The 222,965-nt window shown below is 64.4% G+C and carries 216 protein-coding genes, 4 tRNA genes, 4 pseudogenes and 1 riboswitch (1 of these 225 running past the window's edge); of the genes and pseudogenes, 112 read left to right on the forward strand and 112 right to left on the reverse strand.

Features of this window, described 5'->3' with window-relative positions; all coding sequences use genetic code 11:
* Nucleotides 1-183: 183 nt before the first annotated feature.
* Genes AC0L3U_RS11210 through AC0L3U_RS11220 form a run of 3 tightly spaced genes read right to left on the reverse strand, consistent with a single transcriptional unit; the run spans nt 184 to nt 4,413 of the window.
* Complete coding sequence (locus tag AC0L3U_RS11210; protein WP_247474935.1) at nt 184-1,593, reverse strand: adenylate/guanylate cyclase domain-containing protein; 1,410 nt, start codon at nt 1,591-1,593, stop codon at nt 184-186.
* A 50-nt stretch (nt 1,594-1,643) separates the two neighbouring features.
* Nucleotides 1,644-3,011 carry a cytochrome P450 gene (locus AC0L3U_RS11215; RefSeq protein ID WP_473361797.1) on the reverse strand — a complete coding sequence of 456 codons (1,368 nt, stop codon included), beginning with the start codon at nt 3,009-3,011 and terminating at the stop codon, nt 1,644-1,646.
* Between the two features lie 34 nt (nt 3,012-3,045).
* Nucleotides 3,046-4,413 (reverse strand): hydrolase, encoded by a 1,368-nt coding sequence (locus tag AC0L3U_RS11220; protein ID WP_473361798.1) that lies wholly within the window; start codon nt 4,411-4,413, stop codon nt 3,046-3,048.
* 172 nt (nt 4,414-4,585) lie between these two features.
* Between AC0L3U_RS11220 and AC0L3U_RS11225 the strand changes: the two genes are divergently transcribed.
* The gene (locus AC0L3U_RS11225) at nt 4,586-6,274 is read left to right on the forward strand and encodes an MFS transporter (RefSeq protein ID WP_473293541.1); all 1,689 of its coding nucleotides are present in this window, start codon (nt 4,586-4,588) and stop codon (nt 6,272-6,274) included.
* A gap of 25 nt (nt 6,275-6,299) precedes the next feature.
* On the opposite strand, the gene AC0L3U_RS11230 is transcribed toward AC0L3U_RS11225, so the two are convergent.
* Together AC0L3U_RS11230 and AC0L3U_RS11235 are read right to left on the reverse strand one after the other, a co-directional pair.
* Entirely contained in the window at nt 6,300-6,512 is a 213-nt protein-coding gene (locus AC0L3U_RS11230; RefSeq protein WP_007604145.1) for a hypothetical protein, read from the reverse strand.
* A 180-nt stretch (nt 6,513-6,692) separates the two neighbouring features.
* Nucleotides 6,693-7,019, reverse strand: coding sequence for a hypothetical protein (locus AC0L3U_RS11235; protein WP_473361951.1), 327 nt, complete (start codon nt 7,017-7,019; stop codon nt 6,693-6,695).
* Nucleotides 7,020-7,272: 253 nt separating this feature from the next.
* On the opposite strand from AC0L3U_RS11235, the gene AC0L3U_RS11240 reads away from it, so the two are divergent.
* Nucleotides 7,273-8,316 carry a polysaccharide deacetylase family protein gene (locus tag AC0L3U_RS11240; protein WP_473361799.1) on the forward strand — a complete coding sequence of 348 codons (1,044 nt, stop codon included), beginning with the start codon at nt 7,273-7,275 and terminating at the stop codon, nt 8,314-8,316.
* A 74-nt stretch (nt 8,317-8,390) separates the two neighbouring features.
* Here AC0L3U_RS11240 and AC0L3U_RS11245 read toward each other — a convergent pair whose 3' ends face one another.
* Nucleotides 8,391-8,780 (reverse strand): hypothetical protein, encoded by a 390-nt coding sequence (locus tag AC0L3U_RS11245; protein ID WP_473361800.1) that lies wholly within the window; start codon nt 8,778-8,780, stop codon nt 8,391-8,393.
* A 173-nt stretch (nt 8,781-8,953) separates the two neighbouring features.
* Between AC0L3U_RS11245 and AC0L3U_RS11250 the strand changes: the two are divergent.
* Nucleotides 8,954-9,537, forward strand: a pseudogene (locus tag AC0L3U_RS11250) (integrase core domain-containing protein); the annotation flags it as partial.
* Between the two features lie 43 nt (nt 9,538-9,580).
* On the opposite strand, the gene AC0L3U_RS11255 reads toward AC0L3U_RS11250, so the two are convergent.
* The 4 genes from AC0L3U_RS11255 to AC0L3U_RS11270 form a co-directional block, all read right to left on the reverse strand.
* Nucleotides 9,581-9,656: transfer RNA gene (locus tag AC0L3U_RS11255), tRNA-Thr, on the reverse strand.
* Nucleotides 9,657-9,756: 100 nt separating this feature from the next.
* The gene (locus AC0L3U_RS11260; RefSeq protein ID WP_473361801.1) at nt 9,757-11,556 is read right to left on the reverse strand and encodes a heme biosynthesis HemY N-terminal domain-containing protein; all 1,800 of its coding nucleotides are present in this window, start codon (nt 11,554-11,556) and stop codon (nt 9,757-9,759) included.
* Between the two features lie 36 nt (nt 11,557-11,592).
* Nucleotides 11,593-12,864 (reverse strand): COG4223 family protein, encoded by a 1,272-nt coding sequence (locus AC0L3U_RS11265; RefSeq protein ID WP_473361802.1) that lies wholly within the window; start codon nt 12,862-12,864, stop codon nt 11,593-11,595.
* 65 nt (nt 12,865-12,929) lie between these two features.
* Nucleotides 12,930-13,676: a uroporphyrinogen-III synthase gene (locus tag AC0L3U_RS11270; protein WP_473361803.1), complete on the reverse strand. Its 747-nt coding sequence runs from the start codon at nt 13,674-13,676 to the stop codon at nt 12,930-12,932.
* Nucleotides 13,677-13,839: 163 nt separating this feature from the next.
* On the opposite strand from AC0L3U_RS11270, the gene tsaD reads away from it, so the two are divergent.
* From tsaD to AC0L3U_RS11285, 3 genes are all read left to right on the forward strand, one after another.
* The gene (gene tsaD / locus AC0L3U_RS11275; protein WP_473361804.1) at nt 13,840-14,913 is read left to right on the forward strand and encodes a tRNA (adenosine(37)-N6)-threonylcarbamoyltransferase complex transferase subunit TsaD; all 1,074 of its coding nucleotides are present in this window, start codon (nt 13,840-13,842) and stop codon (nt 14,911-14,913) included.
* A 188-nt stretch (nt 14,914-15,101) separates the two neighbouring features.
* Entirely contained in the window at nt 15,102-16,082 is a 981-nt protein-coding gene (locus AC0L3U_RS11280; protein WP_473361805.1) for an NAD(P)H-dependent glycerol-3-phosphate dehydrogenase, read from the forward strand.
* Between the two features lie 2 nt (nt 16,083-16,084).
* The gene (locus tag AC0L3U_RS11285) at nt 16,085-16,498 is read left to right on the forward strand and encodes an EVE domain-containing protein (RefSeq protein ID WP_247405333.1); all 414 of its coding nucleotides are present in this window, start codon (nt 16,085-16,087) and stop codon (nt 16,496-16,498) included.
* A gap of 81 nt (nt 16,499-16,579) precedes the next feature.
* On the opposite strand, the gene AC0L3U_RS11290 is transcribed toward AC0L3U_RS11285, so the two are convergent.
* Nucleotides 16,580-17,674 (reverse strand): adenylate/guanylate cyclase domain-containing protein, encoded by a 1,095-nt coding sequence (locus tag AC0L3U_RS11290; protein ID WP_473361952.1) that lies wholly within the window; start codon nt 17,672-17,674, stop codon nt 16,580-16,582.
* Nucleotides 17,675-17,775: 101 nt separating this feature from the next.
* Between AC0L3U_RS11290 and AC0L3U_RS11295 the strand changes: the two genes are divergently transcribed.
* Complete coding sequence (locus AC0L3U_RS11295) at nt 17,776-18,231, forward strand: SRPBCC family protein (protein WP_473361806.1); 456 nt, start codon at nt 17,776-17,778, stop codon at nt 18,229-18,231.
* A 9-nt stretch (nt 18,232-18,240) separates the two neighbouring features.
* Here AC0L3U_RS11295 and AC0L3U_RS11300 read toward each other — a convergent pair whose 3' ends face one another.
* Entirely contained in the window at nt 18,241-19,410 is a 1,170-nt protein-coding gene (locus AC0L3U_RS11300; protein WP_473361807.1) for a DNA topoisomerase IB, read from the reverse strand.
* Nucleotides 19,411-19,808: 398 nt separating this feature from the next.
* Between AC0L3U_RS11300 and acs the strand changes: the two genes are divergently transcribed.
* Both acs and AC0L3U_RS11310 read left to right on the forward strand, forming a co-directional pair.
* Nucleotides 19,809-21,755 carry an acetate--CoA ligase gene (gene acs / locus AC0L3U_RS11305; RefSeq protein ID WP_473361808.1) on the forward strand — a complete coding sequence of 649 codons (1,947 nt, stop codon included), beginning with the start codon at nt 19,809-19,811 and terminating at the stop codon, nt 21,753-21,755.
* Between the two features lie 449 nt (nt 21,756-22,204).
* Nucleotides 22,205-22,720 carry a L,D-transpeptidase gene (locus AC0L3U_RS11310; protein ID WP_473361809.1) on the forward strand — a complete coding sequence of 172 codons (516 nt, stop codon included), beginning with the start codon at nt 22,205-22,207 and terminating at the stop codon, nt 22,718-22,720.
* A gap of 55 nt (nt 22,721-22,775) precedes the next feature.
* Here AC0L3U_RS11310 and AC0L3U_RS11315 read toward each other — a convergent pair whose 3' ends face one another.
* Together AC0L3U_RS11315 and AC0L3U_RS11320 are read right to left on the reverse strand one after the other, a co-directional pair.
* Nucleotides 22,776-23,366 (reverse strand): thermonuclease family protein, encoded by a 591-nt coding sequence (locus tag AC0L3U_RS11315; RefSeq protein WP_473361810.1) that lies wholly within the window; start codon nt 23,364-23,366, stop codon nt 22,776-22,778.
* 57 nt (nt 23,367-23,423) lie between these two features.
* Nucleotides 23,424-23,633, reverse strand: a complete 210-nt coding sequence (locus tag AC0L3U_RS11320) for a DUF1674 domain-containing protein (RefSeq protein WP_027566297.1) — start codon at nt 23,631-23,633, stop codon at nt 23,424-23,426.
* A 187-nt stretch (nt 23,634-23,820) separates the two neighbouring features.
* Here AC0L3U_RS11320 and AC0L3U_RS11325 point away from each other — a divergent pair, with 187 nt between their 5' ends.
* From AC0L3U_RS11325 to purH, 3 genes are all read left to right on the forward strand, one after another.
* Nucleotides 23,821-25,167, forward strand: coding sequence for an RsmB/NOP family class I SAM-dependent RNA methyltransferase (locus AC0L3U_RS11325; RefSeq protein WP_473361811.1), 1,347 nt, complete (start codon nt 23,821-23,823; stop codon nt 25,165-25,167).
* A gap of 156 nt (nt 25,168-25,323) precedes the next feature.
* A complete protein-coding gene (locus AC0L3U_RS11330) occupies nt 25,324-27,042 on the forward strand; it encodes a heparinase II/III family protein (RefSeq protein ID WP_247285459.1) in 1,719 nt (572 codons plus the stop codon).
* 59 nt (nt 27,043-27,101) lie between these two features.
* A riboswitch (ZMP/ZTP riboswitch) is annotated at nt 27,102-27,183 on the forward strand.
* Nucleotides 27,184-27,208: 25 nt separating this feature from the next.
* Nucleotides 27,209-28,801 (forward strand): bifunctional phosphoribosylaminoimidazolecarboxamide formyltransferase/IMP cyclohydrolase, encoded by a 1,593-nt coding sequence (gene purH, locus AC0L3U_RS11335; protein ID WP_473361812.1) that lies wholly within the window; start codon nt 27,209-27,211, stop codon nt 28,799-28,801.
* A gap of 138 nt (nt 28,802-28,939) precedes the next feature.
* Here the strand turns inward: purH and AC0L3U_RS11340 are convergent, their stop codons facing one another.
* A complete protein-coding gene (locus AC0L3U_RS11340) occupies nt 28,940-30,325 on the reverse strand; it encodes an MFS transporter (RefSeq protein ID WP_473361813.1) in 1,386 nt (461 codons plus the stop codon).
* Nucleotides 30,326-30,424: 99 nt separating this feature from the next.
* Here AC0L3U_RS11340 and ggt (AC0L3U_RS11345) point away from each other — a divergent pair, with 99 nt between their 5' ends.
* Both ggt (AC0L3U_RS11345) and AC0L3U_RS11350 read left to right on the forward strand, forming a co-directional pair.
* On the forward strand, nt 30,425-32,176 hold the full coding sequence (gene ggt / locus AC0L3U_RS11345; RefSeq protein WP_473361814.1) for a gamma-glutamyltransferase: 1,752 nt from the start codon (nt 30,425-30,427) through the stop codon (nt 32,174-32,176).
* Between the two features lie 112 nt (nt 32,177-32,288).
* Nucleotides 32,289-33,584, forward strand: coding sequence for an MFS transporter (locus tag AC0L3U_RS11350; protein WP_473361815.1), 1,296 nt, complete (start codon nt 32,289-32,291; stop codon nt 33,582-33,584).
* A 10-nt stretch (nt 33,585-33,594) separates the two neighbouring features.
* Here the strand turns inward: AC0L3U_RS11350 and AC0L3U_RS11355 are convergent, their stop codons facing one another.
* Entirely contained in the window at nt 33,595-34,260 is a 666-nt protein-coding gene (locus AC0L3U_RS11355) for a glutathione S-transferase family protein (protein WP_473361816.1), read from the reverse strand.
* Nucleotides 34,261-34,411: 151 nt separating this feature from the next.
* Here AC0L3U_RS11355 and AC0L3U_RS11360 point away from each other — a divergent pair, with 151 nt between their 5' ends.
* The 4 genes from AC0L3U_RS11360 to panE all read left to right on the forward strand — a co-directional run bounded on the left by AC0L3U_RS11360 (nt 34,412) and on the right by panE (nt 38,260).
* Nucleotides 34,412-35,008: a DUF2239 family protein gene (locus tag AC0L3U_RS11360; RefSeq protein ID WP_473361953.1), complete on the forward strand. Its 597-nt coding sequence runs from the start codon at nt 34,412-34,414 to the stop codon at nt 35,006-35,008.
* An 88-nt stretch (nt 35,009-35,096) separates the two neighbouring features.
* The gene (locus tag AC0L3U_RS11365) at nt 35,097-36,446 is read left to right on the forward strand and encodes an MATE family efflux transporter (protein ID WP_473361817.1); all 1,350 of its coding nucleotides are present in this window, start codon (nt 35,097-35,099) and stop codon (nt 36,444-36,446) included.
* 88 nt (nt 36,447-36,534) lie between these two features.
* The gene (locus AC0L3U_RS11370) at nt 36,535-37,149 is read left to right on the forward strand and encodes a 2-hydroxychromene-2-carboxylate isomerase (RefSeq protein ID WP_473361818.1); all 615 of its coding nucleotides are present in this window, start codon (nt 36,535-36,537) and stop codon (nt 37,147-37,149) included.
* Nucleotides 37,150-37,336: 187 nt separating this feature from the next.
* Nucleotides 37,337-38,260 carry a 2-dehydropantoate 2-reductase gene (gene panE, locus AC0L3U_RS11375; protein ID WP_473361819.1) on the forward strand — a complete coding sequence of 308 codons (924 nt, stop codon included), beginning with the start codon at nt 37,337-37,339 and terminating at the stop codon, nt 38,258-38,260.
* An 11-nt stretch (nt 38,261-38,271) separates the two neighbouring features.
* Here the strand turns inward: panE and AC0L3U_RS11380 are convergent, their stop codons facing one another.
* From AC0L3U_RS11380 to AC0L3U_RS11410, 7 genes and pseudogenes are all read right to left on the reverse strand, one after another.
* The gene (locus AC0L3U_RS11380) at nt 38,272-38,865 is read right to left on the reverse strand and encodes a c-type cytochrome (RefSeq protein ID WP_473361820.1); all 594 of its coding nucleotides are present in this window, start codon (nt 38,863-38,865) and stop codon (nt 38,272-38,274) included.
* Nucleotides 38,866-39,049: 184 nt separating this feature from the next.
* The gene (locus tag AC0L3U_RS11385) at nt 39,050-40,342 is read right to left on the reverse strand and encodes a PQQ-dependent sugar dehydrogenase (protein WP_473361821.1); all 1,293 of its coding nucleotides are present in this window, start codon (nt 40,340-40,342) and stop codon (nt 39,050-39,052) included.
* A gap of 376 nt (nt 40,343-40,718) precedes the next feature.
* Nucleotides 40,719-40,868, reverse strand: a pseudogene (locus tag AC0L3U_RS11390) (NAD-dependent epimerase/dehydratase family protein); the annotation flags it as partial.
* 57 nt (nt 40,869-40,925) lie between these two features.
* Nucleotides 40,926-42,083 (reverse strand): hypothetical protein, encoded by a 1,158-nt coding sequence (locus AC0L3U_RS11395; RefSeq protein ID WP_473361822.1) that lies wholly within the window; start codon nt 42,081-42,083, stop codon nt 40,926-40,928.
* Nucleotides 42,080-42,796, reverse strand: a complete 717-nt coding sequence (locus AC0L3U_RS11400) for a hypothetical protein (protein WP_473361823.1) — start codon at nt 42,794-42,796, stop codon at nt 42,080-42,082. The genes AC0L3U_RS11395 and AC0L3U_RS11400 overlap by 4 nt, the downstream gene beginning before the upstream one ends.
* Before the next feature lie 21 nt (nt 42,797-42,817).
* Nucleotides 42,818-43,090: pseudogene (locus tag AC0L3U_RS11405) on the reverse strand (NAD-dependent epimerase/dehydratase family protein); the annotation flags it as partial.
* A gap of 76 nt (nt 43,091-43,166) precedes the next feature.
* Nucleotides 43,167-43,241: transfer RNA gene (locus tag AC0L3U_RS11410), tRNA-Gly, on the reverse strand.
* Nucleotides 43,242-43,516: 275 nt separating this feature from the next.
* Here AC0L3U_RS11410 and trxA (AC0L3U_RS11415) point away from each other — a divergent pair.
* Both trxA (AC0L3U_RS11415) and AC0L3U_RS11420 read left to right on the forward strand, forming a co-directional pair.
* The gene (trxA, locus tag AC0L3U_RS11415) at nt 43,517-44,440 is read left to right on the forward strand and encodes a thioredoxin (RefSeq protein ID WP_473361824.1); all 924 of its coding nucleotides are present in this window, start codon (nt 43,517-43,519) and stop codon (nt 44,438-44,440) included.
* 31 nt (nt 44,441-44,471) lie between these two features.
* Nucleotides 44,472-45,149, forward strand: a complete 678-nt coding sequence (locus AC0L3U_RS11420) for an LON peptidase substrate-binding domain-containing protein (protein ID WP_027514858.1) — start codon at nt 44,472-44,474, stop codon at nt 45,147-45,149.
* 19 nt (nt 45,150-45,168) lie between these two features.
* On the opposite strand, the gene AC0L3U_RS11425 is transcribed toward AC0L3U_RS11420, so the two are convergent.
* From AC0L3U_RS11425 to AC0L3U_RS11435, 3 genes are all read right to left on the reverse strand, one after another.
* Nucleotides 45,169-45,762, reverse strand: coding sequence for a cytochrome b/b6 domain-containing protein (locus AC0L3U_RS11425; RefSeq protein WP_473295135.1), 594 nt, complete (start codon nt 45,760-45,762; stop codon nt 45,169-45,171).
* A 63-nt stretch (nt 45,763-45,825) separates the two neighbouring features.
* Nucleotides 45,826-46,104 (reverse strand): PepSY domain-containing protein, encoded by a 279-nt coding sequence (locus AC0L3U_RS11430; RefSeq protein WP_247357338.1) that lies wholly within the window; start codon nt 46,102-46,104, stop codon nt 45,826-45,828.
* Nucleotides 46,105-46,323: 219 nt separating this feature from the next.
* A complete protein-coding gene (locus AC0L3U_RS11435) occupies nt 46,324-46,674 on the reverse strand; it encodes a hypothetical protein (protein WP_473361825.1) in 351 nt (116 codons plus the stop codon).
* Nucleotides 46,675-46,780: 106 nt separating this feature from the next.
* Between AC0L3U_RS11435 and AC0L3U_RS11440 the strand changes: the two genes are divergently transcribed.
* Together AC0L3U_RS11440 and AC0L3U_RS11445 are read left to right on the forward strand one after the other, a co-directional pair.
* On the forward strand, nt 46,781-47,311 hold the full coding sequence (locus tag AC0L3U_RS11440; RefSeq protein ID WP_473361826.1) for a TetR/AcrR family transcriptional regulator: 531 nt from the start codon (nt 46,781-46,783) through the stop codon (nt 47,309-47,311).
* A 60-nt stretch (nt 47,312-47,371) separates the two neighbouring features.
* Nucleotides 47,372-47,569 carry a Trm112 family protein gene (locus AC0L3U_RS11445; protein WP_007598651.1) on the forward strand — a complete coding sequence of 66 codons (198 nt, stop codon included), beginning with the start codon at nt 47,372-47,374 and terminating at the stop codon, nt 47,567-47,569.
* 69 nt (nt 47,570-47,638) lie between these two features.
* Here AC0L3U_RS11445 and AC0L3U_RS11450 read toward each other — a convergent pair whose 3' ends face one another.
* Nucleotides 47,639-48,859, reverse strand: coding sequence for a ubiquinone biosynthesis hydroxylase (locus AC0L3U_RS11450; RefSeq protein WP_473361827.1), 1,221 nt, complete (start codon nt 48,857-48,859; stop codon nt 47,639-47,641).
* A gap of 149 nt (nt 48,860-49,008) precedes the next feature.
* Here AC0L3U_RS11450 and tesB point away from each other — a divergent pair, with 149 nt between their 5' ends.
* Nucleotides 49,009-49,872 carry an acyl-CoA thioesterase II gene (gene tesB, locus AC0L3U_RS11455; RefSeq protein ID WP_018459668.1) on the forward strand — a complete coding sequence of 288 codons (864 nt, stop codon included), beginning with the start codon at nt 49,009-49,011 and terminating at the stop codon, nt 49,870-49,872.
* 40 nt (nt 49,873-49,912) lie between these two features.
* On the opposite strand, the gene AC0L3U_RS11460 is transcribed toward tesB, so the two are convergent.
* Nucleotides 49,913-50,803, reverse strand: a complete 891-nt coding sequence (locus tag AC0L3U_RS11460; protein WP_473361828.1) for a DUF4339 domain-containing protein — start codon at nt 50,801-50,803, stop codon at nt 49,913-49,915.
* Between the two features lie 239 nt (nt 50,804-51,042).
* Here AC0L3U_RS11460 and AC0L3U_RS11465 point away from each other — a divergent pair, with 239 nt between their 5' ends.
* From AC0L3U_RS11465 to xth, 12 genes are all read left to right on the forward strand, one after another.
* Complete coding sequence (locus AC0L3U_RS11465) at nt 51,043-51,381, forward strand: P-II family nitrogen regulator (protein ID WP_007598647.1); 339 nt, start codon at nt 51,043-51,045, stop codon at nt 51,379-51,381.
* A 125-nt stretch (nt 51,382-51,506) separates the two neighbouring features.
* Entirely contained in the window at nt 51,507-52,808 is a 1,302-nt protein-coding gene (locus tag AC0L3U_RS11470; RefSeq protein WP_473361829.1) for an ammonium transporter, read from the forward strand.
* Between the two features lie 43 nt (nt 52,809-52,851).
* Complete coding sequence (locus AC0L3U_RS11475; protein ID WP_247285017.1) at nt 52,852-53,166, forward strand: ArsR/SmtB family transcription factor; 315 nt, start codon at nt 52,852-52,854, stop codon at nt 53,164-53,166.
* Complete coding sequence (locus AC0L3U_RS11480) at nt 53,163-53,519, forward strand: SRPBCC family protein (protein WP_247285018.1); 357 nt, start codon at nt 53,163-53,165, stop codon at nt 53,517-53,519. Before AC0L3U_RS11475 ends, AC0L3U_RS11480 begins: the two co-directional genes overlap by 4 nt.
* 41 nt (nt 53,520-53,560) lie before the next feature.
* On the forward strand, nt 53,561-54,163 hold the full coding sequence (locus AC0L3U_RS11485; protein ID WP_247405217.1) for an ATP-dependent Clp protease proteolytic subunit: 603 nt from the start codon (nt 53,561-53,563) through the stop codon (nt 54,161-54,163).
* A 435-nt stretch (nt 54,164-54,598) separates the two neighbouring features.
* Nucleotides 54,599-54,937 carry a P-II family nitrogen regulator gene (locus tag AC0L3U_RS11490; RefSeq protein ID WP_007598642.1) on the forward strand — a complete coding sequence of 113 codons (339 nt, stop codon included), beginning with the start codon at nt 54,599-54,601 and terminating at the stop codon, nt 54,935-54,937.
* A gap of 38 nt (nt 54,938-54,975) precedes the next feature.
* On the forward strand, nt 54,976-56,424 hold the full coding sequence (locus AC0L3U_RS11495; protein ID WP_018459661.1) for an ammonium transporter: 1,449 nt from the start codon (nt 54,976-54,978) through the stop codon (nt 56,422-56,424).
* A gap of 207 nt (nt 56,425-56,631) precedes the next feature.
* Nucleotides 56,632-57,036 (forward strand): GFA family protein, encoded by a 405-nt coding sequence (locus tag AC0L3U_RS11500; RefSeq protein WP_473361830.1) that lies wholly within the window; start codon nt 56,632-56,634, stop codon nt 57,034-57,036.
* Between the two features lie 323 nt (nt 57,037-57,359).
* Entirely contained in the window at nt 57,360-58,574 is a 1,215-nt protein-coding gene (locus tag AC0L3U_RS11505; RefSeq protein ID WP_473361831.1) for an aminotransferase class I/II-fold pyridoxal phosphate-dependent enzyme, read from the forward strand.
* Nucleotides 58,575-58,583: 9 nt separating this feature from the next.
* Nucleotides 58,584-61,061, forward strand: coding sequence for a DNA translocase FtsK (locus AC0L3U_RS11510; protein WP_473361832.1), 2,478 nt, complete (start codon nt 58,584-58,586; stop codon nt 61,059-61,061).
* A gap of 152 nt (nt 61,062-61,213) precedes the next feature.
* Nucleotides 61,214-61,969: an outer membrane lipoprotein carrier protein LolA gene (locus tag AC0L3U_RS11515; RefSeq protein ID WP_027566264.1), complete on the forward strand. Its 756-nt coding sequence runs from the start codon at nt 61,214-61,216 to the stop codon at nt 61,967-61,969.
* A gap of 152 nt (nt 61,970-62,121) precedes the next feature.
* Complete coding sequence (gene xth / locus AC0L3U_RS11520; RefSeq protein ID WP_473361833.1) at nt 62,122-62,937, forward strand: exodeoxyribonuclease III; 816 nt, start codon at nt 62,122-62,124, stop codon at nt 62,935-62,937.
* Between the two features lie 102 nt (nt 62,938-63,039).
* Here the strand turns inward: xth and AC0L3U_RS11525 are convergent, their stop codons facing one another.
* Together AC0L3U_RS11525 and AC0L3U_RS11530 are read right to left on the reverse strand one after the other, a co-directional pair.
* Nucleotides 63,040-63,483 carry a cyclic nucleotide-binding domain-containing protein gene (locus AC0L3U_RS11525; protein WP_456766908.1) on the reverse strand — a complete coding sequence of 148 codons (444 nt, stop codon included), beginning with the start codon at nt 63,481-63,483 and terminating at the stop codon, nt 63,040-63,042.
* 58 nt (nt 63,484-63,541) lie between these two features.
* Nucleotides 63,542-64,228 (reverse strand): response regulator transcription factor, encoded by a 687-nt coding sequence (locus AC0L3U_RS11530; protein ID WP_007598630.1) that lies wholly within the window; start codon nt 64,226-64,228, stop codon nt 63,542-63,544.
* Nucleotides 64,229-64,463: 235 nt separating this feature from the next.
* Here AC0L3U_RS11530 and AC0L3U_RS11535 point away from each other — a divergent pair, with 235 nt between their 5' ends.
* Together AC0L3U_RS11535 and AC0L3U_RS11540 are read left to right on the forward strand one after the other, a co-directional pair.
* Nucleotides 64,464-65,000 carry a L,D-transpeptidase family protein gene (locus AC0L3U_RS11535; RefSeq protein WP_473361834.1) on the forward strand — a complete coding sequence of 179 codons (537 nt, stop codon included), beginning with the start codon at nt 64,464-64,466 and terminating at the stop codon, nt 64,998-65,000.
* A 6-nt stretch (nt 65,001-65,006) separates the two neighbouring features.
* Nucleotides 65,007-65,780 (forward strand): 2-keto-4-pentenoate hydratase, encoded by a 774-nt coding sequence (locus tag AC0L3U_RS11540; protein WP_473361835.1) that lies wholly within the window; start codon nt 65,007-65,009, stop codon nt 65,778-65,780.
* Between the two features lie 139 nt (nt 65,781-65,919).
* On the opposite strand, the gene AC0L3U_RS11545 is transcribed toward AC0L3U_RS11540, so the two are convergent.
* Nucleotides 65,920-66,609: a YggS family pyridoxal phosphate-dependent enzyme gene (locus tag AC0L3U_RS11545; RefSeq protein ID WP_473361836.1), complete on the reverse strand. Its 690-nt coding sequence runs from the start codon at nt 66,607-66,609 to the stop codon at nt 65,920-65,922.
* Nucleotides 66,610-66,717: 108 nt separating this feature from the next.
* On the opposite strand from AC0L3U_RS11545, the gene AC0L3U_RS11550 reads away from it, so the two are divergent.
* Nucleotides 66,718-68,415, forward strand: a complete 1,698-nt coding sequence (locus tag AC0L3U_RS11550) for a diguanylate cyclase domain-containing protein (RefSeq protein WP_027566259.1) — start codon at nt 66,718-66,720, stop codon at nt 68,413-68,415.
* A 3-nt stretch (nt 68,416-68,418) separates the two neighbouring features.
* Here the strand turns inward: AC0L3U_RS11550 and AC0L3U_RS11555 are convergent, their stop codons facing one another.
* Nucleotides 68,419-69,465, reverse strand: a complete 1,047-nt coding sequence (locus tag AC0L3U_RS11555) for a GGDEF domain-containing protein (protein WP_473361837.1) — start codon at nt 69,463-69,465, stop codon at nt 68,419-68,421.
* A gap of 192 nt (nt 69,466-69,657) precedes the next feature.
* Between AC0L3U_RS11555 and leuS the strand changes: the two genes are divergently transcribed.
* Genes leuS through holA form a run of 3 tightly spaced genes read left to right on the forward strand, consistent with a single transcriptional unit; the run spans nt 69,658 to nt 73,896 of the window.
* Nucleotides 69,658-72,282: a leucine--tRNA ligase gene (gene leuS / locus AC0L3U_RS11560; RefSeq protein WP_473361838.1), complete on the forward strand. Its 2,625-nt coding sequence runs from the start codon at nt 69,658-69,660 to the stop codon at nt 72,280-72,282.
* On the forward strand, nt 72,269-72,820 hold the full coding sequence (lptE, locus tag AC0L3U_RS11565) for an LPS assembly lipoprotein LptE (protein WP_456766914.1): 552 nt from the start codon (nt 72,269-72,271) through the stop codon (nt 72,818-72,820). Before leuS ends, lptE begins: the two co-directional genes overlap by 14 nt.
* 47 nt (nt 72,821-72,867) lie before the next feature.
* Nucleotides 72,868-73,896 carry a DNA polymerase III subunit delta gene (gene holA, locus AC0L3U_RS11570; protein ID WP_473361839.1) on the forward strand — a complete coding sequence of 343 codons (1,029 nt, stop codon included), beginning with the start codon at nt 72,868-72,870 and terminating at the stop codon, nt 73,894-73,896.
* Nucleotides 73,897-74,076: 180 nt separating this feature from the next.
* Here holA and AC0L3U_RS11575 read toward each other — a convergent pair whose 3' ends face one another.
* From AC0L3U_RS11575 to AC0L3U_RS11610, 8 genes are all read right to left on the reverse strand, one after another.
* A complete protein-coding gene (locus AC0L3U_RS11575) occupies nt 74,077-74,961 on the reverse strand; it encodes a ParB/RepB/Spo0J family partition protein (RefSeq protein WP_473361840.1) in 885 nt (294 codons plus the stop codon).
* A gap of 143 nt (nt 74,962-75,104) precedes the next feature.
* On the reverse strand, nt 75,105-75,959 hold the full coding sequence (locus tag AC0L3U_RS11580) for a ParA family protein (RefSeq protein WP_007598621.1): 855 nt from the start codon (nt 75,957-75,959) through the stop codon (nt 75,105-75,107).
* A gap of 29 nt (nt 75,960-75,988) precedes the next feature.
* Nucleotides 75,989-76,762, reverse strand: coding sequence for a 16S rRNA (guanine(527)-N(7))-methyltransferase RsmG (gene rsmG / locus AC0L3U_RS11585; protein WP_473361841.1), 774 nt, complete (start codon nt 76,760-76,762; stop codon nt 75,989-75,991).
* 7 nt (nt 76,763-76,769) lie between these two features.
* A complete protein-coding gene (gene mnmG / locus AC0L3U_RS11590) occupies nt 76,770-78,650 on the reverse strand; it encodes a tRNA uridine-5-carboxymethylaminomethyl(34) synthesis enzyme MnmG (protein ID WP_473361842.1) in 1,881 nt (626 codons plus the stop codon).
* A gap of 445 nt (nt 78,651-79,095) precedes the next feature.
* Nucleotides 79,096-80,454 (reverse strand): tRNA uridine-5-carboxymethylaminomethyl(34) synthesis GTPase MnmE, encoded by a 1,359-nt coding sequence (gene mnmE / locus AC0L3U_RS11595; protein ID WP_473361843.1) that lies wholly within the window; start codon nt 80,452-80,454, stop codon nt 79,096-79,098.
* Nucleotides 80,455-80,765: 311 nt separating this feature from the next.
* On the reverse strand, nt 80,766-82,031 hold the full coding sequence (rho, locus tag AC0L3U_RS11600) for a transcription termination factor Rho (protein WP_007598612.1): 1,266 nt from the start codon (nt 82,029-82,031) through the stop codon (nt 80,766-80,768).
* A 247-nt stretch (nt 82,032-82,278) separates the two neighbouring features.
* Nucleotides 82,279-82,713 carry a protoporphyrinogen oxidase HemJ gene (hemJ, locus tag AC0L3U_RS11605; RefSeq protein ID WP_027566249.1) on the reverse strand — a complete coding sequence of 145 codons (435 nt, stop codon included), beginning with the start codon at nt 82,711-82,713 and terminating at the stop codon, nt 82,279-82,281.
* A 177-nt stretch (nt 82,714-82,890) separates the two neighbouring features.
* Nucleotides 82,891-83,106: a hypothetical protein gene (locus AC0L3U_RS11610; protein WP_473288218.1), complete on the reverse strand. Its 216-nt coding sequence runs from the start codon at nt 83,104-83,106 to the stop codon at nt 82,891-82,893.
* Nucleotides 83,107-83,172: 66 nt separating this feature from the next.
* Between AC0L3U_RS11610 and AC0L3U_RS11615 the strand changes: the two genes are divergently transcribed.
* The 4 genes from AC0L3U_RS11615 to dnaQ are packed head-to-tail and all read left to right on the forward strand — an operon-like array spanning nt 83,173 to nt 86,019.
* Entirely contained in the window at nt 83,173-84,012 is an 840-nt protein-coding gene (locus AC0L3U_RS11615; RefSeq protein ID WP_027514822.1) for a pyruvate, water dikinase regulatory protein, read from the forward strand.
* 30 nt (nt 84,013-84,042) lie between these two features.
* Entirely contained in the window at nt 84,043-84,651 is a 609-nt protein-coding gene (locus AC0L3U_RS11620) for a Maf family nucleotide pyrophosphatase (protein WP_473361844.1), read from the forward strand.
* Nucleotides 84,652-84,674: 23 nt separating this feature from the next.
* On the forward strand, nt 84,675-85,274 hold the full coding sequence (gene coaE / locus AC0L3U_RS11625; RefSeq protein WP_247285461.1) for a dephospho-CoA kinase: 600 nt from the start codon (nt 84,675-84,677) through the stop codon (nt 85,272-85,274).
* 28 nt (nt 85,275-85,302) lie between these two features.
* Nucleotides 85,303-86,019, forward strand: a complete 717-nt coding sequence (dnaQ, locus tag AC0L3U_RS11630; protein ID WP_219681898.1) for a DNA polymerase III subunit epsilon — start codon at nt 85,303-85,305, stop codon at nt 86,017-86,019.
* On the opposite strand, the gene secB is transcribed toward dnaQ, so the two are convergent.
* Nucleotides 86,016-86,498, reverse strand: a complete 483-nt coding sequence (gene secB, locus AC0L3U_RS11635) for a protein-export chaperone SecB (protein WP_007598595.1) — start codon at nt 86,496-86,498, stop codon at nt 86,016-86,018. The two genes, dnaQ and secB, sit on opposite strands and share 4 nt — an antisense overlap.
* Before the next feature lie 414 nt (nt 86,499-86,912).
* On the opposite strand from secB, the gene AC0L3U_RS11640 reads away from it, so the two are divergent.
* Genes AC0L3U_RS11640 through AC0L3U_RS11650 form a run of 3 tightly spaced genes read left to right on the forward strand, consistent with a single transcriptional unit; the run spans nt 86,913 to nt 89,699 of the window.
* Nucleotides 86,913-87,608 (forward strand): Tim44/TimA family putative adaptor protein, encoded by a 696-nt coding sequence (locus AC0L3U_RS11640; protein WP_473345992.1) that lies wholly within the window; start codon nt 86,913-86,915, stop codon nt 87,606-87,608.
* Nucleotides 87,586-89,112, forward strand: a complete 1,527-nt coding sequence (gene mltA, locus AC0L3U_RS11645) for a murein transglycosylase A (RefSeq protein ID WP_473361845.1) — start codon at nt 87,586-87,588, stop codon at nt 89,110-89,112. Before AC0L3U_RS11640 ends, mltA begins: the two co-directional genes overlap by 23 nt.
* Nucleotides 89,109-89,699 (forward strand): Smr/MutS family protein, encoded by a 591-nt coding sequence (locus tag AC0L3U_RS11650; protein ID WP_473361846.1) that lies wholly within the window; start codon nt 89,109-89,111, stop codon nt 89,697-89,699. The genes mltA and AC0L3U_RS11650 overlap by 4 nt, the downstream gene beginning before the upstream one ends.
* 52 nt (nt 89,700-89,751) lie before the next feature.
* Here the strand turns inward: AC0L3U_RS11650 and AC0L3U_RS11655 are convergent, their stop codons facing one another.
* Nucleotides 89,752-90,885, reverse strand: a complete 1,134-nt coding sequence (locus tag AC0L3U_RS11655; protein WP_473361847.1) for a hypothetical protein — start codon at nt 90,883-90,885, stop codon at nt 89,752-89,754.
* 278 nt (nt 90,886-91,163) lie between these two features.
* On the opposite strand from AC0L3U_RS11655, the gene AC0L3U_RS11660 reads away from it, so the two are divergent.
* Nucleotides 91,164-91,469 (forward strand): DUF3892 domain-containing protein, encoded by a 306-nt coding sequence (locus tag AC0L3U_RS11660; RefSeq protein WP_473361848.1) that lies wholly within the window; start codon nt 91,164-91,166, stop codon nt 91,467-91,469.
* Nucleotides 91,470-91,520: 51 nt separating this feature from the next.
* On the opposite strand, the gene hslU is transcribed toward AC0L3U_RS11660, so the two are convergent.
* The 4 genes from hslU to hslV are packed head-to-tail and all read right to left on the reverse strand — an operon-like array spanning nt 91,521 to nt 94,539.
* Nucleotides 91,521-92,825 carry an ATP-dependent protease ATPase subunit HslU gene (gene hslU / locus AC0L3U_RS11665; RefSeq protein ID WP_473288224.1) on the reverse strand — a complete coding sequence of 435 codons (1,305 nt, stop codon included), beginning with the start codon at nt 92,823-92,825 and terminating at the stop codon, nt 91,521-91,523.
* A 50-nt stretch (nt 92,826-92,875) separates the two neighbouring features.
* Nucleotides 92,876-93,493, reverse strand: coding sequence for a DUF2585 domain-containing protein (locus AC0L3U_RS11670; RefSeq protein WP_473361849.1), 618 nt, complete (start codon nt 93,491-93,493; stop codon nt 92,876-92,878).
* On the reverse strand, nt 93,490-93,975 hold the full coding sequence (locus AC0L3U_RS11675) for a GNAT family N-acetyltransferase (protein WP_473361850.1): 486 nt from the start codon (nt 93,973-93,975) through the stop codon (nt 93,490-93,492). The genes AC0L3U_RS11670 and AC0L3U_RS11675 overlap by 4 nt, the downstream gene beginning before the upstream one ends.
* Nucleotides 93,976-93,978: 3 nt before the next feature.
* Nucleotides 93,979-94,539, reverse strand: a complete 561-nt coding sequence (gene hslV / locus AC0L3U_RS11680) for an ATP-dependent protease subunit HslV (RefSeq protein WP_354172020.1) — start codon at nt 94,537-94,539, stop codon at nt 93,979-93,981.
* 191 nt (nt 94,540-94,730) lie between these two features.
* On the opposite strand from hslV, the gene hisB reads away from it, so the two are divergent.
* The 8 genes from hisB to AC0L3U_RS11720 all read left to right on the forward strand — a co-directional run bounded on the left by hisB (nt 94,731) and on the right by AC0L3U_RS11720 (nt 99,837).
* Entirely contained in the window at nt 94,731-95,324 is a 594-nt protein-coding gene (gene hisB, locus AC0L3U_RS11685; RefSeq protein ID WP_456766931.1) for an imidazoleglycerol-phosphate dehydratase HisB, read from the forward strand.
* 66 nt (nt 95,325-95,390) lie between these two features.
* Nucleotides 95,391-95,921: a DUF2628 domain-containing protein gene (locus tag AC0L3U_RS11690; RefSeq protein ID WP_473288227.1), complete on the forward strand. Its 531-nt coding sequence runs from the start codon at nt 95,391-95,393 to the stop codon at nt 95,919-95,921.
* A complete protein-coding gene (gene hisH / locus AC0L3U_RS11695) occupies nt 95,918-96,568 on the forward strand; it encodes an imidazole glycerol phosphate synthase subunit HisH (protein ID WP_473361851.1) in 651 nt (216 codons plus the stop codon). Before AC0L3U_RS11690 ends, hisH begins: the two co-directional genes overlap by 4 nt.
* A complete protein-coding gene (hisA, locus tag AC0L3U_RS11700; protein WP_473361954.1) occupies nt 96,565-97,302 on the forward strand; it encodes a 1-(5-phosphoribosyl)-5-[(5-phosphoribosylamino)methylideneamino]imidazole-4-carboxamide isomerase in 738 nt (245 codons plus the stop codon). Before hisH ends, hisA begins: the two co-directional genes overlap by 4 nt.
* A gap of 10 nt (nt 97,303-97,312) precedes the next feature.
* The gene (gene hisF / locus AC0L3U_RS11705; protein WP_007604055.1) at nt 97,313-98,089 is read left to right on the forward strand and encodes an imidazole glycerol phosphate synthase subunit HisF; all 777 of its coding nucleotides are present in this window, start codon (nt 97,313-97,315) and stop codon (nt 98,087-98,089) included.
* A gap of 99 nt (nt 98,090-98,188) precedes the next feature.
* Nucleotides 98,189-98,515, forward strand: a complete 327-nt coding sequence (locus AC0L3U_RS11710; protein ID WP_007598445.1) for a phosphoribosyl-ATP diphosphatase — start codon at nt 98,189-98,191, stop codon at nt 98,513-98,515.
* 20 nt (nt 98,516-98,535) lie between these two features.
* A complete protein-coding gene (gene coaA / locus AC0L3U_RS11715; RefSeq protein ID WP_027514807.1) occupies nt 98,536-99,492 on the forward strand; it encodes a type I pantothenate kinase in 957 nt (318 codons plus the stop codon).
* A 105-nt stretch (nt 99,493-99,597) separates the two neighbouring features.
* Complete coding sequence (locus AC0L3U_RS11720) at nt 99,598-99,837, forward strand: hypothetical protein (RefSeq protein WP_473361852.1); 240 nt, start codon at nt 99,598-99,600, stop codon at nt 99,835-99,837.
* A gap of 59 nt (nt 99,838-99,896) precedes the next feature.
* On the opposite strand, the gene AC0L3U_RS11725 is transcribed toward AC0L3U_RS11720, so the two are convergent.
* The 6 genes from AC0L3U_RS11725 to AC0L3U_RS11750 all read right to left on the reverse strand — a co-directional run bounded on the left by AC0L3U_RS11725 (nt 99,897) and on the right by AC0L3U_RS11750 (nt 106,636).
* A complete protein-coding gene (locus AC0L3U_RS11725) occupies nt 99,897-100,955 on the reverse strand; it encodes an AI-2E family transporter (protein WP_473361955.1) in 1,059 nt (352 codons plus the stop codon).
* A gap of 55 nt (nt 100,956-101,010) precedes the next feature.
* Nucleotides 101,011-101,640: a histidine phosphatase family protein gene (locus AC0L3U_RS11730; protein ID WP_473361853.1), complete on the reverse strand. Its 630-nt coding sequence runs from the start codon at nt 101,638-101,640 to the stop codon at nt 101,011-101,013.
* Between the two features lie 101 nt (nt 101,641-101,741).
* Nucleotides 101,742-103,964, reverse strand: a complete 2,223-nt coding sequence (locus AC0L3U_RS11735) for a PAS domain-containing hybrid sensor histidine kinase/response regulator (RefSeq protein WP_473361956.1) — start codon at nt 103,962-103,964, stop codon at nt 101,742-101,744.
* A gap of 141 nt (nt 103,965-104,105) precedes the next feature.
* On the reverse strand, nt 104,106-104,573 hold the full coding sequence (locus tag AC0L3U_RS11740) for a hypothetical protein (RefSeq protein WP_456766936.1): 468 nt from the start codon (nt 104,571-104,573) through the stop codon (nt 104,106-104,108).
* Nucleotides 104,574-104,702: 129 nt separating this feature from the next.
* Entirely contained in the window at nt 104,703-105,044 is a 342-nt protein-coding gene (locus tag AC0L3U_RS11745) for a hypothetical protein (RefSeq protein WP_473361854.1), read from the reverse strand.
* Nucleotides 105,045-105,097: 53 nt separating this feature from the next.
* Nucleotides 105,098-106,636 (reverse strand): YifB family Mg chelatase-like AAA ATPase, encoded by a 1,539-nt coding sequence (locus tag AC0L3U_RS11750; protein WP_456766938.1) that lies wholly within the window; start codon nt 106,634-106,636, stop codon nt 105,098-105,100.
* Nucleotides 106,637-106,863: 227 nt separating this feature from the next.
* On the opposite strand from AC0L3U_RS11750, the gene AC0L3U_RS11755 reads away from it, so the two are divergent.
* Both AC0L3U_RS11755 and AC0L3U_RS11760 read left to right on the forward strand, forming a co-directional pair.
* Entirely contained in the window at nt 106,864-107,109 is a 246-nt protein-coding gene (locus AC0L3U_RS11755) for a PilZ domain-containing protein (protein WP_007598461.1), read from the forward strand.
* 80 nt (nt 107,110-107,189) lie between these two features.
* Nucleotides 107,190-107,987, forward strand: a complete 798-nt coding sequence (locus AC0L3U_RS11760; RefSeq protein ID WP_473361855.1) for a tetratricopeptide repeat protein — start codon at nt 107,190-107,192, stop codon at nt 107,985-107,987.
* 23 nt (nt 107,988-108,010) lie between these two features.
* Here the strand turns inward: AC0L3U_RS11760 and AC0L3U_RS11765 are convergent, their stop codons facing one another.
* The 7 genes from AC0L3U_RS11765 to rsmI all read right to left on the reverse strand — a co-directional run bounded on the left by AC0L3U_RS11765 (nt 108,011) and on the right by rsmI (nt 115,095).
* Nucleotides 108,011-109,300: a CpaE/TadZ family protein gene (locus AC0L3U_RS11765; protein WP_473361856.1), complete on the reverse strand. Its 1,290-nt coding sequence runs from the start codon at nt 109,298-109,300 to the stop codon at nt 108,011-108,013.
* On the reverse strand, nt 109,297-110,031 hold the full coding sequence (locus tag AC0L3U_RS11770; protein ID WP_473361857.1) for a CpaD family pilus assembly protein: 735 nt from the start codon (nt 110,029-110,031) through the stop codon (nt 109,297-109,299). The genes AC0L3U_RS11765 and AC0L3U_RS11770 overlap by 4 nt, the downstream gene beginning before the upstream one ends.
* Before the next feature lie 66 nt (nt 110,032-110,097).
* Complete coding sequence (locus AC0L3U_RS11775) at nt 110,098-111,615, reverse strand: type II and III secretion system protein family protein (protein ID WP_456769770.1); 1,518 nt, start codon at nt 111,613-111,615, stop codon at nt 110,098-110,100.
* A 10-nt stretch (nt 111,616-111,625) separates the two neighbouring features.
* Complete coding sequence (gene cpaB / locus AC0L3U_RS11780) at nt 111,626-112,429, reverse strand: Flp pilus assembly protein CpaB (RefSeq protein ID WP_456766941.1); 804 nt, start codon at nt 112,427-112,429, stop codon at nt 111,626-111,628.
* A gap of 372 nt (nt 112,430-112,801) precedes the next feature.
* Nucleotides 112,802-113,746, reverse strand: coding sequence for a glutathione synthase (gene gshB / locus AC0L3U_RS11785; protein ID WP_473361858.1), 945 nt, complete (start codon nt 113,744-113,746; stop codon nt 112,802-112,804).
* A 10-nt stretch (nt 113,747-113,756) separates the two neighbouring features.
* The gene (locus AC0L3U_RS11790) at nt 113,757-114,158 is read right to left on the reverse strand and encodes a YraN family protein (RefSeq protein ID WP_473361859.1); all 402 of its coding nucleotides are present in this window, start codon (nt 114,156-114,158) and stop codon (nt 113,757-113,759) included.
* A complete protein-coding gene (gene rsmI / locus AC0L3U_RS11795; RefSeq protein WP_473361860.1) occupies nt 114,145-115,095 on the reverse strand; it encodes a 16S rRNA (cytidine(1402)-2'-O)-methyltransferase in 951 nt (316 codons plus the stop codon). The genes AC0L3U_RS11790 and rsmI overlap by 14 nt, the downstream gene beginning before the upstream one ends.
* A gap of 345 nt (nt 115,096-115,440) precedes the next feature.
* Here rsmI and AC0L3U_RS11800 point away from each other — a divergent pair, with 345 nt between their 5' ends.
* The gene (locus tag AC0L3U_RS11800; RefSeq protein ID WP_473361861.1) at nt 115,441-116,694 is read left to right on the forward strand and encodes a penicillin-binding protein activator; all 1,254 of its coding nucleotides are present in this window, start codon (nt 115,441-115,443) and stop codon (nt 116,692-116,694) included.
* A 101-nt stretch (nt 116,695-116,795) separates the two neighbouring features.
* Here the strand turns inward: AC0L3U_RS11800 and hemW are convergent, their stop codons facing one another.
* Genes hemW through rph form a run of 3 tightly spaced genes read right to left on the reverse strand, consistent with a single transcriptional unit; the run spans nt 116,796 to nt 119,357 of the window.
* Entirely contained in the window at nt 116,796-117,980 is a 1,185-nt protein-coding gene (gene hemW / locus AC0L3U_RS11805; RefSeq protein WP_473361957.1) for a radical SAM family heme chaperone HemW, read from the reverse strand.
* A gap of 16 nt (nt 117,981-117,996) precedes the next feature.
* A complete protein-coding gene (rdgB, locus tag AC0L3U_RS11810) occupies nt 117,997-118,632 on the reverse strand; it encodes an RdgB/HAM1 family non-canonical purine NTP pyrophosphatase (protein ID WP_473361862.1) in 636 nt (211 codons plus the stop codon).
* A gap of 11 nt (nt 118,633-118,643) precedes the next feature.
* On the reverse strand, nt 118,644-119,357 hold the full coding sequence (gene rph / locus AC0L3U_RS11815) for a ribonuclease PH (protein ID WP_027514789.1): 714 nt from the start codon (nt 119,355-119,357) through the stop codon (nt 118,644-118,646).
* A 181-nt stretch (nt 119,358-119,538) separates the two neighbouring features.
* Here rph and hrcA point away from each other — a divergent pair, with 181 nt between their 5' ends.
* The gene (gene hrcA, locus AC0L3U_RS11820; protein ID WP_473361863.1) at nt 119,539-120,627 is read left to right on the forward strand and encodes a heat-inducible transcriptional repressor HrcA; all 1,089 of its coding nucleotides are present in this window, start codon (nt 119,539-119,541) and stop codon (nt 120,625-120,627) included.
* Nucleotides 120,628-120,722: 95 nt separating this feature from the next.
* Complete coding sequence (gene grpE, locus AC0L3U_RS11825) at nt 120,723-121,337, forward strand: nucleotide exchange factor GrpE (protein WP_007598484.1); 615 nt, start codon at nt 120,723-120,725, stop codon at nt 121,335-121,337.
* A gap of 141 nt (nt 121,338-121,478) precedes the next feature.
* Here the strand turns inward: grpE and pncA are convergent, their stop codons facing one another.
* A complete protein-coding gene (gene pncA, locus AC0L3U_RS11830) occupies nt 121,479-122,201 on the reverse strand; it encodes a bifunctional nicotinamidase/pyrazinamidase (RefSeq protein WP_473361958.1) in 723 nt (240 codons plus the stop codon).
* A gap of 125 nt (nt 122,202-122,326) precedes the next feature.
* Nucleotides 122,327-123,268, reverse strand: a complete 942-nt coding sequence (locus AC0L3U_RS11835; RefSeq protein ID WP_473361864.1) for a hypothetical protein — start codon at nt 123,266-123,268, stop codon at nt 122,327-122,329.
* Between the two features lie 395 nt (nt 123,269-123,663).
* Between AC0L3U_RS11835 and dnaK the strand changes: the two genes are divergently transcribed.
* The 8 genes from dnaK to AC0L3U_RS11875 all read left to right on the forward strand — a co-directional run bounded on the left by dnaK (nt 123,664) and on the right by AC0L3U_RS11875 (nt 130,998).
* Nucleotides 123,664-125,565, forward strand: coding sequence for a molecular chaperone DnaK (dnaK, locus tag AC0L3U_RS11840; protein WP_027566215.1), 1,902 nt, complete (start codon nt 123,664-123,666; stop codon nt 125,563-125,565).
* 290 nt (nt 125,566-125,855) lie between these two features.
* Nucleotides 125,856-126,992, forward strand: a complete 1,137-nt coding sequence (dnaJ, locus tag AC0L3U_RS11845; RefSeq protein ID WP_456766948.1) for a molecular chaperone DnaJ — start codon at nt 125,856-125,858, stop codon at nt 126,990-126,992.
* Between the two features lie 88 nt (nt 126,993-127,080).
* Nucleotides 127,081-127,680 (forward strand): class I SAM-dependent methyltransferase, encoded by a 600-nt coding sequence (locus AC0L3U_RS11850; RefSeq protein ID WP_007598495.1) that lies wholly within the window; start codon nt 127,081-127,083, stop codon nt 127,678-127,680.
* A 57-nt stretch (nt 127,681-127,737) separates the two neighbouring features.
* On the forward strand, nt 127,738-128,316 hold the full coding sequence (locus AC0L3U_RS11855; RefSeq protein WP_007604013.1) for an NADPH-dependent FMN reductase: 579 nt from the start codon (nt 127,738-127,740) through the stop codon (nt 128,314-128,316).
* Nucleotides 128,317-128,322: 6 nt separating this feature from the next.
* Nucleotides 128,323-129,033, forward strand: coding sequence for an orotidine-5'-phosphate decarboxylase (gene pyrF, locus AC0L3U_RS11860; RefSeq protein WP_473361865.1), 711 nt, complete (start codon nt 128,323-128,325; stop codon nt 129,031-129,033).
* Nucleotides 129,034-129,056: 23 nt separating this feature from the next.
* Nucleotides 129,057-129,368 carry a DUF1330 domain-containing protein gene (locus tag AC0L3U_RS11865; RefSeq protein WP_473361866.1) on the forward strand — a complete coding sequence of 104 codons (312 nt, stop codon included), beginning with the start codon at nt 129,057-129,059 and terminating at the stop codon, nt 129,366-129,368.
* A 171-nt stretch (nt 129,369-129,539) separates the two neighbouring features.
* A complete protein-coding gene (dapB, locus tag AC0L3U_RS11870; RefSeq protein ID WP_473361867.1) occupies nt 129,540-130,355 on the forward strand; it encodes a 4-hydroxy-tetrahydrodipicolinate reductase in 816 nt (271 codons plus the stop codon).
* Between the two features lie 19 nt (nt 130,356-130,374).
* A complete protein-coding gene (locus AC0L3U_RS11875; RefSeq protein ID WP_473361868.1) occupies nt 130,375-130,998 on the forward strand; it encodes a 2,3-bisphosphoglycerate-dependent phosphoglycerate mutase in 624 nt (207 codons plus the stop codon).
* 112 nt (nt 130,999-131,110) lie between these two features.
* Here AC0L3U_RS11875 and AC0L3U_RS11880 read toward each other — a convergent pair whose 3' ends face one another.
* Together AC0L3U_RS11880 and AC0L3U_RS11885 are read right to left on the reverse strand one after the other, a co-directional pair.
* The gene (locus AC0L3U_RS11880; RefSeq protein WP_473361869.1) at nt 131,111-132,007 is read right to left on the reverse strand and encodes a methylated-DNA--[protein]-cysteine S-methyltransferase; all 897 of its coding nucleotides are present in this window, start codon (nt 132,005-132,007) and stop codon (nt 131,111-131,113) included.
* A gap of 55 nt (nt 132,008-132,062) precedes the next feature.
* A complete protein-coding gene (locus AC0L3U_RS11885) occupies nt 132,063-132,596 on the reverse strand; it encodes a DUF2244 domain-containing protein (RefSeq protein ID WP_456766952.1) in 534 nt (177 codons plus the stop codon).
* Nucleotides 132,597-132,618: 22 nt separating this feature from the next.
* Here AC0L3U_RS11885 and nth point away from each other — a divergent pair, with 22 nt between their 5' ends.
* The 3 genes from nth to AC0L3U_RS11900 are packed head-to-tail and all read left to right on the forward strand — an operon-like array spanning nt 132,619 to nt 136,157.
* Nucleotides 132,619-133,371 carry an endonuclease III gene (gene nth / locus AC0L3U_RS11890; protein ID WP_473361870.1) on the forward strand — a complete coding sequence of 251 codons (753 nt, stop codon included), beginning with the start codon at nt 132,619-132,621 and terminating at the stop codon, nt 133,369-133,371.
* A 34-nt stretch (nt 133,372-133,405) separates the two neighbouring features.
* Nucleotides 133,406-134,542 carry an HlyD family secretion protein gene (locus AC0L3U_RS11895; RefSeq protein WP_473361871.1) on the forward strand — a complete coding sequence of 379 codons (1,137 nt, stop codon included), beginning with the start codon at nt 133,406-133,408 and terminating at the stop codon, nt 134,540-134,542.
* Nucleotides 134,529-136,157 (forward strand): MFS transporter, encoded by a 1,629-nt coding sequence (locus tag AC0L3U_RS11900; protein ID WP_473361872.1) that lies wholly within the window; start codon nt 134,529-134,531, stop codon nt 136,155-136,157. The genes AC0L3U_RS11895 and AC0L3U_RS11900 overlap by 14 nt, the downstream gene beginning before the upstream one ends.
* Before the next feature lie 6 nt (nt 136,158-136,163).
* On the opposite strand, the gene AC0L3U_RS11905 is transcribed toward AC0L3U_RS11900, so the two are convergent.
* Nucleotides 136,164-136,904 (reverse strand): sulfate transporter family protein, encoded by a 741-nt coding sequence (locus AC0L3U_RS11905; protein WP_473361873.1) that lies wholly within the window; start codon nt 136,902-136,904, stop codon nt 136,164-136,166.
* Nucleotides 136,905-137,096: 192 nt separating this feature from the next.
* On the opposite strand from AC0L3U_RS11905, the gene AC0L3U_RS11910 reads away from it, so the two are divergent.
* Both AC0L3U_RS11910 and AC0L3U_RS11915 read left to right on the forward strand, forming a co-directional pair.
* Complete coding sequence (locus AC0L3U_RS11910) at nt 137,097-138,290, forward strand: CaiB/BaiF CoA transferase family protein (RefSeq protein WP_473361874.1); 1,194 nt, start codon at nt 137,097-137,099, stop codon at nt 138,288-138,290.
* Nucleotides 138,287-139,234, forward strand: coding sequence for a hydroxymethylglutaryl-CoA lyase (locus AC0L3U_RS11915; protein ID WP_473361875.1), 948 nt, complete (start codon nt 138,287-138,289; stop codon nt 139,232-139,234). The genes AC0L3U_RS11910 and AC0L3U_RS11915 overlap by 4 nt, the downstream gene beginning before the upstream one ends.
* 195 nt (nt 139,235-139,429) lie before the next feature.
* On the opposite strand, the gene nikR is transcribed toward AC0L3U_RS11915, so the two are convergent.
* Both nikR and AC0L3U_RS11925 read right to left on the reverse strand, forming a co-directional pair.
* Entirely contained in the window at nt 139,430-139,876 is a 447-nt protein-coding gene (gene nikR, locus AC0L3U_RS11920) for a nickel-responsive transcriptional regulator NikR (RefSeq protein WP_473361876.1), read from the reverse strand.
* A 184-nt stretch (nt 139,877-140,060) separates the two neighbouring features.
* Nucleotides 140,061-142,496, reverse strand: a complete 2,436-nt coding sequence (locus tag AC0L3U_RS11925) for a heavy metal translocating P-type ATPase (RefSeq protein WP_473361877.1) — start codon at nt 142,494-142,496, stop codon at nt 140,061-140,063.
* A 50-nt stretch (nt 142,497-142,546) separates the two neighbouring features.
* Between AC0L3U_RS11925 and AC0L3U_RS11930 the strand changes: the two genes are divergently transcribed.
* Nucleotides 142,547-142,822 (forward strand): metal-sensitive transcriptional regulator, encoded by a 276-nt coding sequence (locus AC0L3U_RS11930; protein WP_007598521.1) that lies wholly within the window; start codon nt 142,547-142,549, stop codon nt 142,820-142,822.
* A 106-nt stretch (nt 142,823-142,928) separates the two neighbouring features.
* Here the strand turns inward: AC0L3U_RS11930 and AC0L3U_RS11935 are convergent, their stop codons facing one another.
* A complete protein-coding gene (locus AC0L3U_RS11935) occupies nt 142,929-143,897 on the reverse strand; it encodes a YiiX/YebB-like N1pC/P60 family cysteine hydrolase (RefSeq protein WP_247461227.1) in 969 nt (322 codons plus the stop codon).
* A gap of 192 nt (nt 143,898-144,089) precedes the next feature.
* Here AC0L3U_RS11935 and AC0L3U_RS11940 point away from each other — a divergent pair, with 192 nt between their 5' ends.
* The gene (locus AC0L3U_RS11940; protein WP_473361878.1) at nt 144,090-145,478 is read left to right on the forward strand and encodes a flavin monoamine oxidase family protein; all 1,389 of its coding nucleotides are present in this window, start codon (nt 144,090-144,092) and stop codon (nt 145,476-145,478) included.
* A 161-nt stretch (nt 145,479-145,639) separates the two neighbouring features.
* Here the strand turns inward: AC0L3U_RS11940 and AC0L3U_RS11945 are convergent, their stop codons facing one another.
* From AC0L3U_RS11945 to pheS, 3 genes are read right to left on the reverse strand one after another with little or no spacing between them, the layout of a single operon-like run.
* Nucleotides 145,640-146,410 (reverse strand): sulfite exporter TauE/SafE family protein, encoded by a 771-nt coding sequence (locus AC0L3U_RS11945; RefSeq protein WP_473361879.1) that lies wholly within the window; start codon nt 146,408-146,410, stop codon nt 145,640-145,642.
* Nucleotides 146,411-146,433: 23 nt separating this feature from the next.
* Entirely contained in the window at nt 146,434-148,842 is a 2,409-nt protein-coding gene (gene pheT / locus AC0L3U_RS11950; protein ID WP_473361880.1) for a phenylalanine--tRNA ligase subunit beta, read from the reverse strand.
* Nucleotides 148,839-149,921, reverse strand: coding sequence for a phenylalanine--tRNA ligase subunit alpha (pheS, locus tag AC0L3U_RS11955; RefSeq protein ID WP_473361881.1), 1,083 nt, complete (start codon nt 149,919-149,921; stop codon nt 148,839-148,841). Before pheS ends, pheT begins: the two co-directional genes overlap by 4 nt.
* Before the next feature lie 150 nt (nt 149,922-150,071).
* Between pheS and AC0L3U_RS11960 the strand changes: the two genes are divergently transcribed.
* Nucleotides 150,072-150,482, forward strand: a complete 411-nt coding sequence (locus AC0L3U_RS11960) for a hypothetical protein (protein ID WP_473361882.1) — start codon at nt 150,072-150,074, stop codon at nt 150,480-150,482.
* An 11-nt stretch (nt 150,483-150,493) separates the two neighbouring features.
* Here AC0L3U_RS11960 and rplT read toward each other — a convergent pair whose 3' ends face one another.
* Together rplT and rpmI are read right to left on the reverse strand one after the other, a co-directional pair.
* Nucleotides 150,494-150,853, reverse strand: a complete 360-nt coding sequence (rplT, locus tag AC0L3U_RS11965) for a 50S ribosomal protein L20 (RefSeq protein WP_007598538.1) — start codon at nt 150,851-150,853, stop codon at nt 150,494-150,496.
* Nucleotides 150,854-150,942: 89 nt separating this feature from the next.
* Nucleotides 150,943-151,143, reverse strand: a complete 201-nt coding sequence (rpmI, locus tag AC0L3U_RS11970) for a 50S ribosomal protein L35 (RefSeq protein ID WP_007598540.1) — start codon at nt 151,141-151,143, stop codon at nt 150,943-150,945.
* Nucleotides 151,144-151,413: 270 nt separating this feature from the next.
* On the opposite strand from rpmI, the gene AC0L3U_RS11975 reads away from it, so the two are divergent.
* On the forward strand, nt 151,414-151,818 hold the full coding sequence (locus AC0L3U_RS11975) for a hypothetical protein (protein WP_473361883.1): 405 nt from the start codon (nt 151,414-151,416) through the stop codon (nt 151,816-151,818).
* Between the two features lie 109 nt (nt 151,819-151,927).
* On the opposite strand, the gene infC is transcribed toward AC0L3U_RS11975, so the two are convergent.
* The gene (infC, locus tag AC0L3U_RS11980; protein WP_085349942.1) at nt 151,928-152,467 is read right to left on the reverse strand and encodes a translation initiation factor IF-3; all 540 of its coding nucleotides are present in this window, start codon (nt 152,465-152,467) and stop codon (nt 151,928-151,930) included.
* Between the two features lie 249 nt (nt 152,468-152,716).
* Here infC and AC0L3U_RS11985 point away from each other — a divergent pair, with 249 nt between their 5' ends.
* Nucleotides 152,717-153,541, forward strand: a complete 825-nt coding sequence (locus AC0L3U_RS11985) for an alpha/beta hydrolase (protein ID WP_473361884.1) — start codon at nt 152,717-152,719, stop codon at nt 153,539-153,541.
* A gap of 186 nt (nt 153,542-153,727) precedes the next feature.
* Nucleotides 153,728-154,198 carry a nuclear transport factor 2 family protein gene (locus AC0L3U_RS11990; RefSeq protein WP_473361885.1) on the forward strand — a complete coding sequence of 157 codons (471 nt, stop codon included), beginning with the start codon at nt 153,728-153,730 and terminating at the stop codon, nt 154,196-154,198.
* A gap of 17 nt (nt 154,199-154,215) precedes the next feature.
* On the opposite strand, the gene AC0L3U_RS11995 is transcribed toward AC0L3U_RS11990, so the two are convergent.
* The 3 genes from AC0L3U_RS11995 to AC0L3U_RS12005 all read right to left on the reverse strand — a co-directional run bounded on the left by AC0L3U_RS11995 (nt 154,216) and on the right by AC0L3U_RS12005 (nt 157,039).
* Nucleotides 154,216-155,013 carry an acyl-CoA thioesterase domain-containing protein gene (locus AC0L3U_RS11995; RefSeq protein WP_473361886.1) on the reverse strand — a complete coding sequence of 266 codons (798 nt, stop codon included), beginning with the start codon at nt 155,011-155,013 and terminating at the stop codon, nt 154,216-154,218.
* A 194-nt stretch (nt 155,014-155,207) separates the two neighbouring features.
* A complete protein-coding gene (gene queG / locus AC0L3U_RS12000; protein WP_473361887.1) occupies nt 155,208-156,398 on the reverse strand; it encodes a tRNA epoxyqueuosine(34) reductase QueG in 1,191 nt (396 codons plus the stop codon).
* Nucleotides 156,347-157,039, reverse strand: a complete 693-nt coding sequence (locus tag AC0L3U_RS12005; protein WP_007598553.1) for a glutathione S-transferase family protein — start codon at nt 157,037-157,039, stop codon at nt 156,347-156,349. Before AC0L3U_RS12005 ends, queG begins: the two co-directional genes overlap by 52 nt.
* A gap of 169 nt (nt 157,040-157,208) precedes the next feature.
* Here AC0L3U_RS12005 and AC0L3U_RS12010 point away from each other — a divergent pair, with 169 nt between their 5' ends.
* On the forward strand, nt 157,209-158,015 hold the full coding sequence (locus AC0L3U_RS12010) for an undecaprenyl-diphosphate phosphatase (protein ID WP_027566187.1): 807 nt from the start codon (nt 157,209-157,211) through the stop codon (nt 158,013-158,015).
* 64 nt (nt 158,016-158,079) lie between these two features.
* Here the strand turns inward: AC0L3U_RS12010 and AC0L3U_RS12015 are convergent, their stop codons facing one another.
* A complete protein-coding gene (locus AC0L3U_RS12015; RefSeq protein WP_473361888.1) occupies nt 158,080-159,045 on the reverse strand; it encodes a complex I NDUFA9 subunit family protein in 966 nt (321 codons plus the stop codon).
* Between the two features lie 163 nt (nt 159,046-159,208).
* Between AC0L3U_RS12015 and AC0L3U_RS12020 the strand changes: the two genes are divergently transcribed.
* A tRNA-Leu gene (locus AC0L3U_RS12020) sits at nt 159,209-159,295 on the forward strand.
* A gap of 220 nt (nt 159,296-159,515) precedes the next feature.
* A complete protein-coding gene (locus tag AC0L3U_RS12025; RefSeq protein ID WP_473361889.1) occupies nt 159,516-159,644 on the forward strand; it encodes a hypothetical protein in 129 nt (42 codons plus the stop codon).
* A 39-nt stretch (nt 159,645-159,683) separates the two neighbouring features.
* Here AC0L3U_RS12025 and AC0L3U_RS12030 read toward each other — a convergent pair whose 3' ends face one another.
* The 3 genes from AC0L3U_RS12030 to AC0L3U_RS12040 form a co-directional block, all read right to left on the reverse strand.
* Complete coding sequence (locus tag AC0L3U_RS12030; protein ID WP_473288261.1) at nt 159,684-160,049, reverse strand: response regulator; 366 nt, start codon at nt 160,047-160,049, stop codon at nt 159,684-159,686.
* Nucleotides 160,042-162,222: a PAS domain-containing sensor histidine kinase gene (locus AC0L3U_RS12035; protein ID WP_473361890.1), complete on the reverse strand. Its 2,181-nt coding sequence runs from the start codon at nt 162,220-162,222 to the stop codon at nt 160,042-160,044. The genes AC0L3U_RS12030 and AC0L3U_RS12035 overlap by 8 nt, the downstream gene beginning before the upstream one ends.
* Before the next feature lie 596 nt (nt 162,223-162,818).
* Entirely contained in the window at nt 162,819-163,124 is a 306-nt protein-coding gene (locus AC0L3U_RS12040; RefSeq protein WP_473361891.1) for a hypothetical protein, read from the reverse strand.
* Between AC0L3U_RS12040 and AC0L3U_RS12045 the strand changes: the two genes are divergently transcribed.
* Complete coding sequence (locus AC0L3U_RS12045) at nt 163,123-163,338, forward strand: hypothetical protein (RefSeq protein WP_473361892.1); 216 nt, start codon at nt 163,123-163,125, stop codon at nt 163,336-163,338. The genes AC0L3U_RS12040 and AC0L3U_RS12045 overlap by 2 nt on opposite strands.
* Before the next feature lie 54 nt (nt 163,339-163,392).
* Complete coding sequence (locus AC0L3U_RS12050) at nt 163,393-163,737, forward strand: response regulator (protein WP_473288265.1); 345 nt, start codon at nt 163,393-163,395, stop codon at nt 163,735-163,737.
* Here the strand turns inward: AC0L3U_RS12050 and AC0L3U_RS12055 are convergent.
* Together AC0L3U_RS12055 and AC0L3U_RS12060 are read right to left on the reverse strand one after the other, a co-directional pair.
* Nucleotides 163,734-164,078, reverse strand: a complete 345-nt coding sequence (locus tag AC0L3U_RS12055; protein WP_473288266.1) for a response regulator — start codon at nt 164,076-164,078, stop codon at nt 163,734-163,736. The genes AC0L3U_RS12050 and AC0L3U_RS12055 overlap by 4 nt on opposite strands.
* A 487-nt stretch (nt 164,079-164,565) precedes the next feature.
* Nucleotides 164,566-165,051, reverse strand: coding sequence for a lysozyme inhibitor LprI family protein (locus tag AC0L3U_RS12060; protein ID WP_473361893.1), 486 nt, complete (start codon nt 165,049-165,051; stop codon nt 164,566-164,568).
* Between the two features lie 539 nt (nt 165,052-165,590).
* Here AC0L3U_RS12060 and AC0L3U_RS12065 point away from each other — a divergent pair.
* From AC0L3U_RS12065 to AC0L3U_RS12115, 11 genes and pseudogenes are all read left to right on the forward strand, one after another.
* Entirely contained in the window at nt 165,591-167,114 is a 1,524-nt protein-coding gene (locus AC0L3U_RS12065; RefSeq protein WP_473361894.1) for a hypothetical protein, read from the forward strand.
* Complete coding sequence (locus AC0L3U_RS12070; RefSeq protein ID WP_473361895.1) at nt 167,111-168,625, forward strand: glycosyltransferase family protein; 1,515 nt, start codon at nt 167,111-167,113, stop codon at nt 168,623-168,625. The genes AC0L3U_RS12065 and AC0L3U_RS12070 overlap by 4 nt, the downstream gene beginning before the upstream one ends.
* A 119-nt stretch (nt 168,626-168,744) precedes the next feature.
* Entirely contained in the window at nt 168,745-169,359 is a 615-nt protein-coding gene (locus tag AC0L3U_RS12075) for a ribonuclease D (protein ID WP_473361896.1), read from the forward strand.
* Nucleotides 169,360-169,503: 144 nt separating this feature from the next.
* Nucleotides 169,504-170,232: an LPS export ABC transporter periplasmic protein LptC gene (gene lptC / locus AC0L3U_RS12080; protein WP_473361897.1), complete on the forward strand. Its 729-nt coding sequence runs from the start codon at nt 169,504-169,506 to the stop codon at nt 170,230-170,232.
* A 5-nt stretch (nt 170,233-170,237) separates the two neighbouring features.
* Nucleotides 170,238-170,948, forward strand: a complete 711-nt coding sequence (locus AC0L3U_RS12085; protein WP_473361898.1) for an LptA/OstA family protein — start codon at nt 170,238-170,240, stop codon at nt 170,946-170,948.
* Nucleotides 170,949-171,204: 256 nt separating this feature from the next.
* The gene (gene lptB, locus AC0L3U_RS12090; RefSeq protein WP_473361899.1) at nt 171,205-172,215 is read left to right on the forward strand and encodes an LPS export ABC transporter ATP-binding protein; all 1,011 of its coding nucleotides are present in this window, start codon (nt 171,205-171,207) and stop codon (nt 172,213-172,215) included.
* Nucleotides 172,216-172,306: 91 nt separating this feature from the next.
* Complete coding sequence (rpoN, locus tag AC0L3U_RS12095; RefSeq protein ID WP_473361900.1) at nt 172,307-173,920, forward strand: RNA polymerase factor sigma-54; 1,614 nt, start codon at nt 172,307-172,309, stop codon at nt 173,918-173,920.
* An 81-nt stretch (nt 173,921-174,001) separates the two neighbouring features.
* Nucleotides 174,002-174,607 carry a ribosome hibernation-promoting factor, HPF/YfiA family gene (hpf, locus tag AC0L3U_RS12100; RefSeq protein WP_473288273.1) on the forward strand — a complete coding sequence of 202 codons (606 nt, stop codon included), beginning with the start codon at nt 174,002-174,004 and terminating at the stop codon, nt 174,605-174,607.
* A gap of 238 nt (nt 174,608-174,845) precedes the next feature.
* Nucleotides 174,846-175,307, forward strand: coding sequence for a PTS IIA-like nitrogen regulatory protein PtsN (ptsN, locus tag AC0L3U_RS12105; protein WP_027514736.1), 462 nt, complete (start codon nt 174,846-174,848; stop codon nt 175,305-175,307).
* Between the two features lie 411 nt (nt 175,308-175,718).
* Nucleotides 175,719-175,844: pseudogene (locus AC0L3U_RS12110) on the forward strand (transcriptional regulator); the annotation flags it as partial.
* A gap of 104 nt (nt 175,845-175,948) precedes the next feature.
* Nucleotides 175,949-177,061, forward strand: a complete 1,113-nt coding sequence (locus tag AC0L3U_RS12115) for a tetratricopeptide repeat protein (RefSeq protein ID WP_473361901.1) — start codon at nt 175,949-175,951, stop codon at nt 177,059-177,061.
* A 51-nt stretch (nt 177,062-177,112) separates the two neighbouring features.
* Here AC0L3U_RS12115 and AC0L3U_RS12120 read toward each other — a convergent pair whose 3' ends face one another.
* From AC0L3U_RS12120 to AC0L3U_RS12165, 10 genes are all read right to left on the reverse strand, one after another.
* The gene (locus AC0L3U_RS12120) at nt 177,113-177,607 is read right to left on the reverse strand and encodes a PIN domain-containing protein (RefSeq protein WP_473361902.1); all 495 of its coding nucleotides are present in this window, start codon (nt 177,605-177,607) and stop codon (nt 177,113-177,115) included.
* A complete protein-coding gene (locus AC0L3U_RS12125; protein WP_473361903.1) occupies nt 177,604-177,897 on the reverse strand; it encodes a type II toxin-antitoxin system Phd/YefM family antitoxin in 294 nt (97 codons plus the stop codon). Before AC0L3U_RS12125 ends, AC0L3U_RS12120 begins: the two co-directional genes overlap by 4 nt.
* Before the next feature lie 125 nt (nt 177,898-178,022).
* Nucleotides 178,023-178,295 (reverse strand): BQ00720 family protein, encoded by a 273-nt coding sequence (locus AC0L3U_RS12130; RefSeq protein WP_007598581.1) that lies wholly within the window; start codon nt 178,293-178,295, stop codon nt 178,023-178,025.
* Nucleotides 178,296-178,346: 51 nt separating this feature from the next.
* Nucleotides 178,347-178,772, reverse strand: a complete 426-nt coding sequence (locus AC0L3U_RS12135; RefSeq protein ID WP_007598583.1) for an Hsp20 family protein — start codon at nt 178,770-178,772, stop codon at nt 178,347-178,349.
* Nucleotides 178,773-179,112: 340 nt separating this feature from the next.
* Nucleotides 179,113-180,201: a sn-glycerol-3-phosphate import ATP-binding protein UgpC gene (locus AC0L3U_RS12140; protein ID WP_473361904.1), complete on the reverse strand. Its 1,089-nt coding sequence runs from the start codon at nt 180,199-180,201 to the stop codon at nt 179,113-179,115.
* 5 nt (nt 180,202-180,206) lie between these two features.
* Nucleotides 180,207-181,055 carry a sn-glycerol-3-phosphate ABC transporter permease UgpE gene (ugpE, locus tag AC0L3U_RS12145; protein WP_473361905.1) on the reverse strand — a complete coding sequence of 283 codons (849 nt, stop codon included), beginning with the start codon at nt 181,053-181,055 and terminating at the stop codon, nt 180,207-180,209.
* Complete coding sequence (gene ugpA, locus AC0L3U_RS12150; RefSeq protein ID WP_007603953.1) at nt 181,055-181,936, reverse strand: sn-glycerol-3-phosphate ABC transporter permease UgpA; 882 nt, start codon at nt 181,934-181,936, stop codon at nt 181,055-181,057. The genes ugpE and ugpA overlap by 1 nt, the downstream gene beginning before the upstream one ends.
* Before the next feature lie 45 nt (nt 181,937-181,981).
* Nucleotides 181,982-183,298, reverse strand: a complete 1,317-nt coding sequence (gene ugpB / locus AC0L3U_RS12155; RefSeq protein WP_473361906.1) for a sn-glycerol-3-phosphate ABC transporter substrate-binding protein UgpB — start codon at nt 183,296-183,298, stop codon at nt 181,982-181,984.
* A 232-nt stretch (nt 183,299-183,530) separates the two neighbouring features.
* Nucleotides 183,531-184,748, reverse strand: coding sequence for a CaiB/BaiF CoA transferase family protein (locus tag AC0L3U_RS12160; RefSeq protein ID WP_473361907.1), 1,218 nt, complete (start codon nt 184,746-184,748; stop codon nt 183,531-183,533).
* A 175-nt stretch (nt 184,749-184,923) separates the two neighbouring features.
* The gene (locus tag AC0L3U_RS12165; protein ID WP_007598424.1) at nt 184,924-185,349 is read right to left on the reverse strand and encodes an organic hydroperoxide resistance protein; all 426 of its coding nucleotides are present in this window, start codon (nt 185,347-185,349) and stop codon (nt 184,924-184,926) included.
* Between the two features lie 153 nt (nt 185,350-185,502).
* On the opposite strand from AC0L3U_RS12165, the gene AC0L3U_RS12170 reads away from it, so the two are divergent.
* Complete coding sequence (locus AC0L3U_RS12170) at nt 185,503-185,964, forward strand: MarR family winged helix-turn-helix transcriptional regulator (protein WP_275168854.1); 462 nt, start codon at nt 185,503-185,505, stop codon at nt 185,962-185,964.
* A gap of 2 nt (nt 185,965-185,966) precedes the next feature.
* Here the strand turns inward: AC0L3U_RS12170 and AC0L3U_RS12175 are convergent, their stop codons facing one another.
* From AC0L3U_RS12175 to AC0L3U_RS12185, 3 genes are all read right to left on the reverse strand, one after another.
* Entirely contained in the window at nt 185,967-186,203 is a 237-nt protein-coding gene (locus AC0L3U_RS12175; protein ID WP_473361908.1) for a GIY-YIG nuclease family protein, read from the reverse strand.
* 161 nt (nt 186,204-186,364) lie between these two features.
* A tRNA-Ala gene (locus AC0L3U_RS12180) sits at nt 186,365-186,440 on the reverse strand.
* Between the two features lie 66 nt (nt 186,441-186,506).
* Complete coding sequence (locus AC0L3U_RS12185; RefSeq protein WP_007598417.1) at nt 186,507-186,917, reverse strand: TIGR02300 family protein; 411 nt, start codon at nt 186,915-186,917, stop codon at nt 186,507-186,509.
* 171 nt (nt 186,918-187,088) lie between these two features.
* On the opposite strand from AC0L3U_RS12185, the gene aroA reads away from it, so the two are divergent.
* The 12 genes from aroA to AC0L3U_RS12245 all read left to right on the forward strand — a co-directional run bounded on the left by aroA (nt 187,089) and on the right by AC0L3U_RS12245 (nt 199,288).
* Nucleotides 187,089-188,426, forward strand: a complete 1,338-nt coding sequence (aroA, locus tag AC0L3U_RS12190) for a 3-phosphoshikimate 1-carboxyvinyltransferase (protein WP_473361909.1) — start codon at nt 187,089-187,091, stop codon at nt 188,424-188,426.
* A complete protein-coding gene (gene cmk / locus AC0L3U_RS12195; protein WP_027514724.1) occupies nt 188,423-189,061 on the forward strand; it encodes a (d)CMP kinase in 639 nt (212 codons plus the stop codon). The genes aroA and cmk overlap by 4 nt, the downstream gene beginning before the upstream one ends.
* A gap of 267 nt (nt 189,062-189,328) precedes the next feature.
* Complete coding sequence (gene rpsA / locus AC0L3U_RS12200; protein ID WP_027566167.1) at nt 189,329-191,035, forward strand: 30S ribosomal protein S1; 1,707 nt, start codon at nt 189,329-189,331, stop codon at nt 191,033-191,035.
* Nucleotides 191,036-191,316: 281 nt separating this feature from the next.
* Entirely contained in the window at nt 191,317-192,297 is a 981-nt protein-coding gene (gene sppA / locus AC0L3U_RS12205; protein ID WP_473288280.1) for a signal peptide peptidase SppA, read from the forward strand.
* Nucleotides 192,298-192,469: 172 nt separating this feature from the next.
* Nucleotides 192,470-192,775 (forward strand): integration host factor subunit beta, encoded by a 306-nt coding sequence (locus tag AC0L3U_RS12210; protein ID WP_007598410.1) that lies wholly within the window; start codon nt 192,470-192,472, stop codon nt 192,773-192,775.
* Nucleotides 192,776-192,846: 71 nt separating this feature from the next.
* Nucleotides 192,847-193,239 carry a lipopolysaccharide assembly protein LapA domain-containing protein gene (locus AC0L3U_RS12215; RefSeq protein WP_473345881.1) on the forward strand — a complete coding sequence of 131 codons (393 nt, stop codon included), beginning with the start codon at nt 192,847-192,849 and terminating at the stop codon, nt 193,237-193,239.
* An 81-nt stretch (nt 193,240-193,320) separates the two neighbouring features.
* Nucleotides 193,321-193,992 (forward strand): phosphoribosylanthranilate isomerase, encoded by a 672-nt coding sequence (locus AC0L3U_RS12220; RefSeq protein WP_473361910.1) that lies wholly within the window; start codon nt 193,321-193,323, stop codon nt 193,990-193,992.
* Nucleotides 193,989-195,206, forward strand: a complete 1,218-nt coding sequence (trpB, locus tag AC0L3U_RS12225; protein WP_473361911.1) for a tryptophan synthase subunit beta — start codon at nt 193,989-193,991, stop codon at nt 195,204-195,206. The genes AC0L3U_RS12220 and trpB overlap by 4 nt, the downstream gene beginning before the upstream one ends.
* On the forward strand, nt 195,203-196,039 hold the full coding sequence (gene trpA, locus AC0L3U_RS12230; RefSeq protein ID WP_473361912.1) for a tryptophan synthase subunit alpha: 837 nt from the start codon (nt 195,203-195,205) through the stop codon (nt 196,037-196,039). The genes trpB and trpA overlap by 4 nt, the downstream gene beginning before the upstream one ends.
* Before the next feature lie 124 nt (nt 196,040-196,163).
* Nucleotides 196,164-197,105 (forward strand): acetyl-CoA carboxylase, carboxyltransferase subunit beta, encoded by a 942-nt coding sequence (accD, locus tag AC0L3U_RS12235; RefSeq protein ID WP_018455765.1) that lies wholly within the window; start codon nt 196,164-196,166, stop codon nt 197,103-197,105.
* Nucleotides 197,102-198,445 carry a bifunctional folylpolyglutamate synthase/dihydrofolate synthase gene (locus tag AC0L3U_RS12240; protein ID WP_473361913.1) on the forward strand — a complete coding sequence of 448 codons (1,344 nt, stop codon included), beginning with the start codon at nt 197,102-197,104 and terminating at the stop codon, nt 198,443-198,445. The genes accD and AC0L3U_RS12240 overlap by 4 nt, the downstream gene beginning before the upstream one ends.
* Nucleotides 198,446-198,547: 102 nt before the next feature.
* Nucleotides 198,548-199,288, forward strand: coding sequence for a metallophosphoesterase family protein (locus AC0L3U_RS12245; RefSeq protein WP_473361914.1), 741 nt, complete (start codon nt 198,548-198,550; stop codon nt 199,286-199,288).
* 99 nt (nt 199,289-199,387) lie between these two features.
* On the opposite strand, the gene AC0L3U_RS12250 is transcribed toward AC0L3U_RS12245, so the two are convergent.
* The 12 genes from AC0L3U_RS12250 to ubiE all read right to left on the reverse strand — a co-directional run bounded on the left by AC0L3U_RS12250 (nt 199,388) and on the right by ubiE (nt 217,634).
* Nucleotides 199,388-200,452 carry an ATP-dependent DNA ligase gene (locus AC0L3U_RS12250; RefSeq protein WP_473361915.1) on the reverse strand — a complete coding sequence of 355 codons (1,065 nt, stop codon included), beginning with the start codon at nt 200,450-200,452 and terminating at the stop codon, nt 199,388-199,390.
* Between the two features lie 93 nt (nt 200,453-200,545).
* Nucleotides 200,546-200,866 (reverse strand): thioredoxin, encoded by a 321-nt coding sequence (trxA, locus tag AC0L3U_RS12255; RefSeq protein ID WP_007598398.1) that lies wholly within the window; start codon nt 200,864-200,866, stop codon nt 200,546-200,548.
* Between the two features lie 63 nt (nt 200,867-200,929).
* Nucleotides 200,930-204,439 carry a double-strand break repair helicase AddA gene (gene addA / locus AC0L3U_RS12260; RefSeq protein WP_473361916.1) on the reverse strand — a complete coding sequence of 1,170 codons (3,510 nt, stop codon included), beginning with the start codon at nt 204,437-204,439 and terminating at the stop codon, nt 200,930-200,932.
* Nucleotides 204,433-207,579: a double-strand break repair protein AddB gene (gene addB, locus AC0L3U_RS12265; protein WP_473361917.1), complete on the reverse strand. Its 3,147-nt coding sequence runs from the start codon at nt 207,577-207,579 to the stop codon at nt 204,433-204,435. Before addB ends, addA begins: the two co-directional genes overlap by 7 nt.
* A gap of 230 nt (nt 207,580-207,809) precedes the next feature.
* On the reverse strand, nt 207,810-208,532 hold the full coding sequence (locus AC0L3U_RS12270) for a nucleotidyltransferase family protein (RefSeq protein WP_473361918.1): 723 nt from the start codon (nt 208,530-208,532) through the stop codon (nt 207,810-207,812).
* Nucleotides 208,533-208,656: 124 nt separating this feature from the next.
* Nucleotides 208,657-208,974, reverse strand: coding sequence for a PilZ domain-containing protein (locus AC0L3U_RS12275; RefSeq protein WP_018455771.1), 318 nt, complete (start codon nt 208,972-208,974; stop codon nt 208,657-208,659).
* A gap of 115 nt (nt 208,975-209,089) precedes the next feature.
* The gene (gene tsaE / locus AC0L3U_RS12280; RefSeq protein ID WP_473361919.1) at nt 209,090-210,622 is read right to left on the reverse strand and encodes a tRNA (adenosine(37)-N6)-threonylcarbamoyltransferase complex ATPase subunit type 1 TsaE; all 1,533 of its coding nucleotides are present in this window, start codon (nt 210,620-210,622) and stop codon (nt 209,090-209,092) included.
* Nucleotides 210,619-213,123, reverse strand: a complete 2,505-nt coding sequence (locus AC0L3U_RS12285; protein ID WP_473361920.1) for a sensor histidine kinase — start codon at nt 213,121-213,123, stop codon at nt 210,619-210,621. Before AC0L3U_RS12285 ends, tsaE begins: the two co-directional genes overlap by 4 nt.
* Nucleotides 213,124-213,311: 188 nt before the next feature.
* Nucleotides 213,312-213,770, reverse strand: coding sequence for a dUTP diphosphatase (gene dut, locus AC0L3U_RS12290; protein ID WP_473361921.1), 459 nt, complete (start codon nt 213,768-213,770; stop codon nt 213,312-213,314).
* The gene (gene coaBC, locus AC0L3U_RS12295) at nt 213,767-215,245 is read right to left on the reverse strand and encodes a bifunctional phosphopantothenoylcysteine decarboxylase/phosphopantothenate--cysteine ligase CoaBC (protein ID WP_473361922.1); all 1,479 of its coding nucleotides are present in this window, start codon (nt 215,243-215,245) and stop codon (nt 213,767-213,769) included. Before coaBC ends, dut begins: the two co-directional genes overlap by 4 nt.
* A 56-nt stretch (nt 215,246-215,301) precedes the next feature.
* Entirely contained in the window at nt 215,302-216,876 is a 1,575-nt protein-coding gene (gene ubiB, locus AC0L3U_RS12300; RefSeq protein WP_473345867.1) for a 2-polyprenylphenol 6-hydroxylase, read from the reverse strand.
* Entirely contained in the window at nt 216,873-217,634 is a 762-nt protein-coding gene (ubiE, locus tag AC0L3U_RS12305; protein WP_473361923.1) for a bifunctional demethylmenaquinone methyltransferase/2-methoxy-6-polyprenyl-1,4-benzoquinol methylase UbiE, read from the reverse strand. Before ubiE ends, ubiB begins: the two co-directional genes overlap by 4 nt.
* An 81-nt stretch (nt 217,635-217,715) precedes the next feature.
* On the opposite strand from ubiE, the gene mutM reads away from it, so the two are divergent.
* Nucleotides 217,716-218,597 carry a bifunctional DNA-formamidopyrimidine glycosylase/DNA-(apurinic or apyrimidinic site) lyase gene (gene mutM, locus AC0L3U_RS12310; protein WP_473361924.1) on the forward strand — a complete coding sequence of 294 codons (882 nt, stop codon included), beginning with the start codon at nt 217,716-217,718 and terminating at the stop codon, nt 218,595-218,597.
* A 317-nt stretch (nt 218,598-218,914) separates the two neighbouring features.
* Here the strand turns inward: mutM and AC0L3U_RS12315 are convergent, their stop codons facing one another.
* Complete coding sequence (locus AC0L3U_RS12315) at nt 218,915-219,658, reverse strand: nucleotide-binding protein (RefSeq protein ID WP_473288298.1); 744 nt, start codon at nt 219,656-219,658, stop codon at nt 218,915-218,917.
* A gap of 239 nt (nt 219,659-219,897) precedes the next feature.
* Here AC0L3U_RS12315 and ggt (AC0L3U_RS12320) point away from each other — a divergent pair, with 239 nt between their 5' ends.
* On the forward strand, nt 219,898-221,577 hold the full coding sequence (gene ggt / locus AC0L3U_RS12320; RefSeq protein ID WP_473361925.1) for a gamma-glutamyltransferase: 1,680 nt from the start codon (nt 219,898-219,900) through the stop codon (nt 221,575-221,577).
* A 67-nt stretch (nt 221,578-221,644) separates the two neighbouring features.
* Here the strand turns inward: ggt (AC0L3U_RS12320) and AC0L3U_RS12325 are convergent, their stop codons facing one another.
* Nucleotides 221,645-222,965: the 3' portion of a serine protease gene (locus AC0L3U_RS12325; protein ID WP_473361926.1), read on the reverse strand. Its footprint extends 38 nt past the window's final position; only the last 1,321 of its 1,359 coding nucleotides appear in the window; the start codon falls outside the window, past its right edge; its stop codon occupies nt 221,645-221,647.

A 222,965-nucleotide genomic window follows, 5' to 3' on the forward strand; every position in this document is an offset into this window, starting at 1 on the left:
CGATCGAAGCTGTTGTCTCGCATCTGAATTCTCCCCGTACAGGATGAATTCGATCAGCGAATTAGTGAACATGCACAATTGCGAGCGCAGCGAAGCAATCCAGGATCTTTCCGCGATGACAGTCTGGATTGCTTCGTCGCAAGTGCTCCTCGCAATGACGCAGACCATGGCGACCGTCGTCCGTCACGGTATCTCGTACACCACCATCTTGTCGGCGATGCCGCGCAGTGCGGCCTGCTTCTGGATCGGCCTGATTTCGCGCTGCTTGAGGACTTCGGCGACCGCCGGTGCATCCAGCACCGGGCCGGTGATGTGGATCTCCTGCGCGGTCGAGAGGCTCTGCACGCGGGCGGCGATGTTGACGGTCTGGCCGAAATAATCCTGCCGCTCGTTCAGCATCACCGCGAGACACGGACCCTCGTGGATGCCGATCTTGACGATGAGATCGGCAGTGCCGCGCTTTTTGTTGAGCTCGTCCATCGCCGCGCGCATCCGCAAACCCGCTGCGATCGCATGCTCGGGACGGACGAAGGTCGCCATCACGGCGTCGCCGATGGTCTTCACTACCGCGCCTTTTTCGGAGGAGATGATCTCGAGCAGCGCGTGGAAATGCGCGCGCACGAGGTCGAAGGCGGCGAGATCGCCGACCCGCTCATAGAGCGCGGTCGAGCCCTTCAGATCGGTGAACAGGAAGGTCAGCGAGGTGATCTGGAGCCGCTGGTCGAGACTGAGATTGTCCGCCTTGAACACGTCGCGAAACGTCTGGTTCGACAGCATCCGCTTGGCGGTAAGAAACGGCTTGCGCTTGCCGATGAGGTGATGGAGTGCCTCGGCCGCGATGAACACCGACGGCAGCACGCGCACGCCGGCCTGGTTTTCCAGCGACAGCCGCAGCGGGCCCGGCCGCATGGTCGTGGTTCCCGTCGGCGCCTGCACCCTGTTGTACATGATGGCGAGCTGCTGACGGTCCTTGGTCGGCTCGCCCTGCACGTCGATGAAATGGGCGGCGTGCGTCACCGGTTCGAAGATGATGATGAAGTCGTTCGGCAGCTGCAGCGACATGGTCGCCTTCTCGCCGGCCGGCAGCTCCATCGTATCCAGCGTCACCTCATTGGCGAGCGTCGCAAACGATTCCTTGTTGAAGTCGACGCCGGAGCTCCAGAACACCTGCTTGAAGTACTCCCACACCGGAAGCGTATCGGGATCATGCGCCGCAATGCGCCGGACACGTGAATTGACGGTGAAGGAGACTTCGACCTGATCATCGACGGACGCCTTGTAGCCGCAGGCGCACAGCGCGCAGTGATAATCGTCGGGCTTGAGCGCCTTCAGGGTGGAGTGCGCACCCAACACGCCCCCGCAGCCCGGGCACAGCACATTCCAGCCCAGATCGAACAGGCCGAGCCGCGCCGAATGCAGGAACGCCGAGATCGCGTGCTCTTCATCGAGACCGTGCTGCTTCGCGAAATCGAGGACATTGACGCGGTTGAGCTCGTGATCTTCGCCATCCTCGATGAGGCGCGCGATCGCGTCGACCACTTTCGCATCGGCGGTCTGCTTCAGAACGGAAAACTGGGCCTGGATGTCGCTCATGGCGTAACTCTATCTGGTGTGGATCACGCCGTCGGCCAGGCGAACGCCTGTCACCGACGCGTGATGCGGAACAGGGGCGAACGGTCCGGCTGGGTCGTGACGACGCCGAGCGGGATGACAGGGCTGGTATCGGCAAGCTCGACTCGGAACGCACCGATCAGCCGGCCCAGTGCCAGCACGGATTCAGCTTGCGCGAAGGGGGCGCCGACGCAGACCCGCGGACCCGCGCCAAAAGGCAGATAGGCAAACCGATCGGGCGCTTCCGTCGACATAAAGCGTTTTGGAATGAACGCGTTCGGCTGATCCCACAGCTTCTCGTGCCGGTGCAGCAGCCACGGCGCGATCATGATGATGTCGCCCTTGCCGATGGCGACGCCGGCCGCGTTATCCTTCTCGCGCGCGGCCCGGGCGATCAGGAAGGCCGGCGGATAAAGCCGCATGGTCTCCTCGATCGCGGCGCGGGTGAACTTCTGACGATCGATGTCGGCCATGCTGTCGAGGTGTTCGCCACGCGTCTCGGAGGCGATCTCCTCCTGCGTATCGGGATCGAGCGCGAGCAGATAGAGCGCCCAGAACAGCGCGGTCGCCGTGGTCTCGTGACCCGCGAGGATCATGGTCGCGACTTCGTCGACCAGTTGCTCGTCCGAAAAGCCCTTGCCGGTTTCAGGGTCGCGCGCCTCGTCCATGAGATCGAACAGATCGCGCGGCGGCGCGCCCTCCTTCTTGCCCATCTCACGCCGCTCGGCGATCAGCATCGCGACGAATTCGGTCCAGCGCTTGCGGAAACGGGCGCGGGCAAAATCCATCGGGCTCGGCCAGGACAGCGGCAGCACCATGTCGAGCAAGTACGGCCGCCCAAGCCGGGCTCCATACTCCATGACGAAGTTGCGCAAGGTCGGGCCATGGCGATCCATGCCGAACGAGAACATGGTGCGTCCGGCGATCTCCAGCGTCATGCGCTGCATGAGCTCGCGCAGATCGACCGGCTCGCTCGTTCGGGCGTCGAGCTTCGCGATGGTCTCGTCGAGCACCGCCGTCATGTGCGGAACGAGATTTGCCGTCGCACGCGGCGTGAACGCCGGTGCGAGAGTGCGGCGCTGAAACGTCCACGAATGGCCCTCCGCAATCAGAAGACCGTCGCCGAGCACGGGACGAAGCATGCGGATGCCCGCGGGGGTGCGCGAATAATTCTCGTAATTGCTGAGCAGGACATGCCGGATCGCATCCGGCCGGTTCAGGATGAAACTGTTGCGGAAGAAGAAGCGGCCCTCGATGACGTCTTCCTCGTAGGCGCGCTGCCCCCAGGTCGCGATCATGTTCCGCTTGATCACGGCAAGCCGGCCGAGGAACGACATGTCGTCGGGCGCACGCGGCGGGGTCGGAGGGACGATGGGCCGACGCACGCTGGCGATGTTCATGGCTCGCTCCCGCAGAGGTGACGCAGGCAATTAGCTAGTAAGTCAGCTCGGCAATCGCAATCCTGTTCTCGGAGGCAGGCCAGGTACGTGCCACAATTCGTTCTTCGCCAAATTGGGCCACGATGTTACGCCCGACCTCGCCGGCCGCAAGGCGCAGTGTTGCTGTCGAATCCGTGGGCACACCCGATTTGACGTCCGACGGCTCCTTGCCGTCGAGCAGCACCACGTCCCGCGGCAGGCCGAAATAACCGCGCGGGCGCGACATGATCACGACGGCCCCGGCGTCCTTGTCCGCGGGCCCGAGCGGACGCGCAGCGCGCAGATGCACCACGTCCGATGAGCGCGGGAAGGGCGAGCGGTAGATGTGCGTGGTCGGCGCATCCGGCGATGACAAGACGAATTCGAGCGACCAGGAAGGTTCGACCTGCGCCGGGCCCCAACGGCCGTCGGCACCGGTCTTCGCGCTGTGGACGGCGCCGCCGTTGCGCTCACCGGTTTCAGGATCGACGCGGAATATCTCGATGGTTGCACCCGCGACCGGGCGATTGGTCGACACGCCGCCGGGCGTGCCGGTAACAAGGCCGCTCAACTTCACGCTCTGCTCCGGCGCGATTGCGATGCGCGCGGGCTCGCGGCCGGCGATGAACTTGTAGATCTCGCGGAAGGCCCGAGGGTGAAACGCCACTTCGCGATGATCGAGGGCGCCGAGCACGAGGTTGGTGGCCCCCTTCAACTCCGGACCTTCGACGCTGACGCCGGTTGGCGTACCGGGCTTGCCGATGAAACGGCCGTCGGCCTGCGCGTATTTGTCCATGCCGTCGCTGCGCAAGGTGAGGAAGGCGACACCCGGTGTCACCTCGCTCTCGCCATCATTGAGGCTGCGCAGGAACGCGCCGCGACCGTTGAACTCGCTGTTGGGCTGGTCGTCGGTCGCGAACACGCCGTGATTGGGCGTGCCGCACAGCACGGCATGGCTGACATCGCCGGCGCCGCCGTTCTTGATGACGTTGCGGATGGCATAGCCGCCGCGCGAGCTGCCGACCAGTGCCACGCGGGCCGCGCCGGTGCGGCGCTTCAGTTCGGCTATGGCGGCGACGAGCTCGCGGCGCTGGTCCTCGGTCGAGGAGCGGCCCGCCTGCTCGACCTTGTCGTCACTTCGTGCATTGGGATCGGTGAAATTGATCGCATGCATGCGATCGCGCACAATGCCGTTGGATTCCATCCGCCACAAGGTCGTCATCCAGAGCGCGTCGTAATCGCCATTGCCGTGGACGAACAGGATCGGCGGCACTCCGCTCGGCGCGGCGGGGGAGGGTTGAGCCAATGCGCCCGTCCGCAGGCTCGCAACTGCGAAGGGCAAGCTGCCGGCTCCCTGCAAGATCATCCGTCGTGACAGCTTCATCTGTTCCTCCCCGGCAAAACCATCTCTTTGCACCGCTTATACCGGCCTAACCACTGGACAGCGAAGGACTTTCGCAGGCATCACTGAACTTGCCGGAATCGTCCAAAGACCGCTCCAAGACAACTTCAAGACAGCTTCAAGACCACTTCTGCCAGCCCATTTGGAAGGGGATATGACCGAGCAGACGAACCGCCAGAAAATTGCGGCCGACGGCATCATGGCGCCGCTGCGATACACCGTGTTCCGGCGCATCTGGCTCGCCAGCCTGCTCTCCAATCTCGGCCTGCTGATCCAGGGCGTGGGCGCCGCCTGGGCGATGACGCAGATGGCGGCCTCGGCGGACAAGGTGGCGCTGGTGCAGACCGCCCTGATGCTGCCGATCATGCTGATCTCGATGCCGGCCGGCGCCATCGCCGACATGTATGACCGCCGTATCGTCACCCTGATCGCACTCATGATCGCGCTGACTGGCGCGACAGCGCTCACGGTCCTGGCCTGGCTCAACTACATTTCCCCGGAAACGCTGCTCGTCTTCTGCTTCGTCGTCGGCAGCGGCAACGCACTGTTCGGTCCGGCCTGGCAGTCCTCGGTCAGCGAGCAGGTGCCGCCCGATGCTCTGCCGTCGGCCGTCGCGCTGAACGGCATCAGCTACAACATCGCGCGCAGCTTCGGCCCGGCCGTCGGCGGTGTCATCGTCGCCGCGCTCGGCGCGGTAGCGGCGTTCGCGTGCAATGCCATTCTCTATTTGCCGCTGCTGGTGGTGCTGCTGCTCTGGCGGCGCAACACCGAACCCTCGCGCCTGCCGCGGGAGAAGCTCAACCGCGCCATGGTGTCGGGCTTCCGTTACATCACCAATTCGCCGCCGATCAAGATCGTGCTGTTGCGCACGCTGGTGATGGGCCTGATCGGCGGCGCCATCATGGCGTTGATGCCGCTGGTCGCGCGCGATCTGCTGCATGGCGGCGCGCAGACCTACGGCATCATGCTCGGCGCTTTCGGGATGGGCGCCGTGGTCGGTGCGCTCAACATCCACGAATTGCGCAAGCGCATGAGCGGCGAAGCTGCGATCCGCGCCTGCACCATCTCGATGGCGTTCGCGATGGCCGCTCTCGCCGTGAGCACCGAGCCGGTGCTGACCGCGGCTGCCCTGGTGCTCGCCGGCGCGGTCTGGATGGCCGCCATCGCGCTGTTCAATATCGGCGTGCAACTCTCGGCGCCGCGCTGGGTCGCGGGCCGCTCGCTCGCGGCGTTCCAGGCCTCGATTTCCGGCGGCATCGCGATCGGCGCCTGGGGCTGGGGCCATCTCACCGACTATGCCGGCGTCGAGGTCGCGTTGCTGACGGCCGCCGGGCTGATGCTGATCTCGCCGGTGCTGGGGATCTGGCTCACGATGCCGCGCGTCGGCGCCCGTAACGAAGACGCCGATGTGCTGGCCGATCCGGAAGTCAAACTGTCGCTCACGGCGCGCAGCGGGCCGCTGGTGGTCGAGATCGAATACCGCGTCGCCCAAGAGAACGCCCGCGCCTTTCACAACGTGATGCAGGACGTGCAGCTCTCCCGCCAGCGCAATGGTGCCTATGGCTGGTCGATCGCGCGCGACATCGCCGATCCCGAATTGTGGACCGAGCGCTACCATTGTCCGACCTGGCTCGACTATCTGCGCCAGCGCAACCGCTCAACGCAGTCCGAACGCGCGCTGCATCAGGAGGCGATCGATTTCCACATCGGCCCCGATCCGGTGCGGATCCGCCGCATGCTCGAGCGTCCGTTCGGATCGGTGCGCTGGAAAGAGGAGACGCCGGACCAGGCCGCAAGTGAGGTGCTGCCCGTGGTCGCCACTGCGGCGGGAAGCAGCACGTAAGGTTTTGTGAGTCCGTAGCGACGTCTTACTGCCCGTGATCCGTCAGCACTTTGTCGCAGCCTTTGGTGAGCCGCGTACGGTTCTGCTTGAGGCAGGCGAGCACAGCCTGATCGCCATTGTTCATCACCGGGCGGCAGAAGCGCGTCACATCGCGCGCACAGGCGTCGTGTCCGGGCTGCTGCGCGGACGCAGCCGATGCAAACAGGATCAATGGAATGATGAAAAGAAATCTGGTCATCGCGTAATGCCTCTAACCCGGAAGATGTGCGGGCGAAGCTAGAGCGACGATCCCGAGGCCGCAACGGCTTTATTGACAGGCGGGCCTGCGCCGCCGCGTGGCCCCGGCTTGACGCCGGGGCACATCGCGAGGGGAGCTAACCGACGCAACGACGCTATCGTTGCTGTTACTGACTGTCTGTTACTGACTGTCCTGGGCGTCAGCGACCTTGCGTGACGCGCCGCCCTTGGCGAGTTCCTTGTCCATCACGGTGCGGCAACCGGCGCTCAGATCCGAACGATGCTTCATCATGCACGCCGTGATCTTGGGGATGTTCGGGATTTCCGACGAGCACAGGCGGAAAGCGTCGCCCGTGCACTGCTGCTGCGCTTCGGACGAGAAGGCGAAGCTCGAGCCGGTCGAGGCGATCGAGAGGATGGCGGCAAAGCCCACAGCCAGGCTGGTGTCGCGAATCTTGCTACTCAAGGACTTGGTGTTCAGAGACTTGGTGTTCAGCGAGTTGGTCATTTGAAGCTCCCATTGGCACCGCTGGAAGCGGGCCCGTTGTTGATGGGACTGACCATGCTCCAGCAAAACAGTTTCCACTGTGATGACGGTCACGGGAGGCCCACCCTCTGTGACTTCGGTCACGTTGGCGCACCTCGCTGAAATTCCTTCATATCCGCTGTCGTGTTGGTGTCACGTTAACTGTTCCTTCGCATTAATGGCTCGGCGAGCGGGAAATTCCGCCGGTTTGGTTGCGTAATTGGAAAGAATGGCGATGCGTAATGCGTTGGGCCTGATGCTGGCCAGTGTAGTTGCGGCGGTCGTGATTGCCGCCGGCGGTTGGTTTTATTATTCCTCGCGCGCCGACCAGGCCGCTCCCAAGACAATTGCCGCCCGTGCCGCCGATCAATTGCCGGCACAGGCGAAGCTCGCCGCCAAGGACGACGTTGCGACCACGGCGGCGATTGCGGCCAAGCCAGCAGCCGCCCCGGCGCCCGCACCCGCGCCGATGCCGGTGCAGCAGAAATCGACCTGCGCCAATCCCAACGCGCTCGGCGTCTCCCGCGTGGTCGAAATCGACACCACCGGCGGTCCGGGCTTCGGCTTCGATCATTTCAAGCAGTTCGACTTCCTCACCGACAAGGAGGTCGTGCTGACCTTCGACGACGGTCCCTGGCCGGTCAACACGCCCGCCGTGCTGAAGGCGCTCGCGGATGAATGCACCAAGGGGCTGTTCTTCTCGGTCGGCAAGCATGCGACCTACCATCCGGAAATCCTGCGTCAGGTGCTGGCACAGGGCCACACGGTCGGCGCGCACACCTGGTCGCACGTCAATCTGAACGGCAAGAAGATGACGGAGCAAATGGCCAAGGACGAGGTCGAGAAGGGCTTCAGCGCAGTGAGGTTTGCGCTCGGCACGAACCCCGCACCGTTCTTCCGCTTCCCGCAGCTTCAGCACAATCCGGCGATCGTGAGCTATTTCGGCACGCGCAACGTCGCGATGTTCTCGACCGACATCGACTCCTTCGACTTCAGGAAGGGCGCGACGCCGGAGAAGATCATCGAGACCGTGATGACCAGGCTCGACAAGCTCGGCAAGGGCATCATCCTGATGCACGACTTCCAGAAGCACACCGGCGAAGCGATGCCGGCGCTGCTCGCGCGTCTCAAGGCCGGCGGCTACAAGATCGTGCAGATGAAGGCCAAGACGACCTTCCAGACGCTGCCGGAATATGACGAGGCGCTGCTGAAGGACCTGAAGGTGCCGACCTCGAGCGCGCGTCCGATCGGAAGCGTGGTGCAGACGGTTTCGCAGTAAGCGCCGATCAAATCCAAAACTCTCGCGTCATGGCCGGGCTTGTCCCGGCCATATGCTTTTTGAGAGCCGGCATCTTACCAGTAGATACCGTGACGATGCAGTTCGCTGATGATGCGGCCTTCGGTCCAGCTGCGCTTGTGCTTCGGCTTATCCGCCTTGGCCGTCGTCTTCGCGGCGGGTTGGGCCGTCGTCGCGGGCGCTGAGGTCGTCGTGGTCGTCGGTGTGGGCGTGACGGCCGCCGCAGGCGCCGTGAGCGAAACCGCCGGCGGGCGATCGAGATATTTCGGAGCTTCGGCTGCTGGCGCTGCTTCGCTCACCTGCGTCGGCGCGGCAGCAAGTGCCGGCGCCGTTTGCTGAACCGAAGCCGGCTCGCTCACCGCGGACAGCGACAGGCTGCGCGGGCCTCCGGCCTGGGCAGATGCAGAGACCAGCACCATGGCGGCCACCAGAATGATCTTGCGCATATGAAATCTCCCCGTGTTTGGCGTGAGCTGGACACTAGGAGAGCCGATCGCGAGTTTATGTGATCACGATCACTCAGACTGGCGTGCGAGATCCGACGTGATGCCACGGTGAGGCAATGGCTGCGCTCGACCGGACTCATCTGCGCAGTGCGCACATGATGACCGAATGCGCCGGCCTGCCGCTCGCCATTCGCTCCGACAACGGCGTGCCCTTCGCCAGTCCCAACGCCTTGTTCAACCTCTCCAAGCTCTCGGTGTGGTGGCTCCGACTTGGTATTGCAATCGAACGCATCAAGCCGGGTCACCCGCAACAGAACGGACGTCATGAGCGCATGCACCTCACCCTCAAAAAGGAAACACCCGGCCACCGGGCGGCAATAGCTTGCAGCAGCAGGAACGCTTCGATGCCTTCGTCCGCGAGTTCAACTCCGAACGCCCGCACGAGGCCCTCGACATGAAATGCCCTGCCGAGCTCTACGTCGCCTCAGCGCGTTCCTATGCCGGCCTGCCGGAGCTGACCTATCCGTTCCACGATCGCGAGGTTCTTGTAACCGCGTGCGGCCGCCTTTGCCTGCATCGCAAGCGGATCAACATCTCAACCGTGCTGGCGGGCCAAAAGCTCGGCATCAAAGAGGTCGACGAGGGCATTTGGCTCGTCAGCTTCATGCATTATGATCTGGGATACTTCGACCTGGAGCAGAAAACCCTGCAACCTCTCGACAACCCGTTCGGCACGAGGCTGTCACCTATGTCTTAGGTACGTTCCGTTACCCATGTCTTCGGGCCGGACACTGGGGCGCTGGTGCCGCAAGAGGGATTCGAACCCCCGACCCCGTCATTACGAATGACGTGCTCTACCAACTGAGCTATTGCGGCGAACCTTGCCGGGGCCCGCGCGAGGCCGGTCCCGTTACGCGCGCTCCTGATATCGGGCATGGCCCGAATTGGCAAGGTGGCGCCGGCTTGGAAATGCCGCTCACCCGCCCCAGCGAGACCAGAATCCGCGCCAGCCGCCGGCCTGGGCCTTTGCATGGTCCCTGGGCGTACCGATTTGTTCCGTAAATTCATCGCTCGGACCCTCGTCGTCGATCCCGGGATCATCAGGTGCACGGACGATCGGGATGACGGCGGGAATGGGGGCTGGTGCGGGCTTGCCAAGGTCGGCGCGGGTCCGGAACACGGGCGTTGCCGCAGCCGGCGATGATTCGGCGATCTCAGGGGCCGGTTGGACCGGCTCAGCGGGCGCGACGACCGGCTCTTCCTTGGCGGCTTCCTGGACGACCTCCTGGACGGCCTCCTTTGAGATTTCCTGGGCCTCAAGAGGCGGCGAATTGTCCTGCGCGGCAGGCACCGGATCCGGCGCCGCGACAACCGGTTCCGCCGGGCCTTCGCTTGGGGCCGCCGTCACCCGCTTCGGCGGCGGAGCCGCCAGCATGGCTTCCTCGAACGCCGAGGATTCGATCATCGCGCCCCTGTCGGACGGAAGGCTAGCGACCGGCGTCTGCCACTGGAACGCGTCGAGGCGGCCAGTGACCGGGGACACCGGACGCCAGCGATCGCTGACATAACCGTCCGCGGTCCAGGCTGGATCATGGCGGGCGCGCACCGCGCGTAAGGTCCAGGCGCGGGCCCGACCGCCGTCACCATGCTCGGTACGCTCGATCTCCGCCATCAGCAGTGCCACGCGCTGGGTCGGATCGTTGACGTAAGGCGCCAGCACCGCGCGCGCACGGGCGAACTCGGACGCATCGATCGCGGCGCGCGCGATCGCCAGCTGGCCCTCGACATAACCAGCCTTGTCGGCAGGAATCTTGGCCGCAAGCGTCTCGACCCGCTGCAAGCGCTGCCGCGCGGAATCGCCGAGCTTCACATGCGCATAGGCATCCGCGAGATCAGGATGCGGATTGGCGAGCCAGGCGGTTTCCACCAGCTTCATGGCGCGGCGCACCTGATGGGCTTCGCTCTCGAATTTTGCAGCGAGCACTGCGGCCGGAACCAGGTTCGGCGCGAGCTTGACCGCCTGCATCACGCTCTCGCGCGCGACGTCGCGGTCCATCGTTTCCAATTCCAGCGCGCGGGCGGCGAGCAGCACGCCGCGCTGGCGCCGATAGGCCTGCTTGTCGATCAGGCCCGCGGACAGATTCGAATCGAGGATCGCGAGCGCGCCGCTCCAGTCGCCGCGCGCACAGCGGAAGCCGAGCACCGCATGCGAGGCCCAGGTCGAGGACGGCGACAGCTTGATCGCTTCCTCGGCGATCATCACCGCGCCGACCGCATCGTCGGCGCGCTGCGCCTCGATGAACAGGCCGCGCAGGCCGAGCAGGCGCGTGTCCTCGCGCTCGGCCATGGCACGGAAGACGCGCTGGGCCTCGTCGCGATTGCCCTCGAGCTGCGCCGATTGCGCATGCAAGAGAAGCGCGAGCGGATCGTTTGCGGCCAGCCGCCGCGCGGTATCGGCGTGACGACGGGCAAGCGCGGTGTCGCCGTGGCCGATCGCAAGCAGCCCGTGGGTAATGGCGTGGCGGCCGCGCGCATGACGCTTTTCGTGACGGCGGCGGCGCAGACGACCCGGAGCGCGCCAGACCATCGTCAGCAGGCTCCAGACCAGCACGACTGCCGCGGCAAAGAGGCCAAGCAAGAACACGAATCGGGGAAGCGTCGTTGTGGCGCGGAAACTGCCTGCGGTCAGGACGAGATCGCCGGGCTGGTCGGCAACCCAGGCTGCGCCGGCCGCCGCCAGCGCGATCAGGACGAGGAAGAGGACGATGCGAAGCATGACGATCCCTATACGCGCTGATTGTTGCGCGAACCTTTATTGACCAGGCTTGACGAGATCCGCCATGGCGGCGTCGGCGAACTTGCGTGAGGCGGCGAGCGCCGCGTCACGGGCATCGGCCTTGTCGAGCCAGGCTTGTGCCGGTGCACGATCGGCCTCGGGCAGCGTCTTCAACTCGCGCCGTGCCTCGGCGAAATCGTTGCGCAGCGCAGCCGCCGTCACCCGCGCGACGATGGCGCCGCGATCGTTGCCGACCCCGTCGGTCCGCTCGATGCGGACGAGTTTCGACGCCCCCGCCTGAAGACGCTCGACGATGCCGGTGCCGCTGGCCGGGGCTTCCGCCGGCGGCGACAATTTCGGCACGATGTTGAGGAGCTCGCGACTGAGCGCGACCGGCGTCGGAATGCCTGACGATGCAAAGGTGTCGAGCGGCTTCAGCATGTCCGGCTTTGCTGCCAGCGACCGCGCTGCGGCGAGCTGCGATACGTAGGCGTCGCCGTGGCGCACGGCGACGTCGAGCAGAGCCGCCGCCACCACATGGCGCAACGGTTTGTCGTCCATCGTTTTTGCGTCGGCGATCTTCTCGCTTTGCTGCGCGAGTTCGGCACGTTCGGTCTTGCTGGCACGCTCGAGCTGCGCGAGGCGGTCGTTGAGAGCGGCAAGATCGGGCGCGGCAGCAGACGGCGCCGGTTTCGCGTCGTTCGGGGTGCTCGCGGCCTTATCGGACTGCGCGCGCAGATTGGCGATCTCGCTGCGCAGGCTCGTTGCGGATTTCTCCAGCGCATCGATCCGCGCCACCATGGCCGGATCGGCGGCAGGCTTGCCCGCCTTGGCTTCGACTGCAGCAACGCGTCCGCTCAGCGCCTCGACGGCTGCGCCCGTCACTTGCGGAGCAGCGGGCGGCGCCTGCACCGCAGGCCATCCCAGCATCCAGCCGACCGCGATCACAATGGCGGCTGCCACGGCGCCGGAGAACGGAGCGATAACCCAGGGTGAAATTGACGGCGATACCGACGCGGACGCAACGGAAGATTCTTCCTCGGCAGACTCGGGCTGCGGCTCGGCATGAGCTTCTTCGGACTTTGCCTCTTGAGACGTTTCCTCTTGAGACTTTTCCTCCTGAAACTTGCCCTCTTCGGATTTGGCTTGCTCATGCGCGGCCTGTTCGGTCGCTGCCTCAGGCTCGCCCGCCACCTCCTGCGGCTGGGTCGAGACCTCGGTTGCCTGGAGGTCGATGGTGGGCGGGATGCGCTTGGCGCGGCCGGACTCGGGAGCCAATCCTGCGTCTTCAGGCTTGTCGTCGGCCATCGTGACGGTTCCTCACACTTACATGCCCTAAACGGACCCGATTGCGTCGGATTCGGCCCGACCTCTTACGCCAAACGGGTACGCAAAGCACGCTCCAAGGTGTCAAATAAGGCATTTTCGTCCGGCGTCGCCGCCACCAGAACCTGCGAGGCACCGGCCTCGCGCAGCACGCCGGCGACCGTCTCGGACAGGCAGCATTGCGGGATCGCCAGAGCCGAGATTTCGACACCTTCGCCCCGCGCGGCCTCCAGGAAAGCCCGCGCGCTGCGCCGGGAGTAATGCAGCACCGCCCTGATCCCATGGGCGGCAAAGCCCTCACAGACATCGCGCGGCAACAGCTTGACCGGCGCCATGCGATAGGTCGTCTGCGTGACGACGTTGAAGCCTTCGTCGCTCAGCTCACCGCCGAGGTCGCGCGACAGATCCGCGCCCGCAAGATAGAGCAACGTGCCCTTTTTCTTCAGCCGCTTGTCGCGCGCGCTCTGCATCACCTTGTCGCGCAGGGCGGCGGCATCGCCGCCGGCGATGACCACCTCGGCGAAGCCGGCATCACGCGCCGCGGCAGCCGTGTGCTCGCCGACCGCGAACAGCGGCAGCTCCAGGAGACCAAGGTCCTGCAATTGCGGCGCGACGGCACGGATCGCATTGGCCGATGTGACAATGACGGCGCTGTAGCTTGTTTCACTCTCGCCATGGAAGGCGACCGGCTCGAACTTGAGCACCGGCGCGAGCAGCACCACATGACCCCGCGCTCGCAGATTTTCCGACGTCGCCTCATTGTCGGGATGCGGCCGTGTGACAAGAATGGACATCGCTTGTGTTCCCGAACCACGTGGCGGTGGCGCTTTCACGAGGGACGGCCGCGCGTGACGATTGCGTTGGCCAACCCCGGAATGCTACCGGACGTACCAGAACTCTGCTTTGCGGATGAGCGCAAGGGGCGTGAGAAGGCGCAAATTGGATAACAATTCGCCAATGCTGGTACTGGGCATCGAAACCACCTGCGACGAGACCGCCGCGGCGGTGATCGAGCGTGCGCCTGACGGCAGAGGCAAGATCCTGTCCAATATCGTGTGGTCGCAGGTCGAGGAGCATGCCCGTTTCGGCGGCGTGGTACCGGAGATCGCGGCCCGCGCCCATGTCGACCTGCTCGACGGCATCATCGACCGCGCCATGACTGAGGCCGGCATCGACTTCGCCCAGCTCGACGGTGTCGCGGCCGCCGCAGGCCCGGGACTGATCGGCGGCGTCATCGTCGGGCTCACCACCGCGAAGGCGATCGCGATGGTGCACGACACGCCGCTGGTCGCGGTGAACCATCTGGAAGCGCATGCGCTGACACCGCGCCTGACCGACGCGCTGGAATTTCCCTATTGCCTGTTTCTCGCCTCTGGCGGCCATACCCAGATCGTTGCCGTCACCGGCGTCGGCCAGTATGTGCGGCTCGGCACCACCGTCGACGATGCGATCGGCGAGGCCTTCGACAAGGTCGCGAAAATGCTGGGACTGCCTTATCCGGGCGGGCCGCAGGTCGAGCGCGCGGCAGCTGGCGGTGATCCCGCGCGATTTGCGTTTCCGCGGCCGCTGCAGGGACGCCCCGACGCCAACTTCTCGCTCTCGGGATTGAAGACGGCGGTGCGCAACGAAGCGAGCCGGTTGGCCGAGATCACACCGCAGGACGTCAGCGATCTCTGCGCGAGCTTCCAGGCTGCCGTGCTCGACTCCACGGCCGACCGGTTGAGCGTCGGTCTGAAACTTTTCCGCGAGCAGTTCGGCGCACCGCGTGCGCTGGTGGCGGCCGGCGGTGTCGCTGCCAATCAGGCGATCCGCGGCGCCTTGCATGAGGTTGCGAGCAAAGCCGGAACACAATTGATCATGCCGCCGCCGGCGCTCTGCACCGACAACGGCGCGATGATCGCCTGGGCCGGCGCCGAACGTCTCGCACTCGGCATGACCGACACGATGGAAGCACAGCCCCGCGCGCGCTGGCTGCTCGATGCGAACGCGACGGCACCGGCCGGATACGGCAAGACACGCGCGGGATATTGAATGCCGTGCTGTCGCCACGCGCTCCGCTTCACCTCGCCCCGCTTGCGGGGAGAGGTCGGATTGCATCGGAGATGCAATCCGGGTGAGGGGGATTCTCCGCGAGTCTCTCTGTCACCGTCCTCTCGGAGACTCCCCCTCACCCCGACCCTCTCCCCGCAAGCGGGGCGAGGGAGTGGAGAGATCTGGCAATGACAGCGTTGCAATCGGTTTCGGTGATCGGCGCGGGTGCCTGGGGCACGGCGCTGGCGATGGTAGCGGCGCGGGCCGGACGGAACGTGACGCTGTGGGCGCGCAATCCCGAGCACGCGACGCGAATCGCATCGAGCCGCGACAATCCGCGGCTGGCCGGCGTGCGGCTTGCTCCGGAGATCGTCGTCACGAGCGACCTGGCGTTCGCCACGCGCGCGGATATGTTGCTGATCGCAGTGCCCGCGCAGCATCTACGCGGTGCTGTCAACATGCTGGCCTCGCATCTGGCTAGACCGGTGCCGATCATTGCCTGCGCCAAGGGCATCGAGCACGGCACCCATAAATTCATGACCGACGTGATCGTCGAGGCCGCGCCTCACGCGCAGCCGGCGATCCTGTCGGGTCCGAGCTTTGCCGACGATGTCGCGCGTGGCCTGCCGACCGCGGTCACGCTGGCGGCGAGGGAAGAAACGCTGGCCAACCACCTGGTGCAGGCGCTGGGCTCGCCGACGTTTCGGCCCTATCACTCCACCGATGTCCGCGGCGTCGAGATCGGCGGCGCCGCCAAGAACGTGCTGGCGATCGCGGTCGGCATCGCGGTCGGGCGCAAGCTCGGCGCTTCCGCCCAGGCCGCACTCACCACCCGCGCCTTTGCCGAGCTGACACGCCTCGGCCGCGCGCTCGGCGCACGCAGCGAAACACTCACGGGCTTGTCTGGCCTCGGCGATCTGATCCTGACCTGCTCGAGCCCGCAATCGCGCAATTTCGCGCTCGGCCTGGCGCTTGGCCGCGGCGAGCAGCCGCCCGCCGGCAAGCTTGCCGAAGGCGAATCCACCGCGCCGGTACTGATCGAGCTCGCGGCTTCGCAAAGCATCGAAATGCCGGTATCGGAAGCCGTCGCGTCGATCCTGACCGGCAGAAGCACGATCGACGCCGCGATCTCGGGGCTGATGGCGCGACCTTTCAAGGCAGAGGAATGAACATGGCGTACTGGCTGGTGAAATCCGAACCATCGGTGTGGTCCTGGGACCAGCAGGTGGCGAAAGGCGCCAAGGGCGAAGCCTGGACCGGCGTGCGCAATTACACCGCGCGCCAGAATCTCGTCGCCATGAAGAAGGGCGACAAGGCGTTCTTCTATCATTCCAACGAGGGCAAGGAGATCGTTGGCATCGCGGAGATCGTCAAGGAAGCCTATCCGGATCCGACCGACAAGACCGAAAAATTCGTCTGCGTCGACATCAAGGCCGACAAGCCGTTGAAGAGTCCGGTGACAATGGCCGCGATCAAGGCCGAGAAGAAGCTCGCCGACATGGCGCTGGTGAAATATTCGCGCCTCTCGGTGCAGCCGGTGACGGCCGAGGAATGGAAGCTCGTCTGCAAGATGGGTGGGATGTAGGCTTAGGCGCTGTAGCCCGGATGAGCGAAGCGATATCCGGGACTACTGCTGCGATCCCGCATGTCGCTACGCTCATGCGGGCTACGATATCGGAGCTGGTTTCTCCGACAGCGCAAACACCTCGCATGGCGCGGCAATGCCGCGCAGCGCATGCTCACCAAGCGCAACAAGAGGCATCTCAGTCTCCGCGGCGAGCGCGCCCGACACCAGTACGGTTCTGCCGAGCGGCTTGCACAATCCTTCGAGCCGGCTGGCGAGGTTGACGGCGGGACCGATCGCCGTGAAATCGAGCCGGTTGGCCGCGCCGATATTGCCCCACAGCATCTCGCCAAGATGCAGCGCCGCGCCGAACGCGAGCGGCGGCAGACCTTGGGCACGACGCTCCGCGTTGAGATACGCCATCCCGGCTTCGGCTGCGCGCGCGGCACGCAGCGCCGCGTCGCACGCTTGGCGCGGTGAGGCCCCGACCACCGGAAAGATGGCGAGCACGCCGTCGCCGATGAATTTCAGCACCTCGCCGCCGAAGGCGTGAACCGCGCCGGCGATGCGATCGAACCAGGCATCGAGCGCCGCGATGACGCCGGCAGGTGGCGTGGTTTCCGACAGGAGCGTGAAATTGCGCAGATCGGCATAGAGCAGCGCGGCCTGAATGGTCTCGCCGAGATCGCGCCGCAGGGGTGCCGCCAGCACCCGCTCCGCGCTGCGCTTGCCGAGATATGCATCCAAGGTCGCGCGCAAGGTTGCACGCGCGGCAAGCACCGCAAGGGGCGTCGCGGCGAAGCGCGCGGCCTGGCGCAATTGCTCGGTCTCGTCCGCGGTGAACGGACGCGGCCCGATCCAACCGAGCAACGGCCCGTCGGGCCGTCCGACCACATCTTCGTGCACTTCACCCTCCGCGATGTCGCGCAGCCAGCGGCGGCCGGCATCGTTAGGCGGGTCGGGCGCGAGGCCGCCTGGCGCGAAGCCGAGCGCTTCGATCACCCGGCCGTTCTCCGCGCGCCACAACCATGTCCGCTTCGCGATCAGCGGATGTGGCACCTCGAGCGTCAGGCTGCCTGCCGCAAGCGGCACGCCGTCGGCGACCAGATGTGCGCCGAGATCCGCGAGCAGGCGGTCGGCCCCGGTGCTATCGGCGGCGGCGTCGACAAGCCAGGCGAGTGTCGGCGAGAGGTGCATGGCCCGATCATGACGAACGCAGGCGGTCTTTGTCACGGGCAATCCTTGACGGGCCGCTCGCGTGCCGCCATGTCCCAGTGTCAGCCCAGGGATGATCGCCGATGACCGAACCGTTCATAGTGCGACGCGAGACCCAGATCGCCGCCCCACGCGCCACCGTTTTCGCTTACCTGACCGACCCCGAGAAGATTCTGAGCTGGATGGGTTCCGACGCGACCACGGAGCCGCATCCCGGCGGGCTGTATCTGCTCAAAGGCATCGGCCCCCGCGGCGGCGTCGCCCGCGGCGCGTTCCGCGAAGTCGTGCCGGTGCATCGTCTCGCCTATACGTTTGGATGGGAGGGCGGCCAGGAGGTGCCGCCCGGCTCGAGCCTGATCGAGATCGACCTGATCGAACGCGACGGCGGCACATTGCTGCGCATGACCCATAGCGGACTGCCGACCGAGGAACAGGCTGCCGCACACGCGACGGGATGGGCGCATTATCTGGGACGACTCACGACCGCAGCCGCGGGCAGCAATCCCGGTCCCGACAACGGCGTTCCCAGCAAGGCGTAGCGACGCCGGTCAGACCGCCGCGGTCGCCACCACCTGCTGCAAAAGCTGCTCGCGCCTGGCCTGCGAGCGCTGGCCCTTCATGGTCGCGGCGAAGCGTTCGAGGATGCCGTCCTCGAACGCGGTGACGATGGTGTCGTGAACATAGCTCTTGCGGCAGATCGCCGGCGTGTTGGAGAGCTGATCGGCAGCGCCGCGGATCGCCTCCAGCACCTGCTTCTTGCGGCCGCGCTGGCTGGTCGCCGGCGTGATCCGCGACAGCGATTCCACGACCACGGCAGATGCCATCAGCGTGCGGAAATCCTTCAGCGAGATCTTGATGCCGGCGATCTCGCGCAGAAACGCGTTCACCTGGGTGGTGCTGACCGCGCGCACGATCCCATAAGGATCGCGATACTGGAACATGCGCTTGCCGGGAACGCCCTGCAAAATGCCGATGGCGCGCACGAGCTTGGCCGCGTCGCACTCCTTGCGCACGGCCTTGCCGCCCTTCGCCTTGAAGGTCAGCACAAAGCTGTCGTCTTCCAGCGAGACGTTGGACTTCAGAAGCGTGGTGGCCCCGCGGGTGCCGTTGAGACGGGCATAGGATTCATTGCCGGGGCGGATCGCGGTGCGCGCAATCAATTCGATGACGGCCGAGAGCGCGAACTCGCGGGTCGGCTCGTCGCCCGACAGGAACGCCGAGACCTTGCGCCGGATCTTGGGCAGCGCGCCGACGAGCTTCTCCAGGCGATGCGCCTTGCGTTGCTCGCGGACCTTCTCCCAATCGGCGTGATAGCGATATTGCAGCCGGCCCGCGGCATCGCGTCCCACCGCCTGGAGATGCGTGCTCGGATCGGCGGAGTAGCGCACCTCGCGATAGGCCGGCGGCACCGCCATCGAATGCAGCCGCCGAATGGTGCGGGCATCGCGGATGTGGACGCCGTTGGGCCGCACGAAGGAATAGCCCTTGCCGCGCCTGATGCGGCGAATGGTCAGCTCATTCTGGTCGCCGAGCCGCAGGCCCAGTTCCTTGGCGAGGGCCTCGACCGTCGCCGCAGGCGCCGCGTCGAACGCTTTTTTCGGGCTGGGACGGCCGGAACCGGCCGGTTTCGGCCATTGTCCGAGGGCTTTGGCCAGTGCAATGGCAGCAGGATCGGCTGAAGCGGGCCGCAAAGTCCCGAGATTCTGCTGATCCATCATAGTCTTATGCCTTAGCCCTGTTTGTTATCGGTCAATGCCGCTGTTCTGATTTTTGTTCCAAGGGGTCTCGTTGGACCCGGGTTAGCCACTTAGGGTGTTCCGAACCGCATTGCGAGTCCCGAATCAGTGAGGGCGGTTTCTAAATACCGCTGCCGGGAGCATGGCGCTCTGCGCCGGCCCATTCCGAGGATCTCGGTAAAGACCCGAAAGCCCCCGTCGCCCTGTTTCAAAACTGCGACAGTCGCACGAAGCGGCTTGATCCTCCGCATGGCCGGCTGCTCGCCGAAGGTCCAGCTTGTGCACCTTGTCGGGTCCGGTTAGCCCGACGCATAATCGGTTCAACGATCAAGTCGGCTCGCCCGTGGTCTGTGCTCGGCTTGCCGTATGTGGAGGGAAACATGTCCGAGAAGATCTACGACGTCCCCACGGAATGGGCGAAGCGCGCCTGGGTCGACCAGGCCAAGTACAAGGACATGTACGCCCGCTCGATCTCGGACCCGAACGCCTTCTGGGCCGAGCAGGCCAAGCGCATCGACTGGATGCACGCCCCAACGAAGATCGAGAACGTCTCCTTCGCGCCCGGCAACATCTCGATCAAATGGTTCGAGGACGGCGTTCTCAACGTCGCCCATAATTGCATCGACCGGCATCTCCACAGCCGCGCCAACCAGACCGCGATCATCTGGGAAGGCGACGATCCCTCACAATCCCGGCACATCACCTACAAGGAGCTGCATGACGAGGTCTGCCGGATGGCCAACATCCTGCGCACCCGGAACGTCAAGAAGGGCGACCGTGTCACCATCTACCTGCCGATGATTCCGGAGGCGGCCTACGCGATGCTGGCCTGCGCGCGGATCGGCGCAATCCACTCCGTGGTGTTCGCCGGCTTCTCGCCCGACAGCCTCGCCCAGCGCATCAACGACTGCCAGTCCAAGGTGATCATCACTGCGGATGAGGGTCTGCGCGGCGGCAAGAAGGTGCCGCTGAAGGCCAATGTCGACGCGGCGCTCGCCAAGGCAGACGGCGTCGACTGGGTCGTCGTGGTCAAGCGCACCGGCGGCGCGGTCGAAATGAATCCCTCGCGCGACCTCTGGTACCACGACGCCGCCAAAATGGTGACGACGGAATGCCCGGTCGAGCACATGCACGCTGAGGATCCGCTGTTCATCCTCTACACCTCGGGCTCGACAGGCCAGCCCAAGGGCGTGCTGCACACCTCCGCCGGCTATCTCGTGTTCGCCGCGATGACGCATCAATACGTCTTCGACTATCACGACGGCGACATCTACTGGTGCACCGCCGACGTCGGCTGGGTCACCGGGCACAGCTACATTCTCTACGGACCGCTCGCCAACGGCGCGACCACGCTGATGTTCGAAGGCGTGCCGAATTACCCGGATAATTCGCGATTCTGGAACGTCATCGACAAGCACAAGGTCAACATCTTCTACACAGCGCCGACCGCGATCCGCGCGCTGATGCAGAGCGGCGACGCGCCCGTGAAGAAGACCTCGCGCGCCAGCCTGCGCCTGCTCGGCTCGGTCGGCGAGCCGATCAATCCGGAAGCCTGGGAGTGGTATCACCGCGTCGTCGGCGACGACCGTTGCCCGATCGTCGACACTTGGTGGCAGACCGAGACCGGCGGCATTTTGATCACGCCGCTACCCGGCGCCACCAAGCTCAAGCCGGGCTCGGCGACGCAGCCGTTCTTCGGCGTGGTGCCTGAGATCGTCGACGCCGACGGCAACGTGCTGGACGGCGAGACATCAGGCAATCTGTGCCTGACGCGGTCATGGCCGGGCCAGATGCGCACGGTCTATGGCGACCACGCCCGCTTCGAGCAGACTTATTTCTCGACCTACAAGGGCAAGTATTTCACCGGCGACGGCTGCCGACGCGATGCCGACGGTTATTACTGGATCACCGGCCGCGTCGACGACGTCATCAACGTCTCCGGCCACCGCATGGGTACCGCCGAAGTCGAAAGCGCACTGGTCGCGCATGAGAAGGTATCGGAGGCCGCCGTGGTCGGCTTCCCGCACGACATCAAGGGCCAGGGCATCTACGCCTATGTGACCCTGATGGCCGACATCGAGCCAACCGAGGATCTGCGCAAGGAGCTCGTCACCTGGGTACGCAAGGAGATCGGCCCGATCGCTTCGCCCGACCAGATTCAGTTCGCACCGGGTCTGCCAAAAACCCGCTCCGGGAAGATCATGCGCCGCATCCTGCGCAAGATCGCCGAGGACGAGCCGGGCAGCCTGGGCGACACCTCGACCCTGGCCGATCCCGGCGTGGTCGACGACCTCGTCAAGAACCGGCAGAACAAGAAGTCAGTCTGAGCCAGGACTCGTGCCCCGGACGCAGCGCAGCGCTCTTTAGCGGTGCGCTGCAGAGCCGGGGCGCATGCAACAGCAGACTCTGTGGCTTTCTGGGTCCGGCTCTGCGTCGCACCGCTTCCCGCTTCGCCGTGTCCGGGACACGAGACCCATCCCCGCGTTCGCGCTCCCCCGAACAACAGCCGTTCATACCCTCACGCACTTGTCAGGGCGCGCCCCGGCGGCCGGGCATCTTTCCGGGCGAGTGTTGTTTTCAGGTCATTTACTTTGTTTCGAACATTTCCTTTGTTCCCCTTGCTGGCTGGCCCTTGGCGGCCGTGCGTGGAAACCATCCGGTTAACAAGCGCGGTTAAGAATGTCCCCTGACAAGGACTTGCAACAAGGACTTGCGAGCCAGCGATTGCCGGTTTTGCGTAATTTTGGACGGTCCGTTCGGGGCAAGGGGAAAATCGATGTCGATGAGGATTGCTGTGGCGCTGGCCGCCACCGTCGGGGCTGGGGTCTTGATGTCGACGGCGGCGCAGGCGCGGCCGGAAATGGTGGGGACCCACCTGGCCGACTATTCGCCGGGCACCATCGTTGTCAAAACCAACGAGCGTCGGCTCTATCTCGTCCTCGATAACGGCCACGCCGTGCGCTACCCGGTCGGCGTCGGCAAGTCCGGCAAGCAGTGGGCCGGCACCACCCGCATCGATGGCAAGTACCGCAATCCGGCCTGGTCACCGCCTGCCGAGGTGAAGCGCGACAAGCCGAGCATCCCGGACGTCATCCCGGGCGGGTCGCCGCGCAATCCAATGGGCGTCGCGGCGATGACGCTGTCCGGCGGTGAGTATGCCATCCACGGCACCAACGTGCCGGGCTCGATCGGCGGCTTCGTCTCGTATGGCTGCATCCGCATGCTCAACGACGACATCACCGATCTCTACGGCCGCGTCTCGGTCGGCACGACGGTGGTCGTGACGCGCTGATCGCCGGCATCAAAGCGAGACGGCAAGAGCCGCGTCTTTCGACGCGGCTTTTTTGTTACCAGAAGCGCCAGCTCCGCGCGCACCAGCCGTCGCGATGACCGCCATTGTAGCTCCGCGCGTAGCCGCCAGCGAGCAACGCCGCCGAGACATTGGCCGTACGTTTGGTCGCGACGTCGGCGAGAACGCGTCCGTATTTGTCAGGTCCAAGATTGGTAATCGTCACGCCACCCTGCCCGAGCAGATCGCGCAATGCGCGGGCCGCGGCTTCGGCCTTGTCCAGTTCCTCCTGGCAGGAGGCTTTCATCTCAGGTGCATCGATGCCGCGCAGGCGAACGCGCGCGACGAGGTCGCGGCCGCCCTGCTGATGCACGCGCGCGAGAAAGGTGTCGCCGTCGATGGTGCGGATGACGTCGACGGGCTGGCGACGATCGAGATGGCCGCTTTGCTGGAGCACAATTTCGGCGTCCCGCGATTGACCGTCAGTCGCACGAGGGAAGGGCCAGCTCATCCCGTGCCGAAACGTGAACACCACGGCCACCACGATTCCGACCACGAACATCCACGGCAACAGGCCTGAGAACCGGCGACCAAACGGCGAGCCGCTGTACGAAGGCCGATACGGATGGCTTGGATCGAAGCGCGACATCCGCGCACGCTAGGGCTGAGTCGGGCAGTCCGGCAAGCGAGCCTCGCAAGGCAAGCTTCAGAAGTCGGAAGCGATGCCCTTGCGCTCCCAATCGCCATAGCGGGTCGGCTCGGGTCCTTTTGGCCCCTGCAACTCCTTTGGCGCCGCCTGGGCGTCATTTTTGGCTCGGACTGCCGCAGCCTGCCGGCGCGCTTCTGCCTCGGCCAGCGCACGCTGGGCGGCCGGCGTGAGCTGCTTGCGGTCGGGAACGGAAGGCTGGTCACTCATCGTCGGCCTTCTAGCGCGTGATGGCCCGCGGCGCGACGCCCAATAACGCATTCCTGAAATGGCTCCGAAAGGGCTGAAAAACCCGGAAGCGATTCTTACATTTGGCATATTCGCGTGCCAGAGATCGCCTCCTCAAGGCATGCGCCCATTACGGCGAACTGCCGCTCGCTCAGAACCTTGTTTCCGCATGCCTTCTCAACGTTTCGCTCCTCCATCCGAAGTGCCCGGTCTCGCGGCGCGGCGGATTGCCGCCGATATCGTCGACGGCGTGCTGCAAAAGCACCGCACGCTTGACGAGCAGCTCGACGGCAGCGGGGCCCATCCCGGACTGAAGACGCTCCCCGACCGCGACCGCGCGCTGATGCGTCGCCTGGTCGCTACCGTGCTGCGCCGGCTCGGCACGCTCGGCCATGTGCTGTCCCGCCTGCTCGACAAGGGTATTCCCTCCGACGCGCCGCGCGCGCAGAGCGCGCTGTTGATCGGCGCCGCCCAGATCCTCTGGATGGACGTGCCCGATCACGCGGCCGTCGATCTCTCCGTTCGCCTCGTGCAATCCGACCGGCGCGCCGCACGCTATGCCGGCCTCGTCAACGCCGTGCTGCGCCGCTGCGCCCGCGAGGGCAAGGCGCTGGTGGACGAGGTTGCGGCGCAGTCGCTGGACCTGCCGCCCTGGATGGTCGCGCGCTGGAGCGCGCATTACGGAGAGACGGTCGCAAGGGACATGGCGCTCGCGCTCAGCCACGATCCTTCGCTAGATCTGACCGTGAAGTCGGACGCCGCGCAATGGGCGAGCCGGCTTCATGGCGAGGTGCTGCCGACCGGATCGGTGCGGACGGTGCTGCACGGCGCGGTGACCATGCTTCCCGGCTTCGCCGAAGGACAATGGTGGGTGCAGGACGCCGCCGCCGCGCTGCCGGCCCGGCTGTTCGGCGACATCACGGGCAAATCCATCGCCGATCTCTGCGCCGCTCCCGGCGGCAAGACCGCGCAACTGGCGCAGGCCGGCGCCCATGTCACCGCCATCGACCGCTCGCCCGCCCGGGTGGCGCGGCTGCGCGAGAATCTGACGCGGTTGTCGCTCCAGGCCGAGACCGTCGTCGCCGACGCCGCGGAATGGGCCGGCCCTGCCGATGGCTTCGACGGCATCCTCATCGATGCGCCTTGCACCTCGACCGGGACGATCCGCCGCCATCCCGACGTATCCTGGCTTCGGCAGGAATCCGACATCGCGGCAATGACCGCGCTCCAGCGGCGGCTGCTGCAAAAATCGGTCTTGCTGCTCAAGCCCGGCGGGACGCTGGTCTACTGTACCTGCTCGCTGGAACCCGAAGAGGGCGAGCATGCGGTCGCCGCGCTGCTGGCCGCAGAGCCTGGGCTTCGCCGGGTTCCGATCGATGCGTCCGAGGTGTCGGGACTCAGCGAGATCGTCACCGCCGAGGGCGATCTGCGCACTCTGCCCAGCCATCTGCCGAACGCTGATCCCAAGCTCGGCGGGCTCGACGGATTTTTCGCGACCCGGCTCGTTAAATCCTGATTTTGCACTGGATTTTGCAACCACGGCGCTGATTCGCGTGGTTCAAGGTGGTGTCGGCCGTCCGATTTTGGGATTAATAAGGATTCGTCGGAATCCTCTCCCCCATCAAGGCAAGGCGTGTCGGTCGCTCAACGCAGACGTATCTCGACGCTGGTGATGAACCGCTTCGCGCGGAACATGCTCGCGCGCGCGAGCGGCGGTTCCGTCGCCCTGTCGCGGGTCTGGCCCGGCCGCGCCGACCGGCTGATCATCGCGCCGCATGATCTGCGCACCGCGGATGCGACCCGCGCCGCCGAGATCTATGCCGGCCGCTTCGTCTTCGCCGGCAAGATCGTCAATTGCCACGGCCGTTCGATCTTCGATCTCGAGCCGCCGTCGGAGGATTGGGAGGTTGCGCTGCTCGGCTTCGGCTGGCTGCGCCATTTGCGCGCCGCCGACACCGCGCTGACGCGCGCCAATGCGCGCTCGCTGATCGAGGACTGGATCGGCAACCCTGCCAGCAAGCGCCGTCCCGTCGCGCGACGCGCCGACGTGCTGGCGCGCCGCGTGATCTCCCTGCTGTCGCAGGCGCCGCTGGTGCTCAACGATACCGACAACAAATTCTACCGCCGCTATCTGCGCGCGCTGGCGCGTGAAATCCGCTTGCTGCGCTACACCATGGTCAACATTCCCGACGGGGTGCCGAAGCTCCAGGTTCTGATCGCGCTATGCTATGCGGCGCTGTGCCTCGCCAATCAGGCAAGTCACATCCGCAGCACCTCGAAAAAGCTCTCGGATGAATTGCAGCGGCAGATCCTGCCCGACGGCGGGCATGTCTCGCGCAACCCGGGCGCGCTGATCGAGCTCTTGATCGACCTGCTGCCGCTGCGGCAGACCTTTGCCGCGCGCAACATCGCGCCGCCGCCCGCGCTGCTCAACGCGATCGACCGCATGATGCCGATGCTCCGCTTCTTCCGCCACGGCGACGGCAATTTCGCGCTGTTCAACGGCATGAGCGCGACGCCCTCTGACCTGCTCGCGACGCTGCTTGCCTATGACGACACCCACGGCGCGCCGATGTCGAACATGCCGCATACCGGTTTCCAGCGCCTCGATGCCGGCCAGACCACGCTGATCATCGACACCGGCCCGCCGCCGGCGGCCGGCGTCAGCCACGACGCCCATGCCGGCTGCCTGTCGTTCGAACTATCCTCCGGCATCAGCCGTATCGTCACCAATTGCGGCATGCCGACCACGGGCCGCGACAATTGGCGGCCGTTCGCACGCGGCACGGCGGCGCATTCGACGCTGACCTATCACGACACCTCGTCATGCCAGTTCGTGGAGATGTCGGCGATGAAGCGGCTCTTGCACGGTGCTCCGGTCACCAGCGGCCCCGTCGAGGTCGAGAGCTATCGCGAAATCGTGCAGAACGGCACGCTGCTGACGACGTCGCATGACGGTTACCTGACAAAATTCGGCGCGATCCATCGCCGCGTGCTGATGATCGCCAATGACGGCGCACGCATCGACGGCGAGGACACGCTGTCGCCGCCGCAAGGCGGACGCTTCAAGGGTCCGGATGCCGATTTCGCGCTGCGATTCCATCTGCACCCGGCGGTGAAGGCGAGCCGGCTTTCCGATGCCCGCGGCGTCATGCTGGTGCTGCCGAACCGCGACGTCTGGACCTTCGAGGCGCTCGACGACAAGGTCGAGCTGGAGGACAGCGTATCCCTCGCCGGCAATGACGGCCCGCGCCGCACCGCGCAGATCGTGATCCGTCAGGATGCGCGGCAGGCGCCCTCGATCCGCTGGAGTTTTGTCCGCTCCACCGCCTCGCCGGCGATCACGAATGCCCGCAGAAATGCGCGGCGGGAGCCGGAACTTCCGCTGTAGACGCATGTGATTCGGCCCGATCTGAACGTTGTGAAAGCGACCGAAAACTGCTATCGAGCCCTCGCTCGCGCGACTGGCGACCTTGGATGGAGCACCATCGGGAAGCGCGAGACTGAGAAGCCGCGCGCCTGGGCATAGACACTCCTTCAGACAGAGGATCTTGCTCATGACTGACCATCCCCGCCGCGTCACCCGCGCCCTTCTCTCCGTTTCCGATAAGACTGGCCTGATCGAATTCGCGAAGGCGCTTGCCGCGCACGATGTCGAGCTGGTCTCGACCGGCGGCACCGCGAAGGCGATCGCCGCGGCCGGCCTCGAGGTGAAGGACGTCTCCGAACTGACCGGCTTCCCCGAAATGATGGATGGCCGCGTCAAGACGCTGCATCCGAAGGTGCATGCCGGCCTGCTCGCGATCCGCGACAACAAGGACCATGCGGAAGCGATGACGGCGCATGGCATCGCGCCGATCGATCTGCTCGTCGTCAATCTCTATCCGTTCGAGGCGACCGTCGACAAAGGCGCGGGCTTCGAGGATTGCATCGAGAACATCGATATCGGCGGCCCCGCGATGATCCGCGCCGCCGCGAAGAACCATGACGACGTCGCCGTCGTGGTCGAGGCGCAGGACTATCAGGCCGTGCTCGACGAGCTCGCCGCCAACAAAGGTGCGACCACGCTGAAGTTGCGTCGGCGCCTTGCCGCCAAGGCTTACGCGCGCACTGCCGCCTATGACGCCGCGATCTCGAACTGGTTCAATCGCCAGCTCGAGATCGACGCGCCCGATTTCCGTGCCTTCGGCGGCCGGCTGATCCAGTCGCTGCGCTATGGTGAGAATCCGCACCAGACCGCGGCGTTCTATGCGACGCCCGACAAGCGGCCGGGCGTCTCGACCGCGCGGCAGCTCCAGGGCAAGGAGCTCTCCTACAACAACATCAACGACACCGACGCGGCCTATGAATGCATCGGCGAGTTCGACGCCAAGCGCACCGCGGCCTGCGTGATCGTCAAGCATGCCAATCCCTGCGGCGTCGCGGAGGGCTCCGACCTGGTCAGTGCCTACCGCAAGGCGCTGGCCTGCGATTCCACCTCGGCGTTCGGCGGCATCATCGCGATGAACCGGGCACTCGATGCCGACACCGCGCGCGAGATCACGAAGATCTTCACCGAGGTGATCATCGCGCCCGACGCAAGCGAGGAAGCGATCGCCATCATCGGCGCGCGCAAGAACCTTCGGCTTCTGCTCGCCGGCAGCCTGCCCGATCCGCGCGCGCCCGGCCTCACCGCCAAGACGGTGGCGGGCGGTCTCCTCGTGCAGAGCCGCGACAACGCCGTGGTCGACGACATGACGTTCAAGGTCGTGACCAAGCGTGCGCCAACGGATGCCGAGATGCGCGACCTGAAGTTTGCTTTCCGTGTTGCAAAACACGTCAAGTCCAACACCATCATCTACGCCAAGGATCTCGCCACCGTCGGCATCGGCGCCGGCCAGATGAGCCGGGTCGATTCAGCGCGGATTGCGGCACGCAAGGCTCAGGATGCGGCCGCCGAGCTGAAGCTCGCCGAACCGCTCACCAAGGGCTCGGTGGTGGCGTCGGATGCGTTCTTCCCGTTTGCCGACGGCATGCTCGCCTGCATCGAGGCCGGCGCCACCGCCGTGGTGCAGCCCGGCGGCTCCATGCGCGACGACGAGGTCATCAAGGCCGCCGACGAGCATGGCATCGCCATGGTGTTCACGGGCACGCGGCATTTCAGGCATTGATCGATTGGCGTACGGGCGATTCCATCGAATTCGTCATTGCGAGCGCAGCGAAGCAATCCAGAATCTTTCCGCAGAGAAAGCCTGGATCGTTCGTCGCTTCGCTCCTCGCAATGACGGGAATGGATCGCGGTAGTGCGGCTACTCCCGCACCCGCATCAACAGCGCCAGCCCTGCGACGAAGAACACCACCAGCACGGCCATGCCGGCCTTCTGGCTCGCCGTCACCGCGGTGATCACGCCGATCAGCAGCGGGCCGATGAAGGACGTCACTTTCCCCGTCAGTGCGAACAGACCGAAATACTGCGCGATGCGGTCCTTCGGTGCGAGACGGATCAGGAGCGTGCGTGAGGCGGCTTGCAGCGGACCGCCGGCTGCACCGATCAGGCAACCCAGCACCAGATAAGCGCGCTCTGACGCAGCGGCGAACAATCCGCCACCGGGCGCGGGCGGCGCGACCTTGATGAAGAAGATCGAATCCTTGTCGACCAGCAGGATCGCCGCCAGAGCCAGCAGCAGGATCAGCATGCTGCCGGCGATCACGCGCTTCGGCCCGAAGCGATCGTCCAGCTTGCCGCCTAACCACGCCCCGAACGCACCGGCGATCGCGAGCATGATGCCAAACGTGCCGATCTGGATCGTGTGCCAACCGAACGTGCCCGCAGCATAGATGCCGCCGAAGGCAAACAGCGACACCAGACCGTCGGTGTAGATCATGTTGGCGAGCAGAAAAGCCGCGAGCGATTTCTGCTGCGGCAACCCCTTGATCGATTGCTTCAGCTCCGACAAGCCTTCGTGCAGCGCCTCGCGCACCGGGCGCTTCGCCGGATAGTCCGGCGTGAACAGGAACATCGGCGTCACGAAAATGATGAACCAAAGCCCGGTCAACGGTCCGGCGGCGCGATCGCCCTGATGACTGACGGGATCGAGCCCGAACAGAGGCGTGAAGCCGAGCAGCGTGCGGCCAGTCTCGGGATTCGCGGCGAGCAGGCCGAGCACGATGATCAGGCTGACGATGCCGCCGACATAACCCGTCGCCCAGCCGGTGCCGGAGAGCCGCCCGATGCGCTCCGGCGGCACCAGCGTCGGCATCATCGCATTGTTGAAGAGAGTGGCGAATTCCGCGCCAACGCTGGCGAGCGCGACCGCGGTGAGCAGCGGCGGAATGATCGAGGGATCGCCGGGCTTGCCGATCCACAGCGTGCAGGATGCCAGCACCAGCACGGCGCCGAATCCGGCGATCCATGGTTTCCTGCGGCCCGAAGCATCGGCGATAGCCCCCAGCACCGGCGACATCAACGCGATCGCGAGGCCCGCGGCAGCCATCGCAAAGCCCCACAGCGATTGCCCGGCGGCGGGATTCGGCGCAATGCCGGTGGCGAAATAGGGCGCGAACACGAAGGTCGTGATCAGCGTGAAATAGGGCTGCGCGGCCCAGTCAAAGAAGATCCAGCTGACGACGGCGCTGCGCGGCGGATAGGTCCGCTGCGCGCCGGCGATGCGCGCATCCGGGGCGGTCGTCGTCACTGCACAATCCTCATCACGAACAGTTTTGCCTCTGTCGGGGCAAACCGTATAGCATTGCAGCGCTGCATGTGAACTGCCCATGGCCATTGCGGAAGTTTGATGATGTCGTCTTTCTCGACACGGCGGACATTTTTCGCCTTCCTTGCCACTCTGGCGTTCGGACTTCCGGCCGCGACCGCGCAGGATGCGCGGCGGGCCTATGTGCCGCCCGCGCTCGACACGGTGCATGCCGTTCCCGCCGAGCACAGCATGGTCGTGGCGCAGGAGAAAATCTCCGCGCAGGTCGGCGCCGACATCCTGCGGCGCGGCGGCAATGCCGTTGACGCCGCGGTCGCGACCGGCTTTGCGATGGCCGTGACCTATCCGCGGGCCGGCAATATCGGCGGCGGCGGCTTCATGGTGATTCATTCCACGGAGCGCAACGAAGACATCACGATCGACTATCGCGAGACCGCGCCGGCTGCGACCACGCCGCAGATTTTCCTCGACGCCGACGGCAAGCCCGACGCGGCGAAGTCGCGAGATTCCGCGCTCGGCGTCGGCGTGCCCGGCACTGTCGCGGGTCTTGCGCTGGCGCTGGAAAAATATGGCTCGGGCCGGTTCACGCTGGCGCAACTGCTCGAGCCCGCGATCGCGCTCGCCCGCGATGGCTTCCTCGTCGGCGACGACATTGCCGACACGCTGCCGGGCTGGCACAAGCGGCTGGTGCGTTGGCCCTCCTCGGCCAGGATCTTCTCGCGGCCCGATGGCACGCCGCTCGGCGAAGGCGACAGGCTGGTGCAGAGCGATCTCGCCGAAACGCTGTCGGCTGTCGCCGCACAGGGCCCGCGCGGTTTCTATGAGGGGCCGGTCGCGGAAAAACTCGCCAAGGCCGTGACTGACGCGGGCGGCATCATGACGCCGGCCGATTTGAAATCCTATCAGGCGGCCATCCGCGCGCCGGTGCGCGGCACCTATCGCGGCTATGACATCGTGTCGATGCCGTTGCCGTCGTCGGGCGGCGTGGTGCTGGTGGAGACGCTCAATATTCTCGAAGGGTTTCAGCTCGCCGATCTGAAGCAGGGATCGCCGGCCTCGCTGCATCTGCTGATCGAGGCCATGAAGCGCGCTTATGCGGACCGGGCGCGCTATCTCGGCGATCCCGCCTTCGTCAACGCGCCGATCGGGACGCTCACCGCCAAAGACTACGCCGCGAAGCTGCGGGCAACCATCTCCGCCGATCGCGCCACGCCGTCGAAACAGCTCGTTTCCACCGCGACCTCACCGCATGAGGGCAGCAACACCACGCATTTTTCCGTCGTCGACGGCAGCGGTAACGCGGTCAGCAACACCTATACGCTGAACTTCAGCTACGGCCTCGGCCTCGTCGCCGACGACACCGGCGTGCTGCTCAACAACGAGCTCGACGATTTCACCGCGGCGGTCGGCGCTTCCAATGCCTATGGCCTTGTCGGCTTCGAGGCCAATTTGCCCGGGCCGGGCAAGCGGCCGCTGTCCTCGATGTCGCCGACCATCGTCCTGAAGGACGGCAAGCCGGTTCTGGTGACGGGCTCGCCCGGCGGCAGCCGCATCATCTCGACCGTGCTCCAGGTGATCGTCAACGTCCTCGATTACAAAATGGACGTCGCGGCTGCCGTGGCCGCACCGCGGCTACATCACCAATGGTTGCCCGACGAGGTCCGGGTCGAAAGCGGCTTCCCGGATCATGTGCTGCTCGAGCTGAAAGCGATGGATCATCTCATCGTCGCGCCGATGGGGCAGACATCGGCGAATTCGATCGCGGTGACTGGCAACGGTCCGCTCGGCGCGCCTGATCCGCGCAGCCGAGGTGCGGAAGCAGCGGGGCAGTAGCTCTGTCCTTGCATGGCGCGAGGGCCGACGGCCGGCTTGCGCGCGCCGCCGCGCGTGCTACCACCGCGAGGCCAGAAGAAACTGCCAAAGAAAACACGGTCGGGAAACGCACATGACCACAGTTGATCCGAACCAGCGCATCGAACGCGCCGAGATCGAGGACACGAGCCTTCTTGCCTTCTACCGCGACATGAACGCGCCGGAGCGGCGGACGTTCTGGGCCTGCGCCGCAGGTTGGGCGCTCGACGGCATGGACTTCATGATCTATCCGCTGGTGATCGGCACCATCATCGCGCTGTGGAAGGTCGATGCGGGATCGGCCGGGCTCGCTGGCACCGTGACGCTGCTGGCCTCCGCCATCGGCGGCTGGCTCGGCGGCTATCTCTCCGATCATATCGGCCGGGTCAGAACGCTCCAGATCACCATCATCTGGTTCTCGTTGTTCTCGCTGGTCTGCGCGGTCGTGCAGAATTTCGAACAGCTCCTGATCGCACGCGCGGTGCTGGGCCTCGGCTTCGGCGGAGAGTGGGCGGCGGGCGCCGTACTGATGGGTGAAGCGATCCGGCCGCAATATCGCGGGCGTGCGGTCGGCTCGGTGCAGTCGGGCTGGGCCGTCGGCTGGGGCCTTGCAGTGCTGTCGCAGGCGATCCTGTTCTCGGCTTTGCCAGCGGAGACGGCGTGGCGCTGGATGTTCGTGATCGGCGCGCTGCCGGCGCTGCTGGTGTTCTACATCCGCCGCTCCGTGACCGAGCCGGAGATCGCGGCTGAGGCCCGCGCCAAGCAGGCCGCGAGCGGCAATCGCCCGGCGCTCTGGGAAATCTTTTCAGGCCCGATCCTGAAGACCACGATCCTGGCGTCGCTGATGGCGACGGGCTGCCAGGGCGGCTACTACGCCGTCACCTTCTGGGTGCCGCAGTTTTTGACCAAGGAGCGGCATCTGTCGATCGTCGGCTCGACCGGCTATCTCTCGACGCTGATCATCGGCTCCTTCATCGGCTATCTCACTGGCGCCTGGCTCGCCGACCGGATCGGACGGCGCAATCTCTTTTTGACCTTCTCGATCGGCGCCATCGCGGTTGTGCTGCTTTACACGCAGCTGCCGCTCACCAACGAAATCCTGTGGGTGCTCGGCTTCCCGCTCGGCTTTTTCGCCTCGGGCTATTTCTCCGGCGTCGGCGCATTCCTGACCGAGCTTTATCCGACGCGGCTGCGCGGCTCTGGCCAGGGGTTCTGCTACAATTTCGGCCGCGGCATCGGCGCGCTGTTTCCGTTCCTGGTCGGAGCGCTGTCGGCGACGACGTCGCTTGCGAATGCGATCGCGATCTTCGCGGTGGCGGCTTACGCGCTGTTCTTCATCGCCGCCTTCGCGCTGCCGGAGACGCGCGGGCGCGTGCTGCACGCGGACTGATGCAGGCTAGCTATCGTCCGACCTGATACGGCCCGCCCTTTTCAAGGGCGCGGCTGTATGCTGGCCGCGCGTGAATGCGCTCCAGGAACGCCATCGCCTTGGGATGGCCGAGCTCGAGCCCGCCGCGCGCTTGGGCTGCTTCGAGCGGAAAGCTCATCTGGATGTCCGCGGCGGTGAACTCGTTGCCGGCGAACCACTCGCTCTTGGCAAGCTCGCCTTCCCAATAATCCATGTGCTGCTTGAGCTGCGGATTGACCAATGCGGTGAGCGCCTGGTTCGAAACCTTGCGCACCAGCGGGCGGAGCAACGCCGGGGCGCGCTTCGGCATCAGCGTGAACAGCAGCTTGAGCAGCAGCGGCTGCATCGCCGAGCCCTCCGCATAGTGCAGCCAATAGGTGAAGCGCAGCCGCTCCGGCGTGTTCGGCGGCGGGACCAGCCGGCCGTTGCCGTAGGTGGCGATGAGATATTCGGTGATCGCGCCGGACTCGGCGATGGTGTTGCCGTTGTCGGTGATAACGGGCGACTTGCCGAGCGGATGGATGGCGCGGAGCTCCTTCGGCGCGCGCATGTCCGGCTGGCGCTGATAGCGCACGATCTCGTAGGGCACGCCCAACTCCTCGAGCAGCCACAGCACGCGCTGCGAGCGGGAATTGTTGAGGTGATGAACGGTCAGCATCGCGTGGTCCCCGGGGGCTTGGCATGGTCGATCGGCCGCGCGTTCGTGCCAGCCCGGGAACGCAATGTCGAGCCATCCGGTCAGATATTTTCATCCGGGTATATTGACCTTAGTAATTCACCCGGGTATTAAAGTCGTCACCGTGACCAATATGGCAATGATTCCAATGCAGAAGACTTTCACCGCCTTCCAAGGGCATCGCCGTCTGGTCTGCGGGCCTGCCGGAGAGGTCGCGCTGGTCATCAAGCGGATGGCGGAGCGGCCGGACGAACCCATCGTCATCTTCGAGGACGCCACGGGCCGGTCGATCGACTTCGATCTGCGCGGCGGAGACCGCGAGGTGCTGGCGCGGCTGGCGAAGCTTGTGCCGCCCCCGGTTGAGGAGAACGCATCACCGAGCGAACCGCGCGGCCGCGGCCGGCCGAAGCTCGGCGTGGTCGCGCGCGAGGTGACGCTGCTGCCGCGGCACTGGGAGTGGCTCAGCGCGCAGCCAGGCGGCGCCTCGGTCGCGCTGCGGAAACTTGTCGAAGAGGCGCGGCGCGCCAGCGGCGACAAGGACCGCGAGCGGCAGGCGCGCGATGCGGCCTATCACTTCATGTCGACCATGGCCGGCAATCTGCCGCAGTTCGAGGAAGCTTCGCGCGCGTTGTTTGCGGATGACCGGCGGCGTTTCACCGGACTGATCGCAGACTGGCCCGCCGACATCCGCGACCACATCGTCAAGCTCGCCTATAGCGACCGCGCTTAGGCGCGCGCCTTCTCACAACCTATCGACGGCCGGGCCGCGCGCCCTTCGCGTGGCGACGGTTTCGCACGCCCTGATGAAAGGCCGATCCATGTCCGCCGCCAAGCCGCTCTGGAAGACTTTTCTGCGCTTCCTCGCACCGTTGATGCTGAGCAACGCGCTGCAATCGCTGTTCGGCACCGTCAGCAACGTCTATCTCGGCCAGATGATCGGGATTGACGCGCTCGCATCGGTCTCGGTGTTCTTTCCGGTGATGTTCTTCCTGTTCGCCTTCGTCATGGGCCTGAGCACCGGCGCCACGGTGCTGATCGGCCAGGCCTATGGTGCTGGCGAGCAGGGCCGGATCAAGCTCATTGTGGGCACGACGCTCGCGATCGGCCTGCTGCTCTCGATTCCAATTGCACTGACCGGCGGCATCTTTAGCCGGCAATTGATGATGATGCTCGCAACGCCCGCGGACATTCTCGACCAGGCCAGCGCCTATGCCCGCATCATGCTGCTCACCATGCCCCTCGGCTTCGTCTTCCTGCTGATGACGGCGATGATCCGCGGCGTCGGCGACGCGCTGACGCCGCTGCTGGCGCTGGCCTTGTCGACCGCGATCGGCTTGATCCTGACGCCGATGCTGATCCGCGGGTCGCTCGGATTTCCGGCGGCCGGCATCACCAGCCCGGCCTGGGCGGCGGCGATCGCCAACGCGCTGACGCTGGTCGCGCTGGCCGCCTATCTGCTGCGGAGAAAACATGCATTGGCACCGGACGCTGCACTGCTGCGTCATCTGCAGCTCAATCGTGTGGTACCGGGGCAAATTCTCGGCATTGGACTGCCGAGCGCAATCGGCATGGTGGTGATGGCGATCGCCGAGCTGGTGCTGCTCGGCCTCGTCAACGGCTTCGGCTCGAGCGCAACCGCAGCCTATGGCGCGGTCAACCAGGTGATGGGCTACACGCAGTTCACGGCGATGTCGATTTCAATCGCGGTCTCGATCCTCGGCGCGCAGGCGGTTGGCCGCGGCGACAGAACGGGGCTCGAGGGCATCGTGCGCACCGGACTTGCGTTCAACATCGTCCTGACGGGCGGGCTGGTGGCGCTGATCTATCTCGCGCCGCGCGCCGTGCTCGGTATCTTCATCACTGATGACGCCGTGCTCGATCTGGCGAAGGGCTTGATCAACATCGCACTGTGGAGCTCGGTGCCGTTCGGCCTGGCGACGGTGTTTTCCGGCGCAATGCGCGCCGCCGGCGTGGCACTGACGCCAATGCTGCTCGCGATCTTCGCCATTGGAGCAATCGAACTGCCGTCCGCGGTGATCCTGAGCCGCACGATCGGCCTTGAGGGTGTGTGGGCCGCCTATCCGATCGTGTTCTGCTCCATGTTCCTTTTGCAGATGGGCTATTACCTTCTGGTGTGGCGCAAGCGAACGATCCGGCGTCTGACCTGACGACATCATCAAGAGATTATGACCGTCATTAAAAGGTGGACCCGCGGCGCGCGCTGCGCCACAATGCGAAAAAGCGACGTCAGGGAGGATGATTTTGACCCGCACAGCCCCGCAATTCCTGTTCGATTTCGGCAGTCCGAATGCCTATCTCAGTCATCTCGCGATTCCCGCGATCGAGCAGCGCATCGGCGTCAAGTTCGAGTACGTGCCGATCCTGCTCGGCGGCATCTTCAAGTCGACCAACAACAAGTCGCCGGCCGAGACGCTCGCCGGCGTCAAGAACAAGCGGGAATTCCAGGCGGTCGAGACCGAGCGCTTCGTCAAGCGCTTCAAGGTGCAGCCCTATGTCTGGAATCCGTTCTTCCCGGTCAACACGCTGAACCTGATGCGCGCGGCGATCGCGGCGCAGCTCGAAGGCGTGTTCGAAACATACGTCGGGGCTGCCTTCCATCACATGTGGCGCGAGCCGAAGAAGATGGACGATCCGGAAATTGCGGCGAAGGCGCTGGCGTCCTCCGGCCTCGACGCGCAAAAGCTGTTCACCCGCGCCGGGGAACCCGAGGTAAAGGGCAGACTGATCAAGAACACCGAAGAGGCCGTTGCGCGCGGCGCGTTCGGCTCGCCGACCTTCTTTGTCGGCGACGAGATGTTCTTCGGCAAGGAGCAGTTGCGCGAGGTCGAGGAGATGGTATCGGGGAAGTGATTTTCGTATGATGGACGGATCGAGCCATCATCTCCGACGTCGTCCTGGCGAAAGCCAGGACCCATAACCATCGAATCGCGTTTGGCGATAGGCTGGGGCTCCGACTTGTCCGACAAGAGGCAGTCGGGGTAATGGGTCCTGGCTTTCGCCAGGACGACGAAAAAGAACCAACAACAAGGACGATCCCATGCGTATCCTCGTGGTCGGCGCTGGCGCCATCGGCGGCTATTTTGGTGGCAGGCTGTTGCAGGCCGGTCGCGACGTCACCTTCCTGGTCCGGCCACGGCGCGCCAGCGAGCTCGCGAGCGCCGGCCTCGTCATCAAGAGCCCGAACGGCGACGTGACCTTGAAAAATCCGCCGACGGTTCAGGCCGACGCGCTCAAGGACAGGTTCGACGTCGTGCTGCTCAGCTGCAAGGCCTTCGACCTCGACGACGCAATCAAGTCGTTCGCGGCAGCAGTCGGGCCGAATACCGCGATCATCCCGATGCTCAACGGCATGAAGCATCTCGACGTCCTCGACGACAAGTTCGGCAAGGAGCGCGTGCTCGGTGGCCTCTGCGCCATCGCCGCAACGCTCAACGAGAAGCGCGAGGTGGTGCAGCTCCAGCCGATGCAGTCGATCAATTACGGCGAGCGCGATGGCAAGCTGTCGGATCGGGTCAAGGCGATCGACGAGGCCTTCAAGAGCGGCATCGCTGGTGCCACCGCCAGCCAGAACATCATGCAGGACATGTGGGAGAAGTGGGTGTTCCTGTCCTCGCTGGCGGCGTCCACCAGCCTGATGCGCACCTCTGTCGGCAACATCCTCGCCGCGCCCGGCGGCAGGGATTTCCTGCTCGGCATGCTGGACGAGACCAGCGCGATCGCCGCCGCCTCAGGCTACACGCCGGGCGGGCCGTTCTTCGAGCGCGTGAAGGGCAACCTCACCACCGAGGGTTCACCGATGACGGCCTCGATGTTCCGCGACGTCAAGGCGGGTCTGCCGGTCGAAGCCGATCACGTCATCGGCGACCTCATCGCCCGCGCCGACGCCGCCAAGGTGCCGGTCCCGAAGCTGCGCATCGCCTACACGCATTTGAAGGCGTATGAGAAGCAGCGGGCTAGCTGACGCAGCTTCCGCTATTTGAAATAAGCCAGATAGTGCGAGACGGCGGTGATTTCCTCGTCGCTCATGTGATAGGCGACATCGGCCATCGCGGCGCCGCCGCCGCCGACGCGCTGGCTGCCCTTGTAGTCGTGCAGCGCCTTGACCAGGTATTCCTCGCGCTGGCCCGCGAGCCGCGCGACGGCCTTGGTGCCGGCAAAGCTATCGGTATGACATGAGGCGCAGCGGCGGCCGGCGGCAACTTGCGCGCCCTTTTTCGACAGGTCCGGATCCTTGTCCTCCGCCGCTGTCGGCGGCGTCAGCGCGGCGAAATAGGCGCCGAGATTGCGGACGTCCTCGTTGGTGATCTCCTCGGCGATCGGCTGCATCTGGTCGTTCTTGCGCGAGCCGGCGCGAAAAAACACGAGCTGCCATTGCAGGAATTGATCGGGCTGGCCGGCGAGCGAGGGAATGTTCTCGGTCTGCGAGATGCCGTTCTCGCCGTGACAGCCGGCGCAGACGGCGGCCTTCTCCTTGACCGCGGCATTGTCCGCGGCGCTTGTCGGGAGAGAACCGAGCGCGAGAAGCGCAACCGCGCTGATTGCGTGCGAGATGAACTGCCGGCGCATGATTGGAATTTCCGATCTGTCGAACGCGTCGTTCCAGGGCGGCGAAGCGCGAGCCCGGAGTTCGATAACCCCCGTTCGTCACTATGGGTTCCGGACTTCTACGTAAGCAGGAACGACAGCGTGCGAAATTGAAATGAGAAAGGCTGCGGCGCCCCCCGGCACCGCAGCCTCGCGTCGTCTTAGGCTACTTCTTGCTGTAGCTGATGCGGTAGATCGCGCCGGCCCAATCGTCGGCGACGAGGATCGAACCATCCTTGGCGAGGATGATGTCGTCGGGACGGCCGAGATAGCCCTGGTCGCCCTCGATCCAGCCGGAGGCGAACACCTCCTGCTTGGCGTTCTTGCCGTCGGGACCGACGATCACGCGCATGATGCGGCCGCCCTGGTACTTGTGGCGATTCCAGGAGCCGTGCTCGGCGATCAGGATGTTGTTCTTGTACTCGGCCGGGAATTGGTCGCCGGTATAGAACTTCATGCCGAGCGGAGCGACGTGAGCGCCGAGGTTCAGCACCGGCGGCGTGAACTCGGAGCATTTGTGGCCCATCGCGAACTTGGTATCCGGCAAGTCACCCTGGTGGCAGTAGGGATAGCCGAAGTGCTCCCCGATCTTGCTGATCATGTTCAGCTTGTCCGAGGGCAGATCGTCGCTGATCCAGTCGCGGGCGTTCTCGGTGAACCAGAACTTGCCGGTGCGCGGATCGACGTCGCCGCCGACCGAGTTGCGAACGCCGAGCGCATAGATTTCCGCATTGCCGGTCTTGGGATCGACGCGGCGGATCTGCGAGACGCTGGTCGGGGGCACGCCGATGTTGAAGGGCGGCCCGAACGGAATGTAGAACCAGCCTTCCTTGTCGACCGCGATGTACTTCCAGCCATGCGCGGCATAGGACGGCATGTCGTCATAGACGACCTTGCCCTCGCCGAGATTGTCGAGCTTGTTTTCGACATCGTCGTAGCGGATCAGCTTGTCGACCGCGATGACGTAGAGCGCACCGTCCTTGACGGCCAGCCCCGTGGGCATGTTCAGCCCCTTGAGGATGGTCTTGACCTCTTTCTTTCCGTTGTTGTCCTTGATGGCGTAGACGTTGCCGAGGCCGAACGAACCGACGAACAGCGTGCCCTTGTCACCCCAGGCCATCTGCCGCGCGGCCAGCACGCCGGAGGCGTAGACCTCCATCTTGAAGCCCGCCGGCAGCTTCACCTTCTTGACGATATTGGCGAGCTCGGAATCGGACGCGCCCGTGGGCGGACCGGACGGCGGCGCCAGGCCCTTCTGCGCCTCGGTCTCGTCACCGAGGAACCAGTCGTCCGGCGGATGGGTCCAGAACTCCTTGGTGCCGGATTCGTATTTCTTCAGCGGCTTGTTCTTGTCCTGTTGCTGCGCGTGACCGGCGCTTGTCCCCGCGAGAAGGGCAACCGCTGCAAGCGCCAGGACGGATTGAAAGGCGGATTGAAAGACGGATCGATGGAATTTCATCGCGTCACTCCCCTAAGGCAGCCATCAAGGCTGCACATTTATTTTATTTTGCTATCGAGAGGCGAAGTTCGGACTGTCGAGAGGACAGGCGCGGAAGGTTAGCACATCTGCGAGCCGTGAGAAGCGCGCCGCGTGCGCCGCGATAGCGCTCAGTAAAAATTGAGACGTAAAGTCAATGATGGCGAATGCGGCGACGACAACGCTCTCGCTGCAGCGCGGAATCAAGATCGCGCGCGGCTAATTTACAGGCAGCAGGAGGTCCGGAACAAAAAAACGCGAAAACAACCCCATGCACAGTAGAATGGCTCTGGCCATCTTGCTGCCGGTGACGCCGGGTAGACATCTGACGCGTCGAGCGAATTAGCAAAGGCGGCGACTAGGGGGCGACGGGGTAGGGACCACCGTCGAAAATCGTCTCATGATAGCCTTTGGACCCGACATCGCGCGCCAGCGTGCTGCGAAAATCGCGGCCATCGCGAAGACATTTCAGGACATGCGCGAAGTCGAATTCGGGCCGCCAGCCCAGCTCGCGCCGGCATCTATGAGCTGGAAATTGAACGTCGGAGATGATGCTCTAAGGGAGCTAAGGCTTCTCGTTTGCCCCTAACGCCTTCACCAATGAATCCAGCACATTGTAAAGCACTTCCACAGAGTACCCGACCAGAAACGCAAGGGCAGATGGTGCAATTGAGCCAACGATGCCCGTTGTATCGGTGACTGAAAACCAGCTGATTGCGATTCCACCTACCACGCCCAACGCTAAACGATTCGAATAAACCCCGGACTCATAAGCCCGAAAAGAGAGTGACTTTATCTCTGCACTCGTGGACCTAAGAATATAGACCGTCACGCCGAGAAGTGCTGCAAAGACGGGCAACAGATACTTTGATATCAGCGCATTCACCGATTGCTGGGTGACCAGAACTGAGCCATCGACAGGGCTTGCTTGCGTAACCTTCTTGTCACTGAACCATCGGAACTGAAGAGATCTCAGAATGGAGTCATTGTAGCCTGCGAGACTTTCCAGCTCATTCTTACGATTCTCTATCAGGCTTTCTTGACGCTGCTCCTTTGTAACTGGCGAAAAGTTAGGAGCAGGCGTTTCCGCCGAGCCGCCGCTTCCTTCTGCGCTCGCATTTAGCTGAATTGGATTGCTTCCAACTGAAGTATTGCTTGAGCTCGTTCCGGTTGAACTCGCTCCACCCGTATTGGACGATTGGGGTAGAGTGCGGGCTGGCTCGTCTTTGATTGCTTGTATGGTTTTCTCTATCGCAGAGCCCTTGGTAATTCCGGCTGACAGATTGGAATATTCCTCCGAGATTGCGTTGTTCCTTTGAATCGCACTTTCAGTGATCGAGAGGTAAGCAAAAAGGACCAAGGTTACACTGAAGGCTGCGATCGAAATTCGACGGATTCTTCCGAGCGAAGATAATTGACGAGCAATTTTTTTTGCTTCAGGACCTGCCGTAGCGTCCAACGCTTCAGCACTCACATAATCTGCGAAAGAAAGAGCCTCCACGCGAGCAGGCAAAGCGAGCTTAACGAGGGCTTGATAGTCCTTCCAAAAATCAGCTTCTTCTTCAGGAGCTAGCTTGTCGACCTTTCCTACTGCAACCAACAGGGAGGTGAGGGCCCCCCTATCAAGTTGAGTCATTCCTTCGTTGGCGACGTGAGCAATTAGTTGCCTCACGTAGCCCGCGGCTTTTAGAAGCGGGCCATTTGCCTCCATGTCTGCGGTCACGGGACTACCTCAATCTGCCAACTGCATGTTGGAGAAAACAGATTCAAGTTGGCACAACTGACTGGACCAGTGCCCTGCGAGAGAGTGATTTGATAGAGACCGGGGATGCTAAATTTCCATTTTTCTGCTCCGAGCCGCCAATCAAACTGACCGCCGGAAGTTTGGGTCTCAGAGATCATCGCTGATCGGTCAAGATAGCCCATCGGCAGATAGCCTTGATCTACCAAAGCGCCGTTCCCATTGTCCCTCGAAAAATTGAGTCGGAACGGCTGATAACTTTGGGCAGCACTCAGGTATGTTCGATCACCCTGCACTCGAAACCAAAAATAGAGAGACTGCCCTACTCGCAGTCTTATCTTCTGCCCCAGCCTGCTATCCCCACGCGGGCAATTTGAGTATGAATATGTGACTGCAGTCTCCGAGACAAAGATGGTCCCTGGATATTGGTTCGGTACATAGGCGTTATCTATACAGATGCTGCCCTGCTGCGCCCGCGCGCAACTTAGCCCGAGCGTCAAAAATTGCGCTGCAGCCATCGCAAATGCGAGGTACAAAAAAAACCTGCTGCGCAGGCAAACAGCGCGCGAAAAGCGAAAAAAGAATCTAGAAATCTTGCCCTCCCTTGCCGAAAATAAGCATTCCAAAACTTGATTATACAACGGGTTGTTCCTTGCGCAAGCTGCAGCTTCGCGGTGCATGCCCGCGATCACCATGGTGACCTAGCCCTGGCGGCCTACTAGGTTGAACGTGCCAGTGACGTTGGCGCTGATAAAATTCTGCTTGCTGTGGGTCGCCACATGCGGCTTGTGCAGCGTCGCGGTGTGGATCACGGCGGTGACACCGTCCATCTGGCCCCGCACGAAATCGGGATCCACGATCGAGCCGACGGCATCGGTGAAGGGCGACGCCTTCAGGTCGATCCCACGCGCAGGCGAACCGCGCCCGCGGAGCGTGCGGGCAATAGCCTCGCCGAGGTGGCCCGCGCTGCCTGTGACCAGAATTGTCATTCGCGACCCAATACAGCCGCCAGCGGCGTGGAAGACCACGTGCTCGTCCTGTTCGGCTGGATGCTTTGGGAAAAATTGGAGCGGGCGAAGGGGCTCGAACCCTCGACCCCGACCTTGGCAAGGTCGTGCTCTACCACTGAGCTACACCCGCATCCTGTGTCGGTCGCATGACTGCGCCGGCAACGGCTGTCGTATGCCAAAAGCGGGAGGGGAATGCAACAGCTACCGGCGGCATAGATTTGCAATCGGAAGCCCGATATCGACCCGAACGCGGCCAAATGCCCCAAAAAGGCCCCGGAACCGGCGAATCGGCCCGCATGGATTGAAATTCGGCCGTCCCGGCCCAATTTAGGGCCAACAGCGAAGCATATGAATTGGCGACGTGCTAAAGACCCGCCAATTCCAGACATCAGACGAGGGGATCCCGTGACGATCATCGACCAGGGTAACGGAGCAGCGGGCCCGGCTGCCGCCGATCTGATCAAGGACACGACCACCCAGACCTTCGTGAAGGACGTCATCGAGGAATCGAAGCGCCAGCCGGTGCTGATCGACTTCTGGGCGGAGTGGTGCGGCCCCTGCAAGCAGCTCACGCCCTTGCTGGAGAAAGCGGTCAAGGCCGCCAAGGGCAAGGTCAAGCTGGTCAAGATGAACATCGACCAGCACCCGGCGATCCCGGGGCAGATGGGCATCCAGTCGATTCCGGCGGTGATCGCCTTCGTCAACGGCCAGCCGGCCGACGGCTTCATGGGTGCGGTCCCGGAGAGCCAGCTCAACGCCTTCATCGAGAAGCTGACCAAGGGCGTGACCGCGCCGGGTGAGCCGAATATCGCGGAAATCCTCCAGGAAGCCGACGCCGTGCTCGCCGAGGGCGATGCCGCCGCGGCCGCGCAGATCTACGCGGAAGTGCTGCAGCTCGAATCGACCAACATCGCAGCCCTGGCCGGGCTGGCGAAATGCTACGCCGTCTCCGGTGCGATGGAGCAAGCCAAGCAGACGCTCGCCATGGTCCCGGAATCCAAGCGCAACGACCCGGCTGTGAAAGCCGTGCAGACCGCGATCGATCTCGCCGAGCAGGCTGAGCAGCTCGGGCCCGTCGCCGAGCTGGAACAGAAAGTCGCCGCAAACCCGCTCGATCATCAGGCCCGATTCGACCTCGCGATCGCGCTCAACGCCCAAGGCAACCGGGCAGCGGCCACCGAGCAGCTGCTCGCGATCATCAAGCGCGACCGCAAATGGAACGACGACGGGGCCCGCAAGCAGCTGGTGCAGTTCTTCGAGGCCTGGGGCGGCACGGACGATGCAACAGTCGAGGGACGCAAGCGCTTGTCGATCATCCTGTTTTCCTGACACGCGCTGGCAAGGCCAGGGGATCCGGCAGATGCCGATCAACATCGAATATCGCGGGCCCGCCGACCTTCCGGAGATCCTTCCGGTGTTTCCGTTGCCGGGCGCGCTGCTGCTGCCGCGCGGGCAGATGCCGCTCAACATCTTCGAGCCGCGTTACCTCGCCATGATCGACGATGCCTTCCGCGACGGCCATCGCCTGATCGGCATGATCCAGCCCGACATCGCGCATTCGGCCAAGAACTCCGACAAGCCCTCGCTGTTCAGCGTCGGCTGTGTCGGCCGCATCACCCAGCTCGCCGAATCCGGCGACGGCCGCTACATCCTCGAGCTCACCGGTGTCTCGCGCTTCAAAGTGCTCGAGGAGCTCGAAGTGCTCACCGCCTACCGCCAGTGCAAGGTGGATTTTTTCGCCTTCGTCGACGACTTCACGCCGCGCATGGGCGAGGACGAGGTCGATCGCGAGGCACTGTTGACGGTGCTGGCGGATTTTTTGAAAGCCAACAACCTCAAGGTCGACTGGGAGGGCGTCGAGACCGCCCCCAACGAAGCGCTCGTCAACGCGCTGGCGATGATGTCGCCCTATGGCGTGGCCGAGAAGCAAGCGATGCTGGAAGCGCCCGACCTGAAGACCCGCGCCGAAATTTTGATCGCGGTCACCGAGATGGATCTCGCGAAGAAGCGCACCAGCGGCGATCCGCCGCTGCAGTGACAGGTCCCTGCGCGGCTGCTCAGGAATGATGCCGGATGCGCTTGCGTCCGGTGATCATCGCGCTGATCAGGTTCTCGCGCTGGAGACGTCCCATCATCAGCACGCCCAGGACGTGCAGCACGACCAGGACGATGACCGCGTCGGATGAATAGTGGTGGGTGTCCTCGACCCACCAGACGCCGAAAAAGGTCACCGTCACCGACATCGCGCCTGATATCGTCGAGACCGCGAGCGAGACCAGCAGCGCCACCAGCATCAACGTGCCGGCGGGATTGAGCCCGATATAGCGACCGGTGATGCCGCGGCGCAGATTCCAGAGATAATTCGGCGCGGCCCGAAGCCTGACGCCGACCATGCGGAAGCGCGAATAGCGGCTTCCCCAAAGACCCCAGACCAGACGGAACGCAACGAGCCCGAGTACGGTATAACCGACGATGCGGTGAAGTCCGTCATAGACGGTCGGCGTGAACCACGCGGCCAGAACGCAGGCCGCGAGCGCCCAGTGCCAGAGCCGCAGCGGAAGGTCCCAGACCGCGACTGTCCGCGAAGCGGTTCGATCCGCGGGGGTCCGGTTGGACTCCCCGCGTGCGTGCGGCACCGTTTCTTCGATCAAGCGAGGACCACCCTCAGGCATGACTTTGCGCAGACCATTTGCGCGCAGACCATCTCGCGCGGTCTACTTCGCAATCGTGTGCTTCAGGCTGAGATCCTCGGGGCTGTAGAACAGCTCGTAAAGCTTGCCTTCCTTGACGCCGTAGACCTCGTAGCACGAGCCTTCGATCTTAGAGCGCCGCACCTCGTAGCCGAGCGCCTTGGCCTTGGCTTCGGCTTCGCTCGCCGGCTTCCACGACGCCTTGTCGAGCTTGGTGCAGTCCTTGAAACCATCGGCCAAGGCTGCCGATCCCATGCCAATCCCGATCGTCAATGCAACAGCAACAACACGAATAACCTTCACGAACGTCTCCTCTTCTGTCGTGGGCGCTACGCCCTAGGGCGAAGCGGGACCGAAGGAAGCAAAGCACATGATGAAGTCAATGCGGTTCGCGGCCGGCGCGCTTTAGAGTTATTCTAACGATCCGAAAAGGCTCAGCGCTCTCCGTGTGCAGCGCGCATTTGAGACGACGCTGCGGCCTTACGTCTCACGGTTTGATGGCAGGCTGATCGGGCGCGTCGCTCAGTAGCCGGCGACCGCCATGACGACGACGGCGCTGAGCGCCATCCATCCAAAATGCCGGCCGCGGGTGGCCCATGCGTTGGCGAGAGCGGAGAAGCCGAACACACCGGCCATGGTGACGACGATCCAGTGGCGCGCCGGCTCCGATTGCATCCAGGGCGCCGCGATCAGGAGCACACCGCCGCCGATCCAGGCGACGGTCGAGGCCTGCCAGACCAGGCGGATCAGGGTGCGGAGCCGTTCCGGCTCGATGCGAGCGCGGGCAAAGACCTTGGTCTCGCCGAGAAAACCATGGATAAGGGCCACGGCGATGGTCACGACCCCGGCGCACTGGAGCAAGAGATCACGCATCGTCAAAGCTCCTGCAAATCTCGTCCATACAGTTCTGTATGGTTAGATAGGCGCTGGCCTGCCGGCTGTCAATACACTAGTGTATGGTTTGCATCCGGAACCCGACATGGCAGAACAGCTGACCGCCGACGATTGGATCAAACAGGGCCTGAAGGCGCTCGCGAGAGACGGCTTTACCGCGCTGAAGGCCGATCCGCTGGCGAAAGCCATGGGGGTCTCGCGCGGCAGCTTCTATTGGCATTTCGCCGATCTCGGCGCGTTCCATGCTGCTCTCTTGAAGCGCTGGCGCGAGATCGCAGCCGAGCAGATCATCGCCGATGTCGAGACGGACAGCGACGAGCCGCTGAAAGCGCTGCTGCGCAGGACCTTTGGCGCGCGGCTCGACCTCGAGCGCGCGGTGCGGAACTGGGCTGCCTTCGATGCGGCGGCACAAACGGCGATGCGTGCCATCGACCGGCGCAGGCTCGACTATATCGAGGAGCTGCTGAGGAAGCGCGGGTTCGAGGCGGCGACGGCGCGAGCCCGCGCGCAAATCCTGTACTGGACGTTTCTCGGCTTCGCCCTGTCGGGCCCGCCATCGCCGGCCGCGCGGCTCGAGGGCCTGCTCGACGAGATCCTGCGGATGGTTTCCGCTTGAGCGACGCGATGGGCTGCTACGATTTTCTATGCTAGAGGCAACCGATCGCCGGAGACCCCCATGAACGCGCCCACCGAACGCCCCGAAGCCAGCGTCGATCCCAAATTGCTGGAGATTCTGGTCTGCCCGCTGACCAAAGGTCCGCTGGAGTTCGATTCTGCAAAGCAGGAGCTGATCTCGCGCAGCGCCAAGCTCGCTTATCCGATCCGCGACGGCATCCCGATCATGCTGCCGGAAGAGGCCCGCAAGATCGATTGAGAGACTTGTGGCCGGTTGAGAGACTTGTAGCCCGGATTACGCTGCGCTCCATCCGGGCTACCGAAAATTCTACAACGCTTCGCCCTTCAACAACCGCGGTATCTCGCCGGTCAAACCCGCGGCCTGGCGGATGAACAGGTTCTTCAGCGGCGGGGCGCGGTCGACCAGGCCGAGGCCGATGTCGCGGACCGTGCGCAGCAAGGTCGACTGATTGGAGAACAGGAAGTTCAGCGAGTTGGTGGCAACGCCCATTGCCATGGTGTCGAAGCGGCGCCAGCGCTGGTAGCGCTCGAGCACGTCGGCGGCGCCGAGATCCATGCCGAGCCGCGCCGCATCGACTACGACTTCGGCCAGTGCGGCGACGTCCTTCAGCCCCATGTTGAGACCCTGGCCCGCAATGGGATGGATGACGTGGGCGGAATCGCCGACCAGCGCGAGGCGCTGGGCAATGAAGGAGCGTGCGACGAAATAAGACAGCGGAAACGCGCGCGGCTTGTCGAGCGCCTTCACCTCGCCGAGATGCAGGCCGAAGCGCTGCTCGAGCTCGCCGTGAAATTCCTCGTCGCTCAACGCAACGATACGCGCGGCTTCGCTGCGGCGCTCGGTCCACACCAGCGAGGAGCGCTTGCCTGAAAGCGGCAGGATCGCGAACGGGCCTGCCGGCAGAAAATGCTCTTCGGCGCGGCCCTCGTGATCGCGCTCATGGCCGACGGTGACGACGATGCCGGATTGATCATATTCCCAGCCATGGGTGGCGATGCCGGCGCGCTCGCGCAGTTTCGACTTCGCACCGTCAGCCGCAACCAGGAGGCTCGCTGCAATCACGCTGCCATCACCGAGCGTCACGTCGATACCTTCGGCCCGCGCGTCGTAAGACGACACGGTGGTCGCACGGAGATCGATGCCCTCGGCCTCGGCGCGCACCACCAGCGCATCGATCAGGCGGCGGTTCTCGACCATATGCGCGAAGGGCTCGCCCGGCGCGACATCGCCGGCAAAGTTGAGGAACGCCGGACGGGTGGCGTCTTCCAGCTTGGAATCGGTGACGATCATGTCGAGGATCGGCTGCGCCTCGCCCCTGACGTCGTCCCAGGCGCCGATCGCCTCGAACAGGCGGCGGCAGGCGGCCACGATCGCGGTCGCGCGCGGGTCGCGGCTGGGCCGTGTCCCGAGCGCGGGGTCGGCGACGATGACGGGGATCTCGGGGCCCAGCCCCTGGCGCAGCGCCAGGGCCAGCGCCAAGCCCGCAAACGCGCCGCCACCGATGACAATGCTACCCTGTACCGACATACCCAATTCCCGGCTAAGTCTTCGCGTTTTCTTGGTCTTGCTACCAGACTTGAGGTGGGCGAAACAGTGCGGTGAAACAAGGGCGGAGAGCCCCCATTGTGTCATTCCGGAGCAGCGAAGCCGGGGCGGCAAGGCGAAAGCTGAATTCCATGTCCAAGAGCCTGATCGACCTCATCTCGATCCTCGACCTCGAACAGCTCGAGGTGAATCTGTTCCGTGGCAACAGTCCGAAGACCAGCTGGCAGCGGGTGTTCGGCGGCCAGGTGATCGGGCAGGCGATGGTTGCGGCGTGCCGCACGGTCGAGGGCCGGCTGCCGCATTCGCTGCATTGCTATTTCATCCTGCCGGGCGATCCGCAGATCCCGATCATCTACCAGGTCGAGCGTCTGCGCGATGGCAAGAGCTACTCGACGCGGCGCGTCACCGCGATTCAGCACGGCAACGCGATCTTCTCGATCATGGTGTCGTTCCACGCGGAGGAAGAGAGCGCGTTCGATCATCAGGACAAGATGCCCGACGTGCCGCCGCCGGAAAAGCTGACGGCGGAGGAGGTCGCGAAGCAGCCGATGTTCAAGGAGATGCCGGAGTTCATCCGCCGCTACTATGAATCCGATCGTCCGATCGAGCTGCGCCCGGTCGAGCTCGGGCGCTATTTCGGTGAGAGGATCGAGGACGGCCGCATCCATGTCTGGATCAAGACCGCGGCGACGCTGCCGGATGATCCGGCGCTGCACATGTGCGCGCTGGCCTATGCGTCGGACTTCTCGCTGCTCGATGCGATCATGGCGCGCTACGGCCGCACCCTGTTCGACAAGCGCATGATGCCGGCGAGCCTCGACCACGCGATGTGGTTTCACCGCCCGTTCCGCGCCGACGAATGGCTGCTCTACGCACAGGATTCGCCGAGCGCCCGAAGCGGCCGCGGCTTGACCCGCGGTTCGATCTTCAAGCCCGACGGCACGCTGGTAGCTTCCGTCGCGCAGGAAGGCTCGGTGCGCGAGCGGAGAGCCTAGGAGGCATAAGCACGATCGATCGCGCTTATGCCTCTCGAGGTCAGGCCCGGAGCGATCCTCGCGGAGCCAGGACGGTCTCCGATGCGAACCAGTTCATGATCCAGCGATACACCCACGGGATCGGGATGATGAAGCCGCACAGGAATGCGGCCACGATGCCCCGCCAGAGAATTCCAAGACCGCTGCCGTTGAAGACGATCTCCCGCCGCGTGCCTTCGATGCTGCGGCAGAACCAGCGCATCTGAGCCGCGGCGACCCAGGCCCAGCCGATGATGGTGATGATGGAGATCGCGAACAGCAGGCTCCAGCCGACATAGGCCCAGACCGTGCCGGTGAAGCTCAGGCCCAGCGGCTGCCCGTTGGAGGCGAGGTTCGCGACCATCCATTTGATCAGGAGCCAATAGAGAGCGATCTGGGCGATGAACAGCAAATTGCTCAGCAAGGGGATGCCGATCAACCCGATCACGATCGCCAGAACAATGAAGCCGAAATACCAGGGCACCAGCGCCATCGCATTCCCGGTGAAGCTGAGATTGGGCCGCCCAGGGACCTTCACGCAGGACACGATCCATTTCGTGTACCAGACGAACACCCACGGCACCGGGATGATGAAGCACATGCCGATCAGCATCACGATGCTGCGCCAGGTGAACTCGAGGATGCCGAAATCGACCGCCAGCGATCCTCCGCCGCCTCCGCCGCCGTAACCTCCGGAGCCCATCATCGGCGGGCCGCCGGCGGGCATCATCGGGGGCGCACCGCCGCCGCCGATCAGGCCGGGGATTTCGGCGGCCTTCTGCCAGCCGGCCATGCCCTCCGACCACACCAGCGTATCCGGACGCACGACACCCTGGGCGACGAGGTCGCGGAATTGCCCTTCCTGATAGGGTCCCTGCTGCTTACCCTCGGATGCGTAGAACCAACTCGCCATGAAACGTCCCCCTCGAACATAGTTTTGTACCGGCCGCGACGCTTGGGTTCATCGCATCCATTCCAAAAACGCATTGTGGAGGATGAACGGCTGCCCTGTACAGAGGCGGTCGTTCACATCGCCCAACGATTTTCCGCTTCAATCTGCAACATTTTTATGCCATTTGCCCGGAAAGATGCCAGATTGACGCTGCGCCGGGGACATACGGCGCAGCGCATCCCCGGGGAATAGGCCTGACCATGAAACTCGTCGTCGCGATCATCAAACCGTTCAAGCTCGATGAAGTCCGCCAGGCGCTGACGGCGATCGGCGTCCACGGCATGACCGTGACCGAAGTGAAGGGCTATGGCCGCCAGAAGGGCCACACCGAGATCTATCGCGGCGCCGAATATGTCGTGAATTTCCTGCCGAAGCTGCGGATCGAGATCGCGGTTGCCTCCGATATCGCCGAGAAGGCCGTCGCCGTGATCACCGCGACCGCGCGCACCGGCCAGATCGGCGACGGCAAGATCTTCGTCACGCCAATCGACCATGCGACCCGCATTCGCACCGGCGAGACCGACAGCGACGCGCTCTAGATTTTTGCCTTGACGCGTTTTCTTTTCGCGAACCGGTATCCGCTTCGCTCGAAAACGCTCTTCTTCGATCGCACCGGGCAACGGCGCCACGGCGTGCGACGCAATCAATAGCTGGGGGAAACGACATGGCGGGATTGTTGCGCCGCGCGGCTGCTATCGCCGCGCCGATCGGGCTTGTGTCGATCATAGCTGCGCCGGCGCGCGCCGCGGGCTCCGAGATCAACACCGCCGACACCGCCTGGATGATCGTCGCCACCGCATTGGTGCTGATGATGACGATCCCGGGGCTCGCGCTGTTCTATTCCGGCATGGTGCGCAAGAAGAACGTGCTCGCCACCATGGCGCAGAGCCTCGCCGCAGTGACCATCATCTCCATTCTCTGGGTCGCGTTCGGCTATTCGCTGTGCTTCGTCGGCGACGGCCCGTGGATCGGCACGCTCGACCGCTGGTTTCTCGCCGGCATGACCATGGACAGCGTCAACCCGGCGGCGAAGACGATCCCGGAAGCGCTGTTCATGCTGTACCAGATGACGTTTGCGATCATCACGGTGGCGCTGGTCGCGGGCGCGGTCGCCGACCGGATGCGGTTCTCGGCTTATCTGCTCTTCTCCGTCGCGTGGTTCATCTTCGTCTACATTCCACTGGCGCATTGGGTGTGGGGCGGCGGCTTCCTCGCCGGCATGGGCGTGCTGGATTTCGCCGGCGGCCTCGTGGTGCATCTGTCGGCCGGCACCGCCGGCCTCGTCGCGGCGAAGGTAATGGGACGCCGTCATGGCTATGGCACCGAAAATCTCTCGCCGTTCGATCTGTCGCTCGCGGTGATGGGCACCGGCCTGTTGTGGGTCGGCTGGTTCGGCTTCAACGGCGGCTCGGCCGGCGCAGCCAATTCGCGCGCGGTGCTGGCGATCATCGCGACCCATCTCGCAGCCTGCTCCGGCGCGCTGACCTGGGGCGCGATCGAATGGTCGACGCGGCGCAAGCCATCCGTGCTCGGCATGATCTCCGGCGCGGTCGCCGGCCTCGGCACCATCACGCCGGCCTCGGGTTTCGTGGCGCCCTGGCACGGTATCGTCATCGGCGTGATCGCGGGCCTCGTCTGCTACTGGGCCTGCACCTGGCTGAAGCACCGCTTCGACTATGACGATTCGCTCGACGTGTTCGGCGTCCACGGTATCGGCGGCCTGACCGGCACCTTGCTCGCCGGCGTGTTCGCGACCAGCGCCATCGGCGGCACCGCCGGCCTGCTCGAGGGCCATCCGCAGCAGCTTCTGATCCAGTTGTATGGGGTCGCCGTCACCTTCGCCTGGTCGGCCGGCGTGAGCTTCGTCCTGCTCAAGCTGGTCAGCCTGTTCGTGCCGTTGCGCGTCTCCCGCGAGCACGAGCTCGAAGGACTGGATATTTCGCAGCACGGCGAGGCGCTGCAGTAATCGGGGGCTTGCGCGACACATAAGCGTATGCTTATGTGTCGCCATGATCGAAGCCGACATCTTCAAGGCGCTGGCCGACCCGACCCGCCGCAAGGTCTTTGAGAAGCTTGCCGGCGGGAGCCTGAATGCGAGCGCTTTGCGCGACGGATTGGAGATCAGCCAACCGGCGATGTCGCAGCATCTTGCGGTGCTGCGCGGGGCAGGTCTGGTGCGCGAACAGCGGCAGGGCCGCTTTGTGAATTACGAGGTCGATCCCGAAGGAATCTCCGCCATCGGGACCTGGCTTGCGCGCTACCGCGCCTACTGGCCGAAACGCATGGATGCCCTCGCCGATCTCTTGAAGGAGATGGATCAATGAGTGACGCCGTGAAGCCTGATCCCTCCGACGCAGCGCTGGTGCTCGAATATGAATTCGATGCGCCGCCGGCCAAGGTCTGGCGCGCGGTGACCATTCCGGCTTTGCGCGAACGCTGGCTGCCGGATTGCGATCTTGCGGGCGCCGAGCCGGAGACATCGATCCCAGGCCAAGAGGTGCGCTACCGGCTGCGCGATTCCGAACCGCCGTTTCGCGAAAGCCATGTCATCTTCCGGATCGAGCCGAACGAAGACGGCGGCACCCGCTTCCGCATCATCCAGCAAGCCTGCGATATCGGCATGAAGCTGCCGCAGCCGGCCAACAGCAATGGCTGCCTGATGCGCGCAGCCGCCTGACACCGACACCACTTCATCACCCGCAGACATGGAGGTCGCCGATGCGCGACATGCTTCAGCTCGTCCCTATGGTCGTCGAACAATCCGCCCGCGGCGAACGATCGTTCGACATCTATTCGCGCCTGCTGCGCGAGCGCATCATCTTCCTCAACGGCGAGGTCAATGATGCGATGTCCGGACTGGTCTGCGCGCAGCTCTTGTTCCTGGAGGCGGAGAATCCGAACAAGCCGATCAATCTCTACATCAATTCCTATGGCGGCGTGGTCACCGCTGGCCTCGCGATGTACGACACCATGCAATTCATCAAGGCGCCGGTGCATACGCTGTGCATGGGCACCGCGCGCTCGATGGGCTCGTTCCTGCTGATGGCCGGCGAGCCCGGTCACCGCGCCGCGCTGCCCAATGCGAGCCTTCACGTGCATCAGCCGCTCGGCGGCTTTCAGGGCCAGGCCTCCGACATCCTGATCCATGCCACAGAGATGCAGGAAACCAAGCGGCGCATCATCCGGCTCTATGCCCAGCATTGCGGGCGCCCCGAGCCGGACGTGGAACGAACCCTGGACCGCGACCACTTCATGACCGCGCAGCAGGCGGTCGACTGGGGGCTGATCGACCGGGTGTTCGCGGAACGCAGCGCCGCCTGACGGTCTCTGCCTGCAACCGTCCGGCGAGCCTCGCCCCGCTTAAGCTGTTTGGCCGGTTGCGCGCATTCCGTGAGCACAAGTGCGAGGGGTCCGATATTTCGCAGCACGACAAGCCCCACAATAGGCGTCCGCCCTACGGAAATACCTTTGTACTGCCCGACGCGTGAGCACCAATGTGTCGGCAGCTTGTCGTGCCTTTATTTTAATCAGGCATGGTCAGGTATTGAGCGCGGCGTAATGGCGCACTGCACCGCAATACGCGTCAAACGCGAAAACACCCGTTTTCATAGTCCGTTAGGCAACACGCCCGATCTGGCACGGCATTTGATTCTATGGGTCCTGGCTGTGCCCGCGTAGTGAACTTTCTCCCTCGTGGCGAACCAGTCGAGAAACGCCCGGCCACGTCCGGACCGGGCCCAAGCGGGGATAGGACCCATGAAAATTGTTATGGCGATTATTAAGCCATTCAAGCTGGAAGAAGTCCGTGATGCCCTGACCGCCATCGGCGTTCACGGTCTCACGGTGACGGAAGTCAAGGGATATGGCCGCCAGAAGGGCCATACGGAAATCTATCGCGGCGCCGAATATGCCGTGAGCTTCCTGCCCAAGATCAAGATCGAGGTCGCAGTCGCCTCCGACCAGGTCGACAAGACCATCGACGCCATCACGACCGCCGCGAAAACCGGGCAGATCGGCGACGGCAAGATCTTCGTCATCAATCTCGACCATGCGGTTCGTATCCGCACCGGCGAGGCCGATGCTGCGGCCCTTTGATTTCGCGCTCAATCAAAATTCAATCAGGAGTAAATGAAATGACGTTTAAGCGTCCCTATGGCGCGGGATTGGCGGCTCTCGCAGTCGGCCTGTTCGCTGCGACCGCAGCCTACGCCGAGCCAACGGTCAACAAGGGAGACAACGCCTGGATGCTGACATCGACAGTGCTCGTGCTGTTGATGACGATCCCCGGCCTCGCGCTGTTCTACGGCGGCCTCGTCCGCTCCAAGAACATGCTCTCGGTCCTGATGCAGGTGTTCTACACCGTCTGCGTCGTCACCGTGATCTGGGCCGTGTACGGCTACAGCCTCACCTTCACCGGCGGCTCGGACTTCATCGGCGGCTTCTCCAAGGCCTTCATGATGGGCGTCACCACCGACTCGAAGGCCGCGACCTTCTCGGTCGACGCCAACATCTCGGAGCTCATCTATATGTGCTTCCAGATGACCTTCGCGGCGATCACGCCCGCCCTCATCGTCGGCGCCTTCGCCGAGCGCATGAAGTTCGCGGCGCTCGCGCTGTTCGTCCCGCTCTGGGTCACCCTGATCTACTTCCCGATCGCGCACATGGTCTGGTACTGGCCCGGCCCGGACATGATCCAGGACGCAGCCAAGGCTCTGGCTGCTGCGGCTGATGGCGCGGCGAAGACCGCGGCGCAGGCCAAGCTCGACGAGATCAACGCCGACGCAGGCTGGATCTTCAAGAAGGGCGCGATCGACTTTGCGGGCGGCACCGTGGTGCACATCAACGCCGGCATCGCAGGCCTCGTCGGCGCCCTGCTGATCGGCAAGCGCGTCGGCTACGGCAAGGAGCTGATGGCTCCGCACTCGCTGACGATGTCGATGATCGGCGCCTCGCTGCTCTGGGTCGGCTGGTTCGGCTTCAACGCCGGCTCCAACCTCGAAGCCAACGGCGGCGCAGCCCTCGCCATGACCAACTCCTTCGTCGCCACCGCAGCCGCCGCGCTGTCGTGGATGTTCGCGGAGTGGATCATCAAGGGTCACCCGTCGGTGCTCGGCGTCATCTCCGGCGCTGTCGCGGGCCTCGTGGCCGTCACGCCTGCCGCCGGCTTCTCCGGCGTGATGGGTGCGATCGTCCTCGGTCTCGTGGTCGGCGTTGTCTGCCTGTTCTTCTGCACCGTCGTGAAGAACGCGCTCGGCTACGACGACAGCCTCGATGTGTTCGGCGTGCACTGCGTCGGCGGCATCATCGGCGCCCTCGGCACCGGCATCCTCGTCAATCCGGCGCTGGGTGGTGCGGGCATCATCGACTACACCGCGATCCCGCCGAAGGTTGCCGATTACGACTTCGCGGCGCAGATGATCTCCCAGGTCTGGGGCGTCGGCACCACGCTGGTGTGGTCGGGTATCGGTTCGGCGATTCTCTACAAGGTCGTCGATGTGATCGTTGGCCTCCGCGCCAATGTCGAGAGCGAGCGTGAAGGCCTCGACATCACCGAGCACACCGAGCGCGCCTACAACATGTAAGTCTCCTCCCGAGCGCGGCCTCCTCGGAGGTCGCGCTCACAACTACGGTTTGGGGCACATACCCGGCAATGTCCCGACCGTTGAGGGGCTCCAGCGCAAGTTGGAGCCCCTTTCTTTTTGTCCGGCCGGAGCTGAAGAAAAAGATTGCCATTCCAGGCGGCCCGCGCAGAAATATCGACCACAACAAATAACAATCGGGAGGTCGTCATGCGTTTGGAAGGCGGATGCTATTGCGGCGAAGTGCGCTATGTCGCCGAGGGCGACCCGATGATGCAGGCGCAGTGTCATTGCCGCGAGTGCCAGTACATCTCGGGCGGCGCGCCCAACACCTTCATCGCGATGCCGGCGGCCGGCTTCAGCTACATCACCGGGCAGCCCAAGCAGTTCACACGCAAGGACCTTGAACGCGCCGTCACGCGCGAATTCTGCGCCGAATGCGGCACCCATCTGGTGACCAAGGTTCCCGGATTGCCGGCCGCGATCCTGAAGGTCGGCACGCTGGACGATCCCAAACAGTTCCATCCGCAGATGGCGATCTACACCTGCGACAAGCAGGACTTCCACGCGATCCCCGCGGGCATGGCGACGTTCGAGAAGCTGCCGGCGCATTAGAGCCGCGATGACGGCGCGCTCCCTCCCCCGCATGCGGGGGGAGGGCTGGGGAGAGGGTGCCTCAACATCGGGACAGTCCCTGTTTGGAGAGAACCCTCACCCGGCGCTGCGCGCCGACCTCTCCCGCAAGCGGGAGGTGCAAGAACCAGCCGCCCTGTGGCCATGCATCCCGTTGTTATCCGGCCTCATTATTCCTGCTCTGGACGGAGCCGACGACCGATGGTTAATCGCGTCTTAACCTCGCCCTATCTATGGTGAACTGAACCGCTTCCCGCCGGCGCCTTTGGTCGCGACCGGCTGTTCCAAGAGTGCTGGCGTCCAGAATGGCTATGACCGCTTCATCCCGTGCGCCGCAGGACAGCGGAAGCTCCGATAGCGAACGCTCTCCCTTCGTTCGGCTGAATGAACTGCTGGCGCCGCATCAGCCCGGCAAGCCTTTGATTTCGCTTGCCGTCGGCGAGCCGCAGCATCCCGTGCCCGATTTCGTCGGCCCGGTGCTGGCCAAGCACATCGCCGATTTCGGCCGTTATCCCGCGAACAAGGGCACCGACCCGTTCCGCAAAGCTGCAGGCGCCTGGCTGTCGTCGCGCTTCAAGCTGCCGCGCGCCCTCGATCCCGAAAGCGAGATTCTCGTCCTCAATGGCAGCCGCGAAGGCCTGTTCCTCGCCGCGATCGCGGCCGCGCGCTATGTCGGCCCGCGTCCCGGCAAGCCCGCGATCCTGATGCCGAACCCGTTCTATCCGGTCTATGGCGCCGGCGCCCGCGCCGCCGCTTGCGAGCCGGTCTACCTGCCGACCACCGCCGAGAACGGCTTCCTGCCCGATCTCGACGCCATCGACGAGGCGACGCTCGCGCGCACGGTGGCGTTCTATCTGGCTTCGCCCGCAAACCCGCAGGGCTCGGTCGCCTCGCGCGATTATTTCACGCGCCTGAAGCAGCTCGCCGACCGCTACGGCTTCGTGATCCTCAGCGACGAGTGCTATTCGGAGATCTACACCCGCGAAGCGCCCGGCAGCGCGCTCGAATGCGCGGGCCCTGATTTCACCCGCGTGGTTGCGTTCCAGTCGCTGTCGAAGCGCTCCAACCTGCCGGGCCTCCGCGTCGGCTTCGCCGCCGGCGACAAAAAACTCATCGGCATGTTCCTCGAGCTGCGCAACATCGCGGCGCCGCAGGTGCCGGTCCCGCTGCAGCATGTCGCGACCGTCGCTTACGGCGACGAGGCGCATGTCGAGGAGAACCGCAGGCTCTACCGGATCAAGTTCGATCTCGCCGACCAGATCATTGGCGGTCGTTACGGCTATCGCCGGCCCGATGCCGGCTTCTGCGTCTGGCTCAACACGTCCGAAATCGGCGACGACGTGTCTGTATGCCTAAAGCTCTTCACAGAAGCAGGCGTGCGCGTGGTGCCCGGCAGCTATCTGGCGCGGCTCCAGCCCGACGGCTTCAATCCCGGCGCAGGCTACATTCGCCTTGCGCTAGTGCAGGATGGCGAGACCACGGCGCAGGCGCTGCACCGCCTGGTCGAGACTCTGGGTTAGGCGGGGCCCGTGAGCATGTCGACAATCGAACGTGTCATTCCCTTGGTCGGCCATCTGCCGCCCTCGATCCGCGAGGGGCTGGCGCGGCGCGTGCGCGAGCTCAGCGGTCTCGGCCTGATCGCATTGTCGGGCGTCGCCTCGGCGGCGCTGATGACCTGGTCGGTGCAGGATCCCAGCCTCAGCCACGCAACGTCGCGGCCGATCCGAAACATTCTCGGCTATGCCGGCGCGATCGGGGCCGACCTTGCGATGCAGATCCTCGGGCTCGGCGCGATCATGCTGGTCCTGACGGTCGCGGTCTGGGGCTGGCGCATGCTGACCCATCGCCCGTTCGACCGCGAGGCGCTGCGGCTCGGCTCCTGGGTTCTCTGCACGGTGATCGCGGCGGGCTTCGTCAGCTGCTGGCCACATGGCGGCGCCTGGCCGCTGCCGACCGGCCTCGGCGGCGTGGTCGGCGACGCGCTGGTTCGCGCGCCTGCGGTGATCTTCGGACCGCCGGGCATGATCTATCGCGTCGTGCTCGGCACGATCCTGTTCGCCGCGATGGCGGCGACCTTCCTGATCGCCTGCGGCCTTGGCGCACGCGAGCATGACGACGAACTCGCGGAGATCGAGGACGACGACAAGCCGCTCGACCAGGACGATGAGGGCGATCGCGGTTCGGTATCGCTGGGCTGGCTGTTCCACGCATTGATGAGCACGAAGGCGCGGCTGATCTGGTTGCTTGGCGCTGCCTACCGCTCCCTGGTCTCTAGCGGACCGAAGACCAAGGCCGTTGCATTCAGCCGCCAGGAGCCGAAGCTCGGTGGCGGCCGCGCCGCGCCGTCGATCTCGCCGCAGGCCCAGGACGAGGACTACGACGACGAGCACGAAGAGGTCGAGGAAGACGAGGAAGAGGAGGAGGAGCCCGCCGCTCGCGCGCCGCGCAAGAAGGCTGCGCCCAAGGCCGCTTCCAAGAAATCCTCCGACAAGTTCGAGCTTCCGTCCGTGTCGGTGCTGGCTGCGCCGAAGGCCGGCGATCGCCAGCCGCTCAGCAAGGCCGAGCTGGAAACCAATTCGCGCGCGCTCGAAGGCGTGCTGCAGGATTTCGGCGTTCGCGGCGAGATCGTGAAGGCCCATCCGGGTCCCGTGGTCACGCTGTACGAGTTGGAGCCGGCGCCGGGGATCAAATCGTCGCGCGTGATCGGACTGTCCGACGACATCGCGCGTTCGATGAGCGCGCTGTCCGCGCGCGTCGCCGTCGTGCCGGGACGCAATGCGATCGGCATCGAGCTGCCGAACGCGCATCGCGAAAAGGTCTATCTGCGCGAGCTGCTGGTCGCCAAGGAGACCGTCGATTCGGTTGCAAAACTGCCGCTCTGCCTCGGCAAGACCATCGGCGGTGATCCCGTCATCATCGACCTCGCACGCACACCGCATATGCTGATCGCCGGTACCACCGGCTCCGGCAAATCGGTCGCCATCAACACCATGATCCTCAGCCTGGTCTACCGGCTGCGCCCCGACCAGTGCCGCCTGATCATGGTCGATCCGAAGATGCTCGAACTCTCTGTCTATGACGGCATTCCCCATCTGCTCACGCCCGTCGTGACCGACCCGAAGAAGGCGGTGGTCGCGCTGAAATGGGCCGTGCGCGAGATGGAAGAACGCTACAAGAACATGGCCAAGCTCGGTGTGCGCAACATCGACGGTTACAACACCCGCCTGCTCGAATTGAAGGCCAAGGGCGAAGAGCCGACGCGCACGGTGCACACCGGCTTCGACAAGGAGACCGGCAAGGCGATCTACGAGGAAGAGAAGCTCTCGCTCGACCCGCTGCCCTACATCGTCATCATCGTCGACGAAATGGCCGACCTGATGATGGTTGCCGGCAAGGACATCGAAGGCGCGGTGCAGCGCCTCGCGCAGATGGCGCGCGCTGCCGGCCTGCACGTGATCCTCGCGACGCAGCGTCCATCGGTCGACGTCATCACCGGCACCATCAAGGCGAACTTCCCGACCCGCATCGCCTTCCAGGTGACGTCCAAGATCGACAGCCGCACGATTTTGGGCGAGATGGGCGCCGAGCAGCTGCTCGGCCAGGGCGACATGCTCTACATGGCCGGCGGCGGTCGCATCAGCCGCGTGCACGGACCTTTCGCGTCGGACGAGGAAGTCGAGAAGGTGGTGCGCCACCTCAAGACGCAGGGACAGCCGGAATATCTCGAAGCCGTCACAGCCGAAGAACCCAGCGAGGACGAGGACGGCGCGGTGTTCGACGCGTCCGCCATGGGCGCGGACGGCGGCGGCGATTTGTTCTCGCAGGCCGTTGCGATCGTCAAACGCGACCGCAAGGCCTCGACCAGCTACATCCAGCGCCGCCTGCAGATCGGCTATAACCGCGCCGCATCGCTGATGGAGCGCATGGAACTGGAGGGCATCGTCGGACCCGCCAACCACGCCGGCAAGCGCGAGATTCTGGTCGAGGAAGAAGACAGCCATATGTGAGGCGAGCCGCCTCAGACCACCATTTCACGCAAAAACGTTATCTGCTTTTGGCCGAAATCACGCTAAAAGGGCGCCCAGCCACACAGGACGACGCGTTGATCAGACATCCGGACATTCGATTCGCTGCCATCATCGCCGCGCGGAGCGCGCGCATGGCCGGCGTGATTCTCGTCACCGCCGCGATGGTGATCACGGCGTCGTTCGCGCAGACCGTTCCCGTGCCGAAGCCTGCACCGAAGGGCCGCGACGGCGGTCCGGCCGGTGGAGGACCCGCGGTCACCGGCGCGACCCAGACGCCGCCCAATCCGGTGATCCCGGATCCGCGCCGCAACGTGCCGAGCAGCATCTTCCAGACCTTCGATGCGAACCAGAAGGCCCAGGCCGCCAAGGTCAGCGCCTATTTGTCGTCATTGTCGACGTTGGTCGGAAATTTCGTCCAGGTCGGCCCCGACGGCAGCAAGACGCAAGGTGACTTCTACATCCAGAAGCCAGGCAAGGTGCGCTTCGAATATGACGCGCCGAGCCCGATCGACATCGTCGCCGACGGATCGTCGCTGGTGGTGCGCGACCGCAAGCTCGCGACGCAGGACGTCTATCCGCTGTCGCAGACACCGTTGCGTTTCCTGCTGTCCGACCGCATCGACCTGATGAAGGACACCAACGTCGTCAACGTCTCGGCCGACGACGTCTTCGTCAGCGTCACCATCGAGGAGAAGCAGGCGCTGGTCGGCACCAGCCGCCTCTTGCTGATGTTCGGCGCCAAGGACGGCCAGTTGAAGCAGTGGACCGTCACCGACCCCCAAGGCTACGACACCACGATCGCGGTCTATAATCTGGATACGAGCAAGAAGCTCGATCCCGGCATGTTCAAGATCGATTTTACCAATTACGGCCCGTCGCCGGGCTGACGGTGCGTAGGGTGGGTTAGCGAAGCGTAACCCACCATCTCGGTCCGCAAATGTGGAAGCATGGTGGGTTACGCTACGCTAACCCACCCTACGATTCTGCCCCTGTGGACAAGCATTTTCCTCGCGCCAATCCATGCTAAGACGCATCCCTCATGCGTTTTTCCCTGACAACCTGGAACATCAATTCGGTGCGGCTGCGCATCGATCTGGTCGCAAAATTTCTCAAGAGCGCGCGGCCCGACGTGCTGTGTCTCCAGGAGACCAAGTGCATCGACGACGCCTTTCCCCTGAAGCGCTTCAAGCGGCTCGGTTACGAGCATGTCGCGCTGAACGGGCAGAAGGGTTATCACGGCGTCGCCATCGTCTCGAAAATTCCGTTCGAGTCAAAGGACATCCGCACCTTCTGCGACAAGGTGGATTCACGCCACATCTCAGTGTCGTTCGGAGAGAAGGCCGGGATCGCAAAGCCGTTGGTGGTGCATAATTTCTACGTGCCGGCCGGCGGCGACATTCCCGATCCCGCGCTGAACGAGAAATTCGACCACAAGCTCCGCTTCCTCGACGAGATGAAGGCGTGCGAGCCGTTGCATCCGCGCGGCGAGGATCGCCACATCCTGGTCGGCGATCTCAACGTCGCCCCGCATGAGAACGACGTCTGGTCGCACAAGCAGCTTCTGAAAGTGGTGTCGCACACGCCCATCGAAACCGAGAAGCTGCAAGCCGCGCTCGCCGCCGGCGAGTGGGTCGACGTCGCGCGCGAGCGCATTCCGATGTCGGAAAAGGTCTACACGTGGTGGAGCTACCGCTCCGCCGATTGGACCGTCGGCGACCGCGGCCGCAGGCTCGATCACATCTGGGTCTCGCGCGCGCTGAAAGATGCGGTCAGTGATTTCAAGATTTTGCGCGAGGCGCGCAGCTGGGAGCGTCCGTCGGACCATGTGCCGGTGACCGTGACGCTCGATGTATGATCTTGTAGCCCGGATGGAGCGAAGCGAAATCCGGGGCAGTTTTTCCGTAGGCGAGAATCCCGGATTGCGCTTCGCTCCATCCGGGCTACGAAGTTACGACACTCACGACGTCAGCTTCGCACCGGCCATCAATATATCGCTGGCGATCTGGCTGGAGCGCACCGCGAATTCATCGCGCAGACGAACGGCGGCGGGGGGGTCGCTTTCGAGCACGCGCTGAAACAGGCTGCGCGCGACGCGGATGACGGAGGCATGCTCGATCGCAATCGCGCTCGACGGCCGCTTCATCGGCACGATCAGCGCGAGCTCGCCGATCAGCGCACCGGGACTTGCGATCATCTCCGCGCCGGCGCCGTCGTCGACCCGGAAGGCGCCGCGCTGGACCACGAAGCCGGCATCGGCATCGTCGCCGAGATTGAACAAGACGTCGCCGCGGACGAAGTCACGCTGCTCGGAACCGATCGCCAGCATGCGCAACGAAGCGTCTCCCAACAGGCGCAGTGTCGGGACACGCTCGAGAAGCGCTACATCGTCGTCGATTGACATTCAGGTCCGGGGCTCAAGGGCACGCAATCTAAAACGATTCGCACGCCCCTGAAGCGTATCACGGCACCAGCTTGTAGCCACCGGCTTCCGTGACCAGGATTTCCGGGTTGGCGGCGTCCTTCTCGATCTTCTGGCGAAGGCGGTAGATGTGGGTTTCCAGCGTGTGGGTGGTAACGCCGGAATTGTAGCCCCAGACCTCCTGGAGCAGGGTCTCGCGTGAGACCGGCATCTGGCCGGCCCGGTAGAGGAAGCGGAGGATCGCGGTTTCCTTCTCCGTCAGCCGGACCTTGCGCGCGTTGGCGGCGGTCAGCATCTTGGAGCCGGGCCGGAAAGAGTAGGGGCCGACCGAGAACACCGCGTCCTCGCTGGCTTCGTGCTGCCGGAGCTGGGCGCGGATGCGCGCCAGCAGCACGGCGAAGCGGAAGGGTTTTGCGACATAGTCGTTGGCGCCGGATTCCAGCCCCAAAATCGTGTCGGAATCGGTGTCATGCCCGGTGAGCATGATGATCGGAGCCTTGAACCCGCCCTTGCGCAATGAACGGACCACTTCGCGGCCATCCGTGTCGGGCAGGCCAACATCCATCAGGACGAGATCGGGGGCATTGGCCTTCGCGGCGCTGGCGCCCTTGGCGCCGGTATCGACCGCGGAGGCTTCAAATTCTTCGTGCAGCGACAATTGCTCCACCAACGTATCGCGCAGATCGGTATCGTCATCCACGATCAGGATCTTGCGGGCATTGGCCATAGGGGGTCATCCTTTTGGGGTCCGGCGCGGCGCGCATCCATGCTGCACCCAGCCGAGAGGGAAGTTTAGGGGTCGCAATTATTATTGTTGTTCGTCTTGAAGTAGTGGGCTGTTACCGATTCACAACCCAGAACCACTCTAACCCAGAATAGCAGGCCGTTTTGATGAATGTCCTGTAATGAATTCGACATCGCACGTTCACATGAAAAATAAAGCTGCGTCAGCTAGTTACACCATGAACCGGAGGGCCGGGCCGCTGTCGGCGATCCGCGTTAAGGCTGCCGCCGGGAATCCGCGCCGGGGCTGGCTGACCGCCGGAGCGCTGACGATTCCGGTGGCGCTCGGACGCGGCGGCATTCTGGCGAACAAGCGCGAGGGCGATGGCGGCACCCCGAGGGGCAGCTTCCGTCCCAGGCGATTGTGGTGGCGGGGCGACCGGCACAGCCGCCCGCAGACCTTCCTGCCGGCCCGGATCATCACCGGCGAGGACGCCTGGTGCGAGGATCCCAAGGATCGCCATTACAATCAGGGAATCCGGCTCAGCGAGGGGCAGGGCGGCGACCGGCTCAAGCGGGCCGACCATCTCTATGACTTCATCATCGAAATCGACCACAACACGAGGCCGCGGATCGCCGGCCGGGGCAGCGCGGTGTTCTTGCATCTGGCCCGCGACAATTTCGGCCCGACCGCAGGCTGCGTCTCGATGACCAAAGCGGCGATGCGACAATTGCTGCGGCGGCTGGGACCAAAAACAAAAATCATCATCGGGTGAGGACACATGCTCGACAAGGATCAGATCGCCGCCGCTTCGCAGGTCCTGGTCAAACATTGGCGCGACGGCACCAAGCTTGACGCGCTGGAGCCACGGTTGCGGCCACAGAGCCGCGCCGAGGGATATGCCGTGCAGGCTGCGCTCAGCGGGACATTGTTCGGCTGGAAGATCGCGGCGACGAGCGAGTCCGGACAGAAGCACATCAATGTCGCGGGACCGCTGGCCGGCCGGATCATGAGCGACACCGTGATCACCGATGGCGGCACCGCCTCGATGAAGGGCAACGCGATGCGCGTCGGCGAACCCGAGTTCGCTTTCCGCATGGGACGCGATCTGCCGCCGCGCGCGGCGCCGTATACTGTCGACGAGGTGCTCGCCGCCGTGGACAGCTTACATCCCGCGATCGAGATTCCCGACTCACGCTTTGCCGATTTCGCCAGCGCCGGCGAGGCGCAGCTGATCGCCGACAACGCCTGTGCGCATCTGTTCGTGCTGGGCGCAGCGACGCATGCGAACTGGCGCGCCATGGATCTCGTCGAGGAGCGGCCGCAGATCACGTTGCGGGGCCAGCGTTATCTCGGCCACGGCAAGAACGTGCTCGGCGATCCCCGCATTGCCCTGGCCTGGCTGGCCAACGAGCTGCGCGGCCTCGGCATCACCTTGCGGGCAGGGGAGGTGGTGACCACGGGCACGTGCCATCCGCCGCTGCCGATCCAGGCGGGTGATCAGTTCACGGCGGATTTCGACGTGCTGGGGATGGTGTCGGTGAGTTTCTCTTGAGCCGCCCCATACACCGCCGTCATTGCGAGCGAAGCGAAGCAATCCAGAATCTTTCGGCGGAGGGACTCTGAATTGCTTCGCTCCGCTCGCAATGACGAATTCGAGAGTTCGTATGGCGCCCTGCCGTCGCTAACGACTCTCACCGGTGCCCGAAGATCGCACTTCCCACGCGCACATGGGTGGCGCCGAGCATGATCGCGGTCGCATAATCCGCGCTCATGCCCATGGAGAGCTTTTTCAATCCATTTCGCGCGGCGATCTTGGCGGTCAGCGCGAAATGCGCGGCCGGCGGCTCGTCCACCGGTGGGATGCACATCAACCCCGAGATCGTCAGCCCGTAGGTGTCGCGGCAGCTCGCGATGAAGGCATCGGCCTCGCCGGGGGCGATTCCCGCCTTCTGTGGCTCCTCACCGATATTGATCTGGACGAACAATTCCGGGTGCTTGTCCTGGGATTCGATTTCCTTGGCTAACGCCTGGCAAATACTCGGGCGGTCGACCGAATGGATGGCATCGAACAGCGCGACCGCCTCTTTCGCCTTGTTGGATTGCAGCGGCCCGATCAGATGCAGCGCGATACCGGGGTAAACAGAAGTTAACGCGGGCCACTTGCCTTTGGCCTCCTGCACGCGATTTTCACCGAATACGCGCTGTCCGGCGTCGATGACCGGGGTAATTGCATCCGCGGCGAAAGTTTTCGACACCGCGATCAGCGTCACGGAGGCACGTTCGCGCCGCGCATCCTTGCAGGCGCGCGCGATTTCGGCTTCGACCGCGGCGAGCGCGTTTGGTGAATGGCCGGTTAGCGGCGCGGCGTTGGCTTCGGTCATGATGTCGCATCTGAGCTGATTGTTGCGGAGCTAGTTCTAATTTTACCGAGTTCAAGAAAGAGTTTTTGAACCCTTTGCTTTACCTTAGCCGCGGGGTGGGCAGCGAAGATGGCAAACGTCAGTTTCAACCGCAAACGAGCGAAACTCAAGCAGGTTCTCGGAATCCGGGCGCGGCTTGCGTTGCTCGCGGTGATTCTGGTGACGCCTTTGATGTTCGAGCGCATCCGCTCGCTCGAAGACACGCGCACGCGGCAGATCGCGCAGGCCACGACCGAATTCACCACCGTTGCAAGGCACAGCGCCGATGCGCAGCGCGAGGTGATCTCGTCGGTCGAGACCATCCTGAAATCGGAAGCTTTCATCCGCGCCTCCGCCGGCGGCATCAGCAAGAGCTGTGACGTCCTGCGCGCGAGCCTGCCGTCGAATCTCCCCTGGATCCGTACGCTTCTGATCGCCGGCCAGGACGGACGCATCCAGTGCGCCACCAACAACATGTATGTCGGCCTCGACCTCAGTGACCGGCCGTACTTCCAGCAGGCGCAGGAAACCGGCCGCTTCGTGCTGAGTGACTTCATACTGTCGCGCCCCGTGCCGACACCAACCGTCATGGCGGTTTACCCGGTGTCCGCCTTCAGCGGCGTAGCGGATGCCGTCGTGCTCGCCACCGTCAACCTCGACTGGATGTCGAAGGTCATGAGCAATCTGGGTGGTCGCGCCGGCATCACGGCCGTGCTGGTCGACAGCGCGGGTACCGTGCTGGCCGCACCGGCCGACCAGCACAGCGCGATCGGACGTCCGCTCGACAACATGCCGCTGATGTCCGCGATCGCCGACAAGGCGCTGAGATCTGACCAGGACGAAGGCTCACTCTCTTTCCTCGCAGCCGACGGCTCCCGCCGCGCGGTGAGCTTTATCCGCATCGCCGGGACCAATGCCCGCCTGATCGCCAGCATCGACGAGGACAAGGTGTCCGCAGCCGTGAGCCGCGACATCCGCACCGCCTATCTTCAGCTGGCCTTCGTCGTGCTATTCGTGCTGCTCGGCGCACTGATCGCAGCCGAGAAACTGGTGATCAAGCCGATCAGGATGCTCGCAGACATGGCCAAGCGTCTGGGCGAGGGCGATCTGTCGGCGCGCGCCGCACGCAATCGCCTGCCATCCGAGTTCGTGCCGCTGGCCCGTGCGTTCAACGCGATGGCCGCGCAGCTCAGCCAGCGCGAACGCGAGCTGATGGCCAGCAATGACCGGCTCACGGTGATGGCCTCGATCGACATGTTGTCGGGGCTCGCCAACCGTCGCGGCTTCCAGAGCCGGCTCGACTTCGAATGGATGCGCGCGCAGCAATATGGCAGCGACCTCGCGCTTCTGATGATCGACGTCGACCATTTCAAGCTGTTCAACGACACCTATGGCCATCTCGAAGGCGATTCCTGCCTGACCAGGCTCGGCGAATCGCTGTCCGGCATCGCGGCCGACACGATGGGCTTCGCGGCCCGCTACGGCGGCGAGGAATTCTGCTTGTTGCTGCCGAACACCGACGTCGCGCGCGCCGTCGAAATCGGCGAACAGGCGCGCGCGGCCGTGCTGAAGCTGTGCCTGCCGCACATCACCTCCGACCACATGATCGTCACCGTCTCGATCGGTGTTGCCGCGACCAAGCCCAACGAGAGCCTGCGTCCGGGCGATTTGATCGAAGCCGCCGACGCCGCGCTCTACGCCGCCAAGCACCGCGGCCGCAACAACGTCGTCGAACACGGCATCACGGTGATCGACAACGGCGCGGCGGAAATGATGATGGCGGGTTGAGGGCTAACCCGCAGCCCCGGTGGCATCGAGTTCGCTCTCGGTGACCACGCGATTGCGGCCGCTGTTCTTGGCGAGATAGAGCGCGCGATCGCAGCGCTCGATGAAATCGGTGATCGCTTCGCCGGGCCGGTACTGCGCAACACCGATCGATACGCTGATATGGGGCAGGACCTCGCCGGTCGACCGGCGCCTGATCCTGCATTCCGCGATCGCGTGCCTGATGCGCTCGGCGAGATCGGCGCAGGCGGCGAGATCGGCATCCGGCAACACCGCGATCAGCTCCTCGCCGCCATAGCGGGCCGACAGGTCCTGCTCGCGGACCTTTTCGCGCAGCACCTTGGCCATCAGGCGCAGCACCTGGTCGCCGACACCATGACCGAAACTGTCGTTGAAGGTCTTGAAGTGGTCGATGTCGAGCATCAGCATGCTGAGCGGCTCGCCCCAGTCCGCAGTTGCCTGCGCCTTGCGCAGGAATTCGTCGAGCGCCCGGCGGTTGGCGAGGCCTGTGAGCGTATCGGTCCGGGCACGCTCCTCGGATTTGGAAAGGGAGGCGCGGATCACGTCGAGTTCGCGGGTCTTTTCCGCAAAGCCAGCCTCGAGCCGCGTCGCGCGGGTCGCCGCGCGTCCCAGCTCGTTCATGAGCTGGGCGACCAGCGCTTTGGGATCGACACCGGCCTTGCCCTGGTCCGCGACCTCGTTGATCGCCTGCATCTGGGAGTGATTGTCGGCAATCGCAGTCGCAAGAAAATCCTTCGCCGCGCCCATAAGGGTGTGGAGCCGCTCGGACGTGTCGACGACGATAGCACCCACCTGGGGCGCGACGTAGGTCTCGAACAGATCCTGATTGGTCCTGACGTCGAAGGGCCGATTGTGATCGATCAGGAGATCGATCGCGTTGCGCAGATCGTCATGGCTTCCCGCGAAATACTGGAACCAGACGGCGAAATTGGCCGGCGTGGCAGGGATCCGCTGTTCGGCCATGCTCCGCATCGCCCGTTCGGCAACGGACGCGGCATAGTCGTAATCGGGATCGTCGAAGCTGGCGTCCATCACAAGTCTTGAGAATTCTGGTTGGTCGCAAACTCGCATCGCCCCCTTAATCCCGCCCCAACGCGGCCTCAGTAGTTATGCGGTGCAGCACCGAAGGTTCCCAAATTGCGGCAACCCATTGACCCCTTGAGGACTTCTATGGCCTAGTCCGCCGTCTTTAGACGGCCAAATCCACGAAAACCCAACGATTCCATGACCTCCGAACGCTACAACGCCCGCGACGCCGAACCGCGCTGGCAAGCCGCCTGGGACCAACAGGCGATCTTCGTCTCCAGGAACGACGATCCGCGGCCGAAATACTATGTGCTGGAGATGTTCCCCTATCCGTCGGGGCGCATCCATATCGGCCATGTCCGCAATTACACGCTTGGCGACGTACTGGCCCGCTTCATGCGGGCCAAGGGTTTCAACGTGCTGCACCCGATGGGCTGGGACGCCTTCGGCCTACCGGCCGAGAACGCCGCGATCGAGCGCAAGGTGGCGCCGAAGGCCTGGACCTACGACAACATCGCCGCGATGAAGAAGCAGCTCCGCTCGATCGGGCTGTCGCTGGACTGGAGCCGCGAGATCGCAACCTGCGATCCCAGCTACTACAAGCACCAGCAGAAGCTGTTTCTGGACTTCCTGCGCGAAGGCCTCGCCGAGCGCGAAAAGCGCAAGGTGAACTGGGACCCCGTCGACATGACCGTGCTCGCCAACGAGCAGGTGATCGACGGCAAAGGCTGGCGTTCCGGTGCCGTTGTCGAACAACGGGAAATGAACCAGTGGGTCTTCAAGATCACGAAGTACTCGCAGGAGCTGCTGTCGGCCCTGGATACGCTGGATCGCTGGCCCGACAAGGTGCGGCTGATGCAGCGCAACTGGATCGGCCGGTCCGAGGGGCTGTTGATCCGCTTCGCGCTCGACGCAGCAACGACGCCGGCCGGCGAGAGCGAGCTGAAGATTTTCACGACGCGCCCGGACACGCTGTTCGGCGCGAAATTCATGGCGATCTCGGCCGATCATCCGCTGGCGCAGGCGGCTGCCGCCAAAAACCCTGCGCTCGCCGCGTTCATCGGCGAGATCAAGCGGATGGGCACGGCGCAGGAGATCATCGACACGGCCGAGAAGCAGGGTTTTGACACCGGCATCCGCGCGGTCCACCCCTTTGATCCCTCCTGGAAGCTGCCGGTCTATGTCGCCAACTTCGTGCTGATGGAATACGGCACCGGCGCCATTTTCGGCTGCCCCGCCCACGACCAACGCGACCTCGATTTCGTCAACAAATACGCTCTCGGCAACACGCCGGTGGTGTGCCCCGAAGGCCAGGATCCCAAGAGCTTTGTCATCACCGATACCGCCTATGACGGTGACGGCCGCATGATCAATTCGCGTTTCCTCGACGGCATGACCATCGATCAGGCCAAGGACGACGTGGCGAAGCGTCTCGAGACCGAGCTGCGCGGCAACGCGCCGGTCGGCGAGCGTCAGGTCAATTTCCGCCTGCGCGACTGGGGCATTTCACGCCAGCGTTATTGGGGCTGTCCGATCCCCGTCATCCACTGTCCGAAGTGCGACGTGGTGCCGGTGCCGGACGCCGACCTCCCCGTGGTGCTGCCGGAGGATGTGAGCTTCGACAAGCCGGGCAACGCGCTCGATCATCACCCGACCTGGAAGCACGTGACCTGTCCGCAATGCGGTGGCAAGGCGCAGCGCGAAACCGACACCATGGACACTTTCGTGGATTCGTCCTGGTACTTTGCGCGCTTCACCGATCCCTGGAACGAGAACGCGCCGACGACGCCAGAGGTCGCCAACCGGATGCTGCCGGTCGACCAGTATATCGGCGGCGTCGAGCATGCGATTCTGCATCTTCTCTACAGCCGCTTCTTCACGCGCGCGATGAAGGCGACCGGGCACATCGCACTGGACGAGCCGTTCGCCGGCATGTTCACGCAGGGCATGGTGGTGCACGAGACCTACCAGAAGGCCGACGGCACCTACGTCCAGCCGGTCGAGGTGAAGGTCGAGACCGGCGCCAATGGCCGCCGCGCGACGCTGCTGACGTCAGGCGAAGACATCCAGATCGGCCCGATCGAGAAGATGTCGAAGTCGAAGAAGAACACGGTCGACCCCGACGACATCATCGAGACCTACGGCGCCGACGTCGCGCGCTGGTTCATGCTGTCGGATTCCCCGCCCGAGCGGGACGTGATCTGGAGCGATGAGCGCGTCCAGGGCGCCTCGCGCTTCGTGCAGCGGCTGTGGCGGCTGGTGAACGATGCCGTGGAACCCGGCAAGAGTGCGCCGGCGGCCCGGCCGGCCAGCTTCGGCCCGGACGCCATCGCCTTGCGTAAGGCCGCCCATGGCGCGCTGGACAAGGTCACCACCGGGATCGAGCGGCTGCACTTCAACGTCTGCCTCGCCCATATCCGCGAATTCAGCAATGCGTTTGCGGAGGTCTTGCAGCGTCCCGGCCAGCCGGCCCCAGATTTGGCCTGGGCGATCCGGGAGGCCAGCCAGATCCTGGTCCAGCTGTTCTCCCCGATGATGCCGCATCTGGCCGAGGAGTGTTGGCAGGTTCTCGGCCACAGCGGGCTGGTTTCCGAGGCCGATTGGCCCCAAATCGAACGCGATTTGCTGGTTGAAGACCGTGTGACCCTGGTGGTTCAGGTCAACGGCAAGAAGCGGGGTGAGGTCACAGTTGCAACAGCGGCCGAGAATCCGGAAATCGAGGCTGCCGTTTTGGCCCTCGATGCGGTAAAACTGGCCTTGGACGGCAAGCCCGTCCGCAAGGTGATTATCGTCCCCAAGAGGATCGTGAATGTTGTCGGCTAGGATCCGCATCGCAGCCCGCTTGCTGGCGGTCGCCGCACTGGCGGCCATGACGGCTGGCTGCTTCCACCCGATGTATGCCGAGCACACCGACGGCACGCCCGGCCTGCGCGAGAAGCTGATGGGGGTCGATCTGCCCCCGATCGCCAAGTCCAATGCCTCGCGCGAAGCCCGCGTCGGCGTCGAGGTCCGCAACGCGCTCGCCTTCAAGCTCTATGGCACCGCTACCGGCATGCCGCCGACCCACCGCCTGGAGATCCGCTTCTCGAGCGGCAAGTCGTCGCTGATCGTCGACCCCAACACCGGCCTGCCGAGCAGTGAAAACTACGGCCTCGACGCCCAGTACAATCTGATCGAGGTCGTCAGCGGCAAATCGGTGATGACCGGCACCACCTTCTCCCGCGTGACCTACGACATGCCCGGCTCCTATCAGCGTTTCAGCCGCAACCGCGCGGTACGTGATGCCGAGGATCGTGCCGCCAACGAGATCGCCGAGAACATCACGACTCGACTCGCCTCGTTCTTCACCGCGGGCACTTAATTCATCCCGTCATCCCGGTTCGCCCGGACTGACGAATCCCAGGCACCATGGTCGCGCTGCGCGGAAAAGAGATCGACGCCTATCTCGCCCGCCCCGATGCGGGCCGTCCGATCATCCTGCTCTACGGTCCTGACGCCGGACTGGTCCGCGAACGCGCGGATGCGCTGATCGCCTCGGCTGTCGACGATCCCAACGATCCATTCTCGCTGGTCAAGGTCGATGGCGACGAGCTCTCCGCCGAGCCGTCGCGCCTCGTCGACGAGGCCATGACGGTGCCGCTGTTCGGCGGCCGCCGCGCCATCCGCGTGCGCGCCGGCTCGCGCAGCTTTGCCAGTGCTATCGACACGCTGGCGGAGATGGGCGTCAGGGATTGCCGCATCGTGATCGAGGCCGGTGAGCTGCGCCCGGAATCGCCACTGCGCAAGGCCTGCGAACGCGCCAAGACGGCCGTCGCGATCGCTTGTTATCCCGATACCGAGCGCGACCTCGCCAAGCTGATGGAAGACGAGCTCCGCATCGCCAATTTGCGCATCGCGCAGGACGCCCGCGCGGCGCTGATGTCGTTCCTCGGCGGCGACCGGCAGGCCTCGCGCAACGAGCTGCGCAAGCTCACGCTCTATGCCCACGGCAAGGGCGAGATCACGCTGGATGACGTGATGGCCGTGGTCGCCGATGCGTCGGAGCTGAAACTCGATCCGATCGTCGATGGCGCCTTCGCCGGCCGGCCCGAGATCGTAGAGAACGAGTTTGCCAAAGCCATGATCGCCGGCACCTATCCTGGCATGATCATCTCCGCGGCGCAGCGCCAGGCGGCGTGGCTGCACAAATCGGCGCTCGCGATCGCCGACGGCACCCCCGCTTCCGCCGTGCTCGACAGCGGTTATCCGCGCCTGCATTTTTCGCGAAAGCCCGCGGTCGAAACCGCACTGCGTAATTTCAGCGTGGCGCGGCTCGCCGTCATCATCGAGCAGCTCGCGACCGCCGCGCTCGACACCCGCAAGCAATCCACCCTCGCCGCCGCCATCGCCCAGCGCACGCTGATGTCGATCGCCGCAAACGCGAAGCGGCGGGGCTGAGCGTCCCGCTCTGTCCACATCATTGCGAGCGAGTCTCTCTCCCCTCGTCATTGCGAGGAGCCCTTGCGACGAAGCAATCCAGAATCTCTCCGTGGAAAGATTCTGGATTGCTTCGCTGCGCTCGCAATGACGTGTGGATCGGCATGAGGTCCTGGCTTTCGCCAGGACGACACCAAGCGGCTACACCGCGCCCTTCGCCAGCCGTCGCATCACCTCGTCGAGCTGATCGAGGTTGCGGTAGTTGATCTGGACCAAGCCGCCGGGGTCGCGGTGGTTCACTGTGACCTTGAGCCCGAGCGCGTCGCTGACGCGCTTCTCGAGGTCGACCGTGTCGGGGTCCTTTTCCTTCGCCCCCGTGCGTGCCTTCTGCGGCTTTCGCTCCGGCACGCCCTCTTCATGCGCCAGCGCCTCGGTCTGGCGGACGTTGAGGCCCTCTTCGACGATGCGCTTGGCAGCGGCGACCGGATCAGGCACGCCGATCAGCGCGCGTGCATGACCAGCGGTCAACTCGCCGCTCGTGATCAAGGCCTGCACCTCGGCTGGAAGCTTCGTCAGCCGCATCATGTTGGCGATGTGGCTGCGGCTCTTGCCGACGACTTTGGCAATGTCGTCCTGGCTGCGTTTGAACTCGTCGGCGAGCGCGTGATAGCCGAGCGCCTCTTCCATCGGGTTGAGGTCTTCGCGCTGCACGTTCTCGACGATCGCGAACTCCAGCGCATCGCTGTCGCTGATGTCGACGGGGACGATCGGCACTTCGTGCAGGCCGGCCATTTGCGACGCGCGCCAGCGCCGCTCGCCGGCGATGATCTCGAAGCGGTCCTGCGCACCCTTCACCGGGCGCACCACGATCGGCTGGATCACGCCATGCTGCCTGATCGAATCGCTGAGCTCCCTGAGCTCGCTTTCCGAAAAGGTCCGGCGCGGGTTGCGCGGATTGGGCTTGATGAACTCGATCGGCACCTTGCGTTGCGCGCGCGGGCGATCGACATGCTGAGCCTCGCCGCCGACGTCACCGATCAGACTCGCAAGACCCCGGCCCAGTCGCGAACGCGCTTCATCGGCCATCGCCAGCTCCCTTGGATTCACGCTGCAGCACTCCAGAACTGAATTGTAGTAGGGTGGGCAAAGCGAAGCGTGCCCACCAGTTAGTCATGTGCGGAAGATGGTGGGCACGGCGAAGACGCCTTTGCCCACCCTACAGCACCTCTCTAATGCGTCGTTCGCAGCTCGCGCTCGCGCTGGATCACTTCGGTGGCGAGCCGCAGATAAGCTTCGCTGCCGACGCATTTGAGATCGTAGACCAGCACCGGCTTGCCGTAGGACGGCGCCTCGGAGATGCGCACGTTGCGCGGGATCATGGTCTTGTAGACCTTCTCGCCCATGAATTGCCGGACGTCGGCAACGACCTGGTTCGAGAGATTGTTGCGGGAGTCGAACATGGTCAGCACGATGCCGTGGATCGACAGGTTCGGATTGAGCGTCGAGCGCACCTGCTCCACCGTCTGCAGCAATTGCGACAGACCTTCGAGCGCGAAGAATTCGCACTGCAGCGGCACCAGGATCGCGTCGGAAGCCGCCATCGCGTTCACGGTGATCAGATTGAGCGAGGGCGGACAGTCGATCAGCACGTAGGTGTAATCGGCGTCGGGCGAGACATTGTTGTTGAGCGCGCTGATCGCGTCACGCAGCTTGTACGCACGACCGGGCGTGGTGCCGAGCTCGAGCTCGAGACCGGAGAGATCCATGGTCGAGGGCGCAATATGCAGCCGCGGCACTGCCGTCGACACCACCGCTTCCCGCAGGCTCGCCTCGCCCACCAGAACGTCATAGGTCGAGCAGGAGCGGTTGCGGCGATCAATGCCGAGTCCGGTCGAGGCGTTGCCCTGCGGATCGAGATCGACGATCAGAACACGTTCGCCGATCGCAGCGAGCGCCGTGCCGAGATTGATCGCCGTAGTTGTTTTTCCCACACCGCCCTTCTGATTCGCCAGCGCCAGGATGCGCGGATGGCCCTGCGGGACGGCGGCGGTCTGTTCTTGCTGCGGTTCGTCAATCACGCTCATCGCAAATTCCCCACTCGGCCCCTGACGCCTCACCCGCGCCGTTCGACGGAAGCCAGCTCGACGATCCAACCGTCGCCTGTACGGCTTTGGTGGAGCTGCGGCTGAATATTCCAATATTTAGTAGCTTCGGTCAATTCAGACTCTACATCTTGACCTTTGAGAAACAACGCTTTTGCGCCCTGGCGCATCAGCGGCTCCGCAAAGCCGATGAGTTGATGTAGCGGAGCCAGCGCACGCGCGGTGACGCAATCGACCGGGCCGGTGATTCTATCCACATTATCCCCGATCTCAGCGAGATGTACGACCCCCGGAGATGTAGTGACGCGGATGGCTTCGCGCAGGAAGGCTGCCTTCTTGGCGATTCGCTCAACCAGATGGACGCTCGCCCCGGCCGTCCCCGCCATGGCGCAGGCCAGGACGACGCCGGGAAAGCCGCCGCCGCTGCCGAGGTCGGCCCAGCGCTTGGCTGATGGGGCGAGAGCGACGAGCTGAAGCGAGTCGGCGATGTGCCGGGTCCAGAGATGCGGCAATGTCGAGGGCGCGACGAGATTGGTCTTGGCCTGCCACTCCCGCAGCAGCGCGATGTAGCGATCGAGCCGGGTTTCGGTTTCATGTGAAACGGGCGCAAGCTTGAGCGCCGCAATCTTGTCGGCCGCGATGACGGCGTCCAACGATCGATCGTTGGCGCTGGCCTTGTCGATCTTCGGCTTGGTCGGCGCCGGTTCGGAGCGACGACCGGCGCCCTCACCCGCCGAAGGTTTTCCTGATGACGATCTGCCGCCGCCCGGCTCGCGCTGTTTCACGTGAAACCTATGCGATTGCTTTGGAAGTCTTCCGCGCTTCGCGGCGAAGATAGGCCGCAAGGATGCCGAGCGCGGCTGGCGTCATGCCGTCGATTCGGCCGGCTTGGCCAACGGTGAACGGCCGCGCCTTCTCCAGCTTGGCCCGCACCTCGTTGGAGAGACCGGGGACCTGCTGGTAATCGACGTCCGACAGCACCATCCCCTCGTCCCGCCTGAAGGCTTCAACGTCGGCGCTCTGGCGCTCCAGATAGACATCGTATTTCGCGTCGATCTCGAGATGGGTGGCAATGACGGGATCAATGGCAGCGAGCTCCGGCCAGATCGCACGGACCTGACTCCAGCCGATGTCGGGATAGGCCATCAGCTCGAAGGCCGACCGCCGCTGACCGTCCCGGTTCAGGGTGAGACTATGCTTGATGGCCTCGTTCGGGGTGATCGTCAGCGACTTCGAGAGCGCTCGAGCCGCATTCAGCGCGTCCATCTTGGCGCGATGATGCGCGGTCCGAGCGCTTCCAACGCATCCCAACGCGATGCCCTTCTCGGTTAGACGCTGGTCTGCGTTGTCCGCACGCAGCGTCAGCCGGTACTCGGCCCTGGAGGTGAACATCCGATAGGGTTCGCTGATGCCGCGGGTGACGAGGTCGTCGATCATCACGCCGAGATAGCCATCGGCCCGGTCGAACACCGTCAGCGCGGCGCCGCTCGCAGCCAATGCTGCGTTCAACCCTGCAACGATGCCCTGGCCGGCAGCTTCCTCGTACCCGGTGGTGCCATTGATCTGCCCGGCCAGGAACAGGCCGCGCAAACGCTTGGTCTGGAGGGTCGGATCGAGCTCACGGGGATCGATGTGATCGTATTCGATGGCATAGCCCGGCCGGACCATCTTCACCCGCTCCAAGCCGGGAATGGTTGCGAGGATGGCGAGCTGAACTTCCTCCGGCAGCGAGGTCGAGATGCCGTTGGGATAGACGGTGCTATCGTCGAGCCCTTCCGGCTCCAGGAAGATCTGGTGACCGTCGCGATCGCCGAAGCGAACGATTTTGTCCTCGATGGAGGGGCAATAGCGCGGGCCAGAGCTCTTGATCTGGCCCGAGTACATCGGAGAGCGATGGACATTGGCCCGGATCACGTCGTGGGTGGCGGAATTGGTCCGGGTGATCCCGCACTGGATCTGTGGCGTCGTGATCCGCTCGGTCATTACCGAAAACGGCTCCGGAGGCTCGTCCCCCGGCTGCATCTCGACCGCGGACCAGTCGATCGTCGAGCCATCGAGCCGCGGCGGAGTGCCCGTCTTGAGCCGTCCAAGGGTAAATCCGGCGCGCTCGAACGAGGTCGAAAGGCCCATCGCAGGCGCCTCGCCGACCCTGCCGGCCGGCCAGTTCTTCTCGCCAAGATGGATCAGTCCGCGGAGGAAGGTGCCGGTGGTGACGACGACAGCCCCTGCCCGAAGTTCGCGGCCATCCGCCAGGCGCAGACCGATCACCCGTCCCTCGACCACGATCAGCTCGTCCGCCTCGCCTTCGACGACGGAAAGACCCTCTGTCTCCCGGATCGCCGCCTGCATTGCGGCGGCATAGAGCTTCCGGTCGGCCTGCGCGCGCGGTCCACGCACCGCCGGGCCCTTACGGCGATTGAGGACGCGAAACTGGATGCCACCGGCATCGCCGACCCGGCCCATCAGACCATCGAGCGCATCGACCTCGCGAACCAGATGGCCCTTGCCGAGACCGCCAATGGCGGGATTGCAGGACATCGCGCCGACGGTGGAGAAACGATGCGTCACCAGGGCCGTGGCCGCGCCCATCCGGGCAGAGGCAGAAGCGGCCTCACAGCCGGCGTGGCCGCCGCCAATCACGATGACGTCGAAGCTCTCTCGCTCTGTTCGCATGGGCGGACTTCTAACTCACAGGCGGGGAAGCCGGAAGAGGAAAACTGGAGAGGCGGTTGTTTCACGTGAAACGGGGCAAAGCGGAGCCTTTCCGCGAAAACAACCCCATGCACAGTAGAGTGGCCCTTGGAAACGTTGTCGTTTTTTGTGAGAGAAAAACGGGCCACGAGGGGAAAAGGCGTGGTCTGAAAGCCCGGACGGGTCGGCGATCGGACCACGACGGCAGGAAAGTACCCCAAAGCCCTGCGAGCGGAACCGACGCAATCCAAGACCTTTCCGCGCACCCGCTCCTAAGGTGTTACCGCTTGCAGTGGCCCCCGCGCACCAACCAGCGACTCAGTCGATGAGTGTTTCACGTGAAACCTCTCGGAACCGAGCTGGCCCTGTTTTCACGTGAAACACCAAGAAGTGGAACAAAGGTTAGTTCTACAATGAAGAACTAGCGCTACTTCCCAACACAGAATTTCTGGAAAATGGCCCCCAGGACGTCTTCGACATCCACGCGACCCAGTAGCCGGCCCAAGGCATAGGCGGCCGCGCGCAGCTCTTCGGCGGCAAGCTCCTCGCCCTCTTGTACTAGCTCAAGACTCCGGCGCAAGCTGTCCGCTGCCCGGCGCAGCAGATCCCGCTGCCGGGCCCGGGTCACCAACGCCCCCTCGGTCGTTCCGAAAAACTCGGCGGCAAATTTCACGAGGGCATCGACCAGCTCGGGAATGCCGTCCCCCCGGCTCGCCGCGATTCCGAACTCACCACCCGGTCCGACCGCCTCGACCCCGCCGAGATCGATCTTGTTGCGCACGATCCAGACCGAGCCGCCGGAGCGAGCGCCTGCGTTGCCGGACTTCCCCAGCGACGGTATAGCGGCCGGATCGACAGCGCGCCCACCCTCCACCAGCCACAACACGAGGTCGGCATCCTCGGCCCGGGCTCGCGCCCGGCGCACACCCTCCTGCTCCACCGGATCGTCGGTCTCGCGAATGCCGGCGGTGTCGATCACCGTGACGGGATAACCATCGAGATCGAGCTGCACCTCGATCACATCGCGCGTCGTGCCGGCATGCGGCGAGACGATCGCCACGTCGCGGCGCGCGAGCTGGTTGATCAGGGTCGACTTGCCGACATTCGGCTCACCCGCGATCGCAACCACCAGGCCGTCGCGCAAACGTTCAGCTTGTCCCTGTGCCGCAAGAACTTCTGTGATTTCGTCAAGCAGCGCACTGATCGCCTTGACCGCAGGCGCCAGCAACTCGGCGGGCACATCGCCCTCGTCGGAGAAATCGATGCCGGCCTCTATCAAGGCCGAGGCCTCGATGATGCGCTCGCGCCAGTCGCGCGCGCGATCGCCGAGGAGACCCTGCAACTGCCGTAACGCCTGGCGCCGCTGGCGGTCGGTGTCGGCGTGAATGAGATCGTCGAGGCCCTCCGCCTCGGTCAGGTCGAGCTTGCCGTTCTCGAAGGCGCGCCGGGTGAATTCGCCGGGCTCGGCGGCGCGCGTTTTCGGAATTACGGAAATGGCGGCAAAGAGTGCGGCCAGCACCGCGCGCCCGCCATGGACGTGAAATTCGGCGACGTCCTCGCCGGTCGCGCTGGCGGGCCCTGGAAACCACAGCACCACCGAATCGTCGATCGGCCGGCCCGCGCCGTCATGAAGGAGCCGGCGGCTGGCCTGTCTCGGCGCCGGCAGCTTGCCCGCCAGCGTCGTCAGCACCAGGCTGGCGCTTGGCCCGGAGACGCGCACCACCGCGAGCGCGCTCGGCGGACGGCCGGACGACAGCGCAAAGATGGTCTGGTCTCGCGGATGCATGGCCTATTTGTCCGGCTGAAAGAGAAAAGGCAAATATCCGTTTTGGCAGACAAATCGCGCGATTATGCTGCACCAATTCCCGCAGCAAAGCCGATGTTGCGACGCAATAAATTCGCGAGCGGCTGCTGCAAGAACCACTTCCAACGGAATGGGATATGTCCCTCGATTTCGCTATTTTCAAATCGTATCAATATGTTAGGAGAGATCCGCTCCAAGCGGCAAACACCCCACCATGCTGCACCTTCGCTGCAGCAAAGCCGCACAACGAAAAAGGGCGCCCGAAGGCGCCCTTTGATCATGCTGCACTGCAATCAGGTGTTCATCGAGTCGAAGAACTCGGAATTGCTCTTGGTCGAGCGAAGCTTGTCGAGCAGGAAGTCGATTCCGTCCATCGTCCCCATCGGATTCAGGATGCGGCGGAGCACGTACATCTTCTTCAGGACCACCGGATCCGTGATCAGCTCTTCCTTGCGGGTGCCGGAGCGTGAAATGTCGATCGCCGGGAAGGTCCGCTTGTCCGAAACCTTGCGGTCGAGGATCAGCTCGGAGTTGCCGGTGCCCTTGAACTCTTCGAAAATGACTTCGTCCATGCGGCTGCCGGTATCGACCAGCGCGGTCGCGATGATCGTCAGCGAGCCGCCCTCTTCGATGTTGCGGGCAGCGCCGAAGAAGCGCTTCGGCCGCTGCAGCGCGTTGGCATCGACACCGCCGGTCAGCACCTTGCCGGATGACGGCACCACGGTGTTGTAGGCGCGGCCGAGGCGCGTGATGGAGTCCAGCAGGATCACGACGTCGCGGCCATGCTCGACCAGACGCTTGGCCTTCTCGATCACCATCTCGGCGACCTGGACGTGGCGCACCGCCGGTTCGTCGAAGGTCGAGGAGACGACCTCGCCCTTCACCGAGCGCTGCATGTCCGTGACTTCTTCCGGACGTTCGTCGATCAGGAGCACGATCAGATAGCACTCGGGATGATTATGCGCGATCGAGTGCGCGATGTTCTGCATCAGCACGGTCTTGCCCGTGCGCGGCGGCGCCACGATCAGCGCGCGCTGGCCTTTGCCGATCGGCGCGACGATGTCGATCACCCTTGCAGACAGGTCTTTCCGCGTCGGATCGTCGATTTCCATGCGGAAGCGCTGATTCGGAAACAGCGGCGTGAGGTTGTCGAAATTGACCTTGTGCTTGGCCTTTTCCGGGTCCTCGAAATTGAGCGTGTTGACCTTCAGCAGCGCGAAATAGCGCTCGCCCTCTTTCGGGCTGCGGATGTGGCCTTCGATGGTGTCGCCGGTGCGCAGGCCAAAACGGCGGATCTGCGAGGGCGAAACGTAGATGTCGTCCGGGCCCGGCAGATAATTCGCATCGGGCGAGCGGAGGAAGCCGAAGCCGTCGGAGAGAACCTCGACGACGCCTTCGCCGACAATGTCGGTCTCGGCGAGCGCAAGCTGCTTGAGGATAGCGAACAGCAGCTCCTGCTTGCGCATGGTGCTGGCATTCTCGACCCCATTCTCTTCCGCGAACGAGACGAGCTCGGCCGGCGTCTTCGACTTGAGGTCCTGGAGTTTGATTTCCCGCATTGGGGTGGTCCTGTGGGGTAACCTGGGAGGGGGGTGCGAGGAGGCTCTGAAATGCGGACGCGAAAAGGTAAGGTCCGCAGGTCTGGCAAGGAGAGCGCCGGTGAGGCTTCAAACCTGATGGGGTGTCCGGCCTCTGGAAAGCTCAGACACGACCACATCCGCCTGCGTTGGGTGGGATATCGCTAATATAGAAAATCGCCTCACACTCCGCAAGCAGAAGCACTGAGCGATTGTTGGCGACCGCTGCCTAGAACGGCTTCACGATCACCATGATGACGATCAGAATCATCAGGGCAGTCGGTACCTCGTTGATAATACGATAAAATTTCTGGCTTCGGGGGCGCCGGTCCGCCGCGAAATCCTTCAACCAGCGCGAAAAAAAGCCGTGGACCGCGGACATAGCCAAGACCAGTGCCAGTTTTACGTGCAGCCAGCCGAAAGTGAACCAGTGTCCAGCCCAGGCGAGATAAAGCCCGGCGAGCCAGGTCACGATCATGGCGGGGTTGATGATCGCCTTGAACAGCCGCCGTTCCATGGTCTTGAACGTTTCCGACTGCTTCGAGCCGATTTCGGCCTCGCAATGATAAACAAACAGCCGCGGCAAATAGAGCATGCCCGCCATCCAGGAGATGACGGCGATCACATGCAGCGCCTTGATCCAGAGGTAGACGTCTTCAAACATGTCTGAGGTCCGGATTCCTGCCCAGCCGAGAGGGAACGCTGGGGATAGTAAGGAGTCGTTAAGGTCTTGCCTGCACACATATCCGTCCGTAGCGCCCTTCTCCAATAAGAATCTTAGATTCTTAAGGTTTGAGTCTATGTGACGGTGAATTGGACTCACACATTTCCGTCCGCCCGTTCACACGCGCTTGTTCACATCCATCAACATATCCCTGATCGCTCTGGCCGCTTTCGATAAGTCGGTCAGCTTCAAAGGCTTGCGCGTTTCTGTCGGCAGCTTATCAAGAGGGTTATCGACGCAATCCCGTTTCCCTTTCGGCAGGGCGTCGAAGTTGTTCTCAGGGGCAGTGGTGTGAAGAAAATTGGCACTTGTCCCGCCCCCGGTGTCGCACATCCCTTTCCAAGGGGTTAAGCTCCACAGAAATCCACAAACCACACCGGTTTCATACAAAGGGCTTTTGTGCCGACCTCGAGCAATTATTTCCATCTGCACCTCGTCTCCGACTCCACCGGTGAGACGCTGATCACGGTGGCGCGCGCCGTTGCCGCCCAGTACGCCAACGTGACCCCGGTCGAGCACGTCTATCCGTTGGTGCGCAGTCAGAAACAGCTTGATCGCGTGCTCGACGAGATCGAGGAAGCACCGGGAATCGTGCTGTTCACGCTGCTCGAGAAGGATCTGGTCGCCAGACTCGAGGACAAGTGCAAGGGGATCAATGTTCCGAGCCTGTCGATCATCGGCCCGGTGATGCAGTTGTTCGAGGCGTATCTCGGAGCTGCCACGACCGGCCGGGTCGGCGCCCAGCACGTCCTCAATGCCGAATACTTCAAGCGCATCGACGCGTTGAACTACACGATGATCCACGATGACGGCCAGCATGTCGAAGGGCTCGATGATGCGGACGTGGTCCTCGTCGGTGTCTCCCGCACCTCCAAGACCCCGACCTCGATCTACCTCGCCAACCGCGGCATCCGCACCGCCAACGTCCCGCTGGTTCCAGGCATTCCGGTGCCCTCGCAACTGGAAACGTTGACGCGACCGCTGGTGGTGAGCTTGCATGCGACGCCGGAACGGTTGATTCAGGTGCGCACGAACCGTCTGCTCTCCATGGGCGCCGATTCCAGCAGCGACACCTATACCGACAAGCAGTCGGTCGCCGAAGAGGTCGCATTTGCCCGCAAGCTGAGCGCCAAGCACGATTGGCCGCTGCTCGACGTCACGCGGCGCTCGATCGAGGAAACCGCCGCGGCGATCATGAAACTCTATAGTGATCGTCAGCGTAACCGGCCTTCTGAATAGCCTCGTAATAGACTTGGGAATAATTTTGCGATGGGCCTGTGGCTCGGCAAATCTTCGTTGATCCTGGCCTCGCAGAGCAGCGCGCGAAAGATGCTGCTGGCCAATGCCGGGCTCGAGTTCAAGGCGATCACGGCTGATATCGACGAGCGCGGCATCCAGGCCGCCTCCGGGCTTTCTGGTCCGCGCGAGATTGCGCTGCTGCTGGCGCGCGAAAAAGCCAAGGCAGTCTCGGCCCATCACGCCGGAAGCACCGTCATCGGTGCCGATCAAACGCTGGCGCTTGGCGATCGCCTCTTCAACAAACCTGCGGGCCGCGCCCAGGCGTTGGCGCAACTGCGCGATCTCTCCGGCCATAGTCATGAGCTGAATTCCGCGGTGGCGATCGCACGTAACGGTGAGATCATCTTTGAGGACGTCTCGGTCGCGCGCCTCGCCATGCGGCAGATGACCGAGGCCGAGCTTTCGGCCTATCTCGACATCGCCGGCGATGCCGTCACCACCAGCGTCGGCGGCTATCAGCTCGAAAGCCTGGGCATCCATTTGTTCGAGCGTATCGAGGGCGATCACTTCACCATCCTCGGTCTGCCGCTGCTGCCGCTGCTTGCGTTCCTGCGGCGCGAGCGGCTAGTTGCGGTGTGAATGGCAGAGATGGCTGGACGCTGATGCGGATCCTGGGACTGACCGGCTCGATCGGGATGGGCAAATCCACCACCGCGAAATTATTCGCGGAAGCTGGCGTCCCCGTCTACGATGCCGATGCCGCCGTCCATCAGCTCTATGAGGGCGAGGCCGCGCCCGCGATCGAGGCGGCCTTCCCCGGCACCACCGCGAACGGCAAGGTCGATCGGCCAAAACTGTCGGCGCGTGTGGTGCACGATGCTGCCGCCATCAAGCAGCTCGAGCAGATCGTCCATCCGATGCTCGGCGCTTCCCGGAAAAAATTCTTCGCCGACGCCGAAGCCGCCAACGCGCCGGTCGTGGTGCTGGACATTCCGCTGCTGTTCGAGACTGGTGGCGAGACGCGGGTCGATGCCGTGGTCGTGGTGACGACGTCTCCGGAACTGCAGCGCGAGCGGGTGCTGGCGCGCGGCACGATGGACGAGGCCAAGCTCGACGCCATCATCGCCAAGCAGACACCCGATGCGGAAAAGCGCAGGCGTGCCGATTTCGTGGTGGATACGTCGCACGGACTTGATCCGGTGCGCGCCCAAATCGCGCACATCCTGGCCGAGGTCGTTAAGATGCCGCAGCGGCGAGCCTGATTCGCCGCGTTACACGGCTTCTCAGATCATGCGCGAAATCGTTCTCGACACCGAAACCACCGGCCTCGACCCGCTGCGGGGAGATCGCCTGGTCGAAATCGGCTGCGTCGAGATGCTCAATCGCATGCCGACGGGGCAGAGCTTCCACGTCTACATCAATCCTGAGAGGGATATGCCGGCAGAAGCCTTTGCCGTGCATGGGCTGTCGGCCGAGTTTCTGGCGACGAAGCAGCTGTTTCACGAGGTCGTCGACGATTTTCTGGAGTTCATCGGCGACGCGCCGCTGGTGATCCACAATGCCTCGTTCGACATCAGCTTCATCAATGCCGAGCTCGACCGGATCAAGCGCCCGGCGATCCCGCGCGAGCGGCTGGTCGATACGCTGCTGCTGGCCCGGCGCAAGCATCCCGGCGTGTCGAACCGGCTCGACGATCTCTGCTCGCGCTATGCGATCGACAATTCACGCCGCACCAAGCACGGCGCGTTGCTCGACGCCGAGCTGCTTGCGGAAGTCTATGTGGATCTGGTCGGGGCGCGGCAATCGCAGCTGCTGCTGGCTTCAGAATCTGAGGAGACTCGCGCGAATGGGGCTGCCGATGCGCCTCGGCGGCAACGGCCGGCGCCGCTCACTCCGCGGATTTCAGACGCCGAGCGCGAGGCCCACCGGGCCTTCATCGCAACGCTCGGCGACAAGGCGATCTGGAACGAGTTTCTGCCCGCTCCAGCTGTCGCTTCGGCTGGTTAGGCTTGGCCGCTCGGCTGAGCGGCCATTTGCCGCTCCATGTTCTGACGATAGAGCCCGACGAAATCGACCGGATCCAGCATCAAAGGCGGGAATCCGCCGTCGCGCACGGCAGTGGCGATGATCTCACGGGCGAACGGGAACAGCAGGCGCGGGCATTCGATCATGACCAGCGGATGCAAATTATCCTTCGGCACGTTGGAGATGCGGAACACGCCGGCATAAGCGAGCTCGAACGAGAACATGATCTTGCCGGCGGTCTCGGCCTTGCCCTCGACCGACAACGTCACCTCGAACTCCTGTTCGCTGAGATTGTTGGCGCTGACATTGATCTGGATGTTGATCTGGGGCGGCTGGCTCTGCTGCTGGAGCGAGCTGGGCGCGTTCGGATTTTCGAACGAGAGGTCCTTGGTATATTGCGCCAGGACGTTGAGCTGGGGAGCCTGGGCCGCCTCGGGAGGGGTGCCGTTACCGTTGGTCATAAGAGTGTCTCCTTACCCGATTGGGCTGAATTTCGCGGCGGTTGGCTAACATAGGGCTACCTCGTTCCACAAGGACGAACGGTCCCGGATGGGGAATTCCGGCCACGGCCACAACCGCGGCGTTCACCCCGTCGATCCGGCGTAACCGCGGCTTAAACGATTGAAGATGCGCGATTTCCGGGCAGGATCGGGTTTCCTCTTAAGCATAAAACGCGCTACACTCGGTGCTGTGCCAAAAGGCGCCATTGGCCGGGCAAGATTTCGTGCCTACATCCCACGGACCTGACGCGCGGACCCGAAATGGTGATGTAGACTTGCCGTTCCGGTATGGAACGGTCTACTGGCCGGATCGATTTTCCCGGCACGACCCCTTCGAACGGCCCCTTCTACAGACGACCAGAAAGCGAATACGACGTGGACATCTACACCATCATCTTCCTGGCGCTGGCGGTCTTCATCTTTCTGAGGCTGCGCAGCGTGCTGGGGCAGCGCACCGGCAACGAGCGGCCGCCGTTCGACCGCAACGCGCTCCAGGGTGCCCAGGACAAGAACGTCGTCACCATGCCGGGCAAGGTCATCGACCAGGCCCCCTTGGCGCCGACGGCCGAGCCGGCCCCGCCCTCCGACCGCTGGAAGGGCCTGACCGAGCCGGGCACCGTGCTCGCCCAGGGCCTCGACTCCATCGTCGAAAAGGATTCCACCTTCGATCCGCGCCATTTCATCTCCGGCGCCCGCGGCGCCTATGAGATGATCGTGCTGGCCTTTGCCAATGGCGACCGCCGTTCGCTGAAAGACCTGTTGTCGTCGGAGGTCTATGACAGCTTCGATGCCGCGATCAAGGAGCGCGAGAAGAACGAGCAGAAGACCGAGACGCGCTTTGTCTCGATCGACAAGGCCGAGCTCGTCGGCGCCGAGCTGCGCGACCGCACCGCCCAGCTCACGATCCGCTTCGTCTCGCAGATGATCTCGGCCACCCGGGACAAGGCCGGCAACATCGTCGACGGCAGCGCCGACACGGTCGCCGACATCACCGACATCTGGACTTTCGCCCGCGACATCACCTCTCGCGATCCGAACTGGAAGCTGGTTGGCACCGGAAGCGCGAATTAAGGCTTTCCTGAAGACCAGCGCGACGGCGCTTTGCGCAGGTGCCGTCGCGCTGTCGTCGTTTTCACTCGGCGCCGAGGCGGCGCGGCGCCACTATCGCAGCCATCATCATCATCTCCCGGAATTGCCTGCCGCGCCGCCGCGCGCCTTGCCGTATCCGCAGCTTCCGCTGCCGTTCGAGATTCCCGGCGCGCAATATCTGCCGCTGGCCTGGGCCGACGTGAAGGGCTGGGGCGATGACAATCATCTCGCCGCCTATAAGACCTTTCGCGCCAGCTGCCGTCCGATCAGCGCGCAGACCGGCGCGCCCGAGCCCAAGGCTTTGGGCGCCTCGCTGGCCGAACCCTGCCGGGCCGCCAAATCGCTCGAACCTACCGACGACGCCAGCGCCAAGACCTTCTTCGAGGAGAATTTTGCGCCGCTGCGGATATCTCGCCTCGGCGAGCCCGACGGTTTCGTCACCGGCTATTACGAGCCGGTGCTGGAGGGATCGCGCACGCAGACCGACGTCTACAACGTCCCGGTCTATCGCCGCCCGTCGAACCTGTTCGTGCGCGGCTACAAGCAGGATTCGGTCAGCCTGCCCAACAAGGGCCCGGTCTATCGCAAGATCGGCCGCCGCAAGCTCGTGCCCTATTACGACCGCGCCGAGATCGAGGATGGCAAGATCGCCGGCCGCGGACTCGAGATTGCCTGGCTGAAGGACCCGACCGATCTGCTGTTCGCCCAGATCCAGGGCTCGGCGCGGATCAAGTTCGACGACGGCGGCACGGTCCGGCTGAACTACGACGCCTACAACGGCTATCCCTATACAGCGGTCGGTCGCATCCTGATCGAGCGCGGCATCATTCCGAAGGAAGAGATGTCGATGCAGAAGATCAGGGAGTGGATGGCCCAGACTCCCGACGGCGCCAAGGAGCTGCGGCGCCAGAACCGCTCCTACATCTTCTTCCGCGAGGTCAATCTGTCCGACAAGGAGGAGGCGGTCGGTGCGCAAGGTATCCCTCTGACGGCCGGCCGCTCGATCGCGGTGGACAAATCGCTGCACGTCTACGGCACGCCGTTCTTCATCGAAGGCGAGCTGCCGATCGAGTCCGAACGCGCGAAGACGCCGTTTCATCGGTTGATGATCGCGCAGGACACCGGCTCGGCCATCATCGGGCCCGCGCGCGCCGATCTCTATTTCGGCGCGGGTCAGGAGGCCGGCCGCGTCTCCGGTCGACTGCGCCATGCCATGCATTTCGTGATGCTGGTGCCGAAGGGCCTTGATCCCACAGCGCGCGGCGCGCGGCTCCCGGTGCCGGACCCCAGGCCTTCGGAGAAGATCGCAAAGCTGTTTCCGCAAACGGAGACCGCGAAGGACAAGCCGGCGGCAGCCGTGGCGCAAAGCACGAGCGAGACGGTCGCTGTCGCCGGTCCAGTCCCGCTACCGGTGCCGCGTCCCGTGATCGAGCCAGTTCAGGAGCCGCGGCGGCCGGTGAAAAATCGTTCCCATCGGCAGCAATGAAGCGATCGTCCCGTCCGCCCGTGCTGGAGCCTCGTCCCTCGCCGCGCCGTCGCGCGCTGAGCGAGGAAGAGCGCGCGCTGTGGGATGCGATCGCCAAGCAGGTCAAGCCGCTGAGGAAGCATCGTGCCGCCAAGGTGCAGGCCGCACCGCGCACCGAGCCTTCCCCTGCGGCGCCCGCCATGCGGCCTACGTCATCGCCACGTCCGATTGCCGCTGCCCCGGCACCGCGTGCAGCGAAGCCGGCCGTGCCGCCGCTGGCGCCGCTCGGCAAACGCGAGCGCACAAAGCTGTCGCGCGGGCGTAGCGAGATCGAGGCGCGGCTCGATCTGCACGGCATGACCCAGATGCGCGCCCATCGCGCACTGACCGGCTTCCTGCACCGCGCCCATCATGACGGCCTGACCTTCGTGCTCGTCATCACCGGCAAGGGCCGAAGCGGCGGCGAAAGCGGCGTGCTGCGCCGTCAGGTGCCGGAATGGCTGAGCCTGCCGGAATTCCGCGCCTTCGTCGTGGGGTTCGAGGAAGCCGGCATCGGCCATGGCGGCGAGGGCGCGCTTTACGTGCGGATCAGGCGAGCGAGATATTAGGAAGCATGATCCGGAAAAGTGGGCCCCGGTTTTCCGACCGGATCATGCTTGGCTAGAAAGGCCGCACGATTCCGACGCGCGGGATCAGCGTGAGGATCAGACCGAAGATATTTGTCTTCCGATCCTCGGCCGGAATCAGCGGCATCTCGCGCGCTGCGGGCAGCATCTTCACCGCGTGCAGGATCAGGAACATGCAGACCGCCCAGTTCGAGATCCAGCGCGAATAGTCGAACACCATCGCGAACATCACGAGACAGGCGAGGCTGATGCCGATCAGCGCCGCGATCACGAGACGGCGATGCGTGTCGCTTGCGAGCGCAGCGATCAGGTTCGCAAAATAGCGCCACAGCGGTGTGTGCAGCCAGATCAGCAGCACGAACACGGGCACGCCGAGAATGTTGTGGGGCAGGCGGCCCCAGGTGTCGGAAATCTCCTTGGCCAGCGGCTGATACCAGATGTAGGCAAACTGCAGCAGGTCGGTCCGCGACGGATCGGCCATCCGGCTCTTCAAATAGGCAACGAAATCCGGCTCCGGGATCGGCATCGTTCCCCAAAATTGCGCGGCGAAGAACAGCGCGGAGACGGCAACCAAGGCAATGATGCCGAACGCGACATTGGTGCGATCGCAGCCGTGCGTCAGATAGTGCCTGATCACGACGATGGTGATGATGGTCGGCACATACATCAGGAGATGGATGTGGTGGATCAGGACGAGAATGATCGAGAACAGCGCAGCCAGCGCCACGAACAGCAGCGATCCCGCCGGCACCAGCAGCAGGATGATCGCCAGCGCGCAGCCATAGATGTCGAAATGCCCGAGCGTGTGCATGAAGTTCTTGAGGAAGAACGGCGAGCCCGCGATGAAGACGAATAGCGGCAATGTCTTCGCGGTGAAGCCGAACGTCTTCTGAAATAGTCTTGCGTACAGTCCCAGCGTCGCCAGCCATGTCGCGCCGCCGAGCGCGAACACCAGCCATACCGGCACCTTGTCGGTGAACAGGGCGACGATGGCCCCGATCAGCGCGCGCTTGATGAAGCCGAAATGATAGTCGACGAGGAGGTGGATGTAGGGGACGTAAGGCGGCAGCTGGATCTTGTGAACGAAGACGCCGACGATGACCGTCGCGTTGACCGCGAGCAGGATGCGCCAGGGGTTTTGGCGCAGGTTGGCCAGTACCGCGCTCAAGCGGCGCTCCTAGGGAATCGGCGCGATCGGACTCCGAAAGGCTTTGGAGTCAATATGTGGGCCACAGGATTCTTTTCACCACTACATATTGACGATATAGCGTTCGCCGATACCATCCCGGGACCCTCAGAAGCGGCGAAGCCGTCGGGTGGCTAGACCCAACGGCTTCAAAGCTTCTGACCCGCATCCCGAGCTGGGCGCGGAACAGGCTGTCTAAGCACCTCATGGAATCATGGGTGGAGTCGGTGGTCAAGCCCAGCTCTCAATAGGAGAGAAGAATGACCAGTCCGCAAACCAGACCCCAGACGGCGCAAATCCGCTGTGTGAATAAACGCGATCGCCCGAATCCGTTCGAGCGGATCACCCACGTCGGTGGCTACGGCTCTAGTCAGTGGAAGATCACGCAAGAGCAGGCCATCGCGATGATCGAGCGCAGAGAGTGGAGCTTTTATGTTTCGCTTCCCGGTTCGACCAAGGCAGTTGGGGTCGAAGTCGGTGTCAGCCGCTTCGGCAATAAGTATTTGCGCACCGAAGGCGATGACGACACGCGCAACAATCTCTTGAGCCTGCCTGAGTGTCCCTGACACTCCGTCAGTAACAACGAAAGGCCCGACATAAGCGCCGGGACTTTCTGCTTACAAAATGAACCGGCTCAGATCCGCGTTCTTTGCGAGGTCGCCGACGTGCTTCTGCACGAAATCGGCGTCGACCCGCACGGTCTCGCCGCTGCGGTCGGGGGCGGTGAAGGAGATCTCGTCCAGCACCCGCTCCATCACGGTCTGCAGCCGCCGCGCGCCGATGTTCTCGACGGTGGAATTCACGGCGACCGCGACGTCGGCCAGCGCGTCGATGGCGTTGTCGGTGATGTCGAGCGTGACGCCCTCGGTCTGCATCAACGCGACATATTGCTTGATCAGCGAAGCCTCGGGCTCGGTCAGGATGCGGCGCATGTCGTCGCGGGTCAGCGCCTGCAGCTCGACGCGGATCGGCAGGCGGCCCTGCAATTCCGGCAACAAATCGGACGGTTTTGCGACGTGGAAGGCGCCGGAGGCAATGAACAGAATGTGGTCGGTCTTCACCGCGCCGTGCTTGGTCGAGACGGTGGTGCCCTCGATCAGCGGCAGCAGGTCGCGCTGCACGCCCTCGCGCGAGACGTCGCCGCCGGCGCGGCCTTCACGGGCGCAGATCTTGTCGATCTCGTCCAGGAACACGATGCCGTTGTTCTCGACCGCGCTGATCGCCTCCATCGTCAACTGATCGCTGTCGAGCAGCTTGTCGGATTCCTCGTTGACCAGGATCTCGTGCGAGCTCTCCACCGTCAGCCGCCGCGTCTTGCTGCGTCCGCCCAGCTTACCGAAGATGTCGCCGATCGAAACCGCGCCCATCTGCGCGCCGGGCATGCCCGGGATCTCGAACATCGGAAAGCCGCTGCCGCCGCCTTGCGTTTCGATCTCGATTTCCTTGTCGTTGAGCTCGCCCGCGCGCAGCTTCTTGCGGAACGAGTCACGCGTCGCGGCGCTGGAATTGGCGCCGACCAGGGCATCGAGCACGCGCTCCTCGGCGGCGAGCTGCGCGCGTGCCTGCACGTCTTTGCGCTTGCGCTCGCGGACCTGGGCGATCGCGACCTCGACGAGATCGCGCACGATCTGCTCGACGTCGCGGCCGACATAGCCGACCTCGGTGAATTTCGTCGCCTCGACCTTCAGGAACGGCGCGTTGGCAAGCTTGGCGAGCCGCCGCGCGATCTCGGTCTTGCCGACGCCGGTCGGGCCGATCATCAAAATGTTCTTCGGCAGCACCTCTTCGCGCAAGGAGCCTTCGAGCTGCTGTCGCCGCCAGCGGTTGCGTAGCGCGATCGAGACGGCGCGCTTGGCATCGGCCTGGCCGACGATGAAACGGTCGAGTTCGGAAACGATTTCGCGGGGAGAAAAGTCTGTCATGGGACCTTAGCTAGGGACAGATGCGGGGCGGGACAAGCCGCTTTTTTGCGTCAGATGATCGGCGGACCCGATTGCCATTGTTTCACGGCCTCGACCGGATGGATCAGCATCAAAATATTGAGCGTCAGATTGTCGCGAATATGGAGCGCCAGCATGATTTCGAAGGCGAGCCCGAGCAGGACGGTCACCGATACAGGCAGCAGGCGCGCGGCGAGGAAACCCAGCATCATGGACAGATTGTCAGAAACCGAATTGACGATGCTGTCGCCGAAATAATCCAGCGAGATCGTTCCGGCGCGGTAGCGTTCGATGATGAAAGGCGAGTTCTCGACGATCTCCCAGGCACCTTCGATCAGCATCGCGATGATCAGGCGCGCGGGCCAGGACAGAGACAGGAACGGCAGTCGCGCGAACAGCAGCCAGGTCAGTCCATAGAACAGGAACCCGTGCAGGACGTGCGAGAAGGTGTACCAGTCGGCGATGTGCTGCGAATTCTCCGAGCTGTTCACCACGCCATGCCACAGCTTGACATAGCCGCAAGTGCAGATCGGCACCCGGCCCATCGCAAGCAGGATCGAGGCCTGCATCGCCAGCAGCAGCAGCGCGATGCCGACCCAGGCGAGCGGTGGAAACGCGGCCTTGCTCTCATGCGTGGTTGCCAGCGTCATGGCTCGCGTACCATCAGGAGTGCCGGCCCGTCGGGCGTCTCGACCATGCGCTCGCGGACAAAGCCGGCCTTCTCATAGGCACGCACGGCGCGCGCGTTGAGCGGATCAGGATCAGTGACGATGCGCGGCAGGCCCTGCCGCAACTGCGCGTCGGCGAATTGGCGGATGAATGCCGAACCGTGCCCGCGCCCGATCATGTCGCTTTCGCCGATGAACTGATCGATGCCACGCGTGCCCTCCGGTTGCGGCCCAAGACCCGTATTCCAGGCGGTCAGGCGGTAGCATTGAAGATAGCCGAACGGCCGGCTGCCGGCCAACACGATGAACTGGTCCATGTCGGGCTCATCGAGGTCGCCGCCGACAAGCGCGAACTGCTCGTCCGGATCGCCCCACCATTCCCGCACATGTGCCTCGCCCAGCCATCGCCGGATTAGCGGCAGATCGGCCGCGGTCATCGGGCGGAAGGTGTAGGCGAGGGCCATGGCCTACCCGGCCGACAGCGCTTCGACGGTCACATTGCGGTTGGTGTAGACGCAGATGTCGGCGGCGATGTCGAGGGAGCGGCGGACGATGGTCTCGGCGTCCTTGTCGGTGTCGAGCAGGGCGCGGGCGGCCGCCAGCGCGTAATTCCCGCCGGAGCCGATCGCCATCACGCCGGCTTCGGGCTCCAGCACGTCGCCGGTGCCTGTCAGCACCAGGGAGACGTCCTTGTCGGCCACGATCATCATGGCTTCCAGCCGCCGCAAATAACGGTCGGTGCGCCAGTCCTTGGCGAGCTCGACGGCGGCCCGGGTCAATTGCCCCGGATATTGCTCGAGCTTGGCTTCCAGGCGCTCGAACAGCGTGAAGGCGTCGGCCGTGGCACCGGCAAAGCCGCCGATGACGTCGCCCTTGCCGAGTTTCCGGACCTTCCTGGCGTTGGACTTGATCACGGTCTGGCCGATCGAGACCTGGCCGTCGCCGCCGACCACCACCGTGCCGCCCTTGCGGACCGTCAAAATCGTGGTGCCGTGCCAGACCGGCGAGCTGTTCTGGGAAGCCTGCATGAATGATCCTCGTTGTCCGGGCTGATTTAGGCGGTCGGGAGCGGGGGCACAACGGGCCGCTCCGGGACCAATTTCGCTCACCATAGGCAGAAGTAGAGGCCCGGCCCGCCGTTCCCGCAGTAGCGAAGGCGTCATTTGGCTGTTAAAAGACCGGCGTTTTCGGCCCCGAACGAGGATGAAAGCCAGTTTTGATGCGCACCGCGACGATCAAGCGCAAGACCAAGGAAACCGACATCGAGGTCACCGTGAACCTCGATGGCACCGGCGTGTCCAATATCGCGACCGGCATCGGCTTTTTCGACCATATGCTCGATCTCCTCGCCCGCCATTCCCGCATCGACCTCACGGTCAAGGCGGTCGGCGATCTGCACATCGATCATCACCATACCACCGAAGACACCGGCATCGCGCTCGGCCAGGCCGTCAAGCAGGCGCTCGGCAACATGGCGGGCATCACCCGCTATGCCGGCGTGCACATGCCCATGGACGAGACGCTGTCGCGCGTGGTCATCGACATCTCGGGCCGCCCGGTCCTGGTGTTCAAGGTCGACTTCCCCCGCGACAAGATCGGCGAGTTCGACACCGAGCTGGTGCGCGAGTGGTTCCAGGCCTTCGCCATGAACGCGGGCGTGACTCTTCACGTCGAGACCCTATATGGCGATAACAGCCACCATATCGCCGAGTCCTGCTTCAAGGGTCTGGCACGGGCGCTGCGCACCGCCGTCGCGATCGATCCGAAGGCTGTGGGCGAAATCCCGTCCACCAAGGGCTCGCTCGGCGGCTGACATCTTTCGGCCCGCGGCCTGCGCCGCTTGCGGTATCACTGAATTCCTAGGGAACGGGGCATCGCCATGTCCGTCTACACAGTTCATGCTCCCTCACCTGCCGGAGCCGATCTGCGCGCGACCGACAAGTTCGTCTTCGTGCGCGACGGCTTCCATTTCTGGGCGATGATCTTCGGACCGTTCTGGCTGCTGTGGAATCGGCTGTGGCTGGCGCTGATCGGCTGGCTGATCTTCGTTGCCGCCTTCAATGTCGGGCTGTCCAGCCTCGGCGTCGGCCGTTCCTCGATCTTCTTCGCCGACATCATCGTCGCGCTGCTGATGGGATTCGAGGCCTCCAGCCTGCGCCGCTGGACGCTGTCGCGCGGAAAATGGCGGCAGCTCGACGTGGTGATTTCCGACGACGAGGACACCGCCGAGCGCCGCTTCTTCGAGCGCTGGAGCCAGAAGCAGCGCGGCATCGTCAACGATCAATGGGCCGTCGATCGCGGCGGCCCGCCGCCGACCCGCAACGTGCCGGGTCAGCAATTCTCCAATCCGCCGCCGATGCCGGCGGGTGGCATCATTGGTTTGTTTCCAGAACCGGGAGGGTCAAGATGAGCGTCGCCATCATCGATTACGGTTCCGGCAATCTGCATTCGGCCGCCAAGGCGTTCGAGCGCGCCGCGCGCAGCATGGATAATCCGCAAAAGGTGTTCGTCACCAGCGATCCGGACCAGGCCTACAGCGCCGACCGTCTGGTGCTGCCGGGCGTCGGCGCCTTTGCCGATTGCCGGCGCGGGCTCGATGCCGTCAACGGCATGGTCGAGGCGATCACCGAAGCGGTGCGGGTCAAGGCGCGGCCGATGTTCGGCATCTGCGTCGGCATGCAGCTGTTCGCCACCCGCGGCAAGGAGCATGTCATCACGCAAGGCCTGAACTGGATCGGCGGCGACGTCGAGAAGATCACGCCGCACGACGAGAGGCTGAAGATCCCGCACATGGGCTGGAATACGCTCGATGTGCTGCGCGAGCATCCGGTGCTGGACAGGCTGCCGCTCGGCCCCAAGGGCCAGCACGCTTATTTCGTGCACTCCTACCACCTCAACGCCGCCAACGAGGCGGACGTGCTCGCGCGCGCCGATTACGGCGGGCCGGTCACCGCGATCGTCGGCAAGGACACGGCCATCGGGACGCAGTTTCACCCCGAGAAGAGCCAGCGCTTTGGCCTGGCGCTGATCTCGAACTTTTTGCGATGGAAACCGTGATTCTCTTTCCCGCGATCGACCTCAAGAACGGCCAATGCGTGCGCCTCGAACAGGGCGACATGGCGCGCGCGACCGTGTTCAATCTCAATCCCGCCGCGCAGGCCGAGAGCTTCGTCGCACAGGGCTTTGAGTATCTCCACGTCGTCGATCTCGACGGCGCGTTTGCCGGCAAACCGGTCAATGCGCAGGCCGTCGAGGCGATGCTGAAGACGATCAAGATCCCGGTGCAGCTCGGCGGCGGCATTCGCGATCTCGCGACTGTCGAGGCCTGGCTCGACAAGGGCATCACCCGTGTCATCATCGGCACCGCCGCGGTGCGCGACCCCGAATTGGTGAAGGCTGCCGCCAGGAAATTCCCCGGCCGCGTCGCGGTCGGGCTCGATGCACGTGACGGCAAGGTCGCGGTCGAGGGCTGGGCCGAGACCTCGCAGGTGACGGTGCTGGAGATCGCACGGCGTTTCGAGGATGCCGGCGTCGCCGCCATCATCTTCACCGACATCGCGCGCGACGGCCTGCTCAAGGGCCTGAACCTCGATGCAACGATTGCGCTGGCGGATGCGATCTCGATTCCCGTGATTGCGTCCGGCGGCCTTGCCTCGATCGAGGACGTCAAGGCGATGCTGACGCCGCGCGCCAAAAAGCTCGCTGGCGCGATCGCCGGCCGCGCGCTCTATGACGGCCGGCTCGAGCCGGCCGCCGCCCTCACCTTGATCCGCAACGCGCGCGCCGCCTAGGAGCTGACACATGTTCAAGGTGCGCGTGATCCCCTGCCTCGACGTCAAGGACGGCCGGGTCGTCAAGGGCGTCAACTTCGTCGATTTGCGCGATGCCGGTGACCCTGTCGAAGCGGCGATCGCCTATGACGCAGCCGGCGCCGACGAGCTCACCTTCCTCGACATCACCGCGACTCATGAGAATCGCGGCATCATGCTGGACGTGGTCCGGCGCACCGCTGAAGCCTGCTTCATGCCTGTGACCGTCGGCGGCGGCGTGCGTGAGGTCAACGACATCAAGACTCTGCTGCGCGCGGGCGCAGACAAGGTCTCGATCAACAGCGCCGCGGTGTCACGGCGCGAGTTCGTCAAGGAAGCCGCCGAGAAATTCGGCGGGCAGTGCGTGGTGGTTGCGATCGACGCCAAGCGGGTCAAGCGCGCCGGTGGCGGGGAGCGCTGGGAGATCTTCACCCATGGCGGCCGCAACTCGACCGGCATCGACGCCATCGAATACGCCCAGGAGGTGGTCTCGCTCGGCGCCGGCGAAATCCTGCTCACCTCGATGGACCGCGACGGCACGCGGCAGGGTTTTGACATCCCGCTGACCCGGGCGATCGCCGACAGCATTCCCGTTCCCGTGATCGCCTCGGGCGGCGTCGGCAATCTCGATCACCTCGTCGACGGTATTCGCGACGGCCACGCCACCGCCGTGCTGGCCGCCTCGATCTTCCATTTCGGGGAATTCACCATCCGCGAAGCCAAGGAGCACATGTCCCGGCGCGGGCTGCCCATGCGCCTCGATGCCTGACGACTCCCGTCCCTAAAAATGCTACATCATCGGTGGGGACGGCTTATCCCGCCGGATAGACGGCCAATACCGGCCGAGGCGCGTTTTCCGAGTATTTGTATGCCGCGTTTCACGATCCACGATCTGGCCGAGACCATCGACGCCCGCGCGGCGGCGGGTGGCGAGGCGTCCTATACCCGCAAGCTCCTCGACAAGGGCGCCGAACATTGCGCCAAGAAGTTCGGTGAGGAAGCAGTCGAAACCGTAATCGCAGCAGTCGAAAACGATCGCGCGCATCTGATCGCCGAAGGCGCCGACCTGCTCTATCATTTCCTTGTGCTGCTCAAGGCCCGCGGCGTAAAGCTGGAAGAGGTCGAGGCCGCATTGGACAAGCGGACCAATATGTCAGGGTTGGAAGAAAAGGCGTCGCGCAAGGGCGGCAGCTAGCCGAGGTGGAGAGTCGCGTCATGGATATCCGCGCACCCGAGCAGCAGTATAATCCGTACCGCGTCTATACGCGCGAGGAGTGGTCGCGACTGCGCGACGACACGCCGATGACGCTGGAGCCGGGCGAGTTCGACCGGCTGCGCTCGCTGCACGACCGCCTCGACTTGCAGGAGGTCGAGGACATCTACCTTCCGCTGTCGCGCCTGCTGTCGATCTATGTCGATGCGATGCAGCGGCTCTATTACGCGGAGCGCCAGTTTCTCAATATCCGCGACCGCAAGATGCCCTACATCATCGGCGTCGCCGGTTCGGTCGCGGTTGGAAAATCCACCACGGCCCGCGTGCTTCAGGCGCTGCTGGCGCGCTGGTCGCCGCGTCCCAAGGTCGAGCTGATCACCACCGACGGATTTCTGTATCCCAACGCCGTGCTGGAGCGGCAGGGCATCATGCAGAAGAAGGGTTTTCCGGAGAGCTACGACCTGCCGCTGCTGCTCAGCTTCCTCTCGGACATCAAGGCCGGCCGCCGCCATGTGCGCGCGCCGGTCTATTCGCATTTGACCTACGACATCGTGCCGAACCAATGGGCCGAGATCGACCAACCCGACATCCTGATCGTCGAGGGCGTCAACGTGCTGCAGACCGGCAAGCTGCCGCGCGACGGCAAGGCCGTGCCCGTGGTCTCCGACTTCTTCGATTTCTCCGTCTATATCGACGCCGACGAGGCCGCGCTGCGGCAGTGGTACATCAGGCGCTTCCTGTCGCTGCGCGACACCGCGTTCACCAATCCAAAATCCTACTTCAACCGCTACGCGCTGTTGTCGGACGAGGAAGCCACCGCCACCGCGATCGCGATCTGGGAACGCACCAACCTCGCCAATCTCGAGGACAACATCCTGCCGACCCGCCCCCGCGCGACCCTGATCCTGAAGAAGGGCGCCGACCACACGGTGTCGAGCGTGGCGCTCAGGCGGCTGTAACAGCCTTGATGAACGCAGCCCTTGTTAAATTTCGGGCTGAGTATCTTTTGTTGCAGACCGGCGAGGGGTATTTGGTTATGGCTTTCGGAAACGCACACGGGCCCCATGGTTGATCGTCTCAGAAGCGCTGCCGAGCAGCTGGAAGCACCGACCTGCCCGGATTGCCATATCGAGATGAAGTGGTTCCGTTCCGAGCTGCTGGCAGACGAGCCGACCCCGATCATCGCGCATCTGTTCGTGTGCCCGCATTGCAAGCGCGCGGCCCAGGCAGACACCAAGTTCAAGGGCACGCCGGCGCCGCCGGCCAAGCTGTCCGCGCCGCGGTTTGCTGCCTACGCCGCGTAGCATTCAGGGGTGGCCGGATTCGGCGCGGCTGGCCGCCGGATAGTAGCTCGACATGACGATCAGTTCCGGACCTCCTGTCGCGCTTTCGAGCCGATGAAGATGTGCCACGCCGTGAGAAACATCGCGGCGACGAGTGGGCCGATGACGAACCCGTTCGCTCCGAAAGCCGCAAGGCCGCCTACGGTGGCGAGCAGCACCATATAGCTCGGCATTTGGATCGACTGACCGACCAGGATCGGACGGAGAAAATTGTCCGCAAGACCGATCACGAAGATCCCGAAGGCGAGCAGGATGATCCCTTTCGTGACTGAGCCTGCCACAAGCAGGTAGAGCGCGACCGGAACCCAAACCAGGGCGGAGCCGAGCACGGGCAGAAGCGAGAGCAGCGCCATCAGGGCGCCCGCCAGCAGCGGGGCAGTCAAGCCGAGCACCCAGAAAATCAGCCCGCCAAGCGCTCCCTGAATCAGCGCAACGAGAACGATCCCCTTGATCGTCCCGCGAACCGCGAGGGTGAACGCATTCAGAATCTCGGTGGTGTGGCTCGGCCGCAGCGGAAGCGCGTCGCGGATCCGTGCGTTGAGCTCGTCACCATCGCGGAGCAGGAAGAACAGCAGGTACAACATCACGAGCAAGCTTGCGACGAACTCCAGCGTCAACTGACCGATGTTGATGGCGTGCCCCGCCAGCTGTTGGCCGGCAGGGACGACCAGACTCGACAGACGTTCCTTCAGGGCCGAAAAATCGATGCCGGCCAGGCGATCCGAAAGGGAAGCAGCCCAGGCGGGCAGCGCTGATTTCAGCTGCTGCAGGGGATGGGCGAAACTGATCTCCCCACTCTGAGCGCGCTGATATAGCTCCCCACCCTGGTCGATGAGCGAGGCGATGACGACCGCCACCGGGATGAGGACCATGACGATCACGACGACGACAGTGAACGATGCGGCAAGGTTGCGCCTTCCCGGAAGCGTTTCCAGGGCGCGTCGATAGAGTGGCGCGAAGATGATCGCCAGAAGCGTGGCCCACAACAACGCGCCGGAGAACGGCCAAAGCACCCACCCGAACGCAAGGGAGATCGCGGCAAGCAAGATGAGGAATGAGCGGTCTTCCGATGTTCTCACGTGTTCGCCAGCCCTTCTGTTGCCAGAGCATGATCCGGACCCGAAGTCCGGACCGTCACTTGTCTGCTTTCGCGGTCCAGTCGGCGAACTTGATGCGTCCTGCAAAGCTTGCGGGACCCGAGCCGCCGGCCTTGTAGACGAAAGCTTCGCCTTCCTGCACGTCCCCGGCATCCTTGCCGAAGGCATCGGCGATGTTGGTCTTGTGGGTGACCAGGAAGGTGTTTGCGCCGGCCTTGGGCGGCGCGTCGACGAGCTGCCGCACGGCCTGACCCGCCTTTGCATTTGCACCGGTCGGATTTGCCATGCCCGACGCACTCGCGTTGCTGCTGTCCGTCAACGCGTCGACCGGCTTGACCTCGCGGCCGGAGATGAGCTTGCCCGCCTCGATCGCGCGGTTCAGCCTGCTGGTGTAGATATCGCCGATCGGGATCGCGAGTTCCTTGATGGCCGTCCCGATCTGACGCGCCATATCGCGGCCCTTTTCACTGAGCTGACGCTGGGCACTCATATCGTCGAACTTGAAAGGGTAGACATCCTTTTGGCTGTCATCGGTGGCGGTGTGGCGAAACACCAGCACGTAGCCGCCTTGCTTGAGCGAGGCGATCAGTTGCGAGCTATCGGCCGCGGTGGCTTGAGTGGAACCACAGAGAAGGATCACGAAGGCGAGGCGACACAGCACGTTCATGCGAAATTCCTCTGTTCATATGCCCCAGAGGATGGTGACGCGCGACGCGGTCGATTTCAATTGTCGATTGCCGGCCGAGATCGGGTTCCTATGGATCCGGCTCAAATCGCCAACTGCCGCGCCGCCGCCAGTCCGGCCAGCGCCTCTTCCAGCTTCTCGCGATCGAGCGGCTTGATCAGAAACCCGTTCATGCCCGCTTCAAAGCAGGCGTAGCGATCTTCCACCAGCGTATTGGCGGTGAGCGCGAGGATCGGCGTGTGGTGGCCGCCTCTAGCTGCCTCATGCGCACGGATCCGTTTTGTCGTTTCGATGCCGTCGAGCTGCGGCATCTGGATGTCCATCAGCACGAGATCATAGGGCGTGCCGGCCGATGACGCGCCGAGCCAGGATTCCAGCGCGGCCTCGCCATTGATCGCGATGACGACGCGGTGCCCGAGTTTCGTCAGCAGCGAGCGCATCAACAGCGCGTTGATCTCGTTGTCCTCGGCGACGAGAACCGACAGGCCTTTCGCCGGTACCGTGCCGGGGGATGGGGCCGGCTCCGGCGCGAGATCGGGCGAGGCGACCTCCGGGGGCAGCGAGAGGCGTGCGGCGAGTGAGGCCGCGCGCAGCGGCTTCACCAGGAAGCCCGTGAATGCCGGCGAGAGTTTCTCGTGGCGCGAGCCGGACGTCAGCAGCACGAGCCGTTGGGTCGCATGGCTGCGTGCGGCCTCGCCGAGGCGGTCGGCGATGGCAGCGCCCAGCGCGCGATCGATCAGCACCGAATGCCATGAGCGTTCCGGCAGCAGCGCTTCCGCCACCGCGGCGTCCGTCACCATGCAGGTCTGGCCGCCCCAGCGCTCCAGCCGCCGCGCGATCAAGGAGGCTTCGATGCCGTCGGCGATCAGCAGGATCGACTTGCCGGTGAGATCGGGACTCGGGAACGCTATCTGTTCCGCGCCGACGGCGGATGACGCCAGCGGTACCGCGACCTCGAAGGTCGCGCCCTTGCCCGGCTCGCTCGTGAGCGTGATGCGGCCGCCCATGCGCTTGACGATGCGCTCGCTGATGGCGAGACCGAGGCCGGTGCCGCCATAGGTGCGGGCGACGCGTTCGTCGGCCTGCTCGAATTCGCGGAAAATTCGCTGTTGCGCGTCGGCTGCGATGCCGATGCCGGTGTCGCGCACCAGAAAGCTGATCTCGTTCGGCCAGATGCCGGGCTCGACGATCAGCGCAACGCCGCCGCTGGCAGTGAACTTGATGGCGTTGCCGGCGAGGTTGAGCAGCACCTGGCGCAGCCGCGCGGCGTCGCCGACCACCTCGAGCGGCAGTCGCTCGTCGACATAGGCGGCGATCTCGAGCTGCTTTGCCTGCGCGCGCGGCGCGAGCAGCTCGGTGATGTCCTCGATCAGGGCCGAGAGCGCGAAGGGACGCTGCTCGAGATCGAGCTTGCCGGCTTCGATCTTGGAATAGTCGAGCAACTCCTCGATCAGGGCCATCAGCGCTTCGCCGGAGGTCTTCACGGCCCTGGCGTAGGTCGACTGCTCAGGTGTCAGCGTGGTGTCGAGCAGCAGCCCGCCCATGCCGATGATGCCGTTGAGCGGCGTGCGGATCTCGTGCGAGGCCATCGCCAGGAAGCGCGATTTGGCCCGGTTGGCGGCGTCGGCTTGATCGCGGGCCTCGGACAGCGCACGCTCGGTCTCGGTGCGGTCGGTGACGTCGCGTCCGACGCTCTGCAATTCGGCGGGCTGGCCGGCGTCGAGGCGGACATAGCCTTCGCGCCAGGCGATCCAGCGCGCGCCGAGCGGGGTCGCGATCTTCTGGTCGTGAATGCGCGTGCCGTTGCTCTCGCGGGCGCTGTCGCCCTGCTCCAGCACGTCGAAATCAAAGCGCGTGCCGACCAGCGCGCCGCGCGCCTGTCCGGCAAGCGCGCAATAGGCGTCGTTGGCGAAGGTGATGCGGCCGCTTGTGTCGCGCAGCACGATCAGATCGCCCTGCTGTTCGAACAGGCTGCGAGCGCGTTCTTCCGCTTCCTTCAGCTCCCAATTGCGGTCGATCAGCGTTTCGTTGTGGGCAGCCAGCGCACGCATCCGCTTGTTGACGAAGCGCAGGCGCATGCTGAGCGTGGCGAGGCCGAGGCAGGCGAGCGCGAACAGGAAGCTGACGCCGATCGCAAACGCATTGGGATCGTAGCCGGACGTCTCGGATCGGCTGCCGGAGACAAACCCGTAGGCGCCGCCGAAGGTCGCCGAGAAGATCATGATGGAGCGGATCGCGAAGGCGATTTTTGGGTACTGTCGCCTGAAGCGGCGCATGCGCACCTTGATCCGGAACGTCCGATCCATCGCCACCGACCCGACTCTTTTCGTAAAAACGCTGTGCTCGCTGTCAACGACGATGTGCCGTCGACCTTGCGAACAGTTTGAGGCCCTGCGACCGCCTCCAAACAGGGTTGACGAGGTGTTAACGGCGCAGAGCGAGGCGGTTCAAAGCGAAGCGGCCTGGAGATGGCGGTGGCCGCCGCGGGCGCCGACGATCAGCGCCGCCGCCTCGCGCTGCGAGAAGGTCTTCGAGCGCACATAGACGCGGTAATCCGCCGGCCCCTCGCTGGAGAGATAGATCACCTGACCGCCATCGACGGGGTGCGCGGCAATCGAGATCAGGCGCGTCGAGGGGTTGGCCTGGCAGGACTCCGATTCCGAACCGGGGCCGTCGTCGACGACGGCGAAGTCGGCAGCGTCGGCATCCTCGGTGATCTGAACCCGCACCGTGGCGCGCGCGGGATCATCGGTGAAGGCGACATGCACGCCAGCGGTCCAGAACAGCGACGTCAGCTCGACCGAGGTGTCGCCGAGGGCGATGCAGGGATGCGAGACCGATCCGATCTCACTGCGGGCAAACACCGCGGCCGCCAACAGGGGAACAACCGAGGCCAGGATCTTGAAACGCAACATGACACGCTACTCGCCAGGCCCTGGGGAAACTCGTGGCGGGAACTGATGGGCCTTATGGTTTGCAGAGCGTAAAGGAAACTCGTTACCGCCGGGTTGATGCCGGTATCGGGGGATGAGAGTCTCGGTCGGTTAGGCGCTTTTGTTGGTTTTTCGCTCGACTTCAGTGAGAACCAAATAGCTGTTTTTGCCAAAGCTGATCGCCCACAGCGCCGCCCAGGCACCCCACCTGTTCCTGACCTCGATCTCGACGGCTTGGCCGGGACTGGTGCGAACGACGAGCGGCTGGCTCCTGCCCCAATCAATGCTCGCATCGATCGTGCAGGTGCCGGCCGGCAGCGTGATCTCCAACACGTCGTTGCGTGCGAGCTTCCCAACGCTGGTCCCGTTGACCCACAGCTCGTACGACCTCAGCCAATCGGCATATTGGGATGCACGAACAAATCTGATGGTGCAGGCATTGGCGTCGGTCATGATTCAATCTCGGGCATGGTGATGTTGTTGAGAAAGCTGCGGCGGCGCATCGCTCACGCCAGCTGGCGCACATCCTCCGCGAGCGCGCGGTAGGATAAGGCCTCGGCGAGATGGAGCCGGCCGATCTTGTCGGCGCGATCGAGATCGGCCAGCGTGCGCGCCACCCGGAGCACGCGGTGATAGCCGCGCGCCGACAGCCGCATGGTCTCGGCGGCGTCGCGCAGCAGCTTCTGGCCTTGCGCATCCGGCTTGGCGATCTCCTCCAGCACCGAGGCCGGCGCTTCGGCATTGGTGCGAACCTTCGGCAGGCCGGCATCCGCGTAGCGGGCGAGCTGGATGTCGCGGGCGGCGGCCACGCGCGCGGCGACTTCGGCCGAGCCCTCTGCCGGCGGCGGCAGGATCAGATCGGCCGCGGTCACCGCGGGAACCTCGATGCGCAAATCGATGCGGTCCATCAGCGGTCCCGAGATGCGAGCCTGGTAGTCGCCGGTGCAGCGGTCGATGCGGCCGCGCTTGCAGGCATAGCCGGGCTCGAACGCATTGCCGCAGCGGCAGGGATTCATCGCGGCGACCAGCATGAAGCGCGCGGGATAGGTGACGCGGTGATTGGCGCGGGACACCGAGACCTCGCCGTTCTCCAGCGGCTGGCGCAGCGAATCCAGCACGCGCGGATCGAATTCCGGGAGCTCGTCGAGGAACAGCACGCCCTGATGCGCGAGCGAGATCTCGCCGGGCCGGGCGCGCATGCCGCCGCCGGTGAGCGCGGCCATGCTGGCGGAATGATGCGGCGATCGGAACGGCCGCCGCGCCGTCAGCGCGCCGCCCTCGATCTCGCCGGCAACAGAGGCGATCATCGACACCTCGAGCAACTCGCCCGGTGACAGCGGTGGCAGGATCGAGGGCAGCCGTGCCGCCAGCATCGATTTGCCGGCGCCGGGCGCGCCGATCATGAGCAGGTGATGGCCGCCGGCGGCCGCGATCTCCAGCGCCCGCTTGGCGCTCTCCTGGCCCTTGATGTCGCGCAGGTCGAGCGGCGAGCTTGCTGCTTCATGCACCTTCGGCACAGGCCGCGACAGCACCTGCGTTCCCTTGAAATGGTTGGCGATCTGGATCAGCGAACTCGCGGCGATGATCTGGATGTCCGGGCTCGCCCATGCCGCTTCCGAGCCGCAAGCCGCCGGACAGATCAGCCCCTCCTCGCGCACATTGGCGCCGATCGCGGCGGGAAGGACACCGGCCACCGGCGCGATCGATCCGTCGAGGCCAAGCTCGCCCAGAACGGTGAAGCCGGTCAGCGCATCCGGGGGAATCGCGCCGATCGCCCCCATCAGCCCAAGCGCAATCGGCAGGTCGTAATGGCTGCCCTCCTTGGGCAGATCAGCGGGCGCGAGATTGACGGTGATCCGCCGGGCCGGCAGCGCCAGCCCCGAGGCGATCAGCGCCGAGCGGACCCGCTCGCGTGCCTCCGACACGGCCTTGTCGGGGAGACCGACGATCGCGAAGGCCGGCAAACCGGGCGCGACCTGCACCTGCACGTCGACCGCGCGGGCCTCGATCCCCTCAAAGGCGACGGTAGAAACCCGCTGAACCATGCCCGAACCAGCCTGCCCTTTTGCACAATTAGGGGTAGCAGAGCGGGCCGGCTCTTGCAAGAACAATACAGGAACATACTCAGGGGGCCGGGAGGCCCTAACCGATCGTAAACACGACGGAGACACTACGCCTCGAATGCAAGCTGCTCTGCTCAGCACATCCCAACGAATGTCCGCTACTCCTAGGGGTGCGGGATGGGCCGTGGTCTAACGGGTGAACAATTCAAATGCTTGCAAATCGCCGGAGAAGCGAACGACGGATGTGCACGCGGCTCGCCAAGATTCATTTTGGCGCGGGTTCGCTGCCGCGGGACTGCACGATCACCGATATTTCGGATGGCGGCGTGAAAGTGGTGGCGGAATTTCTGGAAGTGCCGCCGCAATTCACCATCATCTTCGCGCCGGACTATTCCCGCCAGTGCCGCCTGCGCTGGCGCATCGGCTGCGAGTTCGGCGCTGAATTCACCGACTGAGCTATCGGAAGCACCCCGCCTTAACGGGACTTTAGCGTTAATCGGTAAGCATCTCTGATCAGTCGCCGAGTGATCAGAGTATGTCCAAGCGTTTGTCCGTCGCCTCTCCTCCGGCGAGATATCTGTTTTCCGCGCTTCTGATCCTGGCTCTTGGCGGCTGTCAGACCACTGGCATCGAGGACATTACCGGCGCGCTCGGCGGAAAGTCGGAAACGGCTGGCAGGGCCGACGCGAAGTCCGACACCAAGCCGGACGTGAGGCCGGACATGGACGCGCTGCGCGAGCGCTATCGCGCCAAGCCTGGCGATCCCAACGTCGCGCTCGAATACGGCAAGGCGTTGCGCCAGACCGGCCAGCGCGCGCAGGCGCTCGCGGTGTTGGAGCAGGCCGTGCTCGCCCATTCCAGTAACAAGGCGCTGCTCGCCGGCTACGGCCGCGCGCTCGCCGACAGCGGCAGTTTCCAGCAGGCGTTCGACGTCCTCGGTCGCGCGCATTCGCCCGAGGATCCCGACTGGCATATCCTGTCGGCGCAGGGCGCCGCGCTCGATCAACTCGGCCGCAACGAGGAAGCGCAGCAATATTACGCCGCCGCGCTCAAGATCGTGCCCGACGAGCCGTCGGTGCTGTCCAATCTCGGACTGTCCTACATGCTGCAGAACAATCTGCCGCGGGCAGAGGAAACGATGCGCCGGGCGCACGCGCGCAATCCCGCCGATTCGCGCGTGCGCGCCAATCTCGCGCTCGTGCTGGGACTGGAAGGAAAGCAGGCCGAGGCCGAAACCATCGTGAAGGCGGACCTGCCGCCGGATCAGGCGGCGGCAAAGGTCACGGCGCTGCGGCAGTTGCTGGTGAAAAAGCAGCAGCGGGCGGAGAAGTAACGGCGCGCGTCAGGATGCCTTGGTTACATCGCCTTGCGATGCGGGGCTGATCCGCGCCCCGACCTGCCCTTCAGCTTCTTCAGCAGCGGCCCGAGCAGCGAGCGCTTCGGCTTCTTCACCTCGCCGCGCCCGGCAAGGCGGTTCGCCATGTTCTGGAACAGCTCGGTCGTGCGGTGGCTCTTGGAGACCTCCGCGATCATCTGGCCGTTGTTGGCCGCGGTCGAGAACAGCTTCGAGTCGAACGGGATCACCGCGATCGGCTGGCTCTCCATGGTCTTGGCGAAGGCCTTGACCTCGATCTCCGCACGCTTGGGCATGCCGACCTGGTTGATGCAGTAGAGCGGTGGCCGGTCGTTCGGCCGCGCCGCCTTCAACACGTTCAGCATGTTCTTGGTGTTGCGCAGGTTCGCAAGATCGGGCTCGGCCACGATCACGATGTCGTCCGCGTTGACCAGCGCGCGTCGCGTCCAGCCCGACCATTGATGGGGAACGTCGAGCACGATGCAGGGCGTGGTCATCCGCAGCGTGTCGAACACCGCGTCGAAGGCCTCCGCGCCGAAATCGTAGACGCGGTCAAGGGTGGCAGGCGCGGCAAGGAGGCTGAGACGCTCGGTGCATTTGGAGAGCAGACGCTCCATCAGGGCCGTGTCCGGCCGATCCTGCGACAGCACCGCATTGGCGATGCCCTGCACCGGGTCCTGATTGTAGTCGAGACCGGCGGTGCCGAAGGCGAGGTCGAGATCGATTACGACGGAATCGAGTGCGAGGTCGCGGGCGATGGTCCAGGCCACATTGTGCGCGACGGTGGAGGCACCGACACCGCCCTTGGCGCCGACCACCGCGATGACGCGGCCGGTGATGATGGTTTCGGACGCCGAGAACAGGCTGCAGATCGAGCGGACGACGTCGAGCGTTTCGACCGGTCCCACCACATAGTCGTTGACGCCGCGGCGGACCAGCTCGCGATAGGGTGCGGTGTCGTTGGGATTACCGATCACGACCACACGGGTGCCGGGGTCGCAGACGCCGGCGAGGTCGTCGAGGCCCTCGAGAATGTCGCGCGTGCCGTCGGATTCGATCACGATGACGTTCGGCGTCGGCATCGTTTCATAGACTTCGATTGCCGCAGCTAGGCCACCATCCTTGGCGGTGAGGTGTGCCTTCGCGAGGCGGCGATCCTGCCCGGCCGCGGTCACCGCGGCGAGCGTCTGCTCGGTCTCGCAAAACGCCTGCACGGAGATGCGAGGAACCGGCGCAATGTGTTCCTCGGGGTGCTGCGGATCGTCCGCTTCTTCGTCGTGGACGCGTGTCATCTGCCTGTGTCGCTGAGTTTGGCCTTGTCGGCGTCTGGATTGGTGGTCCCGACCGGCGTGCCCTTGCGATAGCGCTCGAAGGCCATGTCGCGCCGTGCGTTATAGGCCGGCGTCTCCGACCGCGGCTGCTCGAGGTCGGCCGGATTGTCGATCATGGCCGCGAGGTTGCGCTGGCTGGCGCAGCCCAGATTGAAATAGGGCCGGTTCTCGTTGTAGCCGGGGTCGAGGATGGAGGGGCCGAGATCTTCCGGCCACAGCCCGCAGGGGCCCGCGACCGCGGCGATCCGGGAATAGCTCAGACGGATGGTGGGCAGCAGTCCGGGATCCTCGGGTCGATAGGGATGCTGGACGATGGCACGCGCGGGTACGCCGCCGGAGGCGAGCACGGAACGGATCTCGTGATAGGTCGCTGCCGCCGCGCGCGAATTCGCAGCGTTGACGGGAATGTCGACGATGACCGAGCCGGTGCCTTCGCGCACCCAGTCCCGGGCAATGCCGGCGACGTCCGCGTGCTGCGCGGCCGAGAGGCCGCCGCGAGCCTTGCCGACGAAGATCACGATCGACTTCTTGGCTTCCTCGACCGCGATCGGGTGACGCTGGCGATAGTCGGTCGGCACCGTCTGGGTGACGACCTCGCCGGTGGTGTTGCAGGCGCCCAGCATGACGGAGAGCCCCGTCAGTGCCAGCGCGACGCTCAACTTGCGACGTCGATCGGCCATGGTCTTCGTCATCGCTTCATCCCCTCGTGCCCCGTCTCTTGCGTCTCTTTCCCCGTTCCCCAAGCCGTCCGTACGTCATCAGTCGATGATGAAGCCGAAATCGCCGGGCGTGCCCGCGATCGGATCGACGCGGCGCGCGATGCCATAGAGGCGGTTCATGCGGCCGAGCAGCGCCGTCTGGGCGTCGGACGCCGGCGCGAAGCCGTCGTCGGGCCGGGACAGTTCCTTCTGAGCCACCGCGCGCACCACATAGGGGGTCACGATCACCATCAGCTCGGTCTCGTTGTTGACGAAGTCCTGGCTGCGGAACAGCGCGCCGATGATCGGCACCTGGTCGACGCCGGGCAGGCCGTTGATCGCCTGTTTGGTCTGCTGCTGGATCAGGCCGGCCATCGCCATCGAACCGCCCGAGGGAATTTCCAGCGTCGTTTCGGCGCGGCGGGTCTGGATCGAGGGGATGGTGATCGAGTTGGTCGAGCTCGAGGACAGCGCCTGGGTGACCGTGATGGCGCTCTGGTTCGACAGCTCGGACACCTCGGTCATGACGCGCAGGCTGATCCGTCCCTCGCTCAGTACGACCGGGGTGAAGTTCAGGGAGATGCCGAACTTCTTGTAGGTGATCTGGGTGGTACAAACGTGGGTGACGGGATCGCACGCATAGCCCGACGGAATGGGGAATTCGCCGCCGGCGATGAAGGTGGCGGATTCGCCGGAGATCGCGGTCAGGCTCGGCTCGGCGAGCGTGCGCATGACGCCCGCGCTTTCCATCGCGCGCATCGTGGCGCTGACGGTCGCGAAGCCCTTGGTGAGGCCGGCGACACCTAATCCGTTGTTGCTGACGATCGGTCCGCCGCTGACCGAGAACGGGTTGGAATTGTTGAAGTTCACCACCGCGGTGCCGGCGTTCAGGCTGGCACTGAGATCGACGCCCAACTGCTTGACGATATCGCGGCGCACTTCGCCGACGACGACCTTGAGCATCACCTGGTCGCGGCCGCGCACGACGATGTTGTTGACCACCTTCTCGGAGCCGCCGACCAGTTTGGCGGCGACGTCGCCGGCCTGCTGGGCCTCGACCGGGCTCGACACCGAGCCGGTGAGCATCACGCTGTCGCCGACGCCCTCGATCTGCACGCCCGGCAGCGACTGACGCAGCGCCGTGCGCATGCCGTTGAGATCGCGCTTCACCGCGATGTCGTAGGCGGCCACCTGCTGGCCGTCGGCGGCGAAGAACACGACGTTGGTCTGGCCGACCTGTCCGCCGATGATATAGGCGCGTTGGGCCGAGCGGATCACCGCATTGGCAATCTTGGGATCGGCGACCAGCACGTCCTTGACGTCGCGCGGCAGGTCGATCACGGCGGACTTGCCGACGCCGAGCGACAGGAAGCGCGTCTTCGCCGGTGCGATCGTCCCGACTGGCGACACATCGAGATCCGCTGCCTGCATGGGCGCCTGGTCGCCGACCGGCGCATCCGCGGCGCTGACGACATCGGGGGCTGCGAGCAGCCCCAGGATCAGCATCGTCCCCGTCCAGACCGAGCGCGCGCGATTCCCCCGAATGCGCATGCCCGTCCGATCATCCCCAAAGTTCATCATATCCCCATCACTTCTGTGACGTCAGTTGCCGCGCCTGTACGCCGTAGCGGATCACGTTGACCCCGCCGGTCCGCTTGCTCGCCTGGTCCTCGGGCGTGCTGTCGAGCGAGTTGGCATCGACGATGCTGCGCAGCGCGAGTGTCAGCGTGCCGCCCTGGCGCGCTGCCGATAGCGTGGCGACCTGGTCGGGCTTGAGTTCGAGCGTGACGGTCCTGCCGACGACGGCGTTCTGGCCGTCCTTTTCCTTCGGCGCCTGGTCGATCGCGAGCACGCGGATATTGGTCAGGATCGCCTCGGACAGGATGAGGTCGTTACCGGCGGCCCCGTCGGGATTCTTCAGGCGGCGGGTCAGCACGATGTCGACGCGGTCATTCGGCAGGATGAAGCCGCCGGCGGCAGTCTCGGCTGAAATCTCGGTGGAGACGGCGCGCATGCCCGACGGCAGGATCGCGGCCATGAAGCCGGAGCCGTCGGCCTTGACCAGCTTCTGCTCGCGGATCGGCTCGCCCTGCATCAGCGGTACGCGCGCGATCGAGCCTGCGATCTGGATCTGCGCCTCGGGCCTGTTGTCGCGGCGGATGAAGGCGCTGCTCGCGGTCGCCGCCGGCCAGACCTGCCATTGCAGGTCCTCGGGCTTTACGGCTTGACCGAGCTGGATGTCGTTCTTGGCGACCAGGACCTCGACCGTCGGCAGCTTTTCGGCGACGGGGAGAACGGGTGCGGGCTTGTTGTCATAGCCGCTCGCCAGATACGCAGCGACGCCGCCGGCGCCCAGCGCGATGACGAGAACGACAATGCGTGCGGTGTTCATACGCTTCTACTCTTACGCGGGGCACTCGAACCGCACCTGGCGGGTTCCCCGTGTCGATGAGTAGGCAGTAAAAGTATAAGCGGTGTTGCGAGGCCGAATGCGATCGACGGCCGCGCTGTGGTCTTTCGGCAGATGGTGAACGTCGCGTTAGCCGGTCGGCCACTGGCCCCGTAGTTTCACGCAGTCGCAGCCCGTGCGTTCGAATGATGCGCGCCGCGTCATGGTGAATGCGTGGTTAGTGATGGGTGAGGTGATGCCGCGAATGCATCACGTAGCCCGGATGGAGCGCAGCGCAATCCGGGGCCGTTGAATGTGGCGTGGGATCCCGGATTTCGCTGCGCTCCATCCGGGCTACGAGCTACGGGCCGATGCCTACTTCGCCCGCTTCTGCTCGATCACGTCCCAGAGCTTTGCGGCAACGTCCGGTCCGCCGAGCCGCGCGATGGCGCGGATGCCGGTCGGCGAGGTCACGTTGATCTCGGTGAGGTTGCCATTGATGACGTCGATGCCGACGAACAACAGCCCGCGCTCGCGCAGCGCCGGGCCGACGGTGGCGCAGATCTCGCGCTCGCGCGGCGTGAGCTCGGTCTCCTGCGCCGCGCCGCCGCGCACCATGTTGGAGCGGAGGTCGTCGGCGGCCGGCACGCGATTCACCGCGCCGGCGAACTCGCCGTTGATCAGGATGATGCGCTTGTCGCCGTGCTTCACCTCGGGGATGAACTGCTGGATCACCCAGGCTTCCTTGAATGTCACCGAGAACATGTCGAACAGCGAGCCGAAATTCATGTCCTGCGGCATCACGCGGAACACCGCCGCGCCGCCATGGCCGTGCAGCGGCTTCATGACGACGGCGCCGTGCTTGTCGCGAAACGCGTTGATCTCGTCGAGGTCGCGCGAGATCAGCGTCGGCGGCATCAGCTGCGGGAAGTTCATCACGAACAGCTTTTCCGGCGCGTTGCGCACCGAGGCGGGGTCGTTGACGACGAGTGTCTTCGGATGGATGCGTTCGAGCAGGTGCGTCGAGGTGATGTAGGCGAGGTCGAACGGCGGATCCTGGCGCAGCAGCACCACGTCGAAGCCGTTGAGCGCCTCGCGCCTGGGTTCGCCCAGGGTGAAATGATCGCCGGGCTCGTCGCGCACGGTGAGCAGCTGAACCGGAGCGACGATCTCTTCGCCGACCATCGAGAGCTTGTCGGGCGTGTAATAGGACAGGCCGTGGCCGCGCTTCTGCGCCTCCAGGAGCAGCGCAAAGGTGGAATCGCCCTTGATGTTGATGCGGGCGATGGGGTCCATCTGGACGGCGACGTTCAGTTTCATGGTCTGCCTTTCAGGTCGAGGCGTCGAATGCCGCCAACACATGGCGTGGAAGTGACCGCGGCGCAATCAGCATGGCGTCGAACCGCATTTCGAATTCCGCATGCTCGGGATGCGCGACGAGCCAGCCTTGCGCGGCGTCGATGATGCGCTGCTGTTGGCGCGGCGTCAGGGCGAAGGCGGCATCGTCCAGCGTCGCGCGCGCCTTGACCTCGACGAAGGCGATCAAATTGCGGCGGCGGGCCACGATGTCGATCTCGCCATGCGGCGTGCGGAAGCGCTTGGCGAGGATGCGGTAGCCCTTGGCCATGAGATAGGCCGCGGCGCGGCTTTCCGCGGAGATGCCGGTGCGGAACGCGGCGACCCGCTCCGGCGAGGCGATTTTCGGTTCCGCCGGGGCCTCATTCTTCGCCATCGCCGCCCCGCAGATCTTTGGCAAGCTCAAGCGCGCGGGCATAGACCTCGCGGCGCGGCCGGCCCGAGAGCGCGACCGCATGCGCCACCGCATCCTTGACGCTGTTCGCGGCGAGCTGCTCGCGCAGGACGTCGTCGAGCGCATTCGATGTCAGCATCTCGGCATCGGCCGCAGGCGGAGCGATCACCAGCACGAATTCGCCGCGCGTCTCCAGCGTGTCGGCATCGCGCGCGAGCTCACGCAGCGTCGCGCGCGAAATCTGCTCGTGCAGTTTCGTCAGCTCGCGGCAGATCGCGGCTTCGCGGGTCCCCATGATCTCTGCGAGCTCGGCGAGCGTGTCCTGCACGCGATTGCCGGAGTCGAACATCACGAGCGTCGCATCGATGCGCGCAAGCTCGGTCAGGCGCGACCGCCGCGCGGCCGATTTCGCCGGCAGAAAGCCTTCGAAGAAGAAGCGGTCGGTCGGCAGCGCTGCGACCGACAGCGCCGCCAGCACCGAGGACGGGCCGGGCAGCGCGTAGACGGCGTGGCCGGCGGCGCAGACCTCGCGCACCAGCTTGTAGCCGGGGTCCGAGATCAGCGGCGTGCCGGCGTCCGACACCAGCGCGATCGAGCCGCCCTGCGAAAGCCGCTCCAGGATTTTTGGACGGGCCGCTTCCGCATTGTGCTCGTGATATTGCTTGAGCTGCGCGGAGATGTCGTAGCGCTCGGTCAGACGCCGCGTAATGCGGGTGTCCTCGCAGGCGATGACATCGACCCCGGCGAGGGTTTGCAGCGCTCGCAGCGTGATGTCACCGAGATTGCCGATGGGGGTCGCGACCAAATGCAGGCCCGGCGCGGCCTTCGGCGCCGCAAGCCGATGGGCGTCGATGGAGAAACCGCGCGAGGCGGGCTCCGTAGTCTCAGGCATATTTATCGGGGACGGCTTTGCGCGCATAATCAGACGAACTTAGGCATGATCCCCGGGACTGGGAACCGGTCCCCGGAAAAAGATCGTGCCTGGGCGAGGCAAGGGGCGAGGAGGGACTGGAATGTGATCCATTCGGCATCACATTCCCCAGGGAATGAAGCGTCAGCGCCATATTCGCGGCGGAAACGCCGCCTTGATGCTGGGTGACGGACGGCGGACAGCTAGCCAGAACTTGAGAGGAAGCCGCGTTAAGCGGGCATTATCCTTTTGTTTGAGTTAACTATTTGCCGACAATATGCCTGAATCCATGGCCGGTGTCGTGGAAAGAATGTCGTGACCGGCTGGCGACGGTCGGTCAGAAGAGAAACTGTCATGACGGGCCCACGTGATCCCAGATCCTCCTTTCCGGAGGAATCTCCCGTTCAGGGCCCCCTGATGTCAGGGGCGACCCGGCGAAGCGCGCTCGGCCTGTTGCTCGGCACGCCGCTGCTGTCGGCCTGCGCCGGCGTGCAGCAGAGCCTCAGCCAGTTCTCCAATCCGTTCAGCAGTTCCTCGCCGCCTCCGGCCCAACCGGCCGGCCCGCCGCAGCAGGCGACGACTGCCGGCACCGGCGGGGTGAAGGTTGCCGTGATCCTGCCGCTCTCGGCATCCGGCAATGCCGGCCTCGCCGCGCAGTCGATGCGCAATGCCGCCGAGATGGCGCTGGCCGAGTTCCAGAATCCCAACATTCAGCTCCTGATCAAGGACGACAATGGCAGCCCGCAGGGCGCGCAGGCGAGTGCGCAGCAGGCGGTCGACGAGGGCGCCGAGATCATCCTGGGGCCGCTGTTCGCGCAGTCGGTGCCTGCGGTGGCGCAGATCGCGCGCACGCGCGGCATCCCGGTGATGGCGTTCTCGACCGATTCCAGCATCGCCGGCCGCGGTGTCTATCTGCTGAGCTTCCTGCCGGAGTCCGACGTCAACCGCATCGTCGAATATTCCGGCAGCATCGGGAAGCGCTCCGTCGCCGTGCTCGTGCCCGACAATGCTTATGGCAACGTGGTCGAGGCCGCGGTGAAGGCGGCGGTGCCGCGCCGCGGCGGGCGCATCGTCGCGTTCGAGAAATACGGCGCCGATCGCGCCACGCCGGCCCGGACCGTGGCGCAGCAGCTCGGCAGCGCCGATGCGCTGTTCATCGCCGATGATGGCGATGCCGTCGTCTCGGTCGCCGATGCGATGAGCGCGGCGGGTGCGAATCTACGCAATATCCAGCTGCTCGGCACCGGCCTGTGGGACAGTCCGCGCGTCTATGCCAGCCCAAGCTTGCAAGGTGGCCTCTACGCCGCGCCCGATCCGGCCGGCTTCCGCGCCTTCTCCGGCCGCTATCGCACCAAATACGGCGCCGAGCCCGTGCGCACCGCAACGCTCGCCTATGACGCCGTCGCCCTGGTCGCCGCGCTCGCGCGCACGCAGGGCACCACGCGCTTCTCGTCCGACGTGCTCACCAATCCTTCCGGATTCGCCGGCATCGACGGCCTGTTCCGCTTCCGCGCCGACGGCACCAACGAGCGGGGCTTGGCGGTGATGAAGGTGACGACGGGCGGCGGTGTCGCGGTCGCGGGTTCGCCGAAGAGCTTTGGGGCTTGATCACTTCGTAGCCCGGATGGAGCGGAGCGCAATCCGGGTTCTGTCCGCGTGGCGAGACCGTCCCGGATTGCGCTGCGCTCCATCCGGGCTACGAGATCTCGCTACGCCGCGAGATCCGCGACCACCGCGTCCAGCACCGGAAAACCGCTGCTGGTCACGCGCAGGCGTCCGGTTGCATCCACCGTGATCGCGCCTTCTTCGCGCAGCAGCGTGATGCGCTTGGGATCGAGCGAGCGGCCTGACAGCGCGCGGTAGCGCTCGGGATCGATGCCCTCGGCAAGGCGCAACCCCATCAGCAAAAATTCGTCGGCGCGTTCTTCGCTGTTGAGGAGATCGTCGGTGACGACGCCGTGCCCGTTGGTCTCGACCCGCATCAGCCAGGCTTCGGGACGCTTCTCGGTCGCGGTGGCGTGCCTGATTCCGTCGATGTCGAGCCGGCCATGGGCACCGGGGCCGATGCCGGCATATTCCTCGCCGCGCCAGTAGACCAGATTGTGCCGGCACTCGGCGCCGCGCCGCGCGTGATTGGAAATCTCGTAGGCGGGCAGGCCGAGCCTGTCGCAGGTCTCCTGCGTGACGTCGTAGAGCGCGCGTGCGACCGCTTCATCCGGCGTCTTCAGCTTGCCGGCCTGATGCAGGCCGAAGAACGGCGTGCCTTCTTCGATCGTCAATTGATAAAGCGACAGATGTTCGGCCGCCTCGCCGATCGCGAGACGCAATTCATCGGCCCACATCGCCGGCGTCTGGTCGGGACGGGCGTAGATCAGGTCGAACGAATAACGGTCGAACGAGCGGCGCGCGATGGCGACGGCATCGAGGGCCTCGCGCGCGCTGTGCATGCGGCCGAGCGCCTTCAGCGAGGCATCGTCGAGCGCCTGCACGCCGAGCGAGACGCGATTGACGCCGGCGGCGCGATAGCCGGCAAAGCGCGTGGCTTCGACGCTGGTCGGGTTTGCCTCCAGCGTGACTTCGACGTCTTTCGCCACGGTCCAGTGCTTGCCGATGGCGTCGAGCACAGCGCCGACGGTTGCAGGCTGCATGAGCGAGGGTGTGCCGCCGCCGAGAAAGATCGAGGTGACTTCGCGGCCGGGCGCGCGCTCGGCGGTCGCAGCGATCTCGCGCGCGAATGCCGACGCAAAGCGCGGCTCGTCGATTGCGGCGTGCCGGACATGGCTGTTGAAGTCGCAATAGGGGCACTTCGACAGGCAGAACGGCCAGTGCACGTAGACGCCGAAGGCTTCGGATTCTTGTTTTGACGCGTTTTCCTGGCGCGAACCGGTATCCAATTCGCTCGAAAACGCTCTAGCGCGGCTCAAGGCAGATCTCCGCCAGTTTCACGAAGGCGCGGGCACGGTGCGACAGGCCGAGACCGAGCGGCGGCAGGCCGTGCTTCTCGATGCTCTCCATCTCGCCGAAGGTGCGGCTGTGGCCGTCGGGCAAAAACATCGGGTCGTAGCCGAAGCCGGCGGTGCCGCGCGGCGGCCACACCAGCGTGCCGTCGACGCGTGCCTCGACCTCTTCGACATGATCGTCGGGCCATGCAACGCAGAGCGCGGAAACGAAATGCGCCTTGCGCTTGGCGGGCGTGGTCGCGCCACGCTCCTGCAACAGCCGTTCGATCTGCGCGATCGCTGCGGCAAAATCCTTGTTCGGGCCGGCCCAGCGCGCCGAGTAGATGCCGGGCGCGCCGTCGAGCGCGTCGACCACGATGCCGGAATCGTCGGCGAAAGACGGCAGCTTCGTCGCCTGCGCTGCCGCGATCGCCTTGATCGCGGCGTTGCTGCGGAAATCGTTTCCGGTCTCTTCCGGCTCCGGAAGGCCTAATTCGCCGGCCGAGACCGCATCGATGCCGTAAGGCGCGAGCAGCTCCTTCATCTCGGCGAGCTTGCCGGGATTATGGGTCGCGATGACGAGCTTTCCGGTGATTCGGCGATGCATCAGCTTATTGACTACGCTACCGCCAGTTTCTGCAAGTCCACCAGACGCGCCACGCCCTTGCGCGCCAGCGCCATCAACGCCAGGAACTCGGCTTCCGTGAACGGCTCGCGTTCCGCGGTGCCCTGGACTTCGATGATGCGGCCATCACCCGTCATGACGAAGTTGGCGTCGGTATCGGCCTCGGAATCCTCGGCATAGTCGAGGTCGAGCACGGGCGTGCCCTTGTAGATGCCGCAGGAGATCGCGGCGACGTTGTCGCGCAACACATTGGCTTTGACCATGTTGCGCGCCTTCATCCAGGTGATGCAATCGGCGAGGGCGACCCAGGCGCCGGTGATGGAGGCCGTGCGGGTGCCGCCGTCGGCCTGGAGCACGTCGCAATCGACCGTGATCTGGCGCTCACCGAGCGCTTCAAGATTGATGATGGTGCGAAGCGAGCGGCCGATCAGGCGCTGGATTTCGACGGTGCGGCCGCTCTGCTTTCCGGCGGAGGCCTCGCGGCGGGTGCGTTCCGACGTCGCGCGCGGCAGCATGCCGTATTCGGCGGTGACCCAGCCACGGCCCTGGCCCTTGAGCCATGGCGGCAGGCGGTCTTCCAGCGTGGCGGTGACCAGCACGTGGGTGTCGCCGAATTTCACCAGGCACGAGCCTTCCGCATATTTGACCACGCCGCGCTCCAGCGTCACGGGGCGCAATTCGTCGGGCGCACGGCGGCTTGGCCGCATGGGAAATCCTCCAAAACTCTCGGAAAAGGGCTGTTGGCGGTGCTTGTAGGGGGGGTGAGGGTGGGCGGCAAGGGGGAAGATCGAAGCCTTATTCACCCCCAATTTTCAATCCGCGAACGCCACGCTTGTCAGAAGCCCCAGGGATAGACAAATTACCTGTATCTGAGAGGAGTTACGGTCTGTGGCCCATCACGATCCGATCCATCTGATCGCGCCGCGCGCGGGCCTTGCCCAGCTCAACGAGCGTTCCCGCGACATCTTTCGTCAAATCGTCGAAAGCTATCTCGCGACCGGGGAGCCGGTGGGCTCGCGCAATATTTCGCGCCTGATCGCCATGCCGCTGTCGCCCGCTTCAGTCCGCAACGTCATGGCCGACCTGGAACAGCTCGGCCTGATCTACGCCCCGCACACCTCCGCCGGCCGGCTGCCGACGGAACTCGGCCTGCGCTTCTTCGTCGATGCCCTGATGCAGGTCGGCGACCTCAATGACAGTGAACGGCAGGCGATCCAGAGCCAGTTGACCTCCGTGGGCCACGCGCAATCGGTCGAGGCTGCGCTCGAAGAGGCATTGACGCGGCTTTCCGGCCTGACCCGTGCGGCCGCCGTCGTGCTGACGCCGAAATCCAATGCGCGGTTGAAACATATCGAATTCGTCCGCCTGGAACCGGAAAAGGCATTGGTGATCCTGGTCGGCGAGGACGGGCAGGTCGAAAACCGCGTCTTGGCGCTGCCACCGGGAGTTCCATCCTCGGCGTTGACCGAAGCCGGCAACTTCCTCAATGCGCGGATCCGGGGCCGGACCCTGGCCGAGGCGCGGCTGGAGCTCGAGACCGCGCTCGGAGAGGCGCGCACCGAGCTCGATCAGCTGACACATAAGGTGATCTCGGCCGGGATTGCCAGCTGGTCCGGCGGTGAGAACGAGGACCGGCAGCTCATCGTCCGCGGCCACGCCAATCTGCTCGAGGATTTGCATGCGCTGGAAGATCTCGAGCGCGTTCGCCTGCTATTCGACGATCTCGAGACCAAGCGCGGGGTGATCGACCTGCTCGGGCGGGCCGAGACCGCGGAAGGCGTGCGGATCTTCATCGGCAGTGAGAACAAGCTGTTCTCGCTGTCGGGCTCGTCCACCATCATCTCGCCCTATCGGGACGCTGCCGGCCATATCGTCGGCGTTTTGGGCGTGATCGGGCCGACGCGGCTGAATTATGCCCGCGTGATCCCGACCGTGGACTACGCTGCCCGCATCGTCAGCCGGCTCCTGGGGGGCTGACCGGCGTCTCCCGCGATCACGGGCGCTTGATTTTCGGCGCCCGAAGCACGATATGCGGGCCAGAAACCCCTGAGATGAATGCGAAAAGAGAGCCGATGACCGATCGAGACCGGCAACCCGAAGACACGAGTGCTGCGGCCGGCGAGCCCGTGGTGTCAAAACCCTACATCATGCCCGACGATCCCGAGCCCGGCTCGGTCGAGCTCCTGCAGAAGGAAGTCGCCGAGGCGCGCGACCGCATGCTGCGGACGCTGGCCGAGATGGAGAATCTGCGCAAGCGCACCGCCAAGGAGGTCGCGGACTCCAAGCTCTACGGCGTCACGGGCTTTGCCCGCGACGTGCTCGACATCGCCGACAACCTCCAGCGCGCGCTCGATGCCGTTCCGGCTGAAGCCCGTGCGGCGGCCGATGCAGGCCTCGCCTCGCTGATCGAGGGCGTCGAGCTGACCGAGCGCTCGCTGCTCAGCGCGCTGGAAAAACACGGCGTGAAGAAGTTCGATCCCCTGGGCCAGAAGTTCGATCCGAACTTCCAGCAGGCGATGTTCGAGGTGCCCGATGCGTCGGTGCCCGCGGGCACCGTCGTGCAGGTCATGCAGGCCGGCTACACCATCGGCGAGCGCGTGCTGCGTCCCGCCTTGGTCGGTGTCGCCAAGGGCGGCGCCAAGGCCGCGCCCGCCAACAGCAACGAGCCGAACGGCGCAGCGAACTGATCGATCCTCATGGTGAGGAGGCGCGTCAGCGCCGTCTCGAACCATGCAGGCCGAACTGCTGCAGCGGGGCCTTTATCCTTCGAGACGCGCGCGAAAATGCGCGCTCCTCAGGATGAGAGTCTTGCAGTTTTTTGACCGGGCCTACGCGCTCGCCGCGATATCGGCAGACTGAATCCGCTTCACGCCGGCCTTGGCCATATCGGCCCAGGCTTTTGCGAGCGAGCCTTGATTGTCGATGCCGCGGCAGGCGTCTTCCACCACATAGACCTCGAAGCCCGCCTTGCGCGCGTCGAGCGCGGTCCAGGCCACGCAGAAATCCGTCGCCAGCCCCGCGACGAAGACGCGCTTGATCTTGCGCCCCTTCAGATAGCCGGCAAGGCCGGTCGAGGTCTTGCCGTCGGCTTCGAGGAAGGCCGAATAGCTGTCGACGTCCTTGTGAAAACCCTTGCGGATGATGAGCTCGGCGTGCGGGATCGCAAGGTCTTTCGACAGCGCGGCGCCATCGGTGCCCTGCACGCAATGGTCGGGCCACAGCACCTGCTTGCCGTAGGGAAGATCGATAGTCTCGAACGGCTTCTTGCCGGCGTGGACCGACGCAAAGGAAACATGGCCTTGCGTGTGCCAGTCTTGCGTCATCACCACGTTCGAAAACGCTTTCGAGATCTTGTTGATGACGGGCACCACCTGCTCGCCTTCCTTCACGGCAAGGCTGCCGCCGGGAAGGAAGCAATTCTGCACGTCGATCACGAGCAGCGCGGATGCATCGTCCGGCTTGATCGATGTGGCCGCCAGAATCGCGGTTGGCGCGAGCGCCACGAGCGCGCTCGTCCCGAGCGCCGCCAAGACTTGTCGCCGATCCAGCATCATTCGCCTCCCTCCAGGATGAACTCAACGGAAGGGGAGCCTAGTTCCGTTCGTATACGAACAGAAGCCCGAAAATGCAGCCGGCTTTGGTGAGTGGTTGGGCTGCTGACCGGATGAATGTCGGACTAGCCTTTCGGCTGGATGCCGTCGCGGACTGCGCGGAAGCGGGTGAAGGCGGCCGGCCATTGCTCGCGCGGGGCGCTGGCGATGATGCGCAGCGAGGCGCCGCCGCTGCTGAAGCGGATCCACTGCACGACGGTCACCGGCGTCTTGTCCTTGCCGCTGACGCCGTCGATCCGGGTCTCGAAACCCTGCTGGCCGCTGATGCGGATCGGCTCGGACATGGTGACGCGCGACTCGCGCACGCCGGGAATCTGGAGCGCCGCCTCCTGGGCGAAGCGGGCGCGGTCGTCGGCGGCTTGCGGGGTGGCGCCAATCACGCCGAGGATGATGAACGGCTTCGATTCATAGCCGGAGCTCTCGTCGCCGTCGGCCAGGATGATGCTCGAGCCCGGCGCCAGCGTGCGAACGTCCTTGAAGTCGGCGAGATCGGTGATCTTGAACGGCATCAGCGCGATCTGCTCTTCGGCCGAGACCTGCTTGCGGGTGACGACGCTCGCAAACATCTGCCGCACCGCCTCGTCGGTGTAGATCTTGCTCGCATTCTCCGGAATCTGCACCGCGACATAGCCGGAGAAGCCGGCCCCCGGCACGATCATCGAATAGCGTCGAACCGGGGTTTCGCCGGCCTTGCCGCTCTCGGTGGTGAAATAGGCAAGACCCGCGAGCGTCTCGATCTTGTCCTGCTTGACGCCGTTGGCTCCGGCCGGATTGGAGTTGAAGGCGCTCACGACCTCGCCATAGGCCGCCGGCGGCAGTTCTGTGATCAGCACCTTGACGTTGCCGTCCTCGCTCTCGAAGCCGGGAAAGGTCTTGGCCGTGTTGAGACCGACCAATGGCACCATGCCGAGGCGCAAGCCGGGTGGGAAAACGGCGTCGGCAGCCAGAGCCGGAAGCGCAGAGGCAACGAGGAGGGCGAGCGCAGCAAGGGGGCGGATCAGCTTCATGGGCACTCTGATTGGTTCACATTGAGGCCGTTCGATGGTGGCCAGCCTGCCGCTTTGTCGCGCGAGGCAGCCCGATGACGAGCCCGGCCGGCCGCCCGCCTTTTAGCGGGTTTGGACTTGCCGCAACAGGCCGGGGCGGAATGCGGTAGCGGATGCCGGCCGATCGCGGCACCTGTTAATAATTCCTCACCTGCAAGGGCGGTGCAGCCCGGATATGTTCTTCCAAAACCCAATGTTTTCACGGCCGAAACTTGCGTTCGGTCCTTGCGGGCACCTCCCCCCCTCCTATATGACCCCCAACCATCGCAATATCGCGAATGTTTGATCTTAGGGGGTTTCGGTTCGGGTGCCTTCTGGGCCCAGCCAGCCTGCCGCAAAAACAAGGATACAGGACCATGGGAAAGGTCATCGGGATCGACCTCGGCACCACGAATTCGTGCGTCGCCGTAATGGATGGCAAGAACGCCAAAGTCATCGAGAATTCCGAAGGCATGCGCACGACGCCTTCGATCGTCGCCGTGACGGACGACGGTGAGCGCCTCGTCGGCCAGCCGGCCAAGCGTCAGGCCGTCACCAATCCCGAGCGCACGTTCTTCGCAGTGAAGCGCCTGATCGGCCGCCGCTACGACGACCCGATGGTCGAGAAGGACAAGAAGCTCGTTCCGTACAAGATCGTGAAGGCTTCCAACGGCGACGCCTGGGTCGAGGCCGACGGCCAGACCTACTCGCCCTCGCAGGTCTCGGCGTTCATCTTGCAGAAGATGAAGGAGACCGCGGAAGCCCATCTGGGCCAGAAGGTCGACCAGGCCGTCATCACCGTGCCCGCCTACTTCAACGACGCCCAGCGCCAGGCGACCAAGGACGCCGGCAAGATCGCGGGCCTTGAAGTGCTGCGCATCATCAACGAGCCGACCGCGGCCGCGCTCGCCTATGGCCTCGACAAGACCAAGACCGGCACGATCGCCGTGTACGATCTCGGCGGCGGCACGTTCGATATCTCGATTCTCGAAATCGGCGACGGCGTGTTCGAGGTGAAGTCGACCAACGGCGACACCTTCCTCGGCGGCGAAGACTTCGACATGCGCCTGGTCGGCTATCTGGCCGACGAATTCCAGAAGGAGCAGGGCATCAACCTGCGCAACGACAAGCTTGCGTTGCAGCGCCTGAAGGAGGCTGCTGAAAAGGCCAAGATCGAGCTGTCGTCGACGACGCAGACCGAGATCAACCTGCCCTTCATCACCGCGGACCAGACCGGCCCGAAGCATCTGACGATGAAGCTCACCCGCGCCAAGTTCGAGGCGCTGGTCGATGACCTCGTCCAGAAGACCGTCGAGCCCTGCCGCAAGGCGCTGAAGGATGCCGGCCTCACCGCCGCCGAGATTGGCGAAGTGGTGCTGGTCGGCGGCATGTCGCGCATGCCGAAGGTCCAGGAAGTCGTGAAGCAGCTGTTCGGCAAGGAGCCGCACAAGGGCGTCAACCCGGACGAAGTCGTGGCGATCGGCGCCGCGATCCAGGCCGGCGTGCTTCAGGGCGACGTCAAGGACGTGCTGCTGCTCGACGTGACCCCGCTGTCGCTGGGCATCGAGACGCTGGGCGGCGTGTTCACCCGCATCATCGACCGCAACACCACGATCCCGACCAAGAAGAGCCAGGTGTTCTCGACCGCCGAGGACAGCCAGAACGCGGTCACCATCCGCGTCTTCCAGGGCGAGCGTGAAATGGCGGCCGACAACAAGATGCTCGGTCAGTTCGACCTGATGGGCATTCCGCCGGCCCCGCGCGGCATGCCGCAGATCGAGGTGACCTTCGACATCGACGCCAACGGCATCGTCAACGTCTCGGCCAAGGACAAGGCTACGTCCAAGGAGCAGCAGATCCGCATCCAGGCCTCCGGCGGTCTGTCGGAAGCCGACATCGAGAAGATGGTCAAGGACGCCGAGGCCAATGCCGAGGCGGACAAGAAGCGCCGCGAGGCCGTGACTGCCAAGAACGACGCGGATGGACTGGTGCATTCGACCGAGAAGGCACTGGCCGAGCACGGTTCGAAGGTCGCGGAGACCGAGCGCCGCGCGATCGAGGATGCCGTCAGCGACCTCAAGGAAGCGCTGAAGGGCGACGATGCCGAAGCCATCAAGGCCAAGACCCAAACGCTGGCCCAGGCGTCGATGAAGCTCGGCGAGGCCATGTACAAGCAGCAGGCCGAGGCCGACGCCAAGAAGGATGCGGCCAAGGACGACGTCGTCGACGCGGAGTTCACCGAAGTCGACGACGACAAGAACAACAAGAAGTCCGCCTGAAGCCCGCGAGGGTGATGATGCGGACGGCTTGGACCCCACACGCGCCAACGGCCTCCTCCCTCGCGGGGGAGGCCATCGTGTCGGGCACGACGGGGCAAGAGTCTTTGAAAGTCGGCTCTGTTAAAGTCGGCTCTGTTAAAGTCGGCCTCGTTACGATCGATCAATTCCCAGCCGTTATTCTGAATGCTGCCGTGCAATCCTCTGCCGCGAGGCGGAAGGCTGCCTATATCGTTGCATGGCGACGTTGCTTCGCTCCGACTTGAATCGCGATCGGATAGACCGAGCTCATCATGTCCACGTCCACCAAGCGCTGCTATTACGAAACCCTCGAAGTCGAACGCGATGCCGACGATTCCGTCCTGAAATCGTCGTTCCGCAAGCTGGCGATGAAGTTTCACCCCGACCGCAATCCCGGGGACGACACCAGCGAAGTCAAATTCAAGGAAATCAACGAGGCCTACGAGGTCCTGAAAGACAAGGACAAGCGCGCCGCCTATGACCGTTACGGCCATGCCGCCTTCGAGCAGGGCGGCGGCGGTGGCGGCCCCGGTTTCGGCGCGGGCTTCGCCTCCTCTTTTTCCGACATTTTCGAAGATCTGTTCGGCATGGCCGGACAGCGCGGCGGCCGTGGCGGCCGCGAGCGCGGCGCCGACCTGCGCTACAACATGGAAATCACGCTCGAGGAAGCTTTTGGCGGCAAGACCGCGCAGATCGAGATCCCGGTCTCGGTCACCTGCGAAGCCTGTTCGGGCATCGGGGCCAAGGCCGGCACCAAGCCGAAGACCTGCTCGACCTGCGGCGGCGCCGGACGCGTACGGCAGTCGCAGGGCTTCTTCACGCTGGAGCGCACCTGCCCGGGCTGCCAAGGGCGCGGCCAGATGATCGAGGACGCCTGCCCGTCCTGCTCGGGTCAGGGGCGTGTCACCCGCGAGCGGAATCTGTCGGTCAACATTCCCCCTGGAGTCGAGGACGGCACCAGGATCAGGCTCGCCGGTGAGGGCGAGGCCGGGGTCCGCGGCGGCCCGCCCGGCGACCTCTACATCTTCCTGTCGCTGGCCCAGCACCAGTTCTTCCAGCGCGACGGCGCCGATCTGCATTGTCGTGTGCCGATCTCGATGGTGACGGCGGCGCTTGGCGGCGAGTTCGAGGTGCCGACCATCGAGAAGGGCAAGACCAAGGTGAAGGTCCCCGCGGGGACCCAGTCCAGCCGCCGATTCCGCATCGCATCAAAAGGCATGCCGGTGCTGCGCTCGCGCCAGATGGGCGACATGTATGTTCAGGTCGTGGTCGAGACCCCGCAAAATCTCACCAAGAAGCAGCAGGAATTGCTGGCCGAGTTCGAAAAACTCTCCTCCGGCAACACCCAGCCGGAATCCGAGGGTTTCTTCACCAAGGTCAAGGATTTCTTCGGTAATCGGGCAAGTTGACGCGTCTTGACCGTGCCGCCTTCGGCCTATACGTCTTTATGACCATTTTCTGACACGCCGCGGTCACGCGGTCCCGGCCGGTCCCGACATGCCATTGCCATCGTCCGCGCGTGCGTTGAAGAAGCCCCGTCTCGATGACGAGGTGCGTTTTCTCCGGTCATGGATTGAAAAGCCCCTCCACATGGGCGCGGTGATGCCGTCGGGCAAGCTGCTCGCCCGGACCATGGCCCATTACGTCGACGTCAATTCGGACGCACCGGTGGTCGAGCTCGGGCCCGGCACCGGCGCCATCACCTCGGCCCTGGTCGAGCGTGGCGTCGACCAGAAACGTCTCGTCCTCGTCGAATACAATCCTGGCTTCTGCGCCCTGCTGCGCGATCGCTACCCGCAGGCCAAGGTGGTGCAGGGCGATGCCTATCGCCTGCGCGACACGCTCTGGAACGTGCTGAGCGCGCCGGCCTCCGCGGTCGTCTCCGGCCTGCCGCTGGTCACAAAACCGATGCTGACGCGGCTGCGGCTCATCCGCGACGCCTTCACGGCGCTGGCGCCCGGTGCGCCCTTCGTCCAGTTCACCTATGCGGTGGTGCCGCCGATTCCGAAATCGCTGCCCGGCGTGTCCACAGAGGCCTCGGAACGGATCTGGATGAACCTTCCGCCGGCCCGCGTCTGGGTGTATCGCAAGGACTAAATCCGCCGGCATTCCTGTTTGCGTGGCGGGCTCGTTTCGCCGAACGCATGGAAGCGGATGTCCGCACCGAAAATCCTGATCATTCCCGGCTCACTGCGTACCGGCTCGCACAATGCGAAGCTGGCAGCGGTCGCCGCCTATGCATTCGACCAGGCCGGCGTCGATGTCACCCGCATCTCGCTCGCCGATTTTCCGCTGCCGATCTATGACGGCGACCTGCAGGCCAAGTCCGGTGTGCCCAAGCACGCGATCAATCTCAAGCGCATGATCGGCGCGCATCACGGCGTGCTGATCGTCTCGCCCGAATACAACGCCTCGGTGCCGCCGCTGCTGAAGAACGCGATCGACTGGGTCAGTCGCGTGCATGAGCTGCACGAGCCGCGCGGCGAGGTGTTCCGCAACCGCGTCTTCGCGCTCGCCGGCGCCTCGCAGAGCCGGCTTGGCGCGGCTCGCGCGCTGCAGGCGTTGCGGCTGATCCTGACCTCCTGCCACGCCAATGTGATTGCCAGCCAGCTGACGCTCGCCTTTGCCGACCAGGCCTATGACGATATGGACAGGCTGAAGCACGAGGGCGATATCGCCGCGTTGAAGGAACTGGTGCGGCAGTTGATCGACATTTCCCAACGCATGATGTGAGGTGACATGACGCCAGCCGAGATTGCCCCGAAAGACCGCCTGATCGTCGCGCTCGATCTGCCCGGCGTTGATGCCGCAGAAGCGATGGTCAACCGGCTCGGCGACAGCGTCACCTTCTACAAGATCGGCTATCGGCTGGCTTATGCCGGCGGCTTGCCGCTGGTCGGCAAGCTCGCCGACAAGGGCAAGAAGGTCTTTCTCGATCTCAAGCTGCACGACATCGGCAACACCGTGGCGCAGGGCGTCGACAGCATCACAAGGCTCGGCGCGACCTTCCTCACGGTGCACGCTTATCCGCAGACCATGAAGGGTGCCGTCGAAGGTCGCGGCAGCTCGAATCTGAAGATCCTCGCCGTCACTGTTCTGACGTCCTACAACGAGGACGATCTGCACGCGGCAGGCTTCCGGCTCGGCGTCTCCGAGCTCGTCGAAGCGCGCGCGCAGCAGGCGCAGGTGCTCGGCATCGACGGGCTGGTATCGTCGCCCGAGGAAGTCGGAGCCTTGCGCAAGATCGTCGGCCACCAGATGAGCCTCGTCACCCCCGGCATCCGGCCGGCGGGCGCGGCGAGCGGCGACCAGAAGCGCATCATGACGCCGGGCCGCGCGATTGCGGCCGGCGCGGATTATCTCGTCGTCGGTCGGCCGGTGGTGGAAGCCACGGACCCCAAGGCGATCGCCGAGGCCATCCAGGCTGAGATCGCGCAAGTGCTTGGCTAATCAACAACACAGGGAGAAGAACAATGGCAAAAGGCTACTGGATCGGACGTGTCGACGTGAGCAGTGACGAGGGCTACAAGCCCTATGCCGTCGCCAATGGTCCGATCTTCAAGAAATGGGGTGGCCGCTTCATCGTCCGCGCCGGCAAGTTCACCACCGTCGAAGGTGCCAGCCGCACCCGCAACGTCGTGATCGAATTCCCGGACTACGAGACCGCGATCGCCTGCTACAACTCGCCGGAATACCAGGCCAACATCAAGGTGCGCCAGCCGCACTCCGTCGCCGACCTCATCATCATCGAGGGCTATGACGGCCCGCAGCCGTCAGACGGCTGAGGCGCGCTCAGCTCCGTCATGGCCGGGCCTGACCCGGCCATCCACGTCTTCACGCTCATATGCGTGGCCGTTCGAGGATGCCCGAGACAAGCCCGGGCATGACGGTGGCGTCTGCCCCTCGGTTGCCGGAACTGCCTCCCCCCGCTACAACGACCGTGAGAGGATCGCACCATGTCCGACATGCGCTTGATTGTTGCTGGAGCCGGCGGCCGGATGGGCCGGGCGCTGACGCGGGCGATTGCCGAGAGCAAAGGCGCGGTGCTGGCCGGCGCGCTGGAGGCGCCGGGATCGGAGCTGCTCGGCAAGGATGCCGGCGTGCTCGCAGGCCTGCCGGCCAATGGCGTCAAACTCTCCGGCGATCTCTGGGCGTTGTCGAAGGACGCCGACGGCATTCTGGATTTCACCGTACCCGCGGCGACCCTCGCCAATGTCGCGATCGCCGCCGAACGCGGCCTGGTGCACGTGGTCGGAACGACCGGCCTGTCGGGCTCCGACAACGCCGTGATCAAGAGCGTCATCAACCGCGCCGTCGTGGTGCAGTCCGGCAATATGAGCCTGGGTGTCAATCTGCTCGCCGCACTGGTCAAGCGCGTCGCCAAGGCGCTCGACGAGAGCTTCGACATCGAGATCGTCGAAACCCATCACCGCATGAAGATCGACGCGCCCTCGGGCACGGCACTGATGCTGGGCCAGGCGGCAGCTAGCGGCCGTGGCATCGCGCTCGACGAGCATGCAGACCGCGGTCGCGATGGCATCACTGGCGCGCGCAAGCCCGGCGACATCGGCTTTGCGTCGCTGCGCGGCGGCACCGCGGCCGGCGATCACAGCGTGAGCTTCCTCGGCGCGTTCGAGCGGCTGACGCTGTCGCATCACGCGGAGGATCGCATGCTGTTCGCCCACGGCGCGCTGAAGGCCGCACTCTGGGCGCATGGCAAGAAGCCGGGGCACTACTCCATGGCCGACGTGCTCGGCCTGTCTGACATTTGAACGAAACGGAAAGCAGTCAATGAGCGAACGTCTTCTCGTGCTGGTGCGGCACGGTCAGAGCGAATGGAATCTGAAGAACCTGTTCACGGGCTGGAAGGACCCTGACCTCACCGAGCTCGGCGTGAAGGAAGCCTCGGAAGCCGGCCGCAAGCTGAAGGCGCAAGGCCTCGTGTTCGACGTCGCCTACACCTCGGTGTTGACGCGCGCACAGCACACGCTCGACCTCATTCTCGGCGAGCTCGACCAGAAGGGCCTGCCGACGACGAAGAACCTCGCGCTGAACGAGCGCGACTATGGCGATCTCTCCGGCCTCAACAAGGACGACGCCCGCAAGAAATGGGGCGAAGACCAGGTGCTGATCTGGCGCCGCTCCTACGACGTGCCGCCGCCCGGCGGCGAAAGCCTGAAGGATACGCTGGCGCGCGCACTGCCGTATTACGTGCAGGAGATCCTGCCCGGCGTGCTCAACGGCAAGCGCACGCTGGTCGCCGCCCATGGCAACTCCCTGCGCGCGCTGATCATGGTGCTGGAAAAGCTCTCGCCCGAAGGCATTTTGAAGCGCGAGCTCGCCACCGGCGTGCCGATCATCTACCGCCTCAATTCGGATTCGACGGTGGCCTCGAAGCTGGATCTGGCGGGCTGAGCGATCGCGCAATTCGTAGGGTGGGTTAGCGGAGCGTAACCCACCACTTTAATTTCCGCGGGGACGGAAGAGGTGGGTTACGCCTTCGGCTAACCCCCCTACGGCAGCTCGTCTACTGCATCCCCAGCTGCCCGGCCTCCCAGCCCAGCATCGCCTGCTTGCGGGTGATGCCCCAGTGGTAGCCGGTGAGCGTGCCGCTCTTGCCGAGCGCGCGGTGGCAGGGCACGACGAACGACACCGGGTTCTTGCCGACGGCGGCGCCGACGGCGCGTGAGGCTTTCGGGCTGTTGATGTTGCAGGCGATGTCCGAATAGGACACCGCGCGGCCCATCGGGATCTTCAGCAGCGTCTCCCACACTCGCACCTCGAAATCGGTGCCGATCATCACCACGCGCAGCGGCTGGTCCGGCCGCCACAGTTTCGTGTCGAAGATGCGCTGCGCCAGCGGTGCGGTGCCTTCGTGATCCTCGACATATGTTGCGTTCCGCCACCGCCGTGTCATGTCGGCAAGCGCCACCTGTTCCTCACCGGGATCGGCGAAAGCGAGTCCCGACAACCCGCGATCGGTCGCGATCACGATCGCGGTGCCGAACGGCGAGTGATGGAAGCCGTAGCGCAGGATCAGCCCCGCGCCGCCGTTCTTCCACTCGCCCGGTGACATCGCCTCATGCGTGACGAAGAGATCATGCAGCCGGCCCGGACCCGAAAGCCCGGAGTCGAGCGCGGCGTCGAGGATGCTCGCGGAATCCCGCAGCAGGCCCTTGGCGTGATCGAGCGTGAGCGCCTGCATGAAGGCCTTCGGCGTGATCGAGGCCCAGCGGCGGAACAAATGGTGCAGCTCGTCCGGCGTGACGCCGGCCGCATCCGCCATCGCCTCGATGGTCGGCTGTGCGCGCCAGTTTTCCGAAATGAAGGCGATCGCCCGGCGCACGGAATCATAGTCGCGCGACGCGGCGTTCTGGGAGCCCGGCCCGGCCAGGCGCTGGTCATGTATCGCGAGTGTCATCATGATTGGAAATGTAGGAGAGGGCAGGCTTCGAAACCACCCGATTTCCGATCCGCGGTCAGGTGACCGGATTGTAGGTCGGCCCGCGCCGGGCAGCATTTAATGCCTCAACCAAACCTTTGTAAAAACTTGCCTTTTCGTCCGGTCCCAGGAAGCGAGCGATCTGGATCTGGTGACCTCGCGAAATCAGATAGAGGTGCTCGATGCCAAAATCCTCGTCGATTTCCATGTCGAGACGGACCCAGAGCGGGTTGAAGGTCCACTCGACCACCTGGCCGTGCTGGCTGACGCGCCGCACGCGCAATTCAGATGGCGTGACCACGATCTCCTCGCTGGCCCGCGCCGCGCGGAAATTGGCTTTGAAGGCCCACCAGATCACCAGCACGTCCAGCCCGAAGAAGCCGAACACCGGCCACGCCCCCATCATCAGGAAGACGAGGCCGGTGACGAAGCTGACGACGCTCAGGAACAGCATCACGGCGAGGAAGCCGGTGCGGTTCAGCGAGCGGTGCGGCGTCAGGCGCGCGGAAAAGATCTGAGGCTCAGCCTCGCTTCCGGATCGTTCGCGCTCAATTTCGTTGCCTGTGCTCATCGTCCCTCAGTATATCCCGATCATGGCGAAAATCACCCGCAAGCCGGTCCCGCGTAAAACGTCCGTGCCGAAGAAAAAGGCAAAGCCGGTCGCGGCCAAACCGAAGGGACCCGCGAAGAAATCGCTTAAGGCCATGAAGCCCTGGACGCCGCCCGAGGTCCACGAAGCCTTCAGCCGTTTCCGCAAGGCCAACCCGGAGCCGAAAGGCGAGCTCGAGCACGTCAATCCCTTTACGCTGCTGGTCGCCGTGGTGCTGTCGGCGCAGGCGACCGATGCTGGGGTCAATAAGGCGACGCGTGCGTTGTTTGCGATCGCCGACACGCCCCAGAAGATGCTCGACCTCGGCGAGGAACGCCTGCGCGAGTACATCAAGACCATCGGCCTCTACCGCACCAAAGCGAAGAACGTGATCGCGCTGTCGGCGAAGCTGCTCAGCGAGTTCGGCGGCGAGGTGCCGCGCACGCGCGCGGGGCTCGAGTCGTTGCCCGGCGCCGGTCGCAAGACCGCTAACGTCGTGCTCAACATGGCCTTCGGCGAGCACACCATGGCGGTCGACACGCATGTCTTCCGCGTCGGCAACCGGACCGGACTTGCGCCCGGCAAGACGCCGCTGGAGGTCGAGCTCGGTCTCGAAAAGGTGATCCCGGCCGAGTTCATGCTGCATGCCCATCATTGGCTGATCCTGCATGGCCGCTATACTTGCATCGCGCGCAAGCCGCGCTGCGAGGTATGCCTGATCAACGATCTCTGCCGGTGGCCGGAAAAGACGGTCTGAAAATAGCGTTCGGGAAAGTGGTTTGGAGTCTATCGTGAGTCAGCAGGAACAAACCCCGTCCTCGCCACCTGCTGCCTCACCGGCGCCGCCACCGAAGCCCTCGCAGCGACCGCCGAGCTCCCTGTGGAGCCGGCTCGCGATTCCGCTGTTCGCGGTGATCGTCGCGCTCGGCTTCGTCGCGCTGGCAACGCAGCGCTTCGACGAATGGGTCGGCAATTCGGTGGTCCAGACCACCAACGACGCCTATGTGCGCGCCGAGCTGACGCGGCTTGCCAGTCGGGTCTCCGGCGAAGTGCTGACCGTCGGCGTCACCGACTTCCAGCGCGTCAAGGCCGGCGATCTCCTGATCCAGATCGATCCTGCCGACTATGAGGCGCAAGTCGCGCAGTCCGAAGCGGCGGTCGCCGCCGCGCAAGCCGTGCTCGACAATCTGGCCAACCAGATCGAGCTGCAATATGCGACGATCGCGCAGGCGCAAGCCGCGCGGCTCTCGGCCGAAGCCCTGGAGGTCGAGGCGCGGCAGGAGCAGGAGCGCCAGCAATCGCTGACGCAGACCGAATCCGGCACGCGGCAGCGCTTCGAACAGGCGGTCGCAGGCTATGCCAAGGCGCAGGCCGACGTGCGTGCGAGCCGCGCCGTGATCGCGGCCCAGCAGCACCAGCTCGAAGTCCTGCAAGGCACCAGGAAGCAGCGCGCCGCTGATCTCGAAGCGACCAAGGCCACACTGGCGAGTGCCAAGCTCAAGCTCGGCTACACGAAGATATCGGCGCCATTCGACGGCGTCGTCGGCGAGCGGCAGGTGCAGCCCGGCGACTACGTCAACATCGGCACCAACCTCATCAACGTCGTGCCGTTGCCGAAGGTCTATGTGATCGCGAACTACAAGGAGACCCAGCTTACGCACGTTGCGCCGGGCCAGCCGGTCGAGATCACCGTCGACAGCTTCCCGCGCGAGAAGTTGCGCGGCCGGGTCGAGCGCATTGCGCCTGCGACCGGCGCGCAGGTCGCGCTGTTGCCGCCGGACAACGCAACCGGCAACTTCACCAAGGTCGTGCAGCGCATTCCCGTGCGCATCCAGTTCGACGACAACCAGCCGCTGCTGACGCGGCTGGTGCCGGGCATGTCGGTCGTCACCAGCATCGACACCAAGGCCGGCAATGGCGGAAAATGACGATTCCAGCCGCGGACCGCTCTCGCGCGGCGGCGTCGCCCCGCAACCCTTGTTTGCGGTGGCGGCGGTGCTGCTCGGCTCGTTCCTCGCCAATTTCGACAGCCGGCTGACCACGATTGGCCTGCCGGATCTGCGCGGCGCGTTCTCGCTCTCGTTCGACGAGGGCGCCTGGCTCTCCACGGCAGGCATCGGCTCGCAGATCTTCATCGCGCCCGCAGTGGCCTGGCTTGCCACCGTATTCGGCCTGCGCCGCGTGCTCGGCATCCCCAGCCTCGTCTATGCCGCGGTCTCGCTGATCATCCCGTTCGTGCACGACTATCCGACATTGCTCGCGCTCAGCGTCGTGCATGGCCTCTTGCTCGGCACCTTCGTGCCGGCGACGCTGATGATCGTGTTCCGCAATTTGCCGATCCGCTGGTGGCTCCCGGCGATCTCGATCTATTCGATCCGCGTCGGCTTCGCGCTTGATACCTCGAGCTCGCTGGTCGGCTTCTATGTCGACTATCTCGGCTGGCAATGGCTGTACTGGCAGAGCGTCGTGATCGCGCCCCTGATGGGCCTGATGGTTTATTGGGGCACGCCGAACGAGCCGGTGAATCGCGCTTTGCTGCGCGAGGCTGATTGGGGCGGCATGCTGCTGCTCGGCGCCGGCGTCTCGATGATCTATGCCGGGCTCGACCAGGGCAACCGGTTGGACTGGCTGGGGTCGGGAACGGTGATGGCGTTGATCACTGCCGGCGCGGTGCTGGTCGCAGGCTTCCTCGTCAACGAGTCACTGGTGCGGCAGCCCTGGGCGCATGTGAACGTCTTGTTCTCGCGCAATATCGGCCTGGGGTTGGTCCTGATCCTGCTCTACACACTGACCAGCCTGTCCAACGCCTCGCTGGTGCCGAACTTCCTCGCCACCATCGCCCTGCTCAGGCCGGAACAGAGTGGCTTGCTGCTGCTTACCTACGGCGCCTTGCCGATGTTCGTGCTGGTGCCCCTTTCGATCTGGCTGCTGCGGCATTTCGATACGCGGACGGTTGTGGTCGTGGGATTTGCCTGCTTCGCCGCCGCCAATCTGTGGGGCACGCAGCTCAGCCATGATTGGGCGCGCGAGGATTTCGCGGGCATCGTGCTGCTCCAGGCGATCGGGCAGTCGCTGACCTTGCTGCCGCTGATCATCACGCTGCTGTCCAATTCCGATCCGAGCCGCGCCACCTCATTCGCCGCCTATATCCAGATCATGCGGCTCGGTGGCGCCGAGATTGGCGTGGCGTTGATGGGGACGTGGTTGCGCGTCCGCGAGCAGATCCATTCCTTCTATCTCGGCCAGAATCTCGGCGTCGGTGACGTCGACGTGGTCCGCATGCTGAAACAGCTCGCCGACCATTTTGCGGCCCATGGTGCGGGCTCGGCCCAGGCACGCGCGGTCGGTACGCTCGCGGGCTTGGTCCAGCGCGAGGCCAATGTGCTCGCCTATATCGACGGCTTCTGGCTGTGCTTCTGGGTGGCGATGGCCGCGCTCGGCGTCGTCGCGCTGGTCACCCGTGCCCCGCCCGGCCCGTTCACGCCAGCGCCGTTCGGCTTCGCCAGGATGCTGTTGCGCAGATGCGGGCTGTCGGTGAGGTAGACACCGTCAGCGCATCTGCCGCGCCGGCTCGATCAGCTCGGGTCGCGAGCCTGACAGCCGCTTGTGCATGTGGACCATGAAGGCCATGGCGAAGATCGGCGTCGCCAGATTGACGATTGGGATCGAGACGAAGGCTGCGATGAACAGGCCCGCGGTGAAGATGGTCGCGGCATTGTCGCGCCGCATCGCCTTGGCGTCCTCCGGCGAGCGAAACCGCATCGCCGCGAGCTCGAAATATTCGCGGCCGAGCAGCCAGGCCGTGGCGAGGAAGAAGACCAGGAAACCGGCGCCGGCGAACAGCACCAGCGGCAACGCAACCAGATAGACCAGGATCGTCAGGAGCGCGGTCTTGACACCCTCGTAGATGGCCTGGCTGAACGGCAGCGCGACGCCGGGCCGCTCGGCCGGATAGTGCTCGCGCTCGACAATGTCGGCGACGTCGTCGACGAACAGGCTCGCGACCAGCGAGGTGATCGCGGGCATCAGGAACACAGCTCCGAACACGACGCCGAGGCCCGCGGCGATCGAAATGATCCAGGACAATACCTCGAGCGATGCGTGCCAGCCCGGACCGAGCAGGCCTTCCAGCCAGGCCTCGCCATAGGTCGCAAGCCAGCTCAGCAGGCGCTGCAAGCCGACCGCCAGCACGATGATCAGCACCAGTGCGACGCCGATCGACCGCCACAGGATCGAGCGCATCGCCGGCGACATCATTTGCGACAGCGCCTTGACGGCGGCATCCAGCATGGGAGTTCCTCTCACGAAATCACTCGCGAGAGGTAGACACCCCGGGCCAGTTCGGCAAGGGAGATCGGCGGCGCCGCTCATGGCCGGATTGACCGCTCGCATCAACGAAGCCACGATGAATGCGGCAAGACCGTTGCTTCACCAACCCGCTTGACAACACGCGGAACCAGCCGGGCAAAGGAACAGGCGCATATGGCAATGGAAGAATCGGCGGCCGGATTGCCACTTGCAGGCGTGCGCGTCGTCGAGATGACCCACATGGTCATGGGCCCGACCTGCGGCATGATCCTGGCGCAGCTCGGGGCCGACGTGATCAAGGTCGAGCCGCCCGCGGGCGACAAGACCCGAAGCCTGGGAGGCATGGGCACCGCCTTCTTCCCCTTGTTCAACCGCGGCAAGCGCAGCGTGGTGCTGGATTTCGAGAAGCCTGAGGATCGCGACACCATGCACCGGCTGCTGGCGACGGCCGACGTGTTCCTTGAGAATTTTCGCGACGGCCAGCTCGAGAAGCAGGGGCTTGGCGCCGACGAACTGCGCCGCCGGCATCCGGAGCTGATCATCGCCGGCCACAAGGGTTTCCTCTCCGGTCCCTACGAGCACCGCCCCGCGCTCGACGAGGTCGTGCAGATGATGGCGGGCCTTGCCGCCATGACCGGCACCAGCGAAAAGCCGCAGCGCGTCGGCTCGTCCGCCAACGACATCATGGGCGGCATGTTCGGCGTGATCGCGATCCTCGCGGCGCTCTATCAGAAGCGCGGGGGAAAACGCGACGGCGCCGACATCCGCATCGGCCTGTTCGAGAACTGCCTGTTCCTGGTCGCCCAGCACATGGTCGAATACGAGATGACCGGCAACAAGCCGCGCTCGATGCCGGAGCGCGAGCATGCCTGGCCGATCTACGACATCTTCGAGACCGCCGGCGGCGAGCGCATCTTCATCGGCGTCGTCACCGAAGGCCATTGGCAGAGCTTTTGCCGCGAGTTCGGGCTGACTGAATTCCTCGATGATCCCGCCTTGCGCACCACGACCGACCGCATCCTGGCGCGCGGGCGGATCATTCCGCGCGCGGCCGGAATCATCAGGCAGTGGGACGTGGCGAAACTGTCGCAGAGGCTCGATGCGCTCAACATCTGCTTCTCGCCGATCAACCGGCCCGAGGATCTCTTCGCCGATCCGCATGTGCTGCGGCCGGGTGGGCTCGTCAACAATGTCACCGCCGACGGCAAGCCGTTCCGGGTGCCGGCGTTGCCGATCGAATGGAACGGCAGCCATATCGGCGAAGGCCTGAAGGTCGCGCCGCTCGGTGCCGATACGGCGGCCGTTCGCGCCGAGATCGACAACGAAAATGAGGACGTCACGTCAAAAACAACAGGGAGGCGCGGATGAGCCGGATTCAGGAGATTTACCCCGCAGAGCGCGTCAGCCTGCGCGAAGTCGGCCTGCGCGACGGGCTCCAGCTCGTGAAGAAAATTCCGTCGACCGACGCCAAGCAGCGCTGGGTGCGCGAGGAATATGCCGCCGGTGTGCGCCATTTCGAGGTCGGCTCGTTCCTGCCGGCGAAGACGTTTCCGCAATTTATCGATGTCCGTGACGTCGTCGCGACCGTCGCTTCATTGCCCGGCGCGCATGGCATCGCGCTTGCGCTCAACGAGCGCGGCGTGAACGAGGCGCTGGCGTCAGGCGTCGCCGAAATCGCCTCCGTGGTCTCGGCAACGGAAGAGCACAGCCAGGCCAATGCGCACCGCTCGCGCGAGTCCGCGATCGCGAATTTGAAGCGCCTGTGCGAGATGCGCGATGCCACTAGCCACAAGCCGCTCGTCAACGCGGCGATCTCGATGGCGCTGGGCTGCTCGATCACCGGGGCGGTCGACCCTGCGGAGGTGCTGCGGCTGGTCGATAAATGCCTGGAGGCTGGCGTCGATTTCGTCGGCATCGCCGACACCGTCGGCTATGCCGGGCCGAAGCAAGTGGCGGAGCTGACGCGCGCCGCGGTGAAGCTCGCAGGCTCAAAGCCGATCTGCATCCATCTCCACGACACCCGCGGGATGGGCATCGCGAACGCGGCCGCCGCGCTCGACGAAGGCGCGCGCATCCTCGACGGCTCGCTCGGCGGCCTCGGCGGCTGCCCCTTCGCGCCCGGCGCGACCGGCAATGTCGTGTTCGAGGATCTCGTCTTCCTGTGCGAGAGCAAGGGTTTTCCGACCGGCATCGATTTGGAGAAACTGATCACGGTGCGCAGGATCCTGCGCGAGGAGATGCCGAACGAAACGCTGTATGGCGGCGTTGCGCGGGCGGGCTTGCCGGGCGGGGGTGCAGCGAAGGCGGCGTAGGAGCCACGGGCGGAACGCTCTTCCCTTCTCCCCTTGTGGGAGAAGGTGGCGCGAAGCGCCGGATGAGGGGTCTCTCACCGCGAGCTCGAAGAGGAGTAGTCGCGGAGACATACCCCTCACCCGTCTCGCCGCTTCGCGGCGAGCCACCCTCTCCCACAAGGGGAGAGGGGAAAAGTGCCGCGGTGCTAGTCCAACCTACTCATGCCGATGCGCCTGCTTCCGCGCCTTCGCCTGCTTGCCGTCCCCCGTCGGGATCATCACCACACGTCCATAGCGCACGCCGCGTTCGGCGATGATGTGGTCGGCGAAATGTCGGACCTCGGAGGCGTCGCCGCGCAGTGCCGTCATCTCCATGCAATTATTGTCGTCGAGATGGACGTGCAGCGTCGCCAGCGCGAGGTCGTGGTGACCATGGAATTCCTGCACCAGGCGTTTTGAGAGATCGCGGGCGGCGTGGTCGTAGACATAGACGAGACCGGCGACGCAAGAACCGCTCTGTGCGGTGTCCTCGCTGCTCTGTTGTAAGCCGGCGCGTGCGAGGTCGCGGATGATCTCGGAGCGGTTCTGGTAGCCGCGCGCTTCCGCCGCCGCGTCGATCTCCGCCAGCAGATCGTCCTCGATCGTGATCGTAATTCGCTGCATCAGGTCCTCTCAGCAGGTACTGCTCTTTCTTACCTCGCCCCGCTTGCGGGGAGAGGTCGGATTCGAGCGTAGCTTGAATTCCGGGTGAGAGGGACTCTCCACGAGTCCAACTGTTAGCGGTAATGTGGAAACACCCCTCACCCCAACCCTCTCCCCGCGAAGTGCGGGGCGAGGGAGTCCACTGTCACAGCCGCGTCGCCCGCAGCCGCAGCGCATTTCCAACGACGCTCACCGAAGAGAGCGCCATCGCGGCGGCTGCGATGATCGGCGACAGCAGCACGCCGAAGGTCGGATAGAGGATGCCGGCCGCGATCGGAATGCCTGCGGCGTTGTAGATGAAGGCGAAGAACAAATTTTGCCGGATGTTGCTCATGGTCGCCTGCGACAGTTTTCGCGCCCGCACGATGCCGGTGAGATCGCCCTTCAGCAGCGTGACGCCGGCACTCTCCATCGCCACGTCGGTGCCGGTGCCCATGGCGATGCCGACTTCGGCCGCGGCCAGCGCCGGCGCGTCGTTGACGCCGTCCCCGGCCATCGCGACGCTGCGGCCGGCCTTCTGCAGCTTTGTCACCACCGCGCTCTTCTGGTCCGGCAGCACTTCGGCCTCGACATCGGCGATGCCGAGCCTGCGCGCCACGGCTTCCGCCGTGGTGCGGTTGTCGCCGGTCAGCATGATGACCTTGATGCCTTCCGCCGCGAGCGCCTTCAGCGCTTCCGGTGTGGAAGCCTTGACCGGATCGGCGATCGCGAACAGGCCGGCAAGCCGGCCGTCGACCGCCATGTTGATCACGGTCGCGCCATCGCTGCGCAGCCGTTCGGCCTCGCCATCGAGGGTTTTGGTGTCGATGCCGATCGACGTCAGATATTTGGCATTGCCGAGCACGATGGTTTTGCCGTCGACCTTGCCGGTCGCGCCCTTGCCGGTCGGTGAATCGAATTGCTCGACCTGGCCCAGCGCGAGCTGCTTCTCCTTCGCCGCGCGCATGATCGCGTCGGCCAGAGGATGCTCGCTGGCGCGCTCGACGCTCGCGGCCATGCGGAGGATGTCGTCTTCCGCAAAGCCGGCCGCCGGCACGATCGCGACCACCTTCGGCTTGCCCTCGGTCAGCGTGCCGGTCTTGTCGACCACCAGCGTGTCGATCTTCTCCATCCGCTCCAGCGCCTCGGCGTTCTTGATCAGCACGCCTGCTTGCGCGCCGCGGCCGACGCCGACCATGATCGACATCGGGGTCGCCAGGCCGAGCGCGCAGGGACAGGCGATGATCAGCACGCTGACGGCGGCGACGAGGCCGAAGGCCAGCCGCGGCTCCGGCCCGAACCAGGCCCAGGCTGCGAATGCGATAATGGCAACGGCGATCACGGTCGGCACGAACCAGCCCGCGACCTGGTCGGCGAGGCGCTGGATCGGCGCGCGCGAGCGCTGCGCGTCCGCGACCATCTGCACGATCTGCGACAGCAGCGTCTCACGGCCTACCTTGTCGGCGCGCATGATGAAGCTGCCGGATTGGTTGAGCGTGCCCGCGATCACCTTCGCGCCCGTCTCCTTGGTCACCGGCATCGATTCGCCTGTGACGAGGGACTCGTCGAGCGAGGAGCGGCCTTCCAGAATGACGCCGTCGACCGGCACTTTTTCGCCAGGACGCACGCGCAAGCGGTCACCGGCATGAAGTGCGTCGATCTCGACCTCGTGCTCGCTGCCGTCAGCATCGACGCGGCGCGCGGTCTTGGGGGCGAGCTGCAGCAGCGCCTTGATCGCACCCGAGGTCGCATCGCGTGCGCGCAGCTCCAGCACCTGCCCGAGCAGCACCAGCACGGTGATGACCGCCGCTGCCTCGAAATAGACCGCGACCGCGCCTTCGTGGCCGCGGAAGGTGGCAGGGAAAATCTCCGGCGCGATGGTGCCGATCAGGCTGTAGACATAGGCAACGCCCGTGCCCATCGCGATCAGCGTGAACATGTTGAGGTTGCGCGTCAGCAGCGACTGCCAGCCACGAACGAAGAACGGCCAGCCGGCCCACAGCACCACGGGCGTTGCGAAGACGAGCTGGATCCAGTTCGACAGCGTCGCATCGATCCAGTTGTGCGGGCCTGCGAGATGGCCGCCCATCTCCAGCACCACGGCCGGCAGCGCCAGCGCGCCGCCGATCCAGAACCGCCGGGTCATGTCGGCAAGCTCGGGATTAGGGCCGGTCTCCAGGCTCGCCACTTCCGGCTCGAGCGCCATGCCGCAGATCGGACAGCTTCCGGGCCCGACCTGGCGGATCTGCGGATGCATCGGGCAGGTGTAGATCGTGCCTGCGGGCATCTCGGGCTCGGGCGTCTTGTCCTTGGCCAGATATCTTGCGGGATCCTCGGCGAACTTGGTGCGGCAGCCGGCCGAGCAGAAATGGAAGGTCTCGCCGTGATGGTCGAAGCGGTGCTTGGACGTCGCGGGATCGACGGTCATGCCGCAGACGGGATCGCGGACTTTTGCCGCGGCGCCGTGGTCATGCGCGTGATCGCCGTGCGCGCCGCAGCAGGCGGCAGCGGCGGGCTTGTCGACCGGGGCAACTTTGCTGGAACAGCCGCATCCGGAATGTGTTTCCGGCTTGTGATGGTGTTCGTGTTCGGCGTCGTTCATTGCCACGCTCCGGCCTTGCAAGTTATACCCTGGGGGGGTATATAGTCCGCATGCGCAAGGACATCAAGGCATCCGTCGGAAAACGTCTCGGCCGGATCGAGGGGCAGGTTCGCGGCCTCTCGAAAATGGTCGAGGAAGATCGCTATTGCATCGACATCGTCACGCAGATCTCGGCGGTGCGCGCCGCGTTGCGTCGGGTCGAGGAAGAGGTTCTGAAAGATCACGTCGCCCATTGCGTCGAGCATGCGATCGCGAGCGGCGACAAGGCCGATCAGCGCGAGAAGATCGCGGAGCTGATGGCGGTGATTGGGCGGGCGGAGCGGTAGCTCGCCGTCATTGCGAGGAGCGTAGCGACGAAGCAATCCAGACTGTTCGGGCAAAGACGGTCTGGATTGCTTCGCTGCGCTCGCAATGACGATGTTGGAGGGACGGTTACGCCGCCATCTCCAGCGCGTGTCCTTGCGCGCGGTACTTTGCGAGATCGTTCAGCAGCACAAAATGCTCGGAGAAGGCAACGCTCATCTCCGCAGCCGCCTCACGCATCACTTCTTCAGCCGGAACCGGCGCCTCTTCGTCAATCGCTTCAGGAACGAGCGGCGGCGCACTGAACGTTTCTGGAAACACACCGAAGGTGCCGGCTACCTCCTCGAGCGGCTTCTGCTTGTCGGCCCAGTGCAAGGCGGTGTAGTCGAAGCCGTGCACGATGGTGGGTTTGACGACTTCGAAATAGGGCGAGATGTCGAAGTCGCGGGGCATGTAGAGCGAGGAATCGCGGATGTGCAGGATCTCGCGGCGGGCGGCACGGCTGCCGGCCTTGGTGATCTTGGGCAGGATCGGGTAACGCACGGCGTCGAACGCTTGCGCGATCAGGGCCGAGCAGATGATCTTGGTGGGATCGCCCGAGCCAATCGAGATCATGCGGCGCCGCCAGCGCTGCGGGATCGGCAGCGGAAACAGAAAGCGCATCAGGTCGACGATGTTCTTGGTGTCGTAGCCGAAGCCGATGCGGTTGATCGCATAGCGGCAGACCGTGGTGCGGTCCTCATAGGACAGCCCGACCGGGCGGCAGACGCGGGTGTGATAGGGGAAATATTTCGACAGCGGCGCGGAGGTGACGCCCTCGCCGATATTGGCCTCGATCAGCACGTGCGGCTCGCCATCAGGCTCTTCCGCGCCCTCGATCGGGCCGACATAGAGTGCGCCGTGGGACCAGGTCGACTGCGTCAGATATTTGATGATGCCCGAGATGCGGTTGTTGCCCTCGACCAGCAGCACGTCGCCCGGCTCGATGACGCCGCGCAGATGCTCTGGGTCGCTCGGCGTGAACGGCTCATAGCCCGGCACCTCCTTCGAGAGGTACGCGGCAATCAGCTTGCCGACCGAATCCAGGACCGTCCCCATTTCAAAACTCCCCCACGGCCTTTTCCGGCCGTCTTTTTCTCTTCTCTACCATGGTCTGAACGTGTTGCAATTCGGTTCATCGCTCCGTGACATCAAGCACGATTGATTCACCATGATGGTTGCCGCGCAACATCAGATACGGCAAGGTTCGCTAGCTGTTCCCGTTTGCTGCAAGTCTCCGGAAACCATGCCATGACAATCACGCGCCGCAGCTTCCTATCGGCGTCGGCGGGCCTTGCCGCGATGCCGGTCCTGCGCGCAACCGCCGCGACCGTGCCGCGCGAGGCTGACATTGTCGTGATCGGCGCGGGCGCTGCCGGAATTGCCGCAGCGCGGCGCATCATGGCGGCCAATCGCAAGGTCGTGGTGGTGGAAGCTGCGTCGCAGATCGGCGGCCGCTGCATCACGGATACGACCACCTTCGACACGCCGTTCGATCGCGGCGCGCGCTGGATGCACAATCCCGACACCAATCCGATGATCCGGCTGGCGCGCAGTGCCGGGCTCGACGTTCTGCCGGCGCCATCAGGCCAGAAGATGCGCATCGGCCGCCGCAACGCACGCGCCGGCGAGACCGAGGAATTCCTGGCGGCGCTGGTGCGCGCCAACCGCGCTATCGACGAGGCCGCGCGCGGCAAGCTCGATACCGCCTGCGCCTCGGTGCTGCCGAAGGACCTCGGCGACTGGGCCGGCGCGGCCGAGTTCATGCTGGGTGCGGGCTTCGCCGGCAAGGACCTGAAGGAGTTGTCTGCGATCGACAAGGCGCGGGCACTGGATCGCAACGCCGCGATCGCCTGCCGCCAGGGCCTGGGGACCCTGATCACCAAACTCGGTGAGCAGGCGCCGGTCGCGCTGTCGACACCGGCGAGCCGGATCGTCTGGAGCAATCGCGACGTCAGCGTGGAGACACAGGCCGGCAGGATCGCCGCACGCGCCGCCATCATCACGGTCTCGACCAATGTGCTGATTTCGGGCGCGATCAAGTTTGGGCCTGACATTCCGAAGCGCACGCTCGATGCCGCCTCGAAGCTCACGCTGGGAAGCTACGATCACATCGTGCTGCAACTGCCGGGCAATCCGCTCGGCCTGTCGCGCGACGACATCCTGATCGAGCAGAGCAATTCGACGCGCACGGCGCTGATGTTCGCCAATATCGGCGGCTCCTCGCTTTGCTCGATCGATGTCGGCGGCTCGTTCGGCCGCGATCTCACCCAGCAAGGCGAGAAGGCGATGACGGCCTTCGCCAGAGAATGGATCACGAAGCTGTTCGGCAGCGAGGTCGCCGCGGCCGTGCAGAAAGCCAGCGTGACGCGCTGGAACGCCTCGCCCTTCGTGATGGGTGCGATGTCGGCGGCCTCGCCCGGCGGTCAGCTCTCGCGAAGAATCCTTGCCGAGCCGATCGGCAACATGTTCCTCGCCGGCGAAGCCACGCACGAGACGCTGTGGGGCACCGTCGACGGCGCCTGGGAAAGCGGCGAGCGCGCCGCGGACGCAGCCTTGCGCAAGATCGGCGCGCTGAAGGACGAGCCGGCTGATGTGCCGACGCAGTCGACGAAGAAGCGCAGGGCGCCACGGCAATAGGGCAACTAAGCCGCAACATACTCCGCGGTCGTCCCGGCGTAGGCCGGGACGTATAACCACAAAACGCGGTTTGGCGAAGACACGCCGTTCGGTACTCCTACCGGCTACACCGATACATCACGCGGTATGGGTCCCGGCCTTCGCCGGGACGACTTGGAGACCTACCGTAACACCCCATCCAGCGCCGGCAGCCCGGCGACCACCGCGATCGCGATCAGCCCATAGCAAATCGCGCGAAACACTTTCTCGCTGGCGCGGCCGAACAGCGACGCGCCGAAGGCGACGCCGATCGCATAGACCGGCCCGACGATCAGCGACAGCACGAGCGATTCGCGGCTGATCAGTCCTGTGGTCGCGTAGCTGACCATCGAGAAGAAATCCGACGCGCCAAAAAACAGCAGGATGTTGGCGCGCGCGACGATCGATGCGACCGGTCGGCCGAGCCAATAGCCGACGATCGGCGGGCCGCCGGTCTGGGCGAGGCCGCTACAGAAGCCCGAGAGGCTGCCGATGCCGACCGAGAGCCAAGTGTGGTCCTTGCCGCGATAGCGCCAGCCCGACAGCAACAGAAGCAACAGCGCGGCAACGAAGCAGGAGATGATCCATCGCGTCGTGACGGGTTCGAGCACGCTGAGGAAATAGGTGCCGACGGGGACGCCGACCAGCGCGCCCAGCACGATCACGGCGGTGGCCTTGCGGTCGGCCTTGCGCCAGGCGTCGGGCAGCAGCGGCGCGGCCGCGACGAAATCGATCACGAGGAGCAGCGCGGCAACCAGACGCGGCGCCGCGATGCTGCTCGCCAGCGGCATGAAGATCAGCGCCGAGCCGAAGCCGGAGAAGCCGCGCGCGGTGCCTGAAACGAAAGCGACGGCGCAGAGCGCCATCGCAATGGTGAGGCTGACGTCCTTTGGAAGAAAGTCAGTGAGATTCATGCTCTATGATTTCTCGAGCATGATCATGCTCTCAAAGTGCCGCCGGTCTTCTTCGTCACCTCCGCCACGATCTTCGCGGCGACGGCCTCGATCTCCTGGTCGGTCAGGGTCTTTTCGCGCGGCTGGATCGTCACCGCGATGGCGATCGACTTTTTGCCGTCGTCGATGCCCTTGCCTTCGTAGACGTCGAACACGTTCACCGCGGTGATCAGCTTCTTGTCGACGCTCTGGGCCGCGCGCACGATGTCGCCGCTCTTCACGGTGCGGTCGACGATGAAGGCGAAATCGCGTGAGACCGGCTGGAATGCCGACAGCTCGATCACGGGCTTGGCACGGGTCGGCTTCTTCTTCGCCTCGGGGACGCGGTCGAGGATCACCTCGAATACCATCAGCGGGCCGCCGGCGCCGAGCGCCTCGAGCGCGCGCGGATGCATCTCGCCGAAATAGCCGAGCACGTTCTGCGGCCCGATCTGGATCGTGCCAGAGCGTCCGGGATGCAGCCAGGACGGGCCGCCCGCGACGATCTGAAGCGCCTGCATCGGTGCGCCGGCGGCGGCGAGCACCGCGAGCGCATCGGCCTTGGCGTCGAACACGTCAGCCTGCGCCGAGCCCGACCAGTGCCGTCCGAGGCCTTGCGAGGACGCAAAGCCGTGACGGACGCCGCTTGCCGCCATGAACTGATCCTGCGGGCGATCGCCTTTGAACACCTGCCCGACCTCGAACAGCGCGACATCGCCAAAGCCGCGATCGGCATTGGCCTGCGCCGCCGCGATCAGGCCCGCCAACAGGGTCGGGCGCATGTCTGACAAATCCGACGCGATCGGGTTGGCGACCTCGAGCTCGCGCTGGCCGCCGCCGAACAGCTGTGCGGCAGACTTGGTGATGAAGGACCAGGTCACCGCTTCGATGATGCCGCGGCTCGCCAGCGCGCGCCTGGCGCGGCGGGTGTGGAGCTGGAGCGGGGTCAGCACGGATTTGCGTGCGTCCTCGCCGCGCTCGAACGGCGTCATCGGCACCTTGTCCACGCCGTGGATGCGGACGACTTCCTCGACGATGTCGGCCTTGCCGTGCACGTCGGTACGCCACGACGGCACCGCGACCTTCACGACGGGGCCCGGGCCCGCCATCATGAAGCCGAGATGGGTCAGGATGCGCTTCATCTCCGGCATCGGCACTTCGATGCCGGAGAGCCGCTTGACCTCGGTGACTGGAAAATCGATCACGCGGTCGTCGCCGAAGGTCTTGCCGACCACGACGTTCTCCGACGGCGTGCCGCCGCACATCTCCATCACCAGTTTCGTCGCGAGCTCCAGCCCCGGCACCATGAAGGCCGGATCGACACCGCGCTCGAAACGATAGCGCGCATCCGAATTGATGCCGAGCTTGCGGCCGGTCTGGGCGATGTTGATCTCGTTCCACAGCGCCGATTCGATCAGCACGTCGGTGGTGGTTTCGTCGCAGCCCGAGGCCTCGCCGCCCATGATACCGGCGAGCGATTCGACGCCGTGCTCGTCCGCGATCACGCAGATTGCGGGATCGAGATTGTAGTTGCGGCCGTCAAGCGCGAGCAGCGTCTCGCCGTCACGCGCGCGGCGCACCACGAGATTGCCCTTCACTTTCTTGGCGTCGAACACGTGCAGCGGCCGCGCGCGGTCGTAGGTCATGAAGTTGGTGATGTCGACCAGCGCGTTGATCGGGCGCAGCCCGATGGCGGTCAGCCGCTTCTGCAGCCATTCCGGCGACGGCCCGTTCTTCACGCCGCGCACGAGACGAAGCGCAAAACCCGGGCACAACGTCGCGTCCTCGACCGTGACATTCACCGGGCACGGGAATTCGCCCTTGATCGGCTTGATGGTGGGATCTTTGAATTTGCCCATGTCGGCGGCGGCAAGATCGCGCGCGATACCATGCACGCCGGTGCAGTCCTGCCGGTTCGGGGTCAGATTGATCTCGACCACGGGATCGCCGAGGCCGGCCCATGCGGCGTAGGCAGCGCCGATCGGCGCATCCGCGGGCAATTCCATGATGCCGTCATGGTCGTTGGAAATCTGCAATTCAGCCGCCGAGCACAGCATGCCGCGGCTCTCGACGCCGCGGATGGTGCCGACACCGAGCGTGATGTCCTTGCCGGGAATGTAGGTGCCGGGCGGCGAAAATACGCTGACGAGACCCGTCCGCGCATTCGGCGCGCCGCACACGACCTGCACCGGTGCGCCACCGTCGCCGGTGTCGACCATGCAGACGCGCAGCCGATCCGCATTCGGATGCTGCTCGGCGGATATCACCTTCGCGATGGTGAACGGCTTCAACGCCTTCGCCTTGTCCTCGATGTTCTCGACCTCGAGCCCGATCATGGTGAGCTTCTCGGCGAGCTTGTCCAAGGGCTCGTCGGTGTCGAGATGTTCCTTCAGCCAGGAGAGGGTGAATTTCACGAGCTCAGCCCTCCCGCGAGGGTCGGTACTTCCAGCGGCTTGAAGCCGTAATGGGACAGCCAGCGGACGTCGCTGTCGAACAGCTGGCGCAAATCGGCGATGCCGTATTTCAGCATGGCGATGCGGTCGATGCCCATGCCCCAGGCGAAGCCCTGGTACTCGTCGGGATCGATGCCGCAGGCGCGCAGCACGTTTGGATGCACCATGCCGCAGCCGAGAATCTCGAGCCAGTCCTCGCCCTCGCCGAAGCGGATCTCGCCCTTGTCGCGGCGGCACTGGATGTCGACTTCCAGCGACGGCTCGGTGAACGGGAAGAACGAGGGCCGGAAGCGCATGTTGATGTGATCGACCTCGAAGAACGCCTTGCAGAACTCGTGCAGGATCCATTTGAGGTGGCCGAGATGGGAGTGCTTGTCGATGACGAGGCCTTCGACCTGGTGGAATTGCGGCGTGTGGGTCGCATCCGAATCGATGCGATAGGTGCGGCCCGGGCAGATCACGCGGATCGGCGGCTTTTGGCTCAGCATGGTGCGCACCTGCACCGGCGAGGTGTGGGTACGCAACAGCATGCGGGAGCCGTCCTCCTTCGGATGGAAGAAGAAGGTGTCGTGCATCTCGCGCGCGGGATGGCCTTCCGGAAAATTCAGCTTGGTGAAGTTGTAGTCGTCGGTCTCGATATCGGGGCCTTCGGCGACCGAGAATCCCATGTCGGCAAAGATCGTGGTCAGCTCGTCCCAGACCTGGCTCAGCGGATGGATGCGGCCGGCCTCGACCGGCGCATCGCGCAGCGGCAGGGTGACGTCGATGGTTTCCGACGCAAGCCGCGCGTCGAGCGCCGCCGATTTCAAGACGTCGCGCCGCGCGGCGAGCGCTTCGGTGATCTTGTCCTTGGCCTGGTTGATCGCAGCGCCCTGGGTCTTGCGCTCGTCCGGCGACATTTTTCCGAGCGTGGCAAGCAGCGCCGAGATCGAACCCTTCTTGCCGAGGGCTGCGACGCGTACCGCTTCGAGGGCGGCCTCGTCGCCGGCGGCGGCGATCTGGTCGAGGATGGATGTTTCGAGCATTGCGAGGTCGGACACGGTCAAATCCCTGCTGCCAAATTCGGCTGGGTTGTCGCCGCCCGAAGGCCGTAACGTCAAGCGAAAAGCCGGTCATTCGGGCTGACGAGCGGCTGGGTTGAACCTCGCGCGGGAGGCTGGCACCAAGGGGGATACGAGGAGACTTTCGCGATGCTCTCAAGATCCGGTCTGGCTGCTCTCGCCGTCGTTCTCTCCGTCGCGAGCACCCCGGCGCGCGCCATGGTCTGCATGGAGAAATCCATGACGCTGGACGAGGTCGTCGCCACCATCGCTGCCCAGAAGGGCTGCGAAAGCGCGATGAAAATGTTTCAGGATTGCCAATTGACCGCGAGCGGCGATGTCCAGCTCGGCACCGCCGTCGAGAAGAAATGCGAGGCGGACTTCATGCCCGGCCTCAACATTGCGCGGAAACAGGCTTACAGACGCGAGATGCGCGCGTGCGACCGGAAGTACCGGAATAAATCCGGCACCATGTATCTGTCGTTCACGGCATTCTGCCGGGCGGAGATCGCCCAGCGCTACTCGCAACGCGCGCTGAAGGCCGGCGCAGCCGGCCGTTAGCGCGGGCGTGCTCAGGCCGCCAGAGCGGCCTTGGCCTTCTCGGCGATCGCCTGGAACGACGCGGGCTCGTTGATCGCGAGATCCGACAGCACCTTGCGGTCCACGGTGATCCCGGACTTGGCCATGCCGTCGATAAAGCGGCTGTAGGTCAGGCCGAACGGACGCACGGCAGCGTTGATGCGCTGGATCCAGAGCGCGCGGAACGTCCGCTTCTTGCGCTTGCGATCACGGAAGGCATACACGAGAGCCTTCTCGACCGCCGGCTTGGCGGTGCGGATCGTGTTCTTGCGGCGGCCGCGGAAACCCTTGGCGGCCTTGTAGACTTTCTTGTGCTTGGCGTGGGCGGTCACACCGCGTTTGACGCGAGCCATGACAAATATCCTTCAGAAGTGACTTGATGTTCGGATCGCCGCGAAGCTGCGGCGCGGGTGGCAATGATCTTGAACGATCTTGGACGCGATCAGGCGTTCGGCAAGAAGTACTTCTTGACGTTGTCGCCGTCGGTCTTGAACAGCACGGCGGTGCCGCGCAGCTGCCGGATCTGCTTCTTCGTCCGCTTGATCATGCCGTGACGCTTGCTGCGATGAGCGAACATCACTTTGCCGGTGGCAGTCACCTTGAAGCGCTTTTTAGCGCCCGATTTGGTCTTCAGCTTGGGCATTTGGCTCTCCTAATGGCCATAGAAATCCGCCCGCGAAGGCGGCTGGCCGTCAAAATGCTCGTTAGAGCGTTGATTGTGCTCAGGTTTTGCGAACAAGCGCGAAACCCGCACGGACACCGCCACGGCAGCCCTTAATCAGCCGGGCAATGAAGGCTGGGCTTATGACAGAGGACGGGCGAATTGGCAACGATGAACCGGTGGAACCTAGCCGCCGACTATCCGGAATTGCTAACCTCATGTCCGAGCCGTGTCGCCCGGAGCAGGATTAAAATGCCCTATTTTTCCCAATCGCTTCCGTCTTTGACGGATGTCGCTCATCCGCGCCGCTTGGCGCTGTTGGCTGTACTCGCCATCGCTGCGTTTCCGTCGACTGCCGATGCTCGCATCCGCGGCTATGACGGCGTCTGGAATGTCACCTTCGCCACCACCCGCGGCAATTGCAGCTCCGGCTACAGCGTTCCCTTCACCGTCGCGGGCAGCCGGGTGTCGTCCGCCGGCGGTGGCCGGGTCTCCGGCACGGTCAAGCGCAGCGGTACCGTCGCGGTCCAGGTCTCGGTCGGGGCGTCCCATGCCCACGGCGGCGGCCGGCTTGCTGGCGTGAACGGCGCCGGTTCGTGGAAGGGTATCATCTCCGGCGATCAGTGCAGCGGCACCTGGCAAGCGACGAGGAGCTAGTCGCCAAGCACGCGATGCGCTCCCTCCCCCGCTTGCTCCTCGGCCAAAACAAAACGGCCCGCCGGAGATCCGGACGGGCCGTTGAACTCTCAATCCTGAACAACCGGCGTCAGCGCGGCGCCAGCACCATGACGACCTGACGGCCCTCGAACCGCGCGTCCTGCTCCACCTTGGCGAGCTCGGCGACATCGGTCTTGATCTTGTCGAGCAGCTTGGTGCCGATCTCCTGGTGCGCCATTTCGCGGCCGCGATAGCGCAGGGTGATCTTGACCTTGTCGCCTTCTTCGAAGAACCGCTGCATGGCGCGCATCTTCACTTCGTAATCGTGGTCGTCGATCATCGGGCGGAGCTTGATCTCCTTGATCTCGACGATCTTCTGCCGCTTGCGGGCTTCGGCGGCTTTTTTCTGCGCGGAATACTTATACTTCCCGTAGTCCATGATCTTGCAGACGGGAGGGCTGACGTTCGGCGAGATCTCGACCAAATCCATGCCGGCTTCCTGGGCCAGGCGGATAGCCGCGACGGTCTCGATGGTGCCCTTGTTGTCACCGGTCTGATCGATCAGCTGGATCTGCGCATTGCGAATATCGTCATTGATGCGCGGCCCGTCTTTGGCGGCAGTGGGCGGGGCTTTATTTGGACGGCGAATGGGTGGTTCTCCAAAGTTATGAAAAGAGGCGGCTATTTTGCAGGAAGATACGGTTGCCGGCAAGCAATCGCTCGTGCGGCGGTCGAAAAAGCCTCAAATGCGAGGCATTTTGGCCACGGCGGGGCACGCAGAGGGACATAGACACCTTGCTTCTGTTCCGCAAGCGTCCCAAAGGGCCAATGACGACGTCCGGCTGCGCTGCGGAGCACGTCCGGACAGCTCAAACCGCACAGCCAGAGTAAACGTTCCATGAATCACCCAATTCCCGATGCTGTGCTCGACTTCATCGATGTGGGCGAGGGCCCCTCCGCACGCCGGATCGCGGTGCGCCGCCGCGCGGCCCAAAAATCTGATCCAGAATCAGGTCAAGGACCGGGACTGGTCTGGCTCGGCGGGTTCAAATCGGACATGCGGGGCAGCAAGGCCGTGGCGTTGGACGAATGGGCCCGGGACCACGGCCGCGCCGTGGTCCGTTTCGATTATTCCGGCCACGGCGAATCCGGTGGCGATTTCGCCGACGGAACCATCGGGCGCTGGCTCGAGGAAAGCGTCGCCGTGTTCGAGCGGTTCTGCGACGGCCCGCAAGTCCTGATCGGCTCGTCCATGGGCGGCTGGATGGCGCTGCTGCTCGCGCGCGAGATTAAAAAGCGGCAAGAGAAACAGCAAGCCAAGGCCTCGCTGGCGGGCCTGATCCTGATCGCGCCGGCGCCCGACTTCACCGAGGAGCTGATGTGGAAGAATTTTCCGGCCGCGGTGAAGAAGGAGATCGAGACCAAAGGCGTCTGGCTGAGACCGTCGGATTATGGCGACGGCTCGCCCTATCCGATCACGCGGAATCTGATCGAGGAGGGGCGCAACCATCTCGTGCTCGGCAGCGCCATCGATCTCGGCTGTCCCGTCCGCATCCTGCAAGGTGCGCAGGATCCCGACGTGCCCTGGCAGCACGCGTTCGCGCTGACCCACCGCCTGCCGGCCGATGACGTCGTGCTGACCATGATCCAGGACGGCGATCACCGCCTCTCGCGCCCGCAGGACATCGCCCGCATTCTTGCCGCCGTGGCCGAGATCGGGTGAAGTGCTTTCCTCCTTCCCCCCTTGTGGGGGAAGGTGGCGCGCAGCGCCGGATGAGGGGTTGCTTCCGCGAACGCGAGTGGCGCATTCGCGGAAACAGACCCCTCACCCAAGTGAATGCGTGTCAAGGAGCGGAGCTGCCCTCTCCCACAAGGGGCGAGGGCGCAACAAGAAACACCGTGAGGCACCATGACAACCACCACCGCCATGCTGCGCGCGTTCTGCGATGCCGTCGAACAACGCAACGGAAAAGCCTTTGCGGATCTCTTCACCGAGGACGGCGTCTATCACGACGTGTTCTATGGCGCCTTCGCCGGCCGCGAGAAGATCGCCGCGATGATCGACGACTGGTTCTATCGCACGGCGACCGACTTCCGGTGGGACATGCACGATCCGGTGTCGGACGGCACCACGCTCTATGCGCGCTACACGTTCAGCTATCGCTCGACCTTGCCGGAGGCCGATGGCGCGCGGGCGATGTTCGAGGGCGTGGCGATCATGACGCTTCGCGGCGGCAGGATCGTCAGCTATCACGAGGTCGCGAACACGGCGCCGGCGTTCGTCGATTTGAAGTTTGCGCCGGAAAGAATCGCGAAGATCGTCGCCAGGCAGGGCGCGGAGCTCAAGGCGCGGCCGGAGATGCAGCGGCATTTTGGCTAGCCGTCGTTCTTGCGCACCTACCGCTTCGACGGATTTATCATGGGCTTGCGCTGCGCCAGCGCCGCGACCGTGGCGGTGCCGATCGGCCCCGCTTCGTCGTACAGCCAGCATTCCCCGATCGCGACACCGTCGGTGGCCTGGTGGTTCACCACCTCGAAGCCGATCCAGTTCGTCACCGGCAGGCGGTGCAGATAGATCGTGACGTCGCTGTTGATGTAGCCGAGCCCCTTGTCGCCGGCGTTCGCGAACGGACTGGCGAAGTCGGCGCCGGTGGCGACATGGACGAACGGCGTCATCGGCACGCCCGCGACCAGCTCGCGCACCTCGCTCATCCAGAGTTTTCGTGGCCCGAGCGAGCCCATCTGGCCGACGATCGGTCGCGTGGTCCATTTGCCGTTCATGCCGAGCCTGGGATCGGTGGGCTTGGGAATGTCGGCCGGCTTCGGCACGTCCCAGTTCGGCGGCGACCAGACATTGCCGTCCGGATTCTGCGTTCGCCGCAACAGCTGGCACGAGGCGCGCGCCATGCCGACGCCACCGGAAAAGAACTCTGCTTCCACGACGCGGATGCGCATCCCGTCGCGCACCAGCCGTGTTGTCACCTCGATCGGCTTGTCGATGGTCGGCAGCCGAAACATGTCGACGGTCAGCCGCGCCGGCACGAATTCGGGGCCGGAATGGCGCTCCTCGATGGCGAAGCCGAGCAGGCCGACGATGACGCGACCGTGCAGCGATTTCGGATCCCATGGGCCGTTGGCGACTTCCGTCGGATGGAATGTGTCGCCGTCGCGGGTGAAGAAAGGCATGTTTGTCATGATGCGCGAGCTTGAAGGAACGTGTGGGGAAATCAAGGGTGGCGGCGAGAGGTCAGGGGCGCAGCACTGCGCACGACACAACTGCTGTCATCGTCCGCGAAGGCGGACGATCCAGTACTCCGAGGCGGTTGTGATTGCATCGAGACGCCGCGGCGTACTGGATGCCCCGCCTTCGCGGGGCATGACGCCAAGAGTTAGGAGGCGGCCTGCCACTCCTCACGCACACTCTCGTCGCGCTCGTTGCCCATTGCGGAAGCCTTCGTCGCCTCGAACTCATCCCGTGGCATCAACTGCCCCAGCGCCCATACCGCAGCCCCGCGCACCAGTGCGCTCTCATCCTCCAGCAATCGCCGCGCCTCGTCCGCCAGTGCCGCATCGCCGGAGTTGCCGATCGCGATCAGCACGTTGCGCAAAAAGCGGTCGCGGCCGATGCGCTTCACCGGTGACTTCGTGAACAGCGCGCGGAACGACGCGTCGTCGAGCCCTGCTAGCTCGGCAAGACCTGGCGCGCGCAAAGCGTCACGCGCGGCGAGCTTGGCCTCACGGCCCTCCTGCGCGAATTTGTTCCAGGGACAGGCGGCAAGGCAATCGTCGCAGCCATAGATGCGGTTGCCGATGCTTTTACGAAACTCGCGCGGGATCGGTCCCTTGTTCTCGATGGTGAGATAGGAGATGCATCGCCTTGCATCGAGCTTGTAGGGCGCGGGGAAGGCCGCGGTCGGGCAGATGTCGAGACACGCCCGGCACGAGCCGCAATGATCGATCTCGGCATCGTCGCGCGGCAGCTCCAGTGTGGTGTAGATCGCGCCGAGAAACAGCCATGAGCCGAATTCGCGCGAGACCAGATTGGTGTGCTTGCCCTGCCAGCCCAGATGCGCGGCCTGCGCCAGGGGTTTCTCCATCACGGCCGCGGTGTCGACGAATACTTTCACTTCGCAAGGCTTCACCTCGCAAGTTGCGGTCGCGACCAGCCATCGCGCCAGTGCCTTCAGGCGCTTCTTGATGAGGTCGTGATAGTCGTCGCCCTGCGCATAGACCGAGATCGCCGCGCGCGTGCGCTGTTGCAGGATCGCGAGCGGATCCTGGTCGGGACCGTAATTGACACCGAGCATGATGACGCTGCGCACGTCCTGCCACAGCCCGCGCGGATCGACCCGGCGCTCCGGCTGCGCGGCGAGCCAATCCATGTCGCCATGGCCGCCCGATGCGATGAATTCGAGAAAATGTTGTCCGGCGCTTTCGATCGTGCCGGGCTCCGTGATGCCGATGCAGTCGAAGCCGAGCGCGCGCGCCTCGTTTGCGAGCGCGGTCTTCAGTTCGGTCGGATCGGAGTTCAGAAGTCCAAGTCCACGTAGGTCCGCGACGCCGGCACGCCGGCCAGCCATTCGCTCAACAGCGGACGGAACGACGGGCGGGATTTCACCCGCGCGTACCACGCCTTTGCCGCGTCGTCCTCGCTCCATGGCACGTCGCCCAGATAGTCGATCGCCGAGAGGTGCGCCGCGGCGGCGAGATCCGCGTAGCTGAGCCGGTCGCCGGCGAGGAAATTACGCGTCTGCGCCAGCCAGCCGATATAGGCCAGATGATAGCGCACATTGGCCTTGGCGGCGCGCATCACGTCGGCCGAGGGCGGGCCGCCACCGTTGTCCTCGCTCATGAAGCGCTTGTAGATGCGCTCCGTGACGAGCGGGTGGGAGACTTCCTCGAAGAACTTTTCGTTGAACCAAGCCATCAGCCGGCGGACCTCGACGCGCTCGCCGATCGTGTCCGGCATCAGGCGCTTCAGTCCCATCTCGGAGCCATAGGCCTCGTCGACATATTCGGCGACGATCGCCGCGCCCGGGATCGGCGGCTGCTCGTCGTCCACCAGGACGGGCGTCGTGCCCGCCGCATTGAGCAGCAGAAATGCCTCGCGCCGCTCCCAGCTGCGCTCTTCGATCAGCTTCAGCTCAAGCCCGTATTCTCCCGCGATCAGGCGGATGAACCGCGAATGCGGGCAGAACGGATGATGAAACAGCGTAAACATGAAGCCTTTGACTATGTGATGGTGCTTAAGAATCCATCAATGTTTGTGCGGCGCCACACTAGTCATTCAAAACCGCGAAGCAAGGGCGCGACGCCGCATTTTGCGATTGCAGCAAGGGAGCGGATGGGCGAGAAGAACCCCGCTTTTCCAGCCGAAATGGACCGTAAATATGTCAGATGCAATACGGGCAGTGATCCTCGGCATCATCGAGGGTGTGACCGAGTTCCTTCCCGTGTCCTCGACCGGCCATTTGCTGCTGGCGGAGCGCTTCTTCCATCTCGGCGAAGGTGCGTTCTGGGATTCGTTTACGGTCCTGATCCAGCTCGGCGCGATCCTCGCGATCGTCGTGTTGTACTTCAAGAAATTGTGGGACGTCGCAATCGGCATGTTCACGGGCGACGCCTATGCACGCCGCTTCGTGATCGGCGTGCTGGTGGCGTTCCTGCCCGCTGTCGTCGTCGGTCTCGTCGCCGGCAAATACATCAAGAGCATGCTGTTCAATCCGTGGGTGGTGTGCTTCTCGCTGATCGTCGGCGGCGCCATCCTGCTCTGGGTCGACAAGCTCGATCTCAAGGCGCGCGAGCACGACGCCACCCGGTTTCCGCTGCTGATGTATCTCTATATCGGCATCGCGCAGTGCATCGCGATGATCCCGGGCGTGTCGCGCTCCGGTGCCAGCATCGTCGCGGCGATGTTCCTCGGGGCCGACAAGCGCGCGGCGGCGGAGTTCTCGTTCTTCCTCGCCATTCCCACCATGATCGGCGCGTTCGCCTACGATTTCTACAAGAACCGCTCCGAGATGACGATGGACCACATGGGCATCGTCGCGATCGGCTTCGTGGTGTCGTTCGTCACCGCGATCATCGTGGTGAAGACGTTCCTGGAATACGTCACCCGCCACGGTTTCGTGGTGTTCGCCTGGTGGCGCGTGATCGTCGGCACGCTCGGCCTGATCGCGCTGGCGCTGGGGCGGTAAACTTCTGAAGCAAGGCTGAGGTGCACTCCCTCGCCCCGTTCTTACGGGGAGAGGTGAAAAAAACCTACGCGCTCTTGCGCTGGAATTGCCCGGCGGCGCGGAAACGCCAGAGATATTGCGGGGCGATCGCTTCAAGCGAGTCGGGCGTGATGCCGAGGCCTTCCAGCGTCAGGCCGGCGGCCTTCGCCGCGTCCGACACGACATTGTCGCGCGCGAGCAGCGTGACCTGGTCCGGCGTCAGCTTCAGCGCGCCCGGCGCGAATTGCAGGAAGTTGGCCTTGAAGCGGGCGAGGCCAAACGGCAGCGGCATCAGCATCGGCTTGCGATCGGCGATCTCGAGAATGGCCTCGATGATCTCGCGCATGGTCAGCACTTCCGGGCCGCCGAGCTCGTAGGTGGCGCCCGCCTTGGACTTGCCATCGACGGCATCCGCGATTGCGGTAGCGACGTCGCCGACATAGACCGGCTGCATCTTGGTGTCGGCGCCGATCAGCGGCAGTACCGGCGACATCCGCGCCAGTGCCGCGAAGCGATTGGTGAACTGGTCCTCGGGGCCGAACATCACGGAGGGGCGGAAGATCGTCGCCGACGGCACCGCGGCCATGACTGCGGCTTCGCCGGCCGCCTTGGCCCTGGCATAGCGCGAGGGCGATTCCGCGTCGGCGCCGATCGCCGAGACATGGATCAGCTGTGCCCCGGCGGCGGCCGCCGCCTTGGCGATGGTCTCGGCGCCCTTGGCCTGGACGGCGTCAAAACTCTGCGCGCCGCCCTCGGCGAGGATGCCGACCAGATTGATCACGACATGCGAATCACGCAGTGCCGCCTCGATCGAGGCCGGATAGCGCACGTTGGCCTGCACGGTGTGGACCTGCCCGACCTTGCCGGACGGCTGGAGGTAGCCGGCCAGCTCCGGCCGCCGCACCGCGACCCGGACCCGGTAGTCGCGCCGGCACAGCGCGCGGACCACATTCCGGCCCAAAAACCCCGATCCGCCGAAAACCGTGACGAGCGTGTCCAGATTCGATGCCATGGGATCCATTCCTGGGGTCCATATCCTGCGGGAAGAGTGCGCCTCGTCAGGCTTGTATCGGGCCGGTTTGCGATGCGCAATCCGCATCCCGAAGCGGGGTTCAAGCATGAATTGACAACCGCGTCACCGAACCGTAGTAACCGCCTCCGTGCCTAACCGGCATGCCCAGGTGGTGGAATTGGTAGACGCGCTGGCTTCAGGTGCCAGTGGCTTAACGGCCGTGAAGGTTCGAGTCCTTTCCTGGGCACCATACGATTCTGGATCGCAAGCAAATCCAGATAGATAAGGCCTTTCAGGGCACAAAGCGGTCGGTTCCGAGCTGGCGATTCCGCTCGGTGACCGCTTCGTTTTCGTGACGCTTAACGAAGGCGCTCAGGCCGTCCGGTTCTCCCTTCGCACCACGGAGCCAAGCGAGGTCAAGACGCGTCAGGCGCTCGCGGCGGCACGCGGCTTGGAAAGAAGCGACTGTTATGGCGGCTCAGACGTTGCAAGGGATTGATGGAAAGCTGGTGCCCGGCAGGGAATGGCGAATGGAAGTTAAGGATGAGTTTCAAAACACTCTCTTCATCCTGGACGTCAGCGCCGAGAAACTTGAGTGACGAAAGCTCGTCCCAGCGGAGGATAGACGGTGAAGAGCCTCAGGAACGCGATAGAAGCGTCCGCAATGTTTCGCTCAACTGGTCTACCGAGAATGGCTTGCCGATCGCGGGCACTTCTCTGAACTCCTCCTCCAAAGGAGGTGCGCCGTAGCCCGTACTGAAGAGGAATGGGATCCTTCGATCGCGCAGGACGCGCGCTACCGGGAAAACAAACTCTCCAGCCAAGTTGACATCCAGAAGCGCTAAATCGAATGAGCCCGTGGTCGCCAACTCACGTGCCCTATCAAGATGGGCAGCAGAGGCAACAACCTTGAGGCCCAATTCCTCAAGCATGTCTTCGATCATAAGCGCAACCAACCCTTCATCCTCAACGAGGAGGACCCTGACGCCAGCTACGTCAGACATTGGCAGCTGATGTCAGCTTCATGGGAAATGCTATGCGGCAGCGCGTCCCTTCTGGATCGAAGACCAGGTCGAAATCACCGGCAAGATCATGTTCGACGCAGCGTTCCATTAGCCGCGTGCCGAAGCCTCGCCGCTTGGGTGCTACAACTGGTGGGCCACCGCGTTCGATCCATTCGCATTCTAGCGAGATCTGGGACCGATCGCCGCCGACGATACTCCAGGTTAGCGAAGCAGATCCGCTCGGCACTGACAATGAGCCGTACTTTGCCGCATTGGTCAGAAGCTCGTTGAGAACCATGGTGACGCTCAGGGCGGTACGAGCGTCCAAATTGACGTTCGGCCCACCTATGACAACCTGTCCGCCGGAGACAGGCGCGACGATATCGTGAACCAGCTGTGGGAAAGGGGCATCCTGCCAATTGCGTGTCGTGAGAAGGTCATGGGCACGGGCAAGGGCCAGCAGCCGTCCCGTGAATGTCGGCAGAAACTCTTGCAGATCTGCAGCATGGCGAGCCGTCTGGCTCGCAAGTGACTGCACCGTGGCTAGCGTGTTCTTCACACGGTGGTTCAGTTCGTCGATGAGCACCTTTTGGGCATTCTCGGCCTGTTTGCGCTCGCTGATATCGACAAGCATGTTGATGGCGCCGACCATGTTTCCTTCCGAATCGCGCAGCGGCGTCGGATAAGGAATGAACGGGACGCGTCTGCCGTCTGGGCGTTCGGCAATTGCTTCGGCACCGCGAACTGGGCGGTTTTCACGTAGCGCCACTGCCATCGGGCATTCATTGTGCGGCAGAGGCGAGCCGTCAGGCCAATATAGCTTCCAGGTTACGCACCATTCATCGCCAGGCTGGGGGGTTCTCCCCGCCATCTCGACCGCGGCCCGATTGAAGAAATTAATCCGCCCCTCAGCATCAGTGGTGTAGATCGCGGCAGGCAGAGCCTCAAGGAGATCGCGCATGCGCTGCTCGCCTTCGCGCAACCGATCTTCCAACAGTTTGGCGGTGGTGACGTCCTGGGCAACACGGACGCCGTAAAGAAAGCGTCCAGCCGAATCCCGTACCGACGAACTGAAAACATCGAGATGGCGCATGGAGCCGTCAGGCCGCAACACACGCTTGCGGGTGGTGTAGTTCCCGATATCACCACGAACTTGGCGCGCATATTGCTCGGCGTCCTCCGCCCGATCATCCGGCGCGGTGTAATCCAGGAAGGTCATTCCAAGCAATTCGTCGCGCGAATGGCCGGTGATGCGGCATATGGAATCGTTCACCCGCAAGAAGCGCCCGTTATGGTCTGTCTCGGAGATGCCGACGCTCGCAGCCTCATAAGTCGCCGCGAGACGGGCTTCACTTGCTTGTCGTGCCTCTTCAGCAGCATGCAGTTTCGATACGTCAATGGTGAAGCAGCGCGTATTAACGAACTTGCCATCCACGAAGCGGCTGTTTGAGGTAATCAGCACATGCTTAACGGAGCCATCACGCGCCCGCAGCCGCGCGGGATACCGATCGAGCGGCTGGCCGCAGGACAGGCGCTGAAGGATGTCGCCGATCACCGGAGCGTCGGCATGAAACTCGGCGATGTGGCGGCCAATGTACTCCTCGGCGCTGTACCCAAGCAGAGTCAACTCGGCTCGGTTGGCTCGAAGGACAATGCCTTCGCCGCTGACGATATGAAGGCCGACCGCGCTGTTCTCGAAGAAATCCTCCAGGTCCTGCGTTTTCTGTCGGACTTCTTCTTCGATCTGCTTGCGTTCAGTGATGTCTTGAAAGCAGTTGATGGCGCCCTGGATGCTTCCCGAGTGGTCGCGCAACGCTCGGATGTTGACTAGGGCCGTAAAGCGAGAGCCGTCCGGCCGCGCCATTATGACTTCGGCATTGCGGGTCGGCGTTCCAACACGAACTGCCGTGGCCATAGGACAGTCGCTACGGGCAAGTGGACTTCCGTCAAGAAGGTACAGTTGATGCGAACCGCAGAAGCGCTCCTTTTTGGCAGGGTTCCGGCCCCACAATTTCACCGCCTCGGTGTTGTAGGCCACCAGCAATCCCTCAGCATCGCAAAGGTAAACCGCCCCAGGAATGGCATCCAGCGCGATCTGGCCGGCCGCCACCAGAGCCGCAAACTCCGTGGGCTGGCGACGGGCCGAGAGCGGAAATTCCTCGACATTGGACATAGAAGGTTCTCTCGGGGCGAGAGGAGGCCGCCGTGGGGCCATTCTGTTCAGGAGGAAACCGGCGGACTCCCCCGCTGGCGCCGCCGAACAAGCCATAACGCATCGGAGGGCGGATAGTTCCTTGCCGAGCTGGAGTCGCGGTTCACATTGTTATTCCAGCGGTGTCTCCGGCGGGAAAAAGCGTAGTAGCGGGGGAATTCTGAAGGCGATTAGAGCAACGGGCCATTCGCCTGAAATGGCAAGATCCCTGCTGCGGTAAGGTGCGAGTTACCGATCTATCGCTGCTATGATTGCCGGCAAGAGGTTTGGAAGTGAAAGCTGGGTCGCTCCCGCCTCATGACGACGAGCCGCGATCATCCCAGGCTTGGTGTCCGCAACCGCAGCGATAAAGCCGATGGCTGCGGCCTGTTAGTGGATCAAGGAACGTCTGAAACTTCCGAGGCTGCAATCCACACTTGAGGCATTTCGGTTCCGTTGGCTGCGCTTTTATTGTCCATCAGCGTCAACTAACACTCATGGGGCAGACCGCGCTCCCGATCACTACCTACGGGGAAGCACGGAATGACGTTGTGAGCGTCCTGGATCCCTGGACACTCTCAAGGATGCGGCGGCTGCAACGGTTGGCTAGGCGGCGGAAGCCCCATCCCCTCCGCGCGCATCGCGGCCAGCTTTCGGTAAGCTGTCGCTTGGCGCTCGAGATTGGCTTTCAAATCAGGGGCGCTCTCATTGGCAGCAAGCCGCTCGAACGCGACGGCTCTTTCAAGGTAGCGCATTAAAGCATCGATCATCTGCCCGATCTCCGGCAGCGGCACACCATGGTGGCTGGATGGACTCGGCCACTCTTGACAAGAAAACACGCTGCGGCAAATTAGGTTCCGGTCTAGGAACAGGACAGGTGCCATGAGCCTATCCGAACGCGTCAAGTCGAACATGGAAGTGGTGCTAGAAGAGGTCTGCCGCGAGCTTCCCAATGGTGGCGACCACGAAATCCGAAAACGTATCGCTAAATATCTTTTGAGGGCGGCGGAGGAGGGCCAGCATACGCTGAATGATCTTCGTGCGGCCGGTCTTCGGGCGTTTGCCACCGCCAACTGGCCCAAGAGGAATGCACAGTAGCGACACGGCATCACTTGAGACGCTAATCAGTGCGATGTGGTGGGGTAGGGCGGTATGGCGTCAGTGCTTTTGGTGGAAGACGAGGCGCTGATCCGCATGATGATCGCGGACATGCTGGCGGAGCTAGGTCATACCGTCGCGGGTGAAGCTAACGATTTGCAGGGCGGGCTTATGCTTGCCTCTGCACCCGGCGTGGATGCCGCCATTCTCGACATACAGCTTGGCGACCATAGCTCTGAACCCATCGCAGAAGCGCTACGAGGCAGGGGAATTCCGTTTGCCTTCGCGAGCGGATACGGCGCGGGCGGCGTACCCAAGAGCTTCAAGGATTATCCCGTGCTTCAAAAGCCATTCCCAATGGACGAGCTTGAGCGCTGTTTAGCGACTCTGCTGCGCTAACAAAGTCCCGTCGTTTGTTCCATGACGCGAGCGAGGTCTTCCTCAGAGAACGGTTTCCTGAGCAATGGGAAGCCATCACGCCTTCGCTCTCGGCCCGATAGCTGTAGAACTTTCAGTGTCGGGCGAACCCGCGTGGCAAGTTCGGCCAGCTCATGACCGTCCATACCCGGCATGTTGATGTCCGTGATGAGGATCGAAACGTCTTCATTCTTCGCCAACGTATCGAGAGCTTCCGGGCCGCTGTGCGCACAAACGACTTTGCAGCCAAGGTCGTCGAGCATGGATGCGATCACGTCCAATACGCCCGGATCATCATCTACTACTAGAACCGTATGACTCATGGAGACTACCTCACGGAGTTAACTTATGCGAATGGGTGGGGTTCCGGCCCATGAGCCATCCGCGAAGCCGAGCTTGAGATTAACCTGGATCATCAAGTTTTCACGGCGCGGTAGCGACTCGCACTTGGGTTGGAACGGCTCAAAATACGCCTCGTTGCCGGATAAGAAGACGCATTGTCGTCCTCCCCTTGACTGACCCGGTCGGTACTGCTGGCCGGGTTTTTCTTTCGGAGAATGGGCCGTGAGCAATGCTGATGGATTCGACGGTCCCGGCGACCCACTCAGTCATGTATTTGGCGGCGTAGTTCGACCGCAGGAACTGTAAGGACCTTTACGCAGTTGAGGGAGTGGGCAGCGCCCCAAACCGGCTCGCACATGAGCCAATGGCTTTCCTCATCCGGTTTGCGCCCACCGGAGTAATCGCTCGTCGGGTCGGTTCGGATCGCGGGCGATCTGGAGGCGGCTGGCTTCAGTCGCTCAGGAGGTCTCAGTGCTCGTTGACCGCGGCGCCGAGCTTGATCAGGCTCAGCGAGCGGTTCGCGGTTTCGCGCAGGCGGCAGTAGCTCGCGTCGCCCAGGTACATGCCGGGCTCGACCTTGTCGAAGACTGCGCAGAAGCGATCACGCGAGGCGGCGAAAGTTTTCTGCGAGTCATTGACCGCCTTGATCACGTCGGCGAACCCGCCGGCCTGAACTTTCTTTAGCGCCTCATTGGTTTTCTGCGTCCAAACGGCGAGTTCGCGCGCCGCGCAGGCTTTCCATTTGGCGACATCGTCATTCGCGCCCTCTGCCGCTTTGATGCAGGGGTCGGCGACGAGTCCGACGCACGCGCCGCCGAAACCGCCGGTTTTCTCCGCGGTCTTCAGGCAGACATCGATCACCGCAAGGTCGGCTGGAGCGGTGCCCTGGGCGAAAGCCATCGATGCGAGCGGGAGGCTTGCGGCGAGCATCGCGGCGGCAAGTTTGAGCTTCATTGGAGATCTCCGTTCGGCGCATCGAAAATATGGAAAACAATACCAGCGCGAGCGCATGAAGCTCAGCGAAACGGTAGACCGGCGGGTGTGGCGGAAGGGCCGGACGGCGCGTGGGAAAGGAAAACGAGGGGGTATGCGGCTTCGGCTACGCCCTCTCCAATCGATGCCTTTGAATGCGCCTTGACCTGACTTACGAGATTTTCGACCAATAGGTGATACATGCAACTTTGGTCATCGAAGGCCCAGCGTTGGTTCACCTGAATGTGGAACAGGAGCTACGCTGACGAATAATGACGGCGGGACCGGTTAAGGCACGCACGGGTTCTGCCTCTTGGGCGTTAAAATTTTCAAGTCGGAACAGCCGCTTGGAGGCTTTCGAAGCCGGCCGTCGGGCCGATTTTCATTCCGCCAAACCCCATCGATTGCACCGTCCGAATTTACCCCACTTTAGACAAACTGGCCCTAAGTCAGCGGGCAGGCTCGCATCCGGCCGTCGGCGAGCGCGGAGCCATCGGGCTCGCTTTGGCGTGAGGGAAACGGTGGATCAGCACCAGGTCTGGCACGAGCCGGCATTCGACAAGGTTGCGAACGCGATCAGCGCGCTTTTCCTGAGATCGGGAATTTATCTGTTCCTGATCTCGTTCATTTGCCTGTTCTACGTCTTGAACGCGCCGCTTCTGCTCGGTCATTACGATCTGGGCTGGCATCTGGCGGCCGGGGATCTCATCCGGGAACGCAACGCCATCCCGCTCCACGACCCCTGGTCGTTCACCCACGGCGACAAGCCGTGGCTCAATCTGTCCTGGCTCTGGGACGCGCTTGCCAGTGCGACGCTTCAATACGCGGGCTTCGGCGGCCTCGTCCTGTCGACGGTGGCCTGTGGCGCAGCGATCGCCGGCATCCTGATTGCGATCTCTCTCGGCTACGGCGCCTCGGCGATCGCGGTTTGCGTGGCGGTCTTCCTCGCCTGCCTGCTCTATCCCGCCTACGAAGTTGCGCCGAACATGTATCTCGCGGTCGCGCCGAATACATGCACGATGTTGTTCTGCGTCGTCTTCTATCGCGAATGCCTGCGACGCACGCGATGGTTCGTGCTTCCCGTGTTGATGGCGTTTTGGGCCAATCTGCACGGCGGTTTCCTGCTCGGCTTTTTCGTGATTGGCGTCTTCTGCGGCGCCGCCTTGCTCAGAGGCGCCTGGGCCGATCTCAGGGTCCTTGCTCTCGCCGGGATCGGGTGCCTCGCTGCGACATTCGTCAATCCGCTCGGCTGGAATATCTATGCCGGCGCCGCCGCGACGATGGGGCACTTCGTCCAGGGTAATATTACCGAATGGCGGTCCTACTACGACAACATTCAAATACCCGGCAGCATTCCGGGCATCCTGTACATGCTGGCTTTCGTCGCGCTCGAGCTTCGCTACAGAAACTCCAGGCCCATCCCGCTCGAACCGAGATTGATGTCCTGGCTGTTCCTGATTCTGGGATTGTATCAGTTCAGGTACATCGCGTTCTTCTTCATCTTCTCCACCGCGCCGATGGCGCTTCACCTCAGCCGCTTGCTGCCTCGGCGTCTCACCGCCGTTGACGTGCGCGGAGCGTTGCTGGCCGCCGGCATCGTCGGTCTCGGCACCCTGCCGCTGGCTTACTTGCGCGTTGCGCCGGCGCTCGCACTCCCGACGATGCTGTCGAGCGAAGATGCCGGCTATCTGCAAAAGCATCTCACCGATGCGCGGGTCCTGAACCATTGGAATGTCGGCGGCTACCTGATTTTCGCAACGCACGGCACCGTTCGCCCGTTCGTCGATGGCCGCGCCGCGACCGCCTATCCGGACGATCTGCTGCGCGATTATTTCAAGCTGGTGAGCTGGGAAATCGACGAAGCCGCATGGGACATGGTGCTCGACAAATACCGGATCGACGCCGTGCTGTGGGTCAAGGCGCACGAACAGCTGCGGCAGTTCCTGGTGGAGCGGCGAGGCTGGCGCGAGCAATACACCGGCGCTTACGTGACCGTTTACGTCAGGCCCCAATCCAGTTTGGCTGGCGAAGCCAAAAAACAATGACGACCAGCGCCGCAGCTCTGCCCGCCATGGCGCCCGCCGTCAAAGCCGAAAGCTTCGCGACGCGGTACGGCGCCTTGTGCGCATTGCTGCTGCTGGCTGCGGCAGTCCGGCTGCCGCTCGCCTTCTGGCCGAACATCGTTCACGTCGACGAGCTGTATCAATATCTGGAGCCGGCCTGGCGCCTGCTTGGCCATCAGGGGGTCGTCACCTGGGAATGGCGTGACGGCATCCGGAGCTGGTTTCTGCCGACCTTGTTCGCAGGGCCGGTCGCTCTCGGCGACTGGCTTGCGCCGGGCGGGTGGGGCGCCTTCGTCGTGCCTCGCCTGGTGGTCGGGCTCGCCTCGTTGTCGATCGTCGTGACGGCCTGGCATTTCGGCGAACGCATCTCCAGGTCGCATGCCGTCGTTGCGGCGTTTGCCGCCGCGGTCTGGTTCGAGCTGGTCTATTACGCGCCCCACACGCTGAGCGAACCGCTGGCGACGGCCGTGATCCTGCCGGCGGCCTATCTGCTGACGGGCGAACTGGCGCGAAACCGGCTCTTCACCGCGGGCGCATTGCTTGCTCTCGCCTGCGTCTGGCGCTTTCAATATGTGCCGGCTTGCGCGGTGTTTGCGTTGGCGGCGTGCTGGCGCGACCTGCGAAACGCGATCGCCCTGGTCGCGGGCGGATGCGTGGTCCTGGTGCTGTCCGGCGCCCTCGACCTGGCCCACGGCTCAGCGCCGTTTGCGTGGCTCGTCCGGAATATTCAGCAAAACCTCCTGCATGACCGCGCATCGGAATTCGGTGACGCGCCGGCGGCCGCTTACATTCTCCAGGCTTCAATTCTGTGGTCGGGAGCGACGCTGCTGATGCTGCTGGCGCTCTGGCGCGGCTGGCGACATGCCCCCCTGCTGATCGTCGCGGCCGTCGTCAACGTCGCGTTTCACAGCGTGATCGTGCACAAGGAATACCGTTTCATTTTCCTGTCGATCGCCCTGCTGATCATCGCGGCGGCACTTGGCTCCGGCGATTGGGTCCAGATGATGCGCCGGCAAAACCCGTGGCGCTCACTTGCCGTCATATGTGGCGGCTGGCTGCTGCTCTCGCTCGGTCTGTCGGGCGCAACGCTGATCATGCGTGACAACTGGATGCGCGGCATCGGCGTGGCCCAGCTGATGGCGGAGCTCGAGGTCGATCCTGAAGTCTGCGGTCTGGCTCTGTACGGGATCAACTATCCCTTTGTGCCCGGACGCGGGCAGCTCGCGGCCCGCCGGCCGATCTATTCCTTTTATCGGGACGACCCGCTGGCCAAGGGACGACTTCCGGCTGTGGTGAAGACGCATCAGGGCGGGTTCAACCGCATCATAGGCCCGGCGAGCCTGGCCAGCGAATTACCGACGGATTTTTCGCCACGAAGTTGCGCGACGATGAGCGATGACAAGCCGGCCTGCGTCTTCGCGCGGCGCGGCGCTTGCGATGCGCCGGCCAGCCCGTTCGGCGTCAACGACGTGCTCGTGCGCCTGAACTACTAGCCGCGCCAGATGCTTGCGCCGGCGGCTGCCAGCGGATACATCGCGGCCGGCCCTCGCCAGCGTCTGTCCCGGGGATTAGCCTGCAAAAGCGCACCGATTCGATTGAGGTTTGAAACGCCATGACCGTACGCCTGCACCGCGGCGACCTGCCCGATCTGTCCCGCTACACCGGAGCGGTCGCGATCGACACCGAAACCATGGGCCTGAACCCGCACCGCGACCGGCTCTGCGTGGTGCAGCTCTCGCCCGGCGACGGCAGCGCGGACGTGGTGCAGATCCCCAAAGGTCATACCGACGCGCCGAACCTGAAGGCGCTGCTGTCCAATCCCGCGAACACGAAAATCTTCCACTTTGCGCGGTTCGACGTCGCGGTGCTGTATCAGACGTTTGGTGTCATGACCGGGCCGATCTACTGCACCAAGATCGCCTCCCGCCTGATCCGCACCTATACCGACCGCCATGGCCTCAAGGACCTCGTGCGCGAGGTGCTCAATGTCGACCTCTCCAAGCAGCAGCAATCGAGCGATTGGGGTTCCGACAGCCTGACCGAGCCGCAGCTCGCCTATGCCGCCTCCGACGTGCTGCATCTGCACGGCTTGCGCGAGCGGCTCGATGCCATGCTGGCGCGGGAAGGCCGCACCGCGCTGGCCAAAGCCTGTTTCGACTTCCTGCCGACCCGCGCCTTGCTCGATCTCCAGGGCTGGGCCGAACAGGACATTTTCGCGCATTCCTAGCGTTTCGAGTAGCGGCCGGGTGGGGCGATCGCCCCGTTTCAGACACTTTCGTGACGGCCTGTCGCTGGCTGCATATTTTGGCGTTGCCGGCTACAATGGGGCGCCCGCCAGCCGGACAAGGCGGGCGACACCTCAGGAGCCCAGGTGAATTCGGCCCATAATGTCACCTACGACGCCGCGCTTGCGGCGAAGTTCGCCAGCGCGGCGCGCCACAGCCGCCTGGTGCGGATTCTGCGCGTCGCGGTGCCGGCGACAGTGGCTGCGGCGATGGGTCTGCTCGTCCTCATCTCGACCATCTTCAACCCGTTCCAGATCCCCGTGAAGCTCGACTCCGGAAATCTCGTGGTCACAGGCACCAAGATCACGATGGAATCGCCGCATATGTCTGGCTTCACCCCGGATCAGCGGCCCTATGAGCTCTGGGCCAAGACCGCGACCCAGGACATCACCGATCCCGATCATGTCGATCTCCATGATCTGCGCGCGAAAGTGCTGATGGAAGACCAATCGACCCTCTTTCTCGATGCCCGCACCGGAAGGTTCGACAACAAGCAACAGCAGCTCGATCTGCACAAGGACATCTTCCTGCGCACCTCGACCGGCTACGAGGCGCGGCTGAACTCGGCCTTCGTCGACATGGGCAAGGGCACCGTCTCCTCGGATGAGCATGTCGACGTCAAGCTGACCAACGGAACGCTGACCGCCGATCGGCTGCGGATCACGGAAGGCGGCGACGTCATCCGCTTCGAAGGCAATGTGGTGATGCACCTCGACAAGCTGGACGATCCCGCCGCCAGCGCGCCTGCGCCGGCCGAACCCGCTCCGGCGGCGAAGACACGTACGCCCCAGAACAAGTCCGCCAATTCAAAGTGATTTTCATGATCAGGTTTTTCCCGCGCAACGACGACAAGCGGCGCGTCATCCCTGGTGCAGCCGCGCTCGCCGTCGGCATCGCACTGGTCGCAACGGGTGTGGCAAGCGCGCAGAGCACGATGCAAGGCGTACCCAACGCGATGCAGGGTTTCTCGCAGAACCGCGATCAGCCGATCCAGATCGAAGCCGCCTCGCTCGAGATGCGCGACAAGAAAAAGGAAGCGACCTTCTCCGGCAATGTGAAGGTCATCCAGGGCGACACCACCATGACCTCGAAGACGCTGGTGGTGTTTTACGATTCGGGCGGCGACAAGCCGGCCACGCCACAGCCTGCGGCAAAGGCGGCAAAGGGGGCGCCGATGCAGTCGGCGACGCCGGGCCCGGGCGGCAACTCCTCGATCAAGCGGCTGGAGGCCCGCGGCAATGTCGTCGTCACCCAGAAGGACCAGGTGGTGACGGGCGAGACCGCCGTGTTCGACACCCGCACCAACCTCATCACCATGCTTGGCGGCGTCGTCTTGACGCAGTGCAAGAACGTGCTGCGCGGCGACCGGCTGGCGGTCGATATGACCACGGGCGTGTCGCGTGTGGAATCCGACAGCGGCCGGGTGCAGGCGCTGCTGCCGCAGGGCGGCGGCAATGATTGCGGATCCGGAGGCGCGGGCAAGCCCGGCGCGGGACCTCTGCAATTGCCTGGTGCAACCAAGCCCAAATGAGCTGAAGCCAGTCAAAGTAAATTTGAAGAATGATTTCAGATGGTTGGGCCGATCCCTCCCGATCCGAGGTTGAAGCTTGCCCGCCGAGACTGTATCTAGCGCGAAGGGCTTTCGAAGCGCGGTTCGCCGCTTTTCGGGCGTGTTTCACTGGGCATGAGACATCCCTTCATTCATGCTGCGTCGGCGAATCCTGAGGCCGGCGCGGCAGATCGCGCGAAAACCGCGCAGGATCGTCGCGAAAGGCTAGAAGGCGGGGATGGTCGATCTCTTCAGCATGTTCCGTCGGCGCCCCGCCAAACGCGGCCGGCCAGGATTTGCGCGCCAGGACATCACCGCGCTCGGTGACAGCGTCGGCGGTCTCGTGGCCAGCCCGGTCAGGGACGCGCCGCCGATCGCCCGTAACCAGCCGATGCATGCGCCCGATCAATTCCAAGGGGATTTCCAAGGCGACTATCAGGCCGAGCCGCCCCGGGCCCAGGCGGTTCACCCCGTGCGGGCTGCCAGCAGGCCAAATGGTTCCGGCGGGCCGCAGCTCTTGAAGAGGCCGGGCTTCCTGGCTGTGCATAGCGTGGAAAAGAGTTTTGGCAGCCGCCAGGTCGTGCGCGGCGTCAGCATCTATGTGCGCCGCGGCGAAGCGGTCGGCCTGCTCGGCCCGAACGGCGCCGGCAAGACCACCGTGTTCTACATGATCACCGGCCTGATCAAGGCCGATCGCGGCGCGATCGAGCTCGACGGCCACGACGTCACCAAGCTGCCGATGTATCAGCGCGCGCGGCTCGGCATCGGCTATCTGCCGCAGGAAGCCTCGATCTTCCGCGGCCTTACCGTCGAGCAGAACATCCGCGCCGTGCTCGAAGTGGTCGAGCCCTCGCGCAAGAAGCGCGAGCAGCAGCTCGACTCGCTGCTCGACGAATTCAACATCACGCGCCTGCGGAAATCGCCGTCGATCGCGCTGTCCGGCGGTGAGCGCCGCCGCGTCGAAATCGCGCGTGCGCTGGCGACGCGTCCGAACTACATGCTGCTCGACGAGCCCTTTGCCGGCATCGATCCGATCGCGGTCGGCGACATCCAGGACCTCGTTCGCCATCTCACCAACCGCGGCATCGGCGTGCTGATCACCGACCACAATGTGCGCGAGACGCTCGGCCTTACCGATCGCGCCTACATCGTCTATGCCGGTGAGATCCTGACCGAGGGGAGCCCGGACGAGATCGTGGCCGATCCGGACGTGCGCCGCCTTTACCTTGGCGAGGAATTCCGCCTCTAGCCCGTTTTTCCAATTCGTCAAGACGTGTACATCGGGCTTGGACTAGGATAAGCAAAAATCGGACCAACTTTTTGGGATCGGTTCTTGCTTCATGGCGCTTTCGCAGAGATTAGAGTTCCGGCAATCGCAGTCGCTGGTCATGACGCCGCAGTTGATGCAGGCGATCAAGCTGCTGCAATTGTCCAATCTCGATCTCACGACCTTCGTGGAAGAGGAACTCGAGCGTAACCCCCTGCTGGAGCGGGCCAATGACGAGCCGCCTGCGGGCGAGGGCCCGGCCGAGACCGGCCAGTTCAACGACAGCGATGGCGGCCACAACGACGAGCCGGGCGGCGGCCCGGGCGAAGCCTTCGAGCCCGGCCAGGAAGAGTGGATGAGCAAGGATCTCGGCACCCGCGCCGAGATCGAGCAGACCATGGACACCGGGCTGGACAACGTCTTCTCCGAGGAACCGGCCGAGGCGGCCGCGCGCAACGCCCAGGATGCGGCGCCGACCACGTATACCGAATGGGGCGGCGGCGCCTCCGGTGACGAGGACTACAATCTCGAAGCCTTCGTCGCCGCGGAGATGACGCTCGGCGACCATCTCGCCGAGCAGCTCTCGGTTGCCTTCACCGGCGCCGCGCAGCGCATGATCGGCCAGTATTTGATCGACCTCGTCGACGAGGCCGGCTATTTGCCGGGCGATCTCGGCCAGGCCGCCGAACGGCTCGGCGCATCGCAGCAGGACGTCGAGAACGTTCTTGCCGTGCTGCAAAAATTCGATCCGCCCGGCGTCTGCGCGCGCAATCTGAGCGAATGCCTGGCGATCCAGCTCCGCGAGCTCGACCGCTACGATCCCGCGATGCAGGCCCTGGTCGAGCATCTCGATCTCCTCGCCAAGCGCGACGTCGCGGCCTTGCGCAAGCTCTGCGGCGTCGACGACGAGGACATCGCCGACATGATCGGCGAGATCCGCCGGCTCAATCCCAAGCCCGGCATGAAGTTCGGCACGGCCCGACTCCAGACCATGGTGCCCGATGTCTATGTCCGCCCGGGTCCCGACGGCGGCTGGCATGTCGAGCTCAACAGCGACACCTTGCCGCGCGTGCTGGTCAACCAGACCTACTATTCGCAGCTCTCGAAGAAGATCGGCAAGGACGGCGACAAATCCTATTTCACCGACGCGCTTCAGAACGCGACGTGGCTGGTGCGCGCGCTCGACCAGCGCGCCCGCACCATCCTGAAAGTCGCAACCGAGATCGTGCGCCAGCAAGACGGCTTCTTCACCCATGGCGTCGCGCATCTGCGGCCGCTGAATCTAAAGGCCGTCGCCGACGCCATCCAGATGCATGAATCCACGGTGTCGCGCGTCACCGCCAACAAATACATGGCGACCAATCGCGGCACGTTCGAGCTGAAATATTTCTTCACGGCCTCGATCGCCTCGGCCGATGGCGGCGAGGCGCATTCGGCGGAAGCCGTGCGTCACCACATCAAGCTGCTGATCGATGCGGAGGCGCCGTCCGCGATCCTGTCCGACGACACCATCGTGGAACGCTTGCGCGGCTCGGGCATTGATATCGCCCGCCGCACGGTCGCGAAGTACCGCGAAGCCATGCGCATTCCTTCCTCGGTGCAACGCCGTCGCGACAAGCAGAGCGCTCTTGGTAACGTCCTCTCCACCGCCATGGCCGATCGCTCCCGCAATCCCGAACCGGCCTGATTGCGCCGGCGCCAAATCGCGCTACTCTCGATCTGCTATCGGGCCCGAATCCAGGCCAGGCACGGACCAAGCGAGGTTCACATGACTCTCCGCATCTCGGGAAAGAGCGTCAATGTCGGCGAGGCCCTGCGCGGCCGCGTCACCGACCGGACTGAAGAGGTCTTGCGCAAATATTTCGACGGCAATTATTCCGGCCACATCACGCTGAGCAAGGACGGCTTCGGCTTCCGCACCGACTGCGCGCTGCATCTCGATTCGGGAATCACGCTCGAGGCCGATTCGAACGCACCGGATGCCTATGCCAGTGCCGACCAGGCCCTGGTGATGATCGAGAAGCGGCTCAAGCGCTACAAGAGCCGGCTCAAGGACCGCTCCGCCCGCAAGGCCCATGTCGCCTCCGCGGCGCTGGCCGCCATGGATGCCACCAGCTACGTGCTGGAGGCCCCGGGCGAAGGTGAGGACGAGGACGAAATCACCGGCTACAGCCCCGTCATCATCGCCGAGGCCACCACCTCGCTGAAGCCGCTGTCCGTCAGCGAAGCGGTCATGGAACTCGACCTCAGCGGGGCGCCCTGCCTGGTGTTTCAGCACGGCTCCTCGGGCCGGGTGAACATCATTTACCGCCGGGCGGACGGCAATGTCGGCTGGATCGACCCCCCGGGGGTCAAGGCGGACGGCAAGGCCTGAGGCCGCTGGGCGACACCCTGCGGCCTCGCGCCGGGGGCCTCTTTCCGCCTTAACAATGACCGGGGCAAAGCTGCACGCGGGAGTTGGCACCGGGATTGCGTTGGAGTAGAAGCCCCCCACATCAGGGGCGAGCTAAGTCCGCCTCCTGCTTCAACTTCTTGACGTCGGCCCGCCCAGGTTCTTTGTCCAGGCTGGCCAATTCGGAACCTGACGTTTTCATTCACCTCGGAAGACTTCCATGCCGATTACCGATCTGGTCGCGCCCGAGGCGATTCTCCCGGCATTGAAGGTCAACAGCAAGAAGCAGGCGCTTCAGGAACTCGCGGCCAAGGCCGCCGAGCTGACCGGGCAGAACGAGCGTTCCGTGTTCGAGGTGCTCCTGCAGCGTGAAAAGCTCGGCACCACCGCGGTCGGCTACGGCGTCGCCATTCCCCACGGCAAGCTGCCCAAGCTGGAAAAGATCTTCGGCCTGTTCGCCCGTCTCGATCGTCCGATCGATTTCGAATCGATGGACGGCCAGCCGGTCGATCTCGTCTTCCTGCTGCTCGCCCCCGAAGGCGCCGGCGCCGATCATTTGAAGGCACTGGCCCGCATCGCCCGTCTCCTCCGCGACCAGGACATCGCCAAGAAGCTCCGCGCTTCGCGCGACGCCCAGGCGATCTATTCGGTGCTCGCGCTGCCGCCGGCGACTGCGGCGTAGTAGGCTATAGCCACTCGTTCGTATGTGGCTCTATTTCATCGACCAGCTTTGCCGACGCTTTCCAGGGGAAAGTTTGGAGCCGCTGTGACTGGGGCATGTCTCACAGACTTCGCAAGGGGGCTGGTGCTTGATTGAATTCCTCGTACTCGTTGGCATGCTCGGATGGTTGGCCGGCGTGGTTTGGCAGTTGCGGCTTGCGAGTACCAAGGGAAAAGTTTGGAGCCGCAATGGCTATGTAACGCGTACAAGCAACGAGACAGTTTTCGGGGCCTGCGTGTGTTTCTACTGGGTCGCGCTTGGGTGGGGAACCATGATGCTGTTTTGCATGGTGATATCGATTATCAGGCAAATCTAGAATGCATCGCGCCTCTGATTGAGCGTGGCTCGTCGCCTTTCGGCTGATAGCCAGCAGTGAAGGCACTGGCGCGCATCGCCCGTCTCCTCCGCGACCAGGACATCGCCAAGAAGCTCCGCGCCTCGCGCGATGCGCAAGCGATCTATTCGGTGCTCGCGCTGCCGCCAGCGACCGCGGCGTAACCCTTCTCCCTCGAACCGACACAGCGCCGTCTGCGACATATTGTGCAGCCGGGCGCTGCGAGAGATCGTCTCCGGCACGGTTTTCGGCGCGGGGATTTTGCAAGATGATGTGCGGTTCGATCGGGCGGGTTTTCGGTCTGCTTTGCTCCATCACCATTGTCGCCACCGCTGTCGCCCGCGCCGACGAGGCGTCCAACGACCGCGTCATCGCGGAGAAGACCGAGATCATTGCAGCCGATGCAACCAATGCGGTCGCTTACGAGCTGCGCGGCGAAGCCTACTACATCAAGCACGACTGGAATCGCGCCTTCGAGGATTGCAGCGCCGCGATCCGGATCGATCCGAATTTCGGGCGGGGCTATAATTGCCGCGGTCGCGCCTATTCGGCGAAGGGCGATGGCGATCACGCCATGATCGACTACAACGAGGCCATTCGCCTCGATCCAGCTTATGGGCCGTCCTACACCTCGCGCGCCGAAGAGTATTTCAGCAGGGGCGATTTCGATCGCGCGATCGCCGGCTTCACCGAGGCCATCGAACGCAGCCCCAAGCAGGCTTACCGTGCGCTCGTCATGCGAGGGGAGGCGTATGCAGCGAAGGGCGACACCGATCACGCCGTCGCCGATTACAGCGAGGCGATGCAGCGCAATCCGGCCGCCGCCTGGCCCTACGAGTTGCGAAGCACCATTCGCTCCCACAAGGGCGAGATCGATGCAGCTCTGGACGATTGCGACAGCGCCGTCCGCCTGGAACCCGGAAATGCCGGCGGCCACTACTGCCGGGCCATGGTGTTCCTGAAGAAGGACGATGCCGACAGCACCATCCGGGAACTGGATGACGTGACGAGGATGAGACCGTCTTTCGCAAGGGCCTATCTCGTTCGCGGCGTCGTCCTGCACGGAAAGGGCGACGACAAACGCGCCCTTGCCGATTTCGACGAAGTAATCCGATTACAGCCGGGGAATTGGGAGGCCTACAACAGTCGCGCCGGTCTGTTTCGGGACATCGGACAGCACGATCGCGCGCTCGCCGACTACAACGAGGCGATCCGGCTCGATCCGAACAGCCAGCTCGCCTTGGTCAATCGTGCCCTCCTCTACATGATGATGTCCGACCCAAAACATGCGCGCGCGGGCTTCAACAGCGTGCTCGCGCTGCCACTGAGCGACAAATGGGCCGTGGACACGGCGCGCGAAGGACTTGGCTTTGTGAAGTGACCGCGGAGCCGGGGCCGCCATCTTCCGTGGGGCTTGGGACGATCTGCTTTGCTACAAACTCGATATCGCTTCGAGGGTCACGGGTGGCCGCATGAGCGTCTCGTCGCCGTGGCAGTAGAATTTGTGCGTCCACGGATCAAACACCGGCACGCGCGCTTCGACGAATTCGTCGATATCACGTGTTACAACAATCAGATCCTGTAGCGCGGCGATAGCCGCGATGAACAAGTCAGGCTGCCCGAACGTATGGTGGCGCTTGCGGCCCTCGACGACCATCGTTTTCCACCGCACGATGACATCTTCGGTGATGGGAAGAACCCGCCCCGCAAACAGCGGTCGCAGCGTGTTGTCTAACCACGATCGAAGGTCTGCGCGTCTGGTGGGATCGGACAGTTGTTCGATGCCGTAGACGATTTCGGCGAAGGTGACCTCGGTGACATAGAGATCATCGCCGTTTTGGCTGGCGACAAAATCGGCAACGTCAGGATTGGGTTTGGGCCGGCGTAGTTCCGAAACCACATTGGTATCGAGCAGCCATCCTCTCAAAGCTCGACGTCCCGAACTTTGGATTTGATCGTCAGGCGTTCAAATTCCACATCGCCCAACGGCGATTTGGCAAGGACCGAAACGATGTCGCGGCCGCTCACGGGACGTTGGAGGCGATCGAATTCCTCTGCCGCGATAATAACCGCGGCGTCCTTCCCGTGCAGCGTAACGCGCTGCGGTCCGGTGCGTTGGGCCTCCCTGACGATCTGGCTGAGGTGAGTCTTCGCATCCTGAAGGCTCCATCGCCCGGATTGGGGGCGCTTCTTCGGCGAGGGACGCTTTGTCGACATGCTGTGCCTTCTGGTCGGATCAACCAGAATTTAGAGTATCCGAATTCGGCCGTCAAAGCAAAACGGGCACGCCTTCCTGCGAAGGCATGCCCGCTTGAAACTCTATTCGTGCGACGCGCGCGTGCTCAGTGCACGCTCACCGCTTGCAGCTCGTTGCTCCAGGCGTTGGCGATCGCGGCTTCGCGGCTGTCGGTCAGCATGATCGGCGTGCCGTCGGCGGCGTGGAGCGCGAAGAGCTTGAGGCCCGGCGCGATCTTCGGCGCTTCGGGAAACAGGCCCGGCACATCCTCGGAGCGGATCTGCTTCACATAGGCGATATGGCCTTCGCCGAGGGTTGCCAGCGTCTCTGGCGAGACGTTCTTGGCTTCGTATTCGAACGCAACGTGACCTTCACTCATGGTCTCGACTCCTTCACAGAAACTAAGCGGTCGAGTCCGCTACTCGTTCCATTATTCGTGCTCATTGATAGCGATTGTCTTAACGATCCTCTCCGGTTCCGGCCGGGCTAGATCGATCGCCAGCAATCCGTTCTTCAGATCCGCACCCAGCACCAGCATCCCCTCCGCCAGCACGAAAGTGCGCTGGAAGTGGCGCGCGGCGATGCCGCGATGGATGTATTGCCGGGTCTTGTCGTCCTGCTGCCGTCCGCGAATGACGAGCTGGTTTTCCTCAATGGTTACATCGAGTTGGTCGCGGGTGAATCCGGCGACCGCCAGCGTGATTCGCAACCGCTCGGGCTGGCCCTCCGACCGGTCGCACCTCTCGATATTGTAGGGAGGGTAACCGTCGGCACCTTTGACGACCCGATCGAGCACGCGCTCGATCTCGTCGAAGCCCAAAAGGAACGGACTGGAAAGCGTGGGAACACGAGACATAGTTTACAAAGTCCTCTCGAAGCGACTTTGGTGCATCAGGGCCCGTACAGGCACCCCTTGATCAGCAATATGGGCATATCCGCGTGTGGGTTCAAGGACGTAGCCGGGGGCTGTGGATGGGCCATTTCCGCTTACGTGCACCGTTGCTTCCGCATCGTCATGGCCGGGCTTGTCCCGGCCATCCACGACCTTTACTCGCGCGTGAAGAACGTGGATGCCCGGGACAAGCCCGGGCATGACGACGAGTTAGCCGGCCGAATTCTCTCAACGAAAACAAACCCCCTTCTACTGTGCATGGGGTTGTTTTCGCGTTTTTTAATCGAGAGCCCTTCGGAACCGGTCAGGCCTCGATCCGCGTCCGGCCGTCGCCGCTGAACAGATGCAGCTTTTGCCGCACCGCTGCGACGCGGATGCTCGCGCCAATCGGCGGCGCCTCTGAGCCGGGGATGCGGACGATGACCTCGCCGGGCGGCAGTTCGCCGGGATTGGCGGCGATGCGCTGCTCGTCCTGAGCCCGCGTGCCGTAGACGAAGGTTTCGGCGCCGACGCGCTCGATCGCTTCCACGGTGAGCGGCAATACGACGCCGTCGGCGGGGGTCTGGTCGGTGATGACGAAATCTTCCGGGCGAATGCCGAGGATTCCGGCGTCAGCCGCGCCGCCGCCGGCGAGCTGCGACCGGATCTCCTCGGGCCGCGTCGACATCAGGTTCATCGGTGGCGCCCCGATGAAGGAGGCGACGAAGGTTGTCGCCGGCTTCTCGTAGATCGCGAGCGGATTGCCGACCTGCTCGACCTGGCCGCCATTCATCACCACGAGAATGTCGGCGAGCGTCATCGCCTCCAGCTGGTCGTGGGTGACGTAGATCGACGTGGTGTTGAGCCGGCGCTGCAATTTGCGGATCTCGACCCGCATCGCGATGCGGAGTTTCGCGTCGAGGTTGGACAGCGGCTCGTCGAACAGAAACACTTTCGGCTGGCGCACGATGGCGCGGCCCATGGCGACGCGCTGGCGCTGGCCGCCGGAGAGCTGGCGCGGCTTGCGCTCCAGCATCGACGTGAGCTCGAGCACGCGCGCGGCTTCATCGACGCGGGTCTTGACCTCGGCCTCCTTCATGCCGCGGTTGCGCAGGCCGTAGGCCATGTTGTTGAAGACGCTCATATGCGGATAGAGCGCGTAGTTCTGGAACACCATCGCGATGTCGCGGTCGGCGGGCTCGATCTGGTTGACGATGCGGCCGCCGATGTCGATCTCGCCGCCGGTGACGGTTTCGAGCCCTGCGACCATGCGCAGCAATGTCGACTTGCCGCAGCCGGAGGGACCGACCAGCACGCAGAACTGGCCGTCGCCGACATCGACGTTGACGCCCTTGATGGCCTCGAAGCCGCCGGGATAGGTCTTGCGGACGTTGCGCAGGGTGACGTTAGCCATGGGATCTACTTTTCCGTCTCCACGAGTCCGCGCACGAACAATTTCTGCATCACGACGACGACGAAAACCGGCGGCAGCATCGCCAGCACGGCGGTCGCCATCACGATCGGCCATTCGGTCAGCGCGTCGGTGGTGGTGATCATCTTGCGGATGCCGACCTGGATGGTCTGCATGTCGTCGCGGGTGGTGATCAGCAGCGGCCAGAGATATTGATTCCAGCCGAGGATGAAGAGGATCACGAACAGCGCCGCCATGTTGGTGCGCGACAGCGGCAGCAGCGTATCCCAGAAGAAGCGCAGCGGACCGGCGCCGTCGATGCGCGAGGCCTCCAGCAGCTCGTCCGGCACCGTCATGAAGAACTGGCGGAACAGCAGCGTCGCCGTGGCCGAGGCGATCAGCGGCAGTGACAGGCCCGCATAGCTGTCGAGCATGTGCAGATCGGCGACGATCTTGTAGGTCGGATAGATGCGGACCTCGACCGGCAGCATCAGGGTGATGAAGATGATCCAGAAGATCGGCATCCGGAACGGAAAGCGGAAGTACACGATCGCATAGGCCGAGATGATCGAGATCGCGATCTTGCCGACCGCGATCAGCAGCGCCATCACCAGCGAGTTCAGCATCATGTTGCCGACGGGCTCGCGGGTCGAGCCGCTCGTGCCGACGAAAATGGTCTGGTAGTAGACCTCGAAGAAATGACCGCCCGGCAACAGCGACATCTGCCCGTTGGCGATCAGCGCGTTGTCCTGGGTCGAGGCGACGAACGCGACGTAGACCGGGAAGGCGACGATCGCGATCCCGATCCACAAAATGGCGTGGGCGACGTAGCGCCGGAAGCCCTCTTCCTCGACCATCAGTAGGTCACCTTGCGTTCGACGAAGCGGAACTGGATTCCGGTGAGCACGATGACCATGACCATCAGGATCACCGACTGCGCCGCCGAGCTGCCGAGATTGCCGCCGAGCAGGCCGTCGGAATAGACCTTGTAGACCAGCGTGACCGTGGACGTTCCGGGACCGCCGCGGGTCATCGTGTCGATGATGCCGAAGGTGTCGAAGAAGGCGTAGACGATGTTGACCACCAGCAGGAAGAAGATGGTCGGCGACAGCAGCGGGAAGGTCACGGTCCAGAACCGCCGCATCGGACGGGCGCCGTCGATCGCGGCGGCCTCGAACACGCTCTTCGGGATCGCCTGCAGGCCGGCGAGGAAGAACAGGAAATTGTAGGAGATCTGCTTCCACGCGGCGGCGAGGATGATCAGCGCCGCGGCCTGGTCGCCGTCGAGCAGCGGATTCCAGTCGATGCCCATGTTGCGCAGATAGCGCGAGAGCACGCCGAGCGAGGGATGCAGCATGAAAATCCAGAGCACGCCGACCACGGGCGGCGCCACCGCATAGGGCCAGATCAGGAGCGTGCGGTAGAGCATCGAGCCACGCAGCGGCTTGTCCGCCATCACGGCGAGCAGCAGCGCAAAGGACAGCGACGAGACGGCGATGGCGAACGAGAACAAGAACGTTCGGACGATCGCCTCGAAATAGGCCGCGTCCTTGAACAGCTCGATGTAATTCTCGAACCAGACAAAGGTGGTCGACAGCCCAAACGCATCCTGGAGCAGGAAGGACTGGATCACCGCCTGCAGCGCCGGCCAATAGAAGAAAATCAGGACGATCGCGAGCTGCGGCGCAACCAGCGCGTACGGTAACAGTCTTGACTGGAAAATGGCTTGCTTTTGCATGATGGGCGACGCCGGCAGGCCGTGCGGCCTGCCGGCGTCTTCGCCTTATTTTACGGCGGTCTTTTCGAACTGCCGCAGCATCGTGTTGCCGCGCTCGACCGCGGAATCCAGAGCCTGCTTGGCGGTCTTCTTGCCGGCCAGCGCCTGCTCGATCTCTTCCGACCAGACGTCACGCAGCTGCACCATGTTGCCGAGGCGCAGACCGCGCGAATTCTCGGTCGGCTCCTTGTTGGTCAACTCGAGCAGCGGGGTCTCGAGATAGGGCTGATCCTTGTAGAAGCCCTCTTCCTTGGCCTTGGCGTAGGCCGCCTTGGTGATCGGCAGGTAGCCCGAGGCCTTGTGGATATAGACCTGGCGGTCGGTGTCCGAGAGGAAGGTCAGGAACTTTGCGACGCCCTTGTATTCCTCGGCCGACTTGCCGCCCATCACCCACAGCGAAGCGCCGCCGATGATCGAGTTCTGCGGTGCGCCCTTGATATCAGGATAATACGGCATCGGCACGGCGGTGAAGGCGAACTTGGCCTGCGCCTTGACGTTGCCGAAGAACGCCGACGAGGTCAGGTAGATCGGGCACTCGCCGGAGGTGAAGCGACCCTCGCCGGTATTGGTGCGGCCGGCGTAATCATACGTCTTGGTCTTCTGCAGCTCGACCAGGGTTTCGAGGTGCTTGACCTGAAGCGGTCCATTGAACTCGAGCACGGTGTCGAAGCCGTCGAGGCCGTTGGCCTTGCTGGCGAGCGGCACGTTGTGCCAGGCCGAGAGCTGCTCGAGGTTGACCCAGGTGACCCAGGAGCCGGAGAAACCGCAGGTGTCGTGACCGGCAGCCTTCAGCTTCTTGGCGGCCTCGAACGTCTCGGGCCAGGTCTTCGGGATCTCGACATTCGCCTTCTTCAGCTCGTCGAGGTTGACCCACATCACGGTCGAGGACGAGTTGAAGGGGAATGAGAGCATCTCGCCCTTCGACGTCGAATAGTAGCCGGTGATGGCGGGCAGGTAGATCTTGGGGTCGAACTTCTCGCCGGCGTCGGCCATCAGCTTGTAGACGGGCTTCACGGCGCCGGTCGCGGCCATCATGGTCGCGGTGCCGACTTCGAACACCTGCATGATGTGCGGGGCGTTGCCGGCGCGGAACGCCGCGATGCCGGCGTTCATCGTATCGGGATAGTTGCCCTTGTAGGTCGGGATCACCTTGTAGTCGCTCTGCGACGCGTTGAAATCGGTGGCGAGCTTGACGATGACGTCGTTGTTGGCGCCGGTCATCGCGTGCCACCACTGGATTTCGGTCGCGGCCAAGGCCGGCGAGGCCGATAGTCCAACCGTGAGCGCAATAGCGGCAGCCGCTCCAAAGTGTCTAAGAGCCATCAAGTAAACCTCCCTTGGCCGTTCTCTTGGGCCGTCAAAAATGATCGCTTGCGCTAGCAGCGCCATATGACGTTCACATGACTGTGTAAGCGGCCGAAACGAAAGCGGCAAGCGCGGGAAAAGGGAAGCTGTCAAATAGGCGAATGCCGCGCGCGCAGCGTCCTCCGTTCGCGATGCACAGAGCGCCCGCGCCGCAGTGCGGCATTGCCGTCGGATGTGGAAGGCGTGGGTCCTAGCGCTTGCGCTCGGGTCCGCAGACCGTGCCCTGCGCGACCATCGCGTCGATCTCGGACCTGGAGTAGCCGAATTCGCCCAGCACCTCGGCCGCATGCTGGCTGAATTTCGGCGGCAGGCGCCGCAGGCTCGGCTTGCTGCGATCGAGCCGGATCGGGGATGCCACGCCCTTGTACCAATCCTTCTCGATGATATCGCCGCGCGCGATCGTATGCGGGTTGGTCAACGCCTGGTCGATCTTCTGTACGGGCCCTGCGGGCAGGCCGGCGGCGAGCAGGCGATTGCACAGCGGCTCGGCCTCGTGCTGGCTGAACACGGCGGCGAGCTCGGCGCGCAGCGCTTCGCGATTGGCGATGCGGTCCTTGTTGCGGGCAAAGCGCGGATCGGTGCCGAGCTCGGGCTTGCCGATCTCCTTGGCGAGCTTGCGGAAGGTGCCGTCATTGCCGACGCCGATGAAGATGTCGTCGGTCTTGGTCGGGAAGATCGCATAGGGCACGAGGTTGGGATGCTCGTTGCCGGTGAGCGCCGGCGGCTTGCCATGCATGAAATAATTCGCGGTGTGCGGATGCATGATGGCGAGACCGGTCTCGTACAGCGTGGTCTCCAGGAACTGGCCCTGGCCCGAGCGCTGCCGCTCCGAGAGCGCCATCAGGATGCCGATCGCCGCATAGAGGCCGGTGCCGATGTCGACCAGCGGCACGCCGATGCGCATCGGTCCGCTCTCGGGCGAGCCGGTCGCCGCGATCATGCCGGTCATGGCCTGGATGATGGCGTCATAGCCGGGATTGCCGCCGCGCGGGCCGTCGGCGCCGAAGCCGCAGATCCGGCAATGCACGAGGCGCGGAAATTTTTCCCGCAAGCTCTCGTTGCCGATGCCCCATTTCTCCAGCGTGCCCGGCTTGAAGTTCTCGATCAGGACGTCGGCGCTCTCCAGCATCTTGAGCAGCACGGCCCGGCCGCCCTCGGAGGCGAGGTCGAGGCCGATCGAGCGCTTGTTGCGGTTGATGCCGATGAAATAGGCCGCGTCCTCCTCGTGGAAGGGAGGGCCCCAGTCGCGCACCTCGTCGCCTGCGGGCGGCTCGACCTTGATCACGTCGGCGCCGTGGTCGGCGAGGATCTGGGTGCAATAGGGACCGCCGAGCACGCGCGTGAGATCGATCACGCGCAGGCCGCTCATTGCGCCCGTGGCGACTCCAGAACTGGCGGCTTCAGTCATGCCTTCGCGTCCCCTGTGTCGATGTGATCACAGGCCTAACGAGGTTCGTCCGAGCCGGCAATGGCTTCCCGCGTAGGGCGTCATGCAGGCCGCTCGCCGCAATCCCGCGGGATGGCAAATCAAACGGAAGCGGCCGGCCCGAGGGGATCCCGCGCCAGCCGCTTCAGCTACCCGATCAGACGACCGTCAGGCGAACGTCGACATTGCCGCGCGTCGCGTTGGAATACGGGCACACCTGATGCGCCTTCTCGACCAGCGCCTCGGCTTCCGCGCGGGCGAGGCCCGGCAGCGAGACGGCGAGGTCGATGTCGAGACCGAAGCCGCCGGCCGCGCGCGGGCCGATGCCGACGGTCGAGGTCACGGAGGCGTCGGCCGGAACCTTGGGGCCGCCCTGCGAGGACACGAACTTCATCGCGCCGATGAAGCAGGCGGCATAGCCCGCCGCAAACAGCTGCTCGGGATTGTTGCCGGCACCGCCGCCGCCGCCGAGTTCCTTCGGCGTGGTGAGCTTGACGTCGAGTGCGCCATCGAGGGTCGCAGCATGGCCGTCGCGGCCGCCGGTGGCCTTTGCGCTGGTCTTGTAAAGGACGTTCACTGACATTTTCGTCTCTCTGTGTTTCCGGGTAGGGTGCCATCCTTATCGCAAACAATTAGATTGTGCGCAATTGAAATTATGAGGTCTCACATTTAATTGTTCGCAATTGAATATGCCGCCGGCCGGCCCCAGAATGGAGCAAGTCCTGTGAGATTCTCCATGCCCCGGAAACATTCGGCAGCGGACGCGCCGCTGCGCCTCGACAACCAGATCTGCTTCGCGGTCTATTCGGCCGCGCATGCCTTCAACCGCGTCTACAAGCCGCTGCTGGACCGGCTCGGCCTGACCTATCCGCAATATCTGGTGATGCTGGTGCTGTGGGAGCGCGACGACGTGCCGGTGAAGAGCATCGGCGAAAAGCTGCACCTGGATTCGGGCACGCTGACACCGCTGCTCAAGCGGCTCGAGGCGGCCCATCTCGTCAAGCGCACGCGCTCGAGCGAGGACGAACGCCAGGTGCTGATCGCGTTGACCCCGCAGGGCCACGCCCTGAAGGACAAGGCCCGCGCCGTGCCGCAATCGATCCTGGCGGCGTCGGATTGTTCAGTCTCGGAACTGGTCGCGATGAAGGACGAGATTGTGGCGTTGCGCGATCGGCTGAATGCGGTGATCGGGGAGTAGGGTTAGAGGTGCTTCTTCGCGAAAGCGCGACCCGAGCCAGATTTCAGGTATCGCTCGAAGGCGACAGCGCGTGCCGCGTCATCAAACGCGAAATAGGTCCGAATTCGCCAAGGCCCGTACTTCGACGTGTGTGGCACCTCGCCGGCGTTATGTTTTGCCAAACGGGCTCGTAAGTCGTCGGTGATGCCAACGTAGAAGTGCTCGGAATCAAGGCTTTCGAGGATATAGACGTACTTCATTCCGCTTCCTCCTTGAAGGCAGGATAGCAGTTCCCGGGCGCCATAAGGTGCTTGCCTCGTCCGCCGTCGCCCTTCGGGCTATGGCGGGACAGCCTTCGCTCACTTCGCTACGAGGGACTTCCCGGGCTTGCCCAGCCGAAGCTCGCGAAGCGAGCGAAGGCTGGTGGAGCCAGGCGGGATCGAACCGCCGACCTCTTGCATGCCATGCAAGCGCTCTCCCAGCTGAGCTATGGCCCCTTAACCGTCCGACGCGCCTTGGGCGACGCGTCGGGAAAGACCCAGAACCACAGTTCTGGAATTATCTCAAGTCTCTTCGTCACCGCCGACATCACCAATGATGTCGGTCACGTCCTCATCGCCTTCTTCGTCGTCGGCGATAAAGGTCGAATCGTCGTCGTCATCGTCCTCGATGGTCTCATCGACTTCGATGTCGTCCTCGGATTCGGGCACGACGGCCTTGACCTTGCCGGTGTTCTCCTCGGCATCGGCCTCCTCGAGCGAGACCTCCTCGACCTCCGCCGGCTCCGGCGTGGCGTCGGCGGCAGCGGCTGCGTGGCGAGCTTCGGCGCCGCGGGGTGCGCGAGCCGGCGCGATGGGCGCGATCGGCACGACTTCACCGGTATAGGGCGAGATCACCGGATTCTTGTTGAGGTCATAGAACTTTTTGCCCGTGGTCGGGCAAATACGTTTAGTTCCGAGTTCGGACTTGGCCACGGCAGAGGAATCCTGGAAATGTCTGAAAAGCGGTGCTTCACTTGGCTAGTTGGCGGCCCGCTGTCAATAGCGCATTGCGGGAGAACGACATGCCCGTGACGGCGGGGAGACCATGTGGTACCTGCCCCGCGAGCCCCACGGGACGTTTCGGGCCTATCCAAGGACACAAACTTGACCGATTCCGACAAGCCGACGCCGCTCCAGTCGCGCGCCAGCGGTCCCCTGACCGGGAAAGTACGGGTGCCCGGAGACAAGTCGATCTCCCATCGTGCCCTGATTCTCGGGGCGCTCGCGGTCGGAGAGACGCGGATTTCGGGCCTCCTGGAGGGCGAGGACGTCCTTAACACCGCCAAATCCATGCAGGCACTTGGGGCCAGGGTCGAGCGCACCGGAGATTTCGCCTGGAAGGTGAACGGCGTGGGTGTCGCGGGCTTCGCGGAGCCCAAAGCGCCGCTGGATTTCGGCAACTCCGGCACCGGCTGCCGGCTCGTCATGGGCGCCGTCGCGGGCTGCCCGATCTCTGCGATTTTCGACGGCGATGCCTCGCTGCGCACCCGGCCCATGCGCCGGATTCTGGACCCGCTGGAAAAGATGGGTGCGAAGGTCGTCGCCGGCGGCGAGGGCGGCCGTCTGCCGCTGACCGTCCAGGGTGCGCGCGATCCGCTGCCGATCACCTACAAGACGCCGGTGGCCTCGGCTCAGATCAAATCCGCCGTGCTGCTCGCGGGCCTGGCCGCGCCGGGCACCACCACCGTGATCGAGACTGAGGCCAGTCGCGACCACACCGAGCTGATGCTCAAGCATTTCGGCGCCGAGATCAGCTCGGTGCGGGAAGGTCAGCACGGCCGTCGTGTCACGCTCGTGGGGCAGCCTGAGCTACATGGCGCCAACGTCATCGTGCCCGCCGATCCCTCATCGGCGGCGTTCCCCATCGTTGCCGCGCTGATCGTCGAAGGCTCCGACCTCGTCCTGTCCGATGTCATGACCAATCCGCTGCGGACCGGTCTTTTCACCACGCTGCGCGAAATGGGTGCCTCGATCGAGGAAAGTGAAGTTCGCGGCGACGCCGGCGAGCCGATGGCAAAGCTGCGCGTACGCGCCTCGAAACTGCGCGGTGTCGAGGTGCCGCCGGAGCGCGCACCGTCGATGATCGACGAATATCTGGTGCTGGCGGTGGCGGCCGCCTTTGCCGAGGGCACGACCATCATGCGCGGCCTCCAGGAGCTGCGCGTCAAGGAATCCGACCGTCTCGAAGCCACTGCCGCCATGCTCCGCGTCAACGGCGTCAAGGTCGAGGTCTCCGGCGACGATTTGATCGTCGAAGGCCGCGGCCACGTTCCCGGCGGCGGCGTCGTGGCCACCCACATGGATCATCGCATTGCGATGTCCGCGCTGGTGATGGGCTGCGCGTCGGACCAGCCGGTGACCGTCGACGACACCGCCTTCATCGCCACCAGTTTTCCGGATTTCATTCCGATGATGTGTTCGCTTGGGGCCGATTTTTCATGATCATCGCCATCGACGGGCCCGCGGCGTCGGGCAAGGGCACGCTCGGCAAGCGTCTTGCCCACCATTACGGCTACCGTCATCTTGATACCGGCGTGATCTATCGCGCGGTGGCCTATTCCCTGATGCAGTCCGGTCATGATCTCCGGGACGAGGCGGCGGCGGTCGCTGCGGCGCTGGAACTCGATCCTGAAAAGTTCGGCAATCCCGCCCTGAAGACCCAGAAGGCCGGCGAGGGCGCCTCCATCGTCTCGGCGATCCCCAGGGTGCGCGAGGCCCTGGTCAGTTTTCAGCGGCAATTCGCCGCCGATCCGCCCGGCGCCGTGCTCGACGGCCGGGATATTGGAACGGTGATCTGCCCCCATGCCGACGTGAAGATCTTCGTCGTGGCCGACCCCAAGGTCCGCGCCCGCCGCCGGACCATGGAGGCCAAGGCGCGGGGCGAGGAGGCCGACGAGGCGGCCGTGCTCGCCGACATCATCCAGCGCGACGAACGCGACAAGAACCGGGCGATCGCGCCCCTGAAGCCGGCCGCGGATGCTTACTTGCTAGATAACTCCCAACTGGATATAGAAGGCGGCGTCCGGGCCGCCATCGACATTATCGAGGCCGTCCGAGCGGGCCGGTCGCGGGGTTAAGCCGCTGCCGTCATTGGAGGAAGCGCCCGCTCCCGCTCTTTGAGGTCGATACTCTCGGTCCCTGCTTGGGGCCGACGCGATCCAGGTTCCGGACAAAAGATTTCCACGTATCGAACGCGCGGGCCTCAGCCGGCCCGCTTCCGCTGTTCCGCCCCCCAGGTCGGAGCAGCGAGCGGTCGCTCGAAGGTTCTGCGGACCTTCCGACACTGCGCGTACGATGCGCCCAAGAACCCAACGGCCGGCACGACATCCGCAACTGGAGAACAAATGGCTTCGACTTCTGCTGATACCTATAGCCCGTCGCGCGACGATTTCGCCGCGATGCTCGACGAGTCCTTCGCAGGCGGCAACCTGCAGGAAAGCTCAGTCATCAAGGGCAAGGTTGTTGCAATCGAAAAGGACATGGCCGTCATCGACGTCGGCCTGAAGACCGAGGGCCGCGTTGCCCTGCGCGAATTTTCCGGCCCCGGCCGCGACAGCGAGCTCAAGGTCGGCGACGAGGTGGAAGTGTTCCTCGACCGGATCGAGAACGCCCTCGGCGAAGCCGTGCTGTCGCGCGACAAGGCGCGCCGCGAAGAGAGCTGGGGCAAGCTCGAGAAGGCCTTCCAGAACAACGAGAAGGTCAACGGCGTCATCTTCAACCAGGTCAAGGGCGGCTTCACTGTCGACCTCGACGGTGCCGTGGCCTTCCTGCCGCGTTCGCAGGTCGACATCCGTCCGATCCGCGACGTTGCGCCGCTGATGAACAACTCGCAGCCGTTCCAGATCCTCAAGATGGACCGTCGCCGCGGCAACATCGTCGTGTCGCGCCGCACGGTTCTCGAAGAGACCCGCGCCGAGCAGCGTCAGGAGCTGGTGCAGAACCTCGAAGAGGGTCAGGTCATCGACGGCGTGGTCAAGAACATCACCGATTACGGTGCGTTCGTTGATCTCGGCGGCATCGACGGTCTGCTGCACGTCACCGATATCGCGTGGCGCCGCGTCAACCATCCGACCGAGGTGCTCTCGATCGGCCAGACCGTGAAGGTCAAGATCATCAAGATCAACCACGAGACGCACCGCATCTCGCTGGGCATGAAGCAGCTGTTGGACGATCCGTGGCAGGGCATCGAAGCCAAGTACCCGCTGGGTGCCCGCTTCACCGGTCGCGTCACCAACATCACCGACTACGGCGCGTTCGTCGAACTCGAGCCGGGCATCGAAGGCCTGATCCACGTCTCCGAGATGTCGTGGACCAAGAAGAACATGCACCCCGGCAAGATCGTTTCGACCTCGCAGGAAGTCGAAGTGCAGGTGCTGGAAGTCGATTCCGTCAAGCGCCGCATCTCGCTCGGCCTCAAGCAGACCATGCGCAACCCGTGGGAGGTCTTCGTCGAAGGTCACCCGACCGGTTCGACGGTCGAGGGCGAAGTCAAGAACAAGACCGAGTTCGGTCTGTTCCTGGGCCTCGAGGGCGACGTCGACGGCATGGTCCATCTCTCAGACCTCGACTGGAAGCAGCCGGGCGAGCAGGTGATCGACAACTACAAGAAGGGCGACATGGTGAAGGCCGTGGTGCTCGATGTGGACGTCGAGAAGGAGCGCATTTCTCTTGGAATCAAGCAGCTCGAAGGCGACCCCTTCGCCGAGCCGGGCGATGTCAAGAAGGGCGCGGTCGTGACCTGCGAAGTGATCGAAGTGAAGGAGAGCGGCATCGAGGTGAAGATCACCGGGACCGACTTCACCACGTTCGTGAAGCGCTCGGAGCTCGCCCGTGACCGCAACGATCAGCGCGCCGAACGCTTCGCCGTCGGCGAGAAGGTCGATGCCCGCGTGATCCAGTTCGACAAGAAGGCCCGCAAGGTCCAGGTGTCGATCAAGGCGCTCGAAGTCGCCGAAGAGAAGGAAGCCATCGCGCAGTACGGCTCCTCCGATTCGGGAGCGACGCTCGGCGACATCCTCGGCACCGCGCTCAAGAACCGCGACACCAAGTAAGCGAAACGCAGGTTTCGCTGCATCAAAGCCCCGGCGCGAGCCGGGGCTTTTTTGTTGTCGAGGTCGTAGCCTGGATGGAGCGAAGCGAAATCCGGGATTCGTGCGGCCGGCGGGATTCTCCCGGATTGCGCTTCGCTCCATCCGGGCTACCGCCTCCAATCGGGCTACGCGGCAGCCGGCCTTGTTTTCTTCTAATTGCGCCGCAATTGATGTATCGAGATAAGCCAATGCTGACGCTGCGACGGCGCAACGCGCTTGGCCTTTCATTTGGAGATATTGAGATGTCGCTCGATTCGGACATCATCGTCGATCGCCGCAGGATCCGCCGCAAGCTGACGTTCTGGCGCGTATTGGCCGCGCTGATCGCGATCGCGGCGATCGCAGGCTTCGCGCTGGTCGCGACGCCGGGTGCGCGCGGCACGTTCGCGTCCGCCGGCTCGATCGCGCGGGTCCAGATCGACGGCCTGATCCGGAGCGATTCCGATCGCACGCAGGCGCTGGAACGGCTGGAGAATTCGCAGGCTGCCGCCGTCATCGTTCACGTCAATTCGCCGGGCGGCACCACCGCCGGCTCCGAGCAGCTCTATGATTCGCTTATGAGTCTGAAGGCAAAGAAGCCGCTCGTCGTGGTCGTCGAAGGCCTCGCCGCCTCCGGCGGCTACATCACCGCGATCGCCAGCGATCACATCATCGCCCAGCAGAGCTCGCTGGTCGGCTCGATCGGCGTGCTGTTCCAATTTCCGAACGTCTCGGAGCTGTTGAAGACCGTCGGCGTCAAGGTCGAGGAGGTAAAATCCACGCCGCTGAAGGCCGCGCCCAACGGTTTCGAGCCGACCAGCCCCGAGGCACGGGCGGCGCTCGATGCGCTGGTGAAGGATTCCTATGCCTGGTTCAAGGGATTGGTGAAGGAACGGCGTGGCATGGATGACACGCAGCTCGAGAAAGTGGTTGATGGCCGTGTCTTCACCGGACGCCAGGCCATCGATCTCAAGCTGATCGATCAGATCGGCGACGAGAAGACCGCGGTGACCTGGCTGGTCGAGCAGAAGGGCGTCAAGAAGGGGCTCTCCGTGCGCGATTACAAGCTGCAGCCGCGCTTCAGCGATCTGCCGTTCCTCAAGGCGGCGGCCGCAGTGACGCTGGAAGCACTGGGTTTAGGCTCGATTGCGCATCAAATCGCGCAAACCGGGGTCGTGCAGGCGGTCGATCGGCTCGGAATGGATGGGATGCTGGCTTTGTGGCAGCCGGCGGCGTCGAACTGACCGGAACCGGGCGAGCCCCAGAGGTTTTTCCCGTTCGGCGCGTGCAGGGCCAGCCCGCTTTTTCGGCATTTGTCACGTATTTTCACGACGCTCAACCTTCATTTAGCGTCTTGACAGATCACGGTATTTTCACGGAAATGGTCGTCCGCACGCTCCCGGGTCCTATCTCTCGATGATCAAATCCGAACTTGTTCAGCGTATCGCCGAGCACAACCCGCATCTGTACCAGCGGGATGTCGAGAACATTGTGAATGCGATTCTCGAAGAGATCGTAGCGGCTCTCGCGCGCGGTGACCGCGTCGAGTTGCGCGGCTTCGGTGCCTTCTCGGTCAAGCATCGCCCTGCACGCGCAGGGCGCAATCCGCGCACCGGCGCCCATGTGCCTGTCGATCAGAAGAGCGTTCCGTTCTTCAAGACCGGCAAGGAAATGCGCGAACGGTTGAATCGCGACCATCCGGATCCAGGCGCGCCAGACTGAGGTCCACCTCAGGGTTTCCCGCGGTCGCCAGCGATGCGGCCGCAAGCTTGATTCAAGGCGAGCGAGCCGAGATGCGAAAATTCCTGACCGCGCTGGTCGTGATTCCGCTGGGCCTGGTCCTGATGGTCTTTGCCGTCGCCAACCGGCATTTCGTCACGGTCTCGTTCGATCCCTTCGTTTCCAACGACCCGTCATTCTCGGTCACGCTGCCGCTGTTCCTGCTCCTGATCGTGGTGGCTGCGCTCGGGGTGGTCGCGGGTGGTTGTGCCGTCTGGTTGGGCCAGCGGCACTGGCGGCGTGCGGCGCGCCGGCATGACGCGGATGCCCGGGCCGCACGAGGCGAGCTGGCCGATCTGCGGGCCCAGTCTGCCGCAGCCAGGCCCGAGGCCCAGCGCCTCCCCGTTCCCTCCGGTGTGGGGCTTTACGGGCCCGTCGGGCGAGACAAGCAGCGCGCGACGTTGTAGAAGCGGCCGCAACCGAAAAGCCTGTTTTCCGGCCGCGGACCCGCGGCCTCCATTTGCTTTGAGCCCATATCCGTCGAGAACATGTCCCTGCTCGTCAAAATCTGCGGCCTGTCCACGCCCGAGACGCTCGAAACGGCGCTCGATGCGGGTGCCGACATGGTGGGGTTCGTGTTCTTCCCGCCGTCGCCGCGACATTTGTCGCTGGAAGCCGGCCGGGAGCTCGGCCGGCAGGTGAAGCGGCGCGCGCTCAAGGTCGCGCTCACCGTCGATGCCGCCGACGCCACGCTCGACAACATCATGGACGCGCTGTCGCCGGACATTTTCCAGCTTCATGGCACGGAGAGCGTGGCCCGGCTGCGCGACATCAGGCAACGGTTCGGTCGTCCGGTGATGAAGGTCGTGCCGGTCGCAACGTCGGCCGATCTCGCCGTGCTGCCCGGTTACGCGGAGGTTGCCGAACGCATCCTGTTCGACGCGCGCGCACCGAAGGACGCAACGCGGCCGGGCGGCCTCGGTGCACCGTTCGATTGGCATCTGCTCGGAAACCTGGAGCTGAAGGTGCCGTATATGGTCTCGGGCGGCCTCAGCGCCGACAACGTCGCCGAGGCCGTTCGCGTCACCCGCGCCGGTGGCGTCGACGTCTCCTCCGGTGTCGAGAGCGCCCCGGGCGTGAAGGACCCCGAGATGATCAAGGCCTTCATTCGCGCTGCGCGCGCAAGCCAAGATGCAAGTCAAGAATTGAGCGTCCGATGAATGTTGTAAAACCCAATTCCTATCGCAGCGGCCCCGACGAGCGCGGCCATTTCGGCATTTTCGGCGGACGCTTCGTTGCCGAAACCCTGATGCCGCTGATCCTCGATCTGGAGAAAGCCTACACCGAGGCCAAGGCCGACCCGGCCTTCCAGACCGAGATGAACGGCTATCTCAAGAATTATGTCGGTCGGCCCTCGCCGCTCTATTTAGCCGAGCGTCTGACCGAGCATCTCGGCGGCGCGAAAATCTACCTCAAGCGCGAAGAGCTCAACCACACCGGCTCGCACAAGGTGAACAATGTGCTCGGCCAGATCATGCTGGCGCGGCGCATGGGCAAGAAGCGCATCATCGCCGAGACCGGCGCCGGCCAGCACGGTGTTGCCACCGCGACGCTGTGTGCGCGCTTCGGCCTGGAATGCATCGTCTATATGGGCGCCGTCGACGTCGAGCGGCAACAGCCCAACGTCATCCGGATGGAGATGCTGGGCGCGACGGTCATTCCGGTGCAGTCGGGCACGCGCACGCTGAAGGATGCCATGAACGAGGCGCTGCGCGACTGGGTCACCAACGTGCACAACACGTTCTACTGCATCGGCACGGTCGCGGGTCCCCATCCCTATCCGACACTGGTGCGCGACTTCCAGTCGATCATCGGCAACGAGACCAAGGCGCAGATGCAGGAGATCGAAGGCCGCCTGCCGGACTCGCTGGTCGCCTGTATCGGCGGTGGCTCCAACGCGATGGGCCTGTTTCATCCGTTCCTCGACGATTCCACCGTCGAGATCTTCGGCGTCGAAGCTGCGGGCCACGGGCTGACGCAACTGCATGCGGCGTCGATCGCCGGCGGCCGTCCCGGCGTGCTGCACGGCAATCGCACCTATCTCCTGATGGACGCGGACGGCCAGATCCAGGACGCACATTCGATCTCCGCCGGCCTCGACTATCCCGGCATCGGCCCCGAGCACTCCTGGCTGCACGAGATCGGCCGCGTGAACTATCTCTCCGCGACCGACGACGAGGCCCTCGCGGCGTTCCAGTTGCTGTCAAAGCTGGAAGGTATCATCCCCGCGCTCGAGCCGGCACATGCCATCGCCAAGGTGATGGAGCTCGCGCCGAAGCGGACGAAGGATCACCTGATGGTCGTCAACCTCTCCGGCCGCGGCGACAAGGACGTCCCGCAGGTCGGCGACATCCTGAGGGGCAAGAGCAAGTGACCACGCGTATCGACACCCGTTTCGCCGAGCTGAAAAAACAGGGCCGCGCGGCCTTCGTTACCTATGTGATGGCCGGCGATCCCGATCCGGCGACGTCGCTCGAGATCGTCAAGGCGCTCTCGAAATCAGGCGCGGACGTCATCGAACTCGGCATTCCCTTCACCGATCCGATGGCGGACGGTCCGTCGATCCAGGCCGCCGGGCTCCGCGCGCTCAAGGTCGGCATGACACTGAAGAAGACGCTCGATCTGGTGCGCGGCTTCCGCAAGGACGACAACGTCACGCCGCTGGTGCTGATGGGCTATTACAATCCGATCTACATTTACGGCGTCGACAGGTTTTTGGCTGATGCCAAGACGGCCGGCGTTGACGGTCTGATTATCGTCGATTTGCCGCCAGAGGAAGACGAGGAGCTCTGCATTCCCGCGCTGAAGGCGGGCCTGAACTTCATTCGCCTCGCGACCCCGACCACCGACGACAAGCGCCTGCCCGCGGTGCTCGCTAACACATCAGGCTTTGTCTATTACGTCTCTATCGCCGGCATCACCGGTGCGGCAGCGGCGGATGCGAATGCCGTCGGTGAAGCTGTCGCGCGCATCAAGCGGCATACCAAGCTGCCGATCTGCGTTGGTTTTGGCATCCGCACACCGGAGGCGGCACGCGCCATTGCCGAGAAGGCCGATGGTTCGGTGGTCGGCACCGCGCTGGTCGATGCCCTCAAGAACAGCCTCGATGCGGACGGGCGCGCCACCGGTAAAACCGTCAATGCCGTCGCCGAGCTGACCGCGGCACTGGCCCAGGGCGTCAAAGGCGCGCAACAGGCGGCGGAATAGGCCATAATTCCGCTTCCAAGTCCGACGAGCAAGGCAGGCGACACGGCGGCTTGCCGGGCCGGGTCCCGGCCGCCATATATCCCTTCAGGTGGTCCCCAGGCGGGATCGCACATCGGAGCAAACCATGAACTGGCTTACCAATGTGGTCCGGCCGAAGATCCGCAACATGCTGCGGCGGGAGACGCCGGAGAATCTGTGGATCAAGTGCCCGGATTCCGGACAGCTCGTGTTCTACAAGGACGTCGAGGCCAACCAGTTCGTCATCCCCGGCTCGAACTATCACATGCGCATGAACGCAGTGGCGCGTCTGAAGTCGATTTTCGACAACGAGACCTGGTACGACGTCGCGCTGCCCGACGTCACGCCCGATCCGCTCAAGTTCCGTGACGAGAAGAAGTACGTCGATCGCATCAAGGATGCGCGCGCACGAACGAACCTCAATGATGCGATCAAGGTCGGCTACGGCAAGCTCGAAGGTGCCGCCGTCGTCGTCGCCGTGCAGGATTTCGACTTCATGGGCGGCTCGCTCGGCATGGCCGCGGGCGAAGCCATCGTGCGCGGGCTCGAACTTGCGGTCGAGAAGAAGTCACCCTTCATCGTGTTCGCCGCCTCAGGCGGCGCGCGGATGCAGGAAGGCATCTTGTCGCTGATGCAGATGCCGCGTACCACGGTCGCGGTGCAGATGCTGCGTGAGGCAAAACAGCCCTACATCGTCGTGCTGACCAACCCGACCACCGGCGGCGTCACCGCGTCTTACGCGATGCTCGGCGACGTGCAGATCGCCGAGCCCGGTGCGCTGATCGGTTTTGCCGGCGCGCGCGTGATCGAGCAGACCATTCGCGAAAAACTCCCCGAGGGTTTTCAACGCGCCGAATATCTCAAGGAGCACGGCATGATCGACATGGTCGTGCATCGCCACGAATTGCGTCCGACCCTGGCGCGGCTCTGCCGCCTGTTGACCAGGGCACCTGCGCTTGAGACCGCGTCAAAGCCGGTGCAGCCGGTCGTCAGTCCGGCGCAGATCGTATCGGCTCCCGAAACGGCGCCGGCCGCGCCGCACGCGTGAACGCTTCCTCTGACAGCGCAAAGCGGCCGCTCGACGAATTGATCGGGCGGCTGTCGGCCCTGCATCAGAAACGCATCGATCTCGGGTTGGAGCGGATGCACCGCCTGCTCGATCGGCTCGGTCATCCCGAGCGCAAGCTGCCGCCGGTGATCCACATCGCCGGTACGAACGGCAAGGGCTCGACGCTCGCTTATCTGCGCGCGACGCTGGAGGCCGCCGGCCTGCGCGTCCACGCCTACACATCGCCCTATCTCGTTCGCATCAACGAATGTTTCCGGCTCGGCCGCGTCGGGGGCGGCGTGCTCGTCAGCGACGACGAGTTGCGCGCGGCGCTGGAACAGGTCGAGCGTGTCAATGCCGGCGAGCCGGCCACCGTGTTCGAGCTCAAAACGGCGGCGGCGTTTCATCTGTTCGCGCAAAACCCGGCCGATGTGGTTCTGCTGGAGGTTGGCCTTGGCGGCCGGCTTGATTCAACCAACGTGGTCGATGCGCCGGCGGCCTGCGTGATCACGCCTGTCAGCATGGACCACATGGATTTCCTGGGCGACACCTTGACGTCGATCGCGGGGGAAAAGGCCGCGATCATCAAGCGTGGCGTGCCGGTCGTCTGCGCCGAGCAGCCGGCTGAGGCGATGGCCGTGATCGAGGCGCAGGCCAAGCGCATGCGCGCGCCGTTATTTGCCGCGGGCGAGAGCTGGCATGTCAATGTCGAGCACGGGCGGCTGGTTTATTCCGATGAGCGCGGCTTGATGGATCTCACCGCGCCGCGCCTGTTCGGCCGCCACCAGTTCGACAATGCCGGTCTCGCCATCGCGACGTTGCGGGCCACCAACGCCTTCAAGATCAACCAGGCGGCGTTCGAGGCCGGGATCGTCGGTGCGGAATGGCCGGCACGGATGCAGCGCATTGCGTCTGGAGAGCTGCTCGCTTGGGGACCGCAGGGATCGGAGATCTGGCTCGACGGCGGCCATAATGCGGAAGGCGGCCGCGTTGCGGCGGCCGCGCTCGGCGATCTCGAAGAACGGGTGTCGCGGCCGCTGGTCGTGATCGCCGGCATGATGGCCAACAAGGACGCGCAGGGTTTTCTCGCCAATTTCGCCGGTCTGACCCGCCATATCATCGCGGTGCCGATTCCCGACACCGACAATGCCATGCCGGTCGACCGCCTCACGGATGCCGCCCGCAGCCTCGGCATGCGCGTCGAGCCCGCGCCCGGTGTCGAGGCCGCACTGCGCGCCTTGGCGAAGCTCGCCTACGAAGTGCCGCCGCGCATCCTGATCACCGGCTCGCTCTATCTCGCAGGCCACGTACTCGCCATCAACGGCACGCCTCCTGCATAGAGGTTGGGTAGCCCGGATGGAGCGAAGTGCAATCCGGGATTGTACCAAAAGCGACAAAGGCCCCGGATTACGCTTCGCTCCATCCGGGCTACAGGAAGACCCATGCGTTTTGCCGTGATTGCCGACGTCCACGGAAACTACCTCGCGCTGGAAGCTGTGCTCGCCGACATCCGCGCGCAGGGCGTCTCCGACATCGTCAATCTCGGCGATATGCTCAGCGGCCCGCTTGATGCGCGCCGCACGATCGAGATGCTGATGAAGCTCGACGCCGTGCACGTGCTCGGCAATCATGACCGCTATCTGCTCGACCGTCCGCCGGAGAAGATGGGCTCGTGGGATCGCCCGGCCCATGCCGCGCTCGATGCCGCGCAACTGGATTGGCTGCGCGCGCAGCCGATGACGCGCGTGTTTCGCGAGCAGGTTTTCATGTGTCATGCGACGCCCGACAATGACGAAGTCTATTGGCTCGAAACCGTGCATCCCGACGGCGCGGTGGCGCTGTCGCCGCTCGACCGCATCGAGCAGTTTGCGCAAGGCATCGCGCAATCGCTGATCCTGTGCGCCCACACCCATCTCGCCCGTGCGGTGCGACTTCGCGATGGAAGGCTGATCGTCAATCCCGGCAGCGTCGGCGGCCCGGGCTTTCGTGACAAGCATCCATTCCCGCATGTCGTCGAGGCCGGCACGCCGGACGCGCGCTATGCGATTCTCGAGCTAACCGATGGTGCCTGGCAGGTCACGTTCCGCCATGTCGTCTACGATCACGAGGCGATGGCTGCGCTCGCTCGCCGCAACGGCCAGCCGGAGTTGGCGAACGCGCTGGCGACGGGATGGATCGGATAGTGGTCGGTTCGTAGCCCGGATGGAGCGCAGCGTAATCCGGGAATCGCACCACAAATGACGACCGCCCCGGATTACGCTGCGCTCCATCCGGGCTACCGGCTACGGTTGTTTCAACAGCTTCATCGGATCGGCGACCTTCTGCTTCAACTGCTCAAAGCTGCATTGCCGCGGCGCCTTGTCGGGGCGCCAGCGCAGGATCGAGGTGCCGTGGCGAAAGCGCTCGCCGCTGAAATGGTCATAGCAGACCTCGATCACGAGCTTCGGCTTGAGCGGACACCACTTCGCAGACCGCTCGGTGGACCAGCGGCTCGGCCCACCCGGCGCGTTGCCGGTGAAGCCGGGCTCGCCGATCAGCGTCTCCAGCCGATCGGTCAGATCGGGCTTTTCCGTCGCCTTGATCGCCGAGGTAAAACCGACATGGTGCAGGAGACCTTCGTCATCATAGAGTCCGAGCAGCAGCGACCCCACCACCTTGCGGCCGGCGATCTTGTTGGTGGCGTAGCGGAAGCCGCCAACCACGCAATCGGCGCTGCGGAATTTCTTGATCTTCTGCATGCCGTCGCGATTTCCCGCCTGGTAGGGCAGGTCAACGCGCTTGGCGATGACGCCGTCCGAGCCGCCGCCGGATTGCGCCAGCCATTTTTTCGCGATGGCGTAGCTCGTGGTCGCCGGTGAGAGGCGGAAGAGGCTGCCTGTCAGATTGGCTTTGGCAAACGCTTCCAGCGCCGGCCGTCGTTCGCTCAGCGGCTGCTCGGCAAGCTGTTTCTCCCTGGTCGTCGCAAGCAGATCGAAGGCGAGATACAGCGCTGGCGTTTCCTGCGAGAGCTTCTTCACACGGCTCGCCGCCGGGTGAATCCGTTGCAGCAGCGCGTCGAAGGAAAACCCCTTGCCGTGTAGCACGACGATCTCGCCGTCCAGCGTGAAACGATCCGCCCTCAGCTTCAGCGCCGCGGCGACGATCTCGGGGAAATAACGCGCGAGGTCTTCGCCGGATTTCGAGCGCAGATCAATGCTGCCGCCGTTGCGCGACAGCAGACAGCGGAAGCCATCCCATTTCGGCTCGTATTGCCACTCCTTGCCGCGCGGGATCGCGTCGACCGAGCGCGCCTCCATCGCCACGAGGGGGGCCGACTTTCGGGCGCGCTTTGCGGGAGGAGGAGGCAACAGGCGGGACTCATCAAACGCTGGACTGTCCCATCAACGCGAAACGGCCGACTTTCGCCGGCCGTTTCCAAAAATATTCTTGTGCGCGGCGGATCAGACCGCGGAGGTGATCCACTGCTGCAGCTTCGCCTTCGGTGCCGCGCCGACCTGGCGGGAAGCCATCTCGCCGCCCTTGAAGATCATCAGGGTCGGGATCGACATCACGCCGTATTTCGACGCCGTCTTCGGGCTCTCGTCGACGTTGAGCTTCACGATCTTGACCTTGTCGCCCATCGCGCCGGCGATCTCGTCGAGCGCGGGTGCGATCATGCGGCAGGGGCCGCACCATTCGGCCCAGAAATCGACGACCACGGGGCCGTTTGCCTTGAGCACTTCGGCTTCGAAATCGGTGTCAGAAACCTTACCAACGGCCATGGGAGTACCTCGTACCTGAGAGAAGGGCGCGACGGGAATCGCGCCCGAGATCATGGCGTCAACCTATGAATGGCTCCTTGCCGGGTCAAGGACGCTCACACCGAGATGAAGAGATGCCAGCGCCGCGTCCAGCGCGGGAGCGGAAATCTCCATATATTCAAGGGCCTCGGTCCAGAGCAGGACGGCGCGGACAGGCTTTTGGGGATAAAGCCGCGATAGCACCGCCCGATATAGCGCCAGCTGCCGGACATAGGCGGCGGGCGCGGCGGCGGCGCTCTTGGGAGCCGCCTGATTGGTCTTGAAATCGACGATCAGGATCTCATCCGGCCGAACGACCAGCCGGTCAATCTGGCCGGACACCAGTGCGGGGGTGCGGCCCGGCCGTTCCAGCCGGCCGACGATCGCGACCTCCGCCCGGCTGCCGGCGGCAAACACCGGGGCAAACCGCGGCTCGGCGATCAAGGCGAGCACCTTGTCGGCCAGCGCGGCGCGGTCAGCCTCCGCCCAGTCCGCGGCATTGCGCGCCATGAAGCCGAGCGCGGCCTCGCGCCGGCGCTCAGCGGCGATGTCGGGGAGCGATTGCAGCAGCCGATGCACCAGCGTGCCGCGTTGCAGCGCGAGCGCGCGGGACTGCACTGATTCGCCAGACAGAACCGTGCGGCCTTCCCCGGACGGCTGGCCGGAGGGGCGCACCGGATCGTCGTCGATGGTCTCGCGCGGTGGTCGTGTCAGCAGCCAGTCCGGGAGCGCGGTCGCCTGATCCAACGAGGCCGCGGGCGTGCCCAGCGCCACGACATCCTCCGGTCGGGAGAACCGCGTCACCTTGCCCAGCGGCGTCTCGATTGTCTCTTTCGTCAGGCCCGAGCCGGCGAGCCCGGTGTCGACCAGATCGTACCAGCTCAGCTTGCGGACCGTCTTCATGTTGCCGGGCATGCAGCCGCCGACGATGAGCCGGTCGGCGGCGCGCGTCATCGCGACGTAGAGCAGGCGGCGATATTCGTCCTCGGTCTCCTCGAGCATCGCCATGCGGGCGTCGGCGACGGGCTTGGGATCGTCCGCCTTGCGTCCGGCCCAGACCACCACCTCGCCGCCATTGCCGCGCGGGACGTGGATCAGCCGCAGCCGCTGCGAATCCGCAGGCGACGATGTGGTATCGACCATGAACACGACCGAGGCCTCCAGGCCCTTGGCGCCGTGCACGGTCATCACCCGCACCTCGTCGCGCGAGATCTCCATGTCGCGCTTCACCTCGGTATCGGCCGAGCGCAGCCAGGCTATGAAACCCTGCAGCGAGGCCGGCGCCTTGCGCTCGTAATTCAGCGCCAGCTCCAGGAACTCATCGAGCGCGTCATTGGCCTCATGACCGAGCCGGCGCAGCATGCGCGCGCGCCCGCCGTCGCCCCCGAGCAGCCAGGCGTAAAAGGCGAACGGCGTCTCCTCGCGGGCTCGGGTTTCACAGGCTTCGAGGCGTTGCAACGTCGCGGTGAATTTTTCGCTTGTCGCGGCATGCTCGCCAAGCGCGCGGCGCAGCGATCCCTTGCGGTCATGGGCCAACTGGAACAGATCGTCGTCGTCGAGCCCGAACAGCGGGCTCTTCAGCGCCACCGCGAGCGCGAGATCGTCCTGCGGCAGCAGCAGCGCGTCCGCAAGATTCATCAGGTCGATGATTCCGATGTGCTCGGTGAGCTTGAGCCGGTCGGCGCCGGCGACCGGCACATTGGCGTGCTTCAGCGCCTGGATCACCGCGTCGAACGCATTGCCGCGCCGCCGCACCAGGATCAGCATATCGCCATAGCGCAGCGGACGCCGCTCGCCTTCGTGCCCGGTCAGCGTGCCGCTCTCGACCAGCCGCTTGATCTCGGTCTGGATCCGGCGCGCGAGCTTGACCTCGGGGCTGGTGGCGGCGACGCCGTCGAACGGCGCGCGCCAGCCCTCGATCTCCTGCCTGTCGTCGGCTTCCGCAAGGTCCCAGAGCTCGATCACGCTGGGGCCGGCATCGCCGAGTGCATTGTGCAGAGGATGACCGGTCTCGATCGAATGGATGCTCTTGTAGATCGCGGGCTCGCGGAAGACCTGGTCCACCGAATGCAGGATCGCGGCGCCGGAGCGGAACGAATAGGTGAAGGCGACCGGATCGAATTTCAGTCCGGCCGCCGTGAATTTGCGGTGCAGCTCGCGCCGGCGAGCATCGAATTCTCGGGGCTGAGCACCCTGAAACGAGAAGATCGACTGTTTCTCGTCGCCGACGGCGAACACGGTGCGGTTCAGGCCCTCGCGCGCGCCCTCGCCGGCGGTGAATTCCGAGATGATGTGCGCGACGATGTCCCATTGCCGCGGACTGGTGTCCTGGGCTTCGTCGATCAGAACGTGATCGACGCCGCGGTCGAGCTTGTAATGCACCCAGCCCGAGGAAACGCGATCGAGCATCGCAAGCGTCTTGTCGATGAGATCGTCATAGTCAAGCAGCCCGCGCTCCTGCTTCTCGCGGCGGTAGTTTGCGGCAGCCGCGGTCGCGATATGCAGCAGGGCCGCGGTGCGGTCGCGCATGGTCACCGCACGGCGCTTCTCGACCAACCCACTGACGCGCTGCGCCTCGTTCTCGAACAGGCGGGCGACGGACGGGTTGTGATCGCAGAACTTCTTGGTCAGCACCGCCTTGCGCGGCAGCTTTTCGTCGGTCAGGAAAACGCTGAGATAGGCATCGACCTGCGCGGCGCCGGAAAATACCTTTGCCTCGCGGAGCCGGCAGGCCTGGTCGTTGTCGGACTTGCTGCCGTCCTCCAGCGCAAAGGCGATGTCGTCCCAGCGAGATCGCGGCAGGAACGGACCGTCGACAATCTCAGTCTCGACGTCCTCGATCCGATCGCTCGCGTCCACGCCCAGCGCGGCCGCCATCTGCACGGCAGCCAGCTCCGCGCTGCCGGCTTCGTCGGTCCAGGCCATGAAATGATCGCGGCTCAGGCAGGCCTCGCGCACCACTTCCTTGAAGGTGACGTCGGCCGCGCCCGCCATCGCGGTCAGCAGCGCGCGGCCGGTGATGCTGTCGGGGTCGCTCGCGGCCTCCAGCAGCACCTTCAGATTGGCGCGTTCCATCATGTCGGTCTGGTCGCGCTCGTCGATCACGGCGAAGCGCGCGGGGACATTGGCCTCGAACGGAAACTGTTGGAGCAAACGCGTGCACAGCGCGTGGATGGTCTGCACCTTCAGCCCGCCCGGCGTCTCCAGCGCACAGGCGAACAGCTTTCGCGCCTTGCGGCGCGCGTCTCGATCGGGATGCGGGATGCCGACGGCGCGGATGGCGTCATTGAGCCCGGTATCATCGAGCGTCACCCAATGGCCGAGCGTGGTGAACACGCGCTCGGCCATGTTGGCGGCGGCCGCCTTGGTGAAGGTGATGCAGAGGATCTTTTCCGGCGGCACGCCCGCGAGCAGCAGGCGGATCACGCGCTGCACCAGCACATGCGTCTTGCCCGAGCCCGCATTGGCCGACACGAAGGCCGACGCGGTCGGGTCCGATGCGCGCGCTTGCCTGGCGCGCACCTCATCCGGGATGGGGCGCGGTGCCTTCACCATTCCTCGATCCCCAATCCGCCGGCCGCGGACCATTCCTTGATCCGGGCAAGATCGTCATAGGCGCCGTAGCGGTTGGTCCACATCGGCAGGTTCAACGAGGTGTAGGGCTGGTTCTCGTCCTCGAAGGCGCGGATCAGCGCCTCGAGCTTGGCCCTGGCCTCGGCAGCCGCGGTGTCCGGCGGCTGTGGCTCATCACCTTGCCTATACCTAAGCTCGAGAATGCGTTCTTCGCCCGGCGGATTGTTGCCGCTCAGGCGAACATAGACGAGCTGGCTCACCGACGCGCCGGCGTCGATTCCGGGAAAACCGCCCTCGCGCAGGATCGCGGCTTCCAGCGTGAGCTGCGGCGACAGGCCCATGCGGACCTGCTTGCCGGTCGGCGGCTGGCCGGTCTTATAGTCAAGGATGGCGTAGCCGCCGCCCTGGCGCCGTTCGATGCGGTCGGCGCGGGCGGAGAGACGGAAGCTGCGCCCATGGTCGAGCGGGATCGAAATCTCGCCGCGAGTTTCCGCGGCGATCGCCTCGATCGCGTCGCGCCGCGCCGTCTCCCATTCGCCGAACCAGCGCGCGATGCGCTGGAAGCGCGGCCACCACAGCGCCCGCGCCTCGGGTCGCTCCATCAGCGGCGCGAAGTATTTTTCGCCGATCGCGCGCAGCACGCGGGCGGGATCATCGGGCAGATTCGTGGCGTAGCGCTCCGTGAACTCCCCGAGCGCATCATGGATCGCCGAGCCGCGGTCGGCGGCCGACAGCGGCATGTCGACGGGATCGAGCGCGTCGAGCCGCAAAATGTGTTTTGCGTAGATCGTATAGGGATCGCGCAGCCAGTCCTCGATCCCAGTCACAGACATCCTGAGCGGCCGGGTCGCGCGTGGCGGTCGCGGCTCGGGCTGCTTGATCGGCCTCACCTCGTCGGGCTGGTCCAGCGCGGCTGCGAACTGCACGTATGTCTCGCCCGCGCGAATCGCGGCCTTCCAGTGCGCATCGCCCGCGACGGCCTCCAACCGGTGCAGGAAGCGCGAGGCGACCGCCGGCGCACCGCCAGCCTTGGCGGAGTGGGTGAGGATGACCTCGTCGCCACCGAGCAGTTGCGCAAAATCGTGGGCGGAGAGGCCGATACGGCGTTCCGGCAGATCGAGGCCCAGCTGGTGCCGCATCGGCCGGCTCAGCCAGGGATCGATGCGCGGCGCCGGCGGCCAGACGCCCTCGATCAGCCCGCCGACGATGATTCGGTCGGCCTGCATCAGGCGTGATTCCAGCGGGCCGTAGATCTGAAGCCGCGCGCCCGGCCTGTCCCGCCGCCGCACCGCCCGATCGCTGAACGCGGTCTGGAACACGTCTGCGTAGTCGGGCAGCGTGACCATCAATCCGCTGGTGGTGCCGCCGCGCAGGAGATCGTCGAAGGCGCTCGCGAGCGCGAGGCCTTCGCGCTCCTCGAATGCCAAGGAAATGCCCTGCTCGTCGCGCGACAGCTCGATCATGATCTCGCGATGCCGATGCGCGAGCTCGGCGAAGTCATACGGCTTTGATGAAGCAAGACTCTCGATCGGCGCCAAGGCTTGTCGCAAGCCATCGATCAGCACCTGAATGCGATCGAGATCTTCCGCTTTGAGACGTGCGCGCGGCTCGGCCTTGTGCAGCGCGGAGACCTCGCTGCGCCACAGCTTTGCCAGCTCCTCGCGAAAGCGATTGAATTCGCGCAGCAGGCCGGCGGTGCCCGCGGGCGGGCGCGTGCCGCGCAACAAAGCGAGCTCCAGGCCTTCGATCGCCACTTTCCATGCGCCGGGCGCCCGGCCGAGCCGACACAGCGGATGCTTCAGCATCGCCAGCAGCGTCGGCGGCTCCAATCCCTTGGTCGCGGCCTCCGCTGTCAGCCGCGCAAAGACGCCGGCGGACGTTTCAATCAGGACGTCGCCGCCGGAATCATCGAATGCGAGATCCCATCGGCTCAGCGCGGCCATCACCCGCCGCGCCAGCGCGCGATCGGGCGTGACAAGCGCCGCGGATTTGTCGAGATGCCGCGCCTCGCGCATCGCAATGGCGATGGCGAGCGCTTCCATTTCAGGGTTGGGAGCTTCGACAACCGCGAGGTTCTTCATGCCGCCGGTGATCTTTAAGGCCACATCCGGCTGCTTCAGCCGGTCGTGCCAGATCTCGGTCTTGGCCGACGGCCGCATCGATTCCGACGCCAAGAGATCACGACCGCCTTCCGCCGGAGGCTTGAGGATATCGACGTCGCTGCGCTTGATGCCAAAACGATCCAGCAGCGCGTGCATGGCATATTGCGGATGGTTCGAGACCGGATTCTCCGCGAACTTGCCGAGCGAGTCGCGTACGCCGCCGATGCTGCGCCAGGCATCGTCGTCGAGGTCAGTGTCGAGGCCGGGCAGCACCACGGCGCCATGCGGCAGCGAGGCGACTGCGTGGAGAAATCTTGCCGTGGCCGGCATCGAACCGGTCGAGCCGGCCGCGATCACGGGGCCATGGGGATGCGCGGTCAGCCGCCTGGCTTCGGCATCGATCAGAAGGTCGCGGCGGGCAGCGGGCTCGATGCGTTTGATCTCGGCGAGATGACCGGGCCAGGCGATGCGCGCGATGCGCAAGAATTCAAGCGAGTGCTGCCAATAGCGATCGAGCATATCGGGCACGAGGCCGTCGAGCACGCTCCAGTCGACGCCGCGCGTGACCATGTCGTCGATCAGCCGCGCGAGATCGGACGCCAGTGCCAGCGTCGAGGCGGGGCCGCCGACGACCAGCGGAGACAGCACCGGGCCCTTGGCCCAGGCGGCGACGAGCTGCGCCAGCGTCAGCCGCCGTTCGAGCTCGCCGAGCCGCGGCGGAATGTCGAGCGGCGTTGCGCCGGAAAACTGTTCGCCCTCATCGGCGAAAGCGAGCTCATCCTCGTCGATGTCGCCGAGCGCGACGATGCGCGGCAGCACGACAGCGTCTGCCTTCATCTCATCGAGGAAGATCTCGCGGACGATTCGCATGGCGCGTCGTGTCGGCAGGTACAGCGTGGCATCCGCCAGCCGTGCCGGCTCCTTGCGCGCCTCAAAGCCGTCGACCAGCCGACCGTCGAGCAGGCTTGCGACGACGGTGCGCAGGAACGGAACTGAGACGGGAACGCTGAAAACGCGCATGAGCTGCCTGATTCGGGAATCAGGCGCCAATATAGGGAGGCGGACTCAAATGGATATGGGTGGAGGGGAGATAGTCCCCGCTGTTCGCGCCACCGGGACCGGTGTCATCATCCGCGAAGGCGGATGATCCAGTATTCCAGAGACGGGCAGATTCAGCCGAGAAGGCGCGGCGTACTGGATGCCCCGCCCCCCGTGCGCAATTGCGCACTAGGCGGGCATGACGGCACGGCTTAAGCCACGCTCTCCAGAAACGCCTCTTCCGCCGCGTGGACGGCATCAGGCGTGCCGACATGCATCCAGACGCCGTCGAGGCGGAGGCCGAACAGCCGCTCCTGCTCGTTGGCACGGTCGAACATCTTGGTCAGCGAGAACTCGCCCATGGGGGCATCGGCGAAGATCGACGGCGACAGGATCGCCGCGCCGGCATAGACGAAGGGGACGACCTCTTTTTCCTTGCGCTTGCGCAGGGCGCCGTCGGCCAGCATGCCGTAATCGCCGCGGCCGCTATAGCCGATGCTGGTCGCCGTCGGCGCCATCAGCAGCAAAATGTCCATCCGCGCGGGATCGAAGTTTTCGGCGAGCCGCGTCAGGTTCGAGCGCACGCCGTCGATCCACAGCGTGTCGGAATTGACGTGAAAGAACGGTGCGTCCCCGAGCAGCGGCAGTGCCTTGACCACGCCGCCGCCGGTGCCGAGCACCTGGTCGCGCTCGTCCGAGATGGTCACGCGCGGATGCTGGCGGGATGCGGTGTGATCGATGATCTGGTCCGGCAGGTAGTGCACGTTGACCACCGCCTCGCTCACGCCGGCCTGGGCGAGCTTGTCGAGCACGTGGTCGAGCAGCGGCTGGCCGGCCACCGGAACCATCGGTTTCGGCATCCTGTCCGTCAACGGACGCATGCGCAGGCCGAACCCCGCGGCGAGCACCATGGCTTTGGTCGGTTTGACGGACATCCTTCGCTTTCTCAGACCTACTGATCTCGCGTTCGCAGCAATCCTAACACGAGGTTCGACTGGCCGCACCGCGTCTTAACCGCCTTAACCACCTGCCGTGACGCTTGTACGACGGGTGTTGCCGTTACGCCCCGATGGATGTGGAACGCGCCTTTTTCTTCTTGTCGCCGAGCTTGAGAAAATTGACGCCGATCTGGTCGCCATTGACCCAGGCGAGCTCGCAGCGCCGGTACGCGAGCCCGGTGGACGACAGCAGCAGAAAGAATTCCTTCAGGTGCAGGCCTTCGACCGAGCCGTCGATGGTCAGCTTGGCGCCGCTGTCGGAGACGTCCTCCATGGTGCAGTCGCGCCGCCAGGTGCCGTCGATACCCATCATCTGGGCCGCGATCCCGCGCTCGAAAACAACCCGGCTATTGCCGCGCTGGTCCGTCTTCACCGCCATCTGCCCTGCTCCAGCCCCGTAATCATCCGGCTGCTTCGTTCCCAGATTACCGGCGTCTTGGCTAACAGCCGGTAAATCGACCCCCGAATCAGCCTTTTCAGCCCGTAATAGCCTTTCAGCCTTGGGCCGGCCTTTGGGGCGGCGGGACGTTGGCGAGATACCAGTCGTGCAGATGGGCGAGCGCGGGATGCGCCAGGGAGCGCTGGAGATAGGTCCAGATCCGCGGCTGGTGACGCAGATAATGCGGCTTGCCGTCGCGGCGGTTGAGGCGGGCGAAGGTGCCGAGCAGACGCGTGTTCCGCTGCGCCGACATGATGGCGTAGAGCTCGGCGAAGCCGGCCGCGTCGAAGCTCGAATCGCTGGCGCGGCGTGCCTTGATGTAGCGCGACAGCAGCGTCAGTTCGATCGCCTCGGGCACGTCGATGCGGGCGTCCTGGAGCAGCGACACCACGTCGTAGGATTGCGGGCCCAGCACGGTGTCCTGGAAGTCGATCACGCCGACCCGTTCGATGCCGGTGCGATTTCCGAGCCAGATCAGGTTCGGCGAGTGATAGTCGCGGATGATCCAGGTCTTCGGCGAGGCCTGCGCCTTCTGCAGCAGCTCGCGCCACATCGCGAAAAATTCGGCGCGCTTCTCGTCGTCCAGCGGGGCATTGCGATCGGGCAGGTACCATTCCGGCATCAAGCCGATTTCGGTCAGCAGCGCCTCGGTATCGAAGACGGGAATGGCGTAGGTCTGCCCCGCGAGCGGCAGCGTGTCCGGCAGCGTCTTGCCGTGCAGCACCGCCAGCAAATCGGCCGCGGCTTCGTAGCGTTCGGCGATCGGGCGCGGCGGATCGCCTTCGATCACACCTTCGCTGCCGAAGTCTTCGCTGATCAGGAATCCGTGGTCGAGGTCGGAATGATGGATCGCGGGCGCGGAGATTCCCTGCGCGCGCAGGCCTTCGTCGATGGCGACGAAGGGTTTGATGTTTTCGGCGAGATGCACCGCGGCGCTGTAGGATTTTCCGTTGTACATCGCAGCACCATCGGGGCGCTGCGGAGAATTCATGAGGATGACGATCTGGTCGTCGCGCAGCAGCCGCGCATAGGAGCGGGTCGAGGCGTCGCCCGCCATGCGCTTGCGCGTTGCCTCCATGTAGCCGGATGCATCGAGGAATTCGCGCAGCGCCTGCAGCCGCGCGACGGTGGCGGCGGCCTTGCCATGACCGGTGATGTCGGCGGCGCGTGCATTCGAGCCCAGTGCCGGCCGGTGCGTCAGCGCGATGTCGATGCGGTCTTGAGGCATCGCCGACGGTGCGCGCTCCGGCCATTCGATCAGGACGAGGGTTGCTTCCGGCAGCGGCGACAGCCCGATCTCTTCGAGCTCGCTCTCGTCCTCGACGCGGTAGAGGTCGGCATGCATCACCGGGAATGGCGGCAGCTCGTAGCCCTGCACCAGCGTGAAGGTCGGGCTCGGCACTTCCAGTGCATCGTCGCCGGCGAGGTAGCGGATCATAGCACGCGCCGCCGCGGTCTTGCCGGCGCCGAGATCGCCGGTGAGCGTGATGACATCGCCGGAGCCGACCAGCAGCGCGAGGTCGGCCATCAATTGCGCGGTGGCCGTCTCGTTATGGAGCGCGACGGAGAATGTGGTTGGCGCAGTCATTCGGCGGCGTCGCGATGCGCCGCCTGCTCGGTCGGGAAGTCACAGATCACGACCGTGCCCCTGCCCACGATCGAATCGACCCGGATATTGCCGCCATGCAGCTCGACGAAGGAGCGCACCAGCGACAGGCCGAGCCCGGCGCCGCGGTGACGCGAGCCCTGCGAGCGGCTTTCGAACCAGTTGAACACCTTGTCCTTCATGTCGGCAGGTATTCCAGGCCCGGAATCTGTCACGGTGAAGACCACACTGCGTTCGGTGCGGCGGGCGCTGATGCCGACGGTGGAATCCGGTGGAGAAAACCCGACGGCATTGGCGAGGAGGTTATAGAGCACCTGCACCACGCGCTTCTCGTCGCCGGTGAAGCTGCCGACATCGGGCGCGATCTCGACCTTGAGGCGGATGCGGTCGGTGGCGAGCCGGTCCTGGAGACCTTCGGCGGCGAGCTCGATGGTCTTGCTGACGTCGACCGGGCCGAGTTCCAGCTTCATGGCGCCGGCGTCGATGGTGGCGAGATCCAGGATGTTATTGGTTAGCGCCAGCAGCGCATTGGTCGATTTGGTGACGTAGTCGAGGTACTCGGCCTGTTTCGGCGTCAGCGGCCCGGTCGAGGGATCGCTGAGGAAATGCGCGAAGCCGATGATGGTGGTGAGCGGCGAGCGCAGCTCGTAGGAGACGTGGTGGACGAAATCCACCTTCATCTGGTCGGCCGCCTCCAGCGCCTCGTTGCGCTCGCGCAGCGCGCGCTCGACGTTCTCGGTGTCGGTGATGTCCTGGAACGTCAGCATCGTCGCGCCGTCGTGCAGGGGCCGGATCATGCCGTCGAGCACGCTGCCGTCCTTGCGCTCCAGTTTCAGCGGAATGTCGGCGCGGCTCTCGATCGAGGTGACGGCCTCGCGGATCTGTCGCCAGACGATCGCGTCGTCGAACAGCTGATGGCACCAGCCCTCGACCGTCTGGATGTGCGGCTCGTCGCGCATGGCGTCAACGGACAGCTTCCACATCCGGACGAAGGCCGGGTTGAACAGCTGCGCCTTGCCGTTGCTGCCGAACACCGCGACGCCCTCGGCGAGGCTGTCCAGCGTCTCGCGCTGGACCCGGATCATGCCGTCGAAGCGGCGGGCAAGCTCGAGGCTCTCGGTGACGTCGTCGAACAGATAGGTGACGCCGCCTTCGGGGTTTGGCGTGGTGACGACGGAGAGCGCGCGGCCGTCGGGCAGATACCAGGTGTCCTTGGCAGCCTCGACCGCGCGATAGGCCTCGTGCAGCTTGGCCTTCCAGGCGCGGAAGTCCGGCTGTTCCGGCAATTTGCGCGCGGCGCGGAGCTTGTCGAGCACGCTGGAATCATCGGGGTTGGCGTCGAGAAAGGTACGGTCGAGGTCCCACAGCTGGCGGTAGGAATCATTGTAGAACGCGAGCCGGCGCTGGCCGTCGAACACGGCAACGCCGGAGGAGAGCTGGTCGAGCGTGCGGCGATGCGCTTCCGCCATCCGCACCAGCGCCGAGCTCAACGCATCCGCCTCGCTGGCATCGATGGCAACGCCGACATTGCCGCCGCCGACATTGACGGCGCGCACGTCATAGATGCGCCGCTCGCCGCCAATCACGATCGGCAGCCGCGAGGTGAAATTGGCCGCTTCCTTCAGCCCCCGCTCCATCGCGCTCCGGTCGGCGCTGTCGAGCAGCTCGAGCTTGCGCTCCTGGGCGTCGGTGATGCTGGCCGCCTCGGTCGCCCGGACATAGGCGGGGTTGGCGTAAGCCAGCGCGCCGTTCTCGCCCTTGGCCCAGATCGGCCAGGGTGCGGCGGTCGCGAAGCCGCGCAGCATCTCCGTCTCGTCGGAGAGCGCTTTGTAACGCAGATTGGTCTCGGCCAGATCGCGGCGGAGCCCTGAGAGTTCGCGAATCCTGACGATGGCCTGGCCGCCGATGGCGCGGCCGATGGCCTCCAGCGTGTGGCCATGCGCGGTGGTGAGCGTCAGCTGGAACCCGTCGCCGCGGTCGCGCAGCGCATCGACGGCGTGATCCATCCGGAGCGCCGGTTCCGGCGGCAACCAGGTTCCAAACGCCAGCACGCGCTGTGGAGAGGAGTCGCGCGGCAGCACCATGGAGGTGTCACCGGAGATCTGTGCGCGATTGTCGCCGGCCGGCCAGGAGATCAGAATCTGCGGCTCGGCGAACAGCAGTGCGCCGAATCGGTCGGCCTGGAGCTGGAGTTCCCCGATCCGTGCGCGCAGCCGCGCCTCGTTCTTCGCCGTGCGCACGCGCGTGCGCATCAGGAGGATCGCGGCCACCACCGAGAAGCCGAGCAAGGCCAGCGCGGTGGCCAGCACCGCGAGCTCCTGCCGGTTGAAATCCAGCAACGATGAGAGTGTGTCGACGAGGTCGGCGGCTTCAGCCGGCGCAGCCGGCAGCAGCGCTGCGAGAGCGCTTCCCAACAAGCCGTTGCGCACGAGCGATGTGCACGACAGCAGCGTCCGACGCATCGACACGATCACGCCTGACATAGTTGCCCCAAGATCGCACGAATTTGCGCGCGGCGACCCCCGTCGCGCGCGAATCAAACGACAATACCCTCACCGTGACTCCACCGGTAAGAGTCCAGATCGTGAACGCAAAGGCGACCCCAAAAAAATGCGGGGTGCGGTGTTCCAATTCACGTAGTTCCTCGGTGATTCGGCCGGATGTGCCGCGCCTAGCGGCCGGTCGAGCCGAATCCGCCGGCGCCGCGGTCGGTTGCGGACAATGTCGCCACGGGAACCAGCGCGGCCTGCACCATTGGCGCGACCACCATCTGCGCGATGCGCTCGCCGCGCTTGACCACGAAGGCGGTCTGGCCGTGATTGATCAGGATCACCTTGATCTCGCCGCGATAGTCCGCGTCGATCGTGCCCGGCGAGTTCAGCACGGTGACGCCGTGCTTGGCAGCAAGCCCAGAACGCGGTCGCACCTGCGCCTCGTAGCCGGGCGGCAACGCGATCGCGAGGCCCGTCGGCACCAGTGCGTATTGGCCGGGCGCGAGCGTCAGGGGCTCGTTCTCGGCCACCGCCGCCATCAGGTCGAGACCGGCGGCATCATTGGTCTGATAGGCCGGCAGCGGCAGCCCCTCCGCATGGGGCAGGCGCTGCAGTTCGACCGTGACTTTCGTGCTCAAGATGCGGGCTCCGGGGCTTTGTCGTTCAAGGATTTGCCGGTCACGCTCTTTGCGATATGCGCGACCAGTTCGATAGCGACCTGTTCCTTGGTCATCGCCGGCCATGAATCAACTGCAATCTCGCCATCCGTCTCATCGTTCTTCTCACCGCTCTTGCGGCTGATGAGGTGCACGGTGTTGCGGTCCCCGCCCATGACGCCGGTTGCGGGGGAGACGTCGTTGGCGACAATCCAGTCGCAGCCCTTGCGGGCAAGCTTCGACTTGGCATTGTCGATGAGGTGCTCGGTCTCGGCGGCAAAGCCGATCACCAGCGGCGGACGCGTGTCGGTCAGCTTGGAGATCGTCGCCAGGATGTCGGGGTTCTCGACCAGCTGGAGCGGCGGCATGCCGGCCGAGGTCTTCTTCAGCTTCTGCTCGCCTTCATTGGCGACCCGCCAGTCGGCGACGGCGGCGGCAAAGATCGCGATGTCGGCGGGAAGCGCGGCCTGCACCTGCTCCAGCATCTGCCGTGCCGATTCCACATGCTTGACCGTCACGCCCTGAGGATCGCGAAGCTCGACCGGGCCGCTGACCAGGATCACCTCGGCGCCCGCGGCTTGTGCGGCGGCAGCGATCGCAAAGCCCTGCTTGCCGGAGGATCGGTTGGCGATGTAGCGCACCGGATCGATCGGCTCGTGGGTCGGACCAGCCGTGATCAGCACGCGCTTGCCGGCGAGGGGGCGCGGCACCGGCGGCCGCAGCAGGCGCTCGGCGGCGGCCGCAATTTCGATCGCCTCGGACATGCGGCCGATACCGGCTTCACCTGCTTCCGCCATCTCACCGGAATTCGGCCCGATCAGCATCACGCCGTCGCGTTGAAGCTGCGCGACATTGCGCCGTGTCGCCGCGTTGTTCCACATCAGCGGATTCATCGCCGGCGCGAGCAGGACCTTGCGGTTGGTCGCGAGCAGGATGGCGCTGGCGAGATCGTTGGCATGGCCATTGGCGATCTTGGCCATCAAATCCGCGGTCGCCGGCGCTACCACGACCAGGTCGCACTCGCGCGCGAGGCGGATATGACCGGCGTCGAACTCGCTCTGGGGGTCGAACAGGTCGGTGTAGACGCGCTCATGCGAGAGCGCGCTCACGGCCAGCGGCGTGACGAATTGCTGCGCCGCCTTGGTCAGCACGCAACGCACCTCGATCCGCCGCTCTTTGAGCCTTCGGATCAGGTCGAGCGATTTGTAGGCCGCAATCCCGCCGCCGATGATCAGGGTGACGCTGGCTTCTGGAACGGCGCCGGTGCGTTGGGGCAGCGGGGTGGCCGAGGCCGCAGGCGGCGCCGTGAATGGCGTCAGGGGCTCCTCACGGCCCTCGATCAGCTCCCCGAGGATGACCCGGACCTCTTCCTCGACCGACCTGCGGTTCTTGGCCGAGCGCAGGCGGAGGAAGGTTTTGACGTTCTCGTCGAGCTTGCGGATGGTCAGACTTGCCATGGCACTCTCCGGCGCGAAATGATAGCGATGCTATCATTCGTATGATTGCACTGCAATCACAGATTTCGGACGGCGATCAGGATGCCGATGAAGGTCGCGGCGATGATCCAGAGCGCCACGGTGCGCCAGCGGTTCTTGCGGCCCTCGCTGCGGCCCATCGCCGCGATGCTCTCCGGCGACAGCCGGATGCCCTCCCGGGTCATGGTCTCCAGCTGTTCGAGCACCGCAACCGAGCGCGCGGCGATATCAGGCAGACGCATCAGGATGCGCGCGAGATCGCCGGTGCCGGAGATCGCGCCCTGGACCCGGCCGATCGGACCGAGATTGCGCTCGATCCATTCCCGCACCACGGGGTCGGCGACCTTCCAGATGTCGAGCCTGGGATCGAAGCCGCGCGCCACGCCCTCGACCACCACCATGGTCTTCTGGAGTAGGATCAGCTCGGGCCGTGTGGTCATGTCGAACAGGCCGGTGACCTCGAGCAGCAGCGTCAGCAGCCGTGCCATCGAGATCTCTTCCGCCGTGCGGTTGTGAATGGGCTCGCCGATGGCACGGATCGCTTGCGCGAAGTTCTCGACCGAGTGATGCGCGGGCACATAGCCCGCCTCGAAATGCACTTCGGCGACACGGCGATAGTCGCGGGTGATGAAGCCGAGCAGGATCTCGGCGAGGAAGCGCCGCTCCTTCATGCCGAGCCGGCCCATGATGCCGAAATCAACCGCGACGAGGCGACCCGCGTCATCCAGGAACAGATTGCCTGGGTGCATGTCGGCGTGGAAGAAGCCGTCGCGCAACGCGTGGCGCAGGAAGCTCTGAATCACCTTGCGGCCGAGATCGGGCAGGTCGACCTGCGACTCGGCCAGGCGCTTGTGATCGTTCAGCGCGATGCCGTCGATCCACTCCATCGTCAGCACATTGTGCGTGGTACGGTCCCAGTCGACGGTCGGCACGCGGAAATCAGGATCGTCGCGCGTGTTCTCCGCCATCTCCGACAACGCCGCGGCCTCGAGGCGCAGGTCCATCTCCATCGCGACCGAGCGCGACATCGTGTTGATGACCTCGATGAGGCGCAGGCGCCGCGCCTCGGACGAATAGGATTCGGCCTTGTATGCGACGAAGAAGAAGTCGGAGAGGTCGCGGCGGAAGCGAGCGGCCACGTTGGGGCGCAGCACTTTCACGGCGACCGCCTTGTGGATGCCGTCGCGCAGGACCTCTCCGCGATGCACCTGTGCGATCGAGGCGGCTGCGACCGGCGCACTGAGGCTCACGAACACGTCGGTCAGCGGCCGTTCCAGCGACGTCGCGATCACGGCTTCCGCTTCGACTTGCGAAAACGGCGGCAGGCGATCCTGCAGGCTTTCCAGATCACGCGCCATGGCAACGCCGACCACATCGGGGCGAGTCGCCAGAAATTGTCCGAGCTTGAGATAGGCAGGGCCCATCCGGGTCAGCGCGCGCGACAGCCGCGGGCCCTGCTTCGGGCCGCGCCGCTCGATGATGCGCGCAAGTTTCAGAGCGAGCTGTCCGTGTGGCGGCACCAGACTCGGATCGACGGCGCCGAACACGCCCTCGCGCGCAAAGACGAACGCGGCGCGCATCAGGCGCGCACTATGGGTTATGGCAGAGATCACAAACGCCAGCCCGAATGCAGTGCGACGATGCCGCCGGACAATATCTGCCAGTTCACGCGGGCGAAGCCGGCGTTGCGGATCATGTCGGCGAAGGCGTTGGGTCTTGGAAACTTGCGGATCGACTCGACCAGATATTGGTAGGACTCGGCGTCACCCGTGATCATGCGCCCGAGCGGCGGGATCACCTTGAACGAGAACATGTCATAAAGGCGATCGAGCCCGGGCATCTCGACGGTGGAAAATTCCAGACAGAGGAAGCGGCTGCCTGGCTTGAGCACGCGATAGGCCTCGGCCAGCGCAAGGTCGATCCGCGGCACGTTGCGAATGCCGAAAGCGATCGTATATGCGTCGAAGCTGCGGTCGGCGAAAGCGAGCGCTTCGGCATTGCCCTCGACGAAATCGACCTGGGTCTCGAGATGCCGCTTTGCGGCGCGCTCGCGGCCGACCTCCAGCATCCCGGAATTGATGTCGCAGACGGTGGCATGGAAGCCCGCGCCTGCGGCCTTGGCGGCGCGGAACGAGATGTCGCCGGTGCCGCCGGCAACGTCGAGCAGCGCGAACGGCCGGTCGCCTCTGGGCGGGTCGAGCGCGGTGATCATGATGTCCTTCCAGACCCGGTGCAGGCCACCGGACATCAAATCGTTCATCAAATCATAGCGCGACGCCACGCTGTGAAACACATCGTTCACCAGCGTCTGCTTGTCGCCCAGGGGAACGTCCCTGAAGCCAAAATGCGTGGTTTCGCCCGGCCGATCCATTACTCTACTCCACGAGGCGGACCATAGCGCGCCCGCCGCAATGGCGCTATCACACCGCCCTCATAAGGTGAATGCCTGACCATGCCCGAATTGCCCGAAGTCGAGACCGTCCGCCGCGGCCTTCAGCCTGTCATGGAGGGTGCAAAAATCCTGGTCGCGGAGGCCCGCAGGCCCGATTTGCGCTTTCCCTTCCAGCCCGACTTCGCGGCCCGACTGAAGGGGCAGGTCGTCACGGGGCTCGGCCGCCGTGCAAAATATCTCATGGCCGATCTCGCCTCCGGCGACGTGCTGTTGATGCATCTGGGCATGTCGGGCTCGTTCCGCGTCATCAAGCCGGACAACGAGGTAGCGCCCGGCGAGTTTCACTATCCGAAGGCCAAGGACTCCACGCACGATCACGTGCTGTTTCGGATGTCCTCCGGCGCCGACATCATCTTCAACGATCCGCGCCGCTTCGGTTACATGAAAGTGATCGCGCGCAGTGCCCTCGACGAGGAGCCGCTGTTGCGCGGGCTCGGCCCCGAGCCGCTCGGCAACGAATTCGACGCAGCGATGCTGGCGCGGTCCTGCGCTGGCAAGACCACGAGCCTGAAAGCCGCGCTGCTCGATCAGCGCGTGGTCGCGGGGCTCGGCAATATCTATGTCTGCGAAGCCCTGCATCGCTCGCATCTGTCGCCGCGCCGGATCGCCGCGACGCTGTCGACCAAGAAGGGCGAGACGACGGACCACGCAAAGCGACTGGTCGGCGCGATCCACACCGTGCTGAACGACGCCATCAAGGCCGGCGGCTCCAGCTTGCGCGATCATCGCCAGACCTCGGGTGAGCTCGGCTATTTCCAGCACTCGTTCAACGTCTATGACCGCGAGGGCGAGAAATGCACGACGCCGCGCTGCGGCGGCACCGTGAAGCGCTTTACGCAGAACGGCCGGTCGACCTTCTGGTGTCCGAAATGTCAGAAGTGAAAATCAGGCTCGTAACCGAGAGGCCGTAAGCTTCTGCGAGGGTGACGAGCCCACCACGACCGTCATTGCGAGTGCCGTAGCCCGGATGGAGCGCAGCGCAATCCGGGATCTTCGTGCAACGGATGGAGGCGTCCCGGATTGCGCTTCGCTCCATCCAGGCTACGAAAGCGAATTCGCTGCGCTCGCAACGACGATGGACGGAGTTCTCCCAAAACGCGAAGCGAAGCAATCCGGCCGGGCTGGTGGCCGGATTGCTTCGTCGCTAAGGCCCCTTCCGGATGGTGAAGGGCCGGCTGACGTCTGAGCGATTGCCCCGCTCAGGACGCCAGTATCGTGGTCTCGTCGGCCGCAAGCTCGGCGGCGACGTGCAACATTCCGTCCGCGGCCGCGATGACCTGGTCGATCAAGACGTTGGTGGTGGCGGCGAGCTCGAGCCGGGTCTCGATCCAATGCCAGAGGCCGCGGATCTCCTCGGTCGACTTGCCGTTCGGGGCGAATTCGCTGACCGCAAGGCCGCTCGCAAGCGAGTCCTGGTGGTCGTTGCGCATCACGATCAGGGGCCGTGCGAGCACCTCGGCGAGATCGAGGGCGGCTTCCTCGGCAAGGGTGTTGGCGGCATTGTCGATGCGCTGGCCGCGGATCGGGGTTTGGTTCAGCACGAAGCTGTAAGGCCGCTTCCAGGCACGCGCGACGCTGAGCGTCGAAACGGTGGCTTCGATGTCGGCGACGCTCGGGCGGGCCGGGATCAGGCAGAGGTCGGAATGGCGGATCGCGGCGGTGGTCGCGGCGCTGAGGCCGGCGGCGGTGTCGACGATCGCGAGCTGGAGGCCGCTGTCGGCCAGCATCTTCAGGCGCGGCTCGATGTCGGCGGCGTGATAGATCGGCTCGACGACGAGATCATCGGTGGTGCGGCGGCGCTGCCAGTTGGACAATGTGCCCTGCGGGTCGGTCTCGATCAGGCGAACGGTGAAGCCGGCCTGCTTGGCTGCCAGCGCGAGGCCGATGGCGAGCGTGCTCTTGCCGCTGCCACCCTTTTGGGTGGCCAGTACGATCGTGTGCATTGAAGATCAATCCTTTGGAGTGCTTGGGTCTCGGGAAACGCCACGCGAACGTGCATCGATCTCGATGCTGAGCTCTTCTCGCTCAGGACGTGCCGGCCCAATCCAAAGGGGATCGCGGAGGTCCGAATCAGCAGTCACGATGATGTCGGAATCCGGAATGCCAGCGAATCCGTACCATTACTGGACCCGTACTCGTACGTGTGCTGTGCTTGCTGCCGTGAATAAGAAGGACAAGAGGCATGGGCGGAAACTGGCGCGACCGGACGGCGACGAATTTTGAATGCCAGAAGATGCCCGCGGTATCGAGCCGCGGCATGGTGGTCAGCAACCATCCACTGGCCTCAAGCGCCGGCGCGGAGATGCTGGCCGCCGGCGGCAACGCCATCGACGCCGCGATAGCGACCCTGTTCACGCTGACCGTGGTCGAGCCGATGATGGTGGGCATCATCGGCGGTGGCATGGCGCACATCCGGCTCGCCGACGGCAGCCACCGTTTCATCGACGGGCAGAGCACAGTGCCCGGGGCGGTGCTTGGCACCAGCTACACCCCCACGCCGGGTTCCGCGCATGACGTCTTCGACACCGTCGGCAATGAAAATCTCAACGGACCAAAGGCGGTCGCCACACCGGGTTCGCTGAAAGCCTGGTGCGAGACGCTGCGCCGCTTCGGCACCATGAGCCTTGCCGACGTCATGCAGCCCGCGATCAAGCACGCCGCGCGCGGCTATGCGGCGACACCCTATCTGCACGAATGCATCAGCGAAAGCGCCGCCGAGATGCGCAAGGACAAGCCGATCGCGGCGATCTATCTGCCAGACGGGGAGCCGCTCAAGGTCGGCGAGCGTGTGGTACAGGCCGAATATGCCGAGACGTTGCGGCATATCGCCGACCACGGCGAAAAGGCGCTCTATGAGGGGCCGCTTGGCGACATCCTCGTCCACTACATGGAAAAGGCCGGCGGCTTCATCCGACGCAACGACCTCACCAGCTACAAGACCGTCGAACGGCAGCCAATCCGCGCCGATTACCGAGGCTGGACCATCTTTGGCCCGCCGCCGCCCGCGGCCTCGGGCGTGCATATCGCGCAGATGCTGAACATCCTGGAGGGCTACGACATCGAAGGCCTAGGCTTCGGTACGCCCGAGACCATCCACTATCTTGCCGAGGTCCTGAAGATCGCATTCGCCGATCGCGCCGCAGCCAGCGGCGATCCTGATTATGCCAGCGTCCCCGTGGAGCGGCTGACCTCGAAGGCCTATGCCGAGGAGCGCCGCGCTGCCATCGATCCGGCGCGGGCGCAGAGCTGGGGCGCCGGCGTGTCGCAGCTTGAAGGCGCGCACACCACGCACGTGACGGCGGCCGATGCGTTCGGCAACGTGGTTGCGACCACGCAGACCATCAACAATCTGTTCGGCGCCAAGATCATGATCCCGGGCCTCGGCGCCATCGCCAACAATTACATGAACCTGTTCGATCCGCGTCCAGGCCACGCCCTGTCGCTGGCGCCGGGCAAGCGGGTGACGACCTCGATGTCGCCGATGATGGCACTCCGTGATGGAAAGCTGCGCTATGCGCTGGGCTTGCCCGGCGGAAAACGAATCTTCCCGAGCGCGATGCAGGCGCTGCTCAATCTGATCGACCACGGTATGAGCTTGCAGGAAGCAGTCGAGGCGCCGCGGGTCTGGACCGAGGGCAACGCACTTGAGCTCGAGCAGACGGTGCCGGAGAGCGTGCGCGCGAAGCTCGAGAGCCTCGGCCACAAGGTGCAGCCTGTCGCGACAGTCGCCGGCGGCATGAACGGTATCGCCTTCCACGACGACGGCACCATGATCGGCGCCGCTTGCTGGCGTGCGGACGGCACGCCGGTCGGAATTTCCGGCGGGCTCGCGAAGGCCGGTATCAGGTTCAGGCTGAGCTAATGGCGCGCTGATCGCGGGCTCGATCACCTCTTCGGCTTGCGGGAGAGGTTGCGTACCTTCGGCGAGCTTACTTCCGCACGCAGATCACGCGCACGACGGCGGCTTTCGCATCCGTCGAGGTGCCGTTCGCGGTGACACCGTTTGTCTTCAGGAAATCGCGCACCGTCTCCGCGGAGACCATCACCGCCTGCGACGCCGGTACCGACGTCGCGGCGCCCGCAACCATCGCCGGCTTCAACAGTGCGATGCCGGCGAATTTGCCGTCGCCGTCGATGGCGGGGCTGCCGGAAAATCCGACCGCGGGCGGCGGTGACAGCGGGGAATCGCCGCCACCGACGGATGCCAGCGCAGCCTTGAGGCTCGACGCGATGGCCGCTCCGCCCTGGCTCTGCGGATCAGCGATACCGACGACATCGACACTCGTCTTCGCCGCGCCGCTGCCGAGGCTGAACGGCTTCAGGCCGCGGGCGCCGTAGATATGCAGCAGCGCGAGATCGTGTTCCCGGTCCTCGGCGAGACGGTCGGCACTGCCATAGCCGGCGATCGTGATCGCGAGACAGGAATCGGCGACGAGGCGGTCGGTGACGATCGCGCCATCGTCGCTGACGAGGAGGCCGGTGCCATATTCGACGGTCTTGCGCGGCGGCGGCCCGGCCTGTGGCCCCGACGGGAATGCATTGAACGCGCTCGACATCGCGATCACGACCGGCTCGACCGTGTTCTCGGTCGCCTGATCGTAGAGGATCGTCATGATGCGGACCTCGTCGCCCCTGGAGGTGCCGCGCACGTAAAATTTCTTCAGGCCCTGCAGACCCGACAGCACGAAGAAGTCCGGCTTCACCACGGTGTAGTCGACCTTGCGGCCCGGCTCTTTCTTCTCCGCTTCGGCAAGCCTGGCTGTGGTCGGGTTCGCCTCCTTGCGGCGGCTGAGCAACACCTGCACCGTACCGGTGGGCGAGGTCCATTTCGAGCCATTGGCGTCGGTCGCCTGCTGCGGCACCAGTTTCGAGGGAATGCCAAGCCGCGCGCCGCTGGTCATCTCCGTCACAATCTTCCAGCCGACGCTGTCCTGTTTGCGGCGCGCGGTCTCGGCGAGCGCGGCGCGTTCCTGCGGATTGAGCACGCCGGTCGGCTTGCCGCCCTTGGCCTTCTGATACTCCTTGATTGCCTCGACGAGCCGCGCGCTGACGTCGCCGGTGATGGCGCCGTTATATTGGCCGACCCAGGCGAGGTCGGACTGCAGCGACAACCGCTCCGCCTGCGCCATGGCATCGGCCGTCGCAGCCGGCGTCTGCAATGCAGGAGGCCGGATCGGAACGGTCTGGACCGGCTTCGGCTTGGTGCCGGGGATCTGCGGTGTCGTCATCTGGGCGTGTGCGCCTGTCGCA

The organism is Bradyrhizobium sp. Kon69 (assembly GCF_055807515.1).

Coding starts and splice junctions, on each gene's coding strand:
- AC0L3U_RS11210 (WP_247474935.1), bottom strand. CDS start 1,593: ATGAGCGACATCCAGGCCCAGTTTTCCGTTCTGAAGCAGACCGCCGAT.
- AC0L3U_RS11215 (WP_473361797.1), bottom strand. CDS start 3,011: ATGAACATCGCCAGCGTGCGTCGGCCCATCGTCCCTCCGACCCCGCCG.
- AC0L3U_RS11220 (WP_473361798.1), bottom strand. CDS start 4,413: ATGAAGCTGTCACGACGGATGATCTTGCAGGGAGCCGGCAGCTTGCCC.
- AC0L3U_RS11225 (WP_473293541.1), top strand. CDS start 4,586: ATGACCGAGCAGACGAACCGCCAGAAAATTGCGGCCGACGGCATCATG.
- AC0L3U_RS11230 (WP_007604145.1), bottom strand. CDS start 6,512: ATGACCAGATTTCTTTTCATCATTCCATTGATCCTGTTTGCATCGGCT.
- AC0L3U_RS11235 (WP_473361951.1), bottom strand. CDS start 7,019: ATGACCAACTCGCTGAACACCAAGTCTCTGAACACCAAGTCCTTGAGT.
- AC0L3U_RS11240 (WP_473361799.1), top strand. CDS start 7,273: ATGCGTAATGCGTTGGGCCTGATGCTGGCCAGTGTAGTTGCGGCGGTC.
- AC0L3U_RS11245 (WP_473361800.1), bottom strand. CDS start 8,780: ATGCGCAAGATCATTCTGGTGGCCGCCATGGTGCTGGTCTCTGCATCT.
- AC0L3U_RS11260 (WP_473361801.1), bottom strand. CDS start 11,556: ATGCTTCGCATCGTCCTCTTCCTCGTCCTGATCGCGCTGGCGGCGGCC.
- AC0L3U_RS11265 (WP_473361802.1), bottom strand. CDS start 12,864: ATGGCCGACGACAAGCCTGAAGACGCAGGATTGGCTCCCGAGTCCGGC.
- AC0L3U_RS11270 (WP_473361803.1), bottom strand. CDS start 13,676: ATGTCCATTCTTGTCACACGGCCGCATCCCGACAATGAGGCGACGTCG.
- tsaD (WP_473361804.1), top strand. CDS start 13,840: ATGCTGGTACTGGGCATCGAAACCACCTGCGACGAGACCGCCGCGGCG.
- AC0L3U_RS11280 (WP_473361805.1), top strand. CDS start 15,102: ATGACAGCGTTGCAATCGGTTTCGGTGATCGGCGCGGGTGCCTGGGGC.
- AC0L3U_RS11285 (WP_247405333.1), top strand. CDS start 16,085: ATGGCGTACTGGCTGGTGAAATCCGAACCATCGGTGTGGTCCTGGGAC.
- AC0L3U_RS11290 (WP_473361952.1), bottom strand. CDS start 17,674: ATGCACCTCTCGCCGACACTCGCCTGGCTTGTCGACGCCGCCGCCGAT.
- AC0L3U_RS11295 (WP_473361806.1), top strand. CDS start 17,776: ATGACCGAACCGTTCATAGTGCGACGCGAGACCCAGATCGCCGCCCCA.
- AC0L3U_RS11300 (WP_473361807.1), bottom strand. CDS start 19,410: ATGATGGATCAGCAGAATCTCGGGACTTTGCGGCCCGCTTCAGCCGAT.
- acs (WP_473361808.1), top strand. CDS start 19,809: ATGTCCGAGAAGATCTACGACGTCCCCACGGAATGGGCGAAGCGCGCC.
- AC0L3U_RS11310 (WP_473361809.1), top strand. CDS start 22,205: ATGTCGATGAGGATTGCTGTGGCGCTGGCCGCCACCGTCGGGGCTGGG.
- AC0L3U_RS11315 (WP_473361810.1), bottom strand. CDS start 23,366: ATGTCGCGCTTCGATCCAAGCCATCCGTATCGGCCTTCGTACAGCGGC.
- AC0L3U_RS11320 (WP_027566297.1), bottom strand. CDS start 23,633: ATGAGTGACCAGCCTTCCGTTCCCGACCGCAAGCAGCTCACGCCGGCC.
- AC0L3U_RS11325 (WP_473361811.1), top strand. CDS start 23,821: ATGCCTTCTCAACGTTTCGCTCCTCCATCCGAAGTGCCCGGTCTCGCG.
- AC0L3U_RS11330 (WP_247285459.1), top strand. CDS start 25,324: ATGAACCGCTTCGCGCGGAACATGCTCGCGCGCGCGAGCGGCGGTTCC.
- purH (WP_473361812.1), top strand. CDS start 27,209: ATGACTGACCATCCCCGCCGCGTCACCCGCGCCCTTCTCTCCGTTTCC.
- ggt (WP_473361814.1), top strand. CDS start 30,425: ATGATGTCGTCTTTCTCGACACGGCGGACATTTTTCGCCTTCCTTGCC.
- AC0L3U_RS11350 (WP_473361815.1), top strand. CDS start 32,289: ATGACCACAGTTGATCCGAACCAGCGCATCGAACGCGCCGAGATCGAG.
- AC0L3U_RS11355 (WP_473361816.1), bottom strand. CDS start 34,260: ATGCTGACCGTTCATCACCTCAACAATTCCCGCTCGCAGCGCGTGCTG.
- AC0L3U_RS11360 (WP_473361953.1), top strand. CDS start 34,412: ATGGCAATGATTCCAATGCAGAAGACTTTCACCGCCTTCCAAGGGCAT.
- AC0L3U_RS11365 (WP_473361817.1), top strand. CDS start 35,097: ATGTCCGCCGCCAAGCCGCTCTGGAAGACTTTTCTGCGCTTCCTCGCA.
- AC0L3U_RS11370 (WP_473361818.1), top strand. CDS start 36,535: ATGATTTTGACCCGCACAGCCCCGCAATTCCTGTTCGATTTCGGCAGT.
- panE (WP_473361819.1), top strand. CDS start 37,337: ATGCGTATCCTCGTGGTCGGCGCTGGCGCCATCGGCGGCTATTTTGGT.
- AC0L3U_RS11380 (WP_473361820.1), bottom strand. CDS start 38,865: ATGCGCCGGCAGTTCATCTCGCACGCAATCAGCGCGGTTGCGCTTCTC.
- AC0L3U_RS11385 (WP_473361821.1), bottom strand. CDS start 40,342: ATGAAATTCCATCGATCCGTCTTTCAATCCGCCTTTCAATCCGTCCTG.
- AC0L3U_RS11400 (WP_473361823.1), bottom strand. CDS start 42,796: ATGGTGATCGCGGGCATGCACCGCGAAGCTGCAGCTTGCGCAAGGAAC.
- AC0L3U_RS11420 (WP_027514858.1), top strand. CDS start 44,472: ATGCCGATCAACATCGAATATCGCGGGCCCGCCGACCTTCCGGAGATC.
- AC0L3U_RS11435 (WP_473361825.1), bottom strand. CDS start 46,674: ATGCGTGATCTCTTGCTCCAGTGCGCCGGGGTCGTGACCATCGCCGTG.
- AC0L3U_RS11440 (WP_473361826.1), top strand. CDS start 46,781: ATGGCAGAACAGCTGACCGCCGACGATTGGATCAAACAGGGCCTGAAG.
- AC0L3U_RS11445 (WP_007598651.1), top strand. CDS start 47,372: ATGAACGCGCCCACCGAACGCCCCGAAGCCAGCGTCGATCCCAAATTG.
- AC0L3U_RS11450 (WP_473361827.1), bottom strand. CDS start 48,859: ATGTCGGTACAGGGTAGCATTGTCATCGGTGGCGGCGCGTTTGCGGGC.
- tesB (WP_018459668.1), top strand. CDS start 49,009: ATGTCCAAGAGCCTGATCGACCTCATCTCGATCCTCGACCTCGAACAG.
- AC0L3U_RS11460 (WP_473361828.1), bottom strand. CDS start 50,803: ATGGCGAGTTGGTTCTACGCATCCGAGGGTAAGCAGCAGGGACCCTAT.
- AC0L3U_RS11465 (WP_007598647.1), top strand. CDS start 51,043: ATGAAACTCGTCGTCGCGATCATCAAACCGTTCAAGCTCGATGAAGTC.
- AC0L3U_RS11470 (WP_473361829.1), top strand. CDS start 51,507: ATGGCGGGATTGTTGCGCCGCGCGGCTGCTATCGCCGCGCCGATCGGG.
- AC0L3U_RS11475 (WP_247285017.1), top strand. CDS start 52,852: ATGATCGAAGCCGACATCTTCAAGGCGCTGGCCGACCCGACCCGCCGC.
- AC0L3U_RS11480 (WP_247285018.1), top strand. CDS start 53,163: ATGAGTGACGCCGTGAAGCCTGATCCCTCCGACGCAGCGCTGGTGCTC.
- AC0L3U_RS11485 (WP_247405217.1), top strand. CDS start 53,561: ATGCGCGACATGCTTCAGCTCGTCCCTATGGTCGTCGAACAATCCGCC.
- AC0L3U_RS11490 (WP_007598642.1), top strand. CDS start 54,599: ATGAAAATTGTTATGGCGATTATTAAGCCATTCAAGCTGGAAGAAGTC.
- AC0L3U_RS11495 (WP_018459661.1), top strand. CDS start 54,976: ATGACGTTTAAGCGTCCCTATGGCGCGGGATTGGCGGCTCTCGCAGTC.
- AC0L3U_RS11500 (WP_473361830.1), top strand. CDS start 56,632: ATGCGTTTGGAAGGCGGATGCTATTGCGGCGAAGTGCGCTATGTCGCC.
- AC0L3U_RS11505 (WP_473361831.1), top strand. CDS start 57,360: ATGGCTATGACCGCTTCATCCCGTGCGCCGCAGGACAGCGGAAGCTCC.
- AC0L3U_RS11515 (WP_027566264.1), top strand. CDS start 61,214: ATGGCCGGCGTGATTCTCGTCACCGCCGCGATGGTGATCACGGCGTCG.
- xth (WP_473361833.1), top strand. CDS start 62,122: ATGCGTTTTTCCCTGACAACCTGGAACATCAATTCGGTGCGGCTGCGC.
- AC0L3U_RS11525 (WP_456766908.1), bottom strand. CDS start 63,483: ATGTCAATCGACGACGATGTAGCGCTTCTCGAGCGTGTCCCGACACTG.
- AC0L3U_RS11530 (WP_007598630.1), bottom strand. CDS start 64,228: ATGGCCAATGCCCGCAAGATCCTGATCGTGGATGACGATACCGATCTG.
- AC0L3U_RS11535 (WP_473361834.1), top strand. CDS start 64,464: ATGAACCGGAGGGCCGGGCCGCTGTCGGCGATCCGCGTTAAGGCTGCC.
- AC0L3U_RS11540 (WP_473361835.1), top strand. CDS start 65,007: ATGCTCGACAAGGATCAGATCGCCGCCGCTTCGCAGGTCCTGGTCAAA.
- AC0L3U_RS11545 (WP_473361836.1), bottom strand. CDS start 66,609: ATGACCGAAGCCAACGCCGCGCCGCTAACCGGCCATTCACCAAACGCG.
- AC0L3U_RS11550 (WP_027566259.1), top strand. CDS start 66,718: ATGGCAAACGTCAGTTTCAACCGCAAACGAGCGAAACTCAAGCAGGTT.
- AC0L3U_RS11555 (WP_473361837.1), bottom strand. CDS start 69,465: ATGGACGCCAGCTTCGACGATCCCGATTACGACTATGCCGCGTCCGTT.
- leuS (WP_473361838.1), top strand. CDS start 69,658: ATGACCTCCGAACGCTACAACGCCCGCGACGCCGAACCGCGCTGGCAA.
- lptE (WP_456766914.1), top strand. CDS start 72,269: ATGTTGTCGGCTAGGATCCGCATCGCAGCCCGCTTGCTGGCGGTCGCC.
- holA (WP_473361839.1), top strand. CDS start 72,868: ATGGTCGCGCTGCGCGGAAAAGAGATCGACGCCTATCTCGCCCGCCCC.
- AC0L3U_RS11575 (WP_473361840.1), bottom strand. CDS start 74,961: ATGGCCGATGAAGCGCGTTCGCGACTGGGCCGGGGTCTTGCGAGTCTG.
- AC0L3U_RS11580 (WP_007598621.1), bottom strand. CDS start 75,959: ATGAGCGTGATTGACGAACCGCAGCAAGAACAGACCGCCGCCGTCCCG.
- mnmG (WP_473361842.1), bottom strand. CDS start 78,650: ATGCGAACAGAGCGAGAGAGCTTCGACGTCATCGTGATTGGCGGCGGC.
- mnmE (WP_473361843.1), bottom strand. CDS start 80,454: ATGCATCCGCGAGACCAGACCATCTTTGCGCTGTCGTCCGGCCGTCCG.
- rho (WP_007598612.1), bottom strand. CDS start 82,031: ATGCGGGAAATCAAACTCCAGGACCTCAAGTCGAAGACGCCGGCCGAG.
- hemJ (WP_027566249.1), bottom strand. CDS start 82,713: ATGTTTGAAGACGTCTACCTCTGGATCAAGGCGCTGCATGTGATCGCC.
- AC0L3U_RS11610 (WP_473288218.1), bottom strand. CDS start 83,106: ATGTGCGACACCGGGGGCGGGACAAGTGCCAATTTTCTTCACACCACT.
- AC0L3U_RS11620 (WP_473361844.1), top strand. CDS start 84,043: ATGGGCCTGTGGCTCGGCAAATCTTCGTTGATCCTGGCCTCGCAGAGC.
- coaE (WP_247285461.1), top strand. CDS start 84,675: ATGCGGATCCTGGGACTGACCGGCTCGATCGGGATGGGCAAATCCACC.
- dnaQ (WP_219681898.1), top strand. CDS start 85,303: ATGCGCGAAATCGTTCTCGACACCGAAACCACCGGCCTCGACCCGCTG.
- secB (WP_007598595.1), bottom strand. CDS start 86,498: ATGACCAACGGTAACGGCACCCCTCCCGAGGCGGCCCAGGCTCCCCAG.
- AC0L3U_RS11650 (WP_473361846.1), top strand. CDS start 89,109: ATGAAGCGATCGTCCCGTCCGCCCGTGCTGGAGCCTCGTCCCTCGCCG.
- AC0L3U_RS11660 (WP_473361848.1), top strand. CDS start 91,164: ATGACCAGTCCGCAAACCAGACCCCAGACGGCGCAAATCCGCTGTGTG.
- hslU (WP_473288224.1), bottom strand. CDS start 92,825: ATGACAGACTTTTCTCCCCGCGAAATCGTTTCCGAACTCGACCGTTTC.
- AC0L3U_RS11670 (WP_473361849.1), bottom strand. CDS start 93,493: ATGACGCTGGCAACCACGCATGAGAGCAAGGCCGCGTTTCCACCGCTC.
- AC0L3U_RS11675 (WP_473361850.1), bottom strand. CDS start 93,975: ATGGCCCTCGCCTACACCTTCCGCCCGATGACCGCGGCCGATCTGCCG.
- hslV (WP_354172020.1), bottom strand. CDS start 94,539: ATGCAGGCTTCCCAGAACAGCTCGCCGGTCTGGCACGGCACCACGATT.
- hisB (WP_456766931.1), top strand. CDS start 94,731: ATGCGCACCGCGACGATCAAGCGCAAGACCAAGGAAACCGACATCGAG.
- AC0L3U_RS11690 (WP_473288227.1), top strand. CDS start 95,391: ATGTCCGTCTACACAGTTCATGCTCCCTCACCTGCCGGAGCCGATCTG.
- hisH (WP_473361851.1), top strand. CDS start 95,918: ATGAGCGTCGCCATCATCGATTACGGTTCCGGCAATCTGCATTCGGCC.
- hisF (WP_007604055.1), top strand. CDS start 97,313: ATGTTCAAGGTGCGCGTGATCCCCTGCCTCGACGTCAAGGACGGCCGG.
- AC0L3U_RS11710 (WP_007598445.1), top strand. CDS start 98,189: ATGCCGCGTTTCACGATCCACGATCTGGCCGAGACCATCGACGCCCGC.
- coaA (WP_027514807.1), top strand. CDS start 98,536: ATGGATATCCGCGCACCCGAGCAGCAGTATAATCCGTACCGCGTCTAT.
- AC0L3U_RS11720 (WP_473361852.1), top strand. CDS start 99,598: ATGGTTGATCGTCTCAGAAGCGCTGCCGAGCAGCTGGAAGCACCGACC.
- AC0L3U_RS11730 (WP_473361853.1), bottom strand. CDS start 101,640: ATGAACGTGCTGTGTCGCCTCGCCTTCGTGATCCTTCTCTGTGGTTCC.
- AC0L3U_RS11735 (WP_473361956.1), bottom strand. CDS start 103,964: ATGGATCGGACGTTCCGGATCAAGGTGCGCATGCGCCGCTTCAGGCGA.
- AC0L3U_RS11740 (WP_456766936.1), bottom strand. CDS start 104,573: ATGTTGCGTTTCAAGATCCTGGCCTCGGTTGTTCCCCTGTTGGCGGCC.
- AC0L3U_RS11745 (WP_473361854.1), bottom strand. CDS start 105,044: ATGACCGACGCCAATGCCTGCACCATCAGATTTGTTCGTGCATCCCAA.
- AC0L3U_RS11750 (WP_456766938.1), bottom strand. CDS start 106,636: ATGGTTCAGCGGGTTTCTACCGTCGCCTTTGAGGGGATCGAGGCCCGC.
- AC0L3U_RS11755 (WP_007598461.1), top strand. CDS start 106,864: ATGCTTGCAAATCGCCGGAGAAGCGAACGACGGATGTGCACGCGGCTC.
- AC0L3U_RS11760 (WP_473361855.1), top strand. CDS start 107,190: ATGTCCAAGCGTTTGTCCGTCGCCTCTCCTCCGGCGAGATATCTGTTT.
- AC0L3U_RS11765 (WP_473361856.1), bottom strand. CDS start 109,300: ATGACACGCGTCCACGACGAAGAAGCGGACGATCCGCAGCACCCCGAG.
- AC0L3U_RS11770 (WP_473361857.1), bottom strand. CDS start 110,031: ATGACGAAGACCATGGCCGATCGACGTCGCAAGTTGAGCGTCGCGCTG.
- AC0L3U_RS11775 (WP_456769770.1), bottom strand. CDS start 111,615: ATGAACTTTGGGGATGATCGGACGGGCATGCGCATTCGGGGGAATCGC.
- cpaB (WP_456766941.1), bottom strand. CDS start 112,429: ATGAACACCGCACGCATTGTCGTTCTCGTCATCGCGCTGGGCGCCGGC.
- gshB (WP_473361858.1), bottom strand. CDS start 113,746: ATGAAACTGAACGTCGCCGTCCAGATGGACCCCATCGCCCGCATCAAC.
- AC0L3U_RS11790 (WP_473361859.1), bottom strand. CDS start 114,158: ATGGCGAAGAATGAGGCCCCGGCGGAACCGAAAATCGCCTCGCCGGAG.
- rsmI (WP_473361860.1), bottom strand. CDS start 115,095: ATGCGCGCAAAGCCGTCCCCGATAAATATGCCTGAGACTACGGAGCCC.
- AC0L3U_RS11800 (WP_473361861.1), top strand. CDS start 115,441: ATGACGGGCCCACGTGATCCCAGATCCTCCTTTCCGGAGGAATCTCCC.
- rdgB (WP_473361862.1), bottom strand. CDS start 118,632: ATGCATCGCCGAATCACCGGAAAGCTCGTCATCGCGACCCATAATCCC.
- rph (WP_027514789.1), bottom strand. CDS start 119,357: ATGCGGCCAAGCCGCCGTGCGCCCGACGAATTGCGCCCCGTGACGCTG.
- grpE (WP_007598484.1), top strand. CDS start 120,723: ATGACCGATCGAGACCGGCAACCCGAAGACACGAGTGCTGCGGCCGGC.
- pncA (WP_473361958.1), bottom strand. CDS start 122,201: ATGCTGGATCGGCGACAAGTCTTGGCGGCGCTCGGGACGAGCGCGCTC.
- AC0L3U_RS11835 (WP_473361864.1), bottom strand. CDS start 123,268: ATGAAGCTGATCCGCCCCCTTGCTGCGCTCGCCCTCCTCGTTGCCTCT.
- dnaK (WP_027566215.1), top strand. CDS start 123,664: ATGGGAAAGGTCATCGGGATCGACCTCGGCACCACGAATTCGTGCGTC.
- dnaJ (WP_456766948.1), top strand. CDS start 125,856: ATGTCCACGTCCACCAAGCGCTGCTATTACGAAACCCTCGAAGTCGAA.
- AC0L3U_RS11850 (WP_007598495.1), top strand. CDS start 127,081: ATGCCATTGCCATCGTCCGCGCGTGCGTTGAAGAAGCCCCGTCTCGAT.
- AC0L3U_RS11855 (WP_007604013.1), top strand. CDS start 127,738: ATGTCCGCACCGAAAATCCTGATCATTCCCGGCTCACTGCGTACCGGC.
- pyrF (WP_473361865.1), top strand. CDS start 128,323: ATGACGCCAGCCGAGATTGCCCCGAAAGACCGCCTGATCGTCGCGCTC.
- AC0L3U_RS11865 (WP_473361866.1), top strand. CDS start 129,057: ATGGCAAAAGGCTACTGGATCGGACGTGTCGACGTGAGCAGTGACGAG.
- dapB (WP_473361867.1), top strand. CDS start 129,540: ATGTCCGACATGCGCTTGATTGTTGCTGGAGCCGGCGGCCGGATGGGC.
- AC0L3U_RS11875 (WP_473361868.1), top strand. CDS start 130,375: ATGAGCGAACGTCTTCTCGTGCTGGTGCGGCACGGTCAGAGCGAATGG.
- AC0L3U_RS11880 (WP_473361869.1), bottom strand. CDS start 132,007: ATGATGACACTCGCGATACATGACCAGCGCCTGGCCGGGCCGGGCTCC.
- AC0L3U_RS11885 (WP_456766952.1), bottom strand. CDS start 132,596: ATGAGCACAGGCAACGAAATTGAGCGCGAACGATCCGGAAGCGAGGCT.
- nth (WP_473361870.1), top strand. CDS start 132,619: ATGGCGAAAATCACCCGCAAGCCGGTCCCGCGTAAAACGTCCGTGCCG.
- AC0L3U_RS11900 (WP_473361872.1), top strand. CDS start 134,529: ATGGCGGAAAATGACGATTCCAGCCGCGGACCGCTCTCGCGCGGCGGC.
- AC0L3U_RS11905 (WP_473361873.1), bottom strand. CDS start 136,904: ATGCTGGATGCCGCCGTCAAGGCGCTGTCGCAAATGATGTCGCCGGCG.
- AC0L3U_RS11910 (WP_473361874.1), top strand. CDS start 137,097: ATGGCAATGGAAGAATCGGCGGCCGGATTGCCACTTGCAGGCGTGCGC.
- AC0L3U_RS11915 (WP_473361875.1), top strand. CDS start 138,287: ATGAGCCGGATTCAGGAGATTTACCCCGCAGAGCGCGTCAGCCTGCGC.
- nikR (WP_473361876.1), bottom strand. CDS start 139,876: ATGCAGCGAATTACGATCACGATCGAGGACGATCTGCTGGCGGAGATC.
- AC0L3U_RS11925 (WP_473361877.1), bottom strand. CDS start 142,496: ATGAACGACGCCGAACACGAACACCATCACAAGCCGGAAACACATTCC.
- AC0L3U_RS11930 (WP_007598521.1), top strand. CDS start 142,547: ATGCGCAAGGACATCAAGGCATCCGTCGGAAAACGTCTCGGCCGGATC.
- AC0L3U_RS11935 (WP_247461227.1), bottom strand. CDS start 143,897: ATGGGGACGGTCCTGGATTCGGTCGGCAAGCTGATTGCCGCGTACCTC.
- AC0L3U_RS11940 (WP_473361878.1), top strand. CDS start 144,090: ATGACAATCACGCGCCGCAGCTTCCTATCGGCGTCGGCGGGCCTTGCC.
- AC0L3U_RS11945 (WP_473361879.1), bottom strand. CDS start 146,410: ATGAATCTCACTGACTTTCTTCCAAAGGACGTCAGCCTCACCATTGCG.
- AC0L3U_RS11960 (WP_473361882.1), top strand. CDS start 150,072: ATGCTCTCAAGATCCGGTCTGGCTGCTCTCGCCGTCGTTCTCTCCGTC.
- rplT (WP_007598538.1), bottom strand. CDS start 150,853: ATGGCTCGCGTCAAACGCGGTGTGACCGCCCACGCCAAGCACAAGAAA.
- rpmI (WP_007598540.1), bottom strand. CDS start 151,143: ATGCCCAAGCTGAAGACCAAATCGGGCGCTAAAAAGCGCTTCAAGGTG.
- AC0L3U_RS11975 (WP_473361883.1), top strand. CDS start 151,414: ATGCCCTATTTTTCCCAATCGCTTCCGTCTTTGACGGATGTCGCTCAT.
- AC0L3U_RS11985 (WP_473361884.1), top strand. CDS start 152,717: ATGAATCACCCAATTCCCGATGCTGTGCTCGACTTCATCGATGTGGGC.
- AC0L3U_RS11990 (WP_473361885.1), top strand. CDS start 153,728: ATGACAACCACCACCGCCATGCTGCGCGCGTTCTGCGATGCCGTCGAA.
- AC0L3U_RS11995 (WP_473361886.1), bottom strand. CDS start 155,013: ATGACAAACATGCCTTTCTTCACCCGCGACGGCGACACATTCCATCCG.
- queG (WP_473361887.1), bottom strand. CDS start 156,398: ATGGCTGGCCGGCGTGCCGGCGTCGCGGACCTACGTGGACTTGGACTT.
- AC0L3U_RS12005 (WP_007598553.1), bottom strand. CDS start 157,039: ATGTTTACGCTGTTTCATCATCCGTTCTGCCCGCATTCGCGGTTCATC.
- AC0L3U_RS12010 (WP_027566187.1), top strand. CDS start 157,209: ATGTCAGATGCAATACGGGCAGTGATCCTCGGCATCATCGAGGGTGTG.
- AC0L3U_RS12015 (WP_473361888.1), bottom strand. CDS start 159,045: ATGGCATCGAATCTGGACACGCTCGTCACGGTTTTCGGCGGATCGGGG.
- AC0L3U_RS12025 (WP_473361889.1), top strand. CDS start 159,516: ATGGCGGCTCAGACGTTGCAAGGGATTGATGGAAAGCTGGTGCCCGGC.
- AC0L3U_RS12030 (WP_473288261.1), bottom strand. CDS start 160,049: ATGTCTGACGTAGCTGGCGTCAGGGTCCTCCTCGTTGAGGATGAAGGG.
- AC0L3U_RS12035 (WP_473361890.1), bottom strand. CDS start 162,222: ATGTCCAATGTCGAGGAATTTCCGCTCTCGGCCCGTCGCCAGCCCACG.
- AC0L3U_RS12045 (WP_473361892.1), top strand. CDS start 163,123: ATGAGCCTATCCGAACGCGTCAAGTCGAACATGGAAGTGGTGCTAGAA.
- AC0L3U_RS12040 (WP_473361891.1), bottom strand. CDS start 163,124: ATGGCACCTGTCCTGTTCCTAGACCGGAACCTAATTTGCCGCAGCGTG.
- AC0L3U_RS12050 (WP_473288265.1), top strand. CDS start 163,393: ATGGCGTCAGTGCTTTTGGTGGAAGACGAGGCGCTGATCCGCATGATG.
- AC0L3U_RS12055 (WP_473288266.1), bottom strand. CDS start 164,078: ATGAGTCATACGGTTCTAGTAGTAGATGATGATCCGGGCGTATTGGAC.
- AC0L3U_RS12060 (WP_473361893.1), bottom strand. CDS start 165,051: ATGAAGCTCAAACTTGCCGCCGCGATGCTCGCCGCAAGCCTCCCGCTC.
- AC0L3U_RS12070 (WP_473361895.1), top strand. CDS start 167,111: ATGACGACCAGCGCCGCAGCTCTGCCCGCCATGGCGCCCGCCGTCAAA.
- AC0L3U_RS12075 (WP_473361896.1), top strand. CDS start 168,745: ATGACCGTACGCCTGCACCGCGGCGACCTGCCCGATCTGTCCCGCTAC.
- AC0L3U_RS12085 (WP_473361898.1), top strand. CDS start 170,238: ATGATCAGGTTTTTCCCGCGCAACGACGACAAGCGGCGCGTCATCCCT.
- lptB (WP_473361899.1), top strand. CDS start 171,205: ATGGTCGATCTCTTCAGCATGTTCCGTCGGCGCCCCGCCAAACGCGGC.
- rpoN (WP_473361900.1), top strand. CDS start 172,307: ATGGCGCTTTCGCAGAGATTAGAGTTCCGGCAATCGCAGTCGCTGGTC.
- hpf (WP_473288273.1), top strand. CDS start 174,002: ATGACTCTCCGCATCTCGGGAAAGAGCGTCAATGTCGGCGAGGCCCTG.
- ptsN (WP_027514736.1), top strand. CDS start 174,846: ATGCCGATTACCGATCTGGTCGCGCCCGAGGCGATTCTCCCGGCATTG.
- AC0L3U_RS12115 (WP_473361901.1), top strand. CDS start 175,949: ATGATGTGCGGTTCGATCGGGCGGGTTTTCGGTCTGCTTTGCTCCATC.
- AC0L3U_RS12125 (WP_473361903.1), bottom strand. CDS start 177,897: ATGTCGACAAAGCGTCCCTCGCCGAAGAAGCGCCCCCAATCCGGGCGA.
- AC0L3U_RS12130 (WP_007598581.1), bottom strand. CDS start 178,295: ATGAGTGAAGGTCACGTTGCGTTCGAATACGAAGCCAAGAACGTCTCG.
- AC0L3U_RS12135 (WP_007598583.1), bottom strand. CDS start 178,772: ATGTCTCGTGTTCCCACGCTTTCCAGTCCGTTCCTTTTGGGCTTCGAC.
- AC0L3U_RS12140 (WP_473361904.1), bottom strand. CDS start 180,201: ATGGCTAACGTCACCCTGCGCAACGTCCGCAAGACCTATCCCGGCGGC.
- ugpE (WP_473361905.1), bottom strand. CDS start 181,055: ATGGTCGAGGAAGAGGGCTTCCGGCGCTACGTCGCCCACGCCATTTTG.
- ugpA (WP_007603953.1), bottom strand. CDS start 181,936: ATGCAAAAGCAAGCCATTTTCCAGTCAAGACTGTTACCGTACGCGCTG.
- ugpB (WP_473361906.1), bottom strand. CDS start 183,298: ATGGCTCTTAGACACTTTGGAGCGGCTGCCGCTATTGCGCTCACGGTT.
- AC0L3U_RS12160 (WP_473361907.1), bottom strand. CDS start 184,748: ATGACTGAAGCCGCCAGTTCTGGAGTCGCCACGGGCGCAATGAGCGGC.
- AC0L3U_RS12165 (WP_007598424.1), bottom strand. CDS start 185,349: ATGTCAGTGAACGTCCTTTACAAGACCAGCGCAAAGGCCACCGGCGGC.
- AC0L3U_RS12170 (WP_275168854.1), top strand. CDS start 185,503: ATGCCCCGGAAACATTCGGCAGCGGACGCGCCGCTGCGCCTCGACAAC.
- AC0L3U_RS12175 (WP_473361908.1), bottom strand. CDS start 186,203: ATGAAGTACGTCTATATCCTCGAAAGCCTTGATTCCGAGCACTTCTAC.
- cmk (WP_027514724.1), top strand. CDS start 188,423: ATGATCATCGCCATCGACGGGCCCGCGGCGTCGGGCAAGGGCACGCTC.
- rpsA (WP_027566167.1), top strand. CDS start 189,329: ATGGCTTCGACTTCTGCTGATACCTATAGCCCGTCGCGCGACGATTTC.
- sppA (WP_473288280.1), top strand. CDS start 191,317: ATGTCGCTCGATTCGGACATCATCGTCGATCGCCGCAGGATCCGCCGC.
- AC0L3U_RS12210 (WP_007598410.1), top strand. CDS start 192,470: ATGATCAAATCCGAACTTGTTCAGCGTATCGCCGAGCACAACCCGCAT.
- AC0L3U_RS12215 (WP_473345881.1), top strand. CDS start 192,847: ATGCGAAAATTCCTGACCGCGCTGGTCGTGATTCCGCTGGGCCTGGTC.
- AC0L3U_RS12220 (WP_473361910.1), top strand. CDS start 193,321: ATGTCCCTGCTCGTCAAAATCTGCGGCCTGTCCACGCCCGAGACGCTC.
- trpB (WP_473361911.1), top strand. CDS start 193,989: ATGAATGTTGTAAAACCCAATTCCTATCGCAGCGGCCCCGACGAGCGC.
- accD (WP_018455765.1), top strand. CDS start 196,164: ATGAACTGGCTTACCAATGTGGTCCGGCCGAAGATCCGCAACATGCTG.
- AC0L3U_RS12245 (WP_473361914.1), top strand. CDS start 198,548: ATGCGTTTTGCCGTGATTGCCGACGTCCACGGAAACTACCTCGCGCTG.
- trxA (WP_007598398.1), bottom strand. CDS start 200,866: ATGGCCGTTGGTAAGGTTTCTGACACCGATTTCGAAGCCGAAGTGCTC.
- addA (WP_473361916.1), bottom strand. CDS start 204,439: ATGGTGAAGGCACCGCGCCCCATCCCGGATGAGGTGCGCGCCAGGCAA.
- addB (WP_473361917.1), bottom strand. CDS start 207,579: ATGCGCGTTTTCAGCGTTCCCGTCTCAGTTCCGTTCCTGCGCACCGTC.
- AC0L3U_RS12270 (WP_473361918.1), bottom strand. CDS start 208,532: ATGTCCGTCAAACCGACCAAAGCCATGGTGCTCGCCGCGGGGTTCGGC.
- AC0L3U_RS12275 (WP_018455771.1), bottom strand. CDS start 208,974: ATGGCGGTGAAGACGGACCAGCGCGGCAATAGCCGGGTTGTTTTCGAG.
- tsaE (WP_473361919.1), bottom strand. CDS start 210,622: ATGACTGCGCCAACCACATTCTCCGTCGCGCTCCATAACGAGACGGCC.
- AC0L3U_RS12285 (WP_473361920.1), bottom strand. CDS start 213,123: ATGTCAGGCGTGATCGTGTCGATGCGTCGGACGCTGCTGTCGTGCACA.
- coaBC (WP_473361922.1), bottom strand. CDS start 215,245: ATGGCAAGTCTGACCATCCGCAAGCTCGACGAGAACGTCAAAACCTTC.
- ubiE (WP_473361923.1), bottom strand. CDS start 217,634: ATGGATCGGCCGGGCGAAACCACGCATTTTGGCTTCAGGGACGTTCCC.
- mutM (WP_473361924.1), top strand. CDS start 217,716: ATGCCCGAATTGCCCGAAGTCGAGACCGTCCGCCGCGGCCTTCAGCCT.
- AC0L3U_RS12315 (WP_473288298.1), bottom strand. CDS start 219,658: ATGCACACGATCGTACTGGCCACCCAAAAGGGTGGCAGCGGCAAGAGC.
- ggt (WP_473361925.1), top strand. CDS start 219,898: ATGGGCGGAAACTGGCGCGACCGGACGGCGACGAATTTTGAATGCCAG.